At 52.8% G+C, this 227,422-nt stretch carries 234 protein-coding genes, 2 tRNA genes, 1 other RNA gene, 8 pseudogenes and 1 other annotated feature (1 of these 246 running past the window's edge); of the genes and pseudogenes, 104 read left to right on the top strand and 141 right to left on the bottom strand.

What is annotated here, in order from left to right; translation table 11 throughout:
- The 5 genes from AL479_RS20380 to AL479_RS20360 form a co-directional block, all read right to left on the bottom strand.
- Window positions 1–318, bottom strand: the 5' portion of a protein-coding gene (locus AL479_RS20380) for a fimbrial protein (protein ID WP_081093692.1). It extends 774 nt beyond the left edge of the window; only the first 318 of its 1,092 coding nucleotides appear in the window; its start codon is at window positions 316–318; its stop codon lies beyond the left edge, outside the window.
- A gap of 413 nt (window positions 319–731) precedes the next feature.
- Entirely contained in the window at window positions 732–1,730 is a 999-nt protein-coding gene (locus AL479_RS20375; RefSeq protein WP_071887670.1) for a fimbrial protein, read from the bottom strand.
- Between the two features lie 30 nt (window positions 1,731–1,760).
- On the bottom strand, window positions 1,761–4,163 hold the full coding sequence (locus tag AL479_RS20370) for a fimbria/pilus outer membrane usher protein (protein WP_192575240.1): 2,403 nt from the start codon (window positions 4,161–4,163) through the stop codon (window positions 1,761–1,763).
- A 146-nt stretch (window positions 4,164–4,309) separates the two neighbouring features.
- A complete protein-coding gene (locus tag AL479_RS20365; protein WP_061077395.1) occupies window positions 4,310–5,032 on the bottom strand; it encodes a molecular chaperone in 723 nt (240 codons plus the stop codon).
- Window positions 5,033–5,081: 49 nt separating this feature from the next.
- Window positions 5,082–5,639, bottom strand: a complete 558-nt coding sequence (locus tag AL479_RS20360) for a fimbrial protein (RefSeq protein WP_061077394.1) — start codon at window positions 5,637–5,639, stop codon at window positions 5,082–5,084.
- A 668-nt stretch (window positions 5,640–6,307) separates the two neighbouring features.
- On the opposite strand from AL479_RS20360, the gene rnt reads away from it, so the two are divergent.
- Entirely contained in the window at window positions 6,308–6,955 is a 648-nt protein-coding gene (rnt, locus tag AL479_RS20355; protein ID WP_061077393.1) for a ribonuclease T, read from the top strand.
- A gap of 145 nt (window positions 6,956–7,100) precedes the next feature.
- A complete protein-coding gene (locus tag AL479_RS20350) occupies window positions 7,101–11,774 on the top strand; it encodes an ATP-dependent helicase (protein ID WP_061077392.1) in 4,674 nt (1,557 codons plus the stop codon).
- Window positions 11,775–11,839: 65 nt separating this feature from the next.
- On the opposite strand, the gene grxD is transcribed toward AL479_RS20350, so the two are convergent.
- On the bottom strand, window positions 11,840–12,187 hold the full coding sequence (gene grxD / locus AL479_RS20345) for a monothiol glutaredoxin 4 (protein ID WP_042319226.1): 348 nt from the start codon (window positions 12,185–12,187) through the stop codon (window positions 11,840–11,842).
- Between the two features lie 335 nt (window positions 12,188–12,522).
- On the opposite strand from grxD, the gene AL479_RS20340 reads away from it, so the two are divergent.
- A complete protein-coding gene (locus AL479_RS20340) occupies window positions 12,523–13,356 on the top strand; it encodes a C40 family peptidase (protein WP_061077391.1) in 834 nt (277 codons plus the stop codon).
- A 126-nt stretch (window positions 13,357–13,482) separates the two neighbouring features.
- Window positions 13,483–14,064: a superoxide dismutase [Fe] gene (sodB, locus tag AL479_RS20335; protein ID WP_061077390.1), complete on the top strand. Its 582-nt coding sequence runs from the start codon at window positions 13,483–13,485 to the stop codon at window positions 14,062–14,064.
- 46 nt (window positions 14,065–14,110) lie between these two features.
- Here the strand turns inward: sodB and AL479_RS20330 are convergent, their stop codons facing one another.
- A complete protein-coding gene (locus AL479_RS20330; RefSeq protein ID WP_061077389.1) occupies window positions 14,111–15,277 on the bottom strand; it encodes an MFS transporter in 1,167 nt (388 codons plus the stop codon).
- Window positions 15,278–15,445: 168 nt separating this feature from the next.
- Window positions 15,446–15,535: a YnhF family membrane protein gene (locus tag AL479_RS20320; protein ID WP_086512609.1), complete on the bottom strand. Its 90-nt coding sequence runs from the start codon at window positions 15,533–15,535 to the stop codon at window positions 15,446–15,448.
- A 293-nt stretch (window positions 15,536–15,828) separates the two neighbouring features.
- On the opposite strand from AL479_RS20320, the gene purR reads away from it, so the two are divergent.
- Window positions 15,829–16,854 carry an HTH-type transcriptional repressor PurR gene (gene purR, locus AL479_RS20315; protein WP_042319232.1) on the top strand — a complete coding sequence of 342 codons (1,026 nt, stop codon included), beginning with the start codon at window positions 15,829–15,831 and terminating at the stop codon, window positions 16,852–16,854.
- Here the strand turns inward: purR and punR are convergent.
- The gene (punR, locus tag AL479_RS20310; RefSeq protein ID WP_061077388.1) at window positions 16,851–17,783 is read right to left on the bottom strand and encodes a DNA-binding transcriptional activator PunR; all 933 of its coding nucleotides are present in this window, start codon (window positions 17,781–17,783) and stop codon (window positions 16,851–16,853) included. The genes purR and punR overlap by 4 nt on opposite strands.
- 111 nt (window positions 17,784–17,894) lie before the next feature.
- Between punR and punC the strand changes: the two genes are divergently transcribed.
- Window positions 17,895–19,100: a purine nucleoside transporter PunC gene (gene punC, locus AL479_RS20305; protein WP_061077387.1), complete on the top strand. Its 1,206-nt coding sequence runs from the start codon at window positions 17,895–17,897 to the stop codon at window positions 19,098–19,100.
- A 291-nt stretch (window positions 19,101–19,391) separates the two neighbouring features.
- Window positions 19,392–20,540: a cyclopropane fatty acyl phospholipid synthase gene (gene cfa / locus AL479_RS20300; protein WP_061077386.1), complete on the top strand. Its 1,149-nt coding sequence runs from the start codon at window positions 19,392–19,394 to the stop codon at window positions 20,538–20,540.
- Between the two features lie 41 nt (window positions 20,541–20,581).
- On the opposite strand, the gene AL479_RS20295 is transcribed toward cfa, so the two are convergent.
- The gene (locus AL479_RS20295; RefSeq protein ID WP_061077385.1) at window positions 20,582–21,223 is read right to left on the bottom strand and encodes a riboflavin synthase; all 642 of its coding nucleotides are present in this window, start codon (window positions 21,221–21,223) and stop codon (window positions 20,582–20,584) included.
- Between the two features lie 218 nt (window positions 21,224–21,441).
- Between AL479_RS20295 and mdtK the strand changes: the two genes are divergently transcribed.
- From mdtK to AL479_RS20270, 4 genes are all read left to right on the top strand, one after another.
- Window positions 21,442–22,815: an MdtK family multidrug efflux MATE transporter gene (gene mdtK, locus AL479_RS20290; protein WP_061078031.1), complete on the top strand. Its 1,374-nt coding sequence runs from the start codon at window positions 21,442–21,444 to the stop codon at window positions 22,813–22,815.
- 151 nt (window positions 22,816–22,966) lie between these two features.
- Window positions 22,967–23,043, top strand: a tRNA-Val gene (locus AL479_RS20280).
- Window positions 23,044–23,047: 4 nt separating this feature from the next.
- Window positions 23,048–23,124 (top strand) — tRNA-Val (locus AL479_RS20275).
- A 480-nt stretch (window positions 23,125–23,604) separates the two neighbouring features.
- Window positions 23,605–24,246 carry a helix-turn-helix domain-containing protein gene (locus AL479_RS20270; RefSeq protein WP_061077384.1) on the top strand — a complete coding sequence of 214 codons (642 nt, stop codon included), beginning with the start codon at window positions 23,605–23,607 and terminating at the stop codon, window positions 24,244–24,246.
- A 100-nt stretch (window positions 24,247–24,346) separates the two neighbouring features.
- Here AL479_RS20270 and AL479_RS20265 read toward each other — a convergent pair whose 3' ends face one another.
- Entirely contained in the window at window positions 24,347–25,573 is a 1,227-nt protein-coding gene (locus tag AL479_RS20265) for a fimbrial protein (protein ID WP_061077383.1), read from the bottom strand.
- Between the two features lie 419 nt (window positions 25,574–25,992).
- Between AL479_RS20265 and AL479_RS20260 the strand changes: the two genes are divergently transcribed.
- Window positions 25,993–26,298, top strand: a complete 306-nt coding sequence (locus tag AL479_RS20260) for a monooxygenase (RefSeq protein WP_061077382.1) — start codon at window positions 25,993–25,995, stop codon at window positions 26,296–26,298.
- Between the two features lie 36 nt (window positions 26,299–26,334).
- Here the strand turns inward: AL479_RS20260 and AL479_RS20255 are convergent, their stop codons facing one another.
- Window positions 26,335–27,132, bottom strand: coding sequence for a hypothetical protein (locus AL479_RS20255; RefSeq protein WP_061077381.1), 798 nt, complete (start codon window positions 27,130–27,132; stop codon window positions 26,335–26,337).
- Window positions 27,133–27,300: 168 nt separating this feature from the next.
- Here AL479_RS20255 and AL479_RS20250 point away from each other — a divergent pair, with 168 nt between their 5' ends.
- Window positions 27,301–28,911 carry an FAD-NAD(P)-binding protein gene (locus tag AL479_RS20250; protein WP_061077380.1) on the top strand — a complete coding sequence of 537 codons (1,611 nt, stop codon included), beginning with the start codon at window positions 27,301–27,303 and terminating at the stop codon, window positions 28,909–28,911.
- Window positions 28,912–28,994: 83 nt separating this feature from the next.
- Window positions 28,995–29,135 (top strand): hypothetical protein, encoded by a 141-nt coding sequence (locus AL479_RS20245; protein WP_090050030.1) that lies wholly within the window; start codon window positions 28,995–28,997, stop codon window positions 29,133–29,135.
- A 119-nt stretch (window positions 29,136–29,254) separates the two neighbouring features.
- On the opposite strand, the gene AL479_RS20240 is transcribed toward AL479_RS20245, so the two are convergent.
- The gene (locus AL479_RS20240) at window positions 29,255–29,446 is read right to left on the bottom strand and encodes a hypothetical protein (RefSeq protein ID WP_061077379.1); all 192 of its coding nucleotides are present in this window, start codon (window positions 29,444–29,446) and stop codon (window positions 29,255–29,257) included.
- A gap of 232 nt (window positions 29,447–29,678) precedes the next feature.
- Here AL479_RS20240 and AL479_RS20235 point away from each other — a divergent pair, with 232 nt between their 5' ends.
- From AL479_RS20235 to AL479_RS20220, 4 genes are read left to right on the top strand one after another with little or no spacing between them, the layout of a single operon-like run.
- On the top strand, window positions 29,679–30,512 hold the full coding sequence (locus tag AL479_RS20235; protein WP_061077378.1) for an ABC transporter substrate-binding protein: 834 nt from the start codon (window positions 29,679–29,681) through the stop codon (window positions 30,510–30,512).
- 1 nt (window position 30,513) lies between these two features.
- Window positions 30,514–31,332: an amino acid ABC transporter ATP-binding protein gene (locus tag AL479_RS20230; RefSeq protein WP_061077377.1), complete on the top strand. Its 819-nt coding sequence runs from the start codon at window positions 30,514–30,516 to the stop codon at window positions 31,330–31,332.
- Entirely contained in the window at window positions 31,329–32,111 is a 783-nt protein-coding gene (locus AL479_RS20225; protein ID WP_192478707.1) for an amino acid ABC transporter permease, read from the top strand. Before AL479_RS20230 ends, AL479_RS20225 begins: the two co-directional genes overlap by 4 nt.
- A complete protein-coding gene (locus AL479_RS20220) occupies window positions 32,101–32,778 on the top strand; it encodes an amino acid ABC transporter permease (RefSeq protein ID WP_061077375.1) in 678 nt (225 codons plus the stop codon). The genes AL479_RS20225 and AL479_RS20220 overlap by 11 nt, the downstream gene beginning before the upstream one ends.
- Before the next feature lie 4 nt (window positions 32,779–32,782).
- Here AL479_RS20220 and ydhT read toward each other — a convergent pair whose 3' ends face one another.
- The 9 genes from ydhT to ttrS form a co-directional block, all read right to left on the bottom strand.
- The gene (gene ydhT, locus AL479_RS20215) at window positions 32,783–33,592 is read right to left on the bottom strand and encodes a protein YdhT (RefSeq protein WP_061077374.1); all 810 of its coding nucleotides are present in this window, start codon (window positions 33,590–33,592) and stop codon (window positions 32,783–32,785) included.
- A gap of 3 nt (window positions 33,593–33,595) precedes the next feature.
- Window positions 33,596–34,381, bottom strand: a complete 786-nt coding sequence (gene phsC, locus AL479_RS20210; RefSeq protein WP_061077373.1) for a thiosulfate reductase cytochrome B subunit — start codon at window positions 34,379–34,381, stop codon at window positions 33,596–33,598.
- Window positions 34,378–35,046 carry a 4Fe-4S dicluster domain-containing protein gene (locus AL479_RS20205; protein WP_071887669.1) on the bottom strand — a complete coding sequence of 223 codons (669 nt, stop codon included), beginning with the start codon at window positions 35,044–35,046 and terminating at the stop codon, window positions 34,378–34,380. Before AL479_RS20205 ends, phsC begins: the two co-directional genes overlap by 4 nt.
- A gap of 50 nt (window positions 35,047–35,096) precedes the next feature.
- Window positions 35,097–35,747 (bottom strand): YdhW family putative oxidoreductase system protein, encoded by a 651-nt coding sequence (locus tag AL479_RS20200; RefSeq protein ID WP_061077372.1) that lies wholly within the window; start codon window positions 35,745–35,747, stop codon window positions 35,097–35,099.
- Between the two features lie 10 nt (window positions 35,748–35,757).
- On the bottom strand, window positions 35,758–37,860 hold the full coding sequence (locus AL479_RS20195; RefSeq protein ID WP_061077371.1) for an aldehyde ferredoxin oxidoreductase: 2,103 nt from the start codon (window positions 37,858–37,860) through the stop codon (window positions 35,758–35,760).
- A 20-nt stretch (window positions 37,861–37,880) separates the two neighbouring features.
- Window positions 37,881–38,507, bottom strand: a complete 627-nt coding sequence (locus tag AL479_RS20190) for a ferredoxin-like protein (protein ID WP_061077370.1) — start codon at window positions 38,505–38,507, stop codon at window positions 37,881–37,883.
- Window positions 38,508–38,954: 447 nt separating this feature from the next.
- Entirely contained in the window at window positions 38,955–39,164 is a 210-nt protein-coding gene (gene fumD / locus AL479_RS20185) for a fumarate hydratase FumD (RefSeq protein WP_012905644.1), read from the bottom strand.
- A gap of 93 nt (window positions 39,165–39,257) precedes the next feature.
- Window positions 39,258–39,860 carry a tetrathionate respiration response regulator TtrR gene (ttrR, locus tag AL479_RS20180; RefSeq protein ID WP_061077369.1) on the bottom strand — a complete coding sequence of 201 codons (603 nt, stop codon included), beginning with the start codon at window positions 39,858–39,860 and terminating at the stop codon, window positions 39,258–39,260.
- On the bottom strand, window positions 39,835–41,607 hold the full coding sequence (gene ttrS / locus AL479_RS20175) for a tetrathionate respiration histidine kinase TtrS (RefSeq protein ID WP_081093690.1): 1,773 nt from the start codon (window positions 41,605–41,607) through the stop codon (window positions 39,835–39,837). The genes ttrR and ttrS overlap by 26 nt, the downstream gene beginning before the upstream one ends.
- 179 nt (window positions 41,608–41,786) lie before the next feature.
- Between ttrS and ttrB the strand changes: the two genes are divergently transcribed.
- From ttrB to ttrA, 3 genes are read left to right on the top strand one after another with little or no spacing between them, the layout of a single operon-like run.
- On the top strand, window positions 41,787–42,515 hold the full coding sequence (ttrB, locus tag AL479_RS20170) for a tetrathionate reductase subunit TtrB (protein WP_061077367.1): 729 nt from the start codon (window positions 41,787–41,789) through the stop codon (window positions 42,513–42,515).
- Window positions 42,515–43,537, top strand: a complete 1,023-nt coding sequence (gene ttrC / locus AL479_RS20165) for a tetrathionate reductase subunit TtrC (protein ID WP_105291789.1) — start codon at window positions 42,515–42,517, stop codon at window positions 43,535–43,537. Before ttrB ends, ttrC begins: the two co-directional genes overlap by 1 nt.
- On the top strand, window positions 43,530–46,601 hold the full coding sequence (ttrA, locus tag AL479_RS20160) for a tetrathionate reductase subunit TtrA (RefSeq protein WP_061077365.1): 3,072 nt from the start codon (window positions 43,530–43,532) through the stop codon (window positions 46,599–46,601). Before ttrC ends, ttrA begins: the two co-directional genes overlap by 8 nt.
- Before the next feature lie 175 nt (window positions 46,602–46,776).
- Here the strand turns inward: ttrA and AL479_RS20155 are convergent, their stop codons facing one another.
- Genes AL479_RS20155 through AL479_RS20145 form a run of 3 tightly spaced genes read right to left on the bottom strand, consistent with a single transcriptional unit; the run spans window position 46,777 to window position 49,294 of the window.
- Window positions 46,777–47,589 carry a MetQ/NlpA family ABC transporter substrate-binding protein gene (locus AL479_RS20155; protein ID WP_061077364.1) on the bottom strand — a complete coding sequence of 271 codons (813 nt, stop codon included), beginning with the start codon at window positions 47,587–47,589 and terminating at the stop codon, window positions 46,777–46,779.
- 21 nt (window positions 47,590–47,610) lie between these two features.
- Window positions 47,611–48,279 (bottom strand): methionine ABC transporter permease, encoded by a 669-nt coding sequence (locus tag AL479_RS20150; protein ID WP_054176650.1) that lies wholly within the window; start codon window positions 48,277–48,279, stop codon window positions 47,611–47,613.
- Window positions 48,272–49,294, bottom strand: coding sequence for a methionine ABC transporter ATP-binding protein (locus AL479_RS20145; RefSeq protein WP_061077363.1), 1,023 nt, complete (start codon window positions 49,292–49,294; stop codon window positions 48,272–48,274). Before AL479_RS20145 ends, AL479_RS20150 begins: the two co-directional genes overlap by 8 nt.
- A 285-nt stretch (window positions 49,295–49,579) precedes the next feature.
- Here AL479_RS20145 and AL479_RS24255 point away from each other — a divergent pair, with 285 nt between their 5' ends.
- From AL479_RS24255 to lpp, 3 genes are all read left to right on the top strand, one after another.
- Window positions 49,580–49,810, top strand: a complete 231-nt coding sequence (locus AL479_RS24255) for a hypothetical protein (protein WP_420535878.1) — start codon at window positions 49,580–49,582, stop codon at window positions 49,808–49,810.
- A 7-nt stretch (window positions 49,811–49,817) separates the two neighbouring features.
- Window positions 49,818–51,230 (top strand): pyruvate kinase PykF, encoded by a 1,413-nt coding sequence (pykF, locus tag AL479_RS20135; protein ID WP_061077362.1) that lies wholly within the window; start codon window positions 49,818–49,820, stop codon window positions 51,228–51,230.
- Between the two features lie 309 nt (window positions 51,231–51,539).
- Entirely contained in the window at window positions 51,540–51,776 is a 237-nt protein-coding gene (gene lpp / locus AL479_RS20130; RefSeq protein WP_001082307.1) for a murein lipoprotein Lpp, read from the top strand.
- A 68-nt stretch (window positions 51,777–51,844) separates the two neighbouring features.
- Here lpp and ldtE read toward each other — a convergent pair whose 3' ends face one another.
- The 8 genes from ldtE to AL479_RS20090 all read right to left on the bottom strand — a co-directional run bounded on the left by ldtE (window position 51,845) and on the right by AL479_RS20090 (window position 59,797).
- Window positions 51,845–52,840: a L,D-transpeptidase LdtE gene (gene ldtE / locus AL479_RS20125; protein WP_061077361.1), complete on the bottom strand. Its 996-nt coding sequence runs from the start codon at window positions 52,838–52,840 to the stop codon at window positions 51,845–51,847.
- 98 nt (window positions 52,841–52,938) lie between these two features.
- On the bottom strand, window positions 52,939–53,355 hold the full coding sequence (gene sufE, locus AL479_RS20120) for a cysteine desulfuration protein SufE (protein WP_061077360.1): 417 nt from the start codon (window positions 53,353–53,355) through the stop codon (window positions 52,939–52,941).
- 12 nt (window positions 53,356–53,367) lie between these two features.
- The gene (gene sufS, locus AL479_RS20115; protein WP_061077359.1) at window positions 53,368–54,588 is read right to left on the bottom strand and encodes a cysteine desulfurase SufS; all 1,221 of its coding nucleotides are present in this window, start codon (window positions 54,586–54,588) and stop codon (window positions 53,368–53,370) included.
- A complete protein-coding gene (sufD, locus tag AL479_RS20110) occupies window positions 54,585–55,856 on the bottom strand; it encodes a Fe-S cluster assembly protein SufD (RefSeq protein WP_061077358.1) in 1,272 nt (423 codons plus the stop codon). Before sufD ends, sufS begins: the two co-directional genes overlap by 4 nt.
- Window positions 55,831–56,577: a Fe-S cluster assembly ATPase SufC gene (gene sufC / locus AL479_RS20105; protein ID WP_061077357.1), complete on the bottom strand. Its 747-nt coding sequence runs from the start codon at window positions 56,575–56,577 to the stop codon at window positions 55,831–55,833. Before sufC ends, sufD begins: the two co-directional genes overlap by 26 nt.
- 9 nt (window positions 56,578–56,586) lie before the next feature.
- Entirely contained in the window at window positions 56,587–58,074 is a 1,488-nt protein-coding gene (gene sufB / locus AL479_RS20100; protein WP_044254746.1) for a Fe-S cluster assembly protein SufB, read from the bottom strand.
- A gap of 8 nt (window positions 58,075–58,082) precedes the next feature.
- A complete protein-coding gene (gene sufA / locus AL479_RS20095; RefSeq protein ID WP_061077356.1) occupies window positions 58,083–58,451 on the bottom strand; it encodes a Fe-S cluster assembly scaffold SufA in 369 nt (122 codons plus the stop codon).
- A gap of 473 nt (window positions 58,452–58,924) precedes the next feature.
- Window positions 58,925–59,797 carry a LysR family transcriptional regulator gene (locus AL479_RS20090; protein WP_061078029.1) on the bottom strand — a complete coding sequence of 291 codons (873 nt, stop codon included), beginning with the start codon at window positions 59,795–59,797 and terminating at the stop codon, window positions 58,925–58,927.
- Window positions 59,798–59,921: 124 nt separating this feature from the next.
- Here AL479_RS20090 and AL479_RS20085 point away from each other — a divergent pair, with 124 nt between their 5' ends.
- Window positions 59,922–60,773 carry a Vmh family MBL fold metallo-hydrolase gene (locus AL479_RS20085; RefSeq protein ID WP_061077355.1) on the top strand — a complete coding sequence of 284 codons (852 nt, stop codon included), beginning with the start codon at window positions 59,922–59,924 and terminating at the stop codon, window positions 60,771–60,773.
- Window positions 60,774–60,841: 68 nt separating this feature from the next.
- Here the strand turns inward: AL479_RS20085 and AL479_RS20080 are convergent, their stop codons facing one another.
- The 3 genes from AL479_RS20080 to AL479_RS20070 form a co-directional block, all read right to left on the bottom strand.
- Window positions 60,842–61,030: a YdiH family protein gene (locus AL479_RS20080; protein WP_061078028.1), complete on the bottom strand. Its 189-nt coding sequence runs from the start codon at window positions 61,028–61,030 to the stop codon at window positions 60,842–60,844.
- A gap of 100 nt (window positions 61,031–61,130) precedes the next feature.
- Window positions 61,131–61,541, bottom strand: coding sequence for a 1,4-dihydroxy-2-naphthoyl-CoA hydrolase (gene menI, locus AL479_RS20075; RefSeq protein ID WP_061077354.1), 411 nt, complete (start codon window positions 61,539–61,541; stop codon window positions 61,131–61,133).
- On the bottom strand, window positions 61,538–64,594 hold the full coding sequence (locus tag AL479_RS20070; RefSeq protein WP_061077353.1) for an FAD-binding and (Fe-S)-binding domain-containing protein: 3,057 nt from the start codon (window positions 64,592–64,594) through the stop codon (window positions 61,538–61,540). Before AL479_RS20070 ends, menI begins: the two co-directional genes overlap by 4 nt.
- Before the next feature lie 205 nt (window positions 64,595–64,799).
- Between AL479_RS20070 and ydiK the strand changes: the two genes are divergently transcribed.
- From ydiK to AL479_RS20020, 9 genes are all read left to right on the top strand, one after another.
- Entirely contained in the window at window positions 64,800–65,912 is a 1,113-nt protein-coding gene (ydiK, locus tag AL479_RS20065) for an AI-2E family transporter YdiK (protein ID WP_061077352.1), read from the top strand.
- A 186-nt stretch (window positions 65,913–66,098) separates the two neighbouring features.
- Window positions 66,099–66,206: antisense sRNA RprA (gene rprA / locus AL479_RS20060), an RNA gene on the top strand.
- Window positions 66,207–66,751: 545 nt separating this feature from the next.
- Complete coding sequence (locus AL479_RS20050) at window positions 66,752–67,108, top strand: YdiL family protein (RefSeq protein WP_061078027.1); 357 nt, start codon at window positions 66,752–66,754, stop codon at window positions 67,106–67,108.
- 129 nt (window positions 67,109–67,237) lie between these two features.
- Window positions 67,238–68,461: an MFS transporter gene (locus AL479_RS20045; RefSeq protein ID WP_061077350.1), complete on the top strand. Its 1,224-nt coding sequence runs from the start codon at window positions 67,238–67,240 to the stop codon at window positions 68,459–68,461.
- A 246-nt stretch (window positions 68,462–68,707) separates the two neighbouring features.
- Window positions 68,708–69,952, top strand: coding sequence for an MFS transporter (locus AL479_RS20040; RefSeq protein WP_061077349.1), 1,245 nt, complete (start codon window positions 68,708–68,710; stop codon window positions 69,950–69,952).
- Window positions 69,953–69,975: 23 nt separating this feature from the next.
- On the top strand, window positions 69,976–70,842 hold the full coding sequence (ydiB, locus tag AL479_RS20035; RefSeq protein WP_044328161.1) for a quinate/shikimate dehydrogenase: 867 nt from the start codon (window positions 69,976–69,978) through the stop codon (window positions 70,840–70,842).
- Between the two features lie 33 nt (window positions 70,843–70,875).
- A complete protein-coding gene (gene aroD / locus AL479_RS20030; RefSeq protein WP_061077348.1) occupies window positions 70,876–71,634 on the top strand; it encodes a type I 3-dehydroquinate dehydratase in 759 nt (252 codons plus the stop codon).
- Window positions 71,635–71,778: 144 nt separating this feature from the next.
- The gene (locus tag AL479_RS20025; RefSeq protein ID WP_061077347.1) at window positions 71,779–73,374 is read left to right on the top strand and encodes an acyl CoA:acetate/3-ketoacid CoA transferase; all 1,596 of its coding nucleotides are present in this window, start codon (window positions 71,779–71,781) and stop codon (window positions 73,372–73,374) included.
- A 13-nt stretch (window positions 73,375–73,387) separates the two neighbouring features.
- Window positions 73,388–74,539, top strand: coding sequence for an acyl-CoA dehydrogenase (locus AL479_RS20020; RefSeq protein ID WP_061077346.1), 1,152 nt, complete (start codon window positions 73,388–73,390; stop codon window positions 74,537–74,539).
- A 71-nt stretch (window positions 74,540–74,610) separates the two neighbouring features.
- Here the strand turns inward: AL479_RS20020 and AL479_RS20015 are convergent, their stop codons facing one another.
- Window positions 74,611–75,501 carry an AraC family transcriptional regulator gene (locus AL479_RS20015; protein ID WP_061077345.1) on the bottom strand — a complete coding sequence of 297 codons (891 nt, stop codon included), beginning with the start codon at window positions 75,499–75,501 and terminating at the stop codon, window positions 74,611–74,613.
- 328 nt (window positions 75,502–75,829) lie between these two features.
- Here AL479_RS20015 and AL479_RS20010 point away from each other — a divergent pair, with 328 nt between their 5' ends.
- From AL479_RS20010 to fadK, 5 genes are all read left to right on the top strand, one after another.
- The gene (locus AL479_RS20010; RefSeq protein ID WP_061077344.1) at window positions 75,830–76,597 is read left to right on the top strand and encodes an electron transfer flavoprotein; all 768 of its coding nucleotides are present in this window, start codon (window positions 75,830–75,832) and stop codon (window positions 76,595–76,597) included.
- A gap of 20 nt (window positions 76,598–76,617) precedes the next feature.
- Window positions 76,618–77,553, top strand: coding sequence for an electron transfer flavoprotein subunit alpha (locus AL479_RS20005; RefSeq protein WP_061077343.1), 936 nt, complete (start codon window positions 76,618–76,620; stop codon window positions 77,551–77,553).
- A gap of 56 nt (window positions 77,554–77,609) precedes the next feature.
- Complete coding sequence (locus AL479_RS20000; RefSeq protein WP_061077342.1) at window positions 77,610–78,899, top strand: FAD-dependent oxidoreductase; 1,290 nt, start codon at window positions 77,610–77,612, stop codon at window positions 78,897–78,899.
- The gene (locus AL479_RS19995; protein ID WP_061077341.1) at window positions 78,896–79,189 is read left to right on the top strand and encodes a ferredoxin family protein; all 294 of its coding nucleotides are present in this window, start codon (window positions 78,896–78,898) and stop codon (window positions 79,187–79,189) included. Before AL479_RS20000 ends, AL479_RS19995 begins: the two co-directional genes overlap by 4 nt.
- A 95-nt stretch (window positions 79,190–79,284) precedes the next feature.
- Window positions 79,285–80,925: a medium-chain fatty-acid--CoA ligase gene (gene fadK, locus AL479_RS19990; protein ID WP_061077340.1), complete on the top strand. Its 1,641-nt coding sequence runs from the start codon at window positions 79,285–79,287 to the stop codon at window positions 80,923–80,925.
- An 83-nt stretch (window positions 80,926–81,008) separates the two neighbouring features.
- Here fadK and ppsA read toward each other — a convergent pair whose 3' ends face one another.
- Window positions 81,009–83,387, bottom strand: coding sequence for a phosphoenolpyruvate synthase (gene ppsA / locus AL479_RS19985; RefSeq protein WP_061077339.1), 2,379 nt, complete (start codon window positions 83,385–83,387; stop codon window positions 81,009–81,011).
- 333 nt (window positions 83,388–83,720) lie between these two features.
- Here ppsA and ppsR point away from each other — a divergent pair, with 333 nt between their 5' ends.
- From ppsR to hemP, 3 genes are all read left to right on the top strand, one after another.
- A complete protein-coding gene (gene ppsR, locus AL479_RS19980; RefSeq protein WP_061077338.1) occupies window positions 83,721–84,554 on the top strand; it encodes a posphoenolpyruvate synthetase regulatory kinase/phosphorylase PpsR in 834 nt (277 codons plus the stop codon).
- A 156-nt stretch (window positions 84,555–84,710) separates the two neighbouring features.
- The gene (aroH, locus tag AL479_RS19975) at window positions 84,711–85,757 is read left to right on the top strand and encodes a 3-deoxy-7-phosphoheptulonate synthase AroH (RefSeq protein WP_061077337.1); all 1,047 of its coding nucleotides are present in this window, start codon (window positions 84,711–84,713) and stop codon (window positions 85,755–85,757) included.
- A gap of 142 nt (window positions 85,758–85,899) precedes the next feature.
- Complete coding sequence (gene hemP, locus AL479_RS19970; protein ID WP_061077336.1) at window positions 85,900–86,082, top strand: hemin uptake protein HemP; 183 nt, start codon at window positions 85,900–85,902, stop codon at window positions 86,080–86,082.
- A gap of 4 nt (window positions 86,083–86,086) precedes the next feature.
- On the opposite strand, the gene selO is transcribed toward hemP, so the two are convergent.
- From selO to thrS, 14 genes are all read right to left on the bottom strand, one after another.
- Entirely contained in the window at window positions 86,087–87,529 is a 1,443-nt protein-coding gene (gene selO / locus AL479_RS19965) for a protein adenylyltransferase SelO (RefSeq protein WP_061077335.1), read from the bottom strand.
- Window positions 87,530–87,590: 61 nt separating this feature from the next.
- Window positions 87,591–88,304, bottom strand: a complete 714-nt coding sequence (locus AL479_RS19960; RefSeq protein ID WP_061077334.1) for an EAL domain-containing protein — start codon at window positions 88,302–88,304, stop codon at window positions 87,591–87,593.
- Between the two features lie 222 nt (window positions 88,305–88,526).
- Window positions 88,527–88,991: a C40 family peptidase gene (locus AL479_RS19955; protein WP_042319354.1), complete on the bottom strand. Its 465-nt coding sequence runs from the start codon at window positions 88,989–88,991 to the stop codon at window positions 88,527–88,529.
- A gap of 78 nt (window positions 88,992–89,069) precedes the next feature.
- Window positions 89,070–89,819 (bottom strand): vitamin B12 ABC transporter ATP-binding protein BtuD, encoded by a 750-nt coding sequence (gene btuD / locus AL479_RS19950; RefSeq protein WP_061077333.1) that lies wholly within the window; start codon window positions 89,817–89,819, stop codon window positions 89,070–89,072.
- On the bottom strand, window positions 89,819–90,370 hold the full coding sequence (locus tag AL479_RS19945) for a glutathione peroxidase (protein ID WP_061077332.1): 552 nt from the start codon (window positions 90,368–90,370) through the stop codon (window positions 89,819–89,821). The genes btuD and AL479_RS19945 overlap by 1 nt, the downstream gene beginning before the upstream one ends.
- Before the next feature lie 63 nt (window positions 90,371–90,433).
- The gene (btuC, locus tag AL479_RS19940) at window positions 90,434–91,414 is read right to left on the bottom strand and encodes a vitamin B12 ABC transporter permease BtuC (RefSeq protein ID WP_102601948.1); all 981 of its coding nucleotides are present in this window, start codon (window positions 91,412–91,414) and stop codon (window positions 90,434–90,436) included.
- A 100-nt stretch (window positions 91,415–91,514) separates the two neighbouring features.
- Complete coding sequence (ihfA, locus tag AL479_RS19935) at window positions 91,515–91,814, bottom strand: integration host factor subunit alpha (RefSeq protein ID WP_001229265.1); 300 nt, start codon at window positions 91,812–91,814, stop codon at window positions 91,515–91,517.
- A 4-nt stretch (window positions 91,815–91,818) separates the two neighbouring features.
- The gene (gene pheT, locus AL479_RS19930; protein WP_061077331.1) at window positions 91,819–94,206 is read right to left on the bottom strand and encodes a phenylalanine--tRNA ligase subunit beta; all 2,388 of its coding nucleotides are present in this window, start codon (window positions 94,204–94,206) and stop codon (window positions 91,819–91,821) included.
- 15 nt (window positions 94,207–94,221) lie between these two features.
- Complete coding sequence (pheS, locus tag AL479_RS19925; protein WP_044265459.1) at window positions 94,222–95,205, bottom strand: phenylalanine--tRNA ligase subunit alpha; 984 nt, start codon at window positions 95,203–95,205, stop codon at window positions 94,222–94,224.
- Window positions 95,206–95,267: 62 nt separating this feature from the next.
- Window positions 95,268–95,391, bottom strand: a sequence feature (Phe leader region).
- Window positions 95,342–95,386 carry a pheST operon leader peptide PheM gene (pheM, locus tag AL479_RS23970; RefSeq protein ID WP_001386830.1) on the bottom strand — a complete coding sequence of 15 codons (45 nt, stop codon included), beginning with the start codon at window positions 95,384–95,386 and terminating at the stop codon, window positions 95,342–95,344. It overlaps the preceding feature by 45 nt.
- Before the next feature lie 119 nt (window positions 95,392–95,510).
- Window positions 95,511–95,867 (bottom strand): 50S ribosomal protein L20, encoded by a 357-nt coding sequence (gene rplT, locus AL479_RS19915; RefSeq protein WP_000124850.1) that lies wholly within the window; start codon window positions 95,865–95,867, stop codon window positions 95,511–95,513.
- Between the two features lie 89 nt (window positions 95,868–95,956).
- Complete coding sequence (gene rpmI, locus AL479_RS19910) at window positions 95,957–96,154, bottom strand: 50S ribosomal protein L35 (RefSeq protein ID WP_003030583.1); 198 nt, start codon at window positions 96,152–96,154, stop codon at window positions 95,957–95,959.
- A gap of 95 nt (window positions 96,155–96,249) precedes the next feature.
- On the bottom strand, window positions 96,250–96,792 hold the full coding sequence (gene infC, locus AL479_RS19905; protein ID WP_043000875.1) for a translation initiation factor IF-3: 543 nt from the start codon (window positions 96,790–96,792) through the stop codon (window positions 96,250–96,252).
- A gap of 3 nt (window positions 96,793–96,795) precedes the next feature.
- Window positions 96,796–98,724 (bottom strand): threonine--tRNA ligase, encoded by a 1,929-nt coding sequence (gene thrS, locus AL479_RS19900; RefSeq protein WP_061077330.1) that lies wholly within the window; start codon window positions 98,722–98,724, stop codon window positions 96,796–96,798.
- Window positions 98,725–99,075: 351 nt separating this feature from the next.
- Here thrS and AL479_RS19895 point away from each other — a divergent pair, with 351 nt between their 5' ends.
- From AL479_RS19895 to yniD, 3 genes are all read left to right on the top strand, one after another.
- On the top strand, window positions 99,076–99,387 hold the full coding sequence (locus AL479_RS19895) for a DUF6506 family protein (protein ID WP_061077329.1): 312 nt from the start codon (window positions 99,076–99,078) through the stop codon (window positions 99,385–99,387).
- Between the two features lie 27 nt (window positions 99,388–99,414).
- On the top strand, window positions 99,415–100,233 hold the full coding sequence (locus AL479_RS19890; protein WP_071887668.1) for a helix-turn-helix domain-containing protein: 819 nt from the start codon (window positions 99,415–99,417) through the stop codon (window positions 100,231–100,233).
- A 112-nt stretch (window positions 100,234–100,345) separates the two neighbouring features.
- The gene (gene yniD / locus AL479_RS19885; protein ID WP_086512613.1) at window positions 100,346–100,453 is read left to right on the top strand and encodes a small membrane protein YniD; all 108 of its coding nucleotides are present in this window, start codon (window positions 100,346–100,348) and stop codon (window positions 100,451–100,453) included.
- A gap of 108 nt (window positions 100,454–100,561) precedes the next feature.
- On the opposite strand, the gene AL479_RS19880 is transcribed toward yniD, so the two are convergent.
- On the bottom strand, window positions 100,562–101,320 hold the full coding sequence (locus AL479_RS19880) for a DUF481 domain-containing protein (RefSeq protein WP_102601952.1): 759 nt from the start codon (window positions 101,318–101,320) through the stop codon (window positions 100,562–100,564).
- Between the two features lie 286 nt (window positions 101,321–101,606).
- Here AL479_RS19880 and pfkB point away from each other — a divergent pair, with 286 nt between their 5' ends.
- The 3 genes from pfkB to AL479_RS19865 all read left to right on the top strand — a co-directional run bounded on the left by pfkB (window position 101,607) and on the right by AL479_RS19865 (window position 103,897).
- Window positions 101,607–102,539 (top strand): 6-phosphofructokinase II, encoded by a 933-nt coding sequence (gene pfkB, locus AL479_RS19875; protein ID WP_061077327.1) that lies wholly within the window; start codon window positions 101,607–101,609, stop codon window positions 102,537–102,539.
- Window positions 102,540–102,639: 100 nt separating this feature from the next.
- Complete coding sequence (gene ghoS, locus AL479_RS19870) at window positions 102,640–102,930, top strand: type V toxin-antitoxin system endoribonuclease antitoxin GhoS (protein ID WP_061077326.1); 291 nt, start codon at window positions 102,640–102,642, stop codon at window positions 102,928–102,930.
- Window positions 102,931–103,036: 106 nt separating this feature from the next.
- Complete coding sequence (locus AL479_RS19865; RefSeq protein WP_043000880.1) at window positions 103,037–103,897, top strand: fructosamine kinase family protein; 861 nt, start codon at window positions 103,037–103,039, stop codon at window positions 103,895–103,897.
- A 208-nt stretch (window positions 103,898–104,105) separates the two neighbouring features.
- Here the strand turns inward: AL479_RS19865 and AL479_RS19860 are convergent, their stop codons facing one another.
- Entirely contained in the window at window positions 104,106–104,642 is a 537-nt protein-coding gene (locus AL479_RS19860) for a YniB family protein (RefSeq protein ID WP_061077325.1), read from the bottom strand.
- Between the two features lie 137 nt (window positions 104,643–104,779).
- Between AL479_RS19860 and hxpB the strand changes: the two genes are divergently transcribed.
- The 4 genes from hxpB (at window position 104,780) to tcyP (ending at window position 108,567) form a co-directional block, all read left to right on the top strand.
- Entirely contained in the window at window positions 104,780–105,448 is a 669-nt protein-coding gene (gene hxpB, locus AL479_RS19855) for a hexitol phosphatase HxpB (RefSeq protein ID WP_061077324.1), read from the top strand.
- A gap of 147 nt (window positions 105,449–105,595) precedes the next feature.
- Window positions 105,596–106,357, top strand: coding sequence for a 2-dehydro-3-deoxy-D-gluconate 5-dehydrogenase KduD (gene kduD / locus AL479_RS19850; protein ID WP_061077323.1), 762 nt, complete (start codon window positions 105,596–105,598; stop codon window positions 106,355–106,357).
- 95 nt (window positions 106,358–106,452) lie between these two features.
- Window positions 106,453–107,043: a metal-dependent hydrolase gene (locus AL479_RS19845; RefSeq protein ID WP_043000884.1), complete on the top strand. Its 591-nt coding sequence runs from the start codon at window positions 106,453–106,455 to the stop codon at window positions 107,041–107,043.
- Between the two features lie 132 nt (window positions 107,044–107,175).
- Window positions 107,176–108,567, top strand: a complete 1,392-nt coding sequence (gene tcyP, locus AL479_RS19840) for a cystine/sulfocysteine:cation symporter (protein WP_061077322.1) — start codon at window positions 107,176–107,178, stop codon at window positions 108,565–108,567.
- A 51-nt stretch (window positions 108,568–108,618) separates the two neighbouring features.
- Here tcyP and cedA read toward each other — a convergent pair whose 3' ends face one another.
- Window positions 108,619–108,861 carry a cell division activator CedA gene (cedA, locus tag AL479_RS19835; protein WP_061077321.1) on the bottom strand — a complete coding sequence of 81 codons (243 nt, stop codon included), beginning with the start codon at window positions 108,859–108,861 and terminating at the stop codon, window positions 108,619–108,621.
- Between the two features lie 213 nt (window positions 108,862–109,074).
- Between cedA and katE the strand changes: the two genes are divergently transcribed.
- Window positions 109,075–111,333 carry a catalase HPII gene (gene katE / locus AL479_RS19830; RefSeq protein WP_061077320.1) on the top strand — a complete coding sequence of 753 codons (2,259 nt, stop codon included), beginning with the start codon at window positions 109,075–109,077 and terminating at the stop codon, window positions 111,331–111,333.
- 51 nt (window positions 111,334–111,384) lie between these two features.
- Here katE and chbG read toward each other — a convergent pair whose 3' ends face one another.
- The 7 genes from chbG to osmE form a co-directional block, all read right to left on the bottom strand.
- On the bottom strand, window positions 111,385–112,143 hold the full coding sequence (chbG, locus tag AL479_RS19825; RefSeq protein ID WP_061077319.1) for a chitin disaccharide deacetylase: 759 nt from the start codon (window positions 112,141–112,143) through the stop codon (window positions 111,385–111,387).
- Window positions 112,144–112,154: 11 nt separating this feature from the next.
- Complete coding sequence (locus AL479_RS19820; protein WP_061077318.1) at window positions 112,155–113,510, bottom strand: 6-phospho-beta-glucosidase; 1,356 nt, start codon at window positions 113,508–113,510, stop codon at window positions 112,155–112,157.
- A gap of 119 nt (window positions 113,511–113,629) precedes the next feature.
- A complete protein-coding gene (gene chbR / locus AL479_RS19815) occupies window positions 113,630–114,472 on the bottom strand; it encodes a transcriptional regulator ChbR (RefSeq protein ID WP_081093688.1) in 843 nt (280 codons plus the stop codon).
- 10 nt (window positions 114,473–114,482) lie between these two features.
- On the bottom strand, window positions 114,483–114,830 hold the full coding sequence (gene chbA, locus AL479_RS19810; protein WP_061077316.1) for a PTS N,N'-diacetylchitobiose transporter subunit IIA: 348 nt from the start codon (window positions 114,828–114,830) through the stop codon (window positions 114,483–114,485).
- A gap of 52 nt (window positions 114,831–114,882) precedes the next feature.
- A complete protein-coding gene (gene chbC / locus AL479_RS19805; RefSeq protein WP_044265468.1) occupies window positions 114,883–116,241 on the bottom strand; it encodes a PTS N,N'-diacetylchitobiose transporter subunit IIC in 1,359 nt (452 codons plus the stop codon).
- A gap of 81 nt (window positions 116,242–116,322) precedes the next feature.
- Window positions 116,323–116,643 carry a PTS N,N'-diacetylchitobiose transporter subunit IIB gene (chbB, locus tag AL479_RS19800; RefSeq protein WP_061077315.1) on the bottom strand — a complete coding sequence of 107 codons (321 nt, stop codon included), beginning with the start codon at window positions 116,641–116,643 and terminating at the stop codon, window positions 116,323–116,325.
- A gap of 294 nt (window positions 116,644–116,937) precedes the next feature.
- A complete protein-coding gene (gene osmE / locus AL479_RS19795) occupies window positions 116,938–117,282 on the bottom strand; it encodes an osmotically-inducible lipoprotein OsmE (protein WP_043000893.1) in 345 nt (114 codons plus the stop codon).
- A 219-nt stretch (window positions 117,283–117,501) separates the two neighbouring features.
- On the opposite strand from osmE, the gene nadE reads away from it, so the two are divergent.
- On the top strand, window positions 117,502–118,329 hold the full coding sequence (gene nadE / locus AL479_RS19790) for an ammonia-dependent NAD(+) synthetase (protein ID WP_061077314.1): 828 nt from the start codon (window positions 117,502–117,504) through the stop codon (window positions 118,327–118,329).
- A gap of 120 nt (window positions 118,330–118,449) precedes the next feature.
- The gene (cho, locus tag AL479_RS19785; protein ID WP_061078025.1) at window positions 118,450–119,334 is read left to right on the top strand and encodes an excinuclease Cho; all 885 of its coding nucleotides are present in this window, start codon (window positions 118,450–118,452) and stop codon (window positions 119,332–119,334) included.
- Here cho and ves read toward each other — a convergent pair.
- The 7 genes from ves to astC form a co-directional block, all read right to left on the bottom strand.
- Window positions 119,294–119,869 (bottom strand): environmental stress-induced protein Ves, encoded by a 576-nt coding sequence (ves, locus tag AL479_RS19780; protein ID WP_061077313.1) that lies wholly within the window; start codon window positions 119,867–119,869, stop codon window positions 119,294–119,296. The two genes, cho and ves, sit on opposite strands and share 41 nt — an antisense overlap.
- A 167-nt stretch (window positions 119,870–120,036) precedes the next feature.
- Complete coding sequence (gene spy / locus AL479_RS19775) at window positions 120,037–120,522, bottom strand: ATP-independent periplasmic protein-refolding chaperone Spy (RefSeq protein WP_061077312.1); 486 nt, start codon at window positions 120,520–120,522, stop codon at window positions 120,037–120,039.
- Window positions 120,523–120,866: 344 nt separating this feature from the next.
- Window positions 120,867–121,835 carry a succinylglutamate desuccinylase gene (gene astE, locus AL479_RS19770; RefSeq protein ID WP_061077311.1) on the bottom strand — a complete coding sequence of 323 codons (969 nt, stop codon included), beginning with the start codon at window positions 121,833–121,835 and terminating at the stop codon, window positions 120,867–120,869.
- On the bottom strand, window positions 121,828–123,171 hold the full coding sequence (gene astB, locus AL479_RS19765) for an N-succinylarginine dihydrolase (protein WP_061077310.1): 1,344 nt from the start codon (window positions 123,169–123,171) through the stop codon (window positions 121,828–121,830). The genes astE and astB overlap by 8 nt, the downstream gene beginning before the upstream one ends.
- Window positions 123,168–124,646: a succinylglutamate-semialdehyde dehydrogenase gene (gene astD / locus AL479_RS19760; RefSeq protein ID WP_061077309.1), complete on the bottom strand. Its 1,479-nt coding sequence runs from the start codon at window positions 124,644–124,646 to the stop codon at window positions 123,168–123,170. The genes astB and astD overlap by 4 nt, the downstream gene beginning before the upstream one ends.
- Entirely contained in the window at window positions 124,643–125,677 is a 1,035-nt protein-coding gene (gene astA, locus AL479_RS19755; RefSeq protein WP_061077308.1) for an arginine N-succinyltransferase, read from the bottom strand. Before astA ends, astD begins: the two co-directional genes overlap by 4 nt.
- Window positions 125,674–126,894, bottom strand: a complete 1,221-nt coding sequence (astC, locus tag AL479_RS19750; protein ID WP_061077307.1) for an aspartate aminotransferase family protein — start codon at window positions 126,892–126,894, stop codon at window positions 125,674–125,676. The genes astA and astC overlap by 4 nt, the downstream gene beginning before the upstream one ends.
- Window positions 126,895–127,339: 445 nt before the next feature.
- Between astC and xthA the strand changes: the two genes are divergently transcribed.
- The 6 genes from xthA to AL479_RS19720 all read left to right on the top strand — a co-directional run bounded on the left by xthA (window position 127,340) and on the right by AL479_RS19720 (window position 133,531).
- Window positions 127,340–128,146: an exodeoxyribonuclease III gene (gene xthA / locus AL479_RS19745; protein WP_061077306.1), complete on the top strand. Its 807-nt coding sequence runs from the start codon at window positions 127,340–127,342 to the stop codon at window positions 128,144–128,146.
- A 9-nt stretch (window positions 128,147–128,155) separates the two neighbouring features.
- Window positions 128,156–128,830, top strand: coding sequence for a TVP38/TMEM64 family protein (locus AL479_RS19740; RefSeq protein WP_061077305.1), 675 nt, complete (start codon window positions 128,156–128,158; stop codon window positions 128,828–128,830).
- Between the two features lie 2 nt (window positions 128,831–128,832).
- Entirely contained in the window at window positions 128,833–129,996 is a 1,164-nt protein-coding gene (locus AL479_RS19735) for an ABC transporter substrate-binding protein (protein ID WP_061077304.1), read from the top strand.
- Window positions 129,969–131,504 (top strand): ABC transporter permease subunit, encoded by a 1,536-nt coding sequence (locus AL479_RS19730; RefSeq protein WP_061077303.1) that lies wholly within the window; start codon window positions 129,969–129,971, stop codon window positions 131,502–131,504. The genes AL479_RS19735 and AL479_RS19730 overlap by 28 nt, the downstream gene beginning before the upstream one ends.
- Entirely contained in the window at window positions 131,504–132,136 is a 633-nt protein-coding gene (locus AL479_RS19725) for an ATP-binding cassette domain-containing protein (RefSeq protein ID WP_061077302.1), read from the top strand. Before AL479_RS19730 ends, AL479_RS19725 begins: the two co-directional genes overlap by 1 nt.
- 87 nt (window positions 132,137–132,223) lie before the next feature.
- Entirely contained in the window at window positions 132,224–133,531 is a 1,308-nt protein-coding gene (locus tag AL479_RS19720) for a rhodanese-like domain-containing protein (RefSeq protein ID WP_061077301.1), read from the top strand.
- A gap of 45 nt (window positions 133,532–133,576) precedes the next feature.
- Here AL479_RS19720 and AL479_RS19715 read toward each other — a convergent pair whose 3' ends face one another.
- The gene (locus AL479_RS19715; RefSeq protein WP_061077300.1) at window positions 133,577–134,206 is read right to left on the bottom strand and encodes a CDP-alcohol phosphatidyltransferase family protein; all 630 of its coding nucleotides are present in this window, start codon (window positions 134,204–134,206) and stop codon (window positions 133,577–133,579) included.
- Window positions 134,199–134,768, bottom strand: coding sequence for a carboxymuconolactone decarboxylase family protein (locus AL479_RS19710; protein ID WP_061077299.1), 570 nt, complete (start codon window positions 134,766–134,768; stop codon window positions 134,199–134,201). The genes AL479_RS19715 and AL479_RS19710 overlap by 8 nt, the downstream gene beginning before the upstream one ends.
- 78 nt (window positions 134,769–134,846) lie before the next feature.
- Between AL479_RS19710 and AL479_RS19705 the strand changes: the two genes are divergently transcribed.
- Complete coding sequence (locus AL479_RS19705) at window positions 134,847–135,260, top strand: pyrimidine (deoxy)nucleoside triphosphate diphosphatase (RefSeq protein ID WP_061077298.1); 414 nt, start codon at window positions 134,847–134,849, stop codon at window positions 135,258–135,260.
- Here AL479_RS19705 and AL479_RS19700 read toward each other — a convergent pair.
- Complete coding sequence (locus tag AL479_RS19700) at window positions 135,220–135,480, bottom strand: YnjH family protein (RefSeq protein ID WP_225622859.1); 261 nt, start codon at window positions 135,478–135,480, stop codon at window positions 135,220–135,222. The genes AL479_RS19705 and AL479_RS19700 overlap by 41 nt on opposite strands.
- Window positions 135,481–135,733: 253 nt before the next feature.
- Between AL479_RS19700 and gdhA the strand changes: the two genes are divergently transcribed.
- On the top strand, window positions 135,734–137,077 hold the full coding sequence (gene gdhA, locus AL479_RS19695; protein ID WP_061077296.1) for an NADP-specific glutamate dehydrogenase: 1,344 nt from the start codon (window positions 135,734–135,736) through the stop codon (window positions 137,075–137,077).
- An 18-nt stretch (window positions 137,078–137,095) separates the two neighbouring features.
- Here gdhA and topB read toward each other — a convergent pair whose 3' ends face one another.
- The 3 genes from topB to AL479_RS19680 form a co-directional block, all read right to left on the bottom strand.
- On the bottom strand, window positions 137,096–139,042 hold the full coding sequence (gene topB / locus AL479_RS19690) for a DNA topoisomerase III (RefSeq protein ID WP_061077295.1): 1,947 nt from the start codon (window positions 139,040–139,042) through the stop codon (window positions 137,096–137,098).
- Between the two features lie 4 nt (window positions 139,043–139,046).
- Window positions 139,047–140,090, bottom strand: coding sequence for a selenide, water dikinase SelD (gene selD, locus AL479_RS19685; RefSeq protein ID WP_061077294.1), 1,044 nt, complete (start codon window positions 140,088–140,090; stop codon window positions 139,047–139,049).
- 116 nt (window positions 140,091–140,206) lie between these two features.
- On the bottom strand, window positions 140,207–140,758 hold the full coding sequence (locus tag AL479_RS19680; RefSeq protein WP_061077293.1) for an NAD(P)H nitroreductase: 552 nt from the start codon (window positions 140,756–140,758) through the stop codon (window positions 140,207–140,209).
- A 165-nt stretch (window positions 140,759–140,923) separates the two neighbouring features.
- On the opposite strand from AL479_RS19680, the gene sppA reads away from it, so the two are divergent.
- The 5 genes from sppA (at window position 140,924) to yajD (ending at window position 146,453) form a co-directional block, all read left to right on the top strand.
- On the top strand, window positions 140,924–142,780 hold the full coding sequence (gene sppA / locus AL479_RS19675) for a signal peptide peptidase SppA (RefSeq protein ID WP_061077292.1): 1,857 nt from the start codon (window positions 140,924–140,926) through the stop codon (window positions 142,778–142,780).
- 57 nt (window positions 142,781–142,837) lie between these two features.
- Window positions 142,838–143,854, top strand: a complete 1,017-nt coding sequence (gene ansA / locus AL479_RS19670; protein WP_061077291.1) for an asparaginase — start codon at window positions 142,838–142,840, stop codon at window positions 143,852–143,854.
- Between the two features lie 10 nt (window positions 143,855–143,864).
- Complete coding sequence (gene pncA, locus AL479_RS19665; RefSeq protein WP_061077290.1) at window positions 143,865–144,506, top strand: bifunctional nicotinamidase/pyrazinamidase; 642 nt, start codon at window positions 143,865–143,867, stop codon at window positions 144,504–144,506.
- Window positions 144,507–144,689: 183 nt separating this feature from the next.
- Window positions 144,690–145,943 carry a glycoside hydrolase family 18 protein gene (locus tag AL479_RS19660; RefSeq protein ID WP_061077289.1) on the top strand — a complete coding sequence of 418 codons (1,254 nt, stop codon included), beginning with the start codon at window positions 144,690–144,692 and terminating at the stop codon, window positions 145,941–145,943.
- Window positions 145,944–146,108: 165 nt separating this feature from the next.
- Window positions 146,109–146,453, top strand: a complete 345-nt coding sequence (gene yajD / locus AL479_RS19655) for an HNH nuclease YajD (protein WP_042319478.1) — start codon at window positions 146,109–146,111, stop codon at window positions 146,451–146,453.
- Window positions 146,454–146,505: 52 nt separating this feature from the next.
- Here the strand turns inward: yajD and AL479_RS19650 are convergent, their stop codons facing one another.
- Both AL479_RS19650 and msrB read right to left on the bottom strand, forming a co-directional pair.
- Window positions 146,506–146,781, bottom strand: a complete 276-nt coding sequence (locus AL479_RS19650; protein WP_061077288.1) for a YeaC family protein — start codon at window positions 146,779–146,781, stop codon at window positions 146,506–146,508.
- 41 nt (window positions 146,782–146,822) lie between these two features.
- Window positions 146,823–147,236 (bottom strand): peptide-methionine (R)-S-oxide reductase MsrB, encoded by a 414-nt coding sequence (gene msrB / locus AL479_RS19645; RefSeq protein WP_061078024.1) that lies wholly within the window; start codon window positions 147,234–147,236, stop codon window positions 146,823–146,825.
- 343 nt (window positions 147,237–147,579) lie between these two features.
- On the opposite strand from msrB, the gene gapA reads away from it, so the two are divergent.
- Window positions 147,580–148,575, top strand: a complete 996-nt coding sequence (gene gapA / locus AL479_RS19640) for a glyceraldehyde-3-phosphate dehydrogenase (protein WP_042319484.1) — start codon at window positions 147,580–147,582, stop codon at window positions 148,573–148,575.
- 85 nt (window positions 148,576–148,660) lie between these two features.
- Window positions 148,661–149,548, top strand: a complete 888-nt coding sequence (locus AL479_RS19635) for a D-hexose-6-phosphate mutarotase (protein WP_061077287.1) — start codon at window positions 148,661–148,663, stop codon at window positions 149,546–149,548.
- Between the two features lie 118 nt (window positions 149,549–149,666).
- Here AL479_RS19635 and AL479_RS19630 read toward each other — a convergent pair whose 3' ends face one another.
- Window positions 149,667–150,521 (bottom strand): aldo/keto reductase, encoded by an 855-nt coding sequence (locus tag AL479_RS19630; RefSeq protein ID WP_061077286.1) that lies wholly within the window; start codon window positions 150,519–150,521, stop codon window positions 149,667–149,669.
- 250 nt (window positions 150,522–150,771) lie between these two features.
- Here AL479_RS19630 and AL479_RS19625 point away from each other — a divergent pair, with 250 nt between their 5' ends.
- Window positions 150,772–151,140, top strand: a complete 369-nt coding sequence (locus AL479_RS19625; RefSeq protein WP_061077285.1) for a CHAP domain-containing protein — start codon at window positions 150,772–150,774, stop codon at window positions 151,138–151,140.
- Entirely contained in the window at window positions 151,140–151,643 is a 504-nt protein-coding gene (locus tag AL479_RS19620) for a YbjP/YqhG family protein (RefSeq protein ID WP_061077284.1), read from the top strand. The genes AL479_RS19625 and AL479_RS19620 overlap by 1 nt, the downstream gene beginning before the upstream one ends.
- A gap of 68 nt (window positions 151,644–151,711) precedes the next feature.
- Here AL479_RS19620 and AL479_RS19615 read toward each other — a convergent pair whose 3' ends face one another.
- Window positions 151,712–152,458: a MipA/OmpV family protein gene (locus AL479_RS19615; RefSeq protein WP_061077283.1), complete on the bottom strand. Its 747-nt coding sequence runs from the start codon at window positions 152,456–152,458 to the stop codon at window positions 151,712–151,714.
- Between the two features lie 444 nt (window positions 152,459–152,902).
- Between AL479_RS19615 and yeaG the strand changes: the two genes are divergently transcribed.
- The 4 genes from yeaG to AL479_RS19595 all read left to right on the top strand — a co-directional run bounded on the left by yeaG (window position 152,903) and on the right by AL479_RS19595 (window position 158,499).
- Window positions 152,903–154,837, top strand: a complete 1,935-nt coding sequence (gene yeaG, locus AL479_RS19610) for a protein kinase YeaG (protein ID WP_043000926.1) — start codon at window positions 152,903–152,905, stop codon at window positions 154,835–154,837.
- A 205-nt stretch (window positions 154,838–155,042) separates the two neighbouring features.
- Window positions 155,043–156,326, top strand: a complete 1,284-nt coding sequence (locus AL479_RS19605) for a YeaH/YhbH family protein (protein WP_061078023.1) — start codon at window positions 155,043–155,045, stop codon at window positions 156,324–156,326.
- A gap of 137 nt (window positions 156,327–156,463) precedes the next feature.
- On the top strand, window positions 156,464–157,954 hold the full coding sequence (dgcJ, locus tag AL479_RS19600; RefSeq protein ID WP_061078022.1) for a diguanylate cyclase DgcJ: 1,491 nt from the start codon (window positions 156,464–156,466) through the stop codon (window positions 157,952–157,954).
- A gap of 41 nt (window positions 157,955–157,995) precedes the next feature.
- Window positions 157,996–158,499, top strand: coding sequence for a YbaK/prolyl-tRNA synthetase associated domain-containing protein (locus tag AL479_RS19595; RefSeq protein ID WP_061077282.1), 504 nt, complete (start codon window positions 157,996–157,998; stop codon window positions 158,497–158,499).
- A gap of 4 nt (window positions 158,500–158,503) precedes the next feature.
- Here AL479_RS19595 and yoaI read toward each other — a convergent pair whose 3' ends face one another.
- Window positions 158,504–158,608, bottom strand: a complete 105-nt coding sequence (yoaI, locus tag AL479_RS19590; RefSeq protein ID WP_086512617.1) for a small membrane protein YoaI — start codon at window positions 158,606–158,608, stop codon at window positions 158,504–158,506.
- A 207-nt stretch (window positions 158,609–158,815) separates the two neighbouring features.
- On the opposite strand from yoaI, the gene AL479_RS19585 reads away from it, so the two are divergent.
- Window positions 158,816–159,262, top strand: a complete 447-nt coding sequence (locus tag AL479_RS19585; RefSeq protein ID WP_043000929.1) for a DUF441 domain-containing protein — start codon at window positions 158,816–158,818, stop codon at window positions 159,260–159,262.
- Here the strand turns inward: AL479_RS19585 and AL479_RS19580 are convergent.
- A complete protein-coding gene (locus AL479_RS19580) occupies window positions 159,243–160,037 on the bottom strand; it encodes an AraC family transcriptional regulator (protein WP_061078021.1) in 795 nt (264 codons plus the stop codon). The two genes, AL479_RS19585 and AL479_RS19580, sit on opposite strands and share 20 nt — an antisense overlap.
- Window positions 160,038–160,136: 99 nt before the next feature.
- Here AL479_RS19580 and AL479_RS19575 point away from each other — a divergent pair, with 99 nt between their 5' ends.
- Window positions 160,137–161,318: a CynX/NimT family MFS transporter gene (locus AL479_RS19575; RefSeq protein WP_061077281.1), complete on the top strand. Its 1,182-nt coding sequence runs from the start codon at window positions 160,137–160,139 to the stop codon at window positions 161,316–161,318.
- 167 nt (window positions 161,319–161,485) lie between these two features.
- Here the strand turns inward: AL479_RS19575 and AL479_RS19570 are convergent, their stop codons facing one another.
- Window positions 161,486–162,193: a CTP synthase gene (locus AL479_RS19570; RefSeq protein ID WP_061077280.1), complete on the bottom strand. Its 708-nt coding sequence runs from the start codon at window positions 162,191–162,193 to the stop codon at window positions 161,486–161,488.
- Between the two features lie 154 nt (window positions 162,194–162,347).
- Between AL479_RS19570 and AL479_RS19565 the strand changes: the two genes are divergently transcribed.
- The gene (locus tag AL479_RS19565; RefSeq protein ID WP_061077279.1) at window positions 162,348–162,857 is read left to right on the top strand and encodes a DUF523 domain-containing protein; all 510 of its coding nucleotides are present in this window, start codon (window positions 162,348–162,350) and stop codon (window positions 162,855–162,857) included.
- The gene (locus AL479_RS19560) at window positions 162,841–163,188 is read left to right on the top strand and encodes a DUF488 domain-containing protein (protein WP_061077278.1); all 348 of its coding nucleotides are present in this window, start codon (window positions 162,841–162,843) and stop codon (window positions 163,186–163,188) included. The genes AL479_RS19565 and AL479_RS19560 overlap by 17 nt, the downstream gene beginning before the upstream one ends.
- Here the strand turns inward: AL479_RS19560 and AL479_RS19555 are convergent.
- On the bottom strand, window positions 163,174–163,485 hold the full coding sequence (locus AL479_RS19555; protein ID WP_061077277.1) for a hypothetical protein: 312 nt from the start codon (window positions 163,483–163,485) through the stop codon (window positions 163,174–163,176). The genes AL479_RS19560 and AL479_RS19555 overlap by 15 nt on opposite strands.
- Window positions 163,486–163,673: 188 nt before the next feature.
- Between AL479_RS19555 and AL479_RS19550 the strand changes: the two genes are divergently transcribed.
- Entirely contained in the window at window positions 163,674–163,772 is a 99-nt protein-coding gene (locus tag AL479_RS19550) for a YoaK family small membrane protein (RefSeq protein WP_042287604.1), read from the top strand.
- A 3-nt stretch (window positions 163,773–163,775) separates the two neighbouring features.
- A complete protein-coding gene (gene yoaJ, locus AL479_RS19545; RefSeq protein ID WP_086513017.1) occupies window positions 163,776–163,850 on the top strand; it encodes a protein YoaJ in 75 nt (24 codons plus the stop codon).
- A 62-nt stretch (window positions 163,851–163,912) separates the two neighbouring features.
- On the opposite strand, the gene AL479_RS19540 is transcribed toward yoaJ, so the two are convergent.
- Window positions 163,913–164,161 carry a GlsB/YeaQ/YmgE family stress response membrane protein gene (locus AL479_RS19540; protein ID WP_061077275.1) on the bottom strand — a complete coding sequence of 83 codons (249 nt, stop codon included), beginning with the start codon at window positions 164,159–164,161 and terminating at the stop codon, window positions 163,913–163,915.
- 462 nt (window positions 164,162–164,623) lie between these two features.
- On the opposite strand from AL479_RS19540, the gene fdhF reads away from it, so the two are divergent.
- Window positions 164,624–166,771, top strand: coding sequence for a formate dehydrogenase subunit alpha (gene fdhF, locus AL479_RS19535; protein ID WP_061077274.1), 2,148 nt, complete (start codon window positions 164,624–164,626; stop codon window positions 166,769–166,771).
- 61 nt (window positions 166,772–166,832) lie between these two features.
- Here the strand turns inward: fdhF and icd are convergent, their stop codons facing one another.
- Window positions 166,833–168,083: an NADP-dependent isocitrate dehydrogenase gene (gene icd / locus AL479_RS19530; protein ID WP_061077273.1), complete on the bottom strand. Its 1,251-nt coding sequence runs from the start codon at window positions 168,081–168,083 to the stop codon at window positions 166,833–166,835.
- Window positions 168,084–168,254: 171 nt separating this feature from the next.
- On the opposite strand from icd, the gene rluE reads away from it, so the two are divergent.
- Genes rluE through purB form a run of 5 tightly spaced genes read left to right on the top strand, consistent with a single transcriptional unit; the run spans window position 168,255 to window position 172,598 of the window.
- Window positions 168,255–168,920 carry a 23S rRNA pseudouridine(2457) synthase RluE gene (gene rluE / locus AL479_RS19525; RefSeq protein ID WP_081093685.1) on the top strand — a complete coding sequence of 222 codons (666 nt, stop codon included), beginning with the start codon at window positions 168,255–168,257 and terminating at the stop codon, window positions 168,918–168,920.
- A 3-nt stretch (window positions 168,921–168,923) separates the two neighbouring features.
- Window positions 168,924–169,385: an NUDIX hydrolase gene (locus AL479_RS19520; RefSeq protein WP_061077271.1), complete on the top strand. Its 462-nt coding sequence runs from the start codon at window positions 168,924–168,926 to the stop codon at window positions 169,383–169,385.
- A 54-nt stretch (window positions 169,386–169,439) separates the two neighbouring features.
- Window positions 169,440–170,546 carry a tRNA 2-thiouridine(34) synthase MnmA gene (gene mnmA / locus AL479_RS19515; protein WP_061077270.1) on the top strand — a complete coding sequence of 369 codons (1,107 nt, stop codon included), beginning with the start codon at window positions 169,440–169,442 and terminating at the stop codon, window positions 170,544–170,546.
- Window positions 170,547–170,582: 36 nt separating this feature from the next.
- Window positions 170,583–171,224, top strand: coding sequence for a high frequency lysogenization protein HflD (gene hflD, locus AL479_RS19510; RefSeq protein ID WP_061078020.1), 642 nt, complete (start codon window positions 170,583–170,585; stop codon window positions 171,222–171,224).
- 3 nt (window positions 171,225–171,227) lie between these two features.
- Window positions 171,228–172,598 (top strand): adenylosuccinate lyase, encoded by a 1,371-nt coding sequence (gene purB / locus AL479_RS19505; protein ID WP_061077269.1) that lies wholly within the window; start codon window positions 171,228–171,230, stop codon window positions 172,596–172,598.
- A gap of 351 nt (window positions 172,599–172,949) precedes the next feature.
- On the opposite strand, the gene AL479_RS19500 is transcribed toward purB, so the two are convergent.
- Together AL479_RS19500 and AL479_RS19495 are read right to left on the bottom strand one after the other, a co-directional pair.
- A complete protein-coding gene (locus AL479_RS19500; protein WP_061077268.1) occupies window positions 172,950–173,765 on the bottom strand; it encodes a phage antirepressor N-terminal domain-containing protein in 816 nt (271 codons plus the stop codon).
- Between the two features lie 71 nt (window positions 173,766–173,836).
- Window positions 173,837–174,010, bottom strand: coding sequence for an Arc family DNA-binding protein (locus AL479_RS19495; protein WP_061077267.1), 174 nt, complete (start codon window positions 174,008–174,010; stop codon window positions 173,837–173,839).
- Window positions 174,011–174,124: 114 nt separating this feature from the next.
- On the opposite strand from AL479_RS19495, the pseudogene AL479_RS19490 reads away from it, so the two are divergent.
- The 5 genes and pseudogenes from AL479_RS19490 to AL479_RS19470 form a co-directional block, all read left to right on the top strand.
- Window positions 174,125–174,265: pseudogene (locus tag AL479_RS19490) on the top strand (Arc family DNA-binding protein); the annotation flags it as partial.
- A 110-nt stretch (window positions 174,266–174,375) separates the two neighbouring features.
- Window positions 174,376–174,726 (top strand): hypothetical protein, encoded by a 351-nt coding sequence (locus AL479_RS19485; RefSeq protein ID WP_061077266.1) that lies wholly within the window; start codon window positions 174,376–174,378, stop codon window positions 174,724–174,726.
- Between the two features lie 53 nt (window positions 174,727–174,779).
- Window positions 174,780–175,184 carry a hypothetical protein gene (locus AL479_RS19480; RefSeq protein WP_061077265.1) on the top strand — a complete coding sequence of 135 codons (405 nt, stop codon included), beginning with the start codon at window positions 174,780–174,782 and terminating at the stop codon, window positions 175,182–175,184.
- Window positions 175,177–175,536, top strand: a complete 360-nt coding sequence (locus AL479_RS19475) for a hypothetical protein (RefSeq protein ID WP_061077264.1) — start codon at window positions 175,177–175,179, stop codon at window positions 175,534–175,536. Before AL479_RS19480 ends, AL479_RS19475 begins: the two co-directional genes overlap by 8 nt.
- Window positions 175,537–175,567: 31 nt before the next feature.
- Window positions 175,568–175,750 (top strand): hypothetical protein, encoded by a 183-nt coding sequence (locus tag AL479_RS19470; protein WP_044326823.1) that lies wholly within the window; start codon window positions 175,568–175,570, stop codon window positions 175,748–175,750.
- Between the two features lie 154 nt (window positions 175,751–175,904).
- On the opposite strand, the gene arsC is transcribed toward AL479_RS19470, so the two are convergent.
- The 3 genes from arsC to AL479_RS19455 are packed head-to-tail and all read right to left on the bottom strand — an operon-like array spanning window position 175,905 to window position 177,996.
- Complete coding sequence (arsC, locus tag AL479_RS19465) at window positions 175,905–176,330, bottom strand: glutaredoxin-dependent arsenate reductase (protein ID WP_105291787.1); 426 nt, start codon at window positions 176,328–176,330, stop codon at window positions 175,905–175,907.
- A gap of 12 nt (window positions 176,331–176,342) precedes the next feature.
- Entirely contained in the window at window positions 176,343–177,632 is a 1,290-nt protein-coding gene (locus tag AL479_RS19460; protein ID WP_061077263.1) for an arsenic transporter, read from the bottom strand.
- Window positions 177,633–177,675: 43 nt separating this feature from the next.
- Window positions 177,676–177,996: a transcriptional regulator gene (locus tag AL479_RS19455; RefSeq protein WP_061077262.1), complete on the bottom strand. Its 321-nt coding sequence runs from the start codon at window positions 177,994–177,996 to the stop codon at window positions 177,676–177,678.
- Between the two features lie 85 nt (window positions 177,997–178,081).
- Between AL479_RS19455 and arsH the strand changes: the two are divergent.
- Window positions 178,082–178,781 (top strand): annotated as a pseudogene (gene arsH, locus AL479_RS19450) (arsenical resistance protein ArsH).
- A 111-nt stretch (window positions 178,782–178,892) separates the two neighbouring features.
- On the opposite strand, the gene AL479_RS19445 reads toward arsH, so the two are convergent.
- Window positions 178,893–179,342: a cell envelope integrity TolA C-terminal domain-containing protein gene (locus tag AL479_RS19445; protein WP_105291786.1), complete on the bottom strand. Its 450-nt coding sequence runs from the start codon at window positions 179,340–179,342 to the stop codon at window positions 178,893–178,895.
- Window positions 179,343–179,724: 382 nt separating this feature from the next.
- Between AL479_RS19445 and AL479_RS19440 the strand changes: the two genes are divergently transcribed.
- The 3 genes from AL479_RS19440 (at window position 179,725) to AL479_RS19430 (ending at window position 183,001) form a co-directional block, all read left to right on the top strand.
- Entirely contained in the window at window positions 179,725–181,086 is a 1,362-nt protein-coding gene (locus AL479_RS19440) for a YncE family protein (RefSeq protein ID WP_061077261.1), read from the top strand.
- 408 nt (window positions 181,087–181,494) lie between these two features.
- Complete coding sequence (locus tag AL479_RS19435) at window positions 181,495–182,184, top strand: helix-turn-helix transcriptional regulator (RefSeq protein WP_061077260.1); 690 nt, start codon at window positions 181,495–181,497, stop codon at window positions 182,182–182,184.
- A 70-nt stretch (window positions 182,185–182,254) separates the two neighbouring features.
- On the top strand, window positions 182,255–183,001 hold the full coding sequence (locus AL479_RS19430) for an SDR family NAD(P)-dependent oxidoreductase (RefSeq protein ID WP_061077259.1): 747 nt from the start codon (window positions 182,255–182,257) through the stop codon (window positions 182,999–183,001).
- 422 nt (window positions 183,002–183,423) lie between these two features.
- On the opposite strand, the gene fhuE is transcribed toward AL479_RS19430, so the two are convergent.
- Window positions 183,424–185,634 (bottom strand): ferric-rhodotorulic acid/ferric-coprogen receptor FhuE, encoded by a 2,211-nt coding sequence (fhuE, locus tag AL479_RS19425; RefSeq protein WP_061077258.1) that lies wholly within the window; start codon window positions 185,632–185,634, stop codon window positions 183,424–183,426.
- A gap of 469 nt (window positions 185,635–186,103) precedes the next feature.
- Between fhuE and AL479_RS23895 the strand changes: the two genes are divergently transcribed.
- Window positions 186,104–186,202 carry a YoaK family small membrane protein gene (locus tag AL479_RS23895; RefSeq protein ID WP_146109682.1) on the top strand — a complete coding sequence of 33 codons (99 nt, stop codon included), beginning with the start codon at window positions 186,104–186,106 and terminating at the stop codon, window positions 186,200–186,202.
- Window positions 186,203–186,866: 664 nt separating this feature from the next.
- Here AL479_RS23895 and AL479_RS19415 read toward each other — a convergent pair.
- The 9 genes and pseudogenes from AL479_RS19415 to AL479_RS19380 all read right to left on the bottom strand — a co-directional run bounded on the left by AL479_RS19415 (window position 186,867) and on the right by AL479_RS19380 (window position 197,932).
- Entirely contained in the window at window positions 186,867–187,253 is a 387-nt protein-coding gene (locus AL479_RS19415) for a hypothetical protein (protein ID WP_061077256.1), read from the bottom strand.
- A 254-nt stretch (window positions 187,254–187,507) separates the two neighbouring features.
- Complete coding sequence (locus tag AL479_RS24250) at window positions 187,508–187,882, bottom strand: tail fiber domain-containing protein (RefSeq protein ID WP_225851916.1); 375 nt, start codon at window positions 187,880–187,882, stop codon at window positions 187,508–187,510.
- 1,569 nt (window positions 187,883–189,451) lie between these two features.
- Window positions 189,452–189,856, bottom strand: a pseudogene (locus AL479_RS24245) (hypothetical protein); the annotation flags it as partial.
- A 9-nt stretch (window positions 189,857–189,865) separates the two neighbouring features.
- Window positions 189,866–190,810, bottom strand: a complete 945-nt coding sequence (locus tag AL479_RS19405; protein WP_061077254.1) for a DUF6453 family protein — start codon at window positions 190,808–190,810, stop codon at window positions 189,866–189,868.
- Complete coding sequence (locus AL479_RS19400) at window positions 190,810–193,530, bottom strand: phage tail tip fiber protein (protein WP_061077253.1); 2,721 nt, start codon at window positions 193,528–193,530, stop codon at window positions 190,810–190,812. The genes AL479_RS19405 and AL479_RS19400 overlap by 1 nt, the downstream gene beginning before the upstream one ends.
- Window positions 193,530–193,928, bottom strand: a complete 399-nt coding sequence (locus AL479_RS19395; protein ID WP_044257088.1) for a DUF6950 family protein — start codon at window positions 193,926–193,928, stop codon at window positions 193,530–193,532. The genes AL479_RS19400 and AL479_RS19395 overlap by 1 nt, the downstream gene beginning before the upstream one ends.
- A 6-nt stretch (window positions 193,929–193,934) precedes the next feature.
- A complete protein-coding gene (locus tag AL479_RS19390) occupies window positions 193,935–194,519 on the bottom strand; it encodes a hypothetical protein (protein ID WP_061077252.1) in 585 nt (194 codons plus the stop codon).
- Window positions 194,519–195,112 carry a hypothetical protein gene (locus tag AL479_RS19385; protein ID WP_061077251.1) on the bottom strand — a complete coding sequence of 198 codons (594 nt, stop codon included), beginning with the start codon at window positions 195,110–195,112 and terminating at the stop codon, window positions 194,519–194,521. Before AL479_RS19385 ends, AL479_RS19390 begins: the two co-directional genes overlap by 1 nt.
- 3 nt (window positions 195,113–195,115) lie before the next feature.
- Entirely contained in the window at window positions 195,116–197,932 is a 2,817-nt protein-coding gene (locus AL479_RS19380; RefSeq protein WP_081093683.1) for a phage tail tape measure protein, read from the bottom strand.
- Between the two features lie 94 nt (window positions 197,933–198,026).
- On the opposite strand from AL479_RS19380, the gene AL479_RS19375 reads away from it, so the two are divergent.
- Window positions 198,027–198,581: a hypothetical protein gene (locus AL479_RS19375; RefSeq protein ID WP_061077250.1), complete on the top strand. Its 555-nt coding sequence runs from the start codon at window positions 198,027–198,029 to the stop codon at window positions 198,579–198,581.
- A gap of 20 nt (window positions 198,582–198,601) precedes the next feature.
- Here the strand turns inward: AL479_RS19375 and AL479_RS19370 are convergent, their stop codons facing one another.
- The 22 genes and pseudogenes from AL479_RS19370 to AL479_RS19270 all read right to left on the bottom strand — a co-directional run bounded on the left by AL479_RS19370 (window position 198,602) and on the right by AL479_RS19270 (window position 212,043).
- Window positions 198,602–198,829 (bottom strand): hypothetical protein, encoded by a 228-nt coding sequence (locus AL479_RS19370; RefSeq protein ID WP_061077249.1) that lies wholly within the window; start codon window positions 198,827–198,829, stop codon window positions 198,602–198,604.
- Window positions 198,830–198,918: 89 nt separating this feature from the next.
- On the bottom strand, window positions 198,919–199,386 hold the full coding sequence (locus AL479_RS19365; RefSeq protein WP_061077248.1) for a hypothetical protein: 468 nt from the start codon (window positions 199,384–199,386) through the stop codon (window positions 198,919–198,921).
- Between the two features lie 62 nt (window positions 199,387–199,448).
- Complete coding sequence (locus AL479_RS24140) at window positions 199,449–199,643, bottom strand: Ig-like domain-containing protein (protein WP_335621911.1); 195 nt, start codon at window positions 199,641–199,643, stop codon at window positions 199,449–199,451.
- Between the two features lie 33 nt (window positions 199,644–199,676).
- Window positions 199,677–200,624, bottom strand: a pseudogene (locus tag AL479_RS19360) (phage tail tube protein); the annotation flags it as partial.
- A 24-nt stretch (window positions 200,625–200,648) separates the two neighbouring features.
- Entirely contained in the window at window positions 200,649–201,041 is a 393-nt protein-coding gene (locus tag AL479_RS19355) for a phage tail terminator-like protein (RefSeq protein WP_061077246.1), read from the bottom strand.
- Window positions 201,038–201,418, bottom strand: coding sequence for an HK97 gp10 family phage protein (locus AL479_RS19350; protein ID WP_061077245.1), 381 nt, complete (start codon window positions 201,416–201,418; stop codon window positions 201,038–201,040). Before AL479_RS19350 ends, AL479_RS19355 begins: the two co-directional genes overlap by 4 nt.
- Before the next feature lies 1 nt (window position 201,419).
- A complete protein-coding gene (locus AL479_RS19345) occupies window positions 201,420–201,803 on the bottom strand; it encodes a hypothetical protein (protein ID WP_061077244.1) in 384 nt (127 codons plus the stop codon).
- Window position 201,804: 1 nt separating this feature from the next.
- Entirely contained in the window at window positions 201,805–202,197 is a 393-nt protein-coding gene (locus tag AL479_RS19340; protein ID WP_061077243.1) for a hypothetical protein, read from the bottom strand.
- A gap of 3 nt (window positions 202,198–202,200) precedes the next feature.
- Complete coding sequence (locus tag AL479_RS19335) at window positions 202,201–202,410, bottom strand: hypothetical protein (protein ID WP_061077242.1); 210 nt, start codon at window positions 202,408–202,410, stop codon at window positions 202,201–202,203.
- A gap of 39 nt (window positions 202,411–202,449) precedes the next feature.
- Window positions 202,450–203,586 carry a P22 phage major capsid protein family protein gene (locus AL479_RS19330; protein ID WP_061077241.1) on the bottom strand — a complete coding sequence of 379 codons (1,137 nt, stop codon included), beginning with the start codon at window positions 203,584–203,586 and terminating at the stop codon, window positions 202,450–202,452.
- A gap of 87 nt (window positions 203,587–203,673) precedes the next feature.
- Complete coding sequence (locus AL479_RS19325) at window positions 203,674–204,438, bottom strand: DUF6651 domain-containing protein (protein WP_061077240.1); 765 nt, start codon at window positions 204,436–204,438, stop codon at window positions 203,674–203,676.
- Between the two features lie 104 nt (window positions 204,439–204,542).
- The gene (locus AL479_RS19320; protein ID WP_061077239.1) at window positions 204,543–205,655 is read right to left on the bottom strand and encodes a phage minor head protein; all 1,113 of its coding nucleotides are present in this window, start codon (window positions 205,653–205,655) and stop codon (window positions 204,543–204,545) included.
- Window positions 205,642–207,045 carry a DUF4055 domain-containing protein gene (locus AL479_RS19315; protein WP_061077238.1) on the bottom strand — a complete coding sequence of 468 codons (1,404 nt, stop codon included), beginning with the start codon at window positions 207,043–207,045 and terminating at the stop codon, window positions 205,642–205,644. The genes AL479_RS19320 and AL479_RS19315 overlap by 14 nt, the downstream gene beginning before the upstream one ends.
- A gap of 4 nt (window positions 207,046–207,049) precedes the next feature.
- Window positions 207,050–208,351 carry a terminase large subunit domain-containing protein gene (locus AL479_RS19310; RefSeq protein ID WP_061077237.1) on the bottom strand — a complete coding sequence of 434 codons (1,302 nt, stop codon included), beginning with the start codon at window positions 208,349–208,351 and terminating at the stop codon, window positions 207,050–207,052.
- Window positions 208,332–209,321 (bottom strand): terminase small subunit, encoded by a 990-nt coding sequence (locus tag AL479_RS19305; RefSeq protein ID WP_061077236.1) that lies wholly within the window; start codon window positions 209,319–209,321, stop codon window positions 208,332–208,334. The genes AL479_RS19310 and AL479_RS19305 overlap by 20 nt, the downstream gene beginning before the upstream one ends.
- Before the next feature lie 93 nt (window positions 209,322–209,414).
- Window positions 209,415–209,588: pseudogene (locus AL479_RS19300) on the bottom strand (GnsA/GnsB family addiction module toxin).
- A 209-nt stretch (window positions 209,589–209,797) separates the two neighbouring features.
- Window positions 209,798–210,028, bottom strand: coding sequence for a hypothetical protein (locus AL479_RS19295; protein ID WP_043001123.1), 231 nt, complete (start codon window positions 210,026–210,028; stop codon window positions 209,798–209,800).
- A gap of 70 nt (window positions 210,029–210,098) precedes the next feature.
- Window positions 210,099–210,287, bottom strand: coding sequence for a cold-shock protein (locus tag AL479_RS24080; RefSeq protein WP_071887719.1), 189 nt, complete (start codon window positions 210,285–210,287; stop codon window positions 210,099–210,101).
- Between the two features lie 10 nt (window positions 210,288–210,297).
- Window positions 210,298–210,510: a cold shock domain-containing protein gene (gene cspE, locus AL479_RS19285; protein ID WP_042319517.1), complete on the bottom strand. Its 213-nt coding sequence runs from the start codon at window positions 210,508–210,510 to the stop codon at window positions 210,298–210,300.
- A gap of 243 nt (window positions 210,511–210,753) precedes the next feature.
- Window positions 210,754–211,290 (bottom strand): DUF2514 domain-containing protein, encoded by a 537-nt coding sequence (locus AL479_RS19280; RefSeq protein ID WP_061077235.1) that lies wholly within the window; start codon window positions 211,288–211,290, stop codon window positions 210,754–210,756.
- Window positions 211,287–211,736, bottom strand: coding sequence for a lysozyme (locus tag AL479_RS19275; protein WP_061077234.1), 450 nt, complete (start codon window positions 211,734–211,736; stop codon window positions 211,287–211,289). Before AL479_RS19275 ends, AL479_RS19280 begins: the two co-directional genes overlap by 4 nt.
- Window positions 211,720–212,043 (bottom strand): phage holin, lambda family, encoded by a 324-nt coding sequence (locus tag AL479_RS19270; RefSeq protein ID WP_061077233.1) that lies wholly within the window; start codon window positions 212,041–212,043, stop codon window positions 211,720–211,722. Before AL479_RS19270 ends, AL479_RS19275 begins: the two co-directional genes overlap by 17 nt.
- 126 nt (window positions 212,044–212,169) lie before the next feature.
- Here AL479_RS19270 and tnpA point away from each other — a divergent pair, with 126 nt between their 5' ends.
- The 4 genes from tnpA to AL479_RS23890 all read left to right on the top strand — a co-directional run bounded on the left by tnpA (window position 212,170) and on the right by AL479_RS23890 (window position 214,897).
- Window positions 212,170–212,547, top strand: a complete 378-nt coding sequence (gene tnpA / locus AL479_RS24240) for an IS66-like element accessory protein TnpA (protein WP_061077232.1) — start codon at window positions 212,170–212,172, stop codon at window positions 212,545–212,547.
- Complete coding sequence (gene tnpB, locus AL479_RS19260) at window positions 212,547–212,894, top strand: IS66 family insertion sequence element accessory protein TnpB (protein WP_042922210.1); 348 nt, start codon at window positions 212,547–212,549, stop codon at window positions 212,892–212,894. Before tnpA ends, tnpB begins: the two co-directional genes overlap by 1 nt.
- A gap of 49 nt (window positions 212,895–212,943) precedes the next feature.
- Entirely contained in the window at window positions 212,944–214,482 is a 1,539-nt protein-coding gene (gene tnpC, locus AL479_RS19255; protein ID WP_042922208.1) for an IS66 family transposase, read from the top strand.
- 205 nt (window positions 214,483–214,687) lie between these two features.
- Window positions 214,688–214,897, top strand: a complete 210-nt coding sequence (locus AL479_RS23890) for a hypothetical protein (protein WP_146109681.1) — start codon at window positions 214,688–214,690, stop codon at window positions 214,895–214,897.
- 355 nt (window positions 214,898–215,252) lie between these two features.
- Here the strand turns inward: AL479_RS23890 and AL479_RS19250 are convergent, their stop codons facing one another.
- The gene (locus AL479_RS19250) at window positions 215,253–215,480 is read right to left on the bottom strand and encodes a DUF333 domain-containing protein (RefSeq protein ID WP_061077231.1); all 228 of its coding nucleotides are present in this window, start codon (window positions 215,478–215,480) and stop codon (window positions 215,253–215,255) included.
- Between the two features lie 300 nt (window positions 215,481–215,780).
- Here AL479_RS19250 and AL479_RS19245 point away from each other — a divergent pair, with 300 nt between their 5' ends.
- A complete protein-coding gene (locus tag AL479_RS19245) occupies window positions 215,781–215,993 on the top strand; it encodes a KTSC domain-containing protein (RefSeq protein ID WP_061077230.1) in 213 nt (70 codons plus the stop codon).
- A gap of 162 nt (window positions 215,994–216,155) precedes the next feature.
- Here AL479_RS19245 and AL479_RS19240 read toward each other — a convergent pair whose 3' ends face one another.
- The 17 genes and pseudogenes from AL479_RS19240 to AL479_RS19160 form a co-directional block, all read right to left on the bottom strand.
- Window positions 216,156–216,953, bottom strand: coding sequence for an antitermination protein (locus AL479_RS19240; protein ID WP_061077229.1), 798 nt, complete (start codon window positions 216,951–216,953; stop codon window positions 216,156–216,158).
- A complete protein-coding gene (locus AL479_RS19235) occupies window positions 216,943–217,089 on the bottom strand; it encodes a YlcG family protein (RefSeq protein ID WP_061077228.1) in 147 nt (48 codons plus the stop codon). The genes AL479_RS19240 and AL479_RS19235 overlap by 11 nt, the downstream gene beginning before the upstream one ends.
- On the bottom strand, window positions 217,086–217,367 hold the full coding sequence (locus AL479_RS19230; protein ID WP_061077227.1) for a hypothetical protein: 282 nt from the start codon (window positions 217,365–217,367) through the stop codon (window positions 217,086–217,088). Before AL479_RS19230 ends, AL479_RS19235 begins: the two co-directional genes overlap by 4 nt.
- A gap of 2 nt (window positions 217,368–217,369) precedes the next feature.
- Window positions 217,370–217,576, bottom strand: a complete 207-nt coding sequence (locus AL479_RS24075) for a hypothetical protein (RefSeq protein WP_071887664.1) — start codon at window positions 217,574–217,576, stop codon at window positions 217,370–217,372.
- The gene (locus tag AL479_RS19220) at window positions 217,576–218,178 is read right to left on the bottom strand and encodes a DUF1367 family protein (protein WP_061077226.1); all 603 of its coding nucleotides are present in this window, start codon (window positions 218,176–218,178) and stop codon (window positions 217,576–217,578) included. The genes AL479_RS24075 and AL479_RS19220 overlap by 1 nt, the downstream gene beginning before the upstream one ends.
- A 34-nt stretch (window positions 218,179–218,212) precedes the next feature.
- Complete coding sequence (locus AL479_RS19215; protein WP_071887663.1) at window positions 218,213–218,461, bottom strand: hypothetical protein; 249 nt, start codon at window positions 218,459–218,461, stop codon at window positions 218,213–218,215.
- A 116-nt stretch (window positions 218,462–218,577) separates the two neighbouring features.
- Window positions 218,578–218,770 (bottom strand): annotated as a pseudogene (locus tag AL479_RS19210) (DinI-like family protein).
- A 647-nt stretch (window positions 218,771–219,417) separates the two neighbouring features.
- Window positions 219,418–219,648, bottom strand: a complete 231-nt coding sequence (locus AL479_RS19205; protein ID WP_061077225.1) for a DNA polymerase III subunit theta — start codon at window positions 219,646–219,648, stop codon at window positions 219,418–219,420.
- Between the two features lie 380 nt (window positions 219,649–220,028).
- Window positions 220,029–220,442 carry a hypothetical protein gene (locus AL479_RS23885; protein ID WP_146109680.1) on the bottom strand — a complete coding sequence of 138 codons (414 nt, stop codon included), beginning with the start codon at window positions 220,440–220,442 and terminating at the stop codon, window positions 220,029–220,031.
- A gap of 125 nt (window positions 220,443–220,567) precedes the next feature.
- Window positions 220,568–220,663: pseudogene (locus AL479_RS19200) on the bottom strand (DNA polymerase III subunit theta); the annotation flags it as partial.
- A gap of 267 nt (window positions 220,664–220,930) precedes the next feature.
- The gene (locus tag AL479_RS19195; RefSeq protein ID WP_061077224.1) at window positions 220,931–223,009 is read right to left on the bottom strand and encodes a TonB-dependent copper receptor; all 2,079 of its coding nucleotides are present in this window, start codon (window positions 223,007–223,009) and stop codon (window positions 220,931–220,933) included.
- An 81-nt stretch (window positions 223,010–223,090) separates the two neighbouring features.
- Complete coding sequence (locus AL479_RS19190; RefSeq protein ID WP_225851852.1) at window positions 223,091–223,519, bottom strand: DUF2946 domain-containing protein; 429 nt, start codon at window positions 223,517–223,519, stop codon at window positions 223,091–223,093.
- Between the two features lie 345 nt (window positions 223,520–223,864).
- Window positions 223,865–224,218 (bottom strand): annotated as a pseudogene (locus AL479_RS19185) (dATP/dGTP pyrophosphohydrolase domain-containing protein); the annotation flags it as partial.
- Window positions 224,219–224,695: 477 nt separating this feature from the next.
- A complete protein-coding gene (locus AL479_RS19175; RefSeq protein ID WP_061078017.1) occupies window positions 224,696–224,977 on the bottom strand; it encodes a hypothetical protein in 282 nt (93 codons plus the stop codon).
- Window positions 224,978–225,000: 23 nt separating this feature from the next.
- Window positions 225,001–225,735 carry a hypothetical protein gene (locus AL479_RS19170; RefSeq protein WP_061077222.1) on the bottom strand — a complete coding sequence of 245 codons (735 nt, stop codon included), beginning with the start codon at window positions 225,733–225,735 and terminating at the stop codon, window positions 225,001–225,003.
- A 15-nt stretch (window positions 225,736–225,750) separates the two neighbouring features.
- Window positions 225,751–226,506 (bottom strand): ATP-binding protein, encoded by a 756-nt coding sequence (locus AL479_RS19165; protein WP_061077221.1) that lies wholly within the window; start codon window positions 226,504–226,506, stop codon window positions 225,751–225,753.
- Window positions 226,507–226,508: 2 nt separating this feature from the next.
- Window positions 226,509–227,411 (bottom strand): hypothetical protein, encoded by a 903-nt coding sequence (locus tag AL479_RS19160; RefSeq protein ID WP_061077220.1) that lies wholly within the window; start codon window positions 227,409–227,411, stop codon window positions 226,509–226,511.
- Between the last annotated feature and the right edge of the window lie 11 nt (window positions 227,412–227,422).

Raw genomic sequence — 227,422 nt, 5'->3', positions numbered from 1 at the left:
AGGATTGCCGCTGGATTCCGCCCAAGTTGATGACCCGCTGCCCACAGAGCATTGTTGCCCGGTAAAGGTAAATGCAGTGACACTGGCAGAGTAAGGCCCACCGATAAGTGAACCCACCGGGTAAGCGGAGGTATCATCCGGCGTTATTACGATATTACCGGGTGTGATAAGCAGATCGCTGCCTTTAACACATGAAGTGGTGTATTTCGCACTGGCATCTCTGGGTAGAATCGATAACAGTAATGCCATGACCACCAGGATTATCCCGTGCGATGAATATCTCACCACACCGTTAACAATACGTTTATTCGCTGTCATAGATACTCATCGCTAATGGCCTAATTAAAATTATCCGCTGAGCCTACAGATTATAAAGAATCACTGAAATAAAATAACTGCAGAAACACAATGACATTATAATGAGCAAAAACACGCCAGCAATCCAGGACCAGTCCGATGTCGCACTACTTATTTAACTATTTTAATCCACAATGCAGCCATTATTTTGTATAATTAAAACACTGAGCCAGACAAGGAATATAAAATTATAATCAGGAAGTGTTTTATCTTTTTTTAATGAACATATTTCAGGTGATGAAAAAATGTCATAATAACGTTTCAAGAGTGGATTCGGCAAGGATAACAAAAGAAGCTGAGAGTGTACTGCGCGGAAGGAGTGTTAAGCAGACCGCGGACACATGCTGCGCCCGCGGTTTGTCGGTATTTTGCCGTTACTGATAGGACAGTTCATACACAACAGAAGCCGAAACCTTTCCGCCGACGATTGCCTCATCCGAGGTTCGGTAATAGCGCGCAACCATGGGAATGGTGTACTGCCCTTCATTCGCCTGACCTACCGTAAAAGACTCATTCAGGTGAACGGGCTGCGGCGTTGTGCCGCCCTCTCTCGCCGACAAGACCTGTACGCCGACGTTTTTCGCCATTCCAGAACCGGCGTCGTTAAAGACCACCCCGTTTGCCGGGTCACCACCGTTGGGATCGGTCAGTGTCATAGTGATAGAGGTTGCCGTGAGACATTTAAGGCCAATGCTAAAATACACATTATTCCCAACATCCCCCTGGTGAGGCAGTGCGGTCATATTAATAGCATGCAACTCTACGGTACCTGGAGTTAACGCCTCATCAATATCGCATGCTGGCACATTAATGCGAGCACTTCCCGTTATAGTCAATTGACTGAAAACAATACCTCCTGAGGTTGGGTTGTTTGATATCCAACCTTTAACAAAGGGGGTTGATAAGGTGACATTGCCAGGGGCGACAGGTCCAATAACATAAAACTGCATTTTCAGATGATTAATAGCCCAGGAGCCTGACCATGAAAGAGTCGTATTCGGGCCAGTGTACCATTTTGTTCCCGAGTTCCCGATTATAGTAGTTGGACTAAAGGCATCGTCCCAAACCTTTATTCCAATACCGGAAACATTTGTTTTGTAAACATCTTTAGTATTCGACTGAGATTGTGTGCTGCCAAATGCAAGATACCCATAGGAGGCGCCAGGATCACATCCAACGCTTGTTGCAGGCCCGTCAGGGATATTAATCACATTGCCTATTGGCCCAAGGCTGGCATCAGAGGGGATATCGAGAGTCGTACTTAGTGTATAGGTATATTTTGAAGCGCCATTCGGAACCCGGCAAGCAGTATGCCCCGGAATACTAAAGAAGATCAGCAGTAAAACGGTAATCTGGCAGAATGCTTTTGACATGTTTATTTTCAGCTCTATGTTCGGTTGAACTCACCGGCAACTTTCCGCAAATTGCTTCATGGCCGTTTTCTTCGTGCTTTCCGATTCTGGTGCAAGGGCGTAACTAACGCTGCACTGCTCATCTGCATCATCACCCCATTTAATATGCAATGTGCCTTTATCATTCGGCACGCGGGCATAAATCAGGCTACCCTGCGACACCACCCCAACGCTAACACCGTTATCATCAAAAACGTCAGCGCCAAACGGCAGCGTCTGACCGGCATGGTCAGCATGAATTAAAACTGGCCGCCCCCTGCGAGCATCAAATTTGGCTTTCACAACGGCGCCAAAGCGCGGGACGATTTTTTGCGAGGTGTTTTCCAGTTCCGTGTTTTCCGAGATCCCTTTCGGGTCAATCACGACATCAGATAACTGATACGGGTTGGTTGCGGGAAACAATGCATAGCCAAAGCGGTCAATCGTCACCCCCGGATAAGACGGTATCGCTGCCCCTTCTGCCCCTTTTGCCTCCACCAGAGTGAACGTATCACCCGTATACGGTGAGAGTGTGATCCCACCTGAGTGGGCGACCAGCGTGCCGGTCATCCCTACTGAAGCACTGTGATAGTCACGACCCTGGCTGTACGACGCCGACAGTGCAGCGAGACTACTTTTATAGGTTCCGCCCACGTCAGTGCGGGATCCTGAGTTGTCATCGTGGCTGCCGCTGACAGAGTAGGTATACTGGTTTTGCGCCCCCAGGGTGCCCGATAAGGTGGCCTGTTCCGAGGAACCGCCGTCGGAATCGTGGTTGTAGTTCATGCTGAGCTGTGGCGCATACGTTCCCATGTCTTGATTTTCCCACAATGGGAAAGAGAAATTCAGATAATAGCTGGTTTGCGATTTGCCCCATTCATCCTGGCTACGACTGACGTTCAGGCTATAGTTAAGCCATTTATAGCTATTGGAATAGCCAATCTGATATTGCCGCTCTACCGATCCTTTATTCCAGTAGTTTTCCATCGTCGCACTGACGTATAGCTGCCCCCAGCCGTCCTCCAATCCCTGGCTGATATTTAACGTAAAACGGTTCTTCTGGCGCTGTACCTGATTGCCATCGTTGCCATGCTGGATATCATCCCGGGTTTGCATCGCCGTTAAATAGTCCATATAGCCACTGCTGGAAAAACGATAGGCCGCCAGGGTGATATTACTGTTGGTTTCAGCGATCAACTTGCTGTAGCTAAGCTGGTAACTCTGCCCTGACATATCGTCACGACCGGGAAGCTGCGTTTTGGACTGCGTGACATCAAAAGCCACGGCGCCGATGGGAAATCCCAGCGCCAGCCCGACTTTTACCGCCTGATAATCCTGGTTTGTCTGCACGCCCGTATAGCCCGTCAGCCGGTTCGTAAAACCCTGTTGCCACGTCGCTTCAAGAAGTGAAGGATCGCTCGGAACGCTGTCGTTGCGTAATTTCCCGGCGCTGAAGCTGTAGTGAACACTGCCAGGACGCAGCAATTGCGATACCGAAGAATAGGGAATCGAAAAATTTTGCTGCGTTCCATCCGCTTCTTCAATGGTCACATCCAGATTGCCACCATAGCCGGTTGGGTAGAGATCGCTAATCACAAACGCGCCGGGAGAAACGGTTGTTTCATAAATTCGTTGACCGTTCTGTTTAATCGTAACTTTCGCATTGGTTTTCGCGACGCCGCGTATTTCTGGCGCATAGCCACGCTGTGATTGCGGCAGCATACGCTCATCGCTTGCCACTTCTGCGCCCGTCACGGGCACGGTGTCAAATAATTGTCCGCTGGTATTCAGTTGACCCGCAGACATTCGTCCCATGATGACCGGAACATCACGCTGAACATAGGTATTCAGTACGCTGTATTTCCCGCCCTGTTCCTGTGTCCAGTTCCAGGAACCATTATGGCGAAGATACCATCCACCGATGTTCAGGCCGCTATCGATGGAGGCATAAAAGGATTTCGACTCGTAATTGTTGTTTTTCGACTCATAGCCATTCATGTTGTATCCCAGCATCAGAGCGGGAATACCGCTGTCCCACATTGATGAGGGAACAGAACCGCGAGGAAGTTTATTGATATAAACCTGCGGGATAGAAAGGTTTAATTGCTGCGCCTCACTGTCAAATTCCTGAGTCGCTTGTGGAATAATATCCTGAATACGAGTGCATTTTTTACTGTCGACCAGAACGTCCCACTGTGTGAATTTAATCTGCTCTTTTTTAAATTCAATAAGTTCGAACACTTTTGCCGGAATACAGGCGTCAACGCTTTTATTCTCACCCGTGCGGAACTCGACGTCGGCGATCGTTAATTTTTCGGTATTTAAGGTGACAATGATTTTATAGGTACCCGGCAACACGTTGGTACCATTTGCAAAGCGTTGTAAATCAATTGTGTTTGCACCTGAACGATTCACAAAGGCGTCATTGAACTCATAATTACCGGACGACTCTGTCGAAGAGGATTCTGTCACTCCGGCGACAGCAAATTGCAGAGGGAGCACAATATTAACGCAACACAGGACATATAATAAGCGCATAATAGGTTCGCCGGAGTTAGAAATTATTTTTTTACTTTATATTTATTCTGACCACCAAAATCATTGATTGACGAATATTCAATGGAATCCATACTGTTAACCTGACTCACGCCGTTGAAATGAAAATCTCCGGCCCCCCCTGGTGAGATCATTTGCGCAGGCGCGACATATTTCTTCCCACCTGAGGTATACGCCACCTCAGCTAACGTAACATAGTAAGGCGTCGGGTTTGTCGCCGTGACGCCGTTGCCGTTAATACTCCAGCGTAATAAATCTGGGGCGTCATTCGCGCTGCCCTTCAATGAAACCGGACGGTAAAATAATTTAATTCGCGTTTTAAACGCAATATTAACTTCGCTGGCATTTATCGAATCCTTTGGCTTTGCCGGGATCGCCAGAACATTCAAATAAAAAGCAGACTCTTTATCCTGTGGCAGCGTATTCTCTGCAATCAACCCAATTCTTAATGTCTGCCCTTTCCCTGGATTGACTCTGTTTATTGGCGGCGTTACGACAAAGACAGAAGCGACTTTATCCGGACTCACATTTTTTTCGCCGTTATCGATCCAGCTTTGCGCCAGTACGGGTTGGCTGCCCGTGTTTTTCATTTGTAGCGTAACTTCGCTTTCACCAGAAGGATAAATGACTCGTGTCCCGTCTAATACCAGACCCGCAAAAGACAGAGTGCTGAAACAAAGCAGTGTCATTGATAATGACAGTTGAGAAAAATATTTAAACCATTTCATTCAATTAATCCAGTAACGACCGTCTGTTAACAGCACTCTGAGGGTTTAATTAGTTGTACGCCAGTTGGTAGGTCGCATTTGCAGTCACTTTACCGACAGTTGGCGCAGCATCGTTACTGTAATACTGCACCATATACGTCAGCGAACCCGCACCACTCACAAGTGTAAATTTCGAGCCTTTGCTCTGATCGCCATTTAAATTAATAGGTTGACCTGCATCGACCAGTTGTAAACTTACCTTCGTCGGCGTTGTTGCCGTATCTTCGTTCGCCAGGTTGCCGTTGCTATCTGCCGCGCCAGTGGCAGGGGCAAAAGTCACACCGATGATAGCTTTATCATCCGAACAACCCGTAACCGAAATTTTAAATGCCTTCGGTAATGCCGTGGTCCCGACACCGGCGATCCCTGTGGTTGATACTTTCTCCAGCGTAACAATACCGTCGGCTTCAGTTCCGTCCAGTTTGACATCACAGGTAGAAGCGATCACTTCTCCGTCAAACTCAATCTTACCTTTATCTGTTGTGCCAGCCGCATTTGCCGCACTGATGCCAGATAAACCCACTAAAGCACAGGCGGACATCACCATATATAACTTACGCAATTTCATTTATATCTCCATATATATACAACAAGCATGTTGAACAACTACTCACATCCCTAATACGTGGCACTCATGTGATTCATGTTACCTGTAAGGATCCTTTTTAATTTTATTTTCGCTTCTATGTTGGTTATGTCGATTTCTTACTCACTAACCTCGTTAGTTCGACACCAACAACGCGTAATGACTACTTTTGGCCTATGCCATCAGCACAATAGTGATAAAATTTAAGTTATTATATATTGATAAGAAACGCTAACCATCGGCATTGAGTCCAATTTTGTACCAATTCCTGAACGACTACCATTATTAAAATAAGGCGTTACAGGCACACTTAATTCACTATTTAACAGCCTTAACGATAACCAACAGGGAAAATAACGATTTTTTACACAAAATAAATTGCAATAGCGACATCATATTCATTACAGCCCGCCAAAATAATATTTATTAATAATATGTTTTCGTAAATGATTTCCCTGGTGAAACTGTTTCACCTTATTTATCCGTTCTCTCCGTTTCATCCTCCTTTGCATGGCTATCTGTCCATGCGAACTCACCGGGGATGGATAGCCCTGTCGTCCCTGCTGCGCACTCTCACTTCCCTGCCATTCCCGAATGCAGCAAAATTTGGCATAATGCGCGCTGCAATTTTTCTGTATTAAGAGACCCAGATGTCCGATAACGCTCAACTTACCGGTCTGTGCGACCGTTTTCGTGGTTTTTATCCTGTCGTCATTGATGTCGAAACGGCTGGATTTAACGCCAAAACCGATGCGCTGCTTGAGATAGCCGCTATCACGCTGAAAATGGATGAACAAGGCTGGCTGATGCCGGACAGCACGCTGCAATTCCACGTCGAACCGTTTGAGGGCGCGAATTTGCAGCCTGAAGCACTGGCGTTTAACGGTATCGACCCTTCCAACCCGCTGCGCGGTGCGGTGAGTGAATATGACGCCCTGCATGCCATTTTCAAAATGGTTCGCAAAGGCATTAAAGACAGCGGCTGCAGTCGCGCCATCATGGTTGCCCATAATGCGACATTCGATCATAGCTTTATGATGGCCGCCGCTGAGCGGGCGTCGCTCAAGCGCAACCCGTTCCATCCGTTCGTGACGTTTGATACTGCCGCTATGAGCGGACTGGCGCTGGGACAAACGGTGCTCTCCAAAGCGTGTCTGGCGGCAGGTATGGAGTTTGACGGTACCCAGGCGCACTCAGCGCTGTACGATACTGAGCGCACCGCCGTGCTGTTTTGTGAAATCGTCAACCGCTGGAAGCGCCTGGGCGGCTGGCCGTTACCTCTGCCAGAAGAAGCCTGATTGGGTGACCTGATAACGTCGGTTATCAGGTCGCTCCCCCCTTCATCTATACTGTATGTTTGACCAGTATCAATACACCCTGCGCATTTCCCGCTATTCTGTAAAAAGGTCTTGATTCGCCAACACCGCAAAAGGGACAGGGAACATGTCAGCAAAAAATGCGCCGCCTCCGCTGCCGGATATTTTCTCACAGGCAACCCGCGACTGGTTTACGTCGGCATTTCAGCACCCCACGCCGGTGCAATCGCAAACGTGGGCCGTGACGGCAGCGAATCAGCACGCGCTGGTGATTGCCCCGACCGGTTCGGGGAAAACCCTTGCCGCCTTTCTCTATGCCCTGGATCGCCTGTTTCGTGAAGGCGAGGCTGCACACGCCACGTCCCCCTCCGGCAAAGAAAAGAAAGTCACCCGAATTCTCTATATTTCCCCGATAAAAGCCCTGGGTACGGATGTCCAGCGCAACCTGCAAATTCCCTTGCAGGGGATTAGCGAAGAACGGAAGAAATCTGGCTCGCCAGAGGTGGCTATTCGGGTTGGGATCCGCACCGGTGATACGCCGCCTCAGGAGCGCGCGAAGCTGAGTCGTCACCCACCCGATATTCTGATCACCACGCCGGAGTCGCTTTATCTGATGCTCACCTCCCGCGCCAGAGAGACGCTGCGCGGCGTTGAAACGGTGATTGTCGATGAAGTGCACGCGGTAGCGGGCACAAAGCGCGGCGCGCACCTCGCGCTGAGTCTTGAACGACTGGATACGCTTCTGGCAACGTCGGCGCAGCGCATTGGTCTGTCGGCGACCGTGCGTTCTGTTACAGCCGTTGCCGCTTTTCTGGGCGGCGATCGTCCGGTTACTGTTATCAATCCGCCCTCTACCCGTCACCCGGATATCCACATCGTCGCTCCTGCCGTCAATCTTGATGACGTCTTAGCGGACAATAACGACAGCGGCGAGGCCATTCACAAGGGCAGAGAAGGTTCCATCTGGCCGCGCATTGAATCCGGTATTCTCGATCAAATCCTTAGCCATCGTTCCACCATTGTTTTCACCAACTCGCGTGGGCTGGCGGAAAAACTGACGGCCCGCCTGAACGAATTGTATCTCTCGCGACGACAACCGTTGCCGCAACCGCAGGTAGAGCCGGTGCACTTCGACTCGCTAACCGGGTCCACCAGTAATCGGGCGCAGGACGCCGCAGAATACATTGCCCGTTCGCATCATGGTTCGGTGTCCAAAGAGCAACGTGCCGTCACCGAGCATGCGCTGAAATCCGGCGAACTTCGCTGCGTGGTGGCGACCTCCAGTCTGGAACTGGGGATCGACATGGGGGCGGTTGATCTGGTGATTCAGGTGGCGACGCCCCTTTCTGTCGCCAGCGGCCTGCAGCGCATCGGGCGCGCCAGTCACCAGGTCGGCGGGGTATCAAAGGGGCTGTTCTACCCAAGGACCCGTCGGGATCTGATTGACTCTGCCGTCATTGTCGAGTGTATGTACGCCGGACAACTGGAAACGCTGACGCCGCCACGCAACCCGCTGGATATTCTGGCGCAACAGACCGTTGCCGCCGTATCGATGGATCCGGTCAATGTTGATGACTGGTATGCCCTCGTCCGCCGGGCTTCACCGTGGAAAGATTTGCCGAGAAGCGCATTTGACGCCACGCTGGATATGCTGGCAGGGCGCTATCCCTCTGGCGATTTTGCCGTCTTCCGACCGCGTATAATCTGGAACCGCGAAACCGGATTATTAACGGCCCGTCCCGGCGCACAGCTTCTGGCGGTAACCAGCGGCGGTACCATTCCGGACCGTGGCATGTTCAGCGTGCTGCTTCCCGAAGGAGATGAGCAAGCCGGATCGCGTCGCGTGGGCGAACTGGATGAAGAAATGGTGTACGAGTCACGCGTCAACGACATCATCACGCTTGGCGCCACCTCGTGGCGTATTCAACAAATCACCCGCGATCAGGTTATCGTTGTCCCTGCGCCCGGACGCTCGGCCAGACTCCCGTTCTGGCGCGGCGAAGGCGTCGGTCGCCCGGCGGAACTGGGTGAACGCATTGGTGATTTTATCCATACGATGTCCGATGACAACGCTGGACTCCGGCTCTCCCCTCGACTGCGCGATGACAATGTTCTTTCGAATATCAAAGGGTTAATTGACGATCAAAAAAATGCCACGGGCGTGCTCCCCTGGAGTCGCCATCTGGTGCTTGAGCGCTGCCGCGATGAAATGGGTGACTGGCGGGTTATTCTGCATTCACCCTATGGTCGTCGGGTACACGCGCCCTGGGCACTGGCGATTGCCGGACGTCTCCATGCGCAGTGGGGAGCTGACGCGTCGATTGTCGCCAGTGATGACGGGATTGTCGCCCGTATACCGGACAGCGATGGGAAACTGCCCGATGCCGCTATTTTCCTGTTTGACCCGGAAAAACTGCTTCGCATTGTCCGGGAAGCCGTCAGTAGCACGGCGCTGTTTGCCGCCCGCTTCAGAGAATGCGCCGCCCGCGCTCTGCTGATGCCGGGTCGTACGCCAGGGCGTCGTTCCCCGCTCTGGCAGCAGCGCCTGCGCGCAAGTCAGCTTCTGGAAATCGCGGCGGGCTATCCTGATTTTCCCATTATTCTGGAAACGGCGCGTGAGTGCCTCCAGGACGTTTACGATCTCGACGCGCTGGAGCAGGTCATACGTCGGTTGAACACCGGCGAGATCCAGATTTCTGAAGTGACCACACCCGCCCCCTCACCGTTCGCCACCGATCTGCTCTTCGGCTATGTCGCCGAATTTATGTACGCCACCGATGCGCCGCTGGCGGAGCGTCGGGCTTCTGTTCTGGCGCTGGACAGCGAACTGCTGGGCAACCTGTTGGGCCAGGGCGATCCGCTGGAATTGCTTGACCCGGAGATTATCCGCCAGGTTGAAGATGAACTTCAGCGATTCGCGGCGGGCAGAAAAGCCCAGGGGATGGAAGGCGTTTACGATTTACTGCGCGAACTGGGGCCAATGACCGTCGAGGATATTGCCGCCAGACATGAGGGAACGATCGCCGACATCAGGACATGGCTCGATGATCTGTCCGCTGAAAAACGTATTTTCCCGGTTGTTATCGCGGACACGCCGCAGATGGCCTGCATGGATGATGCGGCCAGGCTTCGTGATGCGCTGGGCGTTCGCCTGCCTGCGACGATTTCACCGGCATGGCTGCATCCGGTGAACACGCCGTTGCGCGATCTCTTCCTGCGCTTTAGCCGTACCCACACGCTGTTTACTCGCACCCGGATTGCACAGACGTTCGGATTGGGGGTGGCCGTCATCGACGATCAGCTGCGTCAGTTGCGCGATGAAGGAGTGCTCATTCAGTTGCGTGCCGGTTCGTCATCCATGCCTGATGAAGCGTCGATGTGGGTGAATGAGGACGTATTTCATCGTCTTCGCATCCGCTCATTGCATGCGGCAAGAGAGGCAACCCGCCCGGTTCCGGCAACGAGCTACACCCGCCTGTTGCTGGAACGTCAGGGGCTGATTTCATCCGCCGATGGCAGCCCGGCGCGCTTTGCGGCCTCCTCCATGGGGACGCTGGAAGGAAGTGACGGCGTCACGCGTGTGATTGAACAACTGGCCGGAGTCGGCCTGTCTGCTTCGTTGTGGGAAAGCCAGATATTCCCTGCCCGGGTCCGCGATTATTCACCGGATATGCTCGATGAGTTGCTGGCGACGGGTGAAGTCATCTGGTCTGGGCAAAAGAAACTGGGCGACGATGATGGACGGGTGGTACTGCATTTACGAGATTACCTGGCGGAGACGCTTTCCCCGCCATCCGGTGATAGCGAAGCGCTTTCAGACCTACAGCGCGCCATTTTAGACGTTCTTTCTGGTGGTGGTGCATGGTTTGCGCAGCAACTTAGCGCGTTGATTCAGACGCGTACGGCAGACGCCGGCGCTGACGAGTGGATAACGCCAGCCACGCTGCATGAGGCGCTTTGGGGCCTGGTCTGGCAAGGGTATATCACGACCGATATCTGGGCTCCACTGCGTGGCCTGTCGCGCGCGGCCGCTGTATCGCGCCAGCCGTCACGACGCTCGCCGCGTATGCGTCGTGGACGCCCGGCCTATGCCGCGCCGCGCCCTGCGTCCGTCGCCGTACCGGTTTCTTACACCACGCCTGCGCTGGCCGGTCGCTGGTCGCTGCTGCCGCGAGAGACGCTGAATGATACTGAACGGATGCTGGCCTGCGCCGAGAATATGCTCGATCGCTACGGCGTGATAGGTCGCCAGGCCGTGATTGCCGAGAATATCCCTGGCGGCTTTCCCGCCATGCAGACGCTGTGCCGAAGCATGGAAGATTCAGGGCGAATTCTGCGCGGGCGGTTCGTGGAAGGAATGGGCGGCGCACAGTTTGCCGAGCGGGACACTATCGATCGTCTGCGCGATCTGACGTCGTCGACGTCTGAACCACAGGCGTTTACGGCGGTGGCGCTATCTGCGAACGATCCCGCCAATCCCTGGGGAACGCTGCTTCCGTGGCCGTCGCATCCGTCATCTCTGGTTCCCGGGCGGCGTAACGGCGCGTTTGTTGTGATTTCCGCCGGACAATTGCGGCTGTATCTTGCTCAGGGAGGAAAAAAGATGATGATCTGGACGGAAAATGAGGAGATGCCTTCGCCGGAGATTTTCAGGGCGCTGGCGAGCGCCTTACGCCGTGAACCGCGACTGCGTTTCACGCTGTCGGAAGTCAACGATAAACCAGTACGGCAAACCCCTCTCTTTACCCTGCTGCGGGAAGTCGGTTTTTCCAGTTCGCCGCAGGGGCTGGACTGGGGATAGGCAGAGCAGAAATGAAAAGGAGCTTAACCTGAGTCAGGAAAAGCTCCCCTTTAACCGTCTACTGATTACTCAGCGTCTGATTCTTCAGATTTGTATTTTGCAGCGGTCTCTTTGATCAACTGCTGCAGTTCGCCGCGCTGGTACATTTCGATCAAAATGTCGCAGCCGCCAACCAGTTCACCGTCAACCCACAGCTGTGGGAAGGTCGGCCAGTTTGCGTATTTCGGCAGTTCTGCGCGAATATCCGGGTTTTGCAGAATATCCACATAGGCAAAACGCTCGCCACAGGCGGAAAGTGCCTGCACCGCCTGGGCGGAGAAGCCGCAACTTGGCAGTTTTGGAGAACCTTTCATGTACAGGAGAATCGGGTTTTCAGCGATCTGGCGCTGGATTTTTTCGATAGTGGTGCTCATTGTCTTGCTTCCTTAACTTCTTTTACGGCAGTCGTCTGACATTGTAGCGGTTCAGAGCGACATCGGAAAATAACATTTTCATTACGCTTTACTATTTTATCGTCTGAACGCATAAGTTGCATTCCCAATAATGGTTTCCTCAGTGCCAGTGCCGAAAGTGTGCGCTAAATAAGCAGATTTAGCTTTGGCTGCTGTTTTTTTTTGCACTCAATAGCGAAACCGTATTTTTAACAATAAAAGCTATTAACTTTATCTGTTTCTATAGATTAGAATCATCAGGTTTTGTAAATCACACGCAGGTATGATTGCGACCTGCCTTAACAGAGGAATGCTCAGTGGCGCGGATAAACCGACTTTCCCTCACGCTCTGTGCTTTACTATTTACAACGATTCCCTTTATGCCAATGGCACATGCGTCCAAGCAAGCCAGGGATACGGCTGGTCTTACGGATAGTAAGAAAACCAGCAACAAAAAGAAAAGTACGGCAACAGCAAAAAAAACGAATAAAAGCAGTCAAAAAACCGTTAAGAAAACGACCAGCAAAACCAGCACCAGAACCGCCTCTTCTTCTAAGAAAAAAATCACCGCCCCTGCCAAAACCAGCAAAACAGCCAGTCATAAAAGCAAAACCGTCACCGCGAAGAAAACGGCCGCTGTCAGCTGGAGCGAAAAGTGCACCCCGCGCAAAGGACACAAGCCGACGTGTGTGAAAGTGAAGAACACGGCGTCAGGAAAGATTGCCGATGCGCATAAAGTGAAAGTGCAAAAAGCGACCAGTACGGCGATGAATAAACTAATGAGCCAGATTGGCAAGCCGTACCGCTGGGGAGGCACGTCGCCGCGCACCGGTTTCGATTGCAGCGGTCTGGTCTATTACGCTTATAAAGATCTGGTGAAATTCCGTATTCCGCGCACGGCAAATGAAATGTATCACCTGCGTGATGCCGCACCGATTGACCGTGAGGAATTAAAAAATGGCGATCTGGTGTTCTTCCGCACTCAGGGGCGCGGGACCGCCGATCACGTCGGCGTTTATGTCGGCAACGGCAAATTTATCCAGTCACCACGCAGCGGTCAGGAAATCCAGATCACGTCGCTCAGCGAAGATTACTGGCAACGCCACTACGTCGGCGCTCGCCGGGTCATGACGCCCAAAACCATTCGTTAAAACTTTACCCTGTTGTTAACGCAACAGGGTAAGTTCATCTTTTGTCTCACCTTTCAATTTGCTACCCTATCCTTACGCACAATAAGGTTATTGCGCGAAATACTATTAATAATAAGGAGAGAAGCAATGTCGTTCGAATTACCTGCACTACCGTATGCCAAAGATGCGCTTGCGCCGCACATTTCCGCCGAGACGCTGGAATATCACTATGGCAAACACCATCAGACCTATGTCACCAACCTGAACAACCTGATTAAAGGCACCGCCTTTGAAGGAAAATCGCTGGAAGAGATCGTACGCAGCTCGGAAGGCGGCGTGTTCAATAACGCGGCTCAGGTCTGGAACCACACGTTCTACTGGAACTGCCTGGCCCCGAATGCAGGTGGCGAGCCAACCGGCAAACTGGCTGACGCGATTGCCGCCTCTTTTGGCAGCTTTGCTGAGTTCAAAGCACAGTTTACCGACGCGGCGATCAAAAACTTCGGCTCTGGCTGGACCTGGCTGGTAAAAGGAAAAGATGGCAAACTGGCTATCGTTTCAACCTCCAACGCCGGCACGCCGTTGACCACCGACGCCACGCCGCTGATGACCGTCGACGTATGGGAGCATGCGTACTACATTGACTATCGCAATGCGCGTCCTGGCTACCTGGAACACTTCTGGGCGCTGGTAAACTGGGAGTTTGTGGCGAAGAACTTCGCTGCGTAAAAGTGATAACGCAGAAGGGACTCCCTTCTGCGTTTTTGTCCTGCCGTTAACTGGCGACACACACCTGGTCGGGTTGTTTTCTCGCCGAGACAAACACCAGCAGCAGCGCCATACCCGCCACAATCGCCCCCATCACCGGAACAAAACTGTAGCCCAACCCGCCTGAAATAACGGCTCCGCCCGCCGCAGCACCCAGCGCATTTCCAAGGTTAAATGCACCAATGTTCACGGAAGATGAGAGACCCGGCGCTTCATGAGCCACACGCATGACGCGCATTTGTAACGGTGGGACGACCGCAAAGGTCGCTGCCCCCCAGACCACCATGCTGACCGCCGCGCCCAGTTCATTCTGAGCCAGGAATGGGATCGCCAGCATAATCACCATCAGCAGCAGCAAAAATCCCTTCAGCGTGCCGTTAACCGAGCGATCGGCCAGTTTTCCGCCAAGGTAGTTGCCAATGGAGAAACCCACACCGATCAGAACCAGCATCCCGGTCACAAAAGCCGGCGTCGCATGGGTGATGCTTTGCAGAACAGGTGAAATATAGGTATAGAGCGTGAACATGGCGCCCGCCCCCAGTACGGTGGTCAGCAGCGCCGAGAGCACCTGAGGACGCATCAGCACCGCCAGCTCTTTTTTCACTTCCGGACGCGCCCCGGCACCGCCTTTTGGCAATGAGAAGAAGAGACTCAGCATCGAGATAACGCCCAGCCCCGCCGTCGCCATGAACGACATCCGCCAGCCGATGGTTTCACCCAGCCAGGTCGCCGCCGGCACACCGCCGATATTGGCGATGGTCAGCCCCATAAACATAGTGGCAACGGCGCTCGCCTGTTTGTGCTTCGGCACCACGCTTGCCGCCACCACCGAACCCAGGCCAAAGAATGCGCCGTGGTTAAGGCTGGTTAAAATACGTGACAACATCAGCGTGGTGTAATCCGGCGAAATCGCCGAGAGCACGTTACCGAGCGTAAAAATAGCCATCAGAAAAATGAGCGCATTACGGCGTCCGCGATGTGACAGCAACAGCGTCATCAGCGGCGCGCCGACCATCACGCCTACCGCATAAGCGCTAATCAGCATACCTGCCGCAGGGATGGACACATCAACGCCACGCGCGATGACGGGCAGCAGACCCATTGGCGAGAATTCGGTGGTACCGATGCCGAACGCGCCGATGGCCAGCGCCAGTAACGGATAATTAATTTTCATGCAGTGATGACTCCGGCTCTTCGCGACAGGGCGCGATGCTTAACTAAGAGTCAAAAGCATGACATCAATCACAAAAAAAGAGAAGTTAACAAAAATACAAAAGACTTTTGCAGATTCAATAACAATATGACAGGAGGTTCGAGGGAGCAGGAACTCCCCCGAGGGGGATCAGTGCAGTGCCGCCGTCAGGCCGCCCGCAACGATTAAAGCCAGAACAATAAACGTGGTCACTAATGAAAATTTCAGATCGGTGCTCATCAACTTTTCTCCTTTTTATTCCCACACAAAAAGTGATATAGCGCATTTTTACACACTTGAGTGTAAAAATCTCCCACGATTTAGAGTGATATGTGCTTTTAATACTTCCCCTTTTCGTAAAGATCAGACAAAATTCGACGCTTACTTGATTAGCGTACCGGCCATTGACCCCTTCCTGACGTTCCGTGTCGTTTCCCGGCGTGCCGCAGCCCTGATGTTGGGCACAGGATGAGTAAAGGCAAACGTTTACTTAGCGTAATTTAATGTTCAGGTTGGGTCTGGAGTGAGATTTAATGGCAACAATTAAAGATGTAGCGAAGCGCGCAAACGTTTCCACTACAACCGTGTCACACGTAATTAACAAAACGCGTTTCGTCGCTGAAGAAACACGCAATGCAGTGTGGGCGGCAATCAAAGAATTGCACTATTCCCCCAGCGCGGTTGCCCGCAGCCTGAAAGTCAACCATACCAAGTCTATCGGTTTGCTGGCGACGAGCAGCGAAGCCCCCTATTTTGCCGAAATTATTGAAGCGGTTGAGAAGAACTGCTTCCAGAAGGGCTATACCCTGATCCTCGGTAACGTCTGGAACAACCTGGAAAAACAGCGTGCCTATCTGTCCATGATGGCGCAAAAACGCGTTGATGGCCTGCTGGTAATGTGTTCCGAATACCCCGATCCCCTGCTCTCAATGCTGGAAGAATATCGTCATATCCCGATGGTGGTGATGGACTGGGGCGAAGCCAAAGCCGACTTCACCGATACGGTGATTGATAACGCCTTTGAAGGCGGTTATATGGCAGGCCGTTACCTCGTTGAGCGCGGACATCGCGAAATTGGCGTGATCCCAGGACTGATGGAGCGTAACACTGGCGCAGGCCGTCTGGCCGGTTTTATGAAGGCGATGGATGAAGCGCTGATTAAAGTGCCTGAAAACTGGATTGTACAAGGCGACTTCGAGCCGGAATCCGGCTACCGCGCTATGCAGCAAATTCTGTCGCAGGCGCATCGCCCGACGGCGGTCTTCTGTGGCGGCGATATCATGGCGATGGGCGCCCTGTGCGCCGCCGATGAGATGGGTCTGCGCGTCCCGCAGGACGTGTCGCTGATAGGCTACGACAACGTGCGCAACGCCCGTTTCTTTACGCCGGCGTTGACCACTATCCACCAGCCAAAAGATTCGCTGGGTGAGACGGCCTTTAATATGTTGCTGGACCGCATCGTCAATAAACGCGAAGAGTCGCAGTCTATTGAAGTCCACCCGCGCCTGGTGGAGCGCCGCTCCGTTGCGGATGGCCCGTTCCGCGACTACCGTCGTTAAGCCTCTTCTGCGGGAGTCTCATCTGGCTCCCGCAACCACTCTTTGTTCAGCGTTTCACTGTCTCCCAGATAATCCAGCAGCCAGATCAGCGCAGGTGACATATCATTCTGCTGCCAGGTCAGGCAACAGGCCGCATCCGGGAACGGGTTCTCCAGATTTAACACGACCCACTGCCCCTTGTTAAGATACGGCTTGGCGAAATGCGTCGGTACCATGCCGACACAGAGTCCGGCGCTAATACAGGTCGCGGAGGAATCCCAGTCCGGCACCACCACCCGCTTCTGGTTGTCCAGCAGCCAGGTCACGCGCTTCGGCAGAGTGCGGGACGTATCTTCCAGCACCAGCGACGGCCAGTTGCGCAACGTGTCATCGCTTAACGGCCCGCTCATAGCGGCCAGCGGATGCGTACTGGCAACGACGCAACACCAGCTCAGCTTACCCATATCGCGGAACGTGTATCGTCCTCCCACCGGGATCGCCTGGGTTGCCCCGATGGCGAGTTCGACCCGGCCATCTGACAGCGCGTCCCAGACGCCATTAAACACCTCTTGAAAGACCAGTAGCTCCACGTCATCAAAGTGGCGGTAGAAATCGACGATCAATTGCCGCGTGCGTTCCGGTCGCACGATATTGTCCACCGCGATGGGAAGTTGCCCACGCCAGCCGTTGGCGATCTGCTGACACTGCTGGCGCGTGATCTGCATTTTTTTGATGACAGAGCGGCCTTCTTTCAAAAACCAGGCGCCCGCCGGGGTTAACACTACATCACGATGGCGACGTTCAAAAAGCGGGACGGCCAGCCACTCTTCCAGTTGGCGAACCGTGTAGCTGACCGCCGAAGGCACCCGGTGCAACTCCTGGGCCGCAGAACTAAAACTCCCGTTGCGCGCCACGGCATCGACGACTTCCAGCGCATATTCTGACCACATAATCTGCCTACAAAATTTTTGAATGCAATAAACAAATATTACCGTTTCACAAGCCGAAATTCACTCCCTACACTCTGCGCCAGTGTGATTAATCAAAATTAGAGAACAACTATGCAACCAGGAAAAGGGTTTTTAGTCTGGCTGGCAGGGCTCAGCGTGTTGGGTTTTCTGGCAACCGACATGTATTTGCCCGCATTTGCCGCCATTCAATCTGACCTGCAAACACCGGCCTCTGCCGTCAGCGCCAGCCTGAGTCTGTTTTTAGCAGGCTTTGCCATCGCACAACTGCTGTGGGGACCGCTCTCGGACCGTTACGGTCGAAAACCGATCCTGCTGCTGGGCCTGTCTATCTTCGCTCTTGGCAGCCTGGGTATGCTGTGGGTTGAGAGCGCAACGGGCCTGTTAGTTCTGCGTTTTATTCAGGCCGTGGGGGTCTGCGCAGCGACCGTCATCTGGCAGGCGCTGGTCACCGATTACTATCCTTCGCATAAAATTAACCGCATTTTCGCGACCATCATGCCGCTGGTTGGGCTGTCCCCTGCACTGGCACCGTTATTAGGCAGTTGGATCCTGACCCATCTTTCCTGGCAGGCGATCTTTGCCACGCTGTTTTTCATCACACTGTTGCTGATGCTGCCCGCGCTGTTTTTAAAGCCCACCACCCGGGCTCGCGATGACAGCAACGACAAACTGACGTTCACCACGCTGCTGCGCGCGAAAGCGTACCGCGGCAACGTCCTGATTTACGCCGCCTGTTCTGCCAGCTTCTTTGCGTGGCTGACCGGTTCACCGTTTATTCTGAGTGAAATGGGCTACAGCCCGGCGGTAATTGGACTGAGCTACGTACCGCAAACCATCGCGTTTCTGATTGGCGGCTACGGCTGTCGCGCCGCGCTGCAAAAATGGCAGGGACAACAGCTCCTGCCCTGGCTGCTGGTTATCTATGCGCTGAGCGTGGTGGCAACCTGGGCGGCAAGTTTCATCCATCACATCACGCTTGCAGAGATCCTGATCCCCTTCTGCGTAATGGCGATTGCCAACGGGGCGATCTACCCGATTGTGGTAGCCCAGGCGCTGCGTCCATTCCCGCAGGCGACGGGTCGTGCCGCGGCCCTGCAAAATACCCTGCAATTGGGTCTGTGCTTCCTGGCAAGCCTGGTGGTTTCCTGGCTTATCAGCACACCGCTGTTGACCACGACCAGCGTAATGCTGTCTACGGTTGTTCTGGCTGGACTGGGCTATAAGATGCAACTGCAGCCTTCGAACGTCAGTGAGCAGCAGGATAATCGCGGGATTGCCCACAGCGAATCCCATTGATATCACTCATAATCACCGTTAATTAGTCGGCTAACAATTTTTGGTTGTATCATCGTTTTTTGAGGCCTATACTAAATTTCGGTTGTTAAAATTACGATAATTATTATGTGTTAACGGGAACCGGAGCGTTCCCGGTTCACCATGGATGGCCTTTTCGGCAAGGGGTCCTCCCTTCCTCTGTTCTACGTCGGATAATAGACTCGCGGAATGTTTCCGTGAGATTTCTCACAAAGCCCAAAAAGCGTCTACGCTGTTTTAAGGTTCTGATCACCGACCAGTGATGGAGAAACTATGAGTTCATCGTGTATAGAAGAAGTCAGCGTACCGGATGACGACTGGTACCGTATCACTAACGAATTATTAAGCCGCGCGGGCATCGCCATCAACGGCTCTTCACCCGCAGACATACGCGTCAAAAACCCCAATTTTTTCAAACGCGTGTTACAAGAGGGGTCGCTCGGTCTGGGTGAGAGTTATATGGATGGCTGGTGGGAGTGCGATCGGCTGGACCAGTTTTTTAGCAAAGTCCTGCGCGCAGGACTGGAAAACCAACTTCCGCACCATTTCAAAGATACCCTCCGCATCGCGGCCGCTCGTCTGTTCAATCTGCAAAGTAAAAAGCGGGCGTGGATCGTCGGTAAAGAGCATTACGACCTCGGTAACGATCTGTTCAGCCGTATGCTCGACCCGTATATGCAATATTCCTGCGCGTACTGGAAAGACGCGGAGACTCTGGAGACGGCGCAGCAGGCCAAATTGCGGTTAATCTGCGAGAAATTGCAGCTGCAACCCGGTATGCGTGTGCTGGATATTGGCTGCGGCTGGGGTGGTTTATCACACTATATGGCGACGAATTACGGCGTCAGCGTGGTTGGCGTGACGATTTCCGCCGAGCAGCAGAAAATGGCGCGGGCCCGCTGTGCCGGGCTGGATGTGTCGATTCTGTTGCAGGATTATCGTGATTTGCACGATCAGTTTGACCGCATTGTCTCGGTAGGCATGTTTGAGCACGTCGGTCCTAAAAATTACCCGACCTATTTCGAGGTGGTTGATCGCAATCTGAAACCCGAAGGGCTGTTCTTATTACATACCATCGGTTCGAAAAAAACCGACAATAATGTCGACCCGTGGATCAATAAGTATATCTTCCCGAATGGTTGCCTCCCGTCAGTGCGTCAGATAGCCAACGCCAGCGAAGCGCACTTTGTGATGGAAGACTGGCATAACTTCGGCGCGGATTACGACAAGACGCTGATGGCATGGTACGAGCGTTTTCTCGCTGCCTGGCCTGAAATTGCCGATAACTATTCCGAACGTTTTAAACGGATGTTCAGCTACTACCTGAACGCCTGCGCCGGCGCGTTTCGCGCCCGCGATATTCAGCTCTGGCAGGTGGTATTCTCACGCGGCGTTGAAGACGGCCTGCGCGTAGCCCGCTAAACCTCCTCATGCCCCCGCCGTCTCGCGGGGGCTGGAGGGTTTTACGCTTCGCTGGTGGTTTTCGCCACCGCCGCTTCACGCGCAGCCAGCACTCGTTCTACCGTATCCACCACCGCCTGCGTTTGCGGATCGATTTCGATATTGACGCGCGCGCCCAGTTTTTTCTTACCCAGCGTTGTGCGTTCCAGTGTTTCCGGAATGAGATGCACGCAAAAACGCGTCGCGGTGACTTCACCAACGGTCAGGCTGATCCCATCAATCCCAATAAAACCTTTGTAGAGGATATATTTCATTAGCGTCGGATCCTGGACTTTAAACCAGATCTGACGGTTATTCTCGGAGGTTAAAATCTTTGACACTTCCGCGGTGGTCATGATGTGACCGGACATCAGATGTCCGCCAATCTCATCGCTGAATTTTGCCGCACGCTCGACGTTCAGCAGGTCACCCACTTTCAGATCGCCCAGATTGGTGATCCGCAGCGTTTCTTTCATCAGATCAAAGCTGATGCGATTGCCGTTAATTTCGGTGACGGTCAGGCAGCAGCCGTTATGCGCCACCGATGCGCCCGTTTCCAGCGCGTCCAGCATGTATTCAGGTAATTCCACGACATGGGTGCGAAAATTTGGTTTTTCATCGATCGACACCAGTTTTGCGGTGCCCTGCACAATACCTGTAAACATACCTGCAACTCCTGAATTCAGTTAAGCCATTTCTGCCTGCCACAATAGCAGTTGGAAAATCAGGTTGCCAGTGAAGTGCCCCTTGACCTGTTTTTTCACTGGTGAAATTAGCATTCATCGCTACAATAGACTGAAATTTCCCCTTACATCTTCTTCTTGCTGCCACCCGTGGCGGCTTTTTTAGTCTCTCAAATAAAAACAAAATGATAGGTGTACACGTGCAGAAGTATATCAGTGAAGCGCGTCAGTTATTGGCTCTGGCAATACCGGTGATTCTTGCGCAAATCGCCCAAACCGCAATGGGGTTCGTCGATACCGTGATGGCGGGGGGTTACAGCGCCACCGACATGGCGGCCGTCGCCATTGGGACCTCCATCTGGCTGCCCGCCATTCTGTTCGGCCACGGGTTGCTGCTGGCGCTGACCCCGGTGATTGCTCAGCTTAATGGTTCCGGACGCCGTGATCGCATTGCACATCAGGTGCGCCAGGGCTTCTGGCTGGCAGGTTTCGTCTCAGTGCTGATTATGGTTGTGCTGTGGAACGCGGGCTATATCATCCACGCGATGCACAATATTGATCCGGCCCTGGCGGATAAGGCCGTCGGCTACCTGCGCGCATTATTATGGGGCGCGCCGGGTTATCTGTTCTTTCAGGTCGCGCGTAATCAGTGCGAGGGTCTGGCGAAAACTAAACCTGGCATGGTGATGGGCTTTCTCGGCCTGCTGGTCAACATCCCGGTGAACTATATCTTTATTTACGGCCACTTCGGCATGCCTGAACTCGGCGGTGTCGGCTGCGGCGTGGCAACCGCAGCAGTCTATTGGGTGATGTTCTGCGCGATGCTCTGGTACGTGAAGCATGCGCGTTCAATGCGCGATATCCGTAATCAACAGCGCTTCAGTAAACCTGATAACGTCGTGATGAAACGTCTGGTGCAGCTCGGCCTGCCGATTGCGCTGGCGCTGTTTTTTGAAGTCACGCTGTTCGCCGTCGTGGCGCTGCTGGTTTCGCCACTGGGCATTGTCGATGTCGCCGGTCACCAGATCGCCCTGAACTTCAGTTCGCTGATGTTTGTATTGCCGATGTCGCTGGCCGCGGCGGTCACCATTCGCGTAGGCTATCGTCTGGGACAAGGTTCGACGCTGGATGCGCAAACCGCCGCCCGTACCGGTTTAGGCGTTGGCGTCTGCATGGCGTGCCTCACCGCCATCTTTACCGTGTCGCTGCGTGAGCACATCGCCCTGCTCTATAACGACAATCCGGAAGTGGTGACGTTAGCGGCACAACTGATGCTGCTGGCGGCTGTTTATCAGATTTCGGACTCCATCCAGGTAATCGGTAGCGGGATCCTGCGTGGCTATAAAGATACGCGCTCGATTTTCTTTATCACCTTTACCGCATACTGGGTGCTGGGGTTGCCAAGCGGGTATATCCTTGCGCTGACCGACCTGGTGGTGGATCGGATGGGGCCAGCAGGATTCTGGATGGGCTTTATCATCGGCCTGACCTCGGCGGCAATTATGATGATGCTGCGGATGCGCTTCCTGCAACGTCAGCCGTCAACGGTGATTCTGCAACGCGCTGCGCGATAAAACGACAATAGCCGCCAGCCGGCGGCTATTCTCTCGACATTTTGCGCACTTCCTCCGCAATCGAGTGAAATCCGGAAGAAAATTACCATTTCCCTCTTGCCACCTCCCGGCTCTGCCGCTAATATTCGTCCCCGTTGTCACACACAACGTTGCGTTCATAGCTCAGTTGGTTAGAGCACCACCTTGACATGGTGGGGGTCGTTGGTTCGAGTCCAATTGAACGCACCATTCTGCGTCCGTAGCTCAGTTGGTTAGAGCACCACCTTGACATGGTGGGGGTCGGTGGTTCGAGTCCACTCGGACGCACCATTTCACTGCCTGGTGATAGTGGTGCCTGTTTCTGACGTTATCTCTCCCTTTTCCCTTAGCGTTCTTACCTCCCGTTTGTTTTGCGTTAGTTTTGAGCCCGCTTACCCTTAACCCGAAAACAACAATACCGCATCACCGGTTGGAATAACGTAGCCCATCACCGTTTCCATCATGCAGAACTATGTTAAATTACGCTCGCATTATAAAGTCTAAATATAAAAATATTGATGCACATTATTTAAAATGAGAAGCCTCGCCAATACACTGCTAAAACAACGACCTACAATGAATAAAAATACCTACAAAGCTGTTAAACAACCTGAAATGTCTTATACTTACCTCTTGCGGTTGATGTGTCAGTAGTTCAACACCGGATGTTGATACAAATAACTAATAGCATGGAAGCGATTTATTTTTGGTAAGCTATCGTTAATCCATTGATTTTAATCGATATCAATAACACTTATCTCTGAGGCTATAATGAGTAGTTTACTCTCAGGCATACGCGAGACAAAGCCAACACAAGAAATTTTTGACATTATCAACTATCTGAAAGATAAGGTTAAATTTAGAACTGGCGAAAAAAATAAACGTATTTTATTAACCGTTGATGGCAAAAGACAGGTTCTTCTTCTTACTCATGGTTACTGTAACCTTGTTCGACAGTGGGATCGGAGAACGGTGATGACGTTACATTCTCCCATTCTGGTGGGGATGGGAATGCCTGTAGACCGGGAAAGCCATCTGCACGTCCAGGCCATTGATAATATTGAGTACGCCTTACTGCCTGTTGAAATTTTTGAGCAATATATTGCTGAGTTTAATCTCTGGAGACAACTGGCAACGATCGCGACCTGGGGATTGCAAGCTCACAATGTTTATAATAAGGCTTTAGCGATTAACGATAACCTCAAGATCGCCTCTTTATTATTGATTGAGCTGAATGATGAACCCGAATTTGTTCGTCTTAACACAACGGCATTAGCCTACATTCAGGACAGAACCCTACTTTCCCGTAGTTGGATCATGCATTTTCTTTCCGAGTTAAAAAACGCCGGTCACATTGAGCTCCAGCGAGGGATTTTAACGAAGATCAATGGGTTGCCGCCAGACATCAGTTGAGGCATTTTCAGCGGTTCTGAGCGAGGGGAGCATGCTTTCCCCTCTCACTTTCTGCCCACTTTTGCGCGGGCGCACAGGAACCGGTGAAACGACTGACAACTTATTCATATGTTGCGACAACTTCTACTGCTGCATTTGCTGGTCCCCCCATCGCAAGCCCGCTGGTTCGGATGTAACGCGCCGCCATTTTTATCGTATTATCTCCGCCGGTGAACGCATTTTTTGAAAGAGGCGTTGCGCCGGCACGGAACCCTGAATTCAACTCGCTGGCATAAATGTAACTGTTCAATATGACTGGTTTATCTGGCTCATCACTATCTTGTTGAGAATAATCTCCCCATACCAGTTGAATGCCATAGCCCTGCGCCCCGGTTCCATCCAGCGCAATAATCCCTTTTGTTTCATCAATAATCTGGGTATAGGGCAATATGCTAATTCTTACCTGGCCATTCTGTACCGTGTTATCGTTAATAGTGGCATGAGGATCGAGCGAATAAGGGTAATCATTTTGATCACTGGAGGCGGCCTTCCCTTGATATCCATAGCCATTCGGACAGTTCAGTCGAAAACTGGCATCCTTCCATGCACCATATTTATCCCCCGCAGAGAGATCATTTCCCATATCTACGCGGATATTATCCCCTTCGATATTACATGTACCTGGCTGAAAAATTAGGGTGCCCGTTAATATCCGTGAAGTATTAATATATCCTTTGCCATCAGAGGTTATTCTCTCAGATTGAGAACTGGTAAACGTATTTCCTGAATTAGAATAGATAACAGCAGCATCCGGACCTGTCACGGTAATAGCCCCGCCTTTCATTGGAATGGACTCGCCGGGGATTTTCCAGAATTTAATGGTTGCCCAGAATGGGTCTCCCGCATTCTGCGGATTGGGTTGCCCATAAAGTGCCAGAGTAGGATAAGTTTGTATCCCAGTATAACCCGCTTCATCACTAGCAACTGACATACCAATACCGGAAACATCCGTCTTATAGATATAGTCGTTTCCTTGCTTGCTAATCGGTTGTTCATTCGACAGGATGGTGAAATACATGCGCGTATCTGAATTATTACATTCCCCCACGGCCATGCCGATGTTGGCGTGAATGGTGTAGAGTACCATCCAGTCCGCTATGTTGCTTCCCACGGTTACATTGACATTAGCCGGTTTCAACTCATACGGGACATGTATCTGCGACCATTGTTTCTCCGTCGCATCATTGCGTAACTCACAGTTTTCTGTTCCTGCTGCACTCGCGCTGGAAATATAGTAGAAAAAAAACGCACAGAATAGATAGCATGTCCTTAAGGTCTTTTTTTTCATATATCTTTAACATCCAGACATCAGTGATTTACTCATAAATAAACAAACCAGTGTTCTGATAAAAAGAGCAGAGAGAACGACTGTAGAAAACATTTTGCGAGGCACATTACCTTACCAGACCTGTTTAAACAATAGGGATCATTTTAACACCAAAAGAATTCAAGCCTGAGAGTTATATTTTGCATCTAATCCATAACTGGACTAAATGATTATGCTGCTGGCGAAATAAGATGATTTTACATGTGAATAATCGTCCCTCGCTCGTCGGGAAAGCGAGCATCAACGAAAGCATAAAGCGTTCCCTGACTACCGTATTGTTCATCCCGGGATCTGATACAATCCCATACCGAGTGTCAGGGGAAAACGTCCAGCTCATTATCACTGTGAGTTATCGTTGAGTCGTAACATGGAGAATGGATATGCCGAAATTATTACAACTTCACTTCGCTTTTACTGGCCCATTTGGCGCAGAAATGGCAGAACAGTTGCGTGGTCTGGCGGAGTCGATTAACCAGGAGCCGGGATTTATCTGGAAGGTGTGGACGGAGAGTGAGCAAAACAAGGAAGCGGGAGGGATCTATCTTTTCGCAAACGAGGAGACCGCACTGGCTTATCTGGATAAACATACCGCGCGTTTAAAAAACCTTGGCGTTGACAACGTCATTGCGAAAGTGTTTGACGTGAATATTCCGTTGAGCGAAATCAACAACGCCAGAGTGGGTTAATGATGTCGCTGAGGGGGATTTTCCCCCTCAGCAGGTTCAACGAGACATCAGGCTGGAGAGATATTTTTCCCCCGATCGTTGCACAATTTGACTGGCACTGTGGGTAATATTCTGCCCTTCAAAGGCCCCGTACAGACTGGAAAACGTCACCGTGTTTAGCCGCTGTATGATCCCACTGACGGTTTTCGATGACAGCGGCAACATGTTCGGATAGCTCCACATAAACGAAACCGCGTCAGCACCGGGAGTGACCTGTAAGATATCTCCGGCGAGGATCGTCCCTTCCCCCTCCTCCAGATACAGCACCGTTCCTCCCGCAAAATGGCCGCCCAGACGTAATAATGTGACGCCTGGAAGCACATTGTGTTCTTCCCCTTCCCATAGCCGAATTCTGGGGCTGTCTCGCATGATCCAGGCCCTGTCAGCCGCATGTAACCAGACGGGAGCGTCAAACGCCTCCGCCCAGTCCTGCATTGTGGTGTAGTAATGAGGATGCGAAATCGCGATGGCGCTCAATCCCCCCATTGCACGAATGAGCGTTCGGGTTGCCTGATCCAGATTCGCAACGCAGTCCCACAGAATATTTCCCACCGGCGTTCTGAGCAGAAACGCCCGCTGGTTTATAGCAAAGGAAGGAACGGTTTTCAGACTGAAAAGTGGCGGCGTATGCTGCTGCCACTTGTTGGTATGGCTGGCGATGAGCTCGTCAAAGTCCATCCACGCCTGCCCGGAAACGGGGACATATTGCCGCTCATCGTCACAGATTGTACAACGTTCAACGTTGCCGTGGCGGTTATCGTACGAGGTGCCACAGGCTTTACACAGCGTTATCATCGTCACTCCTGTCCTCACAATAAAACACCGTTAAGTATGGCAGAGGACACAGCGCTTCAGGCTCGTAACGCTATTCCAGTCCGAAACATCCGTACCTTTCTCATCTACACTGACATGATGTCACCGAGGTATCGGCGGCAAAATAACAATAACAGGACGGACAGGGACATGAAAAAAATCGCGATTATCGGGGCTGGCCCGACAGGCGTTTATACCTTTTTCTCATTACTAAAAAAGGCGCAGCCACTGGAGATTGCCGTTTTTGAACGCGGAAACCGGGCCGGAATCGGTATGCCTTACACCCATTCTGAAAATAGTCCAATGATGTTGGCAAATATTGCCAGTATCGAGGTTCCACCTCTTTTTGACACCTGGCTTGAGTGGTTGCAGGCCCAGGAAGCGCAGTACCTTGCGCAGTATGGCGTTAAGAAGGAAACGCTGCACCAGCGTCAGTTTCTGCCACGCATTTTACTGGGCGACTATTTTCGCGCGCAGTTTTTGCAGGCCGTCCACCACGCAGAAAGTCGAGGATTTAAGGTGATATTGTACGAGTCCTGTGAAGTCACAGATGTCGCAGCGGCGCCCACTGGCGTACAACTCTGGACCGATCAACACACGGTGCCGCTGCATGTCGACCTGGCGGTGATCGCCACGGGACACGTCTGGCCGGACGATGACGAATCCACGCACGCATTTTATCCCAGCCCCTGGTCCGGCTTGATGGACGCTGACGTGCCAGCCGCCAGAGTCGGTATTCTTGGAACCTCACTGAGCGGTCTGGATGCCGCAATGGCGGTTGCAGTACAGCACGGAACGTTTCACGAAACGGAGGATCATCAGGTCAATTTCTCACTGAATAAGGACAGTGAAGCGCTGGAAATTACGCTGATGTCCCGTTCCGGCATTTTGCCGGAAGCCGACTTCTACTGCCCTATACCCTATGAACCACTGGAGTACGTTACCGGGGAGGTCATCCAGCGCGAAATCGCTGCCGGTTCAACGGGGCTCCTCGATCGCGTTTTTAGCCTCATGCAACAAGAACTCGCGGCAGCCGACCCGAAATGGGCCGGGCAAATAGCGCTGTCCTCACTGGATGTGGATAGCTTTCCCGTAGCGGTGTTTGCCGACAGAGCGCACAGCGATCCATTCGAATGGGCAGCCTTAAATCTGAAAGAGGTCGACGAGAATAAGCGTAACAAACGCACCGTTGCCTGGCGCTATACCTTACTGCGTCTGCATGAAGGCGTTCAGGATATCGTTGCCTATCTGGATGAAAAAGATAGTAAACGGTTCAGTTCGGGACTTGCCCGCGTGTTTATTGATAATTATGCGGCGATCCCGTCAGAGTCAGTTCGCCGAATGCTGGCGTTGCACGCAGCCGGTATTCTGCGCATTCTCACGCTGGGACAGGATTACGGGAAGGTGATTAAAGCGGATCGTACTGAGATTACGACGCACAACGATCGCCTGTCATTTGACGTATTTATCGATGCGCGCGGCCAAAAACCCCTGAAGACAACGGATTTGCCGTTCCCGCGATTACGCCAGCAATTACTGTCATGTGGAGATGCGATTCCGGATGTTGGCGATGACTATACGCTTCAGGCGCCAGAGAGTGTTCGCGGACGAATTGCCTTTGGCGCATTGCCCTTTTTAATGCATGATCGGCCCTTTATCCAGGGGCTCGTCGCCTGCCAGGAGATTGGCGACGCGATGGCCAGGGCAGTATCAAAACCGGCTTCCCGCCTGCGCAGGCGTTTATCGCTTTACGATCGGTAACGCCGCACGCATTGTGGATGCATCCAGATCCCCATTTGTCCTATACTTGTCGGAAGTCAAAAACGAGCGAAGAAAGGTGCACGATGGAAATTGATCTCGATAATCTGGTCTTTAACGGACTGGAAGAAGCGCAGGAACGTAACGCAGAACGTCTGGACGATGCGGACAAAAAAGCGGAATCGGTGATTGCCGATGATGACTGCGGCGACGCCTGCAAAATCTGATTTTTTTCAACTCGCCGCGCAGAACCGCGCGGCGAGTCCATAAGCCTCTTTTTAGTTCCTCATGATTCCCGCGGTAATTGCAGATTTCATTCCAGTACACCTCGCGCATCCGACGGTGTTCAGCGTGTTGTTTGATCACGAAACCACTCCGGGTCAATGTTAGCAATGTCCACGCCGTACAGGCTGGCGACAGGAAGAATGGACTCCACAACGCGCTGCAGATTGACCTCTGCACCGGGCTGTCGGGTCGGCTCTGGCGTGATGGCAACGCGCGCCCAAAGACGCGCCATCTGCATTTTTACCTTCTCCATCTCCGGCTCCTCTGTTTTGTCAGGTGCTTTTCATTGCAGCGCAAACGGCACAAAAAATGAAATGCGAATTCTGCGCACCGTTATCTGTTTTTGTTCGTTAGTAACCCTTCGTTAACACACTGTTCACTAATAACTTTTTGCATATAAATAAGACTTTTTTCTTCTTTTGCTGCGGGTTCGGGTTGTGGGAGCGTAAAAGGACAAACCAATAATTCCAGGGATATCAAAGAAAATGATGGCAACGAAAATACAGAGCACAAAAAAAACGATTCTCGCCCTTGGCGTCATACTCGCCACGAGTTTCATTAGCATTCAGGCGCAGGCCGATCAACTTGCCGATATCAAGGCCGCAGGCGTGATCAAGGTCGCGACCTTTGACGCTAACCCGCCATTTGGCTCCGTCGACGCGAAAACCCATCAGATCGTCGGTTACGATGTTGATTTCGCCCAGGCGCTGGCGACGTCACTGGGTGTGAAACTGGAACTGGTCGCCACGAATCCCGCTAACCGTATTCCGCTGCTGCAATCGGGGAAAGCCGATCTGATCGTCGCTGATATTACGATCACCCCCGAGCGCGCTCAGGTAATCGACTTCTCCGTGCCCTACTTTGTCACCGGTCAGCAGTTCCTGGTGCCTGCCTCGTCACCCGATAAACTGGATGAATACAGCCGCGCGCGCATTGGCGCAGTGAAAGGCACCACCGGCGAGCAGGCGTTACATCAGCGGTTCCCGCAATCCCGCGTGCTGGCCTATGACGATATCCCGCTGGCGTTAACCGCCCTGCGCAACGGCAACGTGCAGGCGATCACTCAGGACTCCACCATCCTGGCGGGTTTGCTCAGTGGCGCACCGGACAAAGCGCAGTTCAAAATCCTGCCGGATTTACTCAGCAAAGAGGAGATTGGCGTGGGCGTGAAGAAAGGCGAGCCGGCGTTGTTGAAAGCGGTTAACGATGAATTACTGCGACTCGAATCCAGTGGGCAGGCAGGCAAAATTTATGATGTCTGGTTTGGCCCGGAAACGAAAAATCCGCAGCCGCGCGCCTTTAAAATTGAGGCCAGATAAGATGCTGGCTGGTTTATTCACACCTTGTGCAGCCGGATCTGCGGATTTCCACCCGTTACGCCAGGCGCGAGTCGAATTACGCGACGTGGTGAAAGCGTACGGCGATCACCGGGTACTCAACGGCGTCAGTCTCACCGTCGAACCCGGTGAAGTTGTGACAATTCTTGGCCCCTCGGGATCGGGGAAATCGACCCTGATTCGCCTGATAAACCAACTGGAATCGTTGAGTGGCGGCGATATCTTCATCGATGACAAGCCGGTCGGTCAACTTAAGGGGGCCGCGCTGCGACAATTGCGCAGCCGCATTGGTTTTGTATTCCAGCAGTTCAATTTGTATGCCCATCTGACGGCGCAGCAAAATATCACCCTCGCGCTGGAGTACGTCCACGGCTGGAACAGAACCGATGCCACACAGCGCGCCTATGCTCTGCTGGAGCAGGTTGGGCTGGAAGAGAAAGCGGGAGCTTATCCGGCACAGCTTTCCGGCGGTCAACAGCAGCGGGTGGCGATTGCCCGCGCGCTGGCCTCTTCGCCGCAAATTATCCTGTTTGATGAGCCCACCTCTGCGCTCGATCCGGAAATGATCGGTGAGGTGTTACAGGTCATGAAACGTCTGGCGCACAGCGGTATTACGATGATTGTGGTCACCCACGAGATGCACTTTGCCCGTGAAATCGCCGACCGGGTGGTGTTTATCGACGGCGGCGATATTCTCGAAATCGCCTCCCCGGAGGCCTTTTTTACCCGACCGCAGCACCCACGAACTCAGCGTTTTCTGCAAAAGGTGCTGGATCCGCTGCATCAGGAGTTATCACGATAATGCCGTCAATGGACTGGCAGGGGGTGCTCACCGGCCTGCCCCTGCAATGGATCCTCTCCGGATTTCTCACCACGCTGTGGGTCAGCGCCGCAGGCATTTTCCTCGCCACACTGCTGGCCATTTTTCTGTTAGCCCTTCGTCTTTCCGGCCATCGCGCGGGCCGCCGCCTGGTGGCAGGCTGGGTATCGCTGTTTCGTAATACCCCGCTGCTGGTCCAGTTGCTGTTCTGGTATTTCGCTGGCTGGAACCTGCTGCCGCGCGGTTTCGTTGCTTTTGTCAACGCAGAGCATGGCTGGTCAATCCTGCCTGGTAATGTCTGGTGGCTGACACCCGAGTTTCTTTGCTCAGCGTGGGGACTCGGCGTGTTTACTTCGGCGTTCCTGGTCGAAGAAGTCGCCTCCGGGCTACAGGCGGTCTCCGCCGGACAACGCGAAGCCGCAATCTCGCAGGGATTTTCCTCATGGCAGACCTTCCGCCATATCCTGCTGCCGCAGGGACTAACCAATGCCTGGCAACCGGTGGTGGGGCAATATCTCAACCTGATGAAACTGTCGTCATTAGCCAGCGGTATTGGCTTTGCGGAACTGACCTATCAGGTACGCCAGATTGAAAGCTACAACGCCCATGCGCTGGAGGCTTTTGCCGTGGGCACAGCGCTTTATCTGTTCACCGGCGTGGCGCTCGGTCTGCTGCTGACCCATCTTGGGCCTGCTCCCCGACAGGAGAAAAAGCCGCAAACCCGCCGGTTCCGGTTCAGGAGTCCCCAGCATGATCGCTAATATTGCGGTGATAACCGACAATCTGGATTATCTCCTGTGGGGACGCATGGCCGACGGTCAACCCGGCGGTGTGTTGTTGACCCTGATGATGGCGCTGGGTGCGGCAGTGCTGGCCTTACCTGCCGGTATTGCCCTTGCCGCTCTCGCCTGGCGCTTTCCGGGCGTCATCCGTAAGGGATTGTTCATCTGGGCAGAGCTCATACGCGGGATACCGCTGATCTTCGTTATTTTCTGGATGTGGTATCTGCTACCCATGCTTACCGGCAGCGATCTCCCCGGAGCGGCAACCGTGACGCTGGCGCTGGCCTGGTTTACCGCCGCGTCGGTCATGCATTCGGTGTACGCGGGACTCAACGCGCTACCCGCCGGACAGTATGATGCGGCAATGGCACAGGGTTTCAGTCCTGTTCAGGCATTAAGAGGGGTTCTGCTACCGCAGGTGTTACGCCATATCCTGCCCTCCCTGACCGGGATAGGCATTGGTCTGCTGAAGGACACCTCGCTGGCGTTTATCGTCAACGTGCCGGAACTGACGACGGTGGCGGGACAGGTTAACAGCCGGGAACAGATTTACCCGGCGGCTATCTTCATCTTTACGGGCCTGGTCTACTATCTGCTTTGCTACGGGCTGGAGAAAGCGACCCGGCGACGGTTTGCGCTTCGTTGAACGATCAGCACTCAACAAACTGGTGCGCGTCGTCGAGTCGGTATTTCACGCCGGCGCGGATCCCCGCTTCACCTTCAACCGCGACGGCGAAACGCATGCGTTCACCGTCGTGATACGCCAGCGCCGCGCAGCCGCCCGGCCCCAGTACGACGGAATCCACAACCCCGGTACTGGCAACGATCGCGTTGTCGCCGTTGCAGATGATATGCACATTATCGCCGCTGTTGGCGATTTTCGCATTTGCGCCAAAGCTCACTATCTGGCTCAGGTCGCCGTTACTGGCGACATGGTTTCTTTCACCCAGCGAACTCACCCGCACACGCATCCCGCTGCTGGCGATCCGCGTTCCGTTACCGGCGCTGCTGATTCGCGTCGAGTTTCCTGCGGCAGCCAGCCGCGCGCGATCCCCGGAACTGCTGATATGGCTGTTATAGCCAACGCTGCCAATGCGCACGCAGTAGCCCGCACTGGCAATTTGTGACGCATAGCCTGCGCTGGCGATCTTCATGTTATCACCCGCACAACCCAGATTCGCGTTATCGCCCGCGTTCGCCACCTGTTGATCGCCCATTGAGGCATCCGGCCGCGCCAGGCGCGACATGGCGGAGATATCCTGACGGGCGAAATTTTCTTCATCCAGCCAGCGCGACCAGGCGTATTCCACCAGGCTGTTCGCCCAGTCGAGATAACCTTCGCGACTCAACGCCCGATGCACATCGGCGTAGTTGCCACCCTCAGGGAAGCGGCGCAGAAACCAGCGGTATATCAGCGCACCAACCCGCCAGTTGCGTAAATCCTCTCGCGTGATCAGCATACGTTAATGCCGGTGATAACCATCGACCATGCAGCGGAACGTCTCGCCAGGCGTGCGGCCCGTAGTGCACAGGTAGAGGTGACCAAAAATAAAGAACAGGCTGATGATTGCCAGCGCGAAGTGCGCCTGCAGCAACCAGTAGCGCACGCCGGGGAATACGTCGCCCACGACCTGCGGATAGAGCGCCAACAATCCGCTCAGCAGCAGCAACGGCAACAATCCGTACATCACGCCGACATAGGCCGCCTGCTGTAACGGATTAAACTTCGAACGCGGCGTTGCCGGGAACGGATGCGCTTCCCCCTGCATAATGCCAAACAGATAGAAACGGGTCTGTTTCATCGCTCGCGCCACCCAGCCCTGGGGACGGATAATATAATGATGACCGTTCCCGCCCAACGCATTGATCAGCACGAAACCGACCCAGCACGCCAGCAGCAAAAATCCGCAGACCTCGTGCACCGTCAGCAGGCTTTTGATCACCGCTGCGCTAACCAGCGAGAAATGGTTGATAAGCCCGCTGCCGAGCAGGAGCAGAAACAGCAAGGCATTCGACCAGTGCCACAGGCGTACCGCACGAGAATACAGGTAAACCTTCTCACCATGCCCGGCGGCGGCCTTGTTGGCCGCGCGAAAGCGAAGCCAGGCGTGTAACCCCAGCACCAGCCACATCGCCACCAGCAGAAGTCCGGCGATCACCAGCCAGACGGGCCAATACTCGGGGGAAAAGACCGGCACATAATTTGCCAGTTGGGCCTGGAACTGTTCAGCAGTCTGCGACGCGTTCATACATTATCCTTTTTAATCAAATGTTGACCGAACCGACGATACAGATGGGGCTTGCCCGCGCCCGGAAGTTGATACTGGTAATAGTTATTTTCCTGTAGCCAACGCTGGATGTCCGGGCTGTCCTCGCGTCCAAACAGCAACGCATGTTCCGGGCAGGAGGTCACGCAGATGGGCGGAAAGCCTTTTGCCAGCCGGGACTGGGCGCAAAAATCGCATTTGTCCGCCACCTTGGTTTGCGGATTCAGGTAGCGCACCTGATAGGGACATGCGCCGATACAGTAACTACAGCCGATGCAGCGCGAACTGTCGACGCGAACGATCCCGTTCTCATCGCGCCACGACGCACCGGTCGGGCAAACTTCAATGCAGGGCGCATCATCGCAGTGCTGACAGGACTGACGGAAGTAGTGATACAGCGTCTCGTTGTCATTATCTGAAACGGGAATATGCGCAATCGACAGGCGACTTCCCTGCGCGGGAACATGATTCGTTTTGCGACAGGCGCGGGTACAGAGGTTACAGCCATTACATCGCGATTCATCATGGATCATGACGTAACGAACGGGGCCGCTGGCGGTTGTCTTCGCCAGCAGCGTCTGGCCGGGTCCGCTGAAGAAAATGACCGTACCCATGCCAAGCACAAATTTTCGTCGAGTGAAGGACATCTTGTTATCCTCTAATGCTGTGGTCGCGCTCGTCCACGCTTTCCATGAATTCAGGGATTCTGAAACTGCTCAACTTCCAGCCATTCGCACAAACCGTATGCTTTGCCGTAACTCATAAAACGTTCGCTGAATAAATACGGCACGTCGTTCGACGACGAGACCGGGCGAATATCGGCATAGTCGGGATGCGTTTCAATCGCGGCCAGCGCGGCATCTATCTGCTCAGGCGCGAAACCGTAAGGCGATTGTTCCAGCATGGCGACCTTGTACGGACGCGGATAGGTCTGACAGTCAAAGCGCACCGCCAGTGCGATTGCCCGACAGATATCCTTTTCCACCACTTGAACGCACATGTCGGCATAGTTGGCGGTCATGGTCTGGGTTGAGTAGTAATATTCATCCTGAGAGCCCTGCACCCGGGCGATATCCTCGCCGGCGAGCCCCTCTCTGAGTGTTTCCAGTAGCGGTGTGAGCGCCGCCTCTTCCACCGAGTACGGCGGCTGCAAGAACCGTTCGCGCGCGACAAGCTGGCCGCTCGCCGAATGCTGGCGGATGAAATCCGCCATAATCTCTGCGGGGCTTTCTGTCGCTGCCTGTTCATCCGCGCAGGCTACCGGTTCATGTCGCCCCTGTAACCACTGCCGCTTTTCGAGATCGACATCCGGCGCGGCAAGCTGACTCACATCCTCTGGTTGGCTCATATTTTCTTCCTTACGCCGGCAACAGATTCTGCGCGGCCAGGTCATCGGCGACATCTTCCAGGCCGAGTCGATTCAACGTCTCACGCGTCGGGCAGCCCAATTCAGGGTGCCAGCCCATCTCTTTATAAAACAGCGTCAGGGATTCACGCATGTCGTCGCGGTCCATCTTGTCGGTGCCTTCGCTAAAGACCGGAATCTTCGGATCCTTATCAAACACCCACGAGCAGATCAGATCGTGCGCATTGCGCATATCGTTGGTCTGCATCAGTTTCACCGTGTAGGCGCGATGTAGCGTGAAGATGCGTTCTGCGGCTAAATCGAGACTGGCCTGAGTGGTTTCATCACCGGTTACGGCCTGGAAGAATTTGGCTTCCAGATCGAGATCCCCGCGATAGTTGCGGCTTTTCAGCGGAGAGACGGTCATCGGCCAGACCCAGTTACACAGCGTAACGGCGTTATGCAGGCACACTTTCAGCAGCGTCCATTTGGCATATTTAATTTTTGCCGCGTTGATGGGCGTGTAATTTTTGGTTTCATCGTAGGCGTCTGGCGAGCCAAACAGTTCCGCGGCCACTTCCCGCTGAAGTGTTAAGGGCAAACCCGAGCCGATGAAATTGATGTGGGTGTGGGTCATACAGTCGCGGTTAAACATGCAGTTGGTGATGGCCCCCACCTGCGCCGAGGCTTCGTTGGCGTGGTGAACCGGAAAACCAAACGGCGACCACAGTTTGTTTTTTTCATACGCCCAGTATTCATCACCCAGTTGCCAGCGCTCGGCAATGGCATACGACCCATCCGCCAGATGGCTAAGTTCACCCACGCGATGCGCCAGACGATAATAGAAATCCTTGATGAAATTCGGATCGCCTGCTTCCAGTTGATCCCAGCGGATCTGGGCATACTCTTCCGCCGGCAGGACGCGTTTAAACACCCCTTTGCTGTAGCAATACGTAAAGTCGCGGTGCAACTGGCCGTAGTTACACCAGATGCCGTAGTCGTCAAACAGATTCAGCCCCACCAGGTTGCCAATGACGCGGCCATCGTCTTTGTCTTCAAAGTCCTTCGGGCCGTTCGGGAAAATAGTGGTATGGACGAAGTTCGCCACGCAGGTATTCCCGCCGGTGCTCGGCACGCCAAAGTCCTTCACGCGAGGAATGTTCATCTGCGTCATGCAGCGAATCGGACAAGAATGGCAACCGCTCATTTTCACCGTGTATTTTTCTGCTGCCGGGCCTAAATCGAAGACTGATTTGTAGGTCCTGAAACCGACGGTGTTCTGATTACCCGGCGGGATCTCGCCGGTCTCGATCGGCCCACCTTCCGCCGCGCCCCAGAACAACCCTTTGCGTGCGGTCCAGCGCGACGCGGGCGAGGAATATTCCGCCCATGCCTGCGGCGTGCTGGGCACAACATGGTTATTATTCGCGCCAATCAGTTCCGTCATCATGTAATCATTCAACCGCTTCATCTCTTTGCGATCGGCAATATTGACGCCTTTGGTCCCTTCCACGGCGATGGCTTTCAGATTTTTCGAGCCCATTACCGCGCCAGTCCCTGCGCCACCGCTGTGGTTGCGGCTGTTGAGCATACAGGAGAGCGGCACGAGGTTTTCACCCGCCTGACCAATCGCCGCCACGCAGGTTTCTGGTGACGTCATTCGGCAAATTTCTTCCGTGGTGGCACGGGTGCCTTTCCCCCACAGGAAATCGGCTTTTTCGAGAGTGACCTTGTCGTCTTTAATATTGAGCCAGACCGGGGATGCCGCCTTGCCTTCAATGATGATGGCGTCATAACCGGCAAATTTCATTTGCGCCGCAAAAAAACCGCCCATATGCGCATCGACAACCAGATTGCCTTTTGTGAATGTAGAGAGCGACGTGATATTAACGCGAGAACTGCACGGAGCGCCGGATCCGGTAAGCGGCCCCGTCGCAAAAACTAATTTATTGCCTTCATCAAAGGGTTTAGTGCCAGCGGGAACTTCGTCGTACATAATTTTGTATCCGAATCCCATACCGCCGACAAATTTTTTAAATTTACTGGAATCTTCAAGGGTAATATCGCCTGTTGTAAGATTGACCCGTAAAATATTACCTGTCCAACCGTTAGCCATAATGTTTTCCTTTGCAAGACTCAAACAGTAATATCTTTCCACTCGATGATTTTTAATGCCCCGGTCGGGCAGGCACTGGCGCACTCACCGCATAAAACACATTTTGCCGATTTCTTCGTTTCGGTATTGACGGTGGCCATCATCCAGGGACATGCGGTGGTACAGGCGCTGCAACCGATACAGCGTCGGTGATCAACGGCAATGCAACAGTCTTCCTGGTTCCAGGTAATCGCCCCAATGGGACAGACCTTCATGCACTGCGGATCTTTGCACTGACGACAGGTGTCCGGGGTGTAGTTCAGATCGCCATACAGGCCGCCGCCAGACCCAATCCCCTTGTCGCCAAAGAAATAATGCCGGTGAATTTTAATGCGGGAAAAGAAGGTGCCGACGGCGCCATCATTGTAATTGGTACAGGAAATTTCACAGCGATGGCAACCGGTACAGCGGGCGCGTTGGGTCACCAGCACCCCTTTCGGCGTGGAGATCAACCCCACGGTGCCGCTATCGATATCTTCTTGCTTACAGCCAAAAAGCGACAGTAACGCGGGCGCAATGGTTAACCCTGCCAGGCCTTTTCCCGATATACGCAGGAATTCCAGCCGCGTTAAGCCAGTATCTAATAATGGACGATCAACCTGGTTCATTTATTTTGCATCCTCTTCGCAAACGCAGTGCCGACAACACGTCCCAGGCTGATGCTAATTATGCTGAAACAGAGCCTCTGATGTTGCCTCCCACAGCTGAAGTTCTGCCATAACCGGATTGCATAAATAACGCAATTTAACGCAAATAAACTAATCCTTTAGGGTTAGGCGAAATAAATAATGGGAGTTATTGATAGGTATAACTTTGATCGTCATCAATTAAAAACGGGAAGAGAAATATTAAATGCGTAGTGATATTTATTATCATAAAGACAGTGAAATACTGTTCCGCCAGATTACAAATAAATGTGAAATTGTTCCCAACTATAAATTAAAAAACGCTCGTAATATATTTAATAATATAGCGAGTTAGCCGATAGCGGTAATATTGCTCCCTGAATAATTCGAGTGGCAGGAAATAAGGGATGAGTCCATCCCTCGTTGCGGTTAGCCGGCCAGCGCTTTGATTACCGTTTCCATCGCCTGCTTTTCAAGGTCGCTACGCTGAATACGCTGGTTCGCCAGCGCGGTTCGTAGTACCCCGGCAATCACGATATGTTTGGGTTCCTGTCCCAGATCGCGCATTTCCAGCACCACTTTGCCAACCACTCTGCACATCTCACGGTACAGTTCATCGTCTTTTGTCAGGTTTCCCATTATTGTCTCTCATTGCAGGTCCAGTTAAACAGCATATATCAGACTGGAAGGGATGACAAAAAACAAAGAAAATCAAATAAATAACTCACGGTACTATTCAACGATACGCGTTTCTTTCAATTGTTGCCATTTGTTGACCAGCTCCGCCAGATTTGCCGCCTGCATTTTTTCCATCACCCTGGCGCGATGCACTTCTACCGTGCGTACCGCGATGTTCATCACCTGCGCGATCTCGCGGTTCATCAGTCCCTTAACGACGAAGCCAGCTAACTCACGTTCTTTTGCCGTGAGTCCCCGGTAACAGGTGGCGATCTGTTGGCGGGCAACGGCCTGTTCCGAAACCACCAGCGCACGCTCCAGCGCTGTTTGCAACGGTCTGGCGCTGACCGGTTTTTGCAGGAAGTCTACCGCACCGAGTTTCATCTGCTCGACGGCCATCGGCACGTCGCCATGTCCGGTAAGAAACACCACCGCCAGCGTACTTTCGCGCTGGCGCAACACCTCATGGACATGCTTACCGTCCATGACCGGCATCCGCATATCCAGCAACAGTACGCCCGTCTGATACAACTCGGCCTGCTCAAGAAAAACAGCCCCTTCTTCCCAGCACGTAACCGGGTAGCCCAGACTCTCCAGCAGAAAAGCGCAGGCATCGGTGACCGCCACATCATCATCCAGTAAATGAATTATCGCCATTGCCGCTCCGCGCCTCCTGTTGAGTAAAATCCAGTACAACCGCCACGCCAGGCTGCCCGTCGGGCGCGGTCTGATTTCGCAGGTTAATCTCCCCCTGACCGTAACGCACCAGCCGCTGACAAATCACCAGCCCCAGTCCCATCCCCTCTTTCCGACTGGTCTTGAAGGGCTGAAAAGCTTGATGCAGTAAAGCCTCGTCGATACCGCCGCCATTATCCTGCAACGTCATGCGCACGCCCGGTGTCGACGCTGAGGCATCGATCCACAGCGTGGTAGCGCCCGCCTGCGCCGCGTTGAGGATCAGATTAGCCAGCACCTGCTCCAGCAAAACCGGCGGCAGCAAAATCGTCAACGCGCGATCGATATTGCTGTGTAACGTTAACGTCGGGAACTGCTGTGCCATGCGCAACAGTTGCCAGACATGTTGAACCGCCTCGTGAATGCTGATGTTCTCCCACTCTTCCGTGCGGATCGGACTTCCCTGTGCCTGACTCACCCAGCGCCGCAGATTTCGCAGCGTCTCGGCCCCACGCTGCGCCTGCCGATCAATATGCTCAAGCGCTGGCAGTAACGCGTGCGCCGGATCCTGCGACTGCAGGCGAATCAGACTACCCTGCGCGTAATGGCGAATTGCCGACAGCGGTTGGTTCAGTTCGTGCGCGAATCCGGAGGTCATTTCGCCGAGGACGCTCATCTGCCTGGCCGTTTCCAGCGCCTGCTCCTGCTGGCGCAACTGGACGCCGTTGCGTTCAAGTTGTTTACCACGACGCCGAACCAGTAGCATCACCCAGACGTAGTTCAGGGTTAGCAACAGCAGGATCAGCGCGGTCCCGACCATCAGCCACTGATGCTGTATCAGCCAGCTTTTCACATCCAGCCATAAGCGTCGCTGCTGTGGATGTTGCTGCACGTCGCGCAGTAGCGCCTCCACCTGGCTGGTCGACGCCGGCGCCCCCCAGTGGAACGCGGCGGTGTCAGGCGCAGCCAGTAGCGCGCGGGTGACGCGATCGGCCAACGCATCATTGACTGCAGGCAACGCGGCGAACGACCAGTCAGGATAGAGTGGCGTACTGGCTAAACAGTCAATATTTCCGGGACGGTTGAGCACCGCGACAAAATCAGTTTTATCAACCAGTCCCTCTTCGTCCATTTTTTCCAGCAGGCAGACCGGAACAATCACCGCCTGCACTGCGTTTTCACGGAGCAAATAAAGAAGCGCATCGGCTGGAAAACCGCTAAAACGCAGATTGAGGTCGCGCTCCGGGCGCAGACCGGCGTCGCTCAACGCTTTATATCCCAGCAGGTAGCCGCCGAACGCCTGGGGATCGATAGCCCCCACCGTTTTACCGATCAGATCATGTGCGCCGGTGATACCGCTGTCGCGCCGGGTAAGGATCGCACTGCCGATGACGTTACCCGTGCCGCGCGCAGAACGCAGAGACGCCAGCCAGCGCAGCGGTGAATGGCTGTTCAGTTGCACAAACTGCGCCGGGTTGGTCACCACAAATTGCACGGTTCCGTTGTTCACCGCCGCCTGCATCTGGTGCAAATCCAGCGGCTGGATATGGAACTGTTCTCCGGGAATTTGCTGATTAAGCTGCGTTTCCAGCGGCTGCCAGTGGTTACGGGTGGAGACCTCTCCGCGCATCGCCAGAATCCCGATATTCCATGAGCCCGCCAGCGCTGCGCCGCTGTACATTAAGACCGACGCCAGCAGCATCAGGCCCTTCACCGTTTTACCTCTCACACCCTTATCCCCGTTGATTATGTTGTTTTAGATCAACAACCCGCCGGGTATGTGGTTAACCACAATAGAGCTGCCCCCGCCACGATTTTTACACTGTAAATCATCGACATTCTTTATTCATCACACGCAACCCAACGGCGTGACAAATGTTTCGTTGTTGCCTTGAGACGGGAGAAAAAATGGACAGCAGTAAACGGCAGTTTCTCCAGCAACTGGGCGTCCTGACGGCAGGCGCGTCGCTGGTTCCACTGGCGCAGGCGAAATTTTCTTTTTCACCTGAACGCCACGGCGGTTCCACACAGCAGCGTTACGCGATGCTTGTCGATCTGCGCCGCTGCATCGGCTGTCAGGCCTGCACCGTCAGTTGTGCGATTGAAAACCAGACGCCGCAGGGCGAGTTCCGTACCCATGTGAATCAGTATCAGGTCCAGGTGGCGGATGAGGTGACCAATGTGCTGTTACCGCGTCTGTGCAACCACTGCGACAATCCGCCCTGCGTGCCGGTTTGTCCGGTGCAGGCCACGTTTCAACGCGAGGACGGCATCGTGGTGGTCGATAACACCCGCTGCGTCGGTTGCGCCTACTGCGTGCAGGCCTGCCCCTACGACGCGCGCTTTATCAATCATGAGACACAGACCGCCGATAAATGCACGTTTTGCGTCCATCGCCTGGAGGCCGGACTGCTCCCCGCCTGCGTGGAGTCCTGCGTGGGCGGCGCGCGCATCATCGGCGATATCCGCGATCCGCAGAGTCGAATTTCGCAATTAGTCCGCACCCATCACGACGCCATTAAGGTGTTGAAACCGGAAAACAACACCGCGCCCCATGTCTTCTATCTGGGACTGGACGAGGCATTTGTCACCCCGTTGATGGGTCGCGCACAACCCGCACTCTGGCAGGAGGTCTGATAATGCCACCCTTAATCATTGAAGAGGTGCTGACTCGTCCGCAGGCGGTGAGCTGGCTTCCCTGGGCAGTACAGTATTTCTTTTTCATCGGTATTGCCGCCTGTGGGGCGCTGTTTGGCGCCGTCCTGCACTGGCGGAAAAAGGATAATCCCACGCTGGAAAGCCTGACGCTGCTGATTGCTCTGACCTGCGCAATCACCGCGCCGCTGGCGCTGACCGCCGATCTCCACCAGACGGCCCGCGTCTGGCATTTCTATGCGTACCCCACGCCGTGGTCATGGATGCCGTGGGGCGCACTGTTTTTACCGCTGTTCACTGCGTTCCTCGGACTCTGGTTTCTGGCGCAGGTTTACAAGCAACTCACCGGAAAAAGTTACGGCGTCACAAAATGGTTCGCGTGTGCCAGCGCGCTGGCCGCGACAGGGTTGTTGCTCTATACCGGGCGGGAAGTGTCCGTCGTGCAGGCTCGCCCCGTCTGGTTCAGTTATGCCTTTGTGCTGGCGATGTTCCTGAGCGCGCTACAAACCTTTTTAGCGTTGTTAATCGTCGGGCTGCGCGATGATTTTCCGACGCAAAAACGCCTCGCGCTCGGACAACTGCTGACACTGCTCGCCCTTGCCGTCGTCATCATTTTCTGGGTTAGCGGCAATACGCTTTCCGGTACGGCAATCCGCCAGTGGCTGGCAATCTCTGCATCGGCGCGCCATTACGCCTCTGGCTGGCTGGTATTCTGGCTGATCGCATTACTGTTTGGCGTTATCGCCCTGCGCCGCCCGCTGCCATTGCCACTGCGTAGCCTGCTGGCGCTGAGCGCGATGACGCTGTGCTGGCTCATGCGCTGGACGCTGCTGATTCAGGGGCAGACGCTGCCGAAATTCAACGCCCAGTTCAACCCGTACACCCTGCCCGCCGGTACCGACGGTTGGCTTGCTATCCTCGGCACCTTCGGCTTGTGGATAGCGCTGCTCATTATTATTCGCGAAAGCGTGAACGGACTCGCAAGGAGACTGCAACATGGCTAATTTAACCCGTCGTCAGTGGCTCAAAGTCGGCCTGGCCGTCGGCGGTATGGCGACGTTCGCCCTCAGCTATCGTGACGTAGCGAAGCGCGCCATTGATGGCTTGATCAACGGCACCTCGGGTAAAATTACCCGCGACCACATCGTGGGTAACGCGCTGATCCCGGAAGCCAACGCACACTCGCGCTGGCAGCAGAATACGCAGCAAACCATCGCCATGACTCAGTGTTTCGGCTGCTGGACACAATGCGGCGTCAGGGTTCGCGTTGATCAACAAACCAACCGGGTGCTACGTATTGCCGGCAACCCGTATCATCCGCTTTCTCATGAGCATCATATTGACGCGTCGGTGCCGTTCAGCACGGCGATGGCGCAACTGGCGGGCGAGAACGGTCTTGATGCTCGCTCGACGGCCTGCGCCAGGGGCGCGACGCAACTGGAAGGTCTGTACAGCCCGCTGCGTATTCTTGAGCCGATGAAACGCGTCGGTAAACGCGGCGAAGGCAAATGGCAGCGCATCAGCTTTGAGCAATTGATCAATGAAGTGGTGGAAGGCGGCGACCTGTTTGGCGAGGGTCACGTTGACGGCCTGCGCGCCATTCACGCCCCGTCGACCCCCATTGAACCGCAACATCCGGGTTTTGGTCCCAAATCCAATCAGCTTCTGGTCACCAACACCAGCGACGATGGGCGAGATACCTTTTTGCGTCGCTTTGCTCTGAACAGTTTCGGTAGCAAGAACTTTGGCGCGCATGGTTCCTATTGTGGACTGGCCTATCGCGCGGGTTCTGGCGCGCTGATGGGCGATCTCGATAAAAACACCCACGTAAAACCCGACTGGGATAACGTCGAGTTCGCGCTGTTTATGGGCACCTCGCCCGCACAGTCCGGCAACCCGTTTAAACGCCAGGCCAGACAGCTTTCCAGCGCACGCCTGCGCGATGATTTCAGCTATGTAGTTGTCGCCCCGGCGCTGCCATTAACCACCGTGCTGGCTGACGATCACGGCCACTGGTTACCCGTGATCCCCGGCAGCGACTCCGCGCTGGCAATGGCAATGATCCGCTGGATTATCGAAAACCAACGCTACAACGCCGATTATCTGGCGCTGCCCGGCGCAGAGGCCATGCAACACGCTGACGAGAAGAGCTGGACCAACGCCACGCATCTGGTGATCGCCGACGATCTTCCCGGACTGGCCGGACAGCACTTAACGCATAGCCATCTGGATCCTTCTGCGGCCAGTGATCCACTGGTCATAAATGAGCACAACGAGCTGGTCCCCGCCAGTGATTGCCTGCACGCCGCACTGTTTGTCGCGCGCCAGGTGACGCTCGCCGATGGGCGTAACGTGACGGTGAAAAGCAGCTTCCAGTGTCTGAAAGAATCGGCGGAGAAAATGACGCTCGCGCAGTACAGCGAGCAGTGCGGCGTGGCTGAGGACAAAATCATCGCGCTGGCGGATGCCTTTACCCGTCACGGACGTAAAGCGGCGGTCGTCACCCACGGCGGCATGATGGCAGGAAATGGTTTCTATAATGCGTGGGCGGTGATGATGCTCAACGCGCTGATCGGCAACCTCAGTCTGGAAGGCGGCGTCTTTGTCGGCGGCGGAAAATTCAACGGCGCAACGGACGGCCCACGCTACAACATGGCGAGTTTTCCGGGCAAGGTGAAGCCCAAAGGACTGAGCATCGCGCGAAGCAAAACGGCGTATGAATCTTCCGAAGAGTACCGCGACAAGGTCGCCGCCGGACGTTCCCCCTTCCCGGCCAACGCGCCGTGGTATCCGTTTGTCGCCGGTCAACTGACTGAGTTACTGAGTTCCGCGCTGGAGGGGTATCCATACCCGCTGAAGGCGTGGATCTCCAATATGACCAATCCCCTGTATGGTATACCCGGTCTGCGCGCGGTGGCCGAAGAAAAGCTGAAAGATCCGGCACGGTTGCCGCTGTTTATCGCCATCGACGCCTATATGAACGAGACCACCGCCCTTGCGGATTACATCGTACCGGACACGCATAATTTCGAAAGCTGGGGATTCAGCGCGCCGTGGGCAGGCGTCGCCAGTAAAGCCACCACCGCACGCTGGCCGATTGTTACCGCTGCCACCGCCACAACCGCCGACGGTCAGCCGGTTTCGATGGAGGCATTCTGCATCGCGGTGGCAAAGCAACTGAATCTGCCGGGATTTGGCGACAATGCGATTTCCGACAGCGCAGGGAACCATTACCCGCTCAACCGTGCAGAAGACTACTATCTGCGCGTCGCTGCCAATATCGCGTTTATGGGGAAAGCCCCGGTTGCCGAAGCGGTGACGGAAGACATTGAACTCACAGGCGTCCGCCGCATTATGCCTGTCATTCAGCAGACGCTGAAAGCGGAGGAAGTCCGTCGGGTAGCGTTTATCTATTCACGTGGCGGTCGGTTCGCGTCGGATAAGAGCGGTCGGGCCGAAAACCGGATCGGCAACGCGTGGGAAAAACCGCTGCAAATCTGGAATGCCGAGGTTGCCGCTCATCGTCATGCTATCACTGGCGAGCGCTACAGCGGTTGTCCGGCGTGGTATCCGGCGAGACTGTCTGACGGACGTTCGGTGGACGAACTGTTCCCGCTGGCACAGTGGCCGCTAAAGCTTATTTCGTTTAAGTCCAATACCATGGCCAGTGCGTCGGCGGTGATCCCCCGTTTGCACCACGTTAAGCCGGTCAATCTGGTAGCGCTGAATCCGCAGGATGGGCGGCGTTTCGGGCTGTCGCATGGCGACACGGTGCGGATCACCACGCCGGGGGGACAGGTTGAGGCGCAAATCAGTTTGCTGCACGGCGTAATGCCTGGGGTCATCGCGATCGAGCACGGCTATGGACACCGCGAGATGGGTGGCGCACAGCACACGCTGGACGGTGAACCGCTGCCGTTTGATGCGAAAGTGAAATCGGGGATTAACCTGAACGATCTGGGATTTGCCGATCCGACGCGAAAAGTGAGTAACACCTGGCTGGACTGGGTGTCCGGCGCCGCGGTCCGTCAGGGGCTGCCAGCGAGAATTGAGCGATTGCAACGCTAGCGCCGGATGGCAACGCTAACGCGTTTTATCCGGCCTACAGAACGTCACAGGCCGGGTAAGGCGAAACCGTCTCCCGGCAAAAACTGATGCTGGATGACAACGCTAACGCGTTTTACCCGGCCTGCAGGACGTCACAGGCCGGGTAAGGCGAAACCGTCACCCGGCAAAAAGCGGATCAGTTATTCACCGGAATAACCGCACCTTTGTATTTGGTGCGGATCCAGTCCTGAATCTCTTTTGAATGCAGAACATCAACCAGCGCGACGATATCCTTTTTCTTCTCATCGCCGCGATGCACGGTAATGATGTTGGCATACGGGTTATTCTCACCGCTTTCTACGGCAATTGGGTCGTGGACTGGATCCAGGCCGGCGTCGATGGCGTAGTTGGCGTTAATCACCACCGCATCGCCTTCATCGTTGTTGTACATCTGCGGCAGCAGCGCGGCTTCCACGTTAGGCAGGAACTTCAGCTTCTTCGGGTTATCCACGATATCGCTGATGCGTGCGGTCACTTTGTCCACGCCCGGCTTCAGTTTGATTACGCCCTCTTTCTCGAAGATAGACAGAATGCGCCCCTCTTCCGACACCGCATCACGCATGATAATTTTGCCGTTTTCCGGCAGATCCTTCAGTGATTTAACCTTTTTCGAATAGATGCCGATAGGCTCAATGTGGATCGCGCCCGCACTGACGAAATCGTAGGTTTTATCCCCGGCATGATCTTTCAGGACGCTGTTCAGATAAGGAATATGCTGGAAGTAGTTGGCGTCAATTTCGCGGCCCGCCAGCGCGGTGTTCGGCAGGATGTAGTCCTGGAACGGTTTAATCTCCAGATCGATCCCCTGTTTCGCCAGAATCGGTTTGGCCTGTTCGAGAATTTCAGCGTGCGGTACGTTGGATGCGCCCACGGTCAGCGTGTCTGCCCAGGTGGCGAAGCTCAGGGCACTTAAGGTGGCTGCGGCGAGAAGTGTCAGTGATTTTTTCATGATAATGGTTTCCGTATTTTATTAGCGTTTATCTAACAGAGAAGTGATCACATCGCCGCAGAACTGGATAATGAAGACGATGACCAGAATCGTCACCGTCGCCACCAGCGTGACGTCGTTGTGGTTGCGCTGGAATCCTTCCAGATAAGCCAGATTCCCTAAACCACCTGCCCCGATCACCCCGGCCATCGCGCTGTAACTGACCAGCGCAATCAGCGTCACGGTGATACCGGACACCAGAGCGGGTGACGATTCAGGTAACAAAACCCGAAAAATTAAGGTACTCAGACGCGCGCCCATTGAACGTGTCGCTTCAATGACGCCTTTATCCACTTCACGCAGGGCGATCTCAACCAGACGCGCATAAAATGGCGCGGCGCCGACAATCAGCGCCGGTAATGCGGCATTGGCGCCAAGAATGGTGCCGACAATCGCTTTGGTAAACGGGATCAGTAAGACGATCAAAATGATGAACGGGATCGAGCGGAAAATATTCACCACCAGCGAAATGCCGCTGTACAGTGCACGGTTCTGGAACAGCCCGCCGCGTGCGGTGAGGAACAGCGCCAGTCCGAGGACGATACCGAGAACAAAGGTCGCAATCCCGGAGAGCGCGGTCATGTATAGCGTCTCCTGGGTGGCAGCAAAAAGTTGATCCCATTTCAGATGGGGAAACAGATTCTCAGCCATGTTGAATCACCTCACCGTCAATGCCGCTTTTTTGCAGGTCGTCCAGAATGTTGTTGAGTTGCTCTTCCGACGCCACCACGTGCAGCCACAGCTGGCCAAACACGCCGTGTGCCGTTTGGGTCATTTTGCCGTGCAGGATATTGAATGGCAGACCATAGCGCAGGGTCAGTTCACCGACGATCGGCTGATGCGTGCTGTGTCCGGTAAAGGTTAACTTAATCACCGTGCCGCCCAGTTCGCTCGCCAGTTGCGGGTTAAAAGCCTCTTCATCGGCATACTGCCCTACCTGGCGGACAAACTGACGGGTAATCGGCTGTTGCGGATGCGTGAAGACGCTCAGTACGTCGCCTTCTTCCACCACCTGACCGTTCTCCATCACCGCCACGCGATCGCAGATTTTGCGCACCACGTGCATTTCGTGGGTGATCAGCACAATCGTCAGCCGGAAGCGGCGATTGATATCAAGCAGCAGCTCAAGAATTTGATCGGTTGTCTGGGGATCCAGTGCCGACGTGGCTTCATCGCACAGCAACACATCCGGGCTGTTGGCCAGCGCACGCGCAATCCCCACGCGCTGTTTTTGCCCGCCGCTCAGCTGTGACGGATAGGCATTTTCGCGCCCCGTCAGCCCCACCAGCTCAATCAGTTCCGCCACGCGCGCCTGAATTTTTGCTTTTGGCGCGCCGGCGATTTGCATAGAAAAGGCGATGTTTTCACGTACCGTGCGCGACCACAGCAGATTAAAATGCTGGAAGACCATGCTGATTTTCAGGCGCGCCTGACGCAGCGATTCGCCGCGGGCGGCGGAAATCTCGTGACCGTTGATGGTGACACTGCCTGCGGTTGGTTTTTCCAGCCCGTTGAGCAGACGAATCAGGGTGCTTTTCCCGGCACCGCTGTAGCCAATAATTCCGTAAATCTGCCCCTGTTCCACGGTCAGATTGACATGATCAACCGCAGTAATGGATAGCCGGCCTGGCGTGAACACTTTCGAAATATTTTTCAGGACAATCATGTCGTTTGGGTATCCGCGGCTGCTTATTGTTATCCTGCCAGCGCTTTCGGCTATTTAGCAGTATGGATGTCCAAACGAGTGTAATCAGGGTATTTTAGATTTGAAATGATTTAAAAGTCATTTGTTATAACTCGAAGGAATAAGTCGGGTTGCGCAACACAGCCTGGATTTTGCGTTTGCGCAATTGGCAGACACGACTTGTTTAATAACAATTTGTTGTGTAACTGCCTGGATGTATTCTGAAACACCGTTTCCATTTTCCTTTTGTGTCGATTTCAGCGTATAATGCGTGACAATTGTCACTTGAATGGTTTCAGCACATTGACCTGTCATACTCAGAGACTACAAAACGTCCCTTTTTGTCGGGCTGAACGACGAGCACACATTCCTCTGCACGCTCTATCGATGTCACCTATCCTTAGTGCGAGGCATCACAACTTTCGTAATACAGGTTTAGCTTCCAGGCAGTGCGTTCCGGAAGCCGGCTTTCCATATCCTTCTCAACTTAAAGACTAAGACTGTCATGAAAAAGACGAAAATTGTTTGCACCATCGGTCCGAAAACCGAATCTGAAGAGATGTTAACCAAAATGCTGGACGCGGGCATGAACGTCATGCGTCTGAACTTCTCTCACGGTGACTATGCAGAACACGGTCAGCGTATCCAGAACCTGCGCAACGTGATGAGCAAAACCGGCAAGAAAGCGGCAATCCTGCTCGACACGAAAGGTCCGGAAATCCGTACCATCAAGCTGGAAGGCGGTAATGACGTTTCCCTGAAAGCGGGTCAGACCTTTACGTTCACCACCGACAAATCCGTGGTCGGTAATAACGAAATCGTTGCTGTAACCTACGAAGGTTTCACCTCCGACCTGTCCGTCGGTAACACCGTACTGGTCGACGATGGTCTGATCGGTATGGAAGTCACCGCGATCGAAGGCAACAAAGTCATCTGTAAAGTGCTGAACAACGGCGACCTCGGCGAAAACAAAGGCGTTAACCTGCCAGGCGTTTCTATCGCCCTGCCGGCGCTGGCTGAAAAAGACAAACAGGACCTGATCTTTGGTTGCGAACAAGGCGTTGACTTTGTTGCGGCCTCTTTTATCCGTAAGCGTTCTGACGTGGTTGAAATCCGTGAGCATCTGAAAGCGCACGGCGGCGAGAAGATCCAGATCATCTCCAAAATTGAAAACCAGGAAGGCCTGAACAACTTCGACGAAATCCTCGATGCGTCTGACGGTATCATGGTTGCCCGTGGCGACCTGGGCGTTGAAATCCCGGTTGAAGAAGTGATCTTCGCGCAGAAGATGATGATCGAAAAATGTATCCGCGCGCGTAAAGTGGTTATCACTGCGACCCAGATGCTGGATTCCATGATCAAAAACCCGCGTCCGACTCGCGCTGAAGCGGGCGACGTGGCAAACGCCATCCTCGATGGCACCGATGCGGTGATGCTGTCTGGCGAATCCGCAAAAGGTAAATACCCGCTGGAAGCGGTCACCATCATGGCGACCATCTGCGAGCGTACCGACCGTGTGATGACCAGCCGTCTGGACTTCAACAATGACAGCCGCAAACTGCGCATCACTGAAGCCGTCTGTCGTGGCGCGGTGGAAACCGCTGAAAAACTGGAAGCACCGCTGATCGTGGTGGCCACTCAGGGCGGTAAATCAGCTCGCGCAGTGCGTAAATACTTCCCGGACGCCACGATTCTGGCGCTGACCACCAACGAAGTGACTGCCCGCCAGCTGGTTCTGAGCAAAGGCGTTGTGGCGCATCTGGTGAAAGAAATCGCGTCTACTGATGATTTCTACCGTCTGGGTAAAGAGGTTGCTCAGCAGAGCGGCCTGGCTCAAAAAGGTGACGTTGTGGTGATGGTTTCTGGTGCTCTGGTACCGAGCGGCACGACTAACACGGCATCTGTTCACGTACTGTAATAATTCCCGTGTGAATTAATTCGATAAAAAAAGCGCCCTCGTGGCGCTTTTTTTATTTTTCCAATAGCCACTATTAATAAAAAAGCAAATCGGATTGAGCTATCTAATTACAGATTATCTAAGACGAATCCGATGGAAGCAGCCTGTTTTCACACGGTTTTTTAGCCGTTTTTGCGCATTTCGATGCTTCTTTGAGCGAACGATCAAAAATAAGCGTCTTCTCATCAAAAAAATATTCTCAACATAAAAAAGTTTGTGTAATACTTGTAACGCTACATGGAGATTAACTCAATCTAGAGGGTATTAATAATGAATCGTACTAAACTGGTACTGGGCGCGGTAATCCTGGGTTCTACTCTGCTGGCTGGTTGCTCCAGCAACGCTAAAATCGATCAGCTGTCTTCTGACGTTCAGACTCTGAACGCTAAAGTTGACCAGCTGAGCAACGACGTGAACGCAATGCGTTCCGACGTTCAGGCTGCTAAAGACGACGCAGCTCGCGCTAACCAGCGTCTGGACAACCAGGCTACTAAATACCGTAAGTAATAGTACCTGTGTAATAGAAATGGCGCACATTGTGCGCCATTTTTTTTGCCTCGCGTTCTACCTTCCCGCTACTGCGTCTGCACCTCTTCCTGTACTGAGCCATTTTGCGCTGACTGAACAGCAGGTGTAGCCACGACAGTTGGCGTTTGTCCGGCAGAGACCGCCACCGGGTAACCCGCCCGACGATACAACGCTTTATCCACCAGCCCGTCATCCACCTCGTTCGTCGCCTTAAACTGGCTGAACCCGGCAGGCAGCACATACGGCATCGTCTGCACGTTTTGTTCTTCTTCCGGCGACAACGGTCGATGGACCTCAACGTAGCGCAACCCGCCTGGCTCCACGGAATATTTCACCGGTTCATTAATCACTCTCACCGGCGTTCCCGTGCGAACCTGGGAAAACAGCGCTTTGATGTCCGGGGCGTTCATCCGGATACAGCCGGAACTGACGCGCAGACCCACGCTGTCTGGTTGACTGGTGCCATGAATGAGATACTCGCCATTACCGTGCGCCAGACGCAGTGCAAAGAGCCCCAGCGGGTTATTCGGCCCGGCGGGGACCACCGGCGGCAACGTAATGCCACGCTCCAGAGAGCGCTTACGAATGCCTGCTGTTGGCGTCCAGGTAGGATTCGGGATTTTCTGCCCAACGCGGGTTTCCATCACCGGCGTTTCCAGTCCCTGCAAACCAATACCGATCGGATAGACCTGAACGATATTTTCTCCCGGCGGATAGTAGTACAGCCGCAGTTCAGCCAGATTAACGATGATGCCTTCACGCGGCGCATCGGGCAGCAATAGCTGTGACGGGATCGTGACCAGAGTACCCGGCTTTGGCACAGGAGCAATGGTATTATTCGCCTCCAGAATGAGCATAGCGGCAGTATCAAAACGACGGGCAATGGCCTGAAGGTTTTTATCACCTTCCTGCACCGTGTACAGTTGATTCTGTCCAACAAGACGACTGCCTGCTGGCGGTAAGGGATAATCCACCGCCCAGGCAGCCTGTATGACGCTGTAAGCGCCGATAAGCATTAGAGTAATAAGAGACGCGCGTTTCATACCCAACCTCCTGTATTCACTGGCATGGCCAGAATGCTGATAATCCTGTAAGACAGCCCGGCTGCCTTACCTGACAGGATGAAAGCTGTCTATTGAGTTTAGCTAAGCGTTGCGGCTTTGGTACGGATTGCGCGAATCATCGCTTCCAGCCCCTGCGAACGAGACGGCGTGAGGTGCTGCGCGAGCGCCATGTGTTCAAACCACGGCCGCACATCAAAATTCACGATATCCTGAGCCGTCATCTGGTGATACAGAATGAAGACGACCGCAATCAGTCCTTTCACAATGGCAGCATCGCTGTCGCCCTGCAGCTCAATAACGCCTTGCGCATTCTGGCGCATCACTATCCAGACCTGACTCTGACATCCCTGAATCGTATTTTCAGGACAGCGGTCCGCTGCGGATATTTCCGGCAGTCGCTGTCCCAGCTCAATGATGTACAGATACTTCTCTTCCCAATTAGCGCAACGCTGAAAATTACGCAACAATTTTTCTTTATCCGGCAGCGCAGCCATAGTGCCTCCCTGTTACCCCAGTAAGCGATGAATTCGTTGCAAGCCTGTCACCAGACGATCCACTTCTTCATGGGTGTTATACATTGCCAGCGACGCCCGGCACATCGCCGGTACCTGATAAAAAGCCATCAGCGGCATCGCGCAATGGTGTCCGGTCCGCACGGCAATCCCGTAATTGTCGAGAAAACTGCCGACGTCATAGGCGTGATGTTTCCCGAGATTAAAGGCAATCACGCCCAGACGGTCAGTGGGGCCATACAGTGTGAGATCCGGCACCGCCTTCAGTTGCTCCAGCGCGTAGTGCATCAGGTTCTGTTCGTATTCGCCAATCGCCTCCAGTCCCAGCGCTGAAACATATTCCAGCGCGGCGCCAAAGCCGATAATCCCGCCGGTATTCGGCGTTCCCGCTTCGAAGCGCCACGGCGCTTTCGTCCAGGTCGTACCCTCCGTCAGGCTGACGGTGGCGATCATCGACCCGCCCCCTTCCCACGGCGGCATCTGTTGCAACAGCGCCTCTTTGACATAGAGCACGCCAATGCCGGTCGGGCCATACAGCTTGTGGCCCGAGAAGACGTAAAAATCGCAGTCCAGCGCCTGAACGTCTACCGGGTGGTGCATCACCGCCTGCGCACCGTCCACCAGCACCTTCGCGCCATGCTGGTGCGCCATCGCGATCATTTCGGCGACAGGGTTTTCCGTACCCAGCACATTAGAGACGTGCGTTATCGCCAGCAGCCGGGTTTTCTCATCAAACAGGGTAGGCAGGATCTCGTGCTGCAATGTGCCGTCGGCGTTCAGCGGGATCACCCGCAGCTCAGCGCCCACCCGCGCGCACAGCATCTGCCACGGCACAATGTTGGCATGATGCTCCATCTCACTGATGATGATGTTATCGCCCGCGTGGACGTTTTCTGGCCCCCAACTGTTGGCGACCAGGTTAATGCCTTCCGTCGTACCGCGCACAAACACCAGCTCTTCCGCAGAGCGTGCGTTGATAAACAGCGATGCCAGCTTGCGCACGTTCTCCATTTTTTCGGTAGCCTGAGCGCTGAGGGTGTGGATCCCCCGGTGCACCGCCGCATAGCCGTGACGATAAAACTCGGCTTCCGCGTCAATCACCTGGGCCGGTTTTTGCGCGCTGGCAGCGCTGTCGAGATACGCCAGCGGCAGGCCATTCACTTCACGCGTGAGGACGGGAAAATCCGCACGTACGGTGTCGATGGGAAATGTCATGCTACGCCTCCCGGCAGACGTTGGCCGATCCGCGCCAGCACCTGTTGTTTCAACCCCTCGTCGCTCAACGCTTCCGTCAGTTCCGCGGCAAAGGCATAAAGGATCATCTGCTGCGCATCCCGCTGAGCAATCCCGCGCGAGCGCAGGTAGAACATCTGCTCATCGTCAATGCGCCCTACCGTCGCCCCGTGGCTGCACTTCACGTCATCGGCGTAAATTTCCAGCTGTGGCTTGGTATCGACTTCCGCGAGCTTCCCGAGTAGCAGATTGTTATTCGTCATCTGCCCGTCCGTTTTGATCGCATGTTGGGCAACGTTAATGAGCCCGTTAAATACCGCCCGCCCCTTATCGCTGACGATGGTTTTATGCAACTGTCGGCTGTTGCAATAGCCTTTGTTGTGCTCAAGCCAGGTGCGGGTATCGCAGACCTCATTTTTCACCGGCATCGCCAGACTGTTGATCCTGAGCGTTGTGTTCTCGCCGTTCAGTTGCGTGCTGGTGTTGTGACGCAGCACCGCATCGCCGAGCAGAAAGCTGTGGCTGTGCGCCGACGCATCCGCCGCCAGCAAGATGTCGTTATGGGCGAAGTGATGGCTGAGCGGATTTTCAAATACCAGCTTGATGTGATGCAGGTGCGCATTTGCCGCCACGTTCATGGTCAGGCGCGCGCCGGTGAAATGTCGGGCATCATTCAGACTGACGTAGTGCTCGATAACCGTCGCCTCTGCCCCTTCTTCCAGCTCAAGATGGTGGCGATAGTGCGCCGTGTTCACCTCTTCTGCGGATACGCCCTGGGTGATGTGCATCAACAGCAGCGGTTTTGTCGGGCGCTGGTTACGCTTAACGCGGATATTGGTCACGCTACGCGCCAGGCTTTCGGTGAGATGCAAAAACACTTCCGGTTGTACCGCGACCGGCAGGGTCTGGCGCTCGTCGTTGATCGCCACCTCAAAGCCGCTGTTCTCCCAGCTGTCGCTGAGCGCCGGGCTGAACTGCCCGTCGACAAACACCAGCCGCAGCGCCTGCACGTTAAGCGCTAACGCATCGCGCTGCGCCGGGGTGACATCGGCATAACGACTGACGAACAGGCTGCTGCTGAGCCCCTCCAGCGGCGTGTATTTCCAGTTCTCATGTTTGCGCGTAGGCAGCCCCAGACGCAGAACCTGCTGGAGATGCTGTTGCGCCTGTTCAGACCGCGTCTCGCCCTGCGCTTCAAACAGGTGATGCCATTGTTGCAGCGCATTACTGCTGTTCGGTAAGCCAGCCATATCCCTGCTCCTCCAGTTGTTTGACCAGCGTGAAATCGCCAGACTTCACAATCCGTCCCTGATACAGGACGTGGACAAAATCCGGCTTGATATAGTCAAGGATGCGCTGATAGTGGGTGACAATAATGAACGAGCGCTTGCCGTCCCGCAGTGAGTTAACCCCATCGGCAACGACTTTGAGGGCATCAATATCCAGCCCGGAATCCGATTCATCGAGAATGCACAGTTCCGGCTCGAGCACCGCCATTTGCAGAATATCATTACGTTTCTTCTCGCCGCCGGAAAAGCCGACGTTCACCGAGCGGGTTAACAGGTCTTCCGGCATCTTCAGCAGGGCGATTTTCTCTTCCATCAGATCCTGAAAATCGAAGCGATCAAGCGATTCCTGGCCGCGATACGTGCGCACGGCATTAAGCGCCGTTTGCAGGAAAAACTGATTGCTGACGCCGGGGATTTCTACCGGATACTGGAAGGCCATAAAAATGCCTTCCCCTGCTCTCTCTTCCGGCGCCAGATCGAGCAGGTCTTTCCCTTTAAACATCACCGACCCGCCGGTGACCTCGTAATCTTCACGCCCTGCCAGCGTCGCAGAGAGCGTACTTTTCCCGGACCCGTTCGGCCCCATAATGGCATGCACTTCCCCCGGACGAATCTCAAGGTTCAACCCACGCAGGATGGCTTTCTCTTCCACACTGACCTGTAAATCTTTAATCGTTAACATGTTGCTTCCTTAACCGACGCTGTGTTCAAGGCTAATGGCTAATAATTTTTGTGCTTCGACGGCAAACTCCAGCGGCAACTCGGAGAACACGTCTTTACAGAACCCGTTGACGATCATCGAGATCGCATCTTCTTCGCTGATACCGCGCTGCAGACAATAGAACAGCTGATCTTCACCAATCCGTGAGGTGGTCGCTTCGTGCTCCAGTTGCGCACTGTTGTTGCGGCATTCGACATACGGGAAGGTATGCGCTCCGCAGTCGGCGCCAATCAGCATCGAATCGCACTGGGTAAAGTTACGGGCATTGGTGGCGGTCGGCATGATTTTGACCAGTCCGCGGTAGCTGTTCTGACTGTGCCCGGCGGAAATCCCCTTCGAAATGATGGTCGAGCGGGTGTTCTTGCCGATGTGGATCATCTTGGTGCCGGTGTCCGCCTGCTGATGACCGCTGGTTAACGCCACCGAATAGAATTCGCCGATGGAGTTGTCGCCGCGCAGAATACAGCTGGGGTATTTCCAGGTGATGGCTGACCCCGTCTCCGACTGGGTCCACGACATTTTGCTGTTCTCGCCCTCGCACAGCGCGCGTTTAGTCACGAAGTTCAGAATGCCGCCGGTGTTGTTATCGCCAGGGAACCAGTTCTGGACGGTGGAGTATTTCACTTCGGCGTCTTTGTGGATGATGACCTCCACTACCGCCGCGTGCAGCTGATAGCTGTCGCGAACCGGCGCAGAGCAGCCTTCGATATAGCTCACATAGCTACCTTCATCCGCCACCAGGATCGTGCGTTCAAACTGCCCGGTCTTTTCGGCGTTAATGCGAAAATAGGTCGAAAGCTCCATCGGACAACGCACGCCTTTCGGCACATAGATAAAGGTGCCATCAGAAGCAACCGCCGCATTCAGCGCGGCGAAGAAGTTATCGTTACCGGGTACGACAGTGCCGAGATACTGCTTAACCAGTTCAGGGTGATCATGAATCGCCTCGCCGAAGGAGCAGAAAATGATCCCCTGTTCCGCCAGTTTTTCACGATAGGTGGTGGCGACCGAGACGGAGTCAAAAATGGCGTCAACAGCCACTTCACGACCTTCGCGTACCGGCACCCCAAGTTGTTCAAAGGCGGCTTCCACCTCTTTACTGAGAAACGCGTTCGCCCCGGTTTGCTGTACCGCCCCCGGTTCCGAGGCGCAGGTCTCATCACAATTCCCGCACGACGGCGCGGAATAGTAGCTGTAATCCTGATAATTCAGCTTCTCGTAGTGCGCCTTCAGCCAGTGCGGCTCCGGCATGTCGACCCAGGCTCGGTACGCATTGAGGCGAAACTCCAGCATCCACTCTGGTTCATTGCGTTTGGCCGAAATGGCGCGTACCACCTCTTCGTTGATCCCTTTCGCCAGCTCATCCGTTTGCAGCTGGGTAAAGAAACCCTCTTTGTAATTCAGGGGGCCGCCGGTCCAGGTTTTGACATCGTCAGTTGCTTCAGTATTACGAGACATAGTACCGCCTATACCCCAAAGCTTTCGCCACAGCCGCATTCGTTCTGGGCTTTCGGGTTATGAAATTTGAATAACTGGTTTAATCCTTCGCGGACGTAATCCACTTCCGTACCGTCGATAAACGGCATCGCCTGAAGCGGGACATAGAGCTTCGCGCCCTCAACGTCGAACAGCAGATCGTCTTTTTCCGGCTCGCTGACGGTATCCAGCACATAGCCAAAACCAGCGCATCCCGTCTGCTTAACGCCCAGGCGCACGCCCAGCATGCCCGGCTGCTTAGCGACCAGTTCGCGAATATGCGCCGCTGCCGCAGGGGTTAACGTCAATCCGCGCCAGGCAAAATCGTCCGGATTAAATGTTCCTGAATGCAATTCCATAGGGTTACCTCGCATAATGAGCCATCAGGCTATAACACCATGTTAGTGATAACGATTCTCACTTCAACCCCTCAACAGCAGGGGCATTACGGTGTTTCACCCGTTTTGACCACTTTTATTAAGCATAGACCCTGCCACGCGGGTTAAAAGGAATGGATGAATTTGTTCAATATATTGATTAATAATGACTTTAGCGTCTGTCATCGACCAGACTGGTCAAAACAGTAAAGATGTATAGAAAATGACTATTTCAGGGATAGGAATGACGTGAGAAGAGTGAAAGCACAGAAAAACAAAACCCTTAAGGTTGTCAGTAACAGCCTTAAGGGTTCCGGCCCCATCCGGCGCTTATCTCCGGCACTCACGATGGCTTAGCTCTTGAAGGGGCGATAAGAATAGTCTCATATTGCCGAAGGTCATTTTTAACACAAATTGCTATCCGCAATTTTATAAGCCAGATCAATTCATTGGCTTTACGGCATCGCGGTCTGGATCGCCTCCAGAAACAGCCGAAGCCCGGCGGGCTGATGTTCACGGGAAAGATACAGACCGTACACGGCAAGGCGTCGGGGTTGCAGCGTCGGCAGCAGGCGAACCAGTCGTCCCTGAGCCAGCCCTTCACGCGCTTCCTTTTCCGGCACCAGCGCGATCCCCATGCCTGCCAGCGCGGATTCACAAAGCAAAGACGAGATCCCGGCACTCAGATTCCCCTTGATCGCCACCGAGACCGCCTCGCCCTGCTCGTCGAGAAAATGCCACGACTTACCTGCAAATCCACTGTAATACAGACAGTTATGCTGAGCGAGATCCTCCAGCGTCTGCGGGGTGCCGTGCTGACGCAGATACGCCTCTGACGCGCAGAGAACCGACTCGCAGTCGCCAAGTCGGCGGGCAATCGCGCCAGGCTCTGGGTTATCGGTAATACGAATAGCGACATCAATACGTTCACCAACCAGACTGACCGGCTGATTGTTTATCTCAACCTCAATGCGCAGTTCAGGATAGCGCGCTAAAAATCGCGGTAGCACCGGGGCGAGAATATGCATTGCCGTAAAGTGCGCACAGGCGACGCGTAGCGTTCCGCCGGGAATGTCTGCCGACGACGCGCCAATCGCCTGCGAGAGCTGCGCCAGCGTTCGCGTCTTCACCAGCGCCTCTTCCCCGGCAGGAGTAATTGTTAGCCTGCGCGAGGTGCGATGAATCAGCCGCGCCCCGGCCCATTTCTCCATCTCATCGAGATAGCGGCTCACCATCGGTCGGGAGAGACCCAGCGCCCGCGCCGCCGCACTCAGGCTGCCTAAATCGCAGATATGATTGAATACCGTCGCCGCCATCACTCTGTCCATCGCCACCCCATCCGATCGTTTTATGAAACTCAGCATGTTCTGATACGGGAATTCTAACAGATCCCAATTTCCTTAAAATACAGGCCACACACAAGACCATTTCATCTGCATAAGGTTATCCCACATGAAAAGTAAACTGCTGGCCCTGTTGCTGCCTGCTGTCGCCTCACCGCTGTTTGCCGCGCCGCTGCAACTTGACGTCTATAACCCGCAGGAGAACGCCATTTTCCCTGTCTCCTCAACGTTGGTATCGGGTCCGACGGAAGCGATATTGTTTGATGCGCAGTTCAGCACGAAAGACGGTGAAAAGCTGGTGGAGATGATTAAATCTCGCGGCAAGCCGCTGAAAGCCATTGTGATTACCTCCGGCGATCCGGATTTCTATTTCGGTCTGCAGCCGATTGTGAAAGCCTTTCCTGGCGCGAAGGTACTGGCCACGCCGCAGGTTGTTGAGCATATTCGCGCCACCAAAGAGGCTAAGTTGCAGTACTGGGGACCACAGATGAAAGAGGGGGCGCCAACGGCGCTAACCGTCCCGCAGGCAACCACAGAAACGCGTTTTCGCGTCGATGGCGAAACGCTGGAACTGCGTCATCCCAATGATTACGCGGCCTATGTTTGGGTGCCAGCGAATCGGGCCATTCTCGGCGGCACGGGCGTGGCGTCAGGCATTCACGTCTGGACCGCTGACACCCAGACACCGGAGCAACGCGCATCATGGCGTCATGTCCTGACTGAAATGGACAGCCTGCAACCTGCACAGGTCATTCCGGGTCATTACCTTGGTGAGCGCCCTGAAGGCGATCGGGCCATCCGCTTTACGCAGGATTACCTGCAATCGTTCGAACAGGCGCTGGCGGCAAAGAAAGGTTCAACCTGGGTCATTCACACGATGAAAACCGCATGGCCGGGGCTGGCAGAGGAAAGTTCGCTGGAATTGAGCGCGAAAGTGAATTCGGGCGAGATGACGTGGTAATACCGCCAGTGAGAAACAAAAAAACCCGACACGAATGTCGGGTTCTCTTTACGTTAACGATCGCTGAATCAATGAACGCCAAGGCGCCAGGCAAAGTAGATCTCTTCTTTTAATTCAGTGGAAGAGAGCGTCAGTAAATCGGCAAATTCCAGCTCAAGCTGTTTCAGTCTTTTGAGATATTGGGCTGGAGAGAGCGCGGTTTTATCGCGACGTAAAAACTCAATTGCCAGTTGGGCCGGGTCTAGTTGGCTAGTCATATCATCCTCGCTTATGGTCAAAACCTGCACAGTATATCACCTTTTGCTGCGCAGATTATGACCAAAAGCAATAGAGATCACATTTTATTGTGTGACAACGTCACACGACCGCCGTGGTCAGCCTCGAAGTACAGCACAGTCGCTGCTGCTCATCGTAGATGTCGATCTGCCAGACCTGATGCCGGGAGCCGGTATGAATCGCCTTACAGATCCCTTTCACGCGCCCTTCCCGCGCAGAGCGAACATGGTTAGCGTTAACTTCCAGCCCCACCACTTTCTGCTCGCCCTGGGTGCACAGATAACCGGCAACAGAGCCGATACTTTCTGCAAGCACGACGGAAGCACCGCCGTGCAGCAAACCGAACGGCTGCTTCGTACGTCCGTCGACGGGCATTGACGCTTCAAGCGTATCGTCGCCGATATGCTCAAAGCGAATATCCAGCAGGCCGACCATATTGCCTTCGCCCATCGCATTGAGGGCGTCGAGGGTCACTTCACGTTTCCAGATCATCCAATAATCTCCAGTAATGCCTGTACAGGATGACGCACGCCCGTGCCTTCAACCCGTTTCACCTGACTGCGACAGGAATATCCCGTTGCAAGGCACCGGCTACGCGGCAGCCGCTCCATCGCCTGATGCCACGACAGTTCATAAATGCCCAGCGAACTCGCATGGTTCTTTGCCTCATGACCGTAAGTACCGGCCATGCCGCAGCAGCCCACGCTCACGTTTTCCAGCTTCGCGCCAAAACGGGCAAAGATCGACGCCCATTGCGCGGGCGCGCCGGGCAGCGCGGTCACTTCGGTACAGTGACCAAAGAAATACCAGGATTCGCCGCTGACGTCACGCGGTTCCTGCGAAGCCAGCGCGGTGGCCAGCCACTCGTTGGCGAGCTGCACGTGGAAATCGCCGCGCGCGTCGCCTAACGCCAGCTTGTACTCATCGCGATAACAGAGCACCAGCGCCGGATCGACGCCGACCATCGGCATGCCCAGTTTTGCCACACGGTTCAAAAACTCAGAGGTCTTTTTAGCGGTCTTCGCAAAGCGGGTCAGGAATCCTTTGATATGCTGCGCTTTACCGTTTGGCGAGAACGGCAACAGAACCGGCTGCATCCCCAGTTTTTCAACCAGACGGACGAAATCGGCCACCACCTGCGCATCGTAATAGCTGGTGAACGGATCCTGCACCACCAGCACCGTATTGGCTTTCTGCGCATCCGACAGCGCTTCAAGCTGTTCCAGCGTCATGTTCGCCGAGCGATGCCCGACCATCTGTTGTTGCAGCGACGGCGCCGACAGCAACGGCAGATCGACCATGCCGATATGTTTTGCCGACAGCTTGCGCACCAGCGGCTGGTTAATAAAGAAGTTAAAGGTTTTCGGCGCCCGGGCCATTAACGGCGCATAGGTTTCAACCGTCGCCACCAGATGGTCACGCAGCGGACGCAGGTAGCGGGTATGGTAAAGCTGCAGGAAACGCGAGCGGAATTCCGGAACATCGATTTTGATCGGACACTGCGTCGAGCACGCCTTGCAGGCCAGACAGCCGGACATCGCCTCTTTTACTTCATGCGAGAAATCATACTCGCCCTTGTTGGCATGCCAGGTATTGCGGGTGCGTGAAATCAGCGAGCGCAGACTGGGTCGTTTGCTCGCCAGCGCATTTTCCAGTCGCACCGGATCGACACCGCGATCCGCCAGCAAACGTAACCATTCGCGCACCAGCGTCGCGCGCCCTTTGGGCGAGTGGATACGATTGAGGCTGATTTTCATCGACGGACACATCGGGCTCTTCGCATCGAAATTAAAGCACAAACCGTTGCCGTTACATTCCAGCGCTCCGCGCCAGGTCTGGCGCACGGCCAGCGGAATTTGCCGGTCCCAGGTGCCGCGTTTGACCGCATCGACTTTCATCATCGGCGCATCAACGCCTTCCGGCGGACATATTTTCCCCGGATTCAGGCGGTTTTGCGGATCGAACGCCGCTTTAACCTTCCGCAGTTCCGCGAAAAGTTCATCACCGAAGAACGCCGGGCTGTACTCAGCGCGGAAACCTTTGCCATGTTCCCCCCACAACAAACCGCCATACTTTGCCGTCAGCACCACCACGTCATCGGAGATTTGCTTCATCAGCACTTCCTGCTGCGGGTCGCACATATCCAGCGCGGGACGCACATGCAGTACCCCGGCGTCAACGTGCCCGAACATGCCGTAGCTCAGACCGTGACCATCAAGCAGGGCACGGAACTCCGCGATGTAATCAGCAAGATGTTCCGGCGGCACGCAGGTATCTTCGGCAAAGGGAATCGGTTTTGCCGCCCCTTTCGCATTCCCCAGCAGGCCCACCGCTTTTTTGCGCATGGCATAGATACGCTCAACGCCCGCCAGTTCAGTGCACAGCTGCCAGCCAATCACGCCCGCCTCTTCACGGGCAATCAGTTCATCAAGCCGCTCGCACAGGGAAGCCACCTGTCCGTCGATAACCGTTTCATCATCCCCGGCGAATTCGACAATGTTCAGGCCGAGCATCTCTTTGTCCGGGACATCGGTAATCAGTTCACTCACCGAATGCCAGACGATGTCTTCACGCGCCAGGTTCAGCACTTTTGAATCCACCGTCTCCACCGACAGCGCGCGCGCGTCCACCATAAACGGCGCATTGCGCAGCGCAGAGTCAAAAGAGTCGTATTTCACGTTCACCAGTCGGCGCACTTTCGGCAGCGGCGTAATGTCCAGTCGCGCTTCCGTAATGAACGCCAGCGTGCCTTCCGAGCCGGTGAGAATACGGGTCAGATCGAATTCGCTCATGTCATCGTTAAACACATGACGCAAATCGTAGCCCGTCAGGAAACGGTTCAGTTTGGGGAATTTATCAATAATTAACTGACGGTTATCACGGCAGCGCTCCAACACGGTGCGATAGATGCGGCCAATCGCGGTGTTGCTCTGACCGAGCGTTTCCGCCAGTTCGACCGGCAGCGGCTGCGTGTCGAGAATATCGCCGCCCAGCAGCACGGCCCGCACCCCCAGCACGTGATCGGATGTCTTCCCGTAGACCAGCGACCCCTGCCCGGAGGCGTCGGTATTTATCATCCCGCCCAGCGTTGCCCGGTTACTGGTAGACAATTCCGGGGCAAAAAAATAGCCATACGGCTTCAGATACTGATTCAGTTGATCTTTGATGACCCCCGCTTCCACCCGCACCCAGCCCTCTTCCGGGTTGATTTCAATGATGCGGCTCATATAGCGGGACATATCGACAATGATGCCCTGGTTGAGCGCCTGTCCGTTAGTGCCGGTACCGCCGCCGCGCGGGGTGAAGATCAGCGAGATATAACGCGGTTGCGCCGCCAGGCGGGCAATGAGCGCCACATCAGCCGTTGAACGGGGAAAAACCACGGCATCGGGGAGAAGTTGATAGATACTGTTATCTGTCGACATTGTCAGACGATCGGCATAACTGGTTGCCGTATCGCCGGTAAATCCTTGTTGCTCCAGCTCTTGCAAAAAATTGAGCACCAGCTGAACGACGCCGGGTGCCTGAGAAATTTGTGGAATCATTATCGTGACCCTTTCCTGCGGTCTGTGTGTTGTGGGTGTTAATCGTTTGCTTATTGTTGTATCACATTTTTTTCTAATACACCCAACAGAAATACTGGCAGAATCCGCCTGTCAAAAACCGCTGAAATTGCCCATCATTATGAGGCGTGTTTCGAGCGGTCACGTCGCGTCAACGATCTGACGCACTACATAGGTGAAAGAGTTTATGGTCAATATTCGTCAGCCCAGGGATATCGCACAAGTGCTGCTGTCGGTGCTGTTTTTAGCCATCATGATTGTGGCGTGTTTCTGGATTGTTCAACCTTTTATTCTGGGCTTTGCCTGGGCCGGAACGATCGTCATTGCGACCTGGCCCGTTCTACTGCGCCTGCAAAAATTACTCTGGGGCCGTCGTTCGCTGGCGGTACTGGTGATGACGCTTTTATTAGTACTGCTGTTTGTGATCCCGATTGCACTGCTGGTCAACAGTATCGTTGACGGTAGCGGGCCGCTGATTCACGCCGTCACGGGCGGGGACATGACGTTGCCGGATCTGGCCTGGCTGAACAGTATTCCGCTGGTTGGCGCGAAACTCTACGCTGGCTGGCATAACCTGCTGGATATGGGCGGTACGGCGATCATGGCGAAACTCCGTCCGTACATCGGTGCCACGACAACCTGGTTTGTCGGCCAGGCCGCACACATTGGCCGCTTCATGATGCACTGCGGCCTGATGCTGTTATTTAGCGCCCTGTTGTACTGGCGTGGTGAGACGGTGGCGCTGGGTATTCGCCATTTTGCCTACCGTCTGGCGGCAAAGCGCGGCGACGCGGCGATGCTGCTGGCCGCGCAGGCGATCCGTGCGGTGGCGCTGGGTGTGGTGGTGACCGCGCTGGTACAGGCCGTGCTGGGCGGCATCGGACTGGCGGTTTCCGGCGTTCCTTATGCCACGTTGCTCACCGTCATAATGATCCTCTCCTGCCTGGTACAACTGGGACCGCTGCCGGTTTTGATTCCGGCTATTATCTGGCTTTACTGGACCGGCGATACGACCTGGGGCAGCGTGCTGCTGGCGTGGAGTTGCGTGGTAGGCACGCTGGATAACGTGATTCGCCCGATGTTGATCCGAATGGGCGCAGATTTACCGCTGCTCCTGATCCTCTCCGGCGTCATTGGCGGCCTGATTGCATTTGGCATGATTGGTCTGTTCATCGGTCCGGTACTGCTGGCCGTTTCCTGGCGACTGTTCTCGGCCTGGGTCAACGAAGCGCCAGTGCCCACCAGTGAACCTGAAGAACTCCTCGAAGAGCTGAGTGAAATCGAAGCCTCGAAAAAATAGCGCAATAGCAGGCGACTCCGGTCGCCTGATTGATTAGTATGACTAAACAATGGCGTCCCGCAACTAATCTGTACTCCTTGTCCCCGCTTCGCCATCCCTGATTTACATCGCATATTCTTTACGGCTTTTAAACTATTGAGACGAATCTGATCGACGCTAAAACGCCCCATACCCTACTATTAGGTCACGGTTATAGATCAAGACATTGATTTATAAGTATGGAAATCCCCTGAGTGAAACAACGAATTGCTGTGTGTAGTCTTTGCCCATCTCCCACGATGGGCTTTTTTTTTACCTGACTGCGCGGTTTTTACGCACGCCAGATGACGTCTTGTAGGTTACTGCGTCAATGGCGTGATCGCTCCAGCCCGTCACATCATCACCCCAACAGAATGGGAATACTCTTATGTGAAATAATACCTTGCTATCCCCCTTCTTCTGCACCGCATACCGGGTATAACGCACATTTATTCCGCCTTCTGCGAGACAACATTCCTCATGTTTAATGCCGTCAGGACGTTCCAATAAAATTGCAGCGTGGGTCTGGTTGAATAAGCACTATTTACACGTTCATGATTACGCATTGAAACATGTCGCGGCATGAACGCTAGCCGATTACCCTTTGATTCACCACGAGTAACGCCAGTCAGGGACTGATGTTTTTTATTCTTCTGCCAGAGGTAATATTTTTTGTCGGTGCGATATTTTTCCGTTATTTCCTTCATTCACATATTCATAACAAAGAATATTGCACAAGATATTGTGACTCTCTTCATGCCGAAACCGGGTTAATAGTGTTATTTATGCCTTATCGTTTTTTAATATGAGGTCATTCAATGATGAACGCTTATGAACTACAGGCATTACGTCATATTTTTGCAATGACCATTGAAGAGTGCGTGTTATGGATTGCGCCAGATTATAATGTCACCGACTGGCAGCGTTGGGAAAATGGCGAGAGTGAACTACCTCCGGCCATTGTTGAAACGCTGCTGGAAATGCGCAGAAAAAGAAAATTACGCATCAATGCCATTATTGAGAAGATAAACAACCGCATTGGCAATAACACCATGCGTTTCTTTTCTGATTTAGCCGACTTCCAGTCAGTTTATCGTGACGGCAGTTTTCTTGACTGGAAAATTTATCAATCCGTTGCTGCCGAACTCTATGCCCACGACCTGGAACGATTGTGTTAGACCACGTATTTCCTGCCACAGGCGATTCATACTAAGAAACTTCAAATAAACAGACTGATTGTACTTTTAAGGCACGGGGATTTAACCCGTACCAGGGAAAATCATTAGCAATTTCGCTGAGCAGGCATCATGAAAAATCACTATTTCCCCACCGCGATGGGGCTGTATCTCAATTACCTGGTGCATGGCATGGGAGTCATCCTGATGAGTCTCAACATGGCATCGCTCGAACAACAATGGCAGACAAATGCCGCTGGGGTGTCTGTCGTGATCTCCTCATTAGGTATCGGGCGCTTAAGCGTTCTGTTTTGCGCCGGATTATTATCCGACCGGTTTGGCCGCCGCCCCTTCATCATTCTGGGGATGCTTTGTTATGTGACGTTCTTTTTCGGTATTCTGACGACCCACAACATCATCATCGCTTATGCGTTTGGCGTCCTCGCGGGCATGGCGAACAGTTTCCTGGATGCCGGTACCTATCCCAGCCTGATGGAGGCCTTTCCCTCTTCGCCGAGCACCGCCAACATCCTGATTAAGGCTTTTGTCTCCGGCGGACAGTTTTTACTGCCCATCATCATCAGTCTGCTCGTATGGGCAGAACTGTGGTTTGGCTGGTCATTTATCGTTGCCGCCGCAATCATGCTGATTAACGGTCTGTTTTTACTGCGCTGCTCCTTTCCGCCGCATCCTGGACGTCGCGCCGCGCCGGTCACGCCGACACACGAACCGCGCCAACGCCCGGCGGAAAAACATCGCTGCGCATTTATCGACCTGGCCAGCTATACGCTGTACGGCTACATCTCGATGGCCACGTTTTATCTCATCAGCCAGTGGCTGGCGCAATACGGTCAGTTTGTCGCCGGGATGTCATATACCCTGTCAATCAAACTGCTGAGTATCTACACCTGCGGTTCGTTGCTTTGCGTCTTGATTACCGCCCCGCTGGTGCGCAAAACGGTGCGTTCAACCACCTTGCTGATGCTGTACACCTTCGTTTCGTTTGTCGCGCTGTTGACGGTGTGCCTGCATCCGACGGTGTATGTCGTGATTGTCTTTGCCTTTGTGATCGGCTTTTCGTCTGCCGGAGGCGTGGTACAGATAGGTCTGACCCTGATGGCCGCCCGTTTTCCGCATGCCAAAGGAAAAGCCACCGGCATTTATTACAGTGCGGGCAGCATCGCTACCTTCACGATCCCCCTGGTCACGGCCCATCTCTCACAAAGGAGCATCGCCGATATTATGTGGTTCGACACCGGTATTGCCGCCGTGGGTTTCTTGTTGGCGCTGTTTATTGGCTATCGCAGCCGTCTCGAAACAAAACGCCAGTTGATGATATCACCCGTGGCGGAATAAGGCTGAATCCGCCGAATGCAATATTGTTATCGCTGACTGCAATATAGTTTGTATAACGCCAATAACAGCAACAAAACGTCGCAGGAGACGTGGGTTTTCACACTTTCGTCTGCAATATACCTGGTAACGAAAACGTCATGTTATGTAGTTCATGCTGTTTCACCTCCGTATATTAATAGAAAATCGCCGGATATAAAAACGCCGGCGACAGCAGAATTAAATTAACCGGCAAGGAGCTTTGAAAAAATGTCACAGAATAAGGCTTTCAGCACGCCATTTTTCCTGGCGGTCATCTGTATTTATCTCAGCTATTTTCTCCACGGCATTAGCGTCATTACGCTGGCGCAAAATATGACTTCACTCGCCGCGAAGTTTTCTACCGACAGCGCAGGGATCGCCTATTTAATTTCCGGTATCGGACTCGGTCGTCTGGTGAGTATTCTGTTTTTTGGCGTCCTGTCGGATAAATTCGGTCGTCGGGCGATCATTCTGTTGGGTGCCGCGTTATATATCCTCTTTTTCTTCGGCATCCCTGCCAGTCCCAACCTGATGGTGGCCTTTGTACTCGCCGTCTGCGTTGGCGTGGCGAACTCTGCGCTTGATACCGGTGGCTACCCGGCGCTGATGGAATGTTTCCCGAAAGCGTCAGGTTCTGCGGTGATCCTGGTTAAGGCAATGGTCTCCTTCGGACAGATGCTCTATCCGATGCTGGTCGGCTATATGCTGCTCAACAATATCTGGTACGGCTATGGCGTGATCATTCCTGGCATTTTATTTGTGCTGATCACCCTGATGCTGCTGCGCAGTAAATTCCCCGGTCAGTTGGTGGATGCCAGCGTCGCTAAAGAGTTGCCGCAGATGAACAGCAAACCGCTGGTCTGGCTGGAAGGCGTGGCTTCCGTCATGTTTGGCGTGGCGGCATTTTCCACCTTCTACGTTATCGTGGTCTGGATGCCGAAATACGCCATGGCCTTCGCCGGAATGGAAGAAGCGGATGCACTGAAAACCATCACATATTACAGCCTGGGTTCGCTGGTCTGCGTCTTTATCTTTGCCGCACTGCTGAAAAAAATGGTTCGCCCTATCTGGGCTAACGTCTTTAATGCCGGACTGGCCACCGTTACCGCTGCCGTCATTTATCTCTGGCCGTCACCGCTGGTGTGTAACGCGGGCGCGTTTGTGATTGGCTTCTCCGCCGCGGGTGGGATTTTACAACTGGGTGTGTCGGTGATGTCGGAATTCTTTCCAAAGAGCAAAGCCAAAGTCACCAGCGTTTATATGATGATGGGCGGCCTCGCGAATTTTGTTATTCCGCTGATTACCGGCTACCTCTCCACCATCGGCCTGCAATACATCATTTTACTGGATTTCGCTTTTGCCCTGCTGGCCTTTATCACCGGCATTATCGTTTTTGTTCGCTATTACCGGGTCTTCAATATTCCACAAAACGATATCCGTCTGGGCGAACGTTATTTTTCAACAAAAAGTTAAGCGACAATTTAAGGAGTCATGTTATGGATGTAACCGCGAAATATGAACTGATCGGCTTAATGGCTTATCCCATCAGACACAGTTTGTCGCCTGAAATGCAAAATAAGGCGCTGGAGAAGGCCGGATTACCGTTTACCTATATGGCCTTTGAGGTCGACAACAGCACCTTCGCTGGTGCTATCGAGGGGCTGAAAGCGTTAAAAATGCGCGGGACTGGCGTATCGATGCCCAATAAACAACTGGCCTGTGAGTTTGTTGATGAACTGACCCCGGCGGCGAAACTGGTTGGCGCCATTAATACCATCGTCAATGATGACGGCTACCTGCGCGGTTACAATACCGACGGCACCGGTCACATTCGCGCAATTAAAGAGAGTGGTTTCGATATCAAGGGTAAAACCATGGTATTACTGGGTGCGGGTGGCGCCTCCACGGCCATCGGTGCTCAGGCAGCCATTGAGGGGATCAAAGCGATTAAACTCTTTAACCGCAATGATGAATTCTTCCAGAAAGCGCTGGACTTCGCTAAGCGGGTGAATGAAAACACCGACTGTGTGGTGACGGTGACTGACCTTGCTGACCAGCAGGCCTTCGCTGATGCGCTGGCGACGGCGGATATTCTGACCAACGGTACCAAAGTCGGTATGAAGCCGCTGGAAAATGAATCCATCGTCAGCGACGTGAGCCTGCTGCGTCCGGAACTGCTGGTCACCGAATGCGTCTACAACCCGCATATGACGAAGCTACTGCAGCAGGCGCAACAGGCCGGTTGCAAAACCATTGATGGTTACGGCATGTTGTTGTGGCAAGGCGCTGAACAGTTCAAACTGTGGACCGGCAAAGATTTCCCGCTGGAATATGTAAAACAGGTGATGGGGTTTGCGGCCTGACGGCCAGGAACTAAGACTGATAAAAGGTATTAAATGAAAACCGTAACCGTAAAAAACCTCGTGATTGGCGAAGGGGCTCCAAAAATAATCGTCTCGCTGATGGGCAAAGATATCGCCAGCGTCCGCGCAGAAGCGCAGGCCTATCGCGACGCGGATTTCGACATTCTGGAATGGCGCGTTGACCATTTCGCCGATGTCGCCTCTGCCGATGCCGTACTGGAGGCTGTCCGCGCGATCCGCGCTGAAATGCCCCAGACTCCCCTGCTGTTCACGTTCCGCAGCGCGAATGAAGGGGGCGAACAGGCCATTTCAACCGACGCTTATCTCGCGCTGAATCGCGCTGCGGTTGACAGCGGTCTGGTGGATATGATCGATCTCGAACTGTTTACCGGTGATGAGCAGGTCAAGGCGACGGTGGACTATGCGCACAGTAAAAACGTCAGCGTGATCATGTCCAACCATGATTTCCACAAGACGCCGGCAGAAGAAGAGATCGTTGCGCGGCTGCGCAAAATGCAGGAACTGGGTGCCGATATTCCGAAGATCGCCCTGATGCCGCAGAGCCGTACCGATGTTCTGACGCTGCTTTCCGCCACGCTGAAAATGCAGGAACAGTACGCTGACCGTCCGGTGATCACCATGTCGATGTCGAAAACCGGTGTGATTTCGCGCCTGGCGGGTGAAGTCTTCGGCTCTGCGGCGACGTTTGGCGCGGTTAAAAAGGCTTCGGCGCCCGGACAAATATCCGTGAGCGACCTGCGTACGGTATTAACGATATTACATCAGGCGTAATACGCGAAATAAAGGCGGGAAGGATTCCCTCCCGCCAGTAAATATAAATTTTATTCCACAGTGAATATTCCACATGAATATTCAGCGGAGGCCTGCGCCTGAACACAGCGGCGTCGGGTTTCTGCCGGGTATCCAGGAGTTAATATGAAACCTGAAAGACCACCACGCGTTAATGGTCGCGTGCCTGTGCTCTCGGCCCAGGACGCGGTGAATTATATTAAAGATGAAGATGTACTGTGTATATTAGGCGCAGGCGGCGGCATTCTGGAAGCCACCACCTTAATTACCGCTTTAGCCGATAAATATAAACAAACGCAAACGCCGCGGAATTTATCGATTATCAGTCCGACGGGGCTGGGCGATCGCGCCGATCGCGGAATCAGCCCGCTGGCCCAGGAAGGCCTGGTGAAATGGGCCCTGTGCGGACACTGGGGACAGTCGCCGCGTATTTCGGACTTAGCGGAACAGAATAAGATTGCCGCCTATAACTATCCGCAAGGGGTGCTGACTCAGGCTTTACGCGCGTCTGCCGCCCACCAGCCGGGGATCCTCAGCGATATCGGGATTGGCACCTTCGTCGACCCGCGCCAACAGGGTGGCAAGCTCAATGAGGTCACCCAAGAAGACCTCATCAAGCTGGTAGAGATTGATAACAAAGAATATCTCTACTACAAAGCGATTGCGCCTACCGTCGCGTTTATCCGCGCCACCACCTGCGACAGCGAAGGCTATGCCTCGTTTGAAGATGAGGTGATGTACCTCGACGCGCTGGTGCTGGCTCAGGCGGTGCACAACCACGGCGGCATCGTGATGATGCAGGTGCAGAAGATGGTCAAGAAAGCCACGCTGCATCCTAAATCCGTACGCATCCCCGGCTATCTGGTGGATATCGTGGTGGTCGATCCTGACCAGACGCAACTGTACGGCGGCGCGCCGGTGAACCGTTTTATCTCAGGCGATTTCACCCTCGACGACAGCACCCAGCTCTCCCTGCCCCTTAACCAACGTAAACTGGTCGCCCGCCGCGCCCTGTTTGAGATGCGTAAAGGTGCGGTCGGTAACGTCGGCGTCGGTATCGCGGATGGCATTGGACTGGTGGCCCGTGAGGAAGGCTGTGCGGATGACTTTGTACTGACCGTTGAAACCGGCCCCGTTGGTGGGATCACCTCCCAGGGCGTCGCCTTCGGTGCAAACGTCAACACTCGCGCCATTCTTGACATGACCTCACAGTTTGACTTCTACCATGGCGGTGGACTGGACGTCTGCTATCTGAGCTTTGCGGAGGTTGACCGCCACGGCAACGTCGGGGTGCATAAATTCAACGGCAAAATCATGGGGACTGGTGGTTTTATCGATATTAGCGCCACCTCAAAGAAAATTGTTTTCTGCGGCACGCTAACCGCTGGCAGTCTGAAAACAGAAGTGGCCGACGGTAAATTAACCATCGTCCAGGAAGGCCGGGTGAATAAATTCATCAGCGAACTGCCGGAAATTACCTTCAGCGGAAAGATCGCCCTTGAGCGCGGCCTGGACGTGCGCTACATCACCGAGCGCGCGGTATTTACGCTAAAAGAGGACGGTCTGCATCTTATTGAGATTGCCCCTGGAGTGGATCTGGAACGCGATATTCTGGCCAAAATGGATTTCGCACCGGTTATTTCGCCAGACCTGAAGCTGATGGATGAAAGATTATTTATCGACGCCACCATGGGTTTTGAACTGCCGGAAGCGGCGAATTAAAAGGAGTACGATGATGGACTTTTCTTTAACCGAAGAGCAAGAGCTGCTGCTTGCCAGTATCCGGGAACTGATCACCAGCAATTTTCCGGAAGAGTATTTCCGTACCTGCGATCAGACGGCGACCTACCCCAGAGAGTTTATGCGCGCACTGGCGGACAACGGGATTTCCATGCTGGGCGTACCGGAAGAGTTCGGCGGTATTCCGGCAGACTATGTCACCCAAATGCTGGCCCTGATGGAAGTGTCAAAATGCGGCGCCCCGGCCTTTCTGATCACCAACGGTCAGTGTATTCACAGCATGCGCCGTTTCGGCTCGCCAGAACAACTGCGGAAAACGGCGGAAAGCACGCTGGAGACCGGCGATCCGGCCTATGCCCTGGCGTTAACCGAGCCAGGTGCGGGTTCTGACAACAACAGCGCCACCACCAGCTACACGCGCAAAGACGGCAAGGTGTACCTGAACGGCCAGAAGACATTTATTACCGGCGCCAAAGAGTATCCGTACATGCTGGTGCTGGCGCGCGATCCGGAACCAAAAGATCCGAAGAAAGCCTTTACCCTCTGGTGGGTGGAGTCCAACAAACCAGGGATCAAAATCAACCCGCTGCACAAAATCGGCTGGCATATGCTCAGCACCTGCGAAGTCTATCTCGATAACGTTGAGGTGGATGAAAGCGACATGGTGGGCGAAGAAGGCATGGGCTTTCTCAACGTGATGTACAACTTTGAGATGGAACGTCTGATCAACGCCGCGCGCAGTACTGGCTTCGCCGAATGTGCCTTTGAAGATGCCGCACGTTATGCCAACCAGCGCATTGCGTTTGGCAAGCCGATTGGACACAACCAGATGATCCAGGAAAAACTGGCGCTGATGGCAATCAAAGTCGACAACATGCGTAATATGGTGCTTAAAGTGGCGTGGCAGGCCGATCGGGAGCAGTCACTGCGTACCAGCGCCGCGCTGGCGAAACTGTACTGCGCCCGGACCGCGATGGAAGTGATTGACGATGCGATTCAGATTATGGGCGGGCTGGGTTATACCGACGAAGCGCGTGTCTCCCGATTCTGGCGCGATGTCCGTTGTGAACGGATTGGCGGCGGAACGGATGAGATCATGATTTATGTCGCAGGTCGGCAGATCCTGAAGGATTATCAGAACAAGTAAGCGACAGGCCGGATACGGTGCTTGCACCGCTATCCGGCAATTCATGCGCTTACCGATGATGAAACATACACTCAGGCGTCGGACAACAGACAGGCTTGCTCTGCCAGGCTATTTTTAAACTGTTTACGATAGTCTCCTGGCGAACAGCCGACGTGGCGCAAAAACAGCTTCGCGAAGTGGTCGACGTTCTCGTACCCCACACGCCAGGAAATTTCAGCCTGTGAATAATCGGTATTGGTTAAGGCAAATTTTGCTTCGGTCATCCGCCGCTGAATCACATAATTGATCGGTGAAATATGGTACTCGCGGGTAAATTCGTGACAAATATAGCTGACGCTGGCACGAAATTTTTTTGATAACTGCTCAAGCGTAATTTTTTCCCGATAATTATTATTGAGATAGACCAGAATATCTTTAATCAGAACATCTTTTTTAATATGTCCTTGTTCCGAACGATACGCATTTTTAAAGTTCTCAAAGAAGAGCACCGTCAACGCATAGGCAAACGCATCACAGACGGACGACGTCAGTCCATTTTTACTTTGTGGAAGCATCTCCCCGAGCTCATTAAAAATGCTTTTGATGACTTCTTTTCCCTGGCCGACGGCAACCACCGGACAGGAGTGCGATTGCAGCAGTTGGTTTTCCTCCCAGCCCTGAAAACGAAAGCCATACAGCGCGCAGGTGTAGGTGGTGGCCGGCGCGTTCACATCCGATGTCACGGCGTGTAACCGCCCCCGCTCCACCACGACAATATCATCTTCGTGAGCCACATAAAGGGAAGAGTCGATAGTTAATCTGACAATGCCTTTTTTGACATAAATCAGCTCGGTTTCATTGTCATGAACATGATGACCGGACTCCCAGCGGGGATCATCACTAATGACAAATCGGGAAAATCGCGGGGTCTTGCCCTGGTCAAAAAGGCTTTCCATGGCATTATCAAAGCAGCGTTGATACATGACAACCTCCACAAGCAGAAATTCATCCTGAACAATATAATGAGGATAAAATAAAGCGAGTACGGCGGTTATACAACTGTATTTAGTAAGGGCAAAACAAGATTATTTCCCTCACCTGCAAGATAGTACGTTTAATTTTCTCAAATGATTTTCTACTCATTTCTTTTGCACGAGCGATCCCACTTTTTTTGCAAGATACCTGGTAACGAAAACAGATTGCTCCGTCGATAAAAAGCCACCGTCTGTCGCACACTATTTCCAGTCAATTTTCACTTTCCGCCGGGGTGGCCTGATGGTCACTGTCGGTATGCGACTCACAGGAGATGCCATGAAAATAATAACCTGCTTTAAGCTGGTGCCTGAAGAACAGGACATTGTTGTTACGCCCGAACAAGCGCTTAGCTTTGACAATGCAGACGCCAAAATCAGCCAGTTCGATCTCAACGCTATTGAGGCCGCGACGCAACTGGCCACCGAAGCAGAAGATGAGATCGCTGCGCTGACGGTGGGCGGCTTATTATTGCAGAACTCGAAAGTGCGTAAGGATGTGCTCTCCCGCGGGCCACACGCACTGTACCTGATGCAGGATGCGCAACTGGAACACGCGCTGCCAAAAGACACCGCGCAGGCCATTGCCGCCACGGTGGAAAAAATCGGATTCGATCTGCTCTTGTTTGGCGAAGGGTCTGGCGACCTTTATGCGCAGCAGGTGGGTTTACTGGTCGGTGAGATCCTGCAACTGCCAACCCTTAACGCTGTCAGCAGCCTCCAGCGTCAGGGCGATAAGCTGCTTGTGGAGCGTACGCTGGAAGAGGACGTTGAGGTGATAGAGCTGTCACTTCCGGCCGTTATTTGTGTGACATCAGATATTAACGCGCCACGCATCCCTTCAATGAAAGCCATTCTTGGCGCCGGGAAAAAACCCGTTCACACATGGCAGGCAAGCGACATCGGCTGGCGCCAGGGCGAGCTGCGAGCAGAACTGGTTGCCATTACTGTGCCGCCGCAAACGGCGCGTAAGCACATCATTCTGGATAACGATTCGCCGGAAGCCATCGCCGAACTGGCCGAACACCTGAAAAAAGCCCTGAACTGAGCCCAACGGAGAACACAATCATGAGTCAATTAACCCACGTCTGGGTATTTAGCGATAACGTTGAACGCTACGCAGAGCTGATGGCTGGCGCACGTCAGTGGGGTCAACAGGTCTATGCCATTGTTCAGAGTTCTGAGCAGGCGGCGCATGTTAAGCCGCTCGGCGCTGACGGCATCGTCGTACTGGATAAAACCTCCGACCTGCAGCGAATCGAAAATTACGCCGAAACGCTGGCCGCGCAGATCCGGGAAAAAGGCGACGGTCTGCTGCTGATGGCAGCAACCAAACGCTGCAAAGCGCTGGGCGCGCGTCTGAGTATTCAACTGGATGCGGCCATGGTTAACGATGCGACGGCGGTGAGTGTCGAAGAGAACGCACTGTTTGCCGAGCATCGTATGTACGGCGGCCTGGCGTTTGGCAAAGAAAAACTGAACAGCCCGCTGGCCATTATCACCCTCGCGCCTGGCGTACTGGAGCCGATCGCAGCGGATCCCGCGCATGACTGCCCGGTGGTTACCGCCGGGTGGGTGACCCCGCGTCAGGAGATCCTGTGTCAGGAACGTCGCGCCAAATCGCTCAGCAGCGTTGATTTGAGCAAAGCAAAACGCGTGGTCGGCGTAGGGCGCGGCCTGGCGGCGCAGGACGACCTGAACATGGTGCGCGAACTGGCCGCCGTACTCGGCGCGGAAGTGGGCTGTTCACGCCCTATTGCCGAAGGGGAAAACTGGATGGAACGCGAGCGCTATATCGGCGTTTCCGGCGTGCTGCTGAAGTCCGAACTGTATCTGACGCTGGGTATTTCCGGGCAGATCCAGCATATGGTTGGCGGCAACGGCGCCAAAGTGATTGTCGCCGTGAACAAAGATAAAAACGCGCCAATCTTTAACTATGCCGATTATGGACTGGTGGGCGATATCTACAAAGTGGTCCCTGCCCTGATCGCGCAGTTGCGCTGACTCTCACCTTGACCCACATCTCCCGCTGTGCAAACGGCGGGAAGGGAGCTTTAAGCATGTCGGATGAAAAATTTGATGCCATCGTCGTCGGTGCTGGCGTAGCGGGAACGGTGGCGGCGTACATCATGGCAAAAGCCGGACTCGATGTTCTGGTCATCGAGCGCGGTAACAGCGCGGGCAGTAAAAATATGACCGGGGGTCGCCTCTACGCCCATGTGATTGAGCGCATTATGCCCGGATTTGGCGAGAAGGCGCCCATTGAACGCAAAGTCACCCGCGAGAAAATTTCGTTTATGACGGAAGAAAGCGCGATCACTCTGGATTACCATCGCGAACAGCCGGATGTCCCGGCTCAGGCATCGTACAGCGTGTTGCGCAACCGTCTCGATCCGTGGCTGATGGAGCAAGCCGAAGAGGCTGGCGCGCAGTTTATCCCCGGCGTGCGCGTGGACGCGCTGATTCGTGAAGGCAACCAGGTGACAGGCGTACAGGCTGGCGACGATATTCTCGAAGCCAACGTGGTGATCCTCGCTGATGGCGTCAATTCAATGTTGGGTCGTTCGCTGGGAATGGTCCCTGCCTCGTCGGCACACCATTACGCCGTCGGTGTGAAAGAGTTGATTGGTCTCTCCCCGGAGCAAATCAACGACCGCTTTAACTTGTCCGGTAATGAAGGCGCAGCCTGGCTGTTCGCCGGTTCGCCATCAAACGGCCTGATGGGCGGCGGGTTCCTCTATACCAATCGTGACTCCGTTTCCCTCGGTCTGGTATGTGGACTGGGCGACATGGCCCATGCGCAAAAAAGCGTACCGCAGATGCTGGAGGATTTTAAACAGCACCCTGCCGTTCGTCCGTTGATTCAGGGCGGCAAATTGCTGGAGTACTCGGCGCATATGGTGCCGGAAGGCGGACTGGCGATGGTGCCGGAGCTGGTGGGCGACGGTGTGATGATTGTCGGTGACGCGGCGGGCTTTTGTCTGAACCTCGGTTTTACGGTGCGCGGAATGGATTTAGCCATCGCCTCTGCCGAAGCGGCAGCACACGCCGCGATAGTGGCCAAAGAGCGCAAGGACTTCTCTGCCCGCACGCTGGCGGAATACAAAAGCGAGCTGGAGAAAGGGTGCGTGATGCGAGATATGCAGCATTTCCGCAAGATCCCGGCGCTGATGGAGAATCCGCGCTTGTTCACCCAGTACCCGCGAATGGTGGCGGACATCATGAATGACATGTTCACCATTGATGGCAGCCCGAATCAGCCGATGCGCAAGATGATCCTGTCGCATGCAAAACAGGTCGGGCTGATGAATCTGCTGAAGGATGGCATTAAGGGAGTCACGGCACTATGAGCCAGGAAAATCGCGTTAACGTCGACGTCAAACTTGGCGTCAATAAATTCCATGTCGATGAAGGCCATCCGCACATCATTCTGGCGGCGAACCCGGACAGCAATGAGTTTAAAAAATTGCTGAACGCCTGCCCTGCCGGACTCTATAAGCAGGATGAGGCCGGTACGATCCACTTTGATTCTGCGGGCTGTCTGGAGTGCGGAACCTGCCGGGTGCTGTGTGGTGAGACGATCCTCGAAAAATGGGAGTACCCCGCAGGCACGTTTGGCGTGGATTTCCGCTACGGCTGATACGACGGATGGACACAAATGCCGGAGAGTGACGCCTGGCGTCTTATCCGGCATGCAATCCCCTCACTACCCACTTGATTTACCGGGAACCTCCGATGAGTGTCACATTAACGTTTGACGCCGGGCGGCGGGACGCATACCGCAAGCTTGGCTTTTGGGGCGATGCCTCGCTGGGAGACTACTGGCAACATACCGCGCGCAGCGTGCCAGATAAAATCGCCGTCGTGGATAACCACGGTAGCGCATTCACCTACACCGCCCTCGACCATGCGGCAAGCTGTCTGGCGAGCTGGATGTTGGCGAACGGCATTCAGCCCGGCGACCGCGTCGCGTTTCAGCTTCCCGGATGGTGCGAATTTACCGTTATCTATCTCGCCTGTCTGAAAACCGGCGCGGTATCCGTTCCCCTGCTGCCCGCCTGGCGCGAAGCCGAGCTGGTGTGGGTGCTGAATAAGTGTCAGGCAAAACTGTTTTTCGCCCCAACCGTGTTTAAACAGACGCGCCCGGTCGATTTGATCTTGCCCCTGCAAAACCAGTTGCCGCATCTGCAACACATTATCGGCGTCGATAAACTGGCACCCGCGACGACCTCGCTCGCCCTTAGCCAGATCGTTGCGGACAGCGCGCCGCTTGCCCGTCACATTCAGGTTCACGGCGACGAACTGGCCGCCGTGCTGTTTACCTCCGGCACCGAGGGACTACCAAAAGGCGTCATGCTCAGCCACAACAATATTCTCGCCAGCGAGCGGGCCTACTGCGCGCGTCTGAATTTGACCTGGCTGGACGTCTTTTTGATGCCGGCGCCGCTGGGACACGCCACCGGCTTTTTACACGGCGTGACGGCACCGTTTCTGATCGGCGCACGCAGCGTGCTGCTGGATATTTTTACCCCAACGGCCTGCCTTGATCTGCTGGAACAACAGCGCTGTACCTGCGTATTAGGGGCGACGCCGTTTGTGTACGACCTGCTCTGTACCGTGGAAAAGCAGCCTGCCGATCTCTCTTCGCTGCGTTTCTTTTTGTGCGGCGGAACAACCATTCCGAAGCGCATTGCTCGCGACTGCCAGCAGCGCGGCATTAAACTGCTCAGCGTCTATGGTTCGACGGAAAGCTCGCCGCATGCGGTAGTGAACCTCGACGATCCACTCTCCCGCATGATGAATACCGATGGCTACGCGGCGGCGGGCGTAGAGATCAGGATTGTTGATGAAGCGCGTAATCCTGTGCCTCCGGGCGTTGAGGGAGAAGAAGCATCGCGCGGGCCGAACGTGTTTATGGGTTATCTTGATGAGCCTGAGTTAACCGCCCGGGCGCTGGATAGCGAGGGCTGGTACTATAGTGGCGATCTCTGTCGGATGGACGAGGCGGGCTACATTAAGGTAACCGGACGCAAGAAAGATATTATCGTTCGGGGCGGTGAAAACATCAGCAGTCGCGAAGTGGAAGATATTCTGTTACAGCATCCCCGCATTCACGATGCCTGCGTGGTTGCCATGCCGGACGAACGTTTAGGCGAGCGTTCCTGCGCCTACATCGTGCTGAAAGCGCCGCATCATTCACTGTCGCTGGAAGAAGTGGTTGCCTTCTTTAGCCGTAAACGTGTAGCGAAATATAAGTATCCGGAGCACATTGTGGTGGTTGAAAAGTTGCCCAGAACGGCATCCGGGAAGATCCAGAAGTTCCTGTTACGCCAGGATATCATTCAGCGGTTACATCAGGAGTGTGTTGAGGCATAACGCGCCGGATGGCGGCATATCGCCATCCGGCATACAAGGGAATCGCGGTAGGCCTGATAAGCGTAGCGCCATCAGGCATTACCTTACTTCTTCAGTTCAGCCAGGCTCAGCCAGGTCTGGACAACGGTATCCGGGTTCAGCGACAGGCTGTCGATCCCCTCTTCCATCAGCCAGGCGGCAAAGTCTTCGTGGTCAGACGGACCCTGACCGCAAATCCCGACGTATTTACCCTGTTTCTTCGCGGCGCGAATCGCCATCGACAGCAGCGCTTTCACCGCGTCGTTACGCTCATCAAACAGCTCAGATACCACACCAGAGTCACGATCCAGACCCAGCGCCAGCTGTGTCATGTCGTTGGAACCGATTGAGAAACCGTCAAAGTATTGCAGGAACTGTTCAGCCAGCAGGGCGTTGGACGGGATCTCACACATCATGATGATCTTCAGGCCATTCTCGCCGCGTTTCAGCCCCTGACGCGCCAGCTCTTCCACGACCGCTTTTGCCTGCTCAACGGTACGGACGAACGGGATCATGATTTCGACGTTAGTCAGCCCCATCTCGTTACGCACGCGTTTTACCGCATCGCATTCCAGCGCAAAGCAATCACGGAAGCTGTCCGACACATAGCGACCCGCGCCACGGAAGCCCAGCATCGGGTTCTCTTCGTCTGGCTCGTAGCGCTCACCGCCCACCAGGTTTGCGTATTCGTTCGACTTAAAGTCGGACAAACGCACAATCACACGTTTCGGCCAGAACGCCGCACCGAGGGTGGCGATCCCTTCCGTCAGACGACCCACGTAGAATTCACGCGGAGAATCAAAGCCTTTCATCATCTCGCGGATGTCGTTCTGCAGTTTGGCATCTTGATCGTCAAACTCCAGCAGCGCACGCGGGTGGACACCAATCATACGGTTGATGATAAATTCCAGACGCGCCAGGCCAACGCCTTCGTTTGGCAGACAGGCAAAGTCAAACGCCCGATCCGGGTTACCGACGTTCATCATCACCTTCAGCGGCAGATCCGGCATTGTATCGACGCTGGAGCTCTTAACGCTGAAGTCGAGCAGGTCGGCGTACACATAGCCCGTATCGCCTTCTGCGCAGGAAACGGTGACCTTTTCGTCATCCTTCATGCGCTCAGTGGCATCGCCGCAGCCCACCACGGCCGGGATCCCCAGTTCACGCGCGATAATGGCCGCGTGACAGGTACGACCGCCACGGTTAGTGACTATCGCCGCCGCTTTTTTCATGATCGGTTCCCAGTCCGGGTCGGTCATGTCGGTGACCAGCACGTCGCCAGGCTCAATGCGGTTCATCTCGCTGATATCCTGAATGACTTTTACCGGGCCCGCCCCGATGCGGTGACCGATAGCACGGCCTTCCGCAATGATTTTGCCCTGCGCGTGCAGCGTGTAACGTTCCATCACCTGGCCGCGGGAACGCACGGTTTCCGGGCGTGCCTGGACGATGAACAGCTTGCCGGTATGACCATCTTTCGCCCACTCGATGTCCATCGGACGACCGTAGTGTTTTTCAATCTGTACCGCCTGCTTCGCCAGTTCCTGCACTTCGTCGTTGGTCAGGGAGAAAATGTCGCGGCTTTCCTGCGGCACATCTTCAATGGTGACCTGTTTGCCGTGCTCCTGGGTCGGTGCATAGACCATGCGGATTTTTTTCGAGCCCATCGTGCGGCGCACAATAGACGGACGATTTGCCGCCAGCGTCGGTTTGTGAACGTAGAACTCATCCGGGTTTACCGCGCCCTGCACCACCATCTCGCCCAGCCCCCACGCCGAGGTGATAAACACCACCTGGTCAAAACCAGATTCGGTATCGATGGAGAACATCACGCCGGACGACGCCAGATCGGAACGCACCATCCGCTGAACACCCGCAGAGAGCGCCACACCACGGTGGTCATAGCCCTGGTGAACACGATAAGAGATCGCGCGGTCGTTAAACAGCGATGCAAACACGTGCTTCACGGCGACCAGTACGGCGTCAAACCCCTGGACGTTGAGGAAGGTTTCCTGCTGACCGGCAAAAGAGGCATCCGGCATATCTTCCGCGGTGGCAGATGAACGCACGGCGAAAGAAGCATGTTGATCATCCGCAGAGAGTTGCGCGTAGGCATCACGGATGGCATTTTCCAGCTCAGACTGGAAAGGAGTGTCGATAATCCACTGGCGGATCTGCGCGCCGGCCTTCGCTAACGCGGTGACATCGTCAATATCCGTTTGATCCAGCAGTTCATAGATGCGCTGGTTTACACCGCTTTGGTCCAGAAACTGATTAAACGCATCGGCGGTTGTGGCAAAACCATTCGGTACCGAAACACCCATACCGGAAAGGTTAGTAATCATTTCACCCAGGGAGGCATTTTTGCCCCCAACTCTGTCTACATCATTCATGCCGAGTTGGTTATACCAAAGCACCAGCGGTGACGAGCCATTGTTGGACATCGAACAATCCTTTTGTGATAAATGAACGAGTTTAGGAAACGCTTAATTACGTATTTATCTTTGCATATTTAACCCGCTTAAAAAAACGGTGAATCGTTCAAGCAAATATATTTTTTATTTTTTCGGACAGTTTACCCATTTGCGCAAACCCGCGAGTGGCGGGCGATCCCCACAAAATGTGTCGGTATAAACATCTGTTCCAGAAAATGAAATGTCCTTTTCATAAAATATAAAAATACCATTTCACTTTCAAAATAAGCGTTATTTTCTACGCTTCAGAGTAATTTTAATTTATGCTTTCAGAGAATTATGACTGACTTTCAGGGTGTGAAAATGGATAATGCTGTAGATCGTCATGTGTTTTATATTTCCGATGGAACGGCAATTACTGCTGAAGTGTTGGGCCATGCGGTGATGTCACAGTTCCCCGTCACTATCAGCAGCATTACGCTGCCGTTTGTCGAAAATGAGAACCGCGCCCGCGCCGTTAAAGACCAGATCGACGCCATTTTTCAACAAACCGGCGTGCGTCCCCTGGTGTTCTATTCGATTGTGTTGCCGGAGATCCGCTCCATCATTCTGCAAAGCGAAGGCTTCTGTCAGGATATCGTGCAGGCGCTGATCACCCCGCTACAGCACGAGATGAAACTCTACCCCACGCCGATTGCCCACCGGACTCACGGGCTGAATCCGGGTAACCTGAACAAGTACGATGCGCGAATCGCCGCCATTGATTACACCCTTGCCCACGATGACGGCATTTCGTTGCGCAACCTCGACCAGGCGCAGGTGATTTTGTTGGGCGTCTCGCGCTGTGGCAAAACGCCCACCAGTCTCTACCTGGCGATGCAGTTTGGCATCCGCGCGGCGAACTATCCTTTTATTGCCGACGACATGGACAATCTGGTTCTGCCCGCATCGTTAAAACCTCTGCAACATAAGCTGTTTGGCCTGACGATTGACCCTGAACGTCTGGCCGCCATCCGTGAAGAACGCCGGGAAAACAGTCGCTATGCCTCCCTGCGTCAGTGCCGTATGGAAGTGGCCGAAGTCGAGGCGCTCTACCGTAAGAACCAGATCCCGTGGCTGAACAGTACCAACTATTCGGTTGAAGAGATTGCCACCAAAATCCTCGATATCATGGGACTGAGTCGACGCATGTACTAACAAACTAGTTCACGGGTTCTGTTTTTTTGTTATCATACTGTTCTACCGCGAGGTGTGACGCACCTCGCACTTGAAATCAGCAGGGATTGGTTTAAGGTTGTGCCCATCACTTCCCGGTACCTCTGCCGTAGAAGCCACAAATTTCTGAGAATTATCATGAACAGAACCGATGAACTGCGTACCGCGCGTATAGACAGTCTGGTCACGCCCGCTGAACTTGCGCAACGGCACCCTGTGTCGTCCGCCGTCGCCAGCCACGTCATCGACTCCCGACGCCGGATAGAAAGAATATTGAACGGTGAAGATCGCCGCTTGCTGGTTATTGTGGGTCCGTGCTCCATTCACGATCTCGATGCCGCACTGGAGTACGCCACACGTTTACAGGCGTTGCGCACGCAGCATCAGGCGCGCCTGGAAATCGTCATGCGCACCTATTTTGAAAAACCACGTACCGTTGTCGGCTGGAAGGGACTCATTTCCGACCCGGATCTCAACGGCAGCTATCGCGTGAATCACGGCATTGAGCTGGCGCGTAAACTGCTGTTGCAGGTCAATGAGCTGGGTATCCCGACCGCCACGGAATTTCTCGATATGGTGACCGGTCAATTTATTGCCGACCTGATCAGTTGGGGCGCCATTGGCGCGCGAACCACCGAAAGCCAGATCCACCGCGAAATGGCCTCGGCGCTCTCCTGCCCGGTCGGCTTTAAAAACGGTACCGACGGAAATACCCGTATCGCTGTTGACGCGATCCGTGCGTCCCGCGCCAGCCATATGTTCCTCTCGCCCGATAAAACCGGTCAGATGACCATTTATCAGACCAGCGGCAACCCTTATGGCCATATCATTATGCGCGGTGGTAAGAAGCCGAACTACCATGCTGAAGATATTGCTGCAGCCTGCGATACGCTGCATGAATTTGATTTACCCGAACATCTGGTCGTCGATTTCAGCCACGGCAACTGCCAGAAGCAGCATCGCCGTCAACTGGATGTCTGTGATGATATTTGCCAGCAAATCCGTAACGGATCGACAGCCATCGCCGGCATTATGGCGGAGAGCTTCCTGCGTGAAGGTACGCAGAAAATCGTCAGCGGGCAGCCGCTGGTTTACGGTCAGTCGATCACCGATCCTTGCCTTAACTGGGAAGACACGGAACTGCTGCTGAGCAAACTGGCCTCGGCGGTGGACAGCCGCTTCTGATCGTTCGCCCATCCGTTCAGGGTGGGCATTTTCTCTCCCTTTTTCGCAAACTACCACATTTAATACTTGTTGTTATCGCGCACATTATTGATAATAAAAATCATTGTTACATTAATTATTATTAATAAATTGTGATACCCGTATGGATAACATTGAGTCCCCCCGCCTTAAGGAACGAGAAAATGCAGCTCCTCCGCCTGCGCCCATCCGCAAGATCAGCAGTCAGAAACTGTTAGGTGATGACGGTAAAGTGATTATCGATCACAACGGTCAGGAATACCTGCTGCGTCAAACGCAGGCAGGTAAACTCTTGCTGACCAAATAGCGCTTTAGCTTGAACAGCTGACTTCCAGACGCTTGCCCCAGTCCGGCGGACGCTGGCTGTAATCATCATGGCGATCGCGGAAAGGTTCCCGCAGCACGGCATGTAAGCGATGCAGTTCACTCATGTCACCTTTTTCCGCCGCCGCAATCGCCCGCTGCGCCAGCCAGTTGCGCAGCACCACCGAAGGATTGGCGCTCAGCATCAACGACTGACGCGCCGCGTCGTCGACACCATCGCGTTGCAAACGCGTTCTGTAACGTGAGAACCAGTCATCAAAGGCGGCACGATCGATAAATTCATCGCGCAGTGGAGAGGCGGCATTCTGCTGCTCTGTCAGACTTAACCTGCGGAAAGTACGGGTATAGTCGCTGTGCTCGCGGGCCATCAAACTGAACAATTCGTTCAGCAGATCGTTGTCATCTTTTTGTTCGGTCATGAAGCCCAGTTTCTGCCGCATCCGCTGACCGTAGCGCGTCAGCAGCGCCACCTGGTACCCGTCGAGGGCATCATTCAACGCCTCAACGGCGATGAAAGGCGACAGGCTTTGCGCGAGGCGCTGAAGATTCCACAAGCCTACCGCAGGCTGATTGTCAAAGCTGTAGCGCCCCTGATGGTCAGAATGGTTGCAAATGAAGCCCGGCTCATAGTCATCCAGGAACCCAAACGGACCGTAGTCCATCGTCAGCCCGAGAATCGACATGTTATCGGTGTTCATCACCCCGTGCGCGAAACCCACGGTTTGCCAGTCGGCTATCAGTGACGCGGTCCGCGCGACCACGTCGCGAAACCAGAGAATGTACTTATCGGCATCTTGCTGGAGGTGAGGCCAGTAATGGCGAATCGCGAAATCTGCCAGCTGCTGAACGTTTTCCGGCTCGCGACGGTAATAGAAATGCTCAAAATGACCAAAGCGCAGATGGCTTTGCGCCAGTCGCATCAGCATCGCTCCCGCCTCCACCGTTTCGCGGTAGACCGGTGTTTCGCTGGTGACAATCGTCAGCGCCCGGGTCGTCGGTATACCCAGGTAGTGCATCGCTTCACTGGCAAGGCTTTCACGGATCGTGGAGCGCAATACCGCACGGCCATCGCCCATGCGCGAATACGGCGTCAAACCGGCGCCTTTCAGGTGCCAGTCCATCGTGCTGCCATCGGCAAGCAACTGCTCACCGAGCAGAATGCCGCGCCCGTCGCCCAGTTGACCCGCCCAGACACCAAACTGATGACCGCTATAGACCTGCGCCAGCGGAGACATCCCCGGCAACAGCGCTTCGCCGCCCCAGACACCCGCCGGGCTGTCAGGATGAAAAAGTGAATCGGGAATGCCCAGTTGTTCGGCAAGCGCATCGTTGTGCCAAATCAGTCGCGAGTGATTCAGCGGTGTTGGCGACAGTGCGGTAAATGTTGCTGGCAGTTCATCGCGCCAGCGGGCTGTAAAAGACAGGGTCATAAGGCCTCCTGTCTGTAGTGTAGACGGTTAACACCGCCATAAACACCAGCAAACAGAAAGGTTATCCGTGGCGTAATTGGGTGACCTGATCGGCCGTGACGGCAGGCCACAGCCCGCCCTGCATAGCGCTAAAACCGAATGGCGTCACACGGGTCAACATCGCCTCGCTGTCGATACCGGCGATCATCAGCGATTCACAATAGGGGGACACTTGCGTAAGGATAGCGCGCATGAACGGTTCGAAGGAAAGACGTGTGGCCCGGCGATGGACAAAATTCCGGTCCAGGATAATTCGTTTAAATAACCCATCGAATATGGCTTTGTTGGCACTTTCCCCTGCACCGAAATTGGCCAGTACCAGAGGAAAACGTTCGGCCAGCGCATTCAGCGTTTTATTCTCTTTGCCTTCAGACAGTTCGGGAAAATTCTCATTAATCATGAGTTCGAGAAATGAAAATCGTTTAACGGCAGAAACGCACTCACTATTCGTTAATAATAACGGTACAACTGCCGGGGTTATATAAATCCAGGCGACAAGTTTATGTTGAATAAAAAAGTGTTGGCACGTTTCGATCAGCGCCAGTTTTTCGATAAATAGCTGGCACTGTTCTTCGGGAGAAAGTCGCGGAAGCACCAGTTCCGTCGGGATACGAACGTCACCGTCTTCACTGACAAAGTTCGCGATAACGCTCAAACCGATAAGTTTTCGTTGTACATTCCGGGCGGGCTGAAAATAGAGTTCAGAATGATACACATTATCCAGTGAAACATTCATCACGGCAGTCCCACATACAGGGAGTGATTCGGCAACCTATTACACAGGATGTCGTCATCCATCTTTTTTAATGCCAGAAGGAAAATGTTCATGTTGTCCTTTTCACCCGGAGCCCCGGTTCCTTAGTATTCAGCTTATCCTGATTATAAACGCTTATCCAGCATTGTTCTTTTTTCGGCAATAAAAGCGAGGGACATACTCAATTGAAATAACGCCCTACGACTAAATGCGTCTCGCCTGCCAAAAGTTTTTCCGCCAGTAAACATTATCCAGCGACGAGCGCATCACGCCGCGACTGGTTGATGCATGAATAAACTGACCGTTGGTATCATAAATACCCACATGTAAACCGCTCTCTCCCGATCCGGTTTTGAAAAAAACCAGATCGCCAGGCAACAATTCGTCTTTATCGATTTCCGTCCCCAGTTTTGCCTGTTGACGGGTTTCACGCGGCAGTTGCAAAGAGAACTGATCGCGCATGGTCATCAGCACAAAACCGGAACAATCCACGCCACCGCGACTCATGCCGCCGTAACGATAGGGCGTCCCGCGCCAGGTCTGGAGTTGATCATTTAAACCGGCAATCACGGTGATGGAATCAGAGAGCCGGGCATTGGGCGGCGGCGCTCGGTGGCTACTACATCCTGCCAACAACAGTGCTGTGCAAAAAAGAAACCAGAAACGCATTCAGGCGAATCCTCTGTATTTTTTATTCTTCACCCTATATAGCGGGTATTTACGTGAGTTTTCAAGAAACCATTTCGTTTAAGTGGTTGATATAATCATTCTGTGACCTTCGATGTCAAGACGCCGGAAGTGCAGACCATACGCATGCGCTAAATGCGCTGGCGTCAGCACTTCATCACGTGGACCGCTGGCGAGCAGTTTCCCCTGTTTGAGCAACCACGCCCGGTGCGCGTGGCGCAAGGTATGATTCAGGTCGTGACTGCTCATTACGATGGCAATCCCCTGCTGGCACAGGCGGTGCAGAATGCGATCCAGCGCATTTTGCTGCGCGACATCAAGGCTGTTCATGGGCTCATCGAGTAGCAATAGCTGCCCCTGCGGGTTGGTCTCTGGCGCGATTTGCAGGATCACTGCGGCAAGACGGACGCGCTGCCATTCCCCTCCCGAGAGTTCCTTCGCATTGCGTCCAAGTTTGTCCGCCAGCCCCAGCGACTCGGCCACCGCCGTCAACTGGTCAGTGCGCGTTTTGTCTGCCTGATGCAGCGTCAGGAAGTGCCATACCGGCATCGCAAAGGGCGGGTTTTGTTGCTGCGCCAGATAAGCACGATGACGGGCAAGTTTGGCTGCGGGCCACAACGCCAGCTCAGTGCCCGCCAGAGCGATCGTTCCCGCCCCACTGGTTAACCCCGCCATCCGCGCCAGCAGCGTGCTTTTCCCGGCGCCATTCGGCCCCACCAGATGCAGGATCTCCCCTGCCCGAATCTCGCCGGACAAAGGCCCTAACCGGGTGGATTTGGCCACATCCTGTAACTGCATCAGTGACGACATTATTTATCCAGCGCGAGTTTGATACTTTCCATAACGATGGGGTCTTCCGGCGTCATATCCGGTGAAAAACGCTGTATCACCTTGCCATCACGACCTACGAGGAACTTCTCGAAGTTCCACAGGATATCGTCCGGATAGAGCGGGGCGCGCCCTTTGCTGGCCATTCGCTCATAGAAACCGCTCCCTTCAGGGGCCACTGCCGTCGGTGTCGCCTCAATCAGTTTCTGGTACAGCGGATGACGTCCTTCCCCGTTCACATCAATCTTGCTGAACATCGGGAAGGTCACGCCCCAGGTCGTCGCGCAGTATGTTTTGATTTCGTCTTCGCTGCCAGGTTCCTGCCCAAGAAACTGATTGCAGGGAAAACCCAACACCGTAAAGCCACGATCGGCCCATGCCTTCTGGATATTTTCCAGTTGCTCATACTGTGGCGTGAGTCCGCATTTAGACGCCACATTCACCACCAGCAGCACATTACCGGCAAATTTTTCGAGGGTCGTCACCTCGCCATCAATCGTCGTCACTTCAGTGTTCAGAATCGAGTCTTGCATAGCCTCTCCAGGATCGTGAGTGATTCAAATACCAGCTTCTAATCATAGACTGTCTTGTCGTACCTAACGTCCGGCTTTGAGTAACAGCCAGATAAAGACCGGTGCGCCGAGCGTCGCGGTGACTACGCCAATCGGCAACTCCGCGGAGGCCAGCGCCAGGCGAGCGACCACATCGGCCAGCAGCAGCGCAATGGCCCCCGCCAGTGCACAGGCAGGTAACAGCACGCGATGGTCCGTTAAGCCGCACAGGCGTAAAATATGGGGGATGACCAGGCCAATAAAACCAATGGCCCCGGCCAACGCCACGCTGACACCGACCATCCATCCGGTAGCAACCACCAACAGATTACGCCAGAACCACAGGGGAAGTCCCAGCTGTCGGGCAGAGGTTTCCCCCAGCGCCAGCATGTTCATCGCCTGTGACTGGCAGCAGATCCACACCAGCACCGGAATCAGGGCCAGCATCAGCCAGGCCTGCTCCCAGTTGACGCCACCGAATCCCCCCATCATCCAGTACATCAACTGACGCAGATCGAATGAGGTTGAGAAATAGATGGCCCAGGTCATCAGCGCGCTACAGATAATCCCCAGCGCCACGCCGGCAAGCAGCAGACGACTGGTCGAAAGATGCCGACGAGCAAAACGCAGGAGGATCAACGTAATGACCAGCGCACCGGCAATTGCGCACAGTCCAAGCGCCCAGTGTGGCAGAACGCCCTTCCCCAGCAGCACGGCGGCGATCAGCCCCACGCCCGCCCCGTTGGAGACGCCGAGCAACCCCGGCTCCGCAAGCGGGTTTTCAAACAGCGCCTGCATCACTGCGCCGGACAAAGCCAGCGCCGCGCCCACCAGCAGAACAGCCAGCGCGCGCGGAAGGCGAATTTGCCAGACAAAGAGTTCGCCACGCGACGTCAGCCAGTCAGCGGGCGATATCCACTGCTCGCCGGCGCACAGGCTTAACCACAGTGTCAGCAGCATCAGCACCGACAGGCTCAGGATCCAGCGCACATGTTGTCGCTGTTGTTGACGGGCAAAAGTCAGCATGATTTCCGTTCAACTGAAAAGGATGTCATTGATTCTACGGTGCGATATCACCGCAGAAAAGAAAAAAGGCCGCAAAAGCGGCCTTTTTAGTTAGATCTGATTACTCATCTTTGGGCGAAGCGTTTTCGACTCGGCTCTTTAACTTCTGACCGGGTCTGAAGGTCACCACGCGCCGTGCTGTAATGGGAATATCTTCGCCCGTTTTCGGGTTACGTCCCGGACGTTGATTCTTATCACGCAGATCGAAGTTACCAAAACCAGAGAGTTTTACCTGCTCACCGTTTTCCAGAGCACGACGGATCTCTTCGAAAAACAGTTCGACCAGTTCTTTGGCATCCCGCTTGCTAAGCCCAAGCTTATCAAACAGATATTCTGACATTTCAGCTTTTGTAAGCGCCATAGGTTCAATCCCTCAATGATGCCTGGAATCGCTCTTTTAATGCCTCTACACATTTGGCGACGGTAGCGGCAATCTCCTCTTCTTCGAGTGTACGGCTGGTATCCTGAAGGATCAGGCTAATGGCGAGGCTCTTATACCCCTCCGCAACACCCTTACCACGGTACACGTCAAATAAGTTTACGCCAACTACCTGATTTACGCCAACTTTCTTACACTCGGATAAAATATCAGCAGCGGGAACGTTTTCGGCGACAACCACAGCGATGTCGCGACGGTTCGCCGGGAAGCGTGAAATCTCGCGCGCCTGAGGCACCACGCGGTCTGCGAGCTTGTTCCACTCCAGTTCGAACACCAGAGTACGGCCATTGAGATCCAGCTTACGTTCCAGCTCAGGATGAACAACACCAATGAAACCAATGCGTTCACCTTTCAGATAAATCGCTGCAGACTGTCCCGGATGCAGTGCCGGATTGGCTTCTGCTCTGAACTGAATGTCACCGAGTTTACCGGTCAGATCCAACACCGCTTCCAGATCGCCCTTCAAATCATAGAAATCAACGGTCTCTTTTGCCAGATCCCAGTGCTCATCGTAACGGTTACCGCAAATAACCCCCGCCAGCATCAGATCCTGACGAATGCCCAGATTGGCCTGGTTATCCGGCACAAAACGCAGCCCGCTTTCAAAAATACGCACGCGGTTCTGTTGACGATTCTGGTTATACACCACCGTTGCCAGTAACCCCGTCCATAACGACAGGCGCATTGCCGACATTTCACTGGAGATCGGGCTTGGCAGCAGCAGCGCCTCTTCACCCGGATGCAGCAACTGCTGCACTTTCGGGTCGACAAAACTGTAAGTAATGACTTCCTGGTAGCCTTTGTCATTCAACAGCGTTTTCACACGCTTCAGAGACAAATTCGCTTCACGGTGCGTCCCCATGATCAGACCCGCCTGGATCGGTTCATCTGGGATGTTGTCGTAGCCATACACGCGGGCGACTTCTTCAACCAGGTCTTCTTCAATTTCCATGTCGAAGCGCCAGCTTGGCGCAACGGCTTGCCACTCGCCTTCACCTTCGGTCACTTCGCAACCCAGACGGCGCAGAATGTCGCTCACCTGCTCATCGGCAATGTGATGACCAATCAGACGATCCAGTTTGCTACGACGCAGCGTAATGGTCGCGCGCTTAGGCAGCGTGGTTTCATCCGTCACATCAATGACCGGACCCGCTTCACCGCCGCAGATATCAATCAGCAGACGGGTGGCACGTTCCATCGCTTTGTACTGCAGCGCAGGATCCACACCGCGCTCATAACGGTGAGACGCATCGGTATGCAGGCCATGACGGCGCGCGCGACCGGTAATTGACAGCGGGCTGAAGAAAGCGCATTCCAGTAGCACATTTTGCGTTTCGTCGTTTACGCCAGAATGCTCACCGCCGAAAATACCGCCCATCGCCAGCGCTTTATTATGATCGGCAATCACCAGCGTATCCGCGTTAAGCTTCGCTTCAGTGCCATCAAGCAGTACCAGCGTTTCGCCCTCTTTCGCCATGCGAACGACAATCCCGCCTTCAATGCGGTCTTTATCAAAGGCGTGCATCGGCTGGCCCAGCTCAAGCAGCACATAGTTGGTCACGTCAACCACCGCATCAATGGAGCGGATACCGCAACGGCGCAGTTTTTCTTTCATCCACAGCGGCGTTGGCGCTTTCACGTTGATGCCTTTTACTACGCGACCCAGATAGCGCGGGCAGGCGTCAGTGGCGTCTACGGTAATCGGCAGGACATCGTTGATGGTTGCCGTAACCGGCGTGATTTCCGGCTCAACCAGCGGCGCTTTGTTCAGCACGGCCACATCACGGGCGACGCCGATGATGCCTAAGCAGTCAGCACGGTTAGGGGTAACGCTGATCTCAATGGTGTTGTCATCAAGCTTCAGGTATTCGCGAATATCGGTACCGATCGGCGCATCAGCCGGCAGTTCAATAATGCCGCTGTGATCGTCGGAAATCCCCAGTTCGGAGAAGGAGCACAGCATGCCTTCAGACGGCTCGCCACGCAGCTTAGCCGCTTTAATTTTGAAATCGCCCGGCAGAACGGCACCGATGGTGGCAACCGCCACTTTCAGCCCCTGACGGCAGTTTGGCGCGCCGCAGACGATGTCCAGCAGACGCTCGCCACCGACGTTAACTTTCGTCACGCGCAGTTTGTCCGCATTCGGGTGCTGGCCACATTCAACCACTTCACCCACGACGACGCCGTTAAATGCACCGGCGACCGCTTCAACACCGTCAACTTCCAGGCCCGCCATGGTGATTTGATTCGACAGCGCGTCGCTATCGATAGCCGGGTTAACCCACTCGCGTAACCACAGTTCACTGAATTTCATTGTTTTATCCTGCCTTTATTTAAACTGTTTGAGGAAACGCAGATCATTTTCGAAGAACGCACGCAGGTCAGTCACACCGTAACGCAACATGGTCAGACGCTCCATCCCCATCCCAAACGCGAAACCTGAGTAGATTTCCGGGTCGATACCCACGTTACGCAGAACGTTCGGATGCACCATGCCGCAACCCAGCACTTCCAGCCATTTACCGTTCTTGCCCATCACGTCCACTTCGGCAGACGGCTCAGTAAACGGGAAATAAGAAGGACGGAAACGAATCTGCAAATCCTCTTCAAAGAAGTTACGCAGGAAGTCATGCAACGTCCCTTTCAGATTGGTAAAGCTGATGTTGGTATCCACAATCAGGCCTTCCATCTGGTGGAACATCGGGGTATGCGTCTGATCGTAGTCGTTACGGTACACACGACCCGGCGCAATAATGCGAATCGGCGGCTGCTGATCTTTCATGGTACGAATCTGTACGCCGGAAGTCTGAGTACGCAGCAGACGGGTGGCATCAAACCAGAAGGTGTCGTGATCGGCACGAGCCGGATGGTGACCAGGAATATTCAGCGCATCGAAGTTATGGTAGTCATCTTCGATTTCCGGGCCGGTCGCAACGGTAAAGCCAAGCTCACCAAAGAAGCTTTCAATGCGATCGATGGTACGGGTGACCGGATGCAGGCCGCCATTTTCAATGCGACGCCCCGGCAGAGAAACATCGATGGTTTCCGCTGCCAGACGCGCATTCAGCGCGGCGTTTTCCAGATCGGCTTTACGCGCGTTGAGCGCCTGCTGTACCTGCTCTTTCGCTTCGTTAATCACCGCGCCGGCGGCAGGACGCTCTTCAGCTGGCAGCTCGCGCAGCGTCGTCATCTGAAGGGTCAGGTGCCCTTTTTTGCCCAAATATTCGACGCGCACATTGTCTAACGCGGCAACATCTGACGCCTGATTAATGGCCGCCTTCGCACTGGCTACCAGTTCTGCGAGATGTGACATGGTTTTCCTCATTGTGTCGGTGAAGACACCGGTTCGTTGAACGTAATCTCTCGATTTCGGGCACAAAAAAAGCCTCCTGATGGAGGCTTTTTTGCGCTGTTTTTCGTTTCTTCTTTCACGCGCTAGCCTCCCGGAGTCAGGTGCTAAAGTAAAAAAAGAAGCGGAAAATAGCAGCATTCATGCTTGCGTTACCTTGTGTGGTAAAACCGGAGAACCTTTATTGAAAAGGGTTACGGATCAATTGTCAACTCATTGACGGAACAACAAATAAAAGAGAGGGAGCCAGGCTCCCTCTTTTCACTGGCTTATGCCAGAGCTGCTTTCGCTTTTTCGACCAGAGCGGTGAACGCTACTTTGTCGAATACAGCGATGTCAGCCAGGATCTTACGGTCGATTTCAACAGAGGCTTTTTTCAGGCCGTTGATGAATTTGCTGTAAGAAATACCGTTCTGACGTGCTGCTGCGTTGATACGCGCAATCCACAGTTGACGGAACTGACGCTTACGTTGACGACGGTCACGGTAAGCATACTGACCTGCTTTGATGACGGCCTGGAAGGCAACGCGGTATACGCGAGAACGCGCACCGTAGTAACCTTTGGCTTGTTTCAAAATTTTCTTGTGACGTGCGCGTGCAATTACACCACGTTTTACGCGAGCCATAGTGCTCTCCTGTATCTATTCTGATTTGTCCCCCTCTTTCACCACTGTGAAATCGGTTGGACATTAAAAAGTAAAAAAACGTTAACGGCTTATGCGTACGGCAGGCACGCGATAACCAGACCCAGATCGCCTTTAGAAACAAGGCCTTTTGGACGCAGGTGACGTTTACGCTTAGTTGATTTTTTGGTCAGAATATGACGCAGGTTTGCGTGCTTACGCTTAAATCCACCACCACCGGTTTTTTTGAAGCGCTTAGCAGCACCGCGTACGGTCTTAATTTTTGGCATTTTAATAACTTCCACTTCGCATTGTTAATAAATGAAACCCAGGCGAGCAAAACCTGTGAAGCCCAAAGGCTCCACAGGAAATACTACTTGAAGGCCTACTGTTTCTTCTTGGGAGCGAGCACCATGATCATCTGGCGGCCTTCGATCTTCGTAGGGAAGGATTCGACTACTGCCAGTTCACTCAGATCGTCACGAACGCGCGTCAGCACTTCCATACCAATCTGTTGGTGGGCCATCTCACGACCGCGAAAACGCAGTGTGATCTTGGCCTTATCGCCATCTTCCAGAAAGCGAATCAGGCTGCGGAGTTTTACCTGATAATCGCCATCGTCGGTACCAGGACGGAATTTAATTTCCTTAACCTGGATAACTTTTTGCTTTTTCTTCTGTTCCTTAGAAGACTTACTCTTTTCATAAAGGAACTTGCCGTAGTCCATGATACGACAAACTGGCGGTTCGGCGTTAGGGCTGATTTCAACTAAATCTACTCCAGCTTCTTCAGCTTTTTCGATTGCTTCTCTCAGACTCACAATACCCAGTTGCTCGCCTTCCAGACCTGTTAAGCGAACTTCCTGGGCGCGAATCTCGCCATTGATACGATTCGGACGTGCCGTTTGAACTCGTTTTCCGCCTTTAATACCTTATTCCTCCAGTTGTTGAAGACTGCGGCTGCGAATCTCTTGTTGCAGCTTCTCAATCACTTCACATACGTCAAGGCTGCCCAGGTCTTTTCCGCGGCGAGTGCGAACGGCAACTTTGCCTGCTTCCACTTCTTTATCACCACAGACCAACATATAAGGGACACGACGTAATGTGTGCTCGCGGATTTTAAAGCCTATCTTCTCATTTCTCAAGTCTGCTTTTACACGAATGCCCGCATTTTGAAGTTTCTGCGTCAATTCGTTAACGTATTCAGACTGTGAATCAGTAATGTTCATCACCACTACCTGAACCGGCGCAAGCCAGGTCGGGAAGAAGCCTGCGAACTCTTCAGTCAGGATACCAATGAAACGTTCCATAGACCCAAGAATTGCGCGGTGAATCATCACCGGTACCTGACGCTCGTTGTTTTCGCCCACATAGGAGGCGCTCAGACGAGACGGCAGAGAGAAGTCCAGCTGTACAGTACCGCACTGCCATGCGCGATCGAGGCAGTCATACAGGGTAAATTCAATTTTCGGACCGTAGAATGCGCCTTCACCCAGTTGATATTCAAATGGGATATTGTTTTCTTCCAGCGCAACGGCCAGGTCCGCCTCAGCACGATCCCACATTTCGTCGCTACCGATGCGTTTTTCGGGACGAGTGGAGAGTTTGACCACGATTTTCTCGAAGCCAAATGTGCTGTACATATCGTAGACCATACGGATGCAGGCGTTAACTTCATCGCGGATTTGCTCTTCAGTACAGAAGATATGTGCATCATCCTGGGTGAAGCCGCGTACACGCATCAGACCATGTAACGCACCTGACGGCTCGTTACGATGGCAGCTACCAAACTCTGCCATACGCAGCGGCAGGTCGCGGTAAGATTTCAGGCCCTGATTAAAAATCTGTACGTGACCCGGACAGTTCATCGGCTTGATGCAGTATTCACGGTTCTCTGAAGAGGTGGTGAACATCGCATCTTTGTAGTTGTCCCAGTGCCCGGTTTTTTCCCACAGCACGCGGTCCATCATGAACGGCCCTTTCACTTCCTGATACTGATACTCTTTGAGCTTGGAGCGCACAAAGACTTCCAGTTCGCGGAAAATAGTCCAGCCGTCGTTATGCCAGAACACCATACCCGGCGCTTCTTCCTGCATGTGATACAGGTCAAGCTGCTTACCGATTTTACGGTGGTCACGTTTTGCCGCTTCTTCCAGACGTTGCAGATAAGCGCTGAGGGCTTTTTTATCTGCCCAGGCTGTACCGTAGATACGCTGCAACATCTTATTGTCGCTGTCGCCACGCCAGTACGCGCCTGCGGTTTTCATCAGTTTAAAGTGATGGCAGAAGCGCATATTCGGCACGTGCGGACCGCGGCACATATCGACATATTCTTCATGATGATACAAACCAGGTTTGTCATCATGGGCAATGTTTTCATCAAGAATGGAAACTTTATAAATCTCGCCACGCTTCACGAAGGTTTCACGCGCTTCGTGCCAACTGACTTTCTTCTTAATGACGTCGTAATTTTTCTCAGCGAGCTCGTGCATCCGCTTCTCGAGCGCATCGATGTCTTCCTGGGTCAACGTACGGTCAAGGTCTACGTCATAATAGAAACCGTTGTCGACAACCGGACCGATAGCCATTTTGGTATTCGGCCAAAGTTGTTTGATCGCATGACCTAACAGGTGTGCACAGGAGTGACGAATGATCTCCAGCCCTTCTTCATCTTTTGCGGTGATGATAGAGAGCGTCGCATCATTTTCGATCAGGTCAGAAGCATCAACCAGTTCGCCATTAACGCGGCCAGCGATGGTGGCTTTCGCCAGACCTGGACCAATGTCCAGCGCAACATCCATGGGGCTTACAGCGTGGTCGTAATGGCGTTGACTGCCATCAGGAAGAGTAATAACAGGCATGTTATGTCCTTATTTGCAGTGGTGACCCATACGCAAGATCACATACAAAGAGAAAATTTATTTGTTTACAGTTAGTTGTGCAGCCATCTAACCAACAATTGCTAAATTGGCACACAATCTGGAACACATCCGCTTTCGCTACGCAAGCGCGGCAATGTGGTCGAACGATGGTAACACTAAAAAAAGGGAGAATGCACCTTTCTGTTTTATATTGGGCTGGATCATGACGTTAGCAAGGTGTTTTTCGCCCCTGAGGAGGAGTAATACCCCATTACTGGCGGATTGGTACAATACCGCTCACGTCGTCAAACGTAAGATTCAGGTTTCGATAACGAAACAGGATCAAGTGACATGAGCGATACGTTAAAAGCTGCATTTATATTTGTTGCGCCTCACGCAGTGGCCGAAACCCATAACGCATGGGTGAAAACCGAGCAGGTGCAGGTTAAAACCATCGCGGTGAGCGATTATCAGCAGGCAGGTAAACTCCTTGATGCGCTCTATGATGAGGGGATCCGCGCAATTGAATTATGTGCGGGTTTCGGCCATCTTGGTGTTGCGCATATGGTGAAAGCGGCAGCAGGCAGAATGCAGGTCGGCGTCGTTCGCTTTGACCTTCATCCGGGACTGGGAAACCGCAGTGGAGACAGTCTGTTTGAGTAAGGCAAGGTGTCTGAGGTAAATATCAACATGCAACGATGCAGTGCACCCAGTATGGCGCTGGCTAACTGGATAGCCCATTTCTGGTGCTGGCAAATGACAGCAGGGACGCCCTTACCCACGCTCTTTCCCGGTACCGGAGGCGAACTGCTGCTCAACCTGGGCGATCCTCTGCTCATTGCGACGATACCGCTGGATAGCCAACAGACATCAAATTACCGTATTGTCCCAAAGGGCGAGGCCGTCCTGCTTCGCCCCCGCAAGTCCAGAATGATATTCACCCCCCAGGGAGAAATCGATTTACTCTCAATCCGGCTGCGCTCTGCAACTTGTTTTCCCCTGCTGGGTATTGCGATGGATGAATTGGATGATGTTCCTGTTTCCTTCACCGATCTGGGTCTATGTTGTGCCATCCCGGAATTGATTAACTTATCGTATGACAAACGTATCAGCCGGTTAGAACGTTGGCTGCTAACAATGGTTGACCGTTGCGAACGGGCGAACAGCGATCTCATCCAGGCGGTGAATCGACTGTATTACGGCGAGTCGTTCTCGACAATCCGTAGCCAGTTGGGAATGACTGAGCGGACGATGCTACGACGCGTACATCAATTCACTGGCGTCGATGCGCGCTATTTTTGCCGCACAGCCCGATTTCAGCGAACGCTGCGCCAGTTACTGGTGGACGGCGATATCCTGACGAGTGCGTTCAGCCACGGCTACTACGATCAAGCGCATTTCATCAAAACATGTCGACTCTATACTGACCTGACGCCCACTGAACTTTTGAAGCGTCAGTACCGACAGCTTAACTACTATACCTACACGCTCGCAGAGTACGGGCCATAGCCCCCCTCTTTTCCTTCCTGCATGGACGAGGCAAGATGCATATCCATTCACTGCCTGGCTGACAGATTTGTTACACTAGGATTAACCGTCTGAAACCGACAGGAAATAAATGATGCCATCAAATCGCTTCGCCAAAAAACACTGGAAAATGGTGGTCGTCCTGATCGTCATCTGTGGCGCAATGCTATTGCTACGCTGGGCGGCAATGATTTGGGGATAGCCGTCGTGATTCTGGCAACGTGCATATTCTGGATAAAAGCGCTGACGGATAAATCGACATCAGACCCCACAATAAAAAAGCCAGACTGGGGAACAGTCTGGCCTCAGCTTACATCCGGTAGCCCAGAGAGACGGTAGTACGTCTGTCCGTATGCTCCGGCGCCGTTTCCGGCGGTTCGGAGTTCCACGTTACGTTGTACGCCACCTTCAGGCCAAAGTGCTCATTGATTGCCACATTCAGCGCCGTCTCGGAGTTCAGCGTCGTATCTTCAGCACCAAACACCGACACGCCTTGCGTAAATTTGGTGTTGTCTGATATCTGCCAGGCATACGCGCCAGAAGCATAGCCCAGCGGCTGCGTTTCCGTTGTGCCATCCGTATGTTCGTCGTACCGTACGCCCGGACCGAATTCAAAACGGAAGCTGTGTACGGGGCCGTTAAGGAACTGGCGACCATAACCGGCGGTGAACACGTCGCGCTCACGGTAGCCGTTATAACGATCCGTCAGCCAACTCGCCTGGCCAAAAAGATAGTCATAATCGGTCACGTTGTAACGACTACGACCGCCAACCGCATATTTCTCTGAAGAGCGTTCATCATTGGAAGAGGTGTTGCTCGCGTTCCCCCACAGTGACCAGGCCGTTGTCTGGCCGTACCAGGTCATGGTCGTGTCCGCGGTCAAAGAAGAACTTTTCGTGTTGCCTGACTGCGCAAGATAACCGGCATTGAGATTGCCTTCGAAGGGTTTCTTCGCACTTGAGGGATCATCCATGACAGTAAAAACGGAATCATCGGCAGTTGCGTACATCGACGCAAACACGCCCCCCGCCAGCAGAACGGCAGCGGGAACTGTCTTTAAAAGCTTCATTTATAAAGAGTCCGTACAACAAAAAAAGAGACCATTACGGTCCCGGAAACTTTCAGAGGGATCAATGACAAACGCCCCAGGAAAGGTAACAAATTATAAAAAGGCTCGAATAACATAGCAATGAATTCTTATTTCATTTTTTGAATAAGAGAGCTCTCAAAACAATTAAATATTTATATATCCTTACGGGAAATTAAAACAATAAACTTTAATTAATCATATTGTTAATGACTTCACTTTAGCGCTATTCGGTGCCAGACTGAACACAGCCTAACAGGAGGTAACGATGGTACGTATCTATACGTTGACGCTTGCGCCCTCTCTCGATAGCGCAACGATCACCCCGCAAATCTATCCCGAAGGGAAACTCCGCTGTACTGCCCCGGTATTTGAGCCTGGCGGCGGTGGTATTAATGTCGCTCGCGCCATTGCCCATCTGGGCGGAACGGCGACCGCTATTTTCCCCGTCGGTGGTGCAACCGGTGAACACCTGGTGGCCCTGCTCGCTGACGAAAACGTTCCGGTCGCAACCATTGATGCAAAAGACTGGACGCGTCAGAACCTGCACGTTCATGTCGAATCCAGCGGCGAACAGTATCGCTTTGTGATGCCCGGTGCGGCCCTGAATGACGATGAGTTTCGCCAGATAGAAGAGCAGGTCCTGGAGATCGAGTCCGGTGCCATTCTGGTAGTCAGCGGTAGTCTGCCGCCAGGCGTCAAAGTCGAAAAACTCAGCCAGTTAATTACCGCCGCGCAGAAACAGGGGATCCGTTGCATCATTGACAGCTCCGGCGAGGCGCTGACGGCCGCGTTAGCTATTGGCAATATTGAACTGGTCAAACCCAACCAGAAAGAACTCAGTGCCCTGGTTAATCGCGAACTTACCCAGCCTGATGACGTGCGCAAAGCGGCGCAGGAAATTGTCCGCAGCGGCAAGGCGCAGCGCGTTGTTGTCTCGCTCGGCCCTCAGGGCGCGCTGGGTGTGGACAGTAAAACCTGCGTGCAGGTTGTGCCACCGCCGGTTAAAAGCCAGAGCACCGTGGGCGCGGGTGACAGTATGGTGGGGGCAATGACCCTCAAACTGGCTGAAGGCGCCTCGCTTGACGATATGGTGCGCTTCGGCGTTGCGGCCGGTAGCGCCGCGACCATCAACCTGGGAACACGCCTGTGCTCCCATGACGATACACAAAAAATCTACGCTTATCTTAGCCAGTCATAATGATTCCCCCCTCTTTTCGAGGGGGAATTTAGCGTAAACCTGTCGGCTTACGCGTTCACCGTCTATGCTACAAACTCATGAGATTACAAAGGGGTGTCAAATGGCCAGTGGGGAAATCACCCGATATGTTGTTACTATCACGTTCCACGAAGACTCCTTAACGGAAATAAATGAACTGAACAACCATCTTACCCGTGCCGGTTTTCTGCTCACCCTCACAGATGATGACGGAAATGTGCATGAACTGGGCACCAATACCTTTGGGTTGATTAGCGCCCAGAGTCCGGAGGAGGTCAAAGCACTGGCCGCAGGGCTGGCAGAAAGCGCGTTAGATAAAATGCCGGAGGTCAGCGTGGTGACCTGGGAAGAGTGGGATCTCAGCGGACAATAAATGCCATTACCGCGAAAACACGTCCACGGTGTGCGTTAGTTCGTGTTTTTTAACCGCATCTTTGCGCTAACCTTATGATCTGGCAGACAACATGGGGAGAGACATCATGTGGCAGGCTATCAGTCGTCTTTTAAGCGAGCAACTCGGTGAAGGCGAAATCGAACTGCGTAACGAACTGCCTGGCGGAGAAATTCATGCCGCGTGGCATTTACGCTATGCGGGACGCGATTTCTTCGTTAAATGTGATGAGCGAGAACTGCTTCCAGGCTTCACGGCAGAAGCCGATCAATTAGAACTGTTATCACGCAGCCATACGGTGACGGTCCCCAAAGTGTGGGCGGTGGGTGCGGATCGTGATTACAGCTTTCTGGTGATGGATTATCTCCCTCCCCGTCCGTTGGATGCGCACAGTGCGTTTATTCTGGGGCAGCAGCTTGCCCACCTGCATGAATGGAGCGATCAGCCGCAGTTTGGGCTGGATTTCGATAACGCGCTCTCGACCACACCGCAGCCCAATGCCTGGCAGCGCCGCTGGTCTACCTTTTTCGCCGAACAGCGCATTGGCTGGCAACTCGAACTGGCGGCGGAAAAAGGGATTGCTTTTGGCAATATCGACGCCATCGTCGAGCACGTGCAACAGCGTCTCGCCTCCCACCAGCCACAGCCTTCTTTATTACACGGCGATCTGTGGTCCGGGAACTGCGCGCTCGGGCCAGACGGTCCGTATCTGTTTGATCCGGCCTGTTACTGGGGAGACAGGGAGTGCGACCTGGCGATGTTGCCGCTGCATACCGAACAGCCGCCGCAAATTTATGATGGTTATCAGTCGGTGTCGCCGCTGCCGTTAGATTTTCTCGACCGGCAACCGGTATATCAACTTTATACCTTGCTCAACCGGGCAAGACTGTTTGGCGGTCAGCACCTGGTAATTGCGCAGAAGGCAATGGACAGACTGCTCGCGGCGTAATCATGGCTGACATCATCAGGCCGCCGGATGGCGGCCTTTCTGACCGCTAACAAAGAAGGAAAAAACGTGGTTTTTCCTTCTTTGTGGTTATCAGCCGAAAATCAATGAATTGATTTTCCTCGTTTTTAATTAGGTACTCTCTGCTTGTCCGGCAACGAGACGAGGTTTGTCATCACTCTCAAAGGCCGCCGGATGGCGGCCTTTTTATTCAGACAAATCCCAGCAGGGAAAAGAACACATAGCCGAGGATGATGATAATCACCGGCAGGATGTAGAGCGGGAAAAACTGCAGGAAAATCGTGTGATGTGGAACCACAATGCGCGACTCAATCTGCTCGCGTGACAGCCCTTCGCTGCCCTTGGCTTTCTCCAGAATCAACTGGTCTTCAACGCCTTCACGTAAAAACCGCGCCTGGCGACTCATACGCGCACCGGAATCCTGCATCGCCAGCCCGATAAAAATCAGCGCAAAAATCAGCCAGAACAGAATGTTCAGGCTATTCTGGAAATCCGGCGTCGGCGAGTTGTACCAGAAGAGGTTCAGAAACGGGGTATTCACTCGCATCATGTCGATCATGACGTGGGTAAAATCGAGCATCACCGCGTTAATCCCTTCCTGCTTTTCGCTGTGCGCGTACATAAATTTCAGGGCTGAAATCAGCGTGGAGAGGAGCGCCGGGATAAATATCACCCATCCTAACATCCTTTTTAACACGGCAATGCGTCCAGCTTGTTGATACGTCATGAGTTCCCCTTGATGAAGACGCGTCGTTTTGGCTTAAGTCTACCTGCTGATAACCCTTTTCGCCCGATCTTTAAAAACGTTATGATAGCGGCTAATGCTGAATACCCTACATTTAATGCTCAACAGGAGAGGTTGTAATGTCAACCCCGCGTCAAATTCTTGCGGCCATATTCGATATGGATGGATTACTGATTGATTCCGAGCCGCTGTGGGATCGGGCTGAACTGGACGTGCTGTCAAGCGTCGGCGTCGATATCACTCGTCGTCACGAACTCCCGGATACGCTAGGGCTGCGCATCGATATGGTTGTCGATCTTTGGTTTGCTCAGCAGCCGTGGAACGGGCCGAGCCGCCAGGAGGTCACCGATCGCGTCATTACCCGCGCCATCGCGTTGGTTGAAGAGACGCGTCCGCTGTTACCGGGCGTCAAAGAAGCGGTCGCGTTGTGTAAAGCGCAAGGTTTGAAGGTCGGACTGGCGTCAGCATCCCCTCTGCATATGCTGGAAAAAGTACTGGCAATGTTCGACCTGCGGGAGAGCTTTGACGCCATCGCCTCCGCGGAAAAACTGCCCTACAGCAAACCTCATCCTCAGGTTTACATCGACTGCGCGGCGAAACTGGGCGTTGACCCGTTATGCTGTGTGGCACTGGAAGATTCCGTCAACGGCATGGTGGCATCGAAAGCGGCGCGGATGCGCTCCATCGTCGTACCGGACAAAGAGGTGCGACACGATCCGCGCTATATCCTCGCCGACGTCAGGCTCAACTCACTCACGGAACTGACCATCGCCGATTTACTTGGCTAACCGGGTTCGGGCAATGATCACATTGCCCGTTTTGCCAGCCAGTCAACAAAATTAAAACAACGTTTCATTTTTAATTGTATTCTTTCCGTTCCTCTCCTATCCTTCTTTCAGGCACATAACAGATAAAAACGGATAGCCGAGGTCATTATGATTCTGGATGCATTTCGTCTCACAGGTAAAGTCGCCATCGTCACCGGTTGTGATACCGGGCTCGGGCAAGGGATGACTGTCGCACTGGCGCAAGCCGGTTGCGATATCATCGGCGTGAACCGCAAGGTTCCTCATGACACCGCTGCCAAAGTAGAAGCGCTGGGTCGCCGCTTTTTCGCCATACAGGCCGATCTGAGCCAGCAAGCGGTCATCGCGGACGTTATCGCGAAGGCGGTAGAGAAATTCGGTCGCATCGACATTCTGGTGAACAACGCCGGGACCATTCGTCGCGAAGACGCGCTCAGTTTTACGGAAAAAGACTGGGACGACGTGATGAACCTGAATCTCAAGTCGCTCTTCTTTCTCTCCCAGGCCGTTGCACGCCAGTTCATTGCCCAGGGTCAGGGCGGAAAAATCATCAATATCGCGTCAATGCTGTCGTTTCAGGGCGGCATTCGCGTCCCGTCCTATACGGCCTCAAAGAGCGGCGTTCTGGGCATTACCCGACTGTTAGCTAACGAGTGGGCGCAGCATCAGATTAACGTCAACGCCATCGCCCCCGGCTACATGGCAACCAACAACACCCAACAACTGCGGGAAGATGCTGAACGCAATAAAGAGATTGTCGATCGTATCCCGGCGGGCCGTTGGGGAACGCCAGACGATCTGCAGGGTCCGGTCGTCTTCCTCGCCTCGAAGGCAGCAGATTACATCAACGGCTATACGCTGGCCGTCGATGGTGGTTGGTTAGCGCGTTAAACGCGCATTATTGACAAAGAGTTACAACGTCACCACTTCCGCCCACTGTATAAAAATCCTATACTGTACGAATTCACAGTTTATCAGGTTTTATCATGACGGCGGAAGGTCACCTCCTCTTTTCCATTGCCTGCGCGGTGTTTGCTAAAAACGCGGAACTCACGCCCGTGCTCGCGCAGGGTGACTGGTGGCATATTGTTCCTTCCGCCATCCTGACCTGTCTGTTACCGGACATTGATCACCCAAAGTCATTTCTCGGTCAGCGACTAAAATGGATTTCGAAACCGATCGCCCGTGCGTTCGGCCATCGCGGATTCACTCACAGTCTGCTGGCCGTCTTTGCGCTGCTGGCCACGTTCTACCTGAAAGTACCGGAGAGCTGGGTTATCCCCGCCGATGCCTTGCAGGGTATGGTGATAGGCTATCTGAGCCATATTGCCGCCGATATGCTGACGCCAGCGGGCGTTCCCCTACTCTGGCCTTGCCGCTGGCGCTTTCGTCTGCCGATACTGGTCCCGCAGAAAGGCAATCAACTGGAGCGGTTTCTCTGCATGGCGCTGTTTGCCTGGGCGGTATGGATGCCACAAACCTTGCCCCAGAACAGTGCAGTTCGCTGGTCATCCGATATGATTAATACGCTGCAATGGCAGTTCAATCGCTTTATAAAGCATCAAATCGACCAGTAAAGCAGCGGAATTATCGTTTTTGGCATAAACAATTCCATTTGAATATAAGAGCCAGGTCACAGTTCTGCTAACCTTGCGGCAACAGGATCGCTGTGACACAGCGGGACGAATAATAAAATCAGGAGAACGGGGATGAATTTTCCATTAATCGCGAACATTGTGGTGTTCGTCATTCTGCTGTTTGTGCTGGCGCAAGCCCGTCATAAACAGTGGAGTCTGGCAAAGAAAGTGCTGGTCGGTCTGGTCATGGGTGTGGTCTTTGGCCTTGCGCTGCACACCATTTATGGCTCTGACAGCCAGGTGCTGAAAGATTCCGTCCAGTGGTTCAACATCGTCGGCAACGGTTATGTTCAACTGCTGCAAATGATCGTCATGCCGCTGGTATTTGCCTCAATTCTGAGTGCAGTTGCCCGCCTGCATAACGCCTCGCAGTTGGGGAAAATCAGCTTCCTGACCATCGGAACCCTGCTGTTTACCACATTGATTGCCGCACTGGTCGGTGTGCTGGTGACCAATCTGTTTGGCCTGACCGCTGAAGGTCTGGTTCAGGGCGGTGCTGAAACGGCGCGACTGAATGCCATTGAAACCAACTATGTCGGTAAAGTGGCCGATCTCAGCGTCCCACAGCTGGTGCTCTCATTTGTACCGAAAAACCCGTTTGCCGATCTGACCGGCGCGAACCCGACGTCCATTATCAGCGTGGTCATTTTTGCCGCCTTCCTCGGTGTCGCCGCGCTGAAACTGCTGAAAGATGACGCGCCGAAAGGCGAGCGCGTGCTGACGGCTATCGACACCCTGCAAAGCTGGGTGATGAAACTGGTCCGCCTGGTCATGCAGTTAACGCCTTACGGCGTACTGGCGCTGATGACCAAAGTGGTGGCGGGTTCCAACCTGCAGGACATCATTAAGCTGGGTAACTTTGTCATCGCCTCGTATCTCGGTCTGGGCATTATGTTCGTGGTCCACGGCGTACTGTTGGGCGTGAACGGCGTGAGCCCGCTCAAGTACTTCCGCAAAGTGTGGCCGGTTCTGACCTTCGCGTTTACCAGCCGTTCCAGCGCCGCCTCTATCCCGCTGAACGTGGAAGCGCAAACCCGTCGTCTGGGCGTGCCGGAATCTATCGCCAGCTTCGCGGCCTCCTTTGGTGCGACAATTGGTCAGAATGGCTGTGCCGGTTTGTATCCGGCCATGCTGGCCGTGATGGTGGCGCCGACGGTCGGTATTAACCCGCTGGATCCGGTGTGGATTGCGACGCTGGTCGGCATTGTGACCGTCAGCTCCGCCGGGGTGGCCGGTGTCGGTGGCGGTGCCACGTTCGCCGCGCTGATCGTACTGCCCGCGATGGGGCTGCCTGTCACGCTGGTGGCGCTGCTCATCTCCGTTGAGCCACTGATTGACATGGGCCGCACCGCGCTGAACGTCAGCGGGTCGATGACTGCCGGTACGCTGACCAGCCAGTGGCTGAAGCAAACCGATAAAACCATTCTGGACAGTGAAGACGACGCCGAACTGGCGCATCACTAAGCGTCCCCAAAACAGAAAACCGCCCTTCGGGGCGGTTTTTTTATGCCGGAATTAATCCGCTATTTCGTTTTCCTGACGGACCTGATTTGCCCAGCGCTGGGCTGATTCCGCCTCGCTGAACGTCGGCGATCGCTGGAACGACTCCCCCATTAAGACAAACGCGACATACTTCCCGCGCAATATCCACACGTCACGAAACGCGTCCATTTTTATCGCATGTTCGGGCGGCGCAGGTTCAACACGCGGAACATAGCTAATAACCGGACGATTTTGTTGGCGAAGAGGTTTCATCATTAATAGCTTCACTAAGACAAATTCAAAAATCAGAAAAGAACTATCTTAGCCGATTATACCCCCGCCCGTCCTGCTCCGGGCGTGCTCTTTCCCCTGTCAACCCACGTTGTCATCCGCGTTCTGCCCGGCGGGATCACACGAGTGGACTATAGTTAGGGGGTTTTTTGACAAAAACAACGACCCTTTCAGCAATGAAAAATGGAGACGAGTTCAATGTCGCATAACGAGAAAAATCCCCACCCACATCAATCACCGGTACACGATCCGCGCGAAGCAAAACCGGGCCTGGACTCTCTGGCGCCTGACGACGACTCGTATCGTCCTGTTCCTGAACCGACGCCTCCCGGCATGCACCCCACGGCGCCCGGCAGTCTGAAAGCCCCGGATACTGGCAATAAAAAGCTGAGCGAACTGGAGAACGTCCGCACAGGCAGCGAGAATTACGCCCTCACCACCAATCAGGGGGTACGCATTGCCGACGACCAGAATTCACTGCGCGCCGGACACCGTGGTCCTACGCTGCTTGAAGATTTTATCTTGCGCGAAAAAATCACCCATTTTGACCATGAGCGCATTCCCGAGAGGATCGTCCATGCGCGCGGCTCGGCTGCGCACGGTTACTTCCAGCCCTACAAAAACCTTGGCGACATCACTAAAGCCGACTTTCTCTCCGATCCGGATAAAATCACCCCGATCTTCGTGCGTTTTTCCACTGTTCAGGGCGGCGCAGGCTCAGCGGATACGGTGCGTGATATCCGTGGTTTTGCCACCAAGTTTTACACTGAAGAAGGGATTTTTGACCTGGTCGGCAATAATACCCCTGTCTTTTTTATTCAGGATGCGCACAAGTTTCCTGATTTCGTCCACGCAGTGAAACCGGAACCGCACTGGGCAATCCCCCAGGGGCAAAGCGCACATGACACCTTCTGGGATTACGTGTCGTTACAGCCCGAAACCCTGCATAACGTCATGTGGGCGATGTCCGATCGCGGCATTCCACGCAGTTATCGCACGATGGAAGGCTTTGGGATTCACACTTTTCGCCTGATCAATGCGGCGGGCAAAGCCACCTTCGTTCGTTTTCACTGGAAACCTCTGGCAGGTAAAGCCTCACTGGTATGGGATGAAGCGCAGAAGCTGACCGGTCGCGACCCGGACTTCCATCGCCGGGAATTGTGGGAAGCCATTGAAGCCGGTGATTTCCCGGAATATGAGCTGGGACTGCAACTGATCCCGGAAGAGGACGAGTTGAAATTCGATTTTGACTTACTGGATCCCACCAAGCTGATCCCCGAAGCGCTGGTTCCGGTTCAGCGCGTCGGTAAAATGGTACTGAACCGCAATCCCGATAATTTCTTCGCCGAAAACGAACAGGTCGCCTTCCATCCCGGCCATATCGTCCCTGGCATAGATTTCACAAACGATCCGCTGTTGCAGGGCCGTTTGTTCTCCTATACCGATACGCAGATTAGCCGTCTGGGGGGAGCCAATTTCCATGAAATTCCGATCAACCGTCCGACCTGCCCGTATCACAACTTCCAGCGTGACGGGATGCATCGGATGAGTATCGACACCAACCCGGCTAACTATGAACCCAATTCCATCAATGACAACTGGCCACGTGAAACGCCGCCGGGGCCGAAACGCGGCGGCTTTGAGTCATATCAGGAACGCATCGAAGGCGACAAGATCCGCGAACGTAGTCCCTCATTTGGCGAATACTACGCTCATCCGCGTCTGTTCTGGTCAAGCCAGACGCCAGTCGAGCAGTTGCATATCGTCGATGCCTTCAGCTTTGAGTTGAGTAAGGTCGTTCGTACCTGGATCCGTGAACGGGTGGTCGACCAACTGGCGCATATCGACATTAACCTCGCGCAGGCGGTCGGGAAAAATCTGGGTATTGCGTTAAGCGATGAACAGACACAAATTGCACCGCCACCAGAGGTGAGCGGACTGAAGAAAGATCCTTCGCTCAGTCTGTATGCCGTGCCGGACGGCGATATTAAAGGCCGCGTTGTCGGGATTTTACTCAACGGCAAGGTCAAATCAGCCGATCTGATGTCCATTTTGCAGGCACTTCAGGCGAAAGGCGTTCATGCAAAACTGCTCTATTCACGGATGGGGGACGTTATTGCCGATGACGGTTCACGACTGACCATCGCCGCCACTTTTGCCGGTGCGCCGTCTCTCACCGTAGATGCCGTTATTGTACCGTGCGGTGATATTGCCGATATCGAGGACAACGGCGATGCACAATATTACCTGCTGGAAGCGTATAAGCATCTCAAACCCATCGCTCTCGCAGGTGAAGCCCGGCGCTTTAAAGCGCGACTTCACATCGACAGTCAGGGTGAGGAAGGCGTTGTAGAAGGTGGTGACGCGGATAGCCGTTTTATGGATGAACTGTTTACGCAGATGGCAGCCCACCGCGTCTGGTCGAGAACGGCTAAAATCCCGGCCATACCGGCCTGAGGCAAATCGCAGGCAAAAAAAGCGGCGCACCACGCGCCGCAAACTCAGGAGTCAGACATCAAGAAAACTGCCCAGACGGTAGCCACGCTCTGCAATCGCATACTTGAGCGATGCCGACGTCAGCACGTCCAGTTCAGTCAAGCGGGGGTAACAATAGGCGCTCTGACGGATGATACTGTCGATAAACGCCGGGTGACACATTACTTCCAGTGAGGATTCTCCACGTTTTGCTGATGCCTCGAGTGCCTGCAGGAACAACGATTCAGAAATCGCTTCCCCGTAAAACTCACTGCTGAACCCTTGCGAGCTACGCAGCGTCGCCGGGAGATCGCCGGTCCTGAACACCGGCTGACGATCAATACGCAGCGCAATATTACGCTCTGCGGCAAAACGTGCGACAAGGGGGAAGATCTGCGGGAACATATGCACATGGTGATGGCTATCCAGATGCGTCGGCTCCCGCCCGAACAGGTCGATGAAACGCTGGTACTGACTGGCAAGCTCACGGGCGATTTCGTCCAGCGGCAGCGTATCTTCCTCTGCCATCTGCCAGATCCATTTTCCCAGACGCCCTTCACGGGTTAATCCCGGCATCTCGGTCAGTGGTTTTCCCAACGTCAGAACAAAGTGCATCCCTACCGCCAGTGTCGGCAGATCGCGGCTTAAGGTGACCGCATGCTCAATGGCATCACCGTTCACCATCGCCGTAGTCGAGGTCACCACGCCGTGACGACAGGCCTCCACGATGCCGTAGTTTTGCCCTTTGCTCAGACCAAAATCATCCGCGTTTACAATCAATAAGCGTTCCATAGCCGACCTCTTTAGTGTTGTGCGTCTTTAAGCTTCGCAATGCACCCGGCAAAGTTTGGCAACCATTTTTCGTGCGCCAGAATCAGTTCACGCGCCAGCCCTTCTGCGTCGTGATCCGAATGCACCAGCGGACTCAGATTCAGCGCTAACAGAACATCGTTAAACTCACCGCTCAGCGCCGCGTTACTGGCAGCGACTTCAAAGCCTTTGATGGTATAGATCAATCCCAACACTTTCTCGTCAAAATGGGTGATACGCGGCGTCGGCGTTGCCCCATCGCGACCCAACGTACAGGTCATCTCGACCGCCCAGTCGGCCGGAATGTTATCGACGTGGCCGTGATGCGGAATGTTGACGTAATGCTCGGTTTGCTTGTCATTGAAAATCGCATTAATGACTTCACAGGCGGCGTCAGAGTAGTACGCGCCCCCGCGCTGCTCCAGCTCCTTCGGCTTGATGTTCAGCTCCGGGTTCTTATACAGATCGAACAGCTGTTTCTCGACCTTCTGTACCACCTGGGCCCGCGCGCCGCCCTTGTAGTATTCACCCATCTCAATCGCCAGCATCTCTTTTTGCTTGAAGTAGTACAGCAGATACGAGCATGGCAGCAGATTCAGAGAACGAATGAGCCCTTCGCTAAACGGCAGATCGAAAATGTTTTTCACCGTGGACGCTTTAAGCTGGCCCGAGGCCACGCCGTCCAACAGCTCAGCAAAGCGTGACTGCCCATTAACGATCACATCTTTGATGAACACCATGTGGTTGAGGCCAAACAGGTCGATCGACAGGTCGTCACTCTCTTTCAGCGCCAGCACATCGTGGATGAACATCTTCATCCCGACCGGAATGTTGCACACGCCAATAAAGCGTTTGAAGTTCGTATGACGATAGACCGCTTCGGTCACCATGCCAGCCGGGTTAGTAAAGTTGATCACCCAGGCATTCGGACACAGTTCTTCCACATCTTTAATAATGTCGAAAATCACCGGGATCGTGCGCAGTCCTTTAAACAGCCCACCGGCACCGTTGGTTTCCTGACCCAGGTAGCCATGGCTCAGCGGAATACGCTCATCCAGTTCACGCGCTTTCAACTGTCCTACGCGCAGCTGCGTGGTCACGAAATCGGCATCTTTCAGCGCTTCACGGCGATCCAGGGTTTTAAACACCTTCATCGGCACGCCTGCTTTTTCGATCATCCGCTGGCAAAGCTGGTAAATAATATCCAGTTTCTCTTCGCCGCCTTCGACGTCAACCAGCCACAATTCGGAAACCGGCAGCTCATGGTAGCGTTTAATAAATCCTTCCAGCAATTCTGGGGTATAGCTGCTGCCGCCACCAATGGTGACGACTTTTAATTTCTGGCTCATCGTTTCTCCCTTCAGTGCTTAACACTGGCGTGAATGAGGCTCTGCCCTTCTGTCAGATATGACACAGACGTCCCGCGTCAATAATGGGCAAGCGTAAACCTGGTTGTTGAGTAAAATAATTACTGATTATATTGCGTGAGTTTTTTTCTGTAGCTATTAGGCGTAAATGACGTCATTTTTTTAAACGTCTTAATAAACAGACTTGGACTACTGTATCCCGCTTCATACGCAATATCTGTTACGGAGTAGTTAGTCATCTCCAGCTGTTTCTTGGCAAAGTTGATGCGAATTTCATTAATTAATTGCATCGGCGTTTTGCTGTAATAACGCTGGGTCGCTCGCGTCAGGTATTCCTGGGACTTTGCGGACAGAAAAACCATATTTTCCAGAGCATTTTCGCCAAACTGCGCTTTATTGTGCATGGTTTCCACGGTGGCTTTCAGCCACTGCGGAATATCATCAAGAACCTGTTCTTCACGATAATGGCGCAGGCGGTTGATAATGTAGAAGGTGACCACTTCGACAAACTCTTCCAGCCCGGTATCACGAAAGTTGAGCGAGGCGATAACCGTCTCGACGTAGGTTAAAAATGCGCTGTTGGTGCGATAGACCTGCGATGCCACGAAACAGAACGGCATGAGCGGGCTGTAGTGCTGTTCAAAAAAACGTTTACTGATGCCAACGTTAAGAATACGCGTCGAGCCGAACTCGTAGAAGCTCTGATGGTGCGAACCGAGCGGAACAAACACAAAGTCACCCCGTTCCAGCAGCACACGTTTACCGTTGATCTCCTGGTAATAGCGACCCGTGAGCACCAGCGTAAACTCATAGTAATCGTGCTGATGCAGACCGCAGGCGCTCTCCGTCTTGTTGTAGATAAAGACATGGAAATTTTTACCGTTAAACAACTGTTGTTCACGGGCAATGGTGATTTCCGGTGCGGTAGCCTGGTGTTGCATCATCAACTCCTTACTATTTCAACTTCTCGTGAAGCTCAATCAACTCTGTCACCAGCTCGCGTGCCAGCATTGACGTCATCAGGTGATCCTGTGCGTGAACCAGAACCAGACTGACTTTCATTTTACCTTCGCCCTGATCGCCTTCAATCAGTTTCGTCTGCACCAGATGCGCTTCGTTTAGCGCCATGCGCGACTGCTCCATCATCGTTTTCGCGGCGTCGAAGTCGCCCTGCTTCGCCTGTTTTAAGGCCGCGTAGGCCAAGCTGCGCGCCTGTCCGGAGTTGATGATAAGCCCCATCACCACTTCTTCGAGCTCTTCGGCTTCGGTCTGGGTATCAGTAATATTCTCGAGATCCATCATAAATCATTCCTCTTTGACGGCCCGGCATGCGTCGCCACATGCCGGGTTAAACTTAAAATTTCAGTGCGTTAGCGATATCTTCTTCGCTCTCTTCCTTGTCGATTGCGTTTTGCGCTTTGTTCGCAACCACCACGAACGGCAGGTAAATCAGCGTCGCAATCCCTAAGTTGAACAAGGCGACCAGCAGAGCCGCAACGCTCCCGTTGGTGTTAAAGAACGCCCCCAGCCCGGTTGGCATGGTCCACGGCGCAATGTTAGTAATGGGTGGGATAATACCCAGGTAATACGCTATCAGCGTAATCGCAGCCAGAATCGGCTGTACCAGAATGAACGGGATGAACATTACCGGGTTCATGATGATCGGCAGACCAAACAGAATCGGTTCGTTAATCTGGAAGATACCTGATGGCAGAGCCAGTTTCGCCACCTGACGATAATCCGCACGGCGAGAGGCGATAAAGATGGCAAGGATCAGACCCAGCGTGGCACCGCTGCCGCCGAGGAAGATAAAGGAGTCGAGCATCGGCTTCGCCCAGACGTGGAACGTCTTACCGGCGGCCAGCGCGGCATCCACTGAACCGTACTGCTGATAGATAGCGATGTTTTCCAGCGCCCATGGCGTCATGATACCGCTGTCGAGCGCCGTCAGCGCCAGGGAACCGTGGATACCGAAGAACCACAGCAGCGGAACAAAGAGCACGTACGCCCAACCAACCACACTGCCCAGCGAAGCCAGCGGTGTAGAGATGGTGTCCATAATGATCTGGTGGAAGTTAGTTCCCCACGTCGTCAGCGCCCAGGCGATGATCCCCATAATGGAAAGGATAATAAAGCCCGGAATCAATGCGGAGAATGAACGGGAGACGGATGCCGGTACGCTATCGGGTAATTTAATGACCCAGTTGCGATGGACAATAAAGGTAAACATTTCCGCGACCACCAGACCGATAATAATACCGGAAATGATATTCGCACCGCCCAACCAGTTCGCCCCAACCGCATAGGCTTCGCCCACGCTGTAAGGCGTGACGGTCATAAAGGCCGCAACCGATAACAGGCCGGCCGCCAGGGCGTCGACTTTGCGCTCTTCCGCCAGCGCCATACCGATAAAGAATGGCGCCATCAGAGACATAATACCCAGCGTACCGTTATAGACGTTTCCGCCGATGCCTTTCAGACTATTGAGGTTTTCAATGGTTGACGCATCCAGCCGAATACCGAGGGAATAAAAAAACGACCCCTCCCCAAAGCTCAGGAAAACGTTATTGATTAATACAAACATAGCCCCCGCGAGGGTTAATGGCATTAAACGAATAAAACCGTTTTTGATTGCATTAACGTGTGGCTGCTTTCCTATTTTGACAGCAAAAGGAAGGAGTACCTTTTCAAGTGAAGCAATGACGTTACTCATAGAAAAATACCCTTAAAGACCGCAATTAATTATTGCGGTATATGTAAATGAAATAACTCTTTGACGGGAAAATTTAAAATATTAATTTGCAGCGGCTTTTTTAATTGCTGCAACCGCAGCCTTAAGCACGCCTAAACCATCGACTTTGCCATACAGCAGCGAGTCAATCACTTCTACAGGTTTGTTCGGTAACAAACGCTGAATTTCGGGCAACATATAACCAATTTGTGGACCTAATAATACAACGTCGGCATTCGGTCCTTTTTCTCCGGCAAGGGTCTCCGGGTATGCTTCAATAATAACCGGGACGTCATACTTTTCCGCCTGCGCACGCATCTTTGACACTAACAAAGAGGTAGACATACCCGCAGAGCAAAACAGATAAATGTGTTTCTTTTCCATTCAGACCTTCCTCATGTGCGATTATCTGTCAACCAGACACGCCGCAAGTCTCAACCTGCATCTATGCTCTGGACAACCTGCGTAACCGAAAACTTATTTCTGTGTCTGAAATGAGTATACGGCATCGCACCTGCTGATGGTATTTCCTTGACCAACTAAATTGTCTCTCATTGACCTGGCGTTATGACCCCCTTCACACTTCGGGTAAATAATTCGCATCAATAAATAAGATCATCTTCGTTACAAAAAAACCGGCCAGTGGCCGGTTCGTTGAGCTGTACAGGCAATAGACAGTTATTGTGACTTCGCTGCCTGTGGGTCGGTATCATACTCAGCGCAGCTCTGGTAGCCTGAGTTGATAACATGACCGGTATCATCCAGCGCCACGAAATAGGTTTCTGCTTTACCATCACGTTGACCCAGGATGTAGGTCTGGCAGGTACCGCGAGCGTGGATCATGCTCACCTCAGACGACGGTTTCCCGGCAATCTGTGCAACCTGCGCACGGCTCATGCCTTTTTTCACATCTTTGACCACAGGCTGGACAAATTGGTCTTTGGTACGGTCATACGCCGTACACCCTGCCAGCATCGTTAATACTGCTGCTGCACTGAAAATTCCTGCAATAGTCCTGTTCATTTTCCGTCCTCTTGTTTATCAGCGTGTTATATAAGCCTGGAATACATTTTGACATTTTTCAAGCGAACACTTAGCACGCGAATATTTTGCCAGATTCCGTTCAGACGGCAGGATGTCGTTTTAAGCGCCACTCAGCCTGCGTTCTCTTGTCGTTTGCACAGCAAAGGGTTAGCTTTATCACAGTCTGATTTTATTCTTTATACATTGGGGAGGGGGTAAATGACTCTGCAACACGAGATCATCAAAGCGCTTGGCGCAAAACCGCACATTAATCCAGAAGAGGAAATTCGCCGCAGCGTGGATTTTCTGAAGGCATATCTGCAACGTTATCCCTTCCTGAAAAGTCTGGTGCTGGGCATCAGTGGAGGACAAGACTCGACGCTGGCAGGCAAACTTTGCCAGACCGCCATTAGCGAATTGCGTGCTGAGACCGGTAACGACGCGCTGCAGTTTATCGCCGTTCGCCTGCCTTATGGCGTTCAGGCTGATGAGCAGGATTGTCAGGACGCCATCGACTTTATCCAGCCGGACCGCGTGCTGACCGTCAATATCAAAGGAGCGGTACTGGCGAGCGAACAGGCCCTGCGTGAAGCCGGCATTGAACTAAGCGATTTCGTTCGTGGCAATGAAAAAGCCCGGGAACGTATGAAAGCACAGTACAGTATCGCGGGCATGACCAGCGGCGTGGTAGTGGGTACCGATCATGCGGCGGAAGCCATCACCGGTTTCTTCACCAAATACGGTGACGGTGGTACGGATGTTAACCCGCTGTTTCGCCTCAACAAGCGCCAGGGAAAACAGCTGCTGGCGGCATTAGGTTGCCCGGAACACCTTTATAAGAAAGCGCCTACCGCCGATCTCGAAGACGATCGCCCTTCTCTGCCGGATGAAGCCGCGCTGGGCGTAACCTATGAGAACATTGATGACTATCTGGAAGGAAAAACGGTGGATGCCGCCATCGCGAAAATCATTGAAGGCTGGTATCTGAAGACAGAGCATAAACGCCGTCCGCCGATTACCGTGTTTGATGACTTCTGGAAACAGTAAGAATGGACTGGCCGGATGGCGTTGCCATCCGGCTCCCGCGCCACAGTGGCCCACGCCATCTCTTTTTTAATCATACTGACGCTGCTATACTGGATGAATAACCAGCATCCGGAGTTAACCGTGGTACGGCGTCAATCAGTTCCTCGTCTTGAGCCTGAAACAGCAGTTTACGAATATCCTGAACATCTGCGTCCTTTCCTGGATTCGCTCCCGGCCGTGCCCGGTGTTTATCTTTTTCACAGCGAAAGCGACACCCTGCCGCTTTACATTGGTAAAAGTGTCAATATCCGCAGTCGGGTGCTGTCGCATTTACGCACGCCGGAGGAAGCCGCCATGCTGCGCCAGTCCCGGCGTATCTCCTGGATCGGTACCGCCGGTGAAATTGGCGCGCTATTACTCGAGGCTCGGCTGATTAAAGAGCAACAGCCGCTCTTTAATAAACGTCTGCGCCGCAACCGCCAGCTCTGCGCGCTAACGCTCAGGGATGGAAAAGTGGACGTCGTCTATTCGCGCGACGTTGATTTCTCCCACGCTCCGGATCTGTTCGGTCTTTTTGCTAACCGCCGCGCCGCGCTTGCCGCCTTACAGTCACTCGCTGACGAACAAAAATTGTGTTACGGGCGGCTGGGGCTTGAACCCCTGAGCCGTGGCCGTGCCTGCTTTCGCTCTGCGCTAAAACGCTGCGCTGGCGTCTGCTGTAATAAAGAGCATCCACAGGAGCACGATGCCCGTTTACAGGCATCGCTGGAAAAACTGCGCGTTATCTGCTGGCCGTGGAAAAACGCCATTGCGCTCAAAGAGAGTCGTGCGCAAATGACGCAGTACCACGTCATTAACAACTGGCTGTGGCTGGGGGCGGTTGATACGCTGGAGGATGCGGCAACCCTGATACAAACGCCAGCCGGTTTTGATCATGACGGTTACAAAATTCTCTGTAAGCCGCTCGTTTCCGGAGCCTGTGAAATTATTGAACTGAATCCGGGGAATGTCCCTGCAGCCAGGTGATCTCACTGAATAACAGTTTCCCCTCGGTTTTCAACAGCCGTAGCGTATGTTTGCCATCGTGCCAGCAGGCGCCCTGATCGGCAGTCAGCAGTTTATCGCCCAGTTGCCAGGCACCGCTGATGACAAACACCACGCCGCCGCGCGAGCCAAAGGTGGTAAAGGTACGATCGGCCACCCGCACTTTCGCCTGGCAGGAGTCACGCCGGGTCATGATATTAAAATCCATCGACATCTGCCCTTCCGTCAGTCTGGCCTTCACCACGCGCTCCCCGGCAAAGGTAAACGGCTGATGCTGCTTAAGGGTATGGCTGAACGCCCCCTGACTTTCCAGCGTCACTTCGCTGCCTTCCAGCAGGGTGATCACCCGTTCGATACCGGGAAAGAGCGAAAATTCGCCATTACCGGCGATAGAAGCAATGCTGGCACGCCAGTGAAAATCGCGGGTCGCCGGTGGAAAACAGCAAATTTCACGCGTTTCACCGGCACCGTTGCGCCAGAGATTGACCGGCATCTTGCGGATATCAAAGTATTCCATCATCGCTCCTGATAAACATCATGCGGCATAATAAAGCACAACGTCGTTATCGGCAGCCATGATGATTTTCCTTAGGGCCTGAAAAAGAAAAAACCGCCGATCCTGCCCATCGCCTCAGTGGAGAGGATGGACAAGACCGGCGGTCTTCGAATAGGTCTGCTCAGCGATTACTCAGCAGGTACAGGCATTTTACCGTCACGCGCCGGACGTTCTGTCAGACGCTTCTCAAAATTGGCATTAAACTGTTTTTTCTGTTCCGGGGTCAGAATGTTGTAGATCTTATTCTGCGTTTCCATGTGTGCCAGCATGCTAGCTTTGCGCTGTTCTTCCATCTTCGTAATCTGCGCTTCGGCTTTCGCTTTATCGAAGGTATCGCTGGCAATGATGTCGTGCATTGCGCGGCGTTCTTCAACCGGCGGACGCTTCATCTGGTCACGCTGATCCTTCATGATGTCGCGGATCTGTTGTTTCTGAGCATCGGTCAGATTCAGGTCTTTAAACATCATGTCATGATGTGGGCCGAATTTGCCTTTATGCTGCATCATCGGTTTGGCGTCTGCCGGTGCCGCGGTGGTGGTATCCGCCGCATGAGCCAGGTTTGCAGCGCCCAGCGCCAGCCCAGAGGCAACAAACAGTGCAGTTAATTTACGCATAATCTTTATCCTTCCTTTCAGTTATTTTACGGCTTTCTTGTCACCTCCGAAGAAGTACAGCGCCGTGTTGACGAGATTAACTTTACCGACTTAATCGTCAATTAGTCAGAGCATCGGTAAAACAATGAAAGTGTAAAAAACATTTTTTCGCCAATTGTGGAGAAAAAAAGAAATTATTGCGAAGAGTTGAAAGGAAAAATGACAACAGCATGATTTTGCAGGGAATATGAAGAACTATACCTGAGCGCTGATGATAAATAAAGCCGTTCTCCAGGAATAATCCGGATTAATTTCCTGGCGCACGATAAATTAAAACCCACAGGCCTTCGCCTGCGGGAAATAAGTCAGCGCAATTTCTCCAGCATCAGGCCCGCACGTAATCCCGGCGCCACGCCAGGGTTGGGAAAAAGAACGTATTCCACGTCATGGGTGACGACAAAACGCTCGTCGCCCTCTTCCGCCAGCAGCGTGCCGGCGGTAAAGGGCGTGAAGTTGAGCGTCTGGCTGTCCATGTGCAGCACAAACGCGTCGCTGCGCCGGGTGATCTGCGACGCCACCCGATAGCGGACTGGCGGCGTGCCATCAGCCTGGTCAATCTGCCCCGACAGTAAACAGGTCAGCGCGGCAGACGTCGGAGCAAACTGGCGGAGATCGTTGTGACCGAATGGCAAGGCTTTGCCAAGCTCCAGCGTACAGGCGAGCGCGCCGAAGTGTTGAGCACTAAAGTGAGTAAACGTGCCTCCCGGCGTTTGATGAAACACCAGCGCTTCCAGTCCCGCGGCACCCAGCCAGCCAAGAAACGTCTCATCCCAGGGGATGGGACGCTGTGGCAACACGCCGAAGCGCAAATGGTACGAACCCCGAATGGCGGTATGTAGATCGAGATGCCAGCGCACCGACTCCGTGCCCGCCGCATAAAAATCTTCCAGACAGTGTTCCAGTTGACGTGCACGCTGCGTCTCGCCGCTTTCGCTAAACTGTTGCCAGCGCCCGCCAAACATCCGGTTCATATCGCTGTGGCAATAGCGCTTCCCGGCAGCCAGCGCCTGCGGGTTGCCGAGGATCACCAACAGCCGCCAGCGTAGCGTTATCTCCCCTTTTGACAGCGCCAGCAGCAGCGCATTGAGCATCTCTACCGGCGCGGTTTCGTTGCCATGAATACCGGCGGAGATCACCAGCGCGCGGTCGGTCACCGTGACGGGGGTGAGTTCGAGAATACCGGCGTCTACCCAGCGCCAGCGAAAGCCCGCCCCTTCACCTTCACGGACCTTCGGCATCGTCCCCGCCAGCGTGGCGGCAAGGAAATCATCCATGCCCGTCTCCCGATTGCTGGAACGGATAGACAGAGCCAAGCTGCAACAGTTGAGTCAGTGAATCCAACGCTTCGCGCCCTTCCCGCAGCAGTTGCGGGTCGGCGAGATCCGCGGCGGTCAGGCGGTCGCGATAGTAGCGATCCACCCAATCGTTGAGCGAAGTAAACAGAGCGTCATTCATCATTACCGCCGGATTGACCGCCTGGCTTTCTTCTACGGTCAACACCACTCGCAGCCGCAGGCAGGCAGGCCCACCGCCGTTTGACATGCTCTCGCGCAGGTCAAACACCCGCATGTCGCGGATCGGATTCTCGGCTTCCAGCAGGTTCGTCAGATAGCGCCACACGCCCGCATGTTCGCGACACTCCTGTGGCAGGACCAGCATCATCGAACCGTCATCGCGGCTCAACAGTTGACTGTTAAACAGATACGTCGCGACCGCATCGGGCACCGACACGTCAGCCGCTGGCACCACAACAGGAGTAAAACCGGGCACCCGGGCGCGCAGTTGATTCATGACCTCATTCTGTCTCGCAAAGGACTGTTCATGACAGAACAGCACTTCCCGGTTCGAGACCGCAATCACATCGTTGTGAAACACACCAAGGTCAATGACCTCCGGGTGCTGCTGAGCAAAAATACATTGCTGTGGATTCACCTGATTCAGGCGAGCTACCGCCTCGCTGGCTTCACGGGTTTGACGTGCAGGATAGCGGGAAGGTCGCGTATTGCCGCCCTCTTCGCGCCCGTAGACAAAAAGCTGCGTCCCCGGCTCGCCATACTCACCGCCGAGGCGATTATGGTTAGCCGCCCCTTCATCACCGAGCATCGCTACCTGCGGCAGCGCGGAATGCACGGCGAAATAACGTTCATCGCGGAAGATCGCCCGCAGCAACGCCTCCGTGGTGGGCGCTTCGAGTGAACGGTGGAATTTATTATTGAGGTTCGCAACCGTCAGGTGCACTTTACCATCCAGCGTATCCGCCGACGGCGCCACCGTCGCGGCATTTGCCACCCACATCGGCGACGCGGAGCTGACGCTGGAGAGCCAGTGCGGCGCCTGACGCGCCACTTTCTCAATCACCTGTTCATCGCTACCACTAAACCCCAACTGGCGTAATGCAGGAATAAACGGCCGCTCGTGCGGCGGGATCACCGCCTGCGGATATCCCGCATCCGCCAGCGCCTTCATTTTAAGCAGCCCCTGCTTCGCCGCCAGACGGGGGTTTGAAACCTGATGACGATGCCGGGTGGACGCCTCGTTGCCGAACGACAGCCCGGCATAATGGTGTGTCAACCCTACCAGCCCATCGAAATTGACCTCACGTGCTTTCATACGGGCTCCTCACGCGAAAAATCGAGGCCGGGACTCAGCGTGGCTGGCAGCGTCAGCGCCGGGGATTCCAGACTGGCCATCGGCCAGGCGCAATAATCGGCGGCATACCACGCGCTGGCGCGATGGTTTCCGGAAGCGCCCACGCCGCCAAATGGCGCGGTACTGGCGGCACCGGTGAGCGGCTTGTTCCAGTTGACGATCCCCGCGCGCGCTTCCAACAATAACTGGTCGAACTGCGCGCGATCGGGCGAAACCAGTCCACAGGACAGACCAAAGCGGGTGTTATTGGCCATGGCGATCGCCTCGTCGAAGCGCTCATAGCGCCAGACGCCAAGCAGCGGACCGAAGACCTCTTCATCGGGCAGATTCGCCACGCCCGTCAATTCAATAATGCCGGGTGATAGCAGCGAGGTACCGGCCTGTAACAAGCGCGGAGCCAGCAGGGTCTGTCCGCCGAGTGATGCAAGCTGTTGCCAGGCGTCAAACACATGACGCGCCGCCTGTTCGGAGATCAAACCGCCGATAAACGGTTGCGGCTCATCGTCCCAGCGGCCTGGCTGGATACGCTGGCTGACGTCCACCAGCCGGGCGAGAAACGCGTCCCCCTGCGCGCCTTTTTTCACCAGCAGGCGACGTGCGCAGGTACAGCGCTGCCCCGCCGTCACAAACGCGGACTGAATAGTCAGGTGCACCGCCGCATCGATATCCGCCGGATCCTCAATAATCAGCGGATTGTTGCCGCCCATTTCGAGGGCAAGGATTTTTTCCGGTTGTCCGGCAAGCTGGCGATGCAGCTGATAGCCCGTATTCGCACTGCCGGTAAACAGCAGTCCGTCGAGGGCGTCCAGCGCACTCAGCGCCTGTCCCGTTTCCCGACCACCCTGTAACAGATTCAGCACGCCATGCGGCAGACCGGCCTGTTCCCAGAGTCGAATCACCGCTTCTCCGGTCCACGGCGTCAGTTCGCTGGGCTTAAAGAGTAAAGTGTTGCCCGCCAGCAGTGCCGGCACAATGTGCCCGTTCGGCAGATGTCCCGGAAAGTTATAGGGGCCAAATACCGCCAGCACGCCATGCGGACGGTGACGAAGCGTCGCCGCGCCGTCAGGCAACTCACTTTGCTGCTCGCCGGTGCGGGCGTGATAGGCATTGATGGAAATTGCGATTTTGTTGATCATCGCCGTCACTTCCGTCGCCGCTTCCCAGCGTGGCTTGCCGGTTTCACGGGCGATAATGGCGGTCAGATCCGCTTTATTACTCTCCAGCAACCCGGCGAATTTTTCCACAATCGCCTGCCGTTCGCTGAAGGGACGTCTGGCCCAGGCCGGAAACGCGTTGCGGGCAGCGCGAGCGGCCTGCATCACCTGCGCGGCATCGGCATCGTGGCCTTCCCAGAGCACGTTGCCCTGCACAGGATCCTTTTTCACCCGACGTTCACCCTGACCGGTCACCCAGTCACCGTTAATCCATAAAGTCATACCGTTTTCTCCTCTGCGCAGAGACGGACAAAACGAACCCGATCGCCTGCGTGACATTTCAGGGCATCCAGCTGTGCGGCGGTCAGTACCAAGCGCTGTGTATTCGGATCGGCGCGCACCAGCATGACGCGGAAGTGGTGGTAGTTTTCATTCGCCACCAGGCAGGCCGGGAAATCACCGGTTGCGGGCTGCCCTTCGACGACCTCTATCAGCCGACTTTTGCGGATCGCCCGTACCCGGTCGATATCACACTCCAGCGTCGGCCCGCCGTCGAAAATGTCGATGTAATTGCGATAGCGGAACCCTTCTTTCTCCAGCACCGCGCGCGCCGGGGCCGTCTGCGGGTGCACTTCGCCAATGACTGCCTGCGCCTCGTCAGAGAGGAAGTGGGTATAAATCGGATGCTTTGGCATCAGTTCGGCGATAAACGCTTTCTGCCCGGTGCCGCAGAGAAAGTCAGCTCGCGTAAACTCCATCGAGAAAAAGCGTTTCCCCAGGCTTTGCCAGAACGGGGAATAGCCGTGCTCGTCGATCACGCCGCGCATTTCCGCGACCACTTTTTCATTAAAGCGGTCGCGAAACGCGGCCATAAACATGAAGCGCGATTTCGACAGCAAATAACCGTTGCCCTCTTTACGCCAGTCGGGATCGAGGAACAGCGTGCACAACTCACTGCTGCCGGTGTGATCGTTACTGAGAAACAGCGTCGGCAGCGCGTTATAGACGTTCAGCTCTTTTGAAGCATGCACCAGCGTCCCTACGCGATAGTTGTACCAGGGGTCGTTAAGCCCCACAGCGACTTCAATCGCGCAAATCCCCGCCACGGTGCCGGTTTCCAGATCCTCCAGCACAAAAACATAGCCTTGTTCACTTTTCGGCAATTCGCCCCGCCAGGTTTTCAGGGAGCGATCAATACGCGCCGCCAGCGTGGCTTCATTGGCCGGCAGCGAGGTCAGCCCGCCGCCGGTTTTACTGGCCAGTTGCATCAGCGCGCTAATATCGGCGTGCTCAATGGGGCGGATCACCATCATGATGAACCTCCGGCTTTAATCTGTTCGCAGGCCAGCGCAAAACGGTCGAGACCGCTGGCGACCTCTTCCTGCGTGACGTTCAACGCCGGTGCAAAACGCACCACGTTGCCCCCGGCAATCAGCACCATTACGCCCGCTTTCGCCGCTTCCTGGGAAATCTGTTTGGCTTTACCGGCGAACGAATCGTTCAGCACGCAGCCAATCAACAGTCCCAGGCCACGAATTTCACTGAACAGCCCGGTGTGCAGGTTAATGGCGTTCAGACGCTCCACAAACCAGTCATGGCGCTGTTTCACCCCGTTCAGCATCGCAGGCGTATTGATGATATCGAGTAATTTCCCGGCGACGGCGGTCGCCAGCGGATTACCGCCATAGGTTGTGCCGTGAGTCCCGACGGTCATCACGCTGGCGCATTTTTCACTGGCCAACAGCGCGCCAATCGGGAACCCGCCGCCCAGCGCTTTGGCGGTAGTCAGCAAATCCGGCGTCACGCCATAGTGCATGTAGGCGTACAGTTCACCGGTGCGACCCACGCCGGTCTGCACTTCATCAAAAATCAGCAACGCATTATGTCGATCGCACAACTCGCGCAGCCCTTGCAGGAAGGCCTGGGTTGCAGGCACAACACCACCTTCCCCTTGCATCGGTTCGACGATGACGGCGCAGGTGGTATCGTCAATCAGCGTGCTGGCAGAGTTAATGTCGTTGTAGACGGCGTGGCGGATATCCGGCGGCAGCGGCGCGAAATCTTGCGAATAGGCCGGTTGTCCTCCGGCGCTGACCGTGAACAACGTACGACCGTGAAAGGCGTTCTTGAACGCGACAATGCCGCTCTTATTGCTGCCGTGGTGGTCGTGCGCATATTTGCGCGCCAGTTTCAGCGCCGCCTCGTTGGCCTCAGCCCCGGAGTTGCAGAAGAAGATGCGATCGGCAAAGGTGGCGTCGATGAGCTTTTTCGCCAGTCGTAGCGCCGGCTCGTTGGTATAGCCATTGCCGGTATGCCAGAATTTGCTCGCCTGCACATTCAGCGCTTCACGCAGTTCCGGATGCGCGTGTCCCAGCGCGTTGACCGCTATACCTCCCGCGAAGTCGATATACTCTTTACCCTGCTGATCCCACAAGCGTGAACCTTCGCCACGTACCGGAATAAAAGGCGCCGGTGCATAAACGGGCATCATCCATTCATCAAAATTTTCACGCGTAATTGACTGAGACATAGCGACCTCATCGGTAAATAAATAGTTATTTATATGTTAATAAATAGTAGTGTTTGCGCTGTAAATGTAGATTGCAGTCTTCGTGCCAGCCAGCGAAAAAAATGCATAAACGGCTGACTACAACGGAAAATCAATGAGTTATAACCCAGCGATATTCACTATATGTGCATAGAAAGTGAATATGTTTGCGTGAAAGAGGAGTAAATAGAGGAAAAACCGCAATATTATGCACAGGCCAAATATAATTCTGGAAATGTGATCATCTACGAAATTTACAGGAAATTACTGCGCCATTCTGACGCAATCCGCCCTAAAACAGGGCAGACATTGCCCCATTGTTAACACCATTCGCACCCATTGTCGGAATCTCACCATTATGGGCAGTCAGTCTGCGGAAATTCTGCTACCATCCATGCACTATTCATCCAGCAAAATGGCAGCGACTATGAAATTTGTCTCTTTTAATATCAACGGCCTGCGCGCCAGACCTCATCAACTGGCAGCCATCGTCGAAAAACACCAACCCGATGTCATTGGCCTGCAGGAGACAAAAGTTCACGACGACATGTTCCCGCTCGAAGATGTCGCAAAACTCGGCTACAACGTTTTCTACCACGGGCAGAAAGGTCACTATGGCGTGGCGCTGCTGACCAAAGAGACGCCCATCGCCGTGCGCCGGGGTTTTCCCGATGATGGCGAAGAGGCTCAGCGCCGCATCATCATGGCGGAAATCCCTTCTCCGCTGGGCAATCTGACGGTGATCAACGGCTACTTCCCGCAGGGTGAAAGCCGCGACCATCCGATTAAATTCCCGGCCAAAGCGCAGTTTTATCAGAACTTACAAAACTATCTCGACAACCAACTGAAGTGCGACAACCCGGTGCTGATCATGGGGGATATGAATATCAGTCCGTCCGATCGGGATATCGGCATTGGCGAAGAGAACCGCAAGCGCTGGCTGCGGACAGGTAAATGTTCGTTCCTGCCGGAAGAGCGTGAGTGGATGGACCGCCTGCTGGGCTGGGGCCTGGTTGACACCTTCCGCCACGCGCACCCGGAAACCACCGACAAATTCTCGTGGTTTGATTACCGTTCGAAGGGATTTGATGATAACCGCGGTCTGCGTATCGATCTGCTGCTGGCAAGCCAGCCGCTGGCGGAGCGTTGTGTGGAAACCGGTATCGACTATGAAATTCGCAGCATGGAAAAACCGTCTGACCATGCGCCGATATGGGCAAAATTTAAGGTCTGATGCACAACCGTGAACGCCAGAAAATTGGGGGTAACGGGCGTACTGATCCTCTGTCTCGTCGGGGTGCTCTGGGCGTTGCCCCCCGGCCTGCTCACGCTGGAGACGCTTAAGCACAATCATTCACTGCTGGCGGACTGGCAGCGCCAGTCCCCTTTCCTCAGTGCAAGCCTCTATTTTCTGCTCTATACCGCCGTCGCGGCGCTGTCGATTCCTGGCGCGGCGCTGCTGACGCTGCTCGGCGGTGCGCTGTTTGGCCTCTGGCAAGGCACGCTGCTGGTCTCTTTTGCCTCAACGCTGGGCGCCACGTTCGCCATGCTCACCAGTCGTTACCTGCTGCGTGACTGGGTGTCACGGCGGTTTTCCCGGCATATGGCCACGGTGAATCACGGAATGGCACGGGACGGCGCCTTTTATCTCTTTGCGCTACGCCTGATGCCATTGTTTCCATTCGTTGTCGTCAACCTGCTTGCAGGTCTCACCGCCGTTGGCGTGCGCCGTTACTGGTGGGTCAGCCAGTTGGGGATGTTGCCTGCCACCGTGGTTTATCTGAATGCCGGACGCCAGTTAAGCCAGTTAACATCAATACGTGACATTATTTCTCCCGCGATGCTGGCCGCTTTTGCCCTGTTGGGGTTATTACCGCTGGCCTCCCGTTGGCTGGTCACACGTTTTTTTCAGGAGTAATTATGCGCTGGGGATTACTACTTGCGAGCCTGTTGCTGACCGCTCAGGGACACGCCGAACAACGCTGGCAGCAGATCCAGAATGAGGCCCGAGGCCAGACCGTCTGGTTCAACGCCTGGGGCGGAGACACCGCCGTTAACCAGTATCTTGACTGGGTCAGTGGCGAGATGAAAACCCACTATGCAGTCACTCTTAAAATCGTGCGTCTCGCCGATGCCGCTGATGCCGTGAAGCGCATCCAGACGGAAGCCGCCGCCGGACGGAACACCGGCGGTTCTGTCGACCTGCTGTGGGTCAACGGCGAAAACTTCCGCACCCTGAAAGAGGCAGGATTGTTGCAAACCCAGTGGGCGGAAACGCTGCCCAACTGGCGCTATGTTGATACGCAAAAGCCGGTACGTGAAGATTTCTCGATTCCCACTGACGGGGCTGAGTCACCGTGGGGTGGCGCGCAGTTGACGTTTATCGCGGATCGCGACGTAACGCCACAGCCCCCGCAGAGTCCGCAGGCGCTGTTAGCATTTGCCCGGGCGCATCCAGGCACCGTCAGTTACCCGCGACCGCCGGACTTTACCGGCACGGCATTTCTGGAACAGTTATTAATCTCGCTGACTGACAATCCACATGCGCTCACCGTCGCGCCGGACGCCACCACCTTTGCCGGTGTGACCGCGCCGCTGTGGCGCTATCTCGATGCTTTGCATCCGAGTCTGTGGCGAGAAGGGAAGGATTTCCCGCCGTCTCCGGCGCGGATGGACGCATTGCTCAAGAGCGGGACATTGCGCCTGTCATTGACCTTCAACCCGGCGCACGCTCAGCAAAAGGTCACCAGCGGTGAATTGCCAAAACACAGCTACAGCTTTGGGTTTAGCGAAGGGATGATTGGCAACGTGCACTTTGTCGCAATTCCGGCCAATGCCCGCGCCAGCGCCGGAGCGAAACTGGTTGCCAACTTCCTGCTCTCTCCTGACGCACAGCTGCGTAAGGCCGATCCGACAGTCTGGGGCGATCCATCGGTGCTGGATGCGAAAAAACTCCCCGCAGCACAACAGGCTGCGCTGGCAGCACGCATTCCGGACGGGCTGCCCGCCGTCCTGCCTGAGCCTCATGCGGCCTGGGTTAACGCACTGGAGCAAGAATGGCTGCGCCGCTACGGCTCGCGCTAATGCTTCTCGCCTGGCTGGGCATGGCCGCGATTTATGCGCCAATACTGCCTGCCAGCGTGTTGCTGATCGCGCCCGCGCTGTCACTGGCGAACTGGCAGGCACTTTTTGCCGATCCGCAGTTACCGCAGGCATTGCTGGCGACCGTGGTTTCGGTATTCATCGCCGCCGCTGGCGCGCTGTTTATTGCGTTAACGATTGTAGTGACGCTCTGGCCCGGCATACGCTGGCGACGGTTGAGTACCCGCCTGCCATGGTTGCTGGCCATTCCCCATGTCGCGTTTGCCAGCGCCGCGCTGCTGCTTTTCGCTGAAGGCGGACTGCTCTGGCGCGCCCTGCCGTTTCTCTCTCCTGCGATTGATCGCTACGGCATCGGGCTGGGCGCGACGCTGGCGGTGAAAGAGAGCGCTTTCGTGCTGTGGATTTTATCCATTTTACTGAGTGAGAAACGGCTCGCTCAGCAGGTCATCGTCCTGGATTCACTGGGCTACAACCGCCGGCAGACGCTCTGCTGGTTGATCTTACCCACTATCGCCCCCGCACTGGGAGCCGTGATGCTGGCCGTGGTGGCATGGACCATTTCGGCGGTGGATGTTGCCATTATCCTCGGCCCCGGCAATCCGCCAACGCTGGCGGTCCTCTCGTGGCAATGGCTTAGTCAGGGAGACAGCGAACAGCAGATCAAAGGCGCGCTGGCAAGCCTGCTCTTGCTGGCGCTGCTCGCCCTCTTTGCGCTCGCGGGTTATCTGCTCTGGCGCGGCTGGCGACGCACGCTCCCTGACGTCAGTGGCGTACGTCAACGCCGCGTTTCGCCCGTAACGGGAAAAACGCTGTCATTGTCGCTGCCCACCGCGGGCGTGCTCTGTACGATATTACTGGCCTTTCTTGCGCAGCAATCGGCGCTCAATCTCGACGCATTAACCCACAGCGTAGCGATCGGACTGGCCGCCAGCGCGCTGGGGCTGGTCATTTTGCTGCTATGGCTGGAATGGGGACCGCAGCGCGGACACCGGTGGGTCTGGCTGCCAATCCTTCTTCCGGCGCTGCCGCTGGTGATGGGCCAATATGCGCTGGCATTACACCTTGAACTGGACGGTCAGCTTGCTACGCTCATCTGGGGACATCTGCTGTGGGTGGTGCCGTGGATGTTGTTTGTCCTGAAACCGGCCTGGCAGCGCATCGACCCGCGTCTGCTACTGATTGCCCGGACGCTGGGCTGGTCACCGTTGAAAATCTTTTGCACCATAAAATGTCCGCAGATTTTGCGTCCGGTACTGGTGACGCTGGCGGTCGGTTTCTCCGTCAGCATCGCGCAGTATATGCCGACCCTGTGGCTGGGCGCAGGCCGTTTCCCGACGCTGACGACGGAAGCGGTCGCCCTCAGCAGTGGCGGCAGTACCGGTATCCTGGCCGCGCAGGCGCTCTGGCAGTTGCTGTTACCGCTAGTCGTGTTCACACTAATGGCCGGGCTCTCATCATGGGTCGGCCACTGCCGACAAGGATTGCGCTAATGCTCACCGTTCGCCATCTTTCCCTGTTTCTTCACCAGACCCCGCTATTTGGCCCGTTAACCTTCGAGGTGGCAAAAGGTGACATTGTCACATTAATGGGTCCCTCCGGCTGCGGTAAGTCTTCATTGCTCTCCTGGATGGTGGGCGCGCTGACGCCGCCGCTGCATGCTGACGGTGAACTGTGGCTGGACGAACAGCGTCTGGATAGGCTCCCCACCGCCCGTCGGCAGATCGGTATTTTATTTCAGGATGCCCTGCTATTTGATCACTTTACGGTGGGACAAAACCTGCTGTTAGCGCTTCCAGCCAGTTTGAAAGGCGTGGCTCGGCAGGATGCGGTTCAGCACGCGCTTGAACGCGCGGGCATGGCGGGATTGTCTTCTCGCGATCCCGCCACGCTATCCGGCGGTCAGCGCGCACGGGTTGCATTGCTTCGCGCCCTGCTGGCGCAGCCCAAAGCGTTGCTGCTGGATGAACCGTTCAGCCGTCTTGATGCTGACCGTCGGGCAGACTTTCGTCAGTGGGTCTTTGACGAAGTGCGTCGGCTGGACATTCCCGTTGTTCAGGTCACCCATGACGCGCAGGATGTTCCGCCGGGCGGTCACGTGTTGTCGTTATCGTCCGCGTCGTGAAACTGCTGACATACTGCGTTAACGCAAAGTTTTTCACCTTCAGCGAGCACAGAATGGCGCCTTCTTATCTCAACGTCGGGCAATTCGATGAAACGTGTTTCTCAAATGACCGCGCTGGCACTGGCTTTAGGGCTCGCTTGCGCTTCCTCCTGGGCTGCTGATATGGCGCAGGCGCTCAACTTCACACAACTGGCGCAAAAACAGGGTACGGCAATCGATACCCGTCCAGGCGCGTTCTACAATGGCTGGCCGCAGTCGTTAAATGGCCCTTCCGGACATGAACCTTCCGCCCTGAACCTCTCTGCCCGCTGGCTCGACAACATGAGTGACGAGCAGCTCAACGCCTGGATCCAACAGCATCAGTTGAAAGCCGACGCTCCGGTCGCACTGTACGGTAACGACAGCGACGTGCAGGCGGTGAAAGACCGACTGCAAAAAGCCGGGCTGCAACAGGTTGTCACGCTGAGCGACGCGCTGCAGGATCCGGCCCGCCTGCAACGACTGCCGCATTTCGAGCAACTGGTTTATCCGCAATGGCTGCATGACCTGCAGCAGGGTAAAGAGGTGACCGCGAAACCTGCCGGTGACTGGAAAATCATCGAAGCGGCCTGGGGGGCGCCGAAGTTTTATCTGCTCAGCCATATTCCTGGCGCGGATTACATTGACACCAACGAGGTGGAAAGCAAACCGCTGTGGAACAAGGTCTCTGACGCCAGTCTGCAGGCGATGCTGGCGAAACACGGTATCCGTCACGACACAACGGTGATCCTGTACGGTCGCGATGTTTACGCGGCCGCGCGGGTGGCGCAGATCATGCTGTATGCTGGAGTGAAAGACGTTCGTCTGCTCGACGGCGGCTGGCAGACCTGGTCCGACGCGGGGTTGCCGGTCGAGCGCGGCACGCCGGCGAAAGTGAAACCGGAGCCCGATTTTGGCGTGACCATTCCGGCGCAACCACAGCTGATGCTTGATATGGCGCAAGCGCGCGGACTGTTGCACCGTCAGGATGCTTCGCTGGTCAGCATTCGCTCCTGGCCGGAATTTATCGGCACCACCAGCGGCTACAGCTATATCAAGCCAAAAGGTGAAATTGCCGGGGCGCGCTGGGGACATGCCGGCAGCGATTCGACGCATATGGAAGATTTCCATAACCCGGACGGCACCATGCGCAGCGCGGATGACATCGCCAGCATGTGGAAGCAGTGGCACATTCTGCCGGATCAGCAGGTCGCCTTTTACTGTGGCACCGGCTGGCGCGCGTCAGAGACGTTTATGTACGCCCGGGCGATGGGCTGGAAAAACGTCGCGGTTTATGACGGCGGTTGGTACGAGTGGAGCAAAGATCCGAAAAACCCGGTGTCCACAGGCGAACGTGGCCCGGACAGCAGTCTGTAATGGATTGCCGGATGGTAGTGTAAGCGCTTTACCGCTATCCGGCGTTCATCCCTCATTTTTCCCCTGTAACCCTTTCAGCGTCAGATAACCACTCCAGACGCGGGTCAACGTCGTCATCCAGCACAGCGCGCCGAAGACCCATGCCAGAACGGCAAAATACGCCGGGAAAAGGCAGCCGAGCACAAAGAGTGCGATGGTTTCCGTTCCCTCGGTCAATCCACCGAGATAATAAAACGATTTATGCGCGTAGCCAGGGTTGTCGATATTGTGCTTCGCGGCCAGCGCGGCAAAGGCGAGAAAACTGCTGCCGGTGCCGATAAACGCAAACAACAGCCAGCTCCCTGCCAGCGCGTTCTGCTGCGGGTCGGCCAGAATGAAGCCGAACGGCACCAGCGCGTAAAACAGAAAATCGAGCGCGATATCAAGAAAGCCGCCCGCATCGGTAAGCCCCCGACGTCGCGCCAGCGCACCGTCAAGCCCATCCAGCAGTCGGTTCAGGACAATCGCCACCAGCGCCGCCAGATACCAGCCCAGCGCCAGAAACGGCAACGCCAGTACGCCGAGGCCAAACCCAACCAACGTCAGGCCGTCCGGGGAAACCCCCGGCCTGTCGAGTACGCCTGCGCAGCGGTGGAGCAGCGGTTTAAGCCGTGGATGCAAATGTCTGTCAAGCACGCGGCGCTCCTTTGAGACTGTCGCACAATCCCTGCGACGGGATATCCAGCGCGGCATTGAAACGCGCCGAGAGGTTCTGGAAAGCCAACAGCGCGGTCATCTCGCTAATAACGTCATCGCTGAAATGCTGCTTTATTTGCGCTTTCAGGGCATCATCTACCCGCGGCGGCGTGGCGGTCACCGCGTCAGCATAAGCCAGCGCAACACGCTCTTCTGGTGTAAAAAGCGACGATGCTTGCCAGTCCGCCACCGCCAGCACTTTGTCCATCGCGCCACAGCGCTCTGCCAGCCGCAGACTGTTGGCATCCACGCAGAATGCGCAGTGGCAGACCTGCGACACGCGCGTCATCAGCAGCGCTCGCATCACCGGCGTCAGACGCGCACGTTTACGCTCGAGAAACCCCACGAACAGCGCCACCAGCCAGAACAAAAATGGCATCCGTCCCCACCAGCGCGTCGGGTGTAATACCTCGCCGTAGTGTTTTCTTTGCGACATCACGAGAGGGTTGAGACTGGCAGGGAGACGGGTGAGCGGCGTTACCCACGATTGCGGATCGTTCAAGGAAGACTCCTGGGACTTCAGGTCAATCAAAGATGACGATAGTATGTCACTTTCTGCTGTTGAACATTGACGAATATGATGAAAACCCTCGACGTTGTTGCCGCGATCATTGAACGTGATGGCCAGATTTTGCTCGCCCAGCGCCCGCCGCAGGCGGATCAGGCAGGCTTATGGGAATTTGCCGGTGGCAAAGTGGAAGCAGGCGAAACGCAGCCGCAGGCGCTGGTCCGCGAACTGCGCGAAGAACTGGGAATTGAGGCCACGGTGGGGCGCTATATTGCCAGCCATCAGCGTGAAGTCTCCGGGCGGATGATTCATCTGCATGCCTGGCATGTCCCGGCGTTCAGCGGAGAAGTGATCGCGCATGAGCATCAGCAACTGGTGTGGTGCGAGCCGCACGCCGCGCTGGACTATCCGCTCGCCCCTGCCGATATTCCGCTGCTTAACGCCTTTATGATTTTACGCGACGCCAGACCAGCGGATTCGTGCTGAGCGTTTTCTCGTCGCGCTGGCACTGCAGCAACACGCCATCGGCTTTAATCACCGCCCCTTCTGAATAATTCTGATCCTGATAAATGCAGCACTGATTACAGGGCTGCGCGCGCTGTCCGCCGGAACTGAAGACCTCCGGCGGCACGTTCACCTGAACATCCGGGCGAATGCTTTGATTCGCCAAGGTGGATAAAGAGAGTGTCATCAGCGCTGCCGTCATCGCGATAAAACGCATAGGGTTTCCTTACTATTTCGGGACTGTTCTCAGTATAACGGTAACCCGCGCGGGAAACTTTACTCTCTTCTGTCATCGTTTTTCGTTATGACAGCCGTCTGGTTATTAATTTGCCTGGCACCGGCATTTTTTTCTTGCTATCCGTCACATTCCTGGTGGTATAGTCAAAATCTGCAAACGCACTTAATACAAACAACATAATTACAACCACATTAAAATATAAGAGGTTTTTATATCTATGGATCAGACACGCTCTCTGGAATCATTCCTCAACCATGTACAAAAGCGCGACCCGAATCAAACCGAGTTCGCGCAAGCCGTCCGCGAAGTCATGACTACCCTGTGGCCGTTCATTGAGCAAAATCCGCGTTATCGTGAAATGTCGTTGCTGGAACGGTTGGTTGAGCCTGAGCGTGTGATTCAGTTCCGCGTCGTGTGGCTGGACGACCGTAATCAGGTCCAGGTTAACCGCGCCTGGCGCGTACAGTTCAACTCGGCGATTGGCCCGTACAAAGGCGGGATGCGCTTCCACCCTTCCGTTAACCTGTCGATCCTGAAGTTCCTCGGCTTTGAGCAAACCTTTAAAAACGCACTGACTACCCTGCCGATGGGCGGTGGTAAAGGCGGTAGCGATTTTGATCCGAAAGGCAAAAGTGAAGGCGAAGTGATGCGTTTCTGCCAGGCGCTGATGACGGAGCTATACCGTCATTTGGGTCCGGATACTGACGTTCCTGCCGGTGATATCGGCGTGGGTGGTCGTGAAGTGGGCTTTATGGCCGGGATGATGCGTAAGCTCTCCAATAACAGCGCCTGTGTGTTTACCGGCAAAGGGCTCTCCTTTGGCGGCAGTCTGATCCGTCCGGAAGCAACAGGCTACGGCCTGGTCTACTTCACTGAAGCGATGCTCAAACGTCATGGTCTCGGCTTTGAAGGAATGCGCGTGGCGGTTTCCGGCTCCGGCAACGTGGCGCAGTTTGCTATTGAAAAAGCAATGGAATTTGGCGCTCGCGTGGTGACGGCCTCCGACTCCAGCGGCACCGTCGTGGATGAGAGCGGCTTTACGAAAGAGAAACTGGCGCGTCTGTGCGAAATCAAAGCCAGCCGTGACGGTCGCGTGGCGGACTATGCCCGTGAGTTTGGCCTGACCTATCTGGAAGGCAAACAACCGTGGTCAGTGCCGGTCGATATCGCTCTGCCGTGCGCCACGCAGAACGAACTCGATGTCGACGCTGCCCGTCAGCTTATCGCCAACGGCGTGAAAGCGGTGGCGGAAGGGGCAAACATGCCAACCACCATCGAAGCGACCGATCTGTTCCTTGAAGCCGGTGTGCTGTTTGCACCGGGCAAAGCGGCGAACGCCGGTGGCGTTGCCACCTCCGGTCTGGAAATGGCACAGAACGCGGCGCGTCTGAGCTGGAAGGCGGAGAAAGTGGATGCCCGTCTGCACCACATCATGCTTGATATTCACCATGCCTGCGTCGAGTACGGCGGTGAAAGCAAGCAGACCAACTATGTCCGTGGGGCGAACATCTCCGCCTTCGTGAAGATTGCCGACGCCATGTTTGGTCAGGGTGTGATTTAAGCCCCCCTGCAAACCGAATTACAGGCCCGCCTCTGCTGATGGCGGGCTTTTTTTCGCCGCGCGTTTACGAGGCGCGCTCTTCTTCTTCTCTCCGCCGTCACCGCCTGGCGCCACAATGCCACGGAAGCGACGTACCGGCGTACTCCGCGCCTGATCGATCAGCTGATACAGCGTCCCCACCAGCGGCTGCATGAAATCCTGATAGCGGCACTGTTTTTCGCTGATTTGCGTCAGAATTGACTCCCAGTGAGCAGTCATATCCGGACGGGTCGCCATCTCCGGCAGGGAGTGGAACAGCGCTTTTCCGGCATCGGTAGAGTGGATATAACGCCCTTTTTTGATCAGAAAACCGCGCTTAAACAGCAGTTCGATGATCCCGGCGCGGGTGGCCTCGGTGCCCAACCCGTCCGTTGCGCGGAGGATCTTTTTCAGATCTTTATCCTGAACGAAGCGCGCAATCCCGGTCATCGCCGACAGCAGCGTGGCATCGGTAAAATGGCGCGGCGGCTGGGTCTGACGTTCAACCACTTCGCCCTTTTCGCACAGCAGTTCATCGTCTTTCGCTACCACCGGCAGCGGCGTGCCGTCGTTCTCTTCATCCCGCTCTTTACTGCCCAGCAGCGTTCGCCAGCCCGCTTCGGCAAGGAACCGGGCCTTTGCGACGAATTTACCCTTCGCGATATCCAGTTCAATCACGCATTTACGGAATACCGCATCCGGGCAGAATTGCATCAGGTATTGACGGGCTACCAGGTTGTATACCTTCGCTTCATTGTCCGTCAGATTAATACTGTTGCTGCGCGCAGTAGGAATAATAGCGTGGTGGGCATCAACCTTTTTATCGTCCCAGCAGCGATTACGGGTATCGGGATTTACCGCCGGTTGCGGCAGCAGATCCGGCGCATGCACGCCGATGGCGTTCATCACCGCGTGCCGTCCAGCAAAGTGCTCTTCCGGCAGATAGCGACAGTCAGAACGCGGATAGGTAATCAGTTTGTGGGTTTCATACAGCTTCTGGCAGATGTCGAGCACGTTCTGCGCGCTCAGGCCAAAGCGTTTCGCCGCTTCAATCTGTAAGGCTGACAGCGAGAACGGTAGCGGCGCGGATTCTGATTCTCGTTTATCGTTATAGCTGGTGACCATCGCCGGTTGGCCGTTGATGCGGTTGACCACATGCTCAGCCAGCGGACGGTGTAATAATCGCCCCTCTTCGTCCTGATAGGGTTCGCACGCTTCGCTCGGCTGCCAGATCGCGGTGAAGCGTTCATCCGCAGGGGTCACGATATGTGCTTTCACTTCAAAAAAATCTTTGGCAACGAAGTTCTCGATCTCTTCGTCCCGGCGGACAACCAGCCCGAGCACCGGTGTCTGTACGCGCCCGACGGAGAGCACCCCCTGATACCCGGCGTTACGCCCGAGAATGGTATACGCACGGGTCATGTTGATGCCATACAGCCAGTCCGCGCGGGCGCGGGCCAGGGCCGACACGCACAACGGCACGAATTCGCTGTTTGAGCGCAGACGTTCAATCGCACGTTCAACGGCCTGTGGGTTGAGATCGTTAATCAGACAGCGCTGTACCTGATGACGCTTTTCCGGCGCCAGTTGCAGGTAATCCAGCACCTCGTCCACCAGCAGTTGCCCCTCGCGATCCGGGTCTCCGGCATGGATAACCTCACTGGCCTCATGCAGAAAACGCTTGATCACGTTGAGCTGTTTAGTCACGGAAGGACGCGGCTGCAATTGCCACTTTTCCGGCACGATCGGCAGATCGGCCAGATTCCAGCGCGCGTAACGACTGTCATAGACATCAGGCTGCGCCTGTTCAAGCAGGTGACCAATACACCAGGTCACCACCTGACCGTTACCGCATTCAATAAAGCCATCGCCCTTGCGGTGCGGTTTAGGCAACACATCGGCAATGGCACGCGCCAGACTCGGCTTTTCGGCAATAAACAACCGCATTGGATTAACGGATCTCAACCATGGCGCGACCGCCACGGGCATCAACCAGTTCACCAATCGCCGTCAGATCGATACCAAATTCGGCGGCGGTGGCTTTCACTTCTGCTTCGGCCTCTGGTGTTACCGCCAGCAGCAGGCCGCCGGACGTTTGTGGATCGCAAAGCAGGGAGCGCACCGCCTGCGGCATTTCCCCCATCAGGTGGCCGTAGCTGGCAAAGTTACGCTCGGTGCCGCCCGGTACGGCGCCCAGGCGGATGTACTCTTCCACGCCCGGCAGTTTAGGGATGTCCTGGTAGCAGATTCGCGCCTGTACGCCTGCACCCTGGCACATCTCGCTGAGGTGGCCCAGCAGACCAAAACCGGTCACATCGGTCATCGCTTTCACGCCGTCGATGTTGGCAAATGACGCCCCGGCAATGTTCATCCGGCACATGACTTCCGTCGCCAGCCCCTGATGTTCAGGTTTCAGCAGCGATTTTTTCTCTGCGGTGGTCAACACGCCGATGCCTAGCGGTTTGGTCAGGAACAGTTTACAACCGGCCTCGGCGGTGCTGTTTTTCTTCACCCGCTCAGTGGGGACAATACCGGTCACGGCCAGACCGAAGATCGGCTCCGGCGCGTCAATCGAGTGGCCGCCCGCCAGCGCAATGCCCGCCTGACGACAGGCAAAGCGTCCGCCTTCAGTCACTTCGCGAGCGATTTCCGGCGACAGTTTGCTGATAGGCCAGCCGAGGATCGCGATCGCCATAATCGGTTTGCCGCCCATCGCGAAAATATCGCTAATGGCGTTGGTCGCCGCAATGCGACCAAAATCAAACGGATTATCGACAATCGGCATAAAGAAGTCGGTGGTACTGATAACGCTGGTACCATTGCCCAGATCGTACACCGCCGCGTCGTCGCGGGTTTCATTTCCCACAAGCAGGTTCGGGTCGACAAACTTCGCCTGCTCACTGTGCAGGATGGTTTCCAGCACTTTCGGGGAAATTTTACAACCACAACCCGCTCCGTGGCTGTACTGTGTTAAACGAATAGCATGCTCGCTCATGGACATCTCCTGTCATTGCAATCAGGCTATGGTAGCGCTCATTCCATGAAGTGATAAGAGAGAGTGTCCGAATTCCGGCGTCTTTGCTCAGAATCCAGACAGTTTAGCCTGATTAACTAAAATTTCGTCACGAAAGGCGCGGTATCCGGCACGCTGATGGTGGTTGAGGCTTTCAGTTGTGGGGTACCGAGGTAGAGGAAACCAACGATCTTGTCGTGCGGGCGACAGTCAAACGCGTCGCGCACCACCGGACTGTCGGTTAATGCTCCGCTACGCCAGATCCCGCCAAAGCCCTGTGCGATGGCCGCCATTTGCATCGCCATCACCGCGCAACCCGCGGACATTTCCTGCTCCCAGACCGGGACCTTATGATTTTCATCGCATTTCGCGACCACGGTGATGATAAGCGGCGCGCGAAACGGTGCGCTACGCGCTTTTTCGATCCCTTTTTCATCGCTACCGGCGGCAATCGCCCCCTTTTCCAGCACCGCGCTGAAGCGTTCGCGCCCTTCGCCTTCAATAACGAAGAAGTGCCACGGTTGCAGGGTCTTATGATCCGGCGCGCGCATGCCCGCACGGAGAATATTTTGCAGTTGCTCACCGGCAGGTGCAGGCTCGGCCAGGCGAGAGGCGCTACGGCGGTTAACAAGTAATTCAAGTGCATCCATTTGGTTAACTCCTGTCAGGGTGAATATTCACAAAATTAACACGAGAGCAGATTTTGTTACAGCGCCGACGGTGATTCCTGCTGACAAGAGACGGCAGGGTCATTAGGATAGCCACATCTCATACGCCTGACTCAGGTGTAGTATTGGTAACGGTAGGGAGAATACATGCGAACCCTGTGGCGATTCATTGCCGGTTTTTTTAAATGGACGTGGCGACTGCTTAATTTTGTCCGCGAGATGGTGCTTAACCTGTTCTTTATCTTCCTGGTCCTGGTGGGTGTCGGGATCTGGATGCAGGTCAGCAGTAATAACACCAGCGATAAAGTCGGTCGCGGTGCCCTGATGTTAGATATTTCCGGGGTGATCGTCGATAAACCGTCCAGTACCAGTCGTCTTGGCGTTCTCAGCCGTCAACTGCTGGGCGCCAGTTCCGACCGCTTACAGGAAAACTCCCTGTTCGATATCGTCAATACCATTCGTCAGGCCAAAGACGATCGCAATATCACCGGTATTGTGATGGACCTGAAGAACTTCGCCGGCGCCGATCAGCCGTCAATGCAGTATATCGGTAAAGCGCTGCGTGAATTCCGCGACAGCGGTAAGCCGGTCTATGCCGTCGGCGATAACTTTAGTCAGGGTCAGTATTACCTCGCCAGCTTCGCCAATAAAATCTGGCTCTCGCCGCAGGGTTCCGTTGATATCCACGGCTTTGCCACTAACGGACTGTATTACAAATCCCTGCTGGATAAGCTGAAAGTGTCTACCCATGTGTTCCGCGTGGGCACCTACAAATCGGCTGTCGAGCCGTTTATTCGTGACGACATGTCGCCTGCGGCGCGGGAAGCGGACAGCCGCTGGATTGGCGAGCTGTGGCAGAACTACCTGAATACCATTGCCGCCAACCGTCAAATCCCGGCTGAGCAAGTCTTCCCTGGCGCTCAGGGCGTTCTGGATGCGCTGACGAAAGCCGATGGCGATACGGCGAAGTATGCGCTCGACAGCAAGCTGGTCGACGCCCTGCTTTCCAGCGCCGAAGTGGAAAAAGCGCTGACGAAACAGTTTGGCTGGAGCAAAGCCGAAAATAACTATCGCGCGATCAGCTACTACGACTATACGCTCAATCCGCCTGCGGATACGGGTAGCTCCATCGGCGTGGTCTTTGCCAACGGCGCTATCATGGATGGTGAAGAAACACCGGGGAACGTCGGCGGGGATACCACCGCCTCGCAAATTCGCGATGCGCGTCTGGATCCAAAAGTGAAAGCCATTGTTCTGCGCGTCAACAGCCCTGGCGGCAGCGTGACGGCGTCGGAAGTGATTCGTTCGGAACTGGCCGCCGCACGTGCTGCCGGTAAACCGGTGGTCGTATCGATGGGCGGAATGGCCGCTTCTGGAGGTTACTGGATCTCTACACCGGCCAGTTACATTGTGGCCAACCCAAGCACGCTGACCGGTTCAATTGGCATCTTCGGTGTGATTAACACCGTTGAGAACAGTCTTGACTCGATTGGCGTACACACCGACGGCGTCGCGACCTCACCGCTGGCTGATATTTCACTGACCAAAGCCCTGCCGCCGGAAGCGCAGCAGATGATGCAACTGAGCATTGAGAATGGCTATAAGCGCTTTATCACTCTGGTGGCGCAGGCGCGTAAATCCACGCCTGAGCAGATTGATAAAATCGCGCAGGGCCACGTCTGGACCGGTCAGGACGCGAAAGCGAACGGTCTGGTCGACAGCCTGGGCGACTTCGACGATGCGGTGGCTAAAGCGGCGGAACTGGCAAAACTCAAAGAATGGCATATCGACTATTATCAGGATGAGCCGACCTTCTTCGATATGATCATGGACGGCATGTCAGGTTCTGTCCGCGCCATGCTGCCGCAGGCGATTCAGGCGATGCTTCCTGCGCCGCTGGCCTCAGCGGCCAGTACGGTCAAAGCGGAAAGCGATAAGCTCGCCGCGTTCAACGATCCGCAAAACCGTTATGCGTTCTGTCTGACCTGCGCGAACGTGCGTTAATCCTCACGCCCTCTTCCTGCGAAGAGGGCGTTTTCTCTGAGCAACAAGATACTAGCCATGCAGAAGAAATCGATTTACGTTGCCTATACCGGCGGGACCATTGGTATGCAGCGCTCCGAACAGGGTTACATCCCGGTCTCCGGACACCTTCAGCGCCAGCTGGCGCTGATGCCTGAATTCCATCGTCCTGAAATGCCCGACTTCACTATTCATGAATATGCCCCGCTGATGGATTCGTCAGATATGACGCCGGAGGACTGGCAGCATATCGCCGATGACATCAAAACCCATTACGATGAGTACGATGGTTTTGTGATCCTGCACGGCACCGACACCATGGCGTTTACCGCTTCTGCGCTCTCATTCATGCTGGAGAATCTGGGTAAACCGGTGATTGTGACAGGGTCACAAATTCCACTGGCGGAGCTGCGTTCTGACGGACAAATCAATCTGCTCAACGCGCTTTACGTCGCGGCAAATTATCCGATCAACGAAGTTACCCTGTTCTTTAACAACCGTCTGTTTCGCGGCAACCGCACGACAAAGGCGCATGCTGACGGCTTTGACGCTTTCGCCTCCCCTAACCTCCAGCCGCTGCTCGAAGCGGGTATCCACATCCGCCGTCTGGGGACGCCACCGGCGCCCCGTAGTGAAGGTGAACTGATTGTTCATCCGATCACGCCGCAACCCATTGGGGTCGTCACCATTTATCCAGGAATCTCCGCCGATGTGGTGCGCAACTTCCTGCGCCAGCCGGTAAAAGCGCTGATTCTGCGTTCTTATGGCGTCGGTAATGCGCCGCAGAATAAAGAGTTCCTGAAAGAGCTTAGCGAAGCCAGCAAGCGCGGCATCGTGGTTGTTAACCTCACGCAGTGCATGTCAGGGAAAGTGAACATGGGCGGCTATGCCACCGGCAATGCCCTTGCACATGCTGGCGTCATTGGCGGTGCGGATATGACCGTTGAAGCCACCCTGACCAAACTGCATTATCTGCTCAGCAAAGGGCTGGATACGGATGCAATTCGCAAAGCGATGACGCAAAACCTGCGTGGTGAACTCACGCCGGACGACTGAGGAGGATCTGATGACACACCGTGCGCTATTACTGGTCGATTTACAAAACGATTTCTGCGCCGGCGGCGCGCTGGCGGTCCCGGAGGGCGACAGTACCGTTGATATCGCAAACCAGCTGATTACCTGGTGCCAGACCCGTGGCGATGCGGTAATCGCAAGCCAGGACTGGCACCCTGCGAACCACGGCAGTTTCGCCAGTCAGCATCAGGCTCAGCCCTACAGCCAAGGGACACTGGACGGTCTGGCGCAAACCTTCTGGCCCGATCACTGCGTGCAGGAGACCGACGGCGCGGCGTTTCATCCGTTGCTGAACCGCAAGGCGATAGAGGCCGTTTTTCATAAGGGCGAGAACCCACTGGTCGACAGCTATAGCGCCTTTTTTGATAATGGACGCCGGCAGAAAACCGGGCTGGATGCGTGGCTTCGCCAGCATGACGTGAATGCGCTGATCGTTATGGGACTGGCGACCGACTATTGCGTCAAGTTTACGGTGCTGGATGCGCTGCAACTGGGTTATACGGTGAATGTCATTACCGACGGCTGTCGCGGCGTGAACATTCAGCCACAGGACAGTGCCCATGCCTTCATGGAGATGGCAGCGGCAGGCGCTACGTTGTATACCCTCGCTGACTGGGAAGAAACTCAGCGCTAAACCTCCCGCCGGATGATGGCCTGCCTTGTCATCCGGCGAAAAAATCTTTTCCCTTCCGTCACATAAAATGAACTCAAACCGGCAGTGACTCTGCACAGGTGCTACGCTTGGATGGCTGTTTTTTCGCCACGCCATTTCCGTGGCGTGTTTGCTTTTGATTTTTAATGTCAAAGAGGATTAGCTATGAAACGTTTGCCATTGTTGGCAGCATTACCCTTGCTTTGCGCATCTGTCGCGTCCGCCAGTTCCATGATGTCCGTCGGCTACTTCAACGGCGGCGGAGATGTTACCGCCGGACCCGGCGGCGATATCAACACCCTGGATGTCCGCCAGATTACCCACCTTAACTACTCATTCGGCCTGATTTACAACGCTGAGAAAGACGAAACCAACGCCGCGCTGAAAGATCCTACGAAATTGCATCAGATCTGGCTGTCGCCAAAAGTGGAGTCTGACCTTGCCCTGATCCCGGTACTGCGTAAACAGAACCCACAGCTGAAAGTCCTGCTTTCTGTTGGCGGCTGGGGGGCGCGCGGATTTTCTGGCGCTGCCGCAACGCCGGAGACACGCGCCGTGTTTATCCAGTCCGCGATGGAGGTTATGCAGAAATACGGTCTCGACGGTATCGATCTGGACTGGGAATATCCGGTTAACGGCGCCTGGGGACTGGTCGCCAGTCAGCCTGCCGACCGCGAGAACTTCACACTGCTGCTGAAAGAACTGCGTCAGGCAGTCGGCAATCAGAAACTGGTGACCATTGCCGTCGGGGCCAATGCGGAAAGTCCGAAAAGCTGGGTGGACGTGAAGGCGATTGCACCGCTGCTCGATTACATCAATCTGATGACCTATGACATGGCCTACGGAACGCAGTATTTCAACGCCAACCTGTATGATTCTAAAGACTGGCCAACCGTCGCGACGGCCGATAAATACAGCGTCGACTTTGTGGTCAACAACTACCTGGCCGCCGGACTGAAGCCCCGACAAATGAATCTGGGGATTGGTTTTTATGGCCGTGTTCCCAAACGTTCTGTAGAGCCCGGAATTGACTGGACAAAACCGGACGCGCAAAAAAATCCCGTCACGCAACCCTACTTTGGCGAGCAGGAAATCGCACTGTTTAAATCACTGGGAGTCGATCTGACCAAAGACACCTACGTGAAATATAACGACATCGTCAAAACGTTCCTGAACGATCCGCAGAAACGGTTTACCGAGCACTGGGACGATCAGGCGAAAGTGCCATGGCTGTCCGTTCAGTCGGCTGATGGTAAACCGCTGTTTGCCCTCTCTTATGAGAATCCCCGCTCGGTGGCAATCAAAGCGGATTACATCAAGAAGCGTGGACTGGCGGGAGCGATGTTCTGGGAGTACGGCGCGGACGACAATAACCAGCTCGCGAAGCAACTGGCGGAATCCTTAGACATTACGCACTAAGCACCGTCCTTGACTGAACATGCCCTGTGCGTCCGCATGGGGCATTTTTTTCGGAACCGGTGGGATGAGGTGTGTCACGCGAAACGGGATCGGTTATGATGGCTCCAACCCGTTGCGTCAGCGTTTGACGCCACGTTTCATTTTCAACTGGAGGCATGGGATTGTATGGCTTTTATCCCTAAAAATTACGCCCGTCTGGAAGTAGGCTACCGGGAAAAGGCGCTGAAACTCTTCCCGTGGGTCTGCGGTCGCTGCTCCCGCGAGTTTGTTTACTCAAACCTTCGCGAACTGACGGTGCACCATATCGATCACGATCATTCCAATAACCCGGAAGATGGCAGCAACTGGGAGATGTTGTGCCTGTACTGCCACGATCATGAGCATTCCAAATATACGGAAGCCGACCAGTATGGCTCTACGGTGGTCGCGGGCGAGGATGCGCAAAAGAGCGTCGGCGAAGCCACGTACAACCCTTTCGCCGACCTGAAAGCCATGCTGAATAAAAAATAATCCGCCACGTTAGCCCGGCCGCGCGACGGAATGCCGGGCCCATTGCGCGCTATCAGGATTTGAACGTCACAATCGGTTCTGGCGTAATACCGAAATCCACTTTCAGCTGCTGTTTGCTCTTCATCACCATCTGCCCATTGGTGTCGATCGTCATATGTTGAGCATCCGTATTGTGGCGCGCCTGCCAGAGCATCACCAGTTGCAGACTGTTATCTTTTTGCTCCGGGGTCAGCGCGACGCCATCCGGCCATTTTCCCAGTTCAACGGCGGTGGATAAACGCTGATACACTTCCGGCGTCATGCTGTTAACTATCTCATCAAGATTCATGATAAGTCCGCTCCTATGGAATAATTTGCTGAATCGTTTTTTCAACCTTTCGTCTGGTCACCGTTTTCGTCGTCAATGAAGCTCAGAGAAGCTGAATTGACGCAGTAACGTTCGCCGGTGGGTTGCGGGCCATCGGGGAAGACGTGCCCCAGATGCGCATCGCAGTTTCCACAGCGAATTTCAATGCGTTGCATACCGTGTGAAAAGTCCTTGATATAACGGATCGACTCTTCACTTACCGGCTCGTAGAAGCTGGGCCAGCCGCAGCCGGAATCGTATTTGGACTGGGAGGTAAACAACGGCGCATCGCAGATCAAACAGTGATAAACGCCGTCACGCTTGTTATGCAGCAACTGCCCGGTAAATGGCGGTTCTGTGCCGTGATTCTGCGTCACGTAGAACTGCATTTCAGACAGGTTTTTTTTCAGATCTTCTGCAGAAGGTTTGTTCGCCATTTTGCTCACATCTCACTTTTCATGACGCTGACATTGCGCGACAGATTCTAACAAAACATTAACACCTCAGTGCAGACTTTTGTTCTAAACTTGATCCTTGCGAAATGGCAGCTTGTGAATCGTGATGCAAATCACATTTTTATCTCAGTTGCCCTTTAAAATTCGGGGCGCCGCCCCCATGTGGTTTCAAGCCCAATGGAAGAGTGAGGCGAGTCAGCCGTGCAAAGCTTGTACAGAGGATTGATTTGTCGCAATGATTGACACGATTCCGCTTGACGCTGCGTAAGGTTTTTGTAATTTTACAGGCAACCTTTTATTCACTAACAAATAGCTGGTGGAATATATGACTATCAAAGTAGGTATCAACGGTTTTGGCCGTATCGGTCGCATTGTTTTCCGTGCTGCTCAGAAACGTTCTGACATCGAGATCGTTGCAATCAACGACCTGTTAGACGCTGAATACATGGCTTACATGCTGAAATATGACTCCACTCACGGCCGTTTTGACGGTACCGTTGAAGTGAAAGACGGTCATCTGATCGTTAACGGTAAAAAAATCCGTGTTACCGCTGAACGCGATCCGGCTAACCTGAAATGGGACGAAGTTGGTGTTGACGTAGTGGCTGAAGCGACCGGTATCTTCCTGACCGACGAGACTGCTCGTAAGCACATCACTGCTGGCGCGAAAAAAGTCGTACTGACTGGTCCGTCTAAAGATGACACCCCGATGTTTGTTAAAGGCGCTAACTTTGACAAATATGCTGGCCAGGACATCGTTTCCAACGCATCCTGCACCACCAACTGCCTGGCTCCGCTGGCAAAAGTGATCAACGACAACTTCGGCATCATCGAAGGTCTGATGACCACTGTTCACGCAACCACCGCTACTCAGAAAACCGTTGATGGCCCGTCTCACAAAGACTGGCGCGGCGGCCGTGGCGCGGCTCAGAACATCATCCCGTCCTCTACCGGCGCTGCTAAAGCGGTAGGTAAAGTTCTGCCAGAACTGAATGGCAAACTGACTGGTATGGCGTTCCGCGTTCCAACTCCGAACGTATCCGTTGTTGACCTGACCGTTCGTCTGGAAAAAGCCGCTTCTTACGAAGACATTAAGAAAGCTATCAAAGCCGCTTCCGAAGGCCCGATGAAAGGCGTTCTGGGCTACACCGAAGACGACGTTGTATCTACCGATTTCAACGGCGAAGTTTGCACTTCCGTGTTCGATGCTAAAGCGGGTATCGCTCTGAACGACAACTTCGTGAAACTGGTTTCCTGGTACGACAACGAAACAGGTTACTCCAACAAAGTTCTGGACCTGATCGCTCACATCTCCAAATAAGTTGAGATGAGAAACTGATCCAAAAAGGCGACTTCGGTCGCCTTTTTTTATGGCTTTTCGCTACGGTTGAATCAAGGATTGCATCATGATTAATGAAATTTTTGCACTTCCGGTAATCGAACACATTACCCCTGTCCTCTCCCGCCGTCAGCTCGACGAGCTGGACCTGATCGTCGTCGACCACCCGCAGGTAAAAGCGTCTTTCGCGTTACAGGGCGCGCACCTGCTCTCCTGGAAACCAGCCGGAGAAGAAGAAGAGGTTCTGTGGTTGAGCAATAATACACCGTTTAAAAATGGCGTCGCGCTGCGCGGCGGCGTGCCGATTTGCTGGCCGTGGTTTGGTCCGGCGGCACAGCAAGGACTGCCCTCTCACGGCTTCGCCCGTAACCTGCCGTGGACGCTGAAAGCCCATAATGAAGACGACAACGGCGCAGTGCTGACGTTTGAACTGCAAAGCAATGAAGAGACACTGAAACTGTGGCCGCATGATTTCACCCTGCTGGCGCGCTTTAAAGTGGGCAAAACCTGCGAGATTGAACTGGAAGCGCACGGTGAATTTGAAACGACCTCCGCGCTGCATACCTATTTCAACGTTGGCGATATCGCGGCGGTGAAAGTCAGCGGTCTGGGCGATCGCTTCATCGATAAAGTGAACAACGCCAAAGAAGATGTACTGTCCGATGGCGTACAGACCTTCCCGGATCGTACCGACCGTGTTTACCTGAACCCGGAAGCCTGCAGCGTGATTCACGATGGCGCACTGAACCGCAACATCGACGTTGTGCACCATCACCACCTCAACGTGGTTGGCTGGAACCCTGGCCCGGCGCTGTCTGTGAGCATGGGCGATATGCCGGACGATGGCTACAAAACCTTTGTGTGCGTGGAAACGGCGTATGCCACCGCCGCACAGAAGACCACCGAAGAAAAACCTTCCCGCCTGGCGCAAACCATTCGCGTTGCGAAGGTCTAAGAATGATTGCGGTTGAGACATCACAGGCCGGATAAGGCGTCAGTCGCCATCAGGCATTGTTTGCCGGATGGCGATGCCTGCGCATCCTATCTGGCCTGCGGGTCAAAACCGGATATCGTCACACCATATCCAGCGCCGTTTTGCCTCTCGGCGCGGGATACGCCTTATCCAGTGCGGCGAGTTCCTGAGCGGAAAGCGTCATGCTCAGCGCCGCCGCATTTTGCTGCACATGCTCCACACTTGCCGCTTTCGGAATCGCCATCACCCCGTGATGACTGATGACCCATGCCAGCAGGATCTGCGCTGCCGATGCATTGTGCGCATGCGCGATCTCATTGACCACCGGATGATTCAGTAAACCGCTGCGTAAACGCCCGGCCTGCGCCAACGGGCTGTAAGCCATTACGGGAAGATGATGTTGCTGACACCACGGTAACAAATCGTATTCAATGCCGCGTGAAGCCAGATGATACAGCACCTGATTGGTCGCGCACTGCCTGCCGCCCGGGATCTGCCACAGCGCCTGCATATCGTCGACGTCAAGATTGGACACCCCCCAGCGACGAATTTTACCCTGAGCAATCAGGGTTTCCATTGCTTCGACCGTCTCGGCAAAGGAGAAATTGCCTGACCAGTGCAATAAATAGAGATCCAGATAGTCGGTTTTCAGACGACGCAGACTGGCCTCGCAGGCGGCAATCGCCTTTTGCCCACCCGCGTTCCACGGGTAGACCTTCGACACCAGGAACACGCGTTCACGCAGTCCGTTCAGCGCCTCACCAACCACCTCTTCTGCGCCGCCATCGGCATACATTTCAGCGGTATCGATGAGCGTCAGCCCCAGATCCACGCCCGCGCGAAGTGCAGACACTTCCGCCCGGCGGTGACCGGCATTTTCCCCCATGTACCATGTCCCCTGCCCGATCGCAGGCAGAACAACGTCACCGGCGAAGACAACCTGTTTATCTGTCATCACATTCTCCTTTGTTGTGCACCACCGTAAAGCAAAACAGGGCGCAAGCGCCCTGTTTTGATGCACAGATTGCACTCCCAAGGCTCGGTTAAAACTTAGGCATATTCACACTTCCAGGGAAGCTCTTTTTATGTTGGACAATATTTTTCAGGATCATCCCCATAATACCATCCGGCACAAAATGATTAACCATGCTAATTAATCAAGGTGTCTACTGGTTATCCCACATCTTTACTACGGATAATACTTTATGGGATGGAATACCAGAAATGCTGGAAACTGGGCAAGAAGCCACGCCGAACCGGGTCCAACCAATAACTGCGCAACATACGTGCGTAAAGCTATTCAAGCGGGTGGGGTTATTGTGACCAATACACATAATGCTAAAGATTACGGATCAATGCTGGAGGCAGCAGGCTTTAGAAAAATAGCACCAACACAGCCCCCTCAGGCTGGTGACGTTGTCGTTATCCAGCCATATAAAGGCGGACATGCCGCTGGCCACATGGCGATATTCGATGGTCAGGACTGGTACTCTGACTTCAAACAAAGGGACTTCTGGGGAGGTCCTGGCTATCGCTCATCGAAACCGCCTTATCAAATGTACAGGAAAAATTAATGCGCCTCTTTTTTATCGTATCCATGGTGTATTTACTCACGTCCTGCGTTTCAGGAAACAATGATGCTGAAAAACGCGTAGCTGATTTTTATCACTACTATTTACCTGTTTTTGCCAATAGCCCTGGCAAAATAAAGCCAGATCCTGAGAAAATGCATGAATACGTCTCCCGCGAAACGTTAACTCAACTTGATGTTATTTCACATATTTATGAGCAAGAAATCATCGACTCTGACTATTATACGTACGCGCAGGACTATTCGGTCGACTGGATCCCTTCATTGAAGGTGGGCAAAGCACAAGATGTTGACGGTAGTAAATACGTTACTGTTTGGCTTGGATGCGAAAACGACAAAACCTATCAGATAGGCGTCTACCTGAAAAAAGAAGATCGGAGATGGAAAATCTACAGAGTCAAAAACGTCACCGATGGCTATGAGCACTTTATTTTTGACAGGCAGTCTATTGAAAAAGCAAAGCAACATGCCAAAGAGGTCGAATGACTCAGTGACAAAAAAGCCCGCACAGCGGGCTTTGGGGCTTTTATCGATTGCACTGTGATAATGCACAATCAGAACTTATAGGTGATCCCGGTTGAAATCAGGCCAGTCCAGGATTTGTCCACCATCGGGCTGTCGGTAATTTCATCAGACAGACGGGTGTAGCGTGCAACACCGTAAACGCTCCAGTCACCGAGGAAGTTGTAGTTCGCGCTCAGTTCCAGATACGGATTCCAGCTGTCGTCCGGGTTATAACCACGCATACCACTGCGAGCGGACTCTTTACGTGACACGCCGTAGTAGTAGTCGTTCTGGTTTTCACTGTTCCACTCCACACCGATACCCGGTGTCAGGGTCAGGCCGCCGTTGGTATAGCGGTACAACCAGGCCAGATCCCAGACGATGCCGTTGCTGTTGTCCAGCGTATCCCCGGCGAGCGTGGTACGCAGGAAACCGTATTCGGTGTTGTGAACGTACGATAAGCCCGCCATCATGGTGCTCTTACGCTTATCAAGACGACGCATCTGACGATCGTCGCTGTCACCCGGTTTGAAATACATCGGGGACCAGTAGGCGGTGATCGATAACTTATCTGCGGTGTCGTTCCACAGGTAGTATCCACCACCCAGACCATGGAACCAGAAGTTGTCGCCTTCGTAATTAATCACCGGAACCGGATAAACATCCGCGTCGTAATCTTTATATGGGTGTTCAACCACACCAACGCCAGCGCCAAGCGTCAGGTTGCTTTCAGCGTGCGCCACGGTAGCTGACGATGCGATTAACACGCCAAGTGCCAGAAGTTTGAGTTTGGTCACAATCCATCTTTCCTTATTCAAATGTTCAGCGGCAAAAGTGTAACCGCCAATACGTTACAACCCAACCATTTTACAAATTAATAAAAGAATGTAACCGTCTAATTTTGCAGGCTGAGATGACGCTCTGCTTACAGTGGGGTGAAAACTGTGTGATCTCCCGCGGCATTATTTACACTCGCTATGCACTTTTTGCGGATGAGTTATTGATATGCCATTGAAAATCATTTGTGGGTGCATGCAAGTTTTGCAAATGCCATCTACGCTTTAATTTAGAAGTTGTATCGCCGGGCACGTTGGTCTCACGCTGCGCAAGCTGGCATGAGAGTTGCTGTTTTTTAGATACGAGACAGTAAATGACGTCGTTCAGTCTACCTCTTCCGGGAGCCTCTACTATTCATATGAACGGCTCTTAACCTGTGCTAAAAAACGAAAGGACGGCATATCATGAATATATTCGATCACTATCGCCAGCGTTATGAAGCTGCCAAGGACGAAGAGTTCACACTGCAGGAATTTCTTACCACTTGTCGGCAAGATCGCAGTGCTTATGCCAACGCGGCAGAACGGCTATTGATGGCTATTGGTGAGCCCGTCATGGTCGACACTGCCCAGGAACCCCGACTTTCTCGCCTCTTCTCCAACCGGGTTATTGCACGTTATCCGGCGTTTGAAGAGTTTTACGGCATGGAAGACGCGATCGAACAGATTGTCTCTTATCTGAAACACGCGGCTCAGGGGCTGGAAGAGAAGAAACAGATTTTGTATCTGTTGGGGCCTGTAGGGGGCGGGAAATCGTCGCTTGCCGAACGACTGAAGTCGTTGATGCAGCGTGTCCCGATTTATGTGCTGAGCGCCAACGGCGAACGCAGTCCGGTGAACGATCATCCGTTGTGCCTGTTTAATCCGCAGGAAGATACCCAGATTCTGGAAAAAGAGTACGGCATTCCGCGCCGTTATCTCGGCACTATTATGTCGCCGTGGGCCGCCAAACGCCTGCATGAGTTTGGCGGGGATATCACCAAATTCCGCGTGGTGAAAGTCTGGCCGTCGATTCTTGCGCAAATCGCGATTGCCAAAACGGAACCCGGCGATGAGAACAATCAGGACATCTCCGCGCTGGTCGGGAAAGTGGATATTCGAAAACTCGAACACCATGCCCAAAACGATCCGGACGCGTATGGCTATTCCGGCGCGTTGTGCCGGGCCAACCAGGGGATCATGGAATTCGTCGAGATGTTTAAAGCACCGATTAAAGTGCTGCATCCGCTGCTGACCGCCACTCAGGAAGGTAACTACAACGGCACCGAGGGGATCTCCGCCCTGCCGTTTAACGGCATCATTCTCGCCCACTCGAACGAATCGGAATGGGTGACGTTCCGTAACAACAAAAACAACGAAGCCTTCCTCGACCGTGTCTACATCGTGAAGGTACCGTACTGCTTACGCATTTCCGAAGAGATCAAAATCTACGAGAAATTACTTAACCACAGCGAACTGACACATGCGCCCTGCGCGCCGGGAACCCTGGAAACGCTGGCGCGTTTCTCGATTCTCTCCCGCCTGAAAGATCCGGAAAACTCGAGTATCTACTCGAAAATGCGCGTCTATGACGGCGAGAGTCTGAAAGATACCGATCCGAAAGCGAAGTCGTATCAGGAATATCGCGACTACTCCGGCGTCGATGAAGGGATGAACGGTCTGTCGACCCGTTTTGCGTTTAAGATCCTCTCGCGCGTCTTTAACTTTGACCATGTCGAGGTCGCGGCGAACCCGGTTCATCTGTTCTATGTACTGGAACAGCAGATCGAGCGTGAACAGTTCCCGCAGGAGCAGGCTGAACGCTATCTCGAGTTCCTGAAAGGCTATCTGATCCCGAAATACGCCGAGTTTATTGGTAAAGAGATCCAGACTGCTTATCTCGAATCCTACTCGGAATACGGACAGAATATTTTCGACCGCTATGTCACGTATGCCGATTTCTGGATTCAGGATCAGGAGTACCGCGATCCGGATACCGGCCAGTTGTTTGACCGTGAATCGCTGAACGCGGAGCTGGAAAAAATTGAAAAACCGGCAGGGATCAGCAACCCGAAAGATTTCCGTAATGAAATCGTTAACTTTGTGCTGCGCGCGCGAGCTAACAACAGCGGACGAAATCCAAACTGGACCAGCTATGAAAAACTGCGCACGGTCATTGAGAAGAAAATGTTCTCCAATACCGAAGAGCTGCTGCCGGTCATTTCGTTCAATGCCAAAACCTCGACCGATGAGCAGAAGAAACACGACGACTTTGTCGACCGGATGATGGAGAAAGGCTACACCCGTAAACAGGTGCGTTTACTGTGCGAATGGTATCTGCGCGTACGTAAATCGTCTTAACAGCATAAATGACCCGGAAGATTTTCTCCGTTTACCGGGCAAATAGTTCGTTTGTACGCAAAATCATTCAAGGTGTATCAAGGCGGCAAATGAGTGAATCCCCAGGAGCGTACATAAGTACGTGACTGGGGTGAGCGAATGCAGCCAACGCCGAGATAACTTGAAGGATGAAGCGTAAAGTTGGCAAATGCAGTACGGGGGGCATATGACCTGGTTCATTGACCGACGACTTAACGGCAAAAATAAGAGCACGGTTAACCGCCAGCGCTTTTTACGCCGTTATAAAGCACAAATTAAACAGTCGATCTCCGAGGCCATTAACAAGCGTTCGGTGACCGATGTAGACAGCGGTGAATCTGTCTCCATTCCGACGGAAGATATCAGCGAACCGATGTTTCATCAGGGGCGCGGCGGCCTGCGCCATCGCGTTCACCCAGGTAACGACCATTTCGTACAAAATGACCGCATCGAGCGTCCGCAGGGCGGAGGCGGCGGTTCAGGTAGCGGACAGGGCCAGGCCAGTCAGGACGGTGAAGGCCAGGATGAGTTCGTCTTTCAGATCTCCAAAGACGAATACCTCGATCTACTTTTCGAAGACTTAGCGCTGCCCAACCTGAAGCAAAATCAGCAGCGCCAGCTTACGGAGTATAAAACGCACCGGGCCGGTTATACCGCCAACGGCGTTCCGGCCAATATCAGCATCGTGCGTTCGCTGCAAAATTCTCTCGCCCGGCGTACGGCCATGACGGCCGGCAAACGACGTGAGTTGCACGCGCTGGAACAGGATCTCGACACCATCAGCAAAAGCGAACCGGCGCAGTTGCTGGAAGAGGAACGGTTACGCAAAGAGATTGCTGAGCTGCGAGCCAAAATCGAACGCGTGCCGTTTATCGACACCTTCGACTTGCGCTACAAAAATTACGAGAAGCGTCCCGATCCTTCCAGCCAGGCTGTGATGTTCTGCCTGATGGACGTCTCCGGATCCATGGATCAGTCGACGAAAGACATGGCCAAACGCTTTTATATTCTGCTCTATCTGTTTTTGAGCCGGACCTATAAGAACGTGGAAGTGGTCTATATTCGTCACCACACCCAGGCAAAAGAGGTCGATGAGCATGAATTCTTCTACTCTCAGGAAACCGGGGGAACTATTGTCTCCAGCGCCCTGAAGTTGATGGATGAGGTTGTGAAAGAACGTTACGACCCTGCGCAGTGGAACATCTACGCCGCACAGGCATCGGATGGTGATAACTGGGCGGATGACTCTCCGCTGTGCCATGAAATTCTGGCGAAGAAACTGCTGCCGGTAGTTCGTTATTACAGCTATATCGAAATTACCCGCCGCGCCCATCAAACCCTGTGGCGCGAATATGAACATCTGCAAGCCACGTTTGATAATTTTGCGATGCAACATATTCGCGACCAGGATGATATTTACCCGGTGTTCCGCGAGCTTTTTCAGAAACAAGGTGCCACCAGCTCCAATTAAACGACAGCCAGCCAGGAAAATAGTCTCCTGGCTGGTTCATTTCATGCCTTTTGCACTCCATATCCCTGCTGGCCGGTAGGTTGCACCTGTGACGTGTGATAAAATAGATTATCTGACCAGGAGGGTTGTTGTTTATCATGAAATTGCCCCATAAAGCGCTCAGGCTCTTTATTTCCGCAAGCGTTGTCGTTTTGACATCTTCCTTTTTGATCTATGAACTTATTGCCAGCCATAAGTCAATGAATGGCTACATGCGCTATATCATCGAAAAAGCAGACTCCTCATTTCTGTATGATAAATACCAGAATCAGAGTATTGCCGCCCATCTGATGCGCACACTGGCAACCCCCGAGAAAACGCTCTCGGCGGATACCCGCAATACCCTTTGCCAGTCGTTTGAAAGTGTTAACTCGGTGTATGGTTTGAATCTGACGCAGCACAATTATCCCCCACTTAACGGCACGTTACAGACCTCCGTTGATGACTGTGAGCGTATCGCGGACGATGTGCTGCTGCTTCCTGCTTTTGATCAGGCCGTGAAGGTTAACCGGGAACAGATTGATTATGGAAAAGGCCTCGCCACTTCAGAGGAGAAATTTCATTATTATCTGGATTTACAGAATCAATATATTTATTTCTATGATCCGATCAATACGCGTCAGTTTGCCATGCATCACTGGGCTTTTTTACAAAAAGGCTCATTAGGTATTCATCAGGCCGATATTGATGAATTGTTTTCTGGTCGTACCGTGCTGTCGAGTATCTATCAGGATGATCGTACCGAACTTAACGTGATGAGTTTTTTAACACCGGTCTATCTGGACGGTAAGTTAAAAGGCATCGTGATGGTGGATATTAATAAGCGCAACTTGCAAAATATTGTTTTTACCCGCGACCGCCCACTGGTCTGGCGTTATCTTGATGCCAGCGTGACGGATACCGACTCGGATAAGACGATTATTATTCATCAAAGCGAGAATAATCTTTTCCCGTACGTCCATTACGTCAGCGATCTTCCCGGTGGTCTGCACGTCGAGTTTTCACTTGATATTTTGTATTTCATTGTCTCGTCCTGGAAGCTGTTTCTGTTTTACCTGCTGGCGACGGCCCTGCTTCTCAATATGGTCCGGCTGCATTTCCGCCTGTATCACAATGTGACCCGCGAAAATATCAGCGATGCGATGACAGGCCTGTATAACCGTAAAATTTTAACCCCGACGCTTGAGCAGCGGTTACAGCGTTTTGTCAGCACCGGAACGCCGGTGACCTTTATCGCCATCGATCTCGACAAGCTGAAAATGATTAACGATACGCAGGGACACCACGAGGGCGATCGGGCGATCACTTTGTTGGCAAAAGCGATTGAGGCGTCGGTGCGCAAAAGCGATTACGCCATCCGTCTGGGCGGCGATGAATTTTGCATCATTCTGGTGGATGCGGAGCCTGATATGGCGACTCGTCTGCCAGAACGGATAGCCAACCACCTGCGGACTGTGGCGCCTGAGAAAGATATTCGTTTTTCATCAGGCAGCTACAGCATGCAACCGAACGATACGCTGCATGATGCCTACACTGCCTCTGACGAGCAGCTCTACCTCAACAAGCACCAAAATCGTCAGCGTTCGTGATAATCTTTACCGTGTTTTTTTCGCGCAAACAGGAGTAAAAAATGAGCGAAATGGAGAAAGGCAGCGAAACCCATCAGCGTTTACTCGACTTATTGTCTCTGGAGGGCGCCCGTTATCGCGTCGTCAGCCATGAGGCCGTAGGGAAATGCGAGGCCGTGTCAGAAATTCGGGGCACTGCACTGGGTCAGGGAGCAAAGGCGCTGGTCTGCAAAGTTAAAGGTAATGGGCTGAATCAGCATGTACTGGCTATTTTACCTGCCGACCAACAGGCCGATCTCGGTCAACTGGCGGCATATCTTGGCGGTCTGCGTGCGTCCCTTGCCAGCCCGGCTGAAGTGGACGAGCTCACCGGTTGCGTTTTTGGCGCGATCCCGCCCTTCAGTTTTCATCCGCAGTTAACGCTGGTCGCCGATCCACTGCTGTTCGAGCGCTATGGCGAAATTGCCTTTAACGCCGGCGTGCTCACAAAATCGATTATTCTCAATACTGACGATTATCTGCGCATTGCCCGGCCAGAGTTGGTGGCATTTCACCGCGCATCGTAAGCGTTCAGCTACCACGTTCGAGAATTAAAACAGAAATCACGATAACGGCGGCGATGGCGAAAAAGGATGAACTAATAATGAGCGTTTCAATAAACATCTGATCGTTCATGGCTACACCTCAAAATGAGAGAAACCGGTTCATCTGTTATTGATAGTCCGCAATAATGGCAATTTGATGACAAAATAAAAAATTGCCTGTTTTTTCGCCGTCAGGCATTTGCCCGAAAATAGCCGCCAGATTCTAAAAAAGTCTGTTCTGCGTGGCATTTGGGCGTAGAGTAAACAGGCTTAACTTTTTTTTGGCAAGGAAACCACGATGTTTGATGTCACTCTGCTGATCCTGCTCGGACTGGCAGCTCTGGGCTTTGTCAGCCATAACACCACTGTCGCCGTTTCAATTCTGGTGCTGATTATTGTCCGCGTTACCCCGCTCAATACCTTTTTCCCATGGATTGAAAAACAGGGGCTGACCATCGGGATTATTATCCTGACAATCGGCGTCATGGCGCCTATCGCCAGCGGGACGCTGCCGCCTTCCACCTTGATCCACTCTTTCCTTAACTGGAAATCGCTGGTGGCGATTGTGGTTGGCGTGGTGGTCTCATGGCTCGGCGGTCGCGGCGTGACGCTGATGGGCAGCCAGCCACAGCTGGTCGCCGGTTTGCTGGTTGGCACCGTGCTTGGCGTGGCCCTGTTTCGCGGTGTACCCGTCGGTCCGCTTATCGCGGCTGGTCTTGTCTCGCTTATTGTGGGAAGGCAGTAGCCAACCCCGCCAGATAACGGCCTGGCGTCTGTCCCAGGCCTTTTTTGAACATGGTGATAAACGCCGTGGTCGAATCATACCCCAACAGTTGCGCCACCTGCTGCACGTTCTGCCCTCTGACCAGGGCCTGTAAGGCCAGAATAAGCTGAAGCTGATGCCGCCAGCGACGAAAACTGAGCCCTGTCTCTTTCACCACCAGTCGGGCAAGGTTGCGCTCACTCATCGCAAATACGCTGGCCCACTGCCCCAGCGTTTGCCACTGCGCCGGCTCGCGCGCCATGGTGTCAACCATCCGGCGGATCTTCGGATGCGCTGAAACCGGCAACTGCATCTGCTCCTGCGGCTGTTGTGGGAGCTCATCAAATAACACCTGCGTCAGGCGCTGCGTTTGCGGCGCTGTCCGCTGAGCATCACTCCGCGTCGCCAGCGAGAGGATCAGCTCCCGACAAAGCGGAGACATTTTTAACGTACAGCAACGTCCCGGCAGAGTGACCGCATCCGGTTCGATGAAGAGAAAGCAGAGCTCCGCGCCTGCCGTCACGTGGTTGCTGTGAGGAACGCCGCCGGGGATCCAGACCGCGTACTGCGGCGGCACCATCCACATCGCGCACTCAACATCACAGGTGATGGCCCCGTGCAGTGCCATAATCAGTTGCCCTTTACGATGCTGGTGCTGTGCGCTAAACAGCTCGTCAGGGCGAGCGCGAATACGAAACGCCACGGCGGCATCGTGGTGCAGATCGGGGTCATATCCGTCGAGTCGCAGGCTGTACATCATTTTGTCCGAATTTAGCGATAAACTGTCATTTTAGCTTGATTCGCAACACAGTTAAACGCGGTAAGGTACGGCCTCACCTGTTGATATGAGAGAACAATGACTTCTTCACCACCACGCGGCAACCACGGTGCCCTGCTGATTGCCGGTATCCTGATGATTGCCACCACGCTGCGCGTGACGTTTACCGGTGCCGCCCCTTTGCTGGAGGCGATTCGCACGGACTATGGTCTCACGACCGCCCAGACGGGGTTATTAACCACTCTGCCACTGCTGGCGTTTGCGCTGGTTTCTCCGCTTGCCGCCGGCATTGCCCGCCGTATTGGCATGGAACGCAGCCTCTTCGCAGCAATGCTGCTGATTTGCGCCGGGGTTGCCGTGCGTTCGCTGCCCGATGCCGCTTTGCTGTTTCTCGGCACGGCCATCATCGGCTGCGGTATCGCCCTCGGCAACGTGCTGCTGCCAGGGCTTATCAAACGCGATTTTTCTCAACACGTCGCCAGACTGACCGGTGCTTATTCCCTGACGATGGGTGCCGCCGCCGCGCTGGGCTCCGCGCTGGTGGTTCCCCTGGCGCTGAGCGGGTTTGGCTGGCGCGGTGCGCTGCTGCTGTTGATGGTGTTCCCGCTACTGGCGTTGCTGATCTGGCTGCCGCAGTGGCGTAACGCCGCCCACGCGAACGTAACCACCTCGCGCACCCTGCATGCTCGCGGCATCTGGCGTTCACCGCTGGCCTGGCAGGTGACATTATTTCTTGGAATTAACTCGCTGATCTATTACGTCATTATCGGCTGGCTGCCAGCAATCTTAATCAGCCACGGCTATAGCGAGGCACAGGCCGGTTCGCTGCATGGTTTACTCCAGTTAGCGACCGCCTCACCCGGTTTACTCATTCCGCTGGTGCTGCACCGTTTTCACGATCAGCGCTGTATCGCCGCGCTGGTGTCGTTGATGTGCGCAGTGGGTGCCGCTGGCTTCTGGTTTATGCCGGATCAGGCGGTGCTATGGACGCTGCTGTTTGGATTCGGCTCCGGTGCAACGATGATTCTGGGGCTGACCTTTATCGGCCTGCGCGCCAGTTCTGCACATCAGGCGGCGGCGCTTTCCGGCATGGCGCAATCCGTCGGTTATCTCTTAGCTGCTTGCGGGCCGCCGCTGATGGGCAGGATCCATGACGCCCAGGGAAACTGGCAGATCCCGCTGCTGGCCGTTGCGGCTCTGGCGATAGTGATGGCGATATTTGGCCTCTACGCGGGGCGTAATAAAGAGATTACCGCCTGAGAGTGATGACAAACCTCATCACAACACTGGACAAGCGAAGATCACCTAATTAAAAACAAGGAAAATCAATTGATTGATTTTCGGCTGATAGCCACAAAGAAGGAAAAACCACGTTTTTTCCTTCTTTGTCAGCAGTCTGAGGGCAGACGAGATGTCTGCCCTGCTGATTAGCCTCGCGCAGCGCGCAGCAACGCCTGCGCCAGGGGAACCGGTTTCCCCGCAAGAGCGCCGCGTTCGGGCTGGAAAAGCGTGGCGACAAAGAACGGATGCGTAACCAATTCCACCGCCCGAATATCCCCGTTATCATCCCAGCCGGTCACCCGCAGATCACCGCTGTCCAGTTCAGCCGCAAACGCCTGTGCAATGCCGTAGTTACACTGATAACCCTCCGAAATCACCGGCTGACCATAGGCTTTAGCAATCAGCGTATTGGGCCGCAGTTCAACATCGTCGGTTTTTTCCACCAGCGAACAGGCGAGTGGCGCAATAACCATCCGGCCCGTCGTGTCAGTTTCCGCATGGGCGGCATCTGACCAGCCCAGCACATTACGCGCATACTCAAGGATGGCATGTTGAAAACCGCCGCAGGTTCCCAGGAAAGGAACGCTGTTTTCGCGGGCATAACGGATGGCCGTCAGCGCGCCTTCGGTATTTTTATAGGGACTGCCAGGCACCACCCAGATGGCGTCATAGCCCACCAGATCTTCTGCGCTGGTGATTTCAGTGCTGGACAGCCAGTCGTAATCCGCCAGCAGTTCCAGAACCGCTGCAGCGTCGTCGATAGCCAGAGGAATCGCCTGATGCGCTGTGATGCCAGCGTTGTAATCACCCACCAGCGCAATCCGCAGCGTATCTTTTACAGGGGATATTTCCATGGAGAATTCCTTACGTCAGAACAATTGGGGACAACATAAGGAACCTCAGCCTACCGATCTTTTACTGCCATCACAATCCCTTAATTTAGGGATGAACGCGTGCGAAGTGATATAGTGATCGGGAGCAGTTTTTCTGCCGGACGAGGCAAATGCGATGAAAAGTAAGGTTTTGGTGAGCGCTTGCCTGATGGGGCTGCAGGTGCGTTATAACGGCAGCGAGAAAGCCCAGCCCACCGCGCTGCTGGCGCGTTTGCAGGCAGAACAGCGCCTGGTGGTTCACTGCCCGGAATTAGCCGCAGGATTACCGACCCCACGCCCACCGGCTGAGATTGTTCGGGCCGATGGCAGCGACGTCATGCAGGGCCAGGCGTCCATTGTGGAAAAGAGCGGTCATGATGTCACCGGGCATTATCAGCTTGCCGCCTGGCTGGCGTTGCGCACAGCACAGGAGGCCGGCTGTGACATTGCGCTACTCACCGACGGCAGCCCAACCTGCGGCAGTCAGTTTATCTACGACGGCAGCTTCAGCGGACAGCGTCATCCCGGGATGGGGGTTGCCGCCGCGCTGTTGCGCCAGCACGGAATCACGGTTTTTTCCGACCAACAGCTCGATGAGTTTTGCGCCTGGATTGAGGAGAGTGACAAGCATGAATATTCAGTGTAAACGCGTCTACGACCCGGCAGAAGACAGCGATGGCTACCGGGTGCTGGTTGATCGGCTGTGGCCACGCGGGATCAAAAAAGCAGATCTCGTGCTCAATGAGTGGGTCAAGGAGCTCACCCCTTCAACAGAACTGCGCAAAGCCTTTCACGCGGAAACGATCGATTTTCAGCATTTTACTGAGCAATACCGCGCGGAACTTGCCACGCAGAAAAAGGAAGGCGAACGACTGGCGCAGATTGCCCGCCAGCAGACACTGACGCTGCTGTACGCCGCCAAAAACAGCGAACAGAATCACGCCCTTGTGCTGGCAGACTGGCTACGCGAGTTGTGATTCGTGGGTAACTGTTGATTCAGGCTGAATATCCGGCAGCAGGGGCATCAAGTGTTCCGCTCTGACCCAGGCAAAACCCCGCTGCCCGTTTGCCGACACCACCTCCCCCGTCACCAGCCAGAGCGCACGCGACGTCTCTTTCGGCAGCATCGTGGTAAATCCATTAACGGGATTAATAAACACCTCACCCGGCTGGCAGAGATGAAACAATTCCACCGTTTTGCCGATATTGCCGCGTCCGGCAGATGTTTTCGCACCAATAATCAGCGCCAGGGTGCCCGGTTTTAGCTGTAACATACTTCTCTCGTTGCGCTCTTGCGACTCTGGTTAAGATAATTCTGAGAAATGATAGCCTGTCGAAAGCGTACTTGTCACGCCCTAGCGACTCGCAGAATAAGCGAAAAGCGTGAGGATAAAACCCCTTTTGTCACCCATTAACCCCTGTTATCCTTGCAGCTCTTTGCATAATTCAGACAGGTGATCGCATGAGACTGGGCATACTGTTTCCCGTCGTCATTTTCATTACGGCCGTGGTTTTTTTGGCCTGGTTTTTTATCGGTGGCTATGCCGCACCGGGGGCGTAAATCATGAAAAAAACGACGCTGATTATGATTGTCGTCGCGATAGTCGTGGTGCTGGGTACCGAACTGGGCTGGTGGTAACGCCAGGCCTGAAATGACAAAGGCCACCCTCAGGTCGCCTTTTGTCAGTCAATTAATGCGGCTTAGCTTTTGATTTTTCTGTAGATAAACAGTACGACGATAGCACCAATAACCGCCACTACAAAGCTGCCGAAATTAAAGCCATCGACTTTCCCAAAACCAAGCAGGGTACTGATCCAGCCCCCCACTACGGCACCGACGATCCCCAGGATGATCGTCATAAAGAATCCACCACCATCCTTACCAGGCATAATCCACTTCGCCAGAATACCTGCAATCAGACCAAAAATAATCCATGAAATAATGCCCATTTTTTCCTCGCTTATCGATTTTGCGTTAGCGGTTTATTCGCCGTTAAAAAGGATAGCACACTGTCAGGAAATTGAAATTTGTGATGAACATCACTTAATTTAGCTTTCTGATTTCTCCCACAAAAGATGGGGTTGCAAGTTTAGATGATAAAGATTATCTTTCTCATTACTGAATAGTTGAGTAAATAACTCAGGTATTCAGTACGACATTGCTCACATTGCTTCCAGTATTTCTTGCCCGCCTCTGTGCGGGCTTTTTTTTGACGTCCGTTCGTCATTTATGTCGAATCCGCTGTCATTTTTCCTGCTGCTTGTGCCTCGTTCCGCGTCAGCGCTGGCTTTGCCACTCTGGCACGTATTGTGCTTATCCCCTGCGTCATGACGACAACCCGAAGCTTCAGCGGCTCCGCTCAGGCTTCGTCACAATTCGCGCTATTTCAGCTTTTAACAGGTCTGTTATTGATGAAAAAAATCACCAGTGTCTGTCCCTACTGTGGGGCCGGGTGCAAGCTCAAGCTTGTTGTTGAAAATAACAAAATCATCCGTGCTGAAGCGGCTGAGGGTGTTACTAACCAGAACCAACTTTGTCTGAAAGGGTACTATGGTTGGGATTTCCTTAACGATACCCGCCTTCTGACTCCCCGCCTCACCCGCCCATTGATCCGCTACCAGAAAGGCGGCAAATTTACCCCGGTCAGCTGGGAAGAAGCGATTCGCTATACCGCCCGACGGTTACTGGAAATTCGCGACAGCGCGGGTCCCCGCGCCATTATGACAACCGGTTCCTCTCGTGGTACTGGCAACGAAACCAACTATGTGATGCAGAAATTCGCCCGCGCGGTTCTCAACACCAACAACGTGGACTGCTGCGCCCGCGTGTGCCACGGGCCTTCGGTCGCTGGCCTCCAGGAAACGCTGGGCAATGGCGCAATGAGTAATTCCATCAGCGACATCGAAAACTCAAAATGCCTGCTGATCTTCGGTTACAACTGCGCAGATTCTCACCCGATTGTGGCGCGCCGGGTGATCAAGGCGCGGCAGAATGGCGCGAAGATAATCGTCTGCGATCCCCGTCGTATTGAAACCGCTCGCATTGCTGACCAGCATTTGCAACTGAATAACGGTTGCAACATGGCGCTGGTGAACGCCTTTGGTTACGTCCTCATTGACGAACAGCTTTACGACAAGGAGTACGTGAACAAGCACACGCAGGGGCTGGATGCCTACTGGCAGACGGTAAAAGACTATGCGCCGGAAGCGGTCGAGCATTTGACTGGCGTTCCGGCGTTGCAGGTTCGTCAGGCGATGCGAACCTTTGCCGCCGCCCCTTCCGCGACAGTGATGTGGGGAATGGGCGTGACGCAGTTCGGTCAGGCCGTGGACGTGGTGCGCGGATTATCGAGCCTTGCCCTGCTGACCGGTAACCTGGGCCGTCCACACGTCGGAGTCGGCCCGGTTCGCGGGCAAAACAACGTCCAGGGTGCCTGCGATATGGGCGTATTACCGAATCTCTTTCCGGGATATCAGGACGTCACCGATGCGGCCGTCAGAGAGAAGTTCGCCAGAGCCTGGGGCATTGATGCCAGCCGGATGGATGACAAGGTCGGCACGCGCATTACCGAAGTCCCGCATCTGGCGCTGGAAGGTAAAATCAAAGCCTACTACATCATGGGAGAAGACCCGCTGCAAACGGAAGCCGATCTGAGGCTGGTGCGTGACGGTTTCGCGGCGCTGGATTTTGTCGTGGTGCAGGATATCTTTATGACCAAAACCGCCGAGATGGCGGACGTCATTTTACCTGCCACCTCCTGGGGTGAGCACGGCGGCGTATTCACCTGCGCCGATCGCGGCTTCCAGCGTTTCGAAAAGGCCATCGACCCCACTGGCGACGTGAAGCGAGACTGGGAAATTATCAGCCTGCTCGCCAGTGAAATGGGCTATCCCATGCACTATGAAAACAATCAACAGATCTGGGATGAGATGCGTGAACTGTGTCCGCTGTTCTACGGCGTCACCTGGGAAAAGATGGGCGACATGGGGCATATCCAGTGGCCCTGCCCCGACCTCGACCATCCCGGTACGCCCTATCTGTATGAAAACAGCCGCTTCGACACGCCAGACGGTAAAGGCAAGCTGTTTGCCGCACCGTGGCGCGCACCTGCGGAAGTGCCTGACGAGGCCTATCCGCTGATTCTGTGTACGGTACGCGAAGTCGGTCACTACTCCTGTCGTTCCATGACCGGCAACTGTGCCGCCCTGCAGGCGCTTGCCGATGAGCCTGGCTATGTGCAGATCAGCACGCAGGATGCGCAAAAAGCAGGAATTCGCCATCGCGACCTGGTGTGGGTCAGTTCACGTCGGGGAAAAGTGATCAGTCGGGCGGATGTCTCCGGGCGCATCAACCACGGGGCGGTGTACATGACCTATCAATGGTGGATTGGCGCGTGTAATGAACTCACGCAGGATAATCTCGATCCGATCTCAAAGACGCCGGAAACCAAGTATTGCGCGGTTAAAATAGAGAAGATCGACGATCAGTCGTGGGCTGAACGCTATGCCGCGCAGACCTACAGTGACATGAAAACGCGCCTTTGCGAGGCGATTGGCTAGCGGAACGGACGTAATAACGGGAGCCAGATGGCTCCCGTTATTGTTTAACCCAGATACTGGATTACATGTTTTCGATGATCGCGTCACCAAACTCTGAACATTTCAGCAGTTTAGCGCCTTCCATCAGACGCTCGAAGTCATAGGTCACGGTCTTCGCGGCAATCGCGCCTTCCATACCTTTAACAATCAGGTCTGCGGCTTCGAACCACTGCATGTGGCGCAGCATCATCTCAGCGGAGAGGATGATAGAGCCCGGGTTCACTTTGTCCTGTCCGGCGTATTTCGGCGCCGTACCGTGCGTTGCTTCGAACAGCGCGCACTCATCACCGATGTTAGCGCCAGGGGCGATACCAATACCGCCTACCTGCGCCGCCAGGGCGTCAGAAATGTAGTCACCGTTCAGGTTCATACAGGCAATCACGTCGTATTCCGCCGGACGCAGCAGGATCTGTTGCAGGAACGCATCGGCGATCACGTCTTTCACCACGATCTCTTTGCCGGTGTTCGGGTTCTTGATTTTCATCCACGGGCCGCCATCGATCAGCTCAGCGCCGAATTCTTCACGCGCTAACTGGTAACCCCAGTCTTTAAACGCGCCTTCGGTGAACTTCATGATGTTGCCTTTGTGAACCAGGGTCAGAGAGTCACGGTCGTTAGTGATCGCATATTCGATCGCCGCGCGAACCAGACGCTTGGTCCCTTCTTCAGAGCACGGTTTGATACCGATACCGCAGTGTTCAGGGAAGCGAATTTTCTTCACGCCCATCTCTTCACGCAGGAATTTGATCACTTTTTCTGCATCTGCAGAGTCCGCTTTCCACTCGATACCGGCGTAGATGTCTTCTGAGTTTTCACGGAAGATCACCATGTCGGTCAGTTCCGGATGTTTAACCGGGCTTGGGGTGCCCTGATAGTAACGAACAGGACGCAGGCAGACGTACAGGTCAAGTTCCTGACGCAGCGCAACGTTCAGAGAGCGAATACCGCCACCGACTGGGGTAGTCAGCGGGCCTTTAATCGCCACGCGGTAGTCACGAATCAGATCCAGGGTTTCTGTCGGCAGCCAGACGTCCTGACCGTATACCTGGGTAGATTTCTCACCGGTGTAAATTTCCATCCAGGAGATTTTACGCTCGCCTTTATAGGCTTTCTCGACAGCGGCATCGACCACTTTCAGCATGGCAGGGGTTACGTCAACACCGATACCGTCGCCTTCGATAAACGGGATAATCGGATTCTCAGGAACGTTGAGTTTGCCGTTTTGCAGGGTGATCTTCTTACCTTCCGCCGGAACAACTACTTTGCTTTCCATTCACCTCTCCTTCGAGCGCTTCTGGTTTGCTCGTCTGTCATCGCGCTGCATGTGCCTTTGCGTCCTGCTGCACGACTGCGTTAGAGCAATTTTTTGTTAATGTTTTGTAATGAGCATGTCAATACTACCCTAATGTTCGCTGCCATGAAAGACACTCGTTATTAGGCTATAATGCGGCAATTGATAAGATCTGAAAATACCATGCAAAAAACTTCTTTTAGAAATCACCGGGTTGAGCGATTCAGCCAACGACAAGTCACTAAGCCCCGGAAAGAAAACCAGCCAAAACGCGTGGTTTTGTTCAATAAACCTTACGATGTTTTGCCACAATTTACCGACGAGGCCGGACGCCGCACGTTAAAAGATTTTATTCCTGTGCAGGGCGTGTATGCCGCAGGTCGTCTCGACAGAGACAGCGAAGGGTTACTGGTGCTCACCAATGACGGCGCATTGCAGGCGCGTCTGACACAACCCGGCAAGCGTACCGGGAAAATTTACTATGTACAGGTGGAAGGCGAACCGACAGCGGAGGCGCTGGAAGCGTTGCGCAATGGCGTGACGCTGAACGATGGCCCCACCCTGCCCGCCGGTATTGAGCTGGTCGCGGAGCCTGAGTGGCTGTGGCCGCGCAATCCGCCCATTCGCGAGCGAAAAAACATCCCCACCCGTTGGCTGAAAGTGACCTTATATGAAGGCCGTAACCGCCAGGTGCGACGAATGACCGCGCACGTTGGCTTCCCCACGCTGCGCCTGATCCGCTACGCGATGGGTGATTACAGCCTGGAAAACCTGGCCAACGGTGAATGGCAGGATGTCACTGATCAAAAGAAAGGATAAATCATGTTCAAACCGCACGTCACGGTCGCCTGCATCGTCCATGCAGAGGACAAGTTTTTAATCGTTGAAGAGACTATCAACGGCAAAGCGCTGTGGAATCAGCCCGCCGGGCATCTGGAAGCCGATGAGACGCTGGTGCAGGCCGCCACGCGCGAGCTGTGGGAAGAGACCGGCATCGAGGCTCAGCCTCAGCACTTCATTCGCATGCATCAATGGATTGCGCCGGACAATACGCCTTTTTTGCGTTTCCTGTTTTCTATTGAACTTGCCAATATGTGCGACACCGAACCCCATGACAGCGATATCGACTGCTGCCGGTGGGTAAGTGCCGACACCATCCTTACTGCCCCAAACCTGCGTTCTCCGCTGGTTGCCGAAAGTATTCGTTGCTATCAAAATGGCGTGCGTTACCCGCTGGAGATGATCGGCGAATTTAACTGGCCGTTTACAGAGGGTGTCAACTAAAAGGGGTGCGTGATAGAATACGCCGCCTTGAAGTTCAATGTCGTGAGTATTCCAATGTCAGAAAGCCCAAAAAAAGTGATCGTCGGCATGTCCGGCGGTGTCGATTCCTCCGTTTCCGCCTGGCTGTTGCAACAACAGGGTTATCAGGTAGAAGGCCTGTTCATGAAGAACTGGGAAGAGGACGACGGTGAGGAATATTGCACAGCGGCAGCCGATCTGGCCGACGCGCAGGCCGTCTGCGACAAGCTCGGCATTGAACTGCACACCGTAAACTTTGCGGCTGAATACTGGGATAACGTCTTTGAACTGTTCCTTGAAGAGTACAAAGCGGGCCGTACGCCGAATCCGGATATTCTGTGCAATAAAGAGATCAAATTTAAAGCCTTCCTGGAGTTCGCCGCAGAAGATCTGGGCGCAAACTACATCGCCACTGGACATTACGTCCGTCGGGCGGACGTCGACGGCAAAAGCCGACTGCTGCGCGGGTTAGATGGCAACAAAGACCAGAGCTACTTCCTCTACACGCTGGGCCATGAGCAGATCGCACAAAGTCTGTTCCCGGTCGGCGAGCTGGAAAAACCGCAGGTGCGCAAAATTGCCGAAGACCTGGGGCTGGTCACCGCGAAGAAAAAAGATTCTACCGGCATTTGCTTCATTGGCGAACGTAAGTTCCGCGAGTTTCTGGGCCGTTATTTGCCAGCGCAACCGGGTAAAATCATTACCGTGGATGGCGAAGAGATTGGCCAGCATCAGGGGCTGATGTACCACACGCTGGGTCAGCGTAAAGGTCTGGGCATCGGCGGTACCAAAGAAGGAACGGAGGATCCGTGGTACGTGGTGGATAAAGACGTTGAGAACAACGTTCTGGTGGTCGCTCAGGGTCATGAACATCCGCGGCTGATGTCCGTCGGCCTGATTGCGCAGCAACTGCACTGGGTTGATCGCCTGCCGTTCACCGGCACGATGCGTTGCACAGTGAAAACCCGCTACCGCCAGACGGATATTCCGTGCACCGTCAAAGCGCTGGACGCCGAACGCGTTGAAGTGATGTTTGACGAGCCGGTTGCCGCCGTCACTCCGGGCCAGTCAGCGGTCTTTTACAGCGGCGAAGTATGCCTCGGCGGCGGTATTATCGAGCAGCGACTGCCCCTGCCGGTATAATTATTCTTAACAGACTGATACAAGGAAGCAGTGACCGTGGCAAAGAATTATTATGACATCACCCTCGCACTGGCTGGGATCTGCCAGTCAGCACGCCTGGTGCAACAACTGGCGCACCAGGGACATTGTGATGCCGATGCGCTCCACGTCTCACTGAACAGCGTTATCGATATGAACCCCAGCTCAACGCTGGGCGTGTTCGGCGGCAGCGAGGCGAATCTGCGCCTCGGTCTGGAAACCCTGCTCGGCGTGCTGAATGCCAGCAGCCGTCAGGGGCTGAACGCGGAACTGACCCGCTACACGCTGAGTCTGATGGTACTCGAGCGTAAACTCACCGCCGCCAAAGGCGCGCTTGACACGCTGGGCGAGCGGATCAACGGCCTGCAACGCCAGCTCGATCACTTTGATCTGCAATCCGAAACGCTGATGAGCGCGATGGCCGGTATTTATGTCGATGTCATCAGTCCGCTCGGTCCACGCATTCAGGTGACCGGTTCCCCTGCCGTATTGCAGAGCCCACAGGTACAGGCCAAGGTTCGCGCCTCGCTTCTGGCCGGCATTCGCGCCGCGGTGCTCTGGCACCAGGTTGGCGGCGGCCGTCTGCAGTTAATGTTTTCTCGTCATCGCCTGACCACTCAGGCAAAACAAATTCTTGCTCATTTAACCCCGGAGTTGTGATCTATGGAATTATCCTCACTGACCGCCGTTTCCCCTGTCGATGGACGCTACGGCGATAAAGTCAGCGCGCTGCGCGGGATTTTCAGCGAATACGGTTTGCTGAAATACCGTGTACAGGTAGAAGTACGCTGGCTGCAAAAACTGGCCGCGCACGCAGCGATCAAGGAAGTTCCTGCTTTTGCTGCCGACGCAATCGGTTTCCTCGATGCTATCGTCGCGAACTTCAATGAAGAAGATGCCGCGCGTATTAAAACTATCGAGCGCACCACCAACCACGACGTCAAGGCGGTTGAGTATTTCCTGAAAGAAAAAGTGGCGAATGTACCGGAACTGCATGCCGTTTCTGAATTCATTCACTTCGCCTGCACCTCGGAAGACATCAACAACCTGTCTCACGCGCTGATGCTGAAAACCGCCCGCGATGAAGTGGTGCTGCCTTACTGGCGTCAACTGATCGACGCGGTCAAAGATCTGTCCGTGCAGTATCGCGATATTCCCCTGCTCTCCCGCACCCACGGCCAGCCGGCTACGCCGTCAACGCTGGGTAAAGAGATGGCTAACGTCGCTTATCGTATGGAACGTCAGTTCCGTCAGCTTAACCAGGCCGAAATCCTCGGCAAAATCAACGGCGCCGTCGGTAACTATAACGCCCATATCGCCGCCTATCCGGAAGTGGACTGGCATCAGTTCAGCGAAGAGTTCGTCACCTCGCTGGGTATTCAGTGGAACCCGTACACCACGCAGATCGAGCCGCACGACTATATCGCCGAACTGTTTGACTGCATCGCCCGCTTTAACACCATTCTGATCGACTTCGATCGTGACGTCTGGGGTTACATCGCGCTGAACCACTTCAAGCAGAAAACCATTGCCGGCGAAATTGGTTCTTCCACCATGCCGCATAAAGTGAACCCTATCGACTTCGAAAACTCCGAGGGTAACCTGGGGCTGTCTAATGCGGTACTGCAGCATCTGGCGAGCAAACTGCCGGTTTCCCGCTGGCAGCGCGATCTGACGGACTCCACCGTTCTGCGTAACCTGGGCGTGGGTATCGGCTATGCGCTGATCGCCTATCAGTCCACGCTGAAAGGGGTGAGCAAACTGGAAGTGAACCGCGACCGTTTGCTGGACGAGCTGGATCATAACTGGGAAGTACTGGCAGAGCCGATCCAGACCGTGATGCGTCGTTACGGTATTGAAAAACCGTACGAGAAGCTGAAAGAGCTAACCCGTGGTAAGCGTGTCGACGCGGAAGGCATGAAGCAATTCATCGACAGTCTGCCGCTGCCGGACGACGAGAAAACCCGCCTGAAAGCCATGACTCCGGCCAATTATATTGGTCGCGCCATCACCATGGTGGATGAGCTGAAGTAATCCCTTGCCCGGTGGCGCGACGTCACCGGGCCGACTTCCGCGCATGGCTCATACCGCCCTTCGGCACTTCCCTTTTCCCGGTTTACGAAATGTTTATCCCCGCAACACCATAATCAGCGTTAAACTGCGTACATAAAAAACAAACAGCTTTTAAAACATGCATTTATAACAATATCAATATGTTGAAATGGACTTAATCAGACGATAACAGAGAATATCAGGTATTTTATCGCACCTAAAGTTGCCCCTAACCTACTATTTGCCCCCAAATTTGCCCCCAAAATCCATACCAAAAACCAATAAAAACCCCGCCGAAGCAGGGTTATGTAGAATCGGCATGGTTGCGAAGAATTACTGAATTTTCAGCACAGCCCCCGCAAGGCTATTCATAACCTCATCCTTCGGAGCTACTATCCAGTCCTTTTTCCTGAAATAGCTAACGAAGGCATCGAATGACATGACAACCTGATCTTCATATAACGGGTATGAGCCTTGGACCACTCCTTTTTCATCCAAATGCAACAGCACTCTACCCGGTCCCTGCTGGGGCATTGCAGAAGGAAGTGAGTTCAGATTCTGCCCTTTCGGTAGAAATTCACCTTCCAGGGCTTTCCCTGCAAGATACTCCATAGCCTCCGCAACCTGCTTTGCCGTCAACTCGTCAATGTGGTTAACGCCGAACTCACGGTGGATCATCTTGTAAAGCGGCTGATAATGAATGCCTGTTTTGCCCATAATGCGGTTTACCAGACCGCGCAATGGGGTGCGATCGTCAGCCGTTGTTTCTGACTTGTGCGGGTTAACAGCTTGCCCTTTCGTCCAGTAGTCATAGAGAACATCGTCGCACTCTTCCTGATAACGGATCACCTGGTCGCGGATCTCTGGCCGAACTTTGTTAGGACTGATAGTGTTCATCCAGGCGGCCAGTTTTCGAAGGGCAAGGCAAATCATCTTTTGAGTACCGCCAGTGGTGGGTATGGTGATTTCCACCATACCTTTAGAAAAACGCTGCTTTATCTTAATAAACTGACTTTTCCAGTCCATCCCCATGCCTTCAACGATTGGCTTCATCGGTGTGTACGGCTCGCCATTATGGTTGATCACGTACAGAGCAGAACCGTAGAATGGGACGTTGATAGCCAGATTTCCAGTTGTTATACTCGCCATGTCAATATTTCCTTTGCAGATATGTTGATACCGAAGCCCTGACTATTGCCGTAGTTGGGGCTTCACTCTTTTTAATGGCCATTAGCCATGTCCTCACGCAAGCTTTTAGCCAACCGCTGCACAATCGCAGAGTTAATCGAGATACCGTCCATTTCTGCCAAGCGGCGGATCTCTTCTTTCATTTGTTCAGGAAGCCGCAGTTGGAAACTCTCACTTTTACGCCCTGAATAACTTACATTTCCCATTTCTATCCCCTTTAGCCATAGAACCAACTTGGTTCTACAACCAATTTAACACTATTTATAATAGTGTCAAGTAGGTGCTATGATGATACAAGTTTGTATCATAGGTTTTTGATGATGAGTAAATTCCCGAGCCAAGAAATGGACCGATTCAACGTAAGATTGCCTGATGGTATGCGTGATGCAATAGCGGAACGCGCCAAACAAAATGGAAGATCAATGAACTCTGAGATCGTGCAAATTCTTGAGGACGCGTTATTCGGGAAGCACTCTCCCGATGACCCGCTGGGAGACAAGCTAAGGCACGCCATAGATAAAGCAATTGACGGCGTGCTGAAGGACTATTGACTAACTAATAAGGGCTTTCTATGAAATTGACCGCAGAGCAATTACGCAATGGATGTCAGTGGCTATCCAGAGAACTGACTCGACTCGAACAACTTAACCGACCTCTTTCGATTGATGAATTCTTTGACCTCTCCGAGGACGAGAAATTTATCAACACTATGTTTGAAAAATATGGACATTTTATCATTGGCCTCCACCTGCTAGATCACCGAAGTGAGCACTGTAATAAAGAACTAATTTCATACATGGAAAATGCCCTTGGTCGGCACACGAACGTTATTACAAGAGGCACCTATGGCGTAGTTGATAATGCCTACCTGCTAGCAATCAATGTTCTGTTCGACATTTCTCGTGAAGCTGATGGGATGTAACAAAAAACCCACCTAATCCCAGAGACGCTCAAAGGCATTTACGGAAAGGAAAAATGAGCAAAGAAAAAGTAGCGTTTTTATACCCAAGCCGGAAAGACGGTCAGCATGACACTGCTACAGCCCTTCTTGTCTATGACTCACCATCGTTCCCTTTCACTTTGGATATTAATTTTCACGCCTATTTTCTTGGGTTTTCGCATAATACGGCGTACTGGATTACATACGAGATCTACAAAGATGATAGCGACTTAGATGAGCCAATATCTAAAAAAGGGCTTTGGCTCAGAGCCAAGGGAAATCCAGGAGATGAAGACCTTTCCGCTGCCGCCGGGCTCAAGCTAAGTGACTGCCAATTCAAAGAACCAGGGCACTACTTCATTCAGGCAACTATCTATCTTGATAAGATCGCAGTACATAAAAATAAAGCTTACTTTAAAGTGGATTTGAACAATGAATGATACAATTCAAGATGTATCACTACCAAACCAGAATCGGCTTAAAGTTGTTCAACCCCACGAAACCTCAGATGACTACGGTAGCGGTGGCGGCAGAGGATCAGGTATGGAACCAAGAGTTGCGAAACTTGAATCTGATGTGAGTTATATCCAGCGGGATATTGAGCTTCTTCAGAAGGACATTAAGTCCATTGATAGCAGGCTTAGCACCATCGAAACCAGCCTTGCCACAATGAAAACCACCATCAAAGCAACAGGTGCCGTTGTCACTGTTGTATTTGCTTTTTGTACCTATGTCTTCGGTAGTTACGTCTCGAAAATTCTTGATGCACTAAACGGATTGGTTCTTAAGTAAGCCCACCTGAGTGGACCATCAAGGAGCAGACATGAACGAGTCAAAATCAATTTTCATCATCATGTGGGTAGTAACATTCTTCCCGTGCTACCGGATGGCAAGGAAAGCCGGGTTTGGTTGGCCAATGGCGATCTTCCTTTCGATTCCTGTTATCCACTACATCACGCTTTATTTCTTCGCTTTCAAAAGGTGGCCCACTCTCCCTAATGCTTAACACTGAGCCCACCTGAGCGAGTTTTAAAAGTCAGATCACCGGGCAATCATCTTCAATGATCCTTCTGATGTGTCGAGGGCTAAAAATCCGCTGTGAGCGAAGAGCGGACACCAGTATGAAGTAAACAGGCGCCCGTTAATATTACGCGGAAATATTACTTAACCCGTTTCCCCGTTTCGTCAATGACCTTTTCGCCATCTTCTTTGGTAAAAGAACTTTTCTGACCTTCAGGTAGAATATCCAGCACCATTTCGGAGGGGCGACAAAGACGTGTGCCGAGCGGTGTCACTACAATCGGCCGATTAATCAGTAGCGGATGCTGAATCATAAATTCAATCAACTGTTCATCAGAAAATTTGTCTTCATCAAGACCCAACAACTCATAAGGTTCGACGTTCTTACGCAGCAATGTACGTACTGAAATACCCATATCTGAAATCAGATTGCTAAGTTCATTACGAGTCGGGGGCGTATCGAGATAATAAATAATGGTTGGTTCGTTACCGCTGTTACGGATCATCTCCAGCGTGTTACGTGAAGTGCCACAGGCTGGATTGTGATAGATGGTAATGTTGCTCATATCAGTATCTCATTACAAAGTGATAGAGAGCCGCCACGCCAGCGCGGCCAGAGTGACGAAAAGCACGGGCAAGGTCATGATTATGCCGGTGCGGAAGTAATATCCCCAGGTGATGGTCATATTTTTCTGTGCCAGCACATGAAGCCACAGCAGGGTTGCTAGGCTACCTATCGGGGTGATTTTAGGACCTAAATCGCAGCCAATCACGTTGGCATAAATCATCGCCTCTCTGACGATGCCGGTCGCAGTGCTCCCGTCTATCGACAATGCACCAATAAGTACCGTCGGCATATTGTTCATCACAGACGACAGGAACGCTGTCAGGAAGCCGGTACCGAACGTGGCAGCCCATAAACCTTTGTCTGCCAGCAAATTGAGTACCGCTGAAAGATACTCAGTCAGTCCTGCGTTACGCAGCCCGTAGACGACCAGATACATACCCAGCGAGAAAATCACGATCTGCCAGGGCGCATCGCGCAGCACTTTTCCGGTATTTATGGCATGACCACGCTTTGCTACCACGAAAAGCACCGCAGCCCCAACTGCTGCTATAGCACTTACAGGGATCCCCAGCGGCTCCAGAACAAAGAAACCGACCAGCAGGAACAGCAGAACAATCCAGCCAGCTCTAAATGTAGCAGGATCTTTAATCGCACTGGCAGGCATCTTAAGTAGCGAAACGTCATATTTGGCCGGGATATCGCGGCGGAAGAATCGATGGAGCATGACCAGCGTGGCAGCTATGGCCGCCAGGTTCACAGGGACCATCACGGAGGCGTACTGCTTAAAGCCCAGTCCGAAGAAATCCGCTGAGACAATATTGACAAGATTGGAAACTATCAGCGGCAGGCTGGCGGTATCAGCAATGAATCCTGCTGCCATGACAAAGGCCAGAGTAGTCGCCTGGCTGAATCCCAGTGCGAGCAGCATCGCGATCACAATCGGCGTCAGAATCAGTGCTGCGCCGTCGTTAGCAAACAGCGCGGCAACAGCAGCACCAAGCAGTACTATCCAGGTAAACAACAGGCGGCCACGTCCATTACCCCAGCGGGAGACGTGCAATGCGGCCCATTCAAAGAAGCCGGACTCATCGAGCAGCAGGCTGATGATGATGACCGCAATAAATGCCGCTGTCGCGTTCCAGACGATATTCCAGACAACGGGAATATCAGCGATATGGATGACACCGGTTACCAGCGCCAGCACAGCCCCGATACTCGCGCTCCAGCCAATACTCAGACCTCTGGGCTGCCAGATCACCAGTACCAGCGTCAGTAAAAATATACTCCCTGCCAAAAGCATCTCAGACTCCGTTATATATGATTATGTAAATGTGTTTTCTGTCTCAGCAGGAGGTGCAAGCTGATTTGTCCAGCCATTTACGCACATCCTCCCGCATACACTGCCAGGACGTCGTGATCGTCTCTGCCGCCCATGCTGGCATGTGGGGAGACAGGCGGTAGTGAATCCATTTGCCTTCCCGGCGGTCAAGTACCAGTTCTGCTTCACGAAGAATCGCCATGTGGCGAGAAATCTTGGGCTGTGACTCAGTGGTGGCCGCGCATATATCGCATACGCATAGTTCGCCGGACTCCCGGAGAAGCATGACAATGGCGAGACGTGTTTCATCCGACAGGATTTTGAAAAGCTGAACAGGTTGTAGCATTTTTCACTCCGTTCCCTTTAGAATATATATATGGTAAATCATATGTATTTATTTTGAAATCATCTGTTCTCTCCGGAGGAGAAAAATGGAACAATTTCCTGCCCTGTCTACTGAATGCTTTGATCAACACATCGCTGAACAATTACACCTGCAGGAGCCGCCACGGATTCTGATCCTGTATGGCTCAGTAAGAGAGCGCTCTTACAGCCGCTTTGCCGCGGAGGAAGCAGGCCGCCTGCTGACAGCGATGGGCGCGGAGGTAAAACTCTTTAACCCCTCCGGTTTACCCCTGCCGGATGATGCGCCAGACACGCATCCTAAGGTCACCGAGCTGCGTGGTCTGGTCAGATGGTGTGGACGGGATGGTGTGGAGTTCTCCGGAACGGCACGGGGCTATGAGCGCTGTTATGAAGGCACAGATCGACTGGATACCCTTAAGTGAAGGTGCAGTTCGCCCTTCGCAGGGCAAAACTCTTGCGGTAATGCAGGTATGTGGCGGCTCGCAGTCTTTTAATGCCGTGAACCAGATGCGTATTCTTGGACGCTGGATGAGGATGTTCACTATTCCCAACCAATCTTCAGTAGCCAAAGCCTGGCAGGAATTCGATGAGAACGGGCGAATGAAACCTTCGTCCTGGTATGATCGTATCGTCGATGTCGCTGAGGAACTGTTTAAAATTACGCTGTTGCTCAAGGGGCAAGCCGGTTACCTTGCCGATCGCTACAGTGAACGAAAAGAGAGCCATCAGGAGCTTTCATCCCGCGTCAATCAGGACAAAATTTAACGTCCTTTCTTATTGAGCACAAAAACGTCCGCTTTGGCACTGAGCTGCCGTCAATAAGGTTTAAAGGGCAGCGTTGATCTAGAAGCTGACACTGAAAAGGCTATTATGGGGCTAACCACGCATATCGAAGCCGGATTTTTGAAAATCTCTATAGACTTCTGGATTGTTGAAGGCTGGAAATTTGGCTTTATGGGCTGCTGATTTTATCGCTTCGCAATAGGCTTTATTGCCGTTGCTGGTTGATATATTTAAAGCCGTGCCATCCTGAGCAAATTCAATATGCAACCTGCATTTTTTCCCCTTCCAGTTTTGCGGCTGATCAAGTTTGGCATTTATTGCCGCCCTGATTGCCCGCGCTTTCGCACCCCATTCATCCTGATCATCCCAGCGTCCTGAACTGCAACTACCTGTTGCCGTGGTCTTATGGCAGCCGGAAGGATGTAGCGGCGCGCAACCCACTGCCAAGCTGACCACAATGGCCAGCATAACGATTTTCTTTACTGTTTCAGACGATCCCACTTCTTGTCCCTCAATCCATTTAAACCTCAGTAATACTGGCATATTCTTCGATCATTCCTGATACCTTTTCAACCACTAATTATCTACATCAACTGGATGTTTCGAATGAGCCTTCTGAATATGTAGAGAGGGGAATAGGCCCCGGTTTATTACTTAATAATTGGCACAAGCAGTTTTTACGTCCACTTCAGGCACAATGTCGTCACCTTAACGGAAAATCTCCAGTTCGCTCACCCGCTATACATTAAACGCCCCACATTTAAGACATCCTCAAAACAGTAACGATAATTATTTGCATTAATATGGTATGTTGAATGTGCTTATAACAAGACAGACTTCTCATGGCGGAAGATAAGACTCATCGCATGGGAAATAACCTGTGGCTGCGTTGAGATGCAGCATCAATACAATTTATGGAGATAAGATGAGAAGAATTTCAGTCCGTTCGGTGTTGTTGGCCTCCACTATTGCGATGTCAACCGCCACAACGGCATACGCCGATAGCCAATGGGCAGCCGCCACCACTACCTTCCCTGGCAGTATCCGTGCAGGGTCACGGGATGTTCCTGTTAAGCCCGGAGATAAAACTGTCATAGCGATTAAGAGCCTGCAGGCGGGCACGACCGTCACCATGCTGAATGGTGCGGAAGTCCTGACACCGAAACCACTGACCGCCGACGAGAAGGGAAACCTCACTATTCCGCTAACCGTTCCGGCCGATGCTGCTACAGGCCTTCACCCACTCACTGTTATCACGCAAAATCCCGCGAGCGTTTCGCAGGTCATGTTGAAATTGTCCCAAATTGTTCCCCCGAAAAATACTGAGGCTTTCAGGCTGCAAACAATTCCCGTCGGTGAGCGAGCTTACCAGTCGGCAGTTTCAGCCGACGGGAAGCTGTTCGTGACCTCTGCACGTGGCCCGAATGATGGTAGCCGCCTGATGAGACTGAACGCCGTAACGCTGACTGTCGAAGCGGAGGCTACGCTGCCTAAAGACAAAAAGGGTGAGCAGATTGGGGTCTTCGGCATCGGTGTTGATAATGTCCATAATCATGTATGGGCGACGAACACGCTCGTCGGGACGGTGACCGTCTATGACGCAAAAACGCTTTCCGTCGTGAAAGTCTTCCCGGAGGGGTCGGTCGTACATCCACGCGATGTAATTATTGATGAAGCTCACAATCGGGCTTATGTCAGCGCAGCGCTGACCGGTTTTATCGAGGTATATGATACCAAAACGCTGGAACATATCGGTCAGATGGAGTTCGTAACTGACCGCGGTCGCGACCAGTTTTACAGTACAGATCTTGCCCTCGACAGTGCCGATAGGAAACTCTACGGCGTCAGCCGCGATACGCCATGGATAGGCTGGATTGATCTCAAAACGGGTAAGAGTACAACGGTGAAAATACCTCAGGCGCAAGGTGCAACTGACATCGCTCGCGATCCGGAGACTGGCCGTCTTTACGTCGCTTCCCAGGAGACGAACAATGTCGTGGTTCTTGATGCGGACGGTAAGGTTCTCGCTGATACTTACATTGGTGCCGGGGGCGTATCTGTCGTCTGGGATCCCGTGACGTCGCAGGTCTTCGCCGCCACGCGCGCAGGCGGAACCGTAGCTGTTCTGAACAAGGATGGTAAACTGGTCGCTAATATCCCGATGGGTGATGCGCCAAACCACCTGACCGCCGGGCCTGATGGTGCCGTTTATCTGGTGTCTATGTATGGTATTCCCGGGGATAAAGCTCAAACAGGCTCGGTGACGAAAATAACCATAAAAAGATAGCGGCTTTAATCCGCCACGTTATTCTCAGGCAGGTCAGCCTGGCATTATTATTAACCCCCAGCCGTCTTTGGGGTGGGGGTATGTTCCGGGCATATCTGACCGACATTCATACCCTCTTACTTGAGACAGGCTGACGCCCATCGCGATCCATAAACACAAATTTGCAACAAATACTCCGCGCTGCAATATCTACTGCACGAAGCTGCCCGTACGCAAGTATCTATGGGGCAACTCTGAGCTAGAAGCTGAAGTATACACTCATCATCACCCCTGATGGACTCATAACATTGAGGTGTATTATTAAACGGGGAGCAAATCAACTTAAGCATGTACGTTTGCATTGTACTAAGATGCTTATCCGACAGGTGCTTTAAGATATAGTCTCAGGATCAAGATGGATTTTTCGACATGACCAGAACAGAAAGGCTTCTCGAATTACTACAGATATTAAGGGCGCAACGATATCCGATCACTGCTTCCACTCTCTCAGAACGATTAGGAATAAGTGTGCGCTCCCTTTACAGAGATATTAAAACGCTACAACACCAGGGTGTATCCATTCAAGGAGGCGCAGGAATTGGATATATCATCAAGTCTGACTTTCATTTACCTCCTTTAAATCTTTCTCATGAAGAAATCAATGCCATTACACTTGGGTTAAATTGGGTTTCTCATAATACGGATTATAATTTCAAAAGCACCGCAAGGAATGCGCTTGCCAAAATACATGCCGTCATTCCTGGTGAATTAAAAAATCTTATTGAGAATCAATCCTATCTGACCGGTCCTTCAGAAAAGAATGAAATATTCTTCGAAGACATTCGTAATGCTATTAAAAATCGAAAAAGAATCAAAATAACGTATCGTAACAAGCAAGATGTTTACTCTTCTCGAATTATATGGCCCATCGCATTGGTATATATGGAGTCATGCTGGCTTTTGGTTGCATGGTGTGAGATGAGAAATGATTTTCGTCATTTCAGAACTGATAAAATCGAAGATATTGTGCTACTGGATTCCATGTACAGGGAAAGCAGAACGGTTTTATTGAAAAAATGGAGAATAAAAGAAGGGATCTGCGTAGGGAAAGAGTACTGACAAAAACTGTCACAGCTAATTTGTATACTTCCCCAGATGTAAGACTCAATTCTACTTCATAGGGGGAATTATGAATTTTCAGAATAAAGTTGCTATTATAACAGGAAGTACCGCAGGTATAGGTGAAGCCGTCGCAGAGCAATTACACAAACAGGGTGCTAAGGTCGTTATTGTATCCCGCTCATCAGAGCAGGCTAAACAAAAAGCGAAACTGTTATCTTCACAGGGACAACAAGCATTGGGGATAGGATGTGATGTGTCGCAGCCTGGACAAGTACAGAAAATGATAGATGACGTTATCAAATATTTTGGCAGGCTTGATTATGCTGTAAATAATGCAGGCTTAACAGGTGAGCATGGTAAAGACATAACAGAACAGACAGTTGAAAACTGGGATAATGTCATTGCTACCTCATTGAGCGGCATTTTTTACTGCCTAAAATACGAGATACCTCAGATGATGAAGTCTGGTGGCTCTATTGTTAATTTATCTGCAGTAAATGGGCTGGTTGGCATTCCTGGATTGGCACCTTACACCGCGGCTAAGCATGGTATAATCGGTTTAACCCAAACCGCAGCGCTTGAGTTTGCATGTAAAGGCATTCGAATCAATGCGGTCGCGCCGGGCTATGTCCAAACCCCACGAATGAGTGAATTCCCTGAAAATATCGTACGCAGTTTCACAAATAGTCACCCAATGAAAAGGATGGCAAAAATGCAAGAAATAGCAGACTTCATATTGTTTTTGCTGTCAGACAAATCAGCGTTCTGTACTGGTGGAGTATATCCAATTGATGGTGGGTATCTAGCTGAGTGAAATTTCTCTTAAGTCCTTTTTAACCGTAATAATTGCCTCACCTGGTGGCAGGTTCAATGGGTGTTAGAATATATAATTAACGCTTCCATTATAGGGCTAGTGATAAAGTATTTCCAGCATGGATTAACATGAGGTTTGATGATCGGCTCTCCACTGGTTCATACATCATGCCATTAACAATATCCGCTTCACGCCCTGAGGCATTCAACCAACCTGTTATGGCTTATTGAATGCCTATTTTTTATGTGGGGTATTGTTGGGACAAAACCAAGATATTATCCGGACGTGAATCGATGTCAGATCACCGGTAAGCGTCCAGCGAGAGCTATCTGGTTATAATCTGATGTATCCGACAAAGTGGTGTCCATCAATTTCTATTTAAAATAGGATACAAAAAATGGCCCCTGAGGGCCATAAGATAATCAGAAGTTATAATTAAGACTTACTGAATAATTTCGTGGTTCATTGAATGCCACTCCCCCCGATGGGTTCGTGTTGTATTCGCGATCAAACAGGTTTTTGATGTTTCCTTGTACTGAGATGTTTTTGTTTACCTGATAACGGGCAAACAGATTTGCCAGCGGATAACTTCCCTGATGGATGCGTTCTGTCTGACCTGATGGATTCGTCGCCTTTTTATAGGTGCGGTTCTGCCAGTTGATCCCCCCGCCAACTGTCAGTTCAGGTAACACAGGAAGGCTATAACTACTAAATAGTTTCAGGCTGGTTTGAGACATATAAGGATTGGTTCGTTCACCAGTTGCATCTTTAGCAACATAACGTGTAGCACCGAATGTTAACTTCAGATTATCCGTTATCGCTCCATTGATTTCGAAATCGATACCCCGACTCACAACACCTTTAGCTGCTTTATAAGCATTTTCACTGCTGTTATTGACATAAGTATCACTCAGAATTTGACCAAGATTATCTTGCTCAATGCGGAATACAGACAGACTTGCAGTTATTCTGCTGTTATCCCAGTCCCCTTTTATGCCCGCTTCATAGTCCTTACCGGTTACAGGCTTCAGATAATTCCCCTGTTGATCACGGTAAGTCTGCGGCTGGAAAATAGAGGTATAACTGGTAAATGCCGAATACGTCTCGTTGATGTCGTAAACCAGGCCGCCATAAGGAGTAATGTTATTTTTCTCCATATCAGCGGAAGTGCCATGTGAACTGTAACGGGTATAACGTGCACCAATAATTAAAGCGAGTGGATCAGCAAGTGAGAAACGGGCAGCAGCATAACCCGCATTCTGACGGATAGTATCTTCAGATGATAGTGCCCATGCTGGCCAGTCAGGTTCAGCAACATCACCATTCCAGTTGTTCCAGTCACCAATTTCTTCCGGAGAAAGCATGGAAGAAGAGTAAGTATAACGGTTGCGCTGACGGCTGTAATCAACTCCTGTAACCAACTGATGCTGACGACCAAATAATTCAAATGGGCCAGTGGCATAAGCATCTACAGCAGTCTGTGTGCGCAGGCCTTTATACCAGCCAGCAAAGCCTGGAGCAGCGTTGGTAAAAAGACCGGTGGCCTGGTCCGGATAACCAGAAACATAGAGCAGTTTACTGTCAAAATCTGATTCAACATGTGTTCCATTAAGACGCGCCTGCCAGCCATTGTCAAAGTTGGTGGTCAGGTTCGCGAACACCTTGCGTGACAGAATATTGTAATGCGTCCAGTCCGCTGAAGGGTTATCTCCACGATTGTAATCAATACGGCTGCCGTTGCTGTACCAGGTGGGCAATCCTCCCCATGTCGGCCCGTCGGTATTCCTGCTCTGGTAGTCATAACCCAGGTCCAGCGTGGTGTTGTCGGTAATATCCGCCGCCATGGTCGCGTAGAGGAACTTCTTCCTTTTATGATAGCGATCCACCCAGCTGTCCTGATCCTGGTAACCCGTCACCACGCGGCCACGCAGCGATCCTGACTCATTAAGCGGCCCGGATAAATCAGCAACGTAGCGCTGGTTATCCCAGCTTCCGTAACTTGCTGACAGATTGCCGGCAAAGGTTTTACTGTCGGCTTTTTTACGGATCATGTTAATGGCCGCCCCCGGATTTCCTGTGCCAGTCATCAGTCCCGCTGAGCCACGGACAACATCTATACGCTCATAGATGGCTGAATCACCGTCCGTTTCACCAAAGTTCCACGCGCCCGTCTGGGTGGAGGGGATATCGTCATAGGTATAGTTATTGATGTAAAAGCCGCGTGAGTAAAAGTCCACGCGCTCAGAGTCATTCTGCGAAGCAGAAATTCCTGTAACATTAGCCAGTGCATCGCCGACATCCTGTAAGTCCTGGTCTTTAATTCTCTCCTGGGTCATCACACTGACTGACTGAGGGATATCTCGTTGAGACAGGTTCAGTTTCGTACCCGCCCTTGTGGCTGGCACAGTATATGAGCGGGAACTGTCCACTACCTTTCCGTTACGACCATCTGATATGACAACTATAGATTCTTCGGACCGATTATTATCTTTTTGACTGCTGCTATCAACTGCGTTTGCGTCGTTTACAAAGAGTACATGACTGATGCAATTTATTAATAATGAATAAGAAAATTTCTTCTTTAGTCCTGCGGTGTTACGTTGTTGGTTGCCACATCTTTCTGTGAAAGACATTTTAATACCTCATCATTTATTTTATGTATGCGTATGTATTCCTGTTTTAAGTTCTGTCTCATGAAGTGAGAGCAAGAACCATGCTCATACAGAAGACGTGCGGCACACTGCAAATGCAAATGAGAGTGATTTCCATTACTATTTATGGATGGCATACTTTGCACTGAAGGTGTTGTTATAGAGCAAATGAATATCTGCGTGGTTTAACTTATGAAGAACTATAATTCTTTGATAGAAAATAACAGATGATTTTTTGGATACAAATAATCTGTTATTTTCAAAATGCTATTATTCCAATAACGTAGGCGATTCCTTGTTTTTTCAAACACATATAAAGCATTAAAACATACCAGAACGAAAATACAGAATATCTCCCTAAAATACTATCCCTATTTGAAATGGATTTTCGGTATAGTGCCTGATAACATGAGATAGATTTGAAAGACTCAAACAAAACCACAGGAAAAATATGAGAATAGGAATAGCCTTCCCCATACTGGTCTTTATCGTCGCTGTGACATTCCTTATGTGGTTTGTCGTTGGCGGATACGCAACACCAGGAGCATAAATCGATGGAGTTTCTGTGGCACATGACACTTGCCATCGTGTTTATGACATATCTGATGATGTGGGCTTTACAAAAATAAAAGGACAAAAGTTCGTTTAAAATTGTAGTCATTTATAAGTGATTTAAGAGGGTGGAATGAACACGTTCAGCATAATCGCGATACCATTTTTTGCTTTGTCAGTGGTTCTTCTGACACTTGGTACTACGAGAAAAAATCGGGCATGCTTCATTGTTGGCGGGGTATTCATGGCTTCCAGTGTAGTTAATGCTATTATCGGTATAGCTATGTAATCGACATGAAATTCATCATATTTACCGCCCTGTCATGTGTAACGGTCTGGTACATACTTTGTATCCTGTGGTGTGATTTACCATTGAAGTAAAGGTTAAATATGAGAGAGAGCCTGTTTTTCATTTCAACAGTTGTCATCTCAGTCATTTTCATCTTCATCTGGATCATCTTTTTTGGTCCTGTGAAAGGTGAAGAAAAAACTTACATTCAGGATTCAACTTTTTTTGCCATAGTGGTTATGGGATTACTCTTGCTTGCATTCATCGCTGTTGCAATGATGGTTCTTTTGCTTTGAAAACAATAATTACTGGATATCCCCCCCTTCTCCGAGCCTGAAATATTACATACGGTGCGGTTACGATAACTATTCTTTCACGCACTCTTGCTTGAAACACTTTTTGTTGTGATGCCTGACGCAGCAGATTTCAGTGCCTGATTGAATGCAACTACCGTGACAGGTTTCTTCTCTGCCTTTACCCTATTCGAATGACTCTGGAAAACATAATCATCCGCTGGATATTTTTTCCTGCGTCTTTGTATTATTTCAATGATTATCGGCGGCATTAACATTTTCATTTCCTTGTAATGCTCCATTTTTTTCAGTGTTATGATCTCTCCCGTAATGTCACTGTAACGAAGCATCCTGAGTCTTCCTACTCCTACAGGCAGATAGTAAAGGCATATCCACAAATCAGCCCATGTATCACTGATATCCAGCAATCTGTGGTTGATTGCTGCAACCTCATAAAACGTAAGCAAATCCCTCTACCTTCCTTAACCTGGCCCTTTCATTTTATTTACTACAGACCAACATAAGAGATCCAGTGATACTTACTCTAAACCCACATTTTGGTAGGTTTTATCAGTATTGGGGATGAGTAAATATTACAGTTTTTTGTATTCCCCCTTCAGCATCGGCCATTACAGGTGGAAACTGAGTATCTTGCTGATCTTTAAACTCAGAGATCACTGTTCAGATACTGAATAAAAAAGGAGCCTAATGGCCCCTTCTTTTACTCGCCTTTCAGCGTCTTTAATTCGGCCTGCAACTCTTCCACCTGCCGCGCCAGAACCTTAACGGCGGAAATGGCATCCAGCAATAACGGGTTGCTGTCCAGCACCAGGTTTACTTCGTCACCGTTGTGCACTTCCTTGACGTAGCACGGATCGATGCTGCGGATCTGCTGGGCAATCACCCCGCGCCGTACACGTCGCTTATCATCATCCTTATAGACGAAGGTTTTTAACTCCATCGCTTTGATGTTTTCCAGCGATAACGTGCCGTCTGTATCAGTGATCTCATCCTTAAGCGTGGAATCACATACGGCTGCTGATGTTACCTTCTGCCAGCCCTGGAAATTGCCTCCCTCTACTGAACGGAACCACATACCGCTATTCCGTCCGCATACCTGAAGTCCGTACTGCCCCGCCGCCGCTATAGCGTGCCCGGTACTTAACCCGAACACGACACCGCCGGTCGGGGTATCGGTGTCGCCAGTTAAGAAATACGTCCTTTGCGTTGAAATGAGTTTCTGCCAGTTACCAAAACTGTTTGTCTGCCCGGGTATGTGCGTTATCACTGAACCACCCAGGCCGTTAGACCTGAATCCATATGATTCCGCCTCAACAAGAACGCCGGATTCGTCATACCGCGATTGTGTAATATTGCCTTCAGCTAAGTTGTTTCCAACCGTATAGCCGGATTGCATAGCCATTTCGTGCACCGTTTTCTCACCGGCACGATAGGCGGATTTAACTTCTCCGCCTTTTACTAATGTTCCAGAATACGGCAAAGCGGCATCCGCGTTAGTAACTGTCCATAACGTATCCGCCGCCGTGAAACCGCCGGACGCACGGATGATCCAGACGCCAGTAAAGCCGTTACCCCGCACCTCGAAAGGCGATCTGGAGTACGCGTTATTAGCCTGCGACGCTTTGAACATTATGATCTGAATGGACGTTGCCGACGTGGCGTGTAGCGCAACGGGTTCGTAGGCGGAGTTAGGTCCGGTGTTAGGTACAAAGGGGCCGCTCGCTCCGATAGCGTTATTAACCAACGCATTACCCGAAGCCGCAGATCGCGCTTGTCTTAATAGTAAATTACCTTCAATTTCCGGCGCGCCGTTCTCAAATACGGTGCCTGGAACATAATAACCACCACCATCGCCACGACCATAAAGGCCCCGGACAGAGCCGTCTTGTACGCCGTTCATATCAGGAACGCGGAAAGTTGTTGATCCGTTTCCGTTAGAATAATTCCCTCGTTTGGTCTTGTCAGACAGCCAGATAGCATCATCGATCGGCGTGTGCATCTGCGCATGCGCCCATAGTTCGGGCCAGTCGGCGCGGTTCAGGATCTGCCCATCGGACAACACTGCCCACGCTGGGACAAATGCGCGGCTAGTCCAAAGCGACGGCATACCTACGCCGAAGTTCTGCACACCGTTCATGGTCGGCCCTGTGCCACCACCGCCAGATACGTAGTTTTCAACCCAGCGTTGTGTTGTTGCGTCGTACGGGTTTACCGGGTCTCCTGCCAGCGGAGTAGACCCAAGAGGGCGGAGGTTAAGCCAGGCGGCTGCACGGTCCGCCAGGTCTGACAGGTTAAGAGATTTAACGAGTGCCTCAACAGGGTTGTGTGATGCTGCTTCTTCTGCTGATTTTCTCGATTTCTCCGAATAATGAAACGACGAATATTCGTTACCTGTTACCGGATTATCCTCCGGATTAAGCGCATATTTACGAGCCAGGTCCTTATAGCCTTCAGCATTCGTTTCACTCTGGGCAGCCTCAGTGGCTGAGCCCTGCGCGCCAGTTGCAGCAGTGGACGCTGTCTGCGCATCAGTTGATACCTGCTGAGCAGTGTCAACGACCGTGTTTTTATCGGCTTCAACCTGCTGCACATCTTGGTTGATTTGTGCGGCAAGTTGATTGAGATAATCAACATCAAGTGTACTCAGCGTGGCGGCAATACTCTTCCAGGATGGTCCTGAAAACGAAGAGCCATCAGGCAGAAAGACAGTAATATTTCCGTCCACGCTGAATACGGATTGCCAGTTTTGTTTGTCATAGTTCAGCCCACGCAACGCCTCGGTGCTTTGTACCACCAGCTCGGATGTAACCTGGTTCTGCGTGACTCGTGGTACTGCATTCCACGCGGAACCTTGCTGTGTAGGGCCGGGATATTTTCTGATGAGGGTGATTTCAGTATCACCCTCGACGGACTTAACCGGGAGGGTGTAAGTAACGCCACCGACGGTAGCAACAACGAAATCACCGGCGGCCAGTTCCGTAGAAAATGAGGTGCCTACCCCGGAGACCAAATCTGAGTTATTGGTCAGGGTTAATGTTCCTGCTGACATAACGGTTCCTCAATACATATTGGGTAAAATAAGAATCGGCATGGTGATATTTCTGTTTCTGGTCATGTCCCAGCCATTGCTGTAGTAGTTACCCACAACCTTGTTGTATGCCGACCTGACGTTTCCGTTTGACATAACCACACCTTTGGTTCTTAAGTTCCCGTAACCACCATTCATACGAACCTGAACCCCGGTATAAGTAATCTGGCAAAACCCGTTATTAATGTTCTGGAATGAATCAGTAATCTGAAGCTGTCTGTCATAAACAAACGGGCGTTTACGAGTGGAGAAAGTTACCTGTCCTGCGGCATTAGTCATGGTAATGCCATCACCGCCAACAGGTGCGGTCTGGTTAAATATTACAAGGTCTATAGTTGCACTTCCGGCAACATCATCTCGACCTGAATAGGAGATATCACGAACGATGATATTCGCACCATCAAACCCAACCGAAACATTCGGGTTGCTCCACTTACCAAATGGGATACCGCTAACCGGGAGTGGTGCACTACCATTTACAGTGATTCGCCCTGTATATGCACAGGTCATTAATTTCGCGGCGTTTGATATCGCAGTAAAATTGGTTGAGCTTGAAACAAATAATCCTTCGTTGTATGTCTGGGCGGATAATATTTCCATTACATAACCAGACCAGTCCGGGTAAAAACTGCCACCTCCTAATGTTTCCACGCTAATTATCACCCCTGAATTTCCATTTCTGGCTACGTTCCCCATCATCGCAACGTCATAATAGGAAAAGTCAATAATGGAAATGGGATTAGTGGGGATAACAATCACCTGAGAACCAGCGACCAGTGATGTATTTACCGGATACTGACTCTCCTGTGATGACAAACCAGAAAACGATGTGCAGAACGACGGGGCACGAAGCCCCGCTGTAATAGCCATCACTGGCCTGCCATCGTTATAATCAATCAGTATTCCTTCCGGCATTATGACCACCTCCCGACGACGACACGCCCCCCACCAGGTAAACTAACCGTGATACCATTTCCATTAATAACGACCGTATTATTCACACCATTAAATGCAAACTGACCACTGTCAGCATAAAATTTCCCATGGAATTCACAATTTCCGTTCTTATCGATATTCCACCCTGCCCCTAACGGCCCTGAAACGAAAGAGGTGGACCGGATATAGTTACCAATTTTGGCGTTGGTGATACTGCCATCCTGAATAAGCGCATCGCGGATAAATACCTGTCCGTTAAAGACAAAGAAAGCTGCGGTGTAATTTCCCGGATCGCTACCAGAATAAATGCCGAACTGATCAGCAGCAAAAACCACTGTGGATTTATATGTGCTGCCCGATGGCTCGATGGACATGCCAAACCCGGTGTTATATTTCACACCGTTTCTGACAATACCAAGGTTCAGTTCGTACGACGCTTTCGCAGTGCCATCGTTTTTCACTTCGGCTGTTAATTTCTGATTTACAGCCGCCATCAGTAACCCATCTGGCCCGATCTGCGCCTGTACATAATCAGCCAGCTCAGCATATGCGCCATCAAGATTTGCAACTGTGGTGGCAACCGTCATGACTTCAGCTTTAACTTCGCCGTACTGCTCAAACTGACGCTGTACCGTGCCGTGATTGGCGAGGGCATTTTCCATTATGCCTTCAAGGTTTGTATCAACCCCGCCTTTAACGTTCTGGAATGCTTCAGAATTCTGAACAGAATCATCAATGAGGTCGATCAGGCTTCCTGTATCCATTGAGCACATAGCAGGAACTTCGATAAATGCAGAAGCACCGAATGCGTTAATGGTCCTGATATACCAGTAATAGGTATGCCCGACCTGCAACTGATTGCTGGTCCACGTGGTGCCCATCCCCTCTCTGCTGGCATTGCCCTCAACGATCTCAGTTGAGGTGCCCGACAGTTGCGTCTCACCTGATGTCCAAAAATCGAACTGGGTGGAAACGTTGGTGATAGCAGCAAGGCGGGGGATCATCGTCACCGCAAAGAAACCCTGCTCAATATCAACATGCGAGGGCGGCGGCGGCGCTTCAACACTGAACTCAAGATAAGCTTCCGGCGATTCTGCCCCCATCTGATTCACCGCTGAAACATGCGCCGTGTAGGTATTCCTTGGCAACCCAGTCAGACGAGTGAAAGAACCCGGCACCTGAACAGAAAGCACCATCTGGCCATTGCGACGAATGACGACTTTGTTATAGACAACCTGCCCGATATTTTCCCAGGACAGTATCCCCTGGACCACCTGACCGATTTCTTCGACGGTGTACTTCATGTTCTGCGGCTGGGCAACACCACCGGACGGTAACTGAGTGAATGGAGGGCGCTCTATAGGCTTGCCAACAGCATCACCCCATACATCAGCCGTTTCCTGTTTCAGTGTCAGTTGCACGCCGTTCTGCACACCGAATTTCCAGTCCGTCACCCGCATCTCAACGTTCACGATGCCAATAGACGGGAAATTGACCTTCACATACATTCCAGGACGATATCGGTAACCGCTGAGATTCAGCGTAACGTTCATCGTTCTGGCAATACGGGTACGCTTTAACTTCACATCAGCCAGGCGCTGCGCCTGAAACTCACTCGTCACAAATCGCAGTTTCATATCCTGCGAGATTTCGACGCCGTCCTCCGCCACCCACTCGCTTACCGATACGGATGGGAAATCAGCTTCAGTAAATCCCTGTTGCGGATCGACGAATGTTCCCTTGATAGTGTTAACACGCTCCGACTGGGAGACTTCCGGCATGATTTCGATATCACCGGCCAGCTGGCTTTCGGTGATCACTTCCGTTGCCGGGCCATAGTACGCGCCAACCAGCAAACCATGCTTACCGGCAATATAGGTCACGTCTCCTGCACAGGCCGCAAGCATCCCCTCCAGAATGCTCACCTTGTTTTCGCTGAGGTCAAACTCACCGTTGATCGTGTAGCGTCTTTCGACGGTATTGCCGCCGGTGATCACATCCTCATCGCAGATGTTGGCGGCTTCCTGAAACTGATCCCAGTTAATGTCTGAATCAGGAACCTTCAGGTAGTTGCGGTAATAGTCCAGGATGACCAGCGCTGCGTTATTGCTGTAACCGGTCAGGCCTGTTCTCGGGTCGTATACGACGCGCCCAAATTTCTCTACCTTGATATTGGGAATACCGGACGGGAATTTCTCTGCGCTGAATTTCAGGGAGACACGTAGCCATGTGATCCCCTTGCCGATCATGTCATTTTTCCATGACGGGCAGTTCGACAGCATGAACGGATCAGAGGTCTGCCGGTTCGTGTGCAACTGGAATGATGCATGCTCGGGATAACTGCTGATGGGTTCGTCGCCGAGCCATACCGTTCCGATGCTGGATAATGAATGCCCTGCGAGAGCAACGGCCAGGTGCAACATTTCACCATCATCCTGCTGGCCGGGCTGTTCTTCTGAAAAGAACAACGTACCGGCGGCAGTGGTACGTCCATACACAACCGTTTTGGCGCTGGCCGCTGCACGAAGAACCTGTTTACGTTCTGATGTGTCACGGTATGAATCAATGGATGGTTTTTTGGTGAGTGCCTGAGTTGCAACCTGGGCGGCAACAGTGATAGCCATTGCGATCCCGTAATACTGATATGAAGCAGCAGCACCTGCTGCAACGGTCGCAATGACAGGAATAGCAGCAGGCATTAGCGAACCCTCCAGACACTCAGCGGTTTAACCCGTAAACTCACCAGACCATTTTCACCCGGCACCCAGACCGAGCCGGAATACACCACGCCAGCGCACTTCGCCCCGCCGTTCTCGACAATGGCGATGTCCCCACGCTGAGCCAGTTTCACCGGAACCTCGTCAAGGTATTTGCCAATCACTTTTTCCAGCGTCCCGCCACCTGTAAGAATCGCTTTCTTTGCGCCGGTTTCACTGTCATAAGTTCCACGCCAGTCTGCCGCATAGTCATCGCCACACATGGCCTGAGCGCAGTCTGCCGCAAACAGGCAACAGTCATGTTTGCCCCATGAAAAAGGCCGCTCAATAGCGGCCTTCATCACTGCATTTAGTCTGTTTTGCCAGTCAGGGTGCTTCATGCTTCCTCACTTATAAGTAAACCCTGGCGCATCCTTTTTGTTGCCCCAGAAAATGGAACGCTCAGCCATCTGCGCCACATAGCGAAATATGCGGTCACCAGAATAAGAGGCCTGTTGTGATTCGTCGGTATAGCGATCCGGGAAAGGTCGTTGCCAGTCTTCAAAAATATTACTGATGGTGTACTGAAGAGCGTTGGTCTCTCCGGCAGTGGCCCCGGTACCAGTTACCTTCCCTTTAAACAGAAGATCGGCAACCTGCACCACGCCGTTGTCATCCATCGCAACCAGATAGATTTCAGCATTGCGACCAACACAACGTTCATTCAGTGTTTTGGCAAATAGCGACAGGTCGAGCCCGGAAAGCGTCATCTTCACCTGCGTCGGGCTTGTCGTGTTCGTCTCAGTGGCATCGTCAATCGATCCCATGCGTCCCATGCCGTAATAGACGTAGCCACCCAGCACTATCGTCCCGGTACCGGAATGCACATACACAGTGCCGGATTCAAACTGAATACTGGCAGCGATCACCGCTGTCACCCGGTCGCGGGAAAGCCAGTCAACCATGGCGTCAGAAAATGGTGAATACAACATTAAAACGCCTCCTCAAATTCAATGGTCATTGACGTTATCCCACCCGGTTTACGATCAAATGCGCTCTGCAAGTTATCCGAAAGCTTGAATATCCCCCATGGCTCTCGCACCTCTACCGTACTATTTGCCGCCGGAGATGACCGCAGCATTGGGGATATAGGGATCACAGCAACACCGCTGGAATTGCTGAATACATCCTCAGTCACTTTTTTCAGTTCCGAATTTACAGTCAGGTAGTAACCGGCTTGCATCACTATCGTATTAGCCGGCCAGCCTTTAGTTGAAAGGGTACTTCCTGTTTGATTCGCATCCGCCACTAACACTGTGGCGGCAGTCGAGCCACCATCACGCCCCCAGTCGCGAATTTTCACACGTCCATATTCACCGTCCAGTGACGCCAGTACTGCCTCAATTTTTCTGGCCTGAGCGTCATCCAGAACGTCATAGCCGACAGTACATTTCCACCGGGACCCCGGAAAGCGCGCTACCTGGGATGAGCCATTGAATGGAGATCTGAATGTTTTGGTATTCGACTCGAGATACCAGTGGAGGGATGAAGGGCGAGGCCCTGGCCACTCTAATACATCAGCCATCTGTTAAACTCCTAGTAATCTCCGCCCCTGCCCACGGTTCTGAAAATCCTGAAGCATTTCCTGTCTGGCCTGTCTGGCGCCGTCGCTAGCCCCTTTTCTGGCAGCATCTTCCATTGCTCGATTCAATGCAGCGTCGCCATTTCCTGAAACATGAATCGTTTGCTGAACGATTATGTCGCCAGAGAAACCTCCCCCCTGCTCTCCCATCATCCTGACCCCCAGATTCCCGTCAGGCGTTCTGGCAAGAGGCATAATTGCTTCCGGTCCGGCTTCACCAAATACACCAGCGCCTTTAGCGAAGGCAAAAAGCTTTGGTGAATCAAATACACCGCCAGAATATGCGCTAAGTGATGGAGAGTCATAAACCCCACCTTTAGCATTTTGTTTGAAGAAATCCAGCCCACTTGATGCACTGCCATAGACTCCGGAAGGAGTTGATCCACCGCTGTTCGCTGAACCAAATAACGAGCCCCAAATACCTGCGCCTTGCATTGATTTGATGCCGTTTACGATCATCGCGTTCAGTAACACTTTTTGAAGGGACTTCAGAACGCTCATAGACCACTCGTTCCAGTCCGCTTTACTACCGCTCAACCCGTCGGCCATCGTATCGACAAGGCCACTCATCGCTCCCTGAACAACGCCAGACATCTGGGTAGAATACGTCGATGCTGTATCCATCCAGTTTCGCCCCCCCTGCTCAACGCCGCCCAGCCAGTCATTGTTCATCGCGTCGAGGTCTTCATAGTGTTGCTGCATTATTGCCCTCTCACGACCTAATGCATCAGTCAGCATTTGTGATTTAGCGTTATACGTCTCCTCGCTCATACCTTTCGATTTATCTGCATAATCACGATCAAGTTGCTGTCGCTGGGCATTATATTTTTGTTCCAGTTGAAGCAGTTCTTGCATCTGTTTCTGCTGCTTCTCACCCAGACCGAAACCAGAATCCTGAACAGCATAGCTGGCTCGCAAATTATCCAGCCCCATCTCAAGCGTACTGCGATACGATGCAAGTTCCGTCGCCTCCTTCATCAGGCGGTTATTTTTCTCCTGTTGGGCATTGCGCTCCATCAATGAAGTAATTTCGTCTTTACGAAGCAGTAGCGATTTTTGTGCGGTAGTTAATTGGGATGGTGATCGTGTTTCCAGAGTGGAAAGCTGTTGACGCCATTTGATGAGTTCCTGTTCAGAAGAAGACAGTTTGTTTGTTGCTTCAGCCTGAGTAACCAGCAGGGCGTTTTGCTGGTTGAGCTGATCAATCATACGTTGCCCTGCATCTTCAGTAGCGGCTTTACCTTTTGGCGCTGCTGGCGTTTTTGGGTCTTTGTACATTTCATTAATGCGAGAAACATTTTTCGCATACTGATCCGCACTGATCGCCCCGGCATCCAGAAACTTCTTCTGTTGCTGAATCGCCTTGTTTCTCTTATCAGCATTCGACAAGAACTGCTGGTTGACGCGATCCGCTTCCTGCTGGGTTTTGATGCGTTGCTGCTCAGCCTTATTTGCTTCAGACACAGCACCACTGACATCAGCTTGAGCTGTCATCGTGAGTTGCAGGATGTTTAACTCCTGCTCAAGCTCATTACGTCGAGCACCAAAAACAGCTTTCCCACCAACGGCGTTATCGATCCAGTCCAGTTCCTTACGAATTTGTGCAATGCGTTCATTACCGCCAGAATCTCGCCCAACATCAAGCATGGCATCCCAGGCGCTTTTTGCGGCTCCAGCCAAACCATTCCATGCCTTTTCCAACAAACCAAGATTCTGTTGAATGTCAGTTGCACGCTGCTGCATGGTGTTTGCATATGCGTCTGTAGCGACACGTGCCGCTTCCTGCTGGTTACCTTCATCCTGAAGGGCTTTAATCTGGTTGTAAGTCGCCAGCGTCAGGAAGTGGTACTGGTCATTTAGTTTGGTGATTGCATCCAGCGGATCGGCGGCTATTTTGTTGAAGTCGTCCACCAGTTGATCGGTCGCAATACCAGTGGCTTCACTCGTTTTAACAACGGCAGTTGTCACGCGCTCAAGCGAATCACCGGCAACCTTTCCAGATTCCACCAGTAGATTTAACGTCGATGCCGCTTTACCAGTGATAGAGTTTGCCGCCACACCAGCGCGCGCAGCGATATCAGCCAGTTGGCTTGATGTTTTCCCTACCTGATTACCCGTCAGGATAAGTGATTTATTAAAAGCGTCCTGTTCCTGGCTCCCCTGGTAATAAGCCAATCCAAGAACACCAACAGCGGCTGCCGCCAGGGTGAAAGGGTTAACCAGCCCAAGAATATATCCCCCCATAGCCTTGGCTGCAGGACCAATGCCGCCGAACATGTCCTTTAACTGACCGCCCTGCTGTAACAGAACCATCAATGGTGGTTGCCCTGCGGCTAAGCTTGTGACGATATCGGTCATTTGCATCGGAACAAGTCGCATGGCAAAAGCGGTCTGCTTTGCAGACATGCCAGTATTTTTCAACTGGTCTGAAAATCCAGTGAGACGGTTACGTGCCTCATCGATTTTTTTCGAATAGACATCAAAAGTCTCATCGTCCAGCATGTCTTTCGACTTGAATTTCGCCAGTTGCTGCCGTTGTTTATCCAGCTTATTCAGCGCAGCATTAACCGGATCAATGCGGTCAAGCAGTTCCGATAATGCTGCCGATTCTTCCTCGGTGGCTTTTGTTACCTTCCCGGCGCTGGCCGCTGCTTTCTGCCCCCATTCAGTCAATCCATGTAGGGCGCTGGTCAGGCTTTCTGCTTTTTTTTCTGCGCCTGTGCTGTCGATGATGATGGCGAGGCGGGATGTCTGCTCTGACATTGCGATCTCCAAACGGAAAAAACGCCTTTCATTAGCGATTTTTTAAGGTATTAATGTTCGTTGCCGATATAACTAAAAAATAATGGAGGTTTTCATGTTTCAACTGCCCAATAAATTACCTAGTGAGGATTTATCTGTCGGTGTCAACGCTATGATGATGATCATCGCGGAAGCTGAAAATGTTTTTGGTCACCGAGATACTTCTTATAAAATCAATCCAACAATCATATATGGAGACCACTCACCTCGAGCTTCAGGAATGGTAATAAATGGGGAGAAAATATGTATTGTTCATCTCAGTAATGGTTCAAAAGCTGGTTGGCCTTGCTTCTTGTTTGAGATGGCTCATGAGGCTGTACATATACTAAACCCTCGAAATGATCCTGCATCTTATCTGGAGGAAGGTATCGCTGTTTGGTTTTCGCAAATCATGTGTAAAAAATATGGATTTAGGCCTAACGCACCAACCGGGAAATACCGCAGAGCGCTTGAATTGATAAAATCTCTTCCTGAAGAACCACCGATTGTTGTTTCTAAAATCAGAGAGCTGTATCCCAATCTAACTGATCTAACCCAAGAAGAATTACTCGCATGTTACTCATCCATTTCAGCATTAACAGCTAAGCGATTGGTTGCAAAAATGGTTTAAGCAACAGGCCCGAGATTGAGTTAGTTTACGATTGTTCCAGTCTTCTGATTCATTACCCACTCTTCACGCCATGCGTTATCGAGGGCAAATATCGCAGCGTCAAATTCATCACGATCAATGAGAAGCGGCCTGGCAGAAAGAAAGCGCTCAATATCATGAAGTGAGATCGGAAGCGGTACGCCCGCCATCCCTGCATACAGACGGGAGCGGGAGATAACGGAGTAGGCGTTGAGGATTTCCCCTGTCACACCGTCAATTTCAGGCTCTGGAATTGGCGGGAGTTTTAATTTCTCCCTTCGCCACTTTGCCTTTTCACCCTGCTCCCCGCCGAACTCACTCAGCCACTTTTGCGCTTCGATGGCTTTTTTACGGTTTCCTGCTTTTGCTGTTCTTTCCCCTGGGCGATGCTGGCGGCTTCAGCCAGAATTTGCCAGTAAATCACTGGTTCCTGTTTCATAAGTGCAGCACCGCGTTCCGGCGTGTACTCAATCGGAACCTCTTCGCCATCAACAAGCTCACCGACGCCCTTCCAGTCTTTCAGCAGGTAACGCGCGCAGTTATCGATCAGCAGGTCATCAGCGGAGTCAATTTCTCCGATCGATGACAGGCTAAATTCGCTGGTTCCAACCTGGTAACTGGCATCCATCTTTTCAATATGGCGGCGGATAAGCGCATTGCGCGAGCGGTACTGATCGTTATCAATACTGCTGACGAGTAGTTTCAGCCCTTCAATGGGTTTCATATCTTTCAGCGGTGTAAACCAGCGCTCGCCGCCAATATCAATTCGTGGAGTCAAGATGATCATTAAAAGCTCCTGCATTAAAAAAGCCCGCGCCGCCATGCAGAGCGGAACGGGCAAGGGAAATTTTATGGTTCGGTTACGGTAATCTCGGCGGTGGCGGTGAAGCCTCGCACTTTGCCGGTTATCGTTGCGGTGCCGTCACCGACTCTGTCTACCTGGCAGGTTTTTTGGCCTGTCGATACCACCGTTGCGACCGTCTGATCTGATGACTCCCACTGCACAGCATCAGTCGCACCAGCCGGGGTAAGGTTCGCTGTCAGCGTGACGGAAGTACCGACATCACCTGATGAAGTTGCTGGCGTTACGCTGATTGCCGTGGCTGGGACGGTAACAGCGCGGGTAATCGTCGGCGACTCGTCGGCCGCAGTGATATCCAGTTGAACCTGGATAATGTCAGTATTGCCGCCATCCGGCCAGTCACCGGCGACCTGCACTTTCGGGAAGTCAAACGTGTACTGCCCTTCGTCGTTCGCCAGCGTGAAACTGAATGGCACGGTTGCGCCGGTAAGCGTTTTGCTCCAGACCTCCCACGCAGCTTTAGACCATGAGAGTGTGATCGAACCTGACGGCGTAAAGGTAGTAGGGATGTTCGCCCCGGCAAACGGTGAACCGGTGCCGATACAGCGCTGCGTCTGGACGTTATTGTCGAACTGGATGTTGAAGGTATCGATACAGAAACCATCACCGCCGTCGATCCCGTTCAGGTTGATTGCTGTGACCTCTTTGAACGAGTAACGCAGTTCGCCAGCATTATCTGCAGGAGTACCGGTGATGTAGCTCGTATCGTCTGCTTTTGAGCCCCAGCCCAGCCCGGCGAATGTGACTGTCGCGGTAACGTCGCCATCATTCGGGACCGCCAACTGGAACACACTTACCTGCGCGCCGCGGACAATGGAGGCAATACCAACGTCCGACGCGTATGTTGCGAGTGAGAAAGAGATACGGTCATTCCCCATCGTCAGCACATTACCCGCCCACTCCGCGCCAAAACACGAAGCCAGGAAGTCATCATGCTGGCCATAGCGGAATTTTGCCCCGACATCGCCGCCAACATCGACCGTTCCCAGCGTAGCGCCCTGCGCCATTCGAGTGCCGCCGATTTCATCGTTGTCATTGGTATTCTGGGACGGGCCAACGCCCCAACTTGTGCGTTTGAAAAGGTTCCATGGAATACCCGTTGGGGTCACTCCGGGAGTAGTTTCGCGCACGAATGCACTAAGAACTTTGGCTCCAGATGACATCTGGTTACCTCCTGTTATTTGGCGCTAAGTCGCGCGGTAAGGGATGTTGATGTTCCATTGATACCAACCATTGGCATCACCGACTTCGTATGCTGATGCTGCGAAATAGCTCAGTGCGCCGTCATCCCGGAACTCGAACAAAGAAACAATTTTGTCGGCGGCCTGAGTTATTGGTAATGAGTGAGAACCGGCGGGAACAAAAAGCTGGATAATGACAATCCCCGTTCTGTGTACAACGGGACCCGCGCCGATTTCCGTCGCGCCTGCCTGACCGGCTATGTTTGTCACACGCGCCCAAATATCCTTTCCTTTCGGGTCGAATGTCGGGTCGTTAGGGTATGTCACGTCACTTTCAGCAATAGCCGTCTGCGCCGTCATGCGAGCAATGACAGCGTTACGAATTTCTGTAAGGGTCATTTGTAGGCCTGTGTTACACCGTGGAATGAGACAGCGTAGATACCTGCCGGAGCCTGCTGCGAGTGACCATTCTCAAGAGGTTCCGCGTATGGGAGGTTATTCTGAATGTAGATGACTGAATAAGGTTTTCCTTGCACGATAACAGCGCTGCCTTGCTGAAAAGTCGCCGATCCATTTTTATCTGTTGTATCGGTGGTGCCGTATTCAGGAGAGCCAATACTCACCTGATTATTCGCACGGAAACGCCCGGTATCGACCGGAGAGCGAGAGACAATTTCATTCAGCAACTGAAGCGAGATAAAACGCAATTTTTTACCAACGTCTTCCTCAACCTGATTCATAAAAACAGAGGGGTCGATACTCCACCCGTTCGCCATATCACACCCTCCGCAACTGAATGGAATAAGCGGCTCCCGCTGGATCTGTTTCCACAGAAATCGCCTTGTATCGCTGTTGCTCACCAGTAACCAGGTCAGGCGCTTCGATGATATGGTCAACTTTCGGCTTATCGGTCACTTCGTTCACCAGCGCCACCAGTTCAATATCACCTTTGAGGATGTTCAAGCCATCAATGCGCTCAACGCTGTAATCAGCCAGCACGCCACGTCCGGTATACGTAACAGTGGTTTTCCCTCCGGTTTCCGTAACGGGATCCCATCCTGTTTGAATCACATAGGAACCAGTGAACGCATTAACAGCGTCGGCAAGGTCATCGTCGAAAGCAGCGGCGATTTCTGCCTGAAGTTCGTCACGAAGTCCCACATCACCCCCTCACCAGCCTGATTTGTGACTGATTGACGCCATATGGCTTTAGCAACGCCAGAGCGAACTGCAAGTCAGGATCGAGCAATGCAGTGCTATTGGTGGATAATTCCGCGAATGATTTCGACACACTGACGCCTTTAGCCTCGACTGATTTGCTGGTCACTACGCCTGAATCAGTTTTTTGCTGGTAAAGTTTTCCGGCTGCAGCAACCGACGAAACATACGCACCAGCCTCTTTGACATCATCAGGAATGTCATCCGGGCAAACCCGCAGATATAATCCGTTCAGCCAGGCATTCGCCATTTTCACGGATTTTTCTTTTTTACTGGCATCAGTCCAGTCGGCACCGAGGATATGATCAACATCCGCTACCGTGATGTAGGTGATCATGAATCACTCCTCTATGCGCCAACCTGCCGCCTTCCAGTTTTCCACTTCGTCAGGATGCACGTCTGCGGTGGTGGGCGCGCCGGGAAATACTGAGAAGTCAGTTACCATAGCAACCAGAATGCCCTGCAGCTCCTGCTGCTCTGAATTGTTTTGCATAGTCCGTTCAGCGGTAAGCTTTTCTGCAGCACGCTGCTCTTTGGTTAGTCCAGCCATAAACCCTCCATTAAAAAGGGGCCGCAGCCCCCCTGATAATTAACCCTGAATTAAGCAGCTATGCTCTGTTTTCACTGCCGCCACGCCCCATGACAGACCAACTTCGTAGCGTACCTGGCGGTACTGTCGGTACAGCGCCACCTGGTAAGTAATACCAGATACCGGATCGGTAACGTTCATCACATCATCCGCAGTGTCGCCACCCTGCGGCATTGCAGGCGTACGGGAAGCCAGAAGGAATGCGTTACGATCGAACGCCATATTTGCGGTGTAGGTACCACCAGCAGTAATAGCGGTATTATCAACAAGCGCCTGACGTAAGCCCGGAGCGGCCAGAGTGATAATCGTGGCAGTCGCGGCAGCAACAAGGTATTTATTGCTGTCCCCCTCAAACATCACGATGTCACCGGCTGCGATGGCGCCAGTACCAGTGTCAATCGCAATCAGGATATCGCCTTCATCTTTTGCCCCATTCACAAGATACCCAGTCGCAGGAGACGCAGCATGTTTCTTAATATGAGCGGATTCGTGGATATTGAACCCTTCCAGCCGCCCCACGATACCTTCACGAAGAAGCGCATCAGTACCGGACTCATTCACTTTGAACAGAACAGACTGTTTACCGCGGAGGTTAGCAATAGCCGAAGAACCGAGAACCATCTGCAAATCAGTTGTCGGCGAGCCGTTGTCCGAAAGAACCTGGCGCGCATTTGCCGCATCTGATAAATCACCTGCAATACCGAAAGGAGCAGTACCGGCAGTGCCGACAGCACGGGAGGATGCGAAATACAAAGCTGCGAGATCTGCATCCATCTCATTAGCCAGCGCGCGAAAAGCCTGCTTAAACTGATCCGCAAGAATGGTGTTGTATGTCCCTGCTGGCCCCAACGCCAGTTGTTCCTCACCGTTCCATTTGACAGGGGCCATTTTGGATTTGGTGATTTTGACATCAACTGTGCCAATCGTCTGGTCACCATCATTTGGTGCAGTAGCCCCCGGCGTAATGTCAACAGTGGTTGCAGGTGGCGCAACCGGTGCAGTAACAGTCTGGTCCTTCGCCGCCGCATCAGATTTGGCATTGCGCGATACGGCCGGAATAAAACCGACCTGCTCGCGAGAAACGGTATCCAGAGCCGTAAAGATAGTCGGGATCAACCCGGTAAGTGTGTTAGCCATGTGTATGGATTCCTTGGAGATTTAAATATAGGGTTGGTTGAGCTATCCAGCTCTGGCACCAGCCGCCATCCGACGGCTGGCAAAAAATTAATCGACGATGGTGATACCCTCTTTGAGGGTCGATTGCTGATCTGCCGGACTCAGACTGGTGAACGAGTCACGTTTCATTGTCTTCTGCCCGGAAGCATGCTGTGTTTGGCGCGAACCAGTACCCTGATTACCGCTGGCCTTCAGGATGTGGTCTTTTTGCGGGTACTGCTCCACCAGGAATTCCAGCGCCTCATCAAAGGCCGCCAGCTCACCCGGCTTAGAGCGGGAGTAAATTTTGTTGCCAGAGCCGTCATACGCAACGACTTTGCCATCTTCAACTTTGAACGACTGACCAAAGCGGGCCTGGAGCATGTCGGACGGGATTGCGACTTTATCTGCGATGAATTTTGAGCCAGAGAACCGGCCGCCGATCATTTCCTGATAGAGCTGGCCTTCGAGGGTGGTCGCGCGCTGAGTGGCTTCATCGAGCTGAGTCTGAAACGCTTTGGTGATATCCGCTTTCACCTGGTCAACGGCACCCGCGTCGATCAGTTTTTTCTGGTCGATTTTGGTCATCATATCCAGCGCTTCGAGTGCCTTCGTCGGGTCACCGATTTTGGCAAATTTGGCCAGGTTGGCTTCGGCAGTTTCTTTGGCCTCGCGATGGGATTTAGCCTCGCCATTCAGTGCCGAGATTTTGCTGACAGCCTGAGCGGCATCGAAGCCAATTTCTTTCCCGTCGTCATGCACGTAAACCGGCAGGCCATTAGCATCGACTTCTGCGTAGTGCTTACCGTTTACTTCTACTGTCTTCAGTTTCATGTTGTTACCTTTGATTTGGTCATCCGACCGTTGCACCGCTCACCATCCGGATTGCGGCCATAAAAAAGGCCGCCCGGAGGCAGCCTGTTGTGATTTATTGAAGATTAAAGCCCTGCATCCCTGAACGCCTGCGCGTCACGTTCACGCAACTGCGCCAGCGTCAGCCATTCGCCTTTGTCGGTGTAGAACTCATCAGGAGACATGCCACCATCACGAATCAACCGGGCGCGCTTCTCGCCAACGATTTGCTTCTGGCGCTCGAACGACTGGCGCGAGAACCATTCCTGATAGTTGGTATCGCCGGGCACAACACCATCCATGCTGGCGCGTTCCGCTGGCGGGATATCGCGAACATCGATACCCAACTCTTTCGCTGATTTGAGAATGAAGGTTTCAGTGGAACGGCAGCAGAAATGAATGCGCCCCGGCCCCTGCAAATAAGGAACCTTATGACCGATTGGCTTATTATCCAGTGTGTACTTCAGGCGGTCGCGAATCCTGCACATCTGCGTCGTTCTGTTGTCCAGGGTGGAAAGCCACTGCTTACCCTTCATCAGGTCGTTATTGGCGTCAGCAAAGCTGTTACGCGCCGTCGCCGCAAGATGCCCCACCGCCGTTTTCGCGATACTGGCGGCATTGGCGCGACTCAGTTGCAATGCGCCGTCCTGATAACCTTTGTTGGCGTGACCGCGAACCTTCCGCGCTATCTGCTCAGTTGTATCACCCAGTAGAAATCCCTGTCTCACAGTGTTCGTAATGCGCGTCATTCTGTCGGCTTCCAGACCGGAAGCCCATTCACTGAGCAATCGACCCTGAAATGGCTGTGCCATTGCCGCAGCATAAACTGCGTCTGGAGAGATACCCACTAGCGGATGAACGTCGGTCACGAACTCCGGCAACAGCGCGTCAAAGAGACTCAACTGATACCCCGCCTCATGTTGCGCCAGGTCATTCAGTTCGGTCGACAGGCTGGAAAACATGCCGTTTATCGCTGCGCGGTTAATCTCCCGCACGCCCGCCAGCAGTGCTTCAAGACGCGTGACTGTAAAGCTATTCGGATCTACGCCATCCATCGCCACCAGCAGGCGCGCCGTCAGTTCAGCATCACTTTCGTTGAGCAGTTTCACCATCCTGTTGGCAACGCCGGTACTGTAACGACTAATCCAGAGAGCGTGCGCTATGGACTCGTCACGCAGTTGCTCATTAACCATTGCCATCGTTACCACCCATCAGCGTTACCTGCTGGTTTTTCAGCTCATCGATCACGTCATCCGGCTTCGCGTCAGGATCGATGAATTTAAGCGCCTGGAGCACGCGCACGGCATCAACCTGGCGAATGTCGCCACCCTGTCGCAGAGACTGAACGGCCATAGCAGCAGATGAATCGAACGTCTGAGCCGTAACATCCAGCTCTGTGCGCACATCAACATTGCCGCCATCACTTTCACCAATCCACTCAGCCATGATTTGCAGAATGTTATCAAGTGCATCCTCCAGCGAACTCGCCATGGTGTACAGCGGCGAGTTTTCCTGCATATGCTCTTCATGCGTCTGGTCGTCAGATTTTGTTGATGTGTTTTCTGCGCGCAGCAGTTTCGCGCCCGCCTGGCGCATCTGATTTTCCAGATCATCCAGCGATGTTTTGCCGGAGTCGATAGCGGCACCTGTGTGCTCGACGTATTCCAGACCATATTGATCGCGATTGTCGAATTTTGTCGCTGTGGACGCACCAATTGTTAGTGACTGGTCATCACCAAGTCCATATGCCACCAGTAACGGCACACGAGCAACGTGAAGAATGTTGTCTTGTTCGCTCTGGCTCTGCCAGTGCTTGATGTTTAGTAATGCCAGATTTAGCAACGGCGGAGATCCGCGCATAAATCCAGTTTTTTTGGTGTAGAGCGTTACAAGAGTAATGTCGTTGCGACTGGTTTCCCACTCTTCATAAAGAGCCCAGTTTGATTCCCCACCATTACCTTTGTTGCGGCGCCAGATTTCCACTTTGCGCGGCATGATATGGCGGATCTGCTCAACTTTGGTTTGCCCGAAGTCGTGACCATCCTCGATAATGACTTCTTTTACGCGTAACTCAGTGAGCACAACCTTTCCGCTGACAACCTTTGATTTCCAGCCAATCACCTGCCGAGGATTAAGCATCGTTACATACGGGCGACCACCGGCAGCCTGTTCATCTGCTTTTGTGCGAATGTCTTCAGTATTGGTACGTGGATAATCCACCAGCGCATGGGCGAGACCGTACTGAAATGCCAGGCTGAAGAATTGCTGCGCCCAGACATCAAGGCGACTGCCTTCCATATCGATGTTTTCAGCCAGAGTTTTGATCTGGTCAGGTGTATCCTGACTCAATACCGTTGGTTCAGCGAAAACGCGCCCAGTATTTTGTTTAATGCTTTCTTCGTAAGCCGGGAGCAGCGTCGCAACGCGTAGGCGCTCTTTGTAACCTTCCGGATCTTCGTTCGGCCACTTAGGTAGATACACCTCACCCTGTCGACGCATTTCCAACGTGCCGCCCATCAGGGCATCATTAATGTCCCACGCCTCAACCATGTCGTTATAGTCGAGATTGGGTGTTGAAATATCTGGCATGGTTTTACATCCGAAGTGGTGTTGATTTGCCTGTCGGTTTGATGATCGGGAACTGTTTCACGATGAAATAACCGCCAGCATCGTTGGGATGATCGTTATCCGCAGATTTATCCGGCTCGCCGTTCTCGGCCCACACCTGTTGTTCGAGCGATTCGGTGTATACCGGGCAGCGCTGCACGTTAACTTTATAACGCCTCTCTCCGTTACCGTTGCAGAACATGGCATTCATGGAGTTAATACGGTCTTTTACAGGAGGGTTCGACGCATTCACGACTACGTTAAAACCTGCCTGCCTGAGCTGGGCAATGTCCGTGGCGCTGGCATTACTGGATTTTCGGGAATCCCCTGACGCATCCGGATAGATATAGATTTCCCGCACCTTCCGATAGTCGTGACCGTCATACAGCCAGAACCGCTCCTTGATGATGCGAATCATGTCCGGGGTGTCGTATGCCTTCACGATTTCATTCACCGCACAGGGAAGCCCCAGGCGGAGAACGTGAACAATTCCAGCCATTTTTCCAACGTTGAAATCCATCCCGATATATAGCGACTCACCGGGCTGCTCTTCTTCCCGACAGTTATTCAACTTTCGGTCGAACTGATGGTAAATGGTCCCGCTGGTCAGGTTAGTAAAAAGGCCACGCAGGTACGCTTTAATCAGCTCTGGCGGGTAAGATTCCATCAATGAAGGGATGTAATCCGCCGGCAGGTTCTTTTCATTATCAAACGTCGAGGCCTGCACCAGACCATACAGCGTTGAGAGCGAAGGTTTATCCCGAACAGCCTTTGCGAACTGTTGATAGACAAACTTAAACCCTTCCGGCGTCGTGGTAACGTCAATACCATTGCGCAGGCCCGGTACTTTGTAACGCATACGCGCGATAATCTTACGCCATGCTAACTGCGCTTTTTTGGCTGGCATTACGTCCAGCTCATCTATCAGGGCGTTACCGATTTTGAAACCAACGATCGTTTGAGGCTTCTCCATCGAACGACAGATTGTTGTTCCGCGATACTGGCGCCCGGCGTAGAAATGGACCTCTTTATTACCCTCGTTGATTTTGACGTTCAGCCCCCAGTCAAAGGCCACCTCTTCAACAGTGGGATAAAAGATGTCGCGGATCTGCGGATACGTTGGTGCAAAATAGCCCTGGTTGATTTTTGGGTGTTCCCACATTCCCTTGCAGATTCCACCGCAGCCGACCCATGTCTTACCGGAACCAAACCCAGCCACGTAGGCTTTAAATTTGTGCTCCATCGCGAGAAAACGAGCCTGAGGAATGTTAAGCGTCGGCGATATCATCGTCTTCCCTCACTCTCGCATCCACAACGTTGATATTGATTGCTACCGGCGTTGGTTCATCATCTTCAGGATCTGAGGCAAGCTCTTTCCGTAATTTTTCGACCTCCAGTTGTCGGCGCTCGATTTCAATCTGTTGTAGGCGCTGGGCGAACTCACTGTCAGCCAGGCCGAGGCGTTTCATTACGGCCTCATACATCCGCTCGCGGCTTATCGCGGTAATTTCCACGCCATGTTTTCCGAGCTTCACGCCGGAATAAGCCAGAGCAGCATCAGGGGATAGCTTCCGGGTATCAGCGAAGAATGGCTGGCCGATACCATCGCCATTACAGCGAGGGCATTCAGGGTTAGGCACGGTGGTGTGATCGTAACCGTACCCGCCAACATCGAGAGGCTCACGACGTTTACGCTCAAGCGCTTCTAGTCGCTTCTCTTCGTACTCCACAGCATCGCGCCATTGATATTGGTGACCGAATCCCCAGCAATAACGGCAACTCCCACGGCGATATTGTGAAAGCTGGTTAGCGTCGAAAGTGGCGAGTTGCCACATCTGCGCAAGCACCTCATCTGCGCTACCGAGTGTGCGCATTAACGATTCTTTCTGCTGCTGCGCAATTGCCCGCGCAACGTTAGGATTCGTTATGAGCTGACGACCATAGTTTGGGTCACTATAGCCAGCGCGCTCGGCGGCTGTCGTGGCGTTCTGGTCCTTCAGGTATTCAGCGATAAAGCGTTTTACCTTCGGGCTAAGTTTGCTGTTAACCAGTTCCTCTGCGCTTTTTTCTTTCTGCGCAGTGCGCAATTTCTTCTGCGCAGGTTTTTGCGCACTTTGCGCAGGCGGCTTCTTGATGTATCTACGGGCGGTAGCGTAGTTCAGTCCCTGCGCTTCACACCAATCCTTCGGTGATACGCCGGTTGCGGCATGATCGGACAGGAACCGTCGCTGAAGCTCGCCCCAGTCCGGTTTTGCCATAAGTTAGTCCTGTTTAAAACGACTCTTTACGGGAATGTGCATACGAGGAGCAAAAAAAAGGCCGCCTGAGCGACCTGATGTGTGAGGGAGAATTTATATGAGCTTGATCTTGACGGCGTAACCTTCGAGGCCAGTCATTGTTTCGCGAGCTGTAAACTGGATATCAGCGACTTCTTTGCCTGTCTTTTTTTTGAGCTAACTAATTTTTTTTGCAATTAAATCAGCAACATCCGTTTCAGCTTTATTTTTTAACTCTTCAATTTTCATTATGCACCTCTTCTGGTCTTTGACGGCATCTATACTCCGGCAGATCCCTTGATTCATGTGACAACTTGGACAACCAATGATATCTATAAACGAAAATTTGAAAAGGCTCAATAATCAAGGGGTTAGTGCATATTGTTTATACTATGTTCGCTCAATAATCAAACAACCATTCATTACTTTAGCTGCATTCATAAAGTTATGAACAGTAATCATTTAAAGAGTTTTGATGCTGCTTCAAGGATTTCCTCAGAAGTAACATCCCGGTCTGAGGCAACATAAACAATCTTATGATCTCCGGTTATAGACGGAAAACCTGCAGACATTACTTGTAGATGTGCTTTTTCCCCATTAGGGTACTCGCGCATTATTGTAGTAATACCCTTCATTACTGATACTACTACCGCGGATTCTGAATTAAAAAACACTATCACTTTTTTCATGATTTTCCCGTAATCACTCTGTCAATAAGAACCGCATAGAAATAAAAAAGGCCCCATAAGAGGCCTGACTTTATTTTCTGAAATCTAATGGAGACTGACCAGAACGAATGTACATTGCAATATTATCGAATGTTATCATTGTAGTTTTGCAAAAAATACATTTCGCGCCGAAAGGATTGCTATCTGTGACATCAAAAGATGATGTTCTGTACTGAGACCCATGGCAACAAGGGCATCTGAAATGAATATTATTAGTAATAACAGTTTCCTTAAAGGGCTACGACATTAACTGCCGAGGGACCTTTAGGGCCCTGTTCAACACCAAACTCGACTTCCTGATTCTCATTCAGCGTCTTAAAATCGTTACTCTGGATAGCAGAAAAATGTACAAATACATCCTTACTACCATCTTTTGGAGTGATAAAACCAAACCCTTTTTCAGGATTGAACCATTTAACTAAACCAGTCATTTTGTTAGACATAATCATTACCTTTTTTGAGTAAGCCCTTGGGCAGAATGGTCCGAAAAAAATTATCAGAGAGAAAAAGCCGACAAGGAAATCTCAATAGGAACAAATAATAAAATTATTACAGTGACTGCTTCAGATAAATTTGTAACAAACCAGAGCCCCATTAACGCATGATTAACACTACATAGCAAGATATAGTTTTGTAAGTCAGTAACACTCTGCTACTGAACATGTTTTTATGTCAATTGACGAATTTTATTTTGATTCATCCCCCTGCAATACACTTTTAGTTTGCTTTAAGGATTCATATGTACGTTGACAAGTCACTCCTGCAATGTAGCGTTCGTCAGCGATTGCAGCATAACGTTTAGCTTCTGCTGCAATATCTCCGAGCATGTCGGCGAGCATTCCGGCGTCGGGGCTGGTTGTTTTGCTTCTGACGGCAGCGGCAAGATCTGCGGTGTGCTTTGCGGCGTCCAGGCGGGTGGCAAGTTTTGTTGCTTCGGTGCGCAACTGGTTAACAGTAGCAGACAGGCCGGCAGCAGTGGCAGCAGCTTTGGCGGCATTCGCTTGCGCATCTTTAACAGCCTCATCCCGGGCAATAATGCGCCCTTGTTCAATCATCCGGGCGGCAGTCTGCGCGTTTGCTGTTTGTGAAGCCTCTGCGCCGTCACGTTCTGCCCACTTTTTTCCCCAGCCCAGATCACTCCAGACATTTCCGGCAATGAATGCGGCGGCCACCAGAAACATCATCACCAGTAGTTTCCAGTATTTCTCCAGGATGCCCATCATGACAGGAACACATCACGCTCAGCGGTGCGGCGATTCGTGAGCCCTGGCATAACTTTTCCACCAGCTTTATCCCAGCGCAGAAACTCATCAGCAGCGTCTTTGATATCGCCAGCATTCAACTTCTTCAACAGCGTGGATGTTGATAGCGCACGCGAGCCGACGTTGTAAGCGAACGATACCAGCGCATCAAACTGGCCTTGTGTCAGTTTCACTCTGACCAGTTTCAGCACATCGTTTTCATAACTCACCAGCCCCGTTTTCAGCAGCCGATCAGCAGTCGTCTGGTCGATAGTCATTCCCGGTTTTACTTGCTTGCCATCTACCGGGTAGGTCCAGCCGTAGCCAATAGTCCACGGTACGCCGCCTGTTCCCGGATCTGGATAGGCGGTCAGCCGGCAACCTTCGAATTTTTTTATCAGCGCAATGCCGTCAGGACTGGTTTGCATCGTCAACTCCCGCCTTTTTGGCTGCGAATTTCTTAATCAGATTGCCGATCGAATCGGTGCCAATGTATCCAATAAAGACGCTGGCAATGTATGCGAGGTTGCTACTCAATCCGGAGAAGTCGAGCAGGTCACGAATAAACCAGGCGATCATCGCGCACATCAGCGCATCAATTAGCGTCTTCATCTTGGCGCCACCGTTATAGCGACCACGCAGGTACGCCATAATAAAAGCCAGCATTGCACCAATACCCTGTTCCCTGACGGCAAGTAGCGCAGCAACGAAATCTTGTTTGTATGGCATTTTCATAGGCCTCACCTCCGATAGTTCGGATGGCATTATCGTAAGCGTCCAGCGAGAGCCGTCTGGTCATAATCTGAAGCATACGACAAAGTGGTGTCCACCAAATAAGTAGTGGGAACCAAAGTGTCAGATATGCAGAAAAATATGACTCCCGGCAGGCGTAAGGGCTGCCCTAATTATTTTCCTGAGTTTAAAAAGCAGCTCGTAGCTGCCTCCTGTGAACCCGGGATATCCATCTCAAAACTGGCGCTTGAAAATGGCATTAACGCCAATCTGTTGTTCAAATGGCGCCAACAATGGCGTGAGGGAAAGCTGCTGTTACCTTCCTCAGAGAGTCCTCAGCTACTCCCTGTGACTCTCGATGCCACCTCCGTACAGCCAGAACTAACCGCTGAGGGCCCGGAGGCTCTCAGTATCAGCTGTGAGGTAACGTTCCGGCACGGGACGCTCCGCCTTAATGGTACGGTCAGCGAAAAGCTCCTGACTCTGCTGATACAGGAACTGAAGTGATGATCCCGTTACCTTCCGGGACCAAGATCTGGCTGGTTGCCGGTATCACCGACATGCGCAACGGCTTCAACGGGCTGGCTGCAAAAGTGCAGACGGCGCTGAAAGATGATCCGATGTCCGGCCACGTCTTCATCTTCCGGGGCCGCAGTGGCAGTCAGGTCAAACTGCTGTGGTCTACCGGAGACGGGCTGTGCCTGCTGACCAAACGGCTGGAGCGCGGGCGCTTCGCCTGGCCGTCAGCCCGCGATGGCAAAGTGTTCCTGACACCGGCGCAGCTGGCAATGTTGTTGGAAGGCATCGACTGGCGACAGCCGAAGCGGTTGCTGACCTCCCTGACCATGCTGTAGGCCTCTTTATCCTGGTTGTTGCAGAATAAGCCTGGTAAAATGCGGGCTTATGAACGACACCTCTTCTGACGACATCCTTCTGCTGAAACAGCGCCTGGCTGAACAGGAAGCGTTGATCCACGCCCTGCAGGAAAAGCTGAGCAACCGGGAGCGCGAAATAGACAAGCTGCAGGCGCAGCTGGATAAACTTCGCCGGATGAACTTCGGCAGTCGTTCCGAAAAGGTCTCCCGCCGCATCGCACAGATGGAAGCCGACCTGAACCGGCTGCAGAAAGAAAGCGATGCTCTGACCGGTCGGGTGGATGACCCGACAGTGCAGCGTCCGTTGCGTCAGACCCGCACCCGCAAACCGTTCCCCGCATCACTCTCCCGTGACGAAAAACGGCTGCTGCCGGCAGAGGCATGCTGCCCGGACTGCGGCGGTGCGTTGAGTTACCTGGGCGAAGATGCCGCCGAACAGCTGGAGCTGATGCGCAGCGCCTTCAGGGTTATCCGGACCGTGCGGGAAAAACACGCCTGCACAAAATGCGACGCCATCGTGCAGGCCCCCGCGCCTTCACGCCCCATCGAGCGGGGTATCGCCGGGCCGGGGCTGCTGGCGCGCGTGCTGAGTTCAAAGTATGCAGAGCATACCCCGCTGTATCGTCAGTCAGAAATATACGGTCGCCAGGGTGTGGACCTGAGCCGTTCACTGCTGTCGGGCTGGGTGGATGCATGCTGCCGGCTGCTGTCACCGCTGGAAGAGGCGCTTCAGGACTATGTCCTGACCGATGGCAAACTCCATGCCGATGATACCCCGGTGCAGGTGCTGTTGCCGGGTAATAAGAAGACGAAGACCGGGCGGTTGTGGACATACGTTCGCGACGACCGCAACGCCGGGTCAGCGCTGGCACCGGCCGTGTGGTTCGCCTATAGCCCGGACAGAAAAGGCATCCACCCGCAGACCCATCTTGCCGGCTTCAGCGGTGTGCTGCAGGCGGATGCATACGCCGGGTTCAACGAGCTTTACCGCAATGGCCGGATAATGGAAGCCGCCTGCTGGGCTCACGCCCGCCGAAAAATCCACGATGTGCATGTCCGAACGCCATCGGCGCTGACGGATGAAGCCCTGAAGCGTATCGGCGAGTTGTATATCATCGAGGCGGAAATAAGGGGAATACCGGCAGAACAGCGCCTTGCCGAACGTCAGCAGAAAACGAAGCCACTGCTGAAATCACTGGAAAGCTGGCTGCGTGAAAAGATGAAAACCCTGTCGCGACACTCAGAACTGGCGAAAGCGTTCGCATACGCCCTGAACCAGTGGCCGGCCCTGACGTACTATGCAGACGATGGCTGGGCGGAAGCAGATAACAACATCGCTGAAAATGCTCTGCGGACGGTCAGCCTGGGTCGAAAAAACTGGCTGTTCTTCGGTTCGGATCACGGAGGTGAGCGCGGCGCGTTGCTGTACAGCCTGATCGGGACGTGCAAACTGAACGGTGTGGAGCCAGAAAGCTACCTCCGCTATGTCCTTGACGTCATTGCTGACTGGCCGATAAACCGGGTCAGCGAACTGCTCCCCTGCCGCGTAGCATTGCCAACTGAATAACACCTCCCCGTCAATACGGTTCTCGCTGCACGCTTACGCATTATCTGGTGGGATGTTAAAACTGCACTGATAAAGTCCTTAATTGGTGCAATTGCACCTCTGGAGTGCAATCGTCCTCACAACCAAACAATAATCAATTGATTTTATTAACTTTAAAAATGGCTGGTTTATTGCTTGAAGAATATAACCAAACTGAGGAAGAGGGATGAAAGATGACAAATACACTTTTTTACCACTTACAATACTGGTTTTACCTTGCAGTTCTAATGTTCTTGTTTCAGGTCATATTCAATTAAGTGACTATTTAATCAGCTTCTGTCATGGTATGAAATCAGGCTTCACAGACTGCGATTTATCAACAAAGCACGTAGCGGATGCTTCCCCTGAGTCTGAATATGAAAAAGGCTGCCATTAGGCAGCCTTAACTTAATGAACAGTACTGATTAATATCGCTTGATTGTATTGTTCGGAGTTCTTTCAGACCAGTCAGGTCGCTCGCCAGCCATAATGGCACGCTGTTGAGATGGCGTAACAGACTGGGTTATTTCAGGCATTGACCTATAGACCGTTTTCGCAGGCGGGTTAATAACAACATCCGAACTACAGCCTGAGAGCAGGAAAATTACAAACGTAAATGATTTAGAATCAATCACTTTAACCCCTTCCGATGGGATGAAATTTAAACAACGGTAGTGCCCCTCATTCTAAAGAGATGGATCTGCAGAGTTACGCGAGTAAATGGATTCAACAAAAAGGATACCAGCTATACACTACTGATTATCACGGCGAAAAAGTGCCCATTCCTCAATGCGTTCACCAGATGGCAAGTTGCAGTAGCCCACTTCACCATTTTTTTCTTTAACAATATCGAGTTTTCCACCTTTTTTGACGCAATAGACTGAGGCAGGGTTAGCCAAACCTACAGACGGTGGTTGTTTTGATTGAGAAGAGCAACCTGCGACAAGAATGACTGAGGCTATAATTACAACTTTTTTCATGGCATCTCCTTTTAACAAAAGGATGCTAGCTGAACAGGTTGCAAAAAGCAAAAAACCGCTGAAGTGAACATGATGAATTTGTTTAAGACTGCTCCGGACCACAAGTCTCGCATCGCATATTGCGTCAAAGAGGATCTTGACCTGACCGGATGTCCATCTGGTCAGGAAGATTCGCCACAAAAACACCATCCCCTCCCGACAGTCTCTGAATAAAAAACTGACATAGTTATGTGCAATCCCCCAAGCCAGTGTCTACAGGTGTATCATGAGTACACAAAATGTGAGCGATAAGGAGATAATATGCTTTTTCAGGAGGTTGTATCATCCAAAATAAAATCTATAGGTTACTATCCGTCAGAGAAAATACTCGAGATAGTGTTTATTGCTTCTGGCACCTACCAGTACGTTGGCGTTTCAGCAAAAACTCACAAAGCTTTTCTGGAAGCTAAATCCAAAGGCCGCTTCTTTGGTGGCGTGATCAAAGATAAATATCTTTGCCGCAAAATTGGGTGAGTCCGTATTAAGTGCCGCTATTGATTGCGACATGCCCCGACTCCAAAAAAGCAAAAAACCCCGTCGAGGCGAGGTCTAAATATCTTTAACGTGGGCGAAACATCCCATCGTTGATACGAGATTAGCCAATTTCCGCCAGATTTGCAATAGCCCGATGAAATATCATCTCGTTACCTTCTCAAGCATCTTTTCTGCAAACGATTCTTCAATATGGCAATACTCCACCAGCCGATCGAAGAACAGTTTGAAATTTCTGCGCCAGGTAGTTTCGGTTACGCCAAGAGCCTTGAATACTTCTGTATCCTTTAACCTTGGGTAGCCACGACCAGTGCAACGGGGGCATTTTTTAAAAACAGGAAGCCCCTGCAACTCGGATTTTTTCTTATCCAGTACCTCGCCGCGGCCCCGGCACCGGCATTCATTTTTAGTGTGCCCCTTTCCGTTACACGCTTTGCAGATCACCCTAACCTGCTCGCGGACGGTTTTCGCTTCCTCCCAGTCTGATGGTGAGATTCCCTTCGTAACCTTTACCCACTTCGGAGGTTTCCCGTCCGGGTATGTCACTTTGTTGGTAAATATCTCAGCATCAATAAATCCGGATCCGGCGCAACTACTGCATGTCACTATGCTAGCAGCGCTTAGCGAATAATCCCGGAAAACATATCCTGCCAGTACCCGCAAGAACTCAGCGCGCTGCTGCTCTGACATTGCCTGCAGAGGCTTATTCCGGCTGGCGCGCTGAATGGCAAGTCCGTTAATGAAGGAAATAATATTATCAGGTTGCAGAACACCGGCTTTTGCCAGGTAAAGCTCTATGCCTATCGCTGATTTTGACGTTGCCAGACCCAACGCGGCCATCACATCAGTGATCGTCAGCGTATCTGCTGAAATACCGCATGGAACGGCGCCGGGCATCATGGATTTAGGCGAAAAATATTTTGGTAAGGAATCAAGCTTCATTTCGATGCTCCCGTTTTGCTTCAATGCGGATATAATTGCGAAGGATGCGGTATGCCACCGGAAAAGATCCCCGGTAGCGATAAATGCGCAGTCGTAACCAGCGCCACCGAAAGGATTCAATAACTTCAGGCTTCATACTGGCACCACCAGCCCGCGTCGGGCGATTTCAATGACTGTAAGGACAATCGCGCGATCCATTAACTGTCTGCGTTCATCCCTGTTTAGCTTGTTTCCGTTATCAATTCTGTCATGACAGCAAACACACAGTGCAGCCGTCGCACAGTCATCCACTTTCAATCCCATTCCCTTGCCTTCATTTCGGTGAGCGACCTGCGTCCCCCACGCCCCACACAGAACGCAATGCTCAATCTGACCAACAGCCGCAAGCCATTTTTTATTTCGATAAATAGCCATCCTTACCTCCATGCCCGGTGTTGCCAACGGCGGCTAGGCCGAGGAGGTTTGTTGACTTCAGGCAGTAGAGCGCTGACAGTCCAGGTGATGTAATCGGAGTTAAGGCTGCGCTCGACTTTAATGCCTCGACGCCGGTATTCCGCCATGAGCTCTTCAGCCTGCTGGGTAGTGCATTGGGTGTAATGGAACCAGGTTTCTCTCATCCCCATCACCCCGCAAAGCTCATAAGCTGGACGGCGGCATTCTCCGCTTCTTCCCTGCTGTTGAAAGTGCGGGACAATATCCAGCGCCAGAGCACATCCAGAGCAGATTTATACAGATCCTGGAATTCGGTTTCGTCCATGTTCGCGAAGGCGATACTACGGGGATGTTTGCGGAGAGTTCCATCTGGTAACTGGATTGCGTCATAGTGCCCGGCTTCGACGGTCACCCATGCGCGGTAAGCGTCGAAGGATTTACACAGACTTATGCCGTTCGTGATACGCCGACTGGCGATCTGCTTCAGATACTGCTCGGAAGCATCCAGCAGAGCGCTTTCATTGCCGCCGTATGAGGCAAGGAATCTGGCATAACCATTAACGAGTTTGCGTTCATTCGAAGAAATAGCGCCGCCGGTTGGTTCCCAGTATTCAAACCCGAGATTCAGGAGCGCAAAGAAACGGCGATGGAATGCAGGATTCCTCACCTGGCGAAACTCAGTCACCAGCACGGCGCCGAGTTTTATTTTTGATTGCAGAATATCGCTGGTCTCCGGCGTTGCGGGGATCAGGATTCCTGAGGACTGCTTGATGAGTTGTAGTTCGTGCGCCATGGTTTTCTCCGTGGCGCAGCAGGTTAACGGCTGTTCAGACCGTTGATTTCATATTATCAGAAGGTGGAGTCACCCGATAGCCGAGACGACGAATAAACTGCGCAAAGCCATTGGGAGTAAAAACTTCTTCGTCATCCAATAAAGGCCGCATTGAGACCATGCCATTGACGCGATAGATAAGATGCCTGCCCGATGAAGGAAAGCTAAACACCACGCAGCCGTCAGACCTTCTTACAATGTCATACCAGTTGTCTTCTGACGTTTGCAAAGCTGAATCACTCACATTCTGTTCTCCCTTCGAGCGACGTACAGACGCGATTAAAGATTGTCGGCAGCAGCATCAAAGGGATACGCAAATTGCGGTATTCTGAAAAATGCGCGCCACCATTAAGCGCAATGTTAGTAAAACCAGTCGTCAGCGCTTTCCCGTATCTCCTGCAGAATATTTTCGATTTTTTTTATCATCTTTATTTCCACAGAAAACGCTCAAACCATCAGAATCAGTATGACGGATTATCAGACTGCAATCCTCATACTGATGACTAAGGCGTTTGAGCAGCTCTCTCTCCAGTGCTGATAGCGCTCCTCTCATAAGTTATTTAGCGCGATCAATGATTAATTCAACTTTCATAATAGCCCTCACCAGATGAACTGTATTTTTATACAGTATACCTATGCAAGAAAATGATCAACGGTTTAAGAGCACAAATTGTTAATTATGTGTCAGGAAGCCAAACCTCAACCAGCCGTAGTTAGTTGAATTTAATAGCGTTTTTAAGCGGCGATTTCTTTCGACTGGCACAACTCTGGCAAATTGGCACGTACCAACACTTCAGCGAAAGACGGTTGAGGTACCGCAGTGAAATACTGAAAAAAGGAAACAGCACTCGGCGGAGTATGCTGGTTAACATTCTATCTAGTGCTTGCTTGCATTGAATGCTCGACGCTTATCTATCATATGGATATAGAAACCACGTAGCTCTTTACTTTGCCGCTCTCGCATTTCTTGAGGTAGAACATCACGCTCACTTTCCCAGTCCGATACCTCTTTAGCGCATATTTTATATGCGGAATTTACTATTTCAGCCGCATCCCTGTTTGTATCGATATAGGGGATAGTATTCCTGTTCAAGCATTGAGATATCGGTGACCCAAAATTAAAATCATCGGCTACCGACATGGTAGAAATGAGGAGTGGTAATACACATAGCAATCTCATTTTTTGTTAGCCTCAACCATTTAGATGTAATGCGGATCGCTACTCTTCGGCAGTGCCACGCTGATCTCCCTATAATGCCTCAAGCGCTCCAGAAAGTAATCTCTCAGATGTTCAGACTGCTCACGCATTACCTGTTCAGCTATAACCGGCATGTTCAGGCGTTCTTTGTACGCCACGCCTGAAGCGGCAAGGTCAACGTTAACCTTGTCGCGTTCTTCCTGACTCTTTGCTGCGATATTATGACTCAGCATGATGAATCCCCCTCAATGCTATAAAGGGATTATACATTACATCACCATTTCTTTCGGCTGGTGCAGTTCCAGCTAATTAGCACACCCCAGAGCTTCAGCGAACGGCGGACCGGTGCGCGAGGATTTGCCTTGGAGCGGATGTATTGGATAAGGTTACAGTTAACTTTGTCGTTAACGATTCAGTAGTGTTATTTCATACCCGCCTCTGAGAGGTGACCCCAAAGCAGAGAATCGCAGGTGCATTCTGCATCTATGACTCTGAGTTCAGATATTGTGTGCGTGTAAACGTCACCGTCTAGTGCAATTCCATCGCCGGGCATCAGGTTGACGACACGATTATTATGCACTGTTATTAAAATTGATTATCAATAATCAGTTGTTTACCATCTGCTTTCTCGTTCTCCATAATCGCGATCATCTTCCACTGGTTCATACTCATCGATGATGTCTTGAACGCCTTTAGAACATCCTTCCGCAAATGATTCAGAATCGCTCTCGTCACACTGGCTCGTATTACTCAGGCCATAATTAATTGCGTATTCATACCCGGCGATATGTCCGGAGCAATCGTCATAGCACCGCATCCCTCTGTAAAACAAATTACCGGTTAATGATTTAATGGGGGTTCTTCCGCCAATAGATTCTACTTTTGCAGTAAAATCCTGACCTGCTGGCGTTCGGAAAAATTGTGCAGAGCGCTCTTTCCTCTCTTGTCTTTCTTTTACTCTGTTACTACAGTCGTACACGCCATAGGTTAAAAATAAAATAATTGCTATTGATAAGTATTTTCCCATTGTCCTCAATCCATGATTGTTGTTCGTTTTATGGTTTCCCAGTTAGCCTAGGAACACTATTAATCCTTGTTATATGCTTGGTCACTCATTTATGGCAACTCTAAACCCTTTCCATAATAGTATCTAACACGCTCTTTGTACGCCACACCTGAAGCGGCTAAATCCACGTTTACTTTATCTTGCTCTTCTTTACTTTTTGCAACAATGTTCCTTTCTGGCATGATAAATCTCCCTCAATACCTTGAGGGAGATTATACATTACATCACCATTTCTTTCGGCTGGTGCAGTTCCAGCTAATTAGCACGCACCAGAGCTTCAGTGAAGGGGGGTGAAATCACTTTACCGCAACAGATACCTGCTTGCCTTTCGAATACTTCACACTACGGAAGTCCTGGTCAATAATATACTGCTCCGATAAGCTGGAGCAGTACATAGAGTTATCAAGGCAAAACATAAGTAGCACTTTTACTGCCATGCAAAAATGTCATTAAAAAGTGAGATTTATTTTACCCCAAAAGGTTCTGCCGGATTCATTAACTGATGTGTTTGCTGAATAACCGAAACTGCTGTTTCCAGCAAGATTCAGGTGTTCGCTGTACGTTTTGTCAAACAAGTTATCAACGCCGGCGCTAATTTTAACGTACTTATTAACTTTGTATGCAGCATTCGCCGAAAACACAGCAAAAGCAGGACTACTATTAAAATCTTTACCAACGACGTTGCCTTCGTTAATAGCAACACGGTTCTGGCTGCTAACAAGACGCAAAAGGCCAGTACTGCTCCAGTCGCCCTGTTCCCAGGTCAGCCCCAGACGGGCTTCAAGCGGTGGTGTCTGTGGTAAAGGCTGATGGTTGGATGTATTTTCCCCCCACGAATAAGCAAGGCTGGCATCCGTTTTCCATGAGTCTGACCATTTATACGCAATACCTGCCTCCCCCCCCATAATGGTTGCATTGACGTTATCAACCTGGCTGATATATGCATTATCAGGATCATAGCGGAACAGAATAAAATCATTTACACGACCAATATAAGCGGATACCCAAGTGTTTATACGTTCACCGTTGTACTGAGCACCTATATCAATCTGAGTTGTTTTTTCCGTTTTGAGTTTATCGAAGGCATCACCAGAACCTCCAGGCCCATAAGTCGGCGAAAAAAGCTCCCAGTAATCGGGGAAACGCTCCGTGTAGCCTATACCTGCATAAAACATAACCGGTATGTCAGCCATATTATGTTCGAAGCGAACAAAACCGGCCGGTAATGTATCAGTCCGTTTTGCTGAACCCACATCAGTGTAATTATCAACCAGAACGCGATCGAGACGTGCGCCCCCCTTTACCTTGTTCTGCTCAGTTACACTCCAGGTCAGTTCGCTGAAAAGACCGTAATCGTGGAAACGGGCGTCTTTATTCCAGCGATCATCAATTTTATTACGGTGTGTACTAAGTTGTGTATCTGCGCCACTGCGAAGCTCAAAATCTGAGAAAAGGAAGGTTCCCATCATTCTTCCACCAACAGTGCGACGGTCAACCTCCATCGCCATTGGCATACTCATATTCATTGAAGAGTCTGAGTCCATTGCTGAGTCCATTGAGGAACCCATAGCATCCCCCATCTCATCACCTGACATCCCCTCCGACATACTACTGCCTGGAGAGCGCAGGGAATAGTTATCCATAATATGATCTGCATAGTTGTAATATACATTTGCCTCAAACTTATCGAATACCTCGCCAATACCGGATTTTTCAAAGCGCATTCCTAAGCTTTCCCTCTTAAACTGCGAACCATCCATACCGCGACCAGCATAGCGTGCTTCACCATCGCCTTTACCTGCAGTAAGCTCTAGAAGTGTGTCTTTGTCTGGTGTCCAGCCTATAGCCATATCGCCATTCCACTTATCCCATCTGGAGGGCACGCGGTCTCCATTTCCATCCTTGTAGTCATCCGAACGTGACTTATTGCCAATGAGGCGAAGATATCCCTCCTCACCGCCCAGACTGACATCAGCATTTTCATCCCAGCGATTGTTTGACGCAGCAAGAAGACTGGCAGTACCCTGCACCCCCGCCTTTTCAAAGCGTGGCTGTTCACGATCAAAACGGATAGTTCCCGCCGAGTTTCCAGGCCCCCAGAGCACAGTCTGAGGGCCCTTAATCAGAGTTAACACATCAAAGCTTTCAGGAGAAATATAGGAGCTTGGTGCATCCATACGTGCCGGACAGGCACCAAGCATTTCACCATTATCAGTCAGAATTTTCAGACGAGAGCCAAACATGCCACGGAACACAGGATCACCATTGGTTCCACCGTTACGTATCTGTGAGAACCCAGGAATAGTTTTCAGATAATCCGAGCCGTCGCTTGCCGGAATTGGCTGACGGGGTATTTTGGGCGAGGTAACAATTTCGAGCGGAGTGGAAACTGGCGCAGTTACAATCATCACAGAATCATTCTCTATCTGAGAATGGTCGTGCTTTTCTTCTGCAAAAGTAGTGTCTGATATCAACGCCATCAGGACAAGAGAAGCAAGTGGCGTGCGTACAAAATAGTTGGTTTTCATAAAGTACCTTACTGTTTTCAGGCGTAACAAAATCTGCCCTTAAAAAATGAGCATGACGTTACTGACTTACTGTTTTGTTGCTTAAAACGAAGACTGAAATACAGCAGGCGGGGCACGGGCACGCTGAGGTGCCCAGGGTTGAAAGAGCGTGACGCAGTTAAGCGGAATTAATGAGAAGCGAAGGACAAAAAGCAGGAGCAACCACAACAAAAATACAAGCGCAAACTGGATAAACGGCAGTTGCACAAGTAACTGACAATATCCGCAGGCAATCTCTTCCATCGGAGACATTGCCTTACCAGACATCATCTGCTGATCCATCAGCGAAGACGGTTCACAGACCGCAGACATCGCCATGTCATGGTGTATCCCTGGCATAGCATGCGTGATGTGCTGACAACCTGTCCGGTGGGCTATCGTTCTGGAGATGGCCGGTGCAACGAACAGCATGGCGACAGCAATCAGCGCCAGCCATGCGGCTATGTGATTAGTTCGTATGCGCCCTTGCAAAATGTTTCCAGCTATTAATTTATCTGCCGAAAGTGTATCTGATTTTATCTTTGAATGTTACAAAAACAAAATACAAACGATAAGCATTCTTATTACCTGCAGCATGTGGAATTATGCGCTCTTATCGTGGAAGTATAAGAATCACTTTCGAAATATTTGCAATTACATAGCGAATATTGCTGCAATCACGTTATATGAAGCTTAATAGCTAAAACATTATGCTGACTTCCGCTGGCCCAACGGTTTCAGGAACATCCGCCAGCGGGAGGTTTTCCAGCTAAATGATCCGGTTGGTGGCGTATTGCAGTAGCTGATCCATCACTTGTGCTCCTGCTGTTGATCCGCTTTGATGTGCAGCCGCGGTTCTCCGTCTTTCGGCTCAGGCCATTGCCGCGCCATATTCACCGCCAACTTTTCTTCCATCGCTGCGGTTATTTCCGTATCGCTGATACCGGAGCGGCGTTGGGCGTCCCAGAGCAGGAACTGCATGTCTGCCCACTCACTGAGGTCGTCAGATTCAGTTGCGGCTTCCAGCGCTTCTTTGCTGAGGTGTTTAAGCGGGCCAACATTGCCGAACGTCTTATCTGACCATTCGGCATGGCGCTGACGGATTAGATTGCGTAGTTGGAGTGATGCGTCTTTCTCGTCTGGCAACACAGCCTTACCCTGAAGCAGGGCGGCAGGCAATACGGTTACCATGCTTGTCTCGTCCTTATTGGCTGTTTGTTCCGGGTACGCACCGTGGGAATATAAATCAACTGACACCTTTAATTTCCCAGCAAACACATCAAATCCATTGACACCATCTTTTTGCATGTACTCCGCAACAACCATTGTTAGAAGCTTCAAAGTTGCATCAATATCGTTGCAGTTCAACTTCTCAAGAAATTCCGTAACTAGCTTCTTCTTATCGCTTATATTCATCTCACTCCCCCTTACCGATGCCAGCGGCTGTTCTGGCGTAAACAATAACGCCATCATCAGGACGCTTACGCGGTAGATAAATTCCCGGTCTTGGCCATAAAGCAATGAATCGAGACTCGCTGCGCTCAAGTCTGTGAAATGCCCTCTCGCTCATAACACCAATTGGACGCAACGCCGCTTTCTCAGCCTCCAGCTCTGCTATGCGCTCCTTTGCGGCTTCCAGTTGTCCCTGAAGATGTTTGTATGTTGCTATCACGCCTGTACCCTCCGCTCGAAATAGACATACTGGTTAATTGCGCTGAGCGGCATTTCTAGCTTTTCGGCAATATCCCGGCGGCTGATGCCCTCCTGATGTAACTCCCTCGCCAGTTCAACATCATGCTGACGGTACCGGGCCGACTGATGGTGATCACCGCGCAGATAAAGTTTGATTCCCTGCGCGCGAGCTTTAGTGCGTACCGCAGCGCCAGTTCTGCCAATTAGCCGGCCAATATTTCCTACTGTCATGGTCCCGGCGCACTGCCGAATAATCATGATTTCTGCGCTAACCCACTTGCTCACAAATCCTCTCCGCTGAATAAATTCAGTGCACGGCGATGTTTGTTAACTTCCCGAACGGCTACACGGAGTTTCTCCAGTCCGTGCAGGTTGGATTTGACTTTGCGGATCTGGTTGCTGATTTCCCGTAGTGATGGGAGCCGCATTGGCTGAGATGGTTTTCTCAGTACAGGGATGCTCTCTAGGAATGTTTCGGTCCCTGCCGAAGGTATCGCAACTTTCGGCGTGATCTCAATTTCCGGTAGTTCTGCAAACACTGGCTCCGGGGTAATTTCCGTTTCGTCAGGAAGTCCCCACTTAACGCCTTTCCCCTGACCGATTTTTTTGATGTGTCCGCGCTTTGCCATCAGGCAGAGGTTTGACGCTAAGCCTCTTGGATCTCGTCCGACAGCCGACGCCAGCGCTACGGTATCCATGTTCCCGTTTTCGGTTAGTAGTGCGACGATTGCCTCAGGTTTGATCGGCTCAATAACCTCACCGCGCAGCGGTTTCTTTGGGGTGTCGTTTAAATTTTTCGCACGCAGTACGGTCTTCGCTGGCGCTGACCGAATACTTGTTTTTCCGTCAGCATCACCTGTTACTTCCCATCCGCCATCGAAAAAATCACACAATCCCTGTTCACGCTGTTCGCGGAGCATATTCAGCGCTTCAACAGGTTCAATTTCCAGGCGTGCCGCGACTTCACGGTATGTTGCTTTGCCCATTGCTTTTAAAACATCGATTACGGTTTCCATAAAACCTCCAGGAAATTATTTAACGATCCGGAGGTGGCTAACGTTTTTCCGGTAGCTTCCCCAGTCAAAATTCACCCACATCCCGCCGTCCATCTGGAGGCGATCGATAACCCGTGCGCCCAACGCATCAAGCAGGCCTTCATGGTTCAGGTTCGTCAGTACGCCAACCGGTCGCATGGAGGACAGACGACGATCGATAACCTGATTCAGAATGACTTTCTCGCCGCTGCTGCCACGCTGAATTCCGACTTCATCCAGCACCAGCAAATCGACTTTGCAGAGGTCATCTAACAGTGACGCTTCCGATTGCCCGCCGTCATAGCACTCACGCACCCGTAGCATCAGATCGGGGATAGTCACCACCAGCACGCTATGTCCACCAGCCAGCAGATGATTGCCGATAGCAGCAGCCAGATGGTTCTTTCCGGTACCAGGACCACCACTGAAAACAAAGCTGGCGAATCCAGCACCAAAGTTCTCTGCATAACTTTTTGCCAACGAGAAGGCCTTACGCTGGCTGTCGCTATTGACGTCAACCTTGTAGTTAGCAAACGTGCAGCTGCGATGCAGATCCTGAATTCCGGAGCGCCCGAAAATTTTCTCGGTTCTTGATTTCTGGTTCAGCTTCTCCAGTTCCTCACAACGTTTTCGGCCTTCTGATTCTTGCCATGCTCGCCACTCTTCAACGGTGGAAAACTTAGGCTGAACGCTGGCCGGGATAATTCTTTTCAGGCGTTCGAGAGCTCCGCCAGAACTGACAATGTTTTTCATCGCTACCCCCTGAACCCCGATGGGATTTTTTTATCAGGCTCCGAAATCTGATTAGGATCTCGGGGACCTGACGCCTGCTGGATCGTCCACGGTTCACTGAAGTGCATACCGGGACCAAAAAACGTTTTCGCCTGTTTCACGAATTGCGTATTCAGGCTTCCCTCGGCTTTGACGAATGCCGCGTAGCGCTCCACGCCCTCGTGTATTTCCCTTGCGGTAGCTCCATCCTTGATTCGGGCATTCCAGGCTTTGAAGGCATCGGTCTTGCTGTTACCCCCCGACCGTTTTGGATAAATCGTCCAGACTCGCTCAAACTCATCAGGGTATTTTTTTTGAGATTCAGGTTTATCGCCGTCGTCTTGTTCCGGATCATCTGTTGGGGTGGCGGAGCCATGCCCCGAACTATCTTTATCCTGTTCTTGATCCTGATCCTGATCTTGGCTTCGTAGCCCCTTCGAAGCCCCTTCTGAAAACAGATGAGATTCACGCTTATGACTCAGATGAAAATCTGTTTTATAACGCTCATAAAATGCTGATAAAAAAGGATTATCAGTTAATGATGCATACTCGTTCCTGACCCCAGCACACCGGTTATCACTAGGTTTCAATTCTTTGCCTACCTGATAGGCAGCCATTTCATGCACCCAGACCATCTCAGTGACCTCGTCATAGCTACAAAACCCCGCTTCAATGGTCCTTTTAAGCCCCTTCAAAGCCCCTTCAAAGCCAAGTCCTGTTTCATGCGCTATGTACAGAACTGGCAGGTAATACAAACCGAGCATGTTTGCGTGTGGCGAGGTCATCAGATAAAACGAAACCACCTGCGCCTCCGCGCCTTGTTTCCTCAATTCGCGCCCGGTCTTTCCAAGCCAGAACTGAGGTGCAACAGTTGCGTAATCACGCATAAAAACCTCTT

It is taken from the genome of Citrobacter amalonaticus (genome assembly GCF_001559075.2).
In the GTDB taxonomy this organism is placed as follows: Bacteria; Pseudomonadota; Gammaproteobacteria; order Enterobacterales; family Enterobacteriaceae; genus Citrobacter_A; species Citrobacter_A amalonaticus_F.
The sequence above is the reverse complement of the archived record's forward strand: the minus strand, read 5'-3'. Positions and strand labels throughout refer to the sequence as shown.

Bases quoted from the DNA above. Each gene is read 5' to 3' on its own strand.
- AL479_RS20375 (WP_071887670.1), bottom strand. From the start codon at position 1,730: ATGTCAAAAGCATTCTGCCAGATTACCGTTTTACTGCTGATCTTCTTT.
- AL479_RS20365 (WP_061077395.1), bottom strand. From the start codon at position 5,032: ATGAAATGGTTTAAATATTTTTCTCAACTGTCATTATCAATGACACTG.
- AL479_RS20360 (WP_061077394.1), bottom strand. From the start codon at position 5,639: ATGAAATTGCGTAAGTTATATATGGTGATGTCCGCCTGTGCTTTAGTG.
- rnt (WP_061077393.1), top strand. From the start codon at position 6,308: ATGTCCGATAACGCTCAACTTACCGGTCTGTGCGACCGTTTTCGTGGT.
- AL479_RS20350 (WP_061077392.1), top strand. From the start codon at position 7,101: ATGTCAGCAAAAAATGCGCCGCCTCCGCTGCCGGATATTTTCTCACAG.
- grxD (WP_042319226.1), bottom strand. From the start codon at position 12,187: ATGAGCACCACTATCGAAAAAATCCAGCGCCAGATCGCTGAAAACCCG.
- sodB (WP_061077390.1), top strand. From the start codon at position 13,483: ATGTCGTTCGAATTACCTGCACTACCGTATGCCAAAGATGCGCTTGCG.
- AL479_RS20330 (WP_061077389.1), bottom strand. From the start codon at position 15,277: ATGAAAATTAATTATCCGTTACTGGCGCTGGCCATCGGCGCGTTCGGC.
- AL479_RS20320 (WP_086512609.1), bottom strand. From the start codon at position 15,535: ATGAGCACCGATCTGAAATTTTCATTAGTGACCACGTTTATTGTTCTG.
- purR (WP_042319232.1), top strand. From the start codon at position 15,829: ATGGCAACAATTAAAGATGTAGCGAAGCGCGCAAACGTTTCCACTACA.
- punR (WP_061077388.1), bottom strand. From the start codon at position 17,783: ATGTGGTCAGAATATGCGCTGGAAGTCGTCGATGCCGTGGCGCGCAAC.
- punC (WP_061077387.1), top strand. From the start codon at position 17,895: ATGCAACCAGGAAAAGGGTTTTTAGTCTGGCTGGCAGGGCTCAGCGTG.
- cfa (WP_061077386.1), top strand. From the start codon at position 19,392: ATGAGTTCATCGTGTATAGAAGAAGTCAGCGTACCGGATGACGACTGG.
- AL479_RS20295 (WP_061077385.1), bottom strand. From the start codon at position 21,223: ATGTTTACAGGTATTGTGCAGGGCACCGCAAAACTGGTGTCGATCGAT.
- AL479_RS20270 (WP_061077384.1), top strand. From the start codon at position 23,605: ATGAGTAGTTTACTCTCAGGCATACGCGAGACAAAGCCAACACAAGAA.
- AL479_RS20265 (WP_061077383.1), bottom strand. From the start codon at position 25,573: ATGAAAAAAAAGACCTTAAGGACATGCTATCTATTCTGTGCGTTTTTT.
- AL479_RS20260 (WP_061077382.1), top strand. From the start codon at position 25,993: ATGCCGAAATTATTACAACTTCACTTCGCTTTTACTGGCCCATTTGGC.
- AL479_RS20255 (WP_061077381.1), bottom strand. From the start codon at position 27,132: ATGATAACGCTGTGTAAAGCCTGTGGCACCTCGTACGATAACCGCCAC.
- AL479_RS20250 (WP_061077380.1), top strand. From the start codon at position 27,301: ATGAAAAAAATCGCGATTATCGGGGCTGGCCCGACAGGCGTTTATACC.
- AL479_RS20245 (WP_090050030.1), top strand. From the start codon at position 28,995: ATGGAAATTGATCTCGATAATCTGGTCTTTAACGGACTGGAAGAAGCG.
- AL479_RS20240 (WP_061077379.1), bottom strand. From the start codon at position 29,446: ATGGAGAAGGTAAAAATGCAGATGGCGCGTCTTTGGGCGCGCGTTGCC.
- AL479_RS20235 (WP_061077378.1), top strand. From the start codon at position 29,679: ATGATGGCAACGAAAATACAGAGCACAAAAAAAACGATTCTCGCCCTT.
- AL479_RS20230 (WP_061077377.1), top strand. From the start codon at position 30,514: ATGCTGGCTGGTTTATTCACACCTTGTGCAGCCGGATCTGCGGATTTC.
- AL479_RS20220 (WP_061077375.1), top strand. From the start codon at position 32,101: ATGATCGCTAATATTGCGGTGATAACCGACAATCTGGATTATCTCCTG.
- ydhT (WP_061077374.1), bottom strand. From the start codon at position 33,592: ATGCTGATCACGCGAGAGGATTTACGCAACTGGCGGGTTGGTGCGCTG.
- phsC (WP_061077373.1), bottom strand. From the start codon at position 34,381: ATGAACGCGTCGCAGACTGCTGAACAGTTCCAGGCCCAACTGGCAAAT.
- AL479_RS20205 (WP_071887669.1), bottom strand. From the start codon at position 35,046: ATGTCCTTCACTCGACGAAAATTTGTGCTTGGCATGGGTACGGTCATT.
- AL479_RS20200 (WP_061077372.1), bottom strand. From the start codon at position 35,747: ATGAGCCAACCAGAGGATGTGAGTCAGCTTGCCGCGCCGGATGTCGAT.
- AL479_RS20195 (WP_061077371.1), bottom strand. From the start codon at position 37,860: ATGGCTAACGGTTGGACAGGTAATATTTTACGGGTCAATCTTACAACA.
- AL479_RS20190 (WP_061077370.1), bottom strand. From the start codon at position 38,507: ATGAACCAGGTTGATCGTCCATTATTAGATACTGGCTTAACGCGGCTG.
- fumD (WP_012905644.1), bottom strand. From the start codon at position 39,164: ATGGGAAACCTGACAAAAGACGATGAACTGTACCGTGAGATGTGCAGA.
- ttrR (WP_061077369.1), bottom strand. From the start codon at position 39,860: ATGGCGATAATTCATTTACTGGATGATGATGTGGCGGTCACCGATGCC.
- ttrB (WP_061077367.1), top strand. From the start codon at position 41,787: ATGGACAGCAGTAAACGGCAGTTTCTCCAGCAACTGGGCGTCCTGACG.
- ttrA (WP_061077365.1), top strand. From the start codon at position 43,530: ATGGCTAATTTAACCCGTCGTCAGTGGCTCAAAGTCGGCCTGGCCGTC.
- AL479_RS20155 (WP_061077364.1), bottom strand. From the start codon at position 47,589: ATGAAAAAATCACTGACACTTCTCGCCGCAGCCACCTTAAGTGCCCTG.
- AL479_RS20150 (WP_054176650.1), bottom strand. From the start codon at position 48,279: ATGGCTGAGAATCTGTTTCCCCATCTGAAATGGGATCAACTTTTTGCT.
- AL479_RS20145 (WP_061077363.1), bottom strand. From the start codon at position 49,294: ATGATTGTCCTGAAAAATATTTCGAAAGTGTTCACGCCAGGCCGGCTA.
- AL479_RS24255 (WP_420535878.1), top strand. From the start codon at position 49,580: ATGCGTGACAATTGTCACTTGAATGGTTTCAGCACATTGACCTGTCAT.
- pykF (WP_061077362.1), top strand. From the start codon at position 49,818: ATGAAAAAGACGAAAATTGTTTGCACCATCGGTCCGAAAACCGAATCT.
- lpp (WP_001082307.1), top strand. From the start codon at position 51,540: ATGAATCGTACTAAACTGGTACTGGGCGCGGTAATCCTGGGTTCTACT.
- ldtE (WP_061077361.1), bottom strand. From the start codon at position 52,840: ATGAAACGCGCGTCTCTTATTACTCTAATGCTTATCGGCGCTTACAGC.
- sufE (WP_061077360.1), bottom strand. From the start codon at position 53,355: ATGGCTGCGCTGCCGGATAAAGAAAAATTGTTGCGTAATTTTCAGCGT.
- sufS (WP_061077359.1), bottom strand. From the start codon at position 54,588: ATGACATTTCCCATCGACACCGTACGTGCGGATTTTCCCGTCCTCACG.
- sufD (WP_061077358.1), bottom strand. From the start codon at position 55,856: ATGGCTGGCTTACCGAACAGCAGTAATGCGCTGCAACAATGGCATCAC.
- sufC (WP_061077357.1), bottom strand. From the start codon at position 56,577: ATGTTAACGATTAAAGATTTACAGGTCAGTGTGGAAGAGAAAGCCATC.
- sufB (WP_044254746.1), bottom strand. From the start codon at position 58,074: ATGTCTCGTAATACTGAAGCAACTGACGATGTCAAAACCTGGACCGGC.
- sufA (WP_061077356.1), bottom strand. From the start codon at position 58,451: ATGGAATTGCATTCAGGAACATTTAATCCGGACGATTTTGCCTGGCGC.
- AL479_RS20090 (WP_061078029.1), bottom strand. From the start codon at position 59,797: ATGGACAGAGTGATGGCGGCGACGGTATTCAATCATATCTGCGATTTA.
- AL479_RS20085 (WP_061077355.1), top strand. From the start codon at position 59,922: ATGAAAAGTAAACTGCTGGCCCTGTTGCTGCCTGCTGTCGCCTCACCG.
- AL479_RS20080 (WP_061078028.1), bottom strand. From the start codon at position 61,030: ATGACTAGCCAACTAGACCCGGCCCAACTGGCAATTGAGTTTTTACGT.
- menI (WP_061077354.1), bottom strand. From the start codon at position 61,541: ATGATCTGGAAACGTGAAGTGACCCTCGACGCCCTCAATGCGATGGGC.
- AL479_RS20070 (WP_061077353.1), bottom strand. From the start codon at position 64,594: ATGATTCCACAAATTTCTCAGGCACCCGGCGTCGTTCAGCTGGTGCTC.
- ydiK (WP_061077352.1), top strand. From the start codon at position 64,800: ATGGTCAATATTCGTCAGCCCAGGGATATCGCACAAGTGCTGCTGTCG.
- AL479_RS20050 (WP_061078027.1), top strand. From the start codon at position 66,752: ATGAACGCTTATGAACTACAGGCATTACGTCATATTTTTGCAATGACC.
- AL479_RS20045 (WP_061077350.1), top strand. From the start codon at position 67,238: ATGAAAAATCACTATTTCCCCACCGCGATGGGGCTGTATCTCAATTAC.
- AL479_RS20040 (WP_061077349.1), top strand. From the start codon at position 68,708: ATGTCACAGAATAAGGCTTTCAGCACGCCATTTTTCCTGGCGGTCATC.
- ydiB (WP_044328161.1), top strand. From the start codon at position 69,976: ATGGATGTAACCGCGAAATATGAACTGATCGGCTTAATGGCTTATCCC.
- aroD (WP_061077348.1), top strand. From the start codon at position 70,876: ATGAAAACCGTAACCGTAAAAAACCTCGTGATTGGCGAAGGGGCTCCA.
- AL479_RS20025 (WP_061077347.1), top strand. From the start codon at position 71,779: ATGAAACCTGAAAGACCACCACGCGTTAATGGTCGCGTGCCTGTGCTC.
- AL479_RS20020 (WP_061077346.1), top strand. From the start codon at position 73,388: ATGGACTTTTCTTTAACCGAAGAGCAAGAGCTGCTGCTTGCCAGTATC.
- AL479_RS20015 (WP_061077345.1), bottom strand. From the start codon at position 75,501: ATGTATCAACGCTGCTTTGATAATGCCATGGAAAGCCTTTTTGACCAG.
- AL479_RS20010 (WP_061077344.1), top strand. From the start codon at position 75,830: ATGAAAATAATAACCTGCTTTAAGCTGGTGCCTGAAGAACAGGACATT.
- AL479_RS20005 (WP_061077343.1), top strand. From the start codon at position 76,618: ATGAGTCAATTAACCCACGTCTGGGTATTTAGCGATAACGTTGAACGC.
- AL479_RS20000 (WP_061077342.1), top strand. From the start codon at position 77,610: ATGTCGGATGAAAAATTTGATGCCATCGTCGTCGGTGCTGGCGTAGCG.
- AL479_RS19995 (WP_061077341.1), top strand. From the start codon at position 78,896: ATGAGCCAGGAAAATCGCGTTAACGTCGACGTCAAACTTGGCGTCAAT.
- fadK (WP_061077340.1), top strand. From the start codon at position 79,285: ATGAGTGTCACATTAACGTTTGACGCCGGGCGGCGGGACGCATACCGC.
- ppsA (WP_061077339.1), bottom strand. From the start codon at position 83,387: ATGTCCAACAATGGCTCGTCACCGCTGGTGCTTTGGTATAACCAACTC.
- ppsR (WP_061077338.1), top strand. From the start codon at position 83,721: ATGGATAATGCTGTAGATCGTCATGTGTTTTATATTTCCGATGGAACG.
- aroH (WP_061077337.1), top strand. From the start codon at position 84,711: ATGAACAGAACCGATGAACTGCGTACCGCGCGTATAGACAGTCTGGTC.
- hemP (WP_061077336.1), top strand. From the start codon at position 85,900: ATGGATAACATTGAGTCCCCCCGCCTTAAGGAACGAGAAAATGCAGCT.
- selO (WP_061077335.1), bottom strand. From the start codon at position 87,529: ATGACCCTGTCTTTTACAGCCCGCTGGCGCGATGAACTGCCAGCAACA.
- AL479_RS19960 (WP_061077334.1), bottom strand. From the start codon at position 88,304: ATGAATGTTTCACTGGATAATGTGTATCATTCTGAACTCTATTTTCAG.
- AL479_RS19955 (WP_042319354.1), bottom strand. From the start codon at position 88,991: ATGCGTTTCTGGTTTCTTTTTTGCACAGCACTGTTGTTGGCAGGATGT.
- btuD (WP_061077333.1), bottom strand. From the start codon at position 89,819: ATGTCGTCACTGATGCAGTTACAGGATGTGGCCAAATCCACCCGGTTA.
- AL479_RS19945 (WP_061077332.1), bottom strand. From the start codon at position 90,370: ATGCAAGACTCGATTCTGAACACTGAAGTGACGACGATTGATGGCGAG.
- btuC (WP_102601948.1), bottom strand. From the start codon at position 91,414: ATGCTGACTTTTGCCCGTCAACAACAGCGACAACATGTGCGCTGGATC.
- ihfA (WP_001229265.1), bottom strand. From the start codon at position 91,814: ATGGCGCTTACAAAAGCTGAAATGTCAGAATATCTGTTTGATAAGCTT.
- pheT (WP_061077331.1), bottom strand. From the start codon at position 94,206: ATGAAATTCAGTGAACTGTGGTTACGCGAGTGGGTTAACCCGGCTATC.
- pheS (WP_044265459.1), bottom strand. From the start codon at position 95,205: ATGTCACATCTCGCAGAACTGGTAGCCAGTGCGAAGGCGGCCATTAAT.
- rplT (WP_000124850.1), bottom strand. From the start codon at position 95,867: ATGGCTCGCGTAAAACGTGGTGTAATTGCACGCGCACGTCACAAGAAA.
- rpmI (WP_003030583.1), bottom strand. From the start codon at position 96,154: ATGCCAAAAATTAAGACCGTACGCGGTGCTGCTAAGCGCTTCAAAAAA.
- thrS (WP_061077330.1), bottom strand. From the start codon at position 98,724: ATGCCTGTTATTACTCTTCCTGATGGCAGTCAACGCCATTACGACCAC.
- AL479_RS19895 (WP_061077329.1), top strand. From the start codon at position 99,076: ATGAGCGATACGTTAAAAGCTGCATTTATATTTGTTGCGCCTCACGCA.
- AL479_RS19890 (WP_071887668.1), top strand. From the start codon at position 99,415: ATGCAACGATGCAGTGCACCCAGTATGGCGCTGGCTAACTGGATAGCC.
- yniD (WP_086512613.1), top strand. From the start codon at position 100,346: ATGCCATCAAATCGCTTCGCCAAAAAACACTGGAAAATGGTGGTCGTC.
- AL479_RS19880 (WP_102601952.1), bottom strand. From the start codon at position 101,320: ATGAAGCTTTTAAAGACAGTTCCCGCTGCCGTTCTGCTGGCGGGGGGC.
- pfkB (WP_061077327.1), top strand. From the start codon at position 101,607: ATGGTACGTATCTATACGTTGACGCTTGCGCCCTCTCTCGATAGCGCA.
- ghoS (WP_061077326.1), top strand. From the start codon at position 102,640: ATGGCCAGTGGGGAAATCACCCGATATGTTGTTACTATCACGTTCCAC.
- AL479_RS19865 (WP_043000880.1), top strand. From the start codon at position 103,037: ATGTGGCAGGCTATCAGTCGTCTTTTAAGCGAGCAACTCGGTGAAGGC.
- AL479_RS19860 (WP_061077325.1), bottom strand. From the start codon at position 104,642: ATGACGTATCAACAAGCTGGACGCATTGCCGTGTTAAAAAGGATGTTA.
- hxpB (WP_061077324.1), top strand. From the start codon at position 104,780: ATGTCAACCCCGCGTCAAATTCTTGCGGCCATATTCGATATGGATGGA.
- kduD (WP_061077323.1), top strand. From the start codon at position 105,596: ATGATTCTGGATGCATTTCGTCTCACAGGTAAAGTCGCCATCGTCACC.
- AL479_RS19845 (WP_043000884.1), top strand. From the start codon at position 106,453: ATGACGGCGGAAGGTCACCTCCTCTTTTCCATTGCCTGCGCGGTGTTT.
- tcyP (WP_061077322.1), top strand. From the start codon at position 107,176: ATGAATTTTCCATTAATCGCGAACATTGTGGTGTTCGTCATTCTGCTG.
- cedA (WP_061077321.1), bottom strand. From the start codon at position 108,861: ATGATGAAACCTCTTCGCCAACAAAATCGTCCGGTTATTAGCTATGTT.
- katE (WP_061077320.1), top strand. From the start codon at position 109,075: ATGTCGCATAACGAGAAAAATCCCCACCCACATCAATCACCGGTACAC.
- chbG (WP_061077319.1), bottom strand. From the start codon at position 112,143: ATGGAACGCTTATTGATTGTAAACGCGGATGATTTTGGTCTGAGCAAA.
- AL479_RS19820 (WP_061077318.1), bottom strand. From the start codon at position 113,510: ATGAGCCAGAAATTAAAAGTCGTCACCATTGGTGGCGGCAGCAGCTAT.
- chbR (WP_081093688.1), bottom strand. From the start codon at position 114,472: ATGATGCAACACCAGGCTACCGCACCGGAAATCACCATTGCCCGTGAA.
- chbA (WP_061077316.1), bottom strand. From the start codon at position 114,830: ATGATGGATCTCGAGAATATTACTGATACCCAGACCGAAGCCGAAGAG.
- chbC (WP_044265468.1), bottom strand. From the start codon at position 116,241: ATGAGTAACGTCATTGCTTCACTTGAAAAGGTACTCCTTCCTTTTGCT.
- chbB (WP_061077315.1), bottom strand. From the start codon at position 116,643: ATGGAAAAGAAACACATTTATCTGTTTTGCTCTGCGGGTATGTCTACC.
- osmE (WP_043000893.1), bottom strand. From the start codon at position 117,282: ATGAACAGGACTATTGCAGGAATTTTCAGTGCAGCAGCAGTATTAACG.
- nadE (WP_061077314.1), top strand. From the start codon at position 117,502: ATGACTCTGCAACACGAGATCATCAAAGCGCTTGGCGCAAAACCGCAC.
- ves (WP_061077313.1), bottom strand. From the start codon at position 119,869: ATGGAATACTTTGATATCCGCAAGATGCCGGTCAATCTCTGGCGCAAC.
- spy (WP_061077312.1), bottom strand. From the start codon at position 120,522: ATGCGTAAATTAACTGCACTGTTTGTTGCCTCTGGGCTGGCGCTGGGC.
- astE (WP_061077311.1), bottom strand. From the start codon at position 121,835: ATGGATGATTTCCTTGCCGCCACGCTGGCGGGGACGATGCCGAAGGTC.
- astB (WP_061077310.1), bottom strand. From the start codon at position 123,171: ATGAAAGCACGTGAGGTCAATTTCGATGGGCTGGTAGGGTTGACACAC.
- astD (WP_061077309.1), bottom strand. From the start codon at position 124,646: ATGACTTTATGGATTAACGGTGACTGGGTGACCGGTCAGGGTGAACGT.
- astA (WP_061077308.1), bottom strand. From the start codon at position 125,677: ATGATGGTGATCCGCCCCATTGAGCACGCCGATATTAGCGCGCTGATG.
- astC (WP_061077307.1), bottom strand. From the start codon at position 126,894: ATGTCTCAGTCAATTACGCGTGAAAATTTTGATGAATGGATGATGCCC.
- xthA (WP_061077306.1), top strand. From the start codon at position 127,340: ATGAAATTTGTCTCTTTTAATATCAACGGCCTGCGCGCCAGACCTCAT.
- AL479_RS19735 (WP_061077304.1), top strand. From the start codon at position 128,833: ATGCGCTGGGGATTACTACTTGCGAGCCTGTTGCTGACCGCTCAGGGA.
- AL479_RS19730 (WP_061077303.1), top strand. From the start codon at position 129,969: ATGGCTGCGCCGCTACGGCTCGCGCTAATGCTTCTCGCCTGGCTGGGC.
- AL479_RS19725 (WP_061077302.1), top strand. From the start codon at position 131,504: ATGCTCACCGTTCGCCATCTTTCCCTGTTTCTTCACCAGACCCCGCTA.
- AL479_RS19720 (WP_061077301.1), top strand. From the start codon at position 132,224: ATGAAACGTGTTTCTCAAATGACCGCGCTGGCACTGGCTTTAGGGCTC.
- AL479_RS19705 (WP_061077298.1), top strand. From the start codon at position 134,847: ATGAAAACCCTCGACGTTGTTGCCGCGATCATTGAACGTGATGGCCAG.
- AL479_RS19700 (WP_225622859.1), bottom strand. From the start codon at position 135,480: ATGACGGCAGCGCTGATGACACTCTCTTTATCCACCTTGGCGAATCAA.
- gdhA (WP_061077296.1), top strand. From the start codon at position 135,734: ATGGATCAGACACGCTCTCTGGAATCATTCCTCAACCATGTACAAAAG.
- topB (WP_061077295.1), bottom strand. From the start codon at position 139,042: ATGCGGTTGTTTATTGCCGAAAAGCCGAGTCTGGCGCGTGCCATTGCC.
- selD (WP_061077294.1), bottom strand. From the start codon at position 140,090: ATGAGCGAGCATGCTATTCGTTTAACACAGTACAGCCACGGAGCGGGT.
- AL479_RS19680 (WP_061077293.1), bottom strand. From the start codon at position 140,758: ATGGATGCACTTGAATTACTTGTTAACCGCCGTAGCGCCTCTCGCCTG.
- sppA (WP_061077292.1), top strand. From the start codon at position 140,924: ATGCGAACCCTGTGGCGATTCATTGCCGGTTTTTTTAAATGGACGTGG.
- ansA (WP_061077291.1), top strand. From the start codon at position 142,838: ATGCAGAAGAAATCGATTTACGTTGCCTATACCGGCGGGACCATTGGT.
- pncA (WP_061077290.1), top strand. From the start codon at position 143,865: ATGACACACCGTGCGCTATTACTGGTCGATTTACAAAACGATTTCTGC.
- AL479_RS19660 (WP_061077289.1), top strand. From the start codon at position 144,690: ATGAAACGTTTGCCATTGTTGGCAGCATTACCCTTGCTTTGCGCATCT.
- yajD (WP_042319478.1), top strand. From the start codon at position 146,109: ATGGCTTTTATCCCTAAAAATTACGCCCGTCTGGAAGTAGGCTACCGG.
- AL479_RS19650 (WP_061077288.1), bottom strand. From the start codon at position 146,781: ATGAATCTTGATGAGATAGTTAACAGCATGACGCCGGAAGTGTATCAG.
- msrB (WP_061078024.1), bottom strand. From the start codon at position 147,236: ATGGCGAACAAACCTTCTGCAGAAGATCTGAAAAAAAACCTGTCTGAA.
- gapA (WP_042319484.1), top strand. From the start codon at position 147,580: ATGACTATCAAAGTAGGTATCAACGGTTTTGGCCGTATCGGTCGCATT.
- AL479_RS19635 (WP_061077287.1), top strand. From the start codon at position 148,661: ATGATTAATGAAATTTTTGCACTTCCGGTAATCGAACACATTACCCCT.
- AL479_RS19630 (WP_061077286.1), bottom strand. From the start codon at position 150,521: ATGACAGATAAACAGGTTGTCTTCGCCGGTGACGTTGTTCTGCCTGCG.
- AL479_RS19625 (WP_061077285.1), top strand. From the start codon at position 150,772: ATGGGATGGAATACCAGAAATGCTGGAAACTGGGCAAGAAGCCACGCC.
- AL479_RS19620 (WP_061077284.1), top strand. From the start codon at position 151,140: ATGCGCCTCTTTTTTATCGTATCCATGGTGTATTTACTCACGTCCTGC.
- yeaG (WP_043000926.1), top strand. From the start codon at position 152,903: ATGAATATATTCGATCACTATCGCCAGCGTTATGAAGCTGCCAAGGAC.
- AL479_RS19605 (WP_061078023.1), top strand. From the start codon at position 155,043: ATGACCTGGTTCATTGACCGACGACTTAACGGCAAAAATAAGAGCACG.
- dgcJ (WP_061078022.1), top strand. From the start codon at position 156,464: ATGAAATTGCCCCATAAAGCGCTCAGGCTCTTTATTTCCGCAAGCGTT.
- AL479_RS19595 (WP_061077282.1), top strand. From the start codon at position 157,996: ATGAGCGAAATGGAGAAAGGCAGCGAAACCCATCAGCGTTTACTCGAC.
- yoaI (WP_086512617.1), bottom strand. From the start codon at position 158,608: ATGAACGATCAGATGTTTATTGAAACGCTCATTATTAGTTCATCCTTT.
- AL479_RS19585 (WP_043000929.1), top strand. From the start codon at position 158,816: ATGTTTGATGTCACTCTGCTGATCCTGCTCGGACTGGCAGCTCTGGGC.
- AL479_RS19580 (WP_061078021.1), bottom strand. From the start codon at position 160,037: ATGTACAGCCTGCGACTCGACGGATATGACCCCGATCTGCACCACGAT.
- AL479_RS19575 (WP_061077281.1), top strand. From the start codon at position 160,137: ATGACTTCTTCACCACCACGCGGCAACCACGGTGCCCTGCTGATTGCC.
- AL479_RS19570 (WP_061077280.1), bottom strand. From the start codon at position 162,193: ATGGAAATATCCCCTGTAAAAGATACGCTGCGGATTGCGCTGGTGGGT.
- AL479_RS19565 (WP_061077279.1), top strand. From the start codon at position 162,348: ATGAAAAGTAAGGTTTTGGTGAGCGCTTGCCTGATGGGGCTGCAGGTG.
- AL479_RS19560 (WP_061077278.1), top strand. From the start codon at position 162,841: ATGAATATTCAGTGTAAACGCGTCTACGACCCGGCAGAAGACAGCGAT.
- AL479_RS19555 (WP_061077277.1), bottom strand. From the start codon at position 163,485: ATGTTACAGCTAAAACCGGGCACCCTGGCGCTGATTATTGGTGCGAAA.
- AL479_RS19550 (WP_042287604.1), top strand. From the start codon at position 163,674: ATGAGACTGGGCATACTGTTTCCCGTCGTCATTTTCATTACGGCCGTG.
- AL479_RS19540 (WP_061077275.1), bottom strand. From the start codon at position 164,161: ATGGGCATTATTTCATGGATTATTTTTGGTCTGATTGCAGGTATTCTG.
- fdhF (WP_061077274.1), top strand. From the start codon at position 164,624: ATGAAAAAAATCACCAGTGTCTGTCCCTACTGTGGGGCCGGGTGCAAG.
- icd (WP_061077273.1), bottom strand. From the start codon at position 168,083: ATGGAAAGCAAAGTAGTTGTTCCGGCGGAAGGTAAGAAGATCACCCTG.
- rluE (WP_081093685.1), top strand. From the start codon at position 168,255: ATGCGGCAATTGATAAGATCTGAAAATACCATGCAAAAAACTTCTTTT.
- AL479_RS19520 (WP_061077271.1), top strand. From the start codon at position 168,924: ATGTTCAAACCGCACGTCACGGTCGCCTGCATCGTCCATGCAGAGGAC.
- mnmA (WP_061077270.1), top strand. From the start codon at position 169,440: ATGTCAGAAAGCCCAAAAAAAGTGATCGTCGGCATGTCCGGCGGTGTC.
- purB (WP_061077269.1), top strand. From the start codon at position 171,228: ATGGAATTATCCTCACTGACCGCCGTTTCCCCTGTCGATGGACGCTAC.
- AL479_RS19500 (WP_061077268.1), bottom strand. From the start codon at position 173,765: ATGGCGAGTATAACAACTGGAAATCTGGCTATCAACGTCCCATTCTAC.
- AL479_RS19495 (WP_061077267.1), bottom strand. From the start codon at position 174,010: ATGGGAAATGTAAGTTATTCAGGGCGTAAAAGTGAGAGTTTCCAACTG.
- AL479_RS19485 (WP_061077266.1), top strand. From the start codon at position 174,376: ATGAAATTGACCGCAGAGCAATTACGCAATGGATGTCAGTGGCTATCC.
- AL479_RS19480 (WP_061077265.1), top strand. From the start codon at position 174,780: ATGAGCAAAGAAAAAGTAGCGTTTTTATACCCAAGCCGGAAAGACGGT.
- AL479_RS19475 (WP_061077264.1), top strand. From the start codon at position 175,177: ATGAATGATACAATTCAAGATGTATCACTACCAAACCAGAATCGGCTT.
- AL479_RS19470 (WP_044326823.1), top strand. From the start codon at position 175,568: ATGAACGAGTCAAAATCAATTTTCATCATCATGTGGGTAGTAACATTC.
- arsC (WP_105291787.1), bottom strand. From the start codon at position 176,330: ATGAGCAACATTACCATCTATCACAATCCAGCCTGTGGCACTTCACGT.
- AL479_RS19460 (WP_061077263.1), bottom strand. From the start codon at position 177,632: ATGCTTTTGGCAGGGAGTATATTTTTACTGACGCTGGTACTGGTGATC.
- AL479_RS19455 (WP_061077262.1), bottom strand. From the start codon at position 177,996: ATGCTACAACCTGTTCAGCTTTTCAAAATCCTGTCGGATGAAACACGT.
- AL479_RS19445 (WP_105291786.1), bottom strand. From the start codon at position 179,342: ATGCCAGTATTACTGAGGTTTAAATGGATTGAGGGACAAGAAGTGGGA.
- AL479_RS19440 (WP_061077261.1), top strand. From the start codon at position 179,725: ATGAGAAGAATTTCAGTCCGTTCGGTGTTGTTGGCCTCCACTATTGCG.
- AL479_RS19435 (WP_061077260.1), top strand. From the start codon at position 181,495: ATGACCAGAACAGAAAGGCTTCTCGAATTACTACAGATATTAAGGGCG.
- AL479_RS19430 (WP_061077259.1), top strand. From the start codon at position 182,255: ATGAATTTTCAGAATAAAGTTGCTATTATAACAGGAAGTACCGCAGGT.
- fhuE (WP_061077258.1), bottom strand. From the start codon at position 185,634: ATGTCTTTCACAGAAAGATGTGGCAACCAACAACGTAACACCGCAGGA.
- AL479_RS23895 (WP_146109682.1), top strand. From the start codon at position 186,104: ATGAGAATAGGAATAGCCTTCCCCATACTGGTCTTTATCGTCGCTGTG.
- AL479_RS24250 (WP_225851916.1), bottom strand. From the start codon at position 187,882: ATGTGGTTCCGTTCAGTAGAGGGAGGCAATTTCCAGGGCTGGCAGAAG.
- AL479_RS19405 (WP_061077254.1), bottom strand. From the start codon at position 190,810: ATGCCGGAAGGAATACTGATTGATTATAACGATGGCAGGCCAGTGATG.
- AL479_RS19400 (WP_061077253.1), bottom strand. From the start codon at position 193,530: ATGCCTGCTGCTATTCCTGTCATTGCGACCGTTGCAGCAGGTGCTGCT.
- AL479_RS19395 (WP_044257088.1), bottom strand. From the start codon at position 193,928: ATGAAGCACCCTGACTGGCAAAACAGACTAAATGCAGTGATGAAGGCC.
- AL479_RS19390 (WP_061077252.1), bottom strand. From the start codon at position 194,519: ATGTTGTATTCACCATTTTCTGACGCCATGGTTGACTGGCTTTCCCGC.
- AL479_RS19385 (WP_061077251.1), bottom strand. From the start codon at position 195,112: ATGGCTGATGTATTAGAGTGGCCAGGGCCTCGCCCTTCATCCCTCCAC.
- AL479_RS19380 (WP_081093683.1), bottom strand. From the start codon at position 197,932: ATGTCAGAGCAGACATCCCGCCTCGCCATCATCATCGACAGCACAGGC.
- AL479_RS19375 (WP_061077250.1), top strand. From the start codon at position 198,027: ATGTTTCAACTGCCCAATAAATTACCTAGTGAGGATTTATCTGTCGGT.
- AL479_RS19365 (WP_061077248.1), bottom strand. From the start codon at position 199,386: ATGATCATCTTGACTCCACGAATTGATATTGGCGGCGAGCGCTGGTTT.
- AL479_RS19355 (WP_061077246.1), bottom strand. From the start codon at position 201,041: ATGACCCTTACAGAAATTCGTAACGCTGTCATTGCTCGCATGACGGCG.
- AL479_RS19350 (WP_061077245.1), bottom strand. From the start codon at position 201,418: ATGGCGAACGGGTGGAGTATCGACCCCTCTGTTTTTATGAATCAGGTT.
- AL479_RS19340 (WP_061077243.1), bottom strand. From the start codon at position 202,197: ATGATCACCTACATCACGGTAGCGGATGTTGATCATATCCTCGGTGCC.
- AL479_RS19335 (WP_061077242.1), bottom strand. From the start codon at position 202,410: ATGGCTGGACTAACCAAAGAGCAGCGTGCTGCAGAAAAGCTTACCGCT.
- AL479_RS19330 (WP_061077241.1), bottom strand. From the start codon at position 203,586: ATGGCTAACACACTTACCGGGTTGATCCCGACTATCTTTACGGCTCTG.
- AL479_RS19325 (WP_061077240.1), bottom strand. From the start codon at position 204,438: ATGAAACTGAAGACAGTAGAAGTAAACGGTAAGCACTACGCAGAAGTC.
- AL479_RS19320 (WP_061077239.1), bottom strand. From the start codon at position 205,655: ATGGCAATGGTTAATGAGCAACTGCGTGACGAGTCCATAGCGCACGCT.
- AL479_RS19315 (WP_061077238.1), bottom strand. From the start codon at position 207,045: ATGCCAGATATTTCAACACCCAATCTCGACTATAACGACATGGTTGAG.
- AL479_RS19310 (WP_061077237.1), bottom strand. From the start codon at position 208,351: ATGATATCGCCGACGCTTAACATTCCTCAGGCTCGTTTTCTCGCGATG.
- AL479_RS19305 (WP_061077236.1), bottom strand. From the start codon at position 209,321: ATGGCAAAACCGGACTGGGGCGAGCTTCAGCGACGGTTCCTGTCCGAT.
- AL479_RS19295 (WP_043001123.1), bottom strand. From the start codon at position 210,028: ATGAAAAAAGTGATAGTGTTTTTTAATTCAGAATCCGCGGTAGTAGTA.
- cspE (WP_042319517.1), bottom strand. From the start codon at position 210,510: ATGTCTAACAAAATGACTGGTTTAGTTAAATGGTTCAATCCTGAAAAA.
- AL479_RS19280 (WP_061077235.1), bottom strand. From the start codon at position 211,290: ATGATGGGCATCCTGGAGAAATACTGGAAACTACTGGTGATGATGTTT.
- AL479_RS19275 (WP_061077234.1), bottom strand. From the start codon at position 211,736: ATGCAAACCAGTCCTGACGGCATTGCGCTGATAAAAAAATTCGAAGGT.
- AL479_RS19270 (WP_061077233.1), bottom strand. From the start codon at position 212,043: ATGAAAATGCCATACAAACAAGATTTCGTTGCTGCGCTACTTGCCGTC.
- tnpA (WP_061077232.1), top strand. From the start codon at position 212,170: ATGCAGAAAAATATGACTCCCGGCAGGCGTAAGGGCTGCCCTAATTAT.
- tnpB (WP_042922210.1), top strand. From the start codon at position 212,547: ATGATCCCGTTACCTTCCGGGACCAAGATCTGGCTGGTTGCCGGTATC.
- tnpC (WP_042922208.1), top strand. From the start codon at position 212,944: ATGAACGACACCTCTTCTGACGACATCCTTCTGCTGAAACAGCGCCTG.
- AL479_RS23890 (WP_146109681.1), top strand. From the start codon at position 214,688: ATGAAAGATGACAAATACACTTTTTTACCACTTACAATACTGGTTTTA.
- AL479_RS19250 (WP_061077231.1), bottom strand. From the start codon at position 215,480: ATGAAAAAAGTTGTAATTATAGCCTCAGTCATTCTTGTCGCAGGTTGC.
- AL479_RS19245 (WP_061077230.1), top strand. From the start codon at position 215,781: ATGCTTTTTCAGGAGGTTGTATCATCCAAAATAAAATCTATAGGTTAC.
- AL479_RS19240 (WP_061077229.1), bottom strand. From the start codon at position 216,953: ATGAAGCTTGATTCCTTACCAAAATATTTTTCGCCTAAATCCATGATG.
- AL479_RS19235 (WP_061077228.1), bottom strand. From the start codon at position 217,089: ATGAAGCCTGAAGTTATTGAATCCTTTCGGTGGCGCTGGTTACGACTG.
- AL479_RS19230 (WP_061077227.1), bottom strand. From the start codon at position 217,367: ATGGCTATTTATCGAAATAAAAAATGGCTTGCGGCTGTTGGTCAGATT.
- AL479_RS24075 (WP_071887664.1), bottom strand. From the start codon at position 217,576: ATGGGGATGAGAGAAACCTGGTTCCATTACACCCAATGCACTACCCAG.
- AL479_RS19220 (WP_061077226.1), bottom strand. From the start codon at position 218,178: ATGGCGCACGAACTACAACTCATCAAGCAGTCCTCAGGAATCCTGATC.
- AL479_RS19205 (WP_061077225.1), bottom strand. From the start codon at position 219,648: ATGCTGAGTCATAATATCGCAGCAAAGAGTCAGGAAGAACGCGACAAG.
- AL479_RS23885 (WP_146109680.1), bottom strand. From the start codon at position 220,442: ATGGGAAAATACTTATCAATAGCAATTATTTTATTTTTAACCTATGGC.
- AL479_RS19195 (WP_061077224.1), bottom strand. From the start codon at position 223,009: ATGAAAACCAACTATTTTGTACGCACGCCACTTGCTTCTCTTGTCCTG.
- AL479_RS19175 (WP_061078017.1), bottom strand. From the start codon at position 224,977: ATGATTATTCGGCAGTGCGCCGGGACCATGACAGTAGGAAATATTGGC.
- AL479_RS19170 (WP_061077222.1), bottom strand. From the start codon at position 225,735: ATGGAAACCGTAATCGATGTTTTAAAAGCAATGGGCAAAGCAACATAC.
- AL479_RS19165 (WP_061077221.1), bottom strand. From the start codon at position 226,506: ATGAAAAACATTGTCAGTTCTGGCGGAGCTCTCGAACGCCTGAAAAGA.
- AL479_RS19160 (WP_061077220.1), bottom strand. From the start codon at position 227,411: ATGCGTGATTACGCAACTGTTGCACCTCAGTTCTGGCTTGGAAAGACC.